The organism is Acinetobacter dispersus, from assembly GCF_009884975.1.
Lineage (GTDB): Bacteria > Pseudomonadota > Gammaproteobacteria > Pseudomonadales > Moraxellaceae > Acinetobacter > Acinetobacter dispersus.
The window spans coordinates 3342873-3573558 of sequence record NZ_CP041970.1 but is presented as its reverse complement, the minus strand read 5'-3'; the positions used below and the strand labels follow the sequence as shown (position 1 = coordinate 3573558).

Here is a 230686-nt window from a genome sequence, read left to right as displayed (position 1 = left end):
GTTCTGGCGGTGGTATCGGTAATGGTATCGCATCAGGCAATGGTGAACATAACTATGGTATCGGCAATGGTATTGCGGATGACGCAAACTTTGTCGCACCCATTGCAATCCCCGTTAACTTCTCTGGCAATGCCATTTCCTTATTTGGTACTGCAACATCAACTTCAACCAATAATGCAACAACGACTACACATAATAACTTCCAAGACAATGACACCGAAAATAATGGTTCAATTGGCAATGGATCTGGTGGTATCGGTAATGGTATTGGTGCAGGCAATGGCGACCATAACTATGGTATCGGCAATGGCGTTGGAGATGGTACCAACATCGTGACTCCTATTACCATTCCAATCAATTTCTCAGGCAATGCGATCTCTGTACTCGATTTAAATAGCATCTCTCACGGTGATCTAGTTACTCCTGTAACCAATCTCGTCACAGTTGTGACTGGTGATGCCGATAGCACAGGTGTCTTAGGTACTGTCACAGGCGCAGTCGGCGGTGTAACCGCTAGCGTGGAAGGCATTATTAGTGGCGATTACAACCCTATTGATGTTGTCACAGGTATTGTTGGTGGTGTCCTCAGTGGCGAGGGTGGCAGTCCTCTTGATCTGGTGACTGGTCTGGTTGGCGGTGTAATCGGTGGTGAAGGTGGCAACCCTCTCGACATCATTACGGGAACAATTGGTGGAGTGATTGGCGGTGATGGCGGCCCTCTAGGCGCAGTCACTGGAATCATCGGTGGTCTTACTGGCGGTATCGGTGGTGGTGATGGCGGTCCTCTGGGCGCAGTCACTGGAATCATCGGTGGCATTACTGGCGGTATCGGTGGTGGTGATGGCGGTCCTCTCGGTGCCGTCACAGGAATCATTGGTGGTCTTACTGGTGGCATCGGCGGCGGTGATGGTAGACCTCTTGGCGCAGTCACTGGCATTATCGGTGGTCTTACTGGCGGTATCGGCGGTGGTGATGGCGGTCCTCTAGGCGCAGTCACTGGAATCATCGGTGGCATTACAGGTGGCATCGGCGGTGGTGACGGTGGTCCTCTGGGCGCAGTCACTGGCATTATCGGTGGTATCACTGGTGGCATCGGCGGTGGTGACGGTGGCCCTCTGGGCTCAGTAACCGATATTATCGGTGGTCTTACTGGTGGCATCGGCGGTGGTGATGGCGGCCCTCTGGGTGCAGTAACAGGCATTATCGGTGGAATCACTGGCAGTATCGGTGGCGGTGATGGTGGCCCTCTTGGCGCAGTCACTGGCATTATCGGTGGTCTTACTGGTGGCATCGGTGGCGGTGATGGTGGTCCTCTTAGCGCAGTCACTGGCATTATCGGTGGTCTTACTGGTGGCATCGGCGGCGGTGATGGCGGTCCTCTCGGTGCTGTAACAGGCATTATCGGTGGTCTTACTGGCGGTATCGGCGGTGGTGATGGCGGTCCTCTCGGTGCAGTCACAGGAATCATTGGCGGTATCACGGGTGGTATTGGCGGTGGTGATGGCGGTCCTCTTGGCGCAGTCACTGGCATTATCGGTGGTCTTACTGGTGGCATCGGCGGCGGTGATGGCGGTCCTCTTGGTTCAGTAACCGATATTATCGGTGGAATCACTGGTGGCATTGGCGGTGGTGACGGTGGCCCTCTCGGTGCTGTAACAGGCATTATCGGCGGTCTTACTGGCGGTGGTGACGGTGGTCCTCTGGGCGCAGTCACTGGCATTATCGGTGGTCTTACTGGCGGTATCGGTGGCGGTGATGGTGGCCCTCTTGGCGCAGTCACTGGCATTATCGGTGGTCTTACTGGCGGTATCGGTGGCGGTGATGGTGGCCCTCTTGGCGCAGTCACTGGCATTATCGGTGGTCTTACAGGTGGCATCGGCGGTGGTGATGGCAGTCCTCTTGGCTCAATAACAGACATTCTCAGCGGCATTACGGGTGGTATTGGTGGTGACGTGATTTCTGGCGTTGCTCAACCTATCCAAATTGTTGTTGGAAGTGGCAACCTCACACTCGATCTATTGCAAGATAATATGAGTAATATCTTCAGTAGCGAAAATGTGTTTGAAGGACTAAACAACCTTATTCATGTGAATAATGACAATGGTGGCAATAGTGTCGATAGCATTTTGAATGTCATCACAGGCACCGTTTCTTCGAGTACTTCTGGAATCGCAGTCGGAGAGCCTCATCCAAATGGTGGAAGCATTACAGATCTTATTTCAGTTTCTTCACCATTAACGAGTCTGACCGATCATCTATTTGGATCACTTCATCATTTCTAAAAGTTAAAAATTAGAAAAGCCACTTTAAGTAGTGGCTTTTCTCTACATATTCTTAGACCAGTACAAATCTGTTATCTCAAATTGAGATAACAGATTCTCGGCTATTAGTAAGTTTTGTTTAATAACAAGCGAATATACAAATAAAATATGCTAAAACCACTTAATTTTTACTTTTCGAAAACCAAAACAAATAACCACTTAATCAATTGATATAAAATAACTTTATCTATAAAAAACCGTATGGAAATATTTACTTTCAAACAAGTAACAAATCTTATAACTTTATCTATTTCTGTACCCTTATGACGCACGCACAAAGATTCAATTGCACTTTAATTATCTGATATAAAAGATGAATTTTCTCTATTCACTACCAAGCTTAAAATTCAATATCAATACAAGTGTAAATTTATTCAATAAAAAATATAAAGAAATGTATTTATATTCAATAATTTAAACATAAATTTAACAATAAATTATTGCGTTTTATAATATTGACAAAATAACTGCCGCATATAACACTAAAAAAGATTAATGTGATTTAAATCACAAAAAATCATAGCAATTTAATAACTACATCAAAAACAACACAACTTTAAAAATATAGGTATCGTTATGCTTTTCAAAAGTCTTTTGTCACCCATTAAAAGTATTACTTCAAGCTTAGTTGATAGTAGTACATCTACATCACACGTTGGCGGTTCAATCCTTGCTCCTTTGTCCTTGTCTACAATTACAAATATCGTTTCAACAAATACCGTAACTCATACGGTAAGCAATCTTACAGGTGGAGCAGCCAACAATCCTATAAGTTCAATTACTGGCATTCTGGGAAATGTAACAGGTAGCAGTAGCCCAATTTCTACAGTCACAAATATTTTAGGCGGTGTTACTGGCGGGGCAAGTGGTAATCAACTTGGCGCAGTAACAGGAATTCTTGGAGGAATTACGGGCGGAACCGAGGGTGGTCCGCTTGGTTCAGTCACAGGCATTATTGGTGGTATTACGGGTGGAACAAATGGTGGCCCACTTGGTGCAGTAACAGGAATCATTGGCGGTATCACGGGTGGAACTGAGGGCGGCCCACTTGGTACAGTCACAGGCATTATCGGTGGTATTACAGGTGGAGCAAATGGTGGTCCACTTGGTGCGGTAACTGGAATCATTGGCAGTATCACGGGTGGAACTGAGGGCGGCCCACTTGGTGCAGTCACAGGCATTATTGGTGGTATTACAGGCGGTGATTTAGGCAACAATCCCGTAACAGGTGTGATTCAAACTGGTATTGATGTCCTTCAAGGTGTGGAAAGCTTAAAAACTGAAATCATTAATACAGGAATTGATACTGTCGCAGGCACCATTATCAGTGCAGTTCACCAATCGGAACATCCTATTGGAGATCTAGCTCATTTAGGTACCCTCACCTTTGAAACTTCACGGGATACGGTAAATGGCACACTTGAAGCAATTTCTAATTTAGCAGGTGCGGATATCGGTGGTGCTGCGGGTTCTCTTACAGGTGTTGTCGGTACATTAATTACCAACGGTTCAACTGCTTCTGGTCTGGTTCAGCATATTGCTGGCGATCTCACTGACGCAGGTGGCATTATCGGCGGTATTACAGGTGGAATCGGCGGCGGTGATGGCGGTCCTTTAGGTGCGATCACTGGCATTATCGGTGGTATCACTGGCGGAATCGGCGGCGGTGAAGGCGGTCCTTTAGGTGCGATCACTGGCATTATCGGCGGCATTACTGGTGGAATCGGCGGTGGTGATGGCGGTCCTTTAGGTGCGATCACTGGCATTATCGGTGGCATCACGGGTGGTGATCTTGGCAACAACCCTGTCACAGGCGTGATCCAAACAGGTATTGATGTCCTTCAAGGCGTTGAAAGCCTAAAAACAGATATTATCAACACAGGTATCACTACGGTAGGTGGCGCAATTAGCGGTGTTCTTCCGGGCGTTCATCCAGTTACTGATTTAACCAATCTAGGTACCCTCACCTTTGAAACTTCACGCGATACAGTAAACGGTACATTAGAAGCAATTTCTGATTTAGCAGGCGCGGATATCGGTGGTGCTGCGGGTTCTCTCACTGGTGTTGTCGGTACATTGATTAATAATGGTTCAACTGCTTCTGGTCTGGTTCAGCATATTGCTGGTGACCTCACTGATGTTGGTGGCCTCATCGGCGGTGTGACTGGTGGAATTGGCGGTGGTGAAGGTGGTCCTTTAGGCGCAATTACTGGCATTATCGGTGGGATTACAGGTGGTATTGGCGGCGGTGAAGGTGGTCCTCTTGGTGCGATTACTGGCATCATCGGTGGTATCACTGGCGGAATCGGCGGCGGTGAAGGTGGTCCTCTTGGTGCGATCACTGGCATTATCGGTGGCATCACGGGTGGAATCGGCGGTGGTGATGGTGGTCCTTTAGGTGCGATCACTGGCATCATTGGTGGCATCACGGGTGGTGATCTTGGCAACAACCCTGTCACAGGAGTGATCCAAACAGGTATTGATGTCCTTCAAGGCGTTGAAAGCCTAAAAACAGATATTATCAACACAGGTATCACTACGGTAGGTGGCGCAATTAGCGGTGTTCTTCCGGGCGTTCATCCAGTCACAGATCTCACCAATTTAGGTACCCTCACCTTTGAAACGTCGCGCGATACAGTAAATGGCACACTAGAAGCAATTTCTGATTTAGCAGGTGCGGATATCGGTGGTGCTGCGGGTTCTCTTACAGGTGTTGTAGGTACATTGATCAACAATGGCTCAACTGCTTCTGGTCTGGTTCAGCATATTGCTGGTGACCTCACTGATGTCGGTGGCCTCATCGGTGGTGTGACTGGTGGAATCGGTGGCGGTGAAGGCGGTCCTTTAGGCGCAATCACTGGCATCATCGGTGGTATCGCTGGTGGAATCGGTGGCGGTGAAGGCGGTCCTTTAGGTGCGATCACTGGCATTATCGGTGGCATCACGGGTGGAATCGGCGGTGGTGAAGGTGGTCCTTTAGGTGCAATCACCGGCATCATCGGTGGGATTACTGGTGGTGACTTGGGCAACAACCCTGTCACAGGAGTGATCCAAACAGGTATCGATGTCCTTCAAGGCGTTGAAAGCCTAAAAACAGATATTATCAACACAGGTATCACTACGGTAGGTGGTGCAATTAGCGGTGTTCTTCCGGGCGTTCATCCAGTTACTGATTTAACCAATCTAGGTACCCTCACCTTTGAAACGTCGCGGGATACGGTAAATGGCACACTTGAAGCAATTTCTGATTTAGCGGGTGCTGATATCGGTGGTGCTGCGGGTTCTCTCACTGGTGTTGTCGGTACATTAATTAATAATGGTTCAACTGCTTCTGGTCTGGTTCAACATATTGCTGGTGACCTCACTGATGTTGGTGGCCTCATCGGCGGTGTGACTGGTGGCATCGGTGGCGGTGAAGGTGGTCCTTTAGGCGCGATCACTGGCATTATCGGTGGTATCACTGGCGGAATCGGCGGCGGTGAAGGTGGTCCTCTTGGTGCGATCACTGGCATTATCGGTGGCATCACGGGTGGAATCGGCGGTGGTGATGGTGGTCCTTTAGGTGCGATCACTGGCATCATTGGTGGCATCACGGGTGGTGATCTTGGCAACAACCCTGTCACAGGAGTGATCCAAACAGGTATTGATGTCCTTCAAGGCGTTGAAAGCCTAAAAACAGATATCATCAACACAGGTATCACTACGGTAGGTGGCGCAATTAGCGGTGTTCTTCCGGGCGTTCATCCAGTGACTGATTTAACCAATCTAGGTACCCTCACCTTTGAAACGTCGCGCGATACAGTAAACGGCACACTAGAAGCAATTTCTGATTTAGCTGGCGCGGATATCGGTGGTGCTGCGGGTTCTCTTACAGGTGTTGTCGGTACATTAATTACCAACGGTTCAACTGCTTCTGGTCTGGTTCAGCATATTGCTGGTGACCTCACTGATGTCGGTGGCCTCATCGGTGGTGTGACTGGTGGAATCGGTGGCGGTGAAGGCGGTCCTTTAGGCGCAATCACAGGCATTATCGGTGGCATCACAGGTGGTATTGGTGGTGGTGAAGGTGGTCCTCTTGGTGCAATCACTGGCATCATCGGTGGTATCACGGGCGGAATCGGCGGCGGTGAAGGCGGTCCTTTAGGTGCGATTACTGGCATTATCGGCGGCATTACTGGTGGAATAGGTGGTGGTGAAGGTGGTCCTCTTGGTGCAATCACTGGCATCATCGGTGGTATCACGGGCGGAATCGGCGGCGGTGAAGGCGGTCCTTTAGGTGCGATTACTGGCATTATCGGCGGCATTACTGGTGGAATAGGTGGTGGTGAAGGTGGTCCTTTAGGTTCAATCACGGGCATCATCGGTGGCATCACTGGTGGAATCGGTGGCGGTGAAGGCGGTCCTTTAGGTTCAATCTCTGACATCCTTGGTGGGATTACGGGCGGTATCGGTGGTGGTGAAGGTGGTCCTTTAAGCTCAATCACTGGCATTATCGGTGGTATTACGGGCGGTATTGGTGGTGAAGGTGGTCTAAGTGTGATTACAGATATTCTTGGAACCATTAATAATGGTGCAAATAGCGGAGACGTTATCGCAGGAATTGCTCAACCGATTCAAACCGTCATTAGCAGTGGTAACATTGCTGTAGATGCTTTACAAGATCATGTCAGTACCCTATTCAGCGATGGCTCATTAGAGAGTATCAATAATCTAATCAGTGTAAGCGTTGGCAATGGAGATTACAGTGCTCACGGAAGTCTGGATGGAATTTTAGATGCGTTGACTGGTACAGTCACTTCAGGCATCGCTGTGGGTGAACCGAATCCAAATGGTGGTTCGTTAACCGATCTTATTTCTCTTCCATCTGCTTTAAACAATTTGACCGACCATCTATTCAGCTCAGTCAATCATTTCTAAATAGACCAACTAAAAAGCCGCTGATTTCAGCGGCTTTTTTATATTTATCATTTAATTCATATTCGATCAAAAAATTCAGGCACAAAAAAACCGCAATTAAGCGGTTTCTTCTATTAAGTTGGTGCGCTCAGAGAGATTCGAACTCCCGACCCCTTAGTTCGTAGCCAAGTGCTCTATCCAGCTGAGCTATGAGCGCATTACTTATGTGCCTATTTAGGCGTGTGTTACTTTAAATCTTTACTTGGTGCGCTCAGAGAGATTCGAACTCCCGACCCCTTAGTTCGTAGCCAAGTGCTCTATCCAGCTGAGCTATGAGCGCTTTAAGTAAAGTGGCGGTGAGAGAGGGATTCGAACCCTCGGTACAGTTACCCGTACGCATCCTTAGCAGGGATGTGGTTTCAGCCACTCACCCATCTCACCGTAACACGAGCGCAATAATACAAACTAAAACCACATTACACAAGGGATGTTCCTGTTTTTTTCTGCTTTTTAAGTTCAATCAAATGTTTTTTAATCAATTTCCACATTTTTTCAGCATTTTTTGGTTCAACGCTTGTTAATATAGTGTTCTCTCCTTTATTCAGATTGGGCAATAAACAGAATCTTGCAATCTTTGACGTGCAGTTAGAGTTTGAATGACTTATGCTAAACCGATCTGCCAGATGTGAAATGAAACGATATGACTACAAATTGGGTTGATCCCGAAGCAAAAGCAGAAGCGCAACGTTACGATAATCCTATTCCTAGCCGAACTCTTATTCTAACTACACTAGAACAATTAAAAACTGCACAGTCTCATGCAGAGCTGGTTGACCACTTTAATATCCCAGATCAAAAAAGTATTGATGCATTGAATCACCGTTTAAGTGCCATGGTACGTGATGGGCAACTTATGAAGGATGGTTTTAAATACCAACCTGCAACTGATCTACCAACTCATGAAGCAACGGTCTATATCAATAGTAAAGGTCTAGGTACTGCCAATATTGCAGGTCAGGACGATATCCTTTTACCTGAACGTGAACTTCGCCTAGTTTTTAATGGCGACCGCGTTAAAGTGCGTCAGACCTCAGTTGATCGTAAAGGTAAGCCTTGGGGCTTTATTAGTGAAGTGGTACAACACCGCGTTAAACAAATTATTGGTAAATTGTCTGAACATGAAGGTGAATACTTCATTCAACCAGCCAATCCAAACCAGCATCAACCTATTACTTTAGAAAAAGAATTGATTGAGCATGCCAATGCTAAAGTTGGTGATATGCTTCGTGTTGCAATAGATGACTATCCAACACGCGAAGAACTTGCGACAGGCCATATCGTTCAATCAATGGCGGATAAAGCCGATACTGAAATCATCATTCCACAAACGATTCTAGAATTTGGTCTGCCTTACGAATTTCCAGAAGCTGTGGTGAAAGAAGCAGAAAGCTTTAAAGAACCATCCGCAAAAGATCTTAAAGGGCGTGTTGATCTCCGTGATCTACCATTGGTTACTATTGATGGTGAAGATGCACGTGACTTTGATGATGCCGTATTTGCAGAAAAACGTGCAGGTGGTGGTTATCGTGTTGTCGTTGCAATTGCCGATGTTAGCCACTATGTGCGTTTAGACTCTCCATTAAATGAAGAAGCAGAAGAACGTGGTACATCGGTTTATTTCCCGCACTTTGTATTGCCTATGCTTCCAGAAGCGTTATCAAATGGCTTGTGTTCTTTAAATCCACATGTTGACCGTTTATGTATGGTCTGTGATTTAAAACTATCTCGTGCAGGTAAAGTCACAGGATATGAGTTCTACCCTGCGGTGATGCATTCCAAAGCGCGTCTGACGTATACCCAAGTGGGACAATATTTTGAGGGGGCAACCAATGCGATTCCTGAAGATAAAAGCATTCATAAGTCACTCAATACACTCTTCCAACTTTATCAAACACTAAAAGGCTTACGCGCTGAACGTCATGCAATGGAATTTGAAACCATTGAAACCTATATGACCTTTGACGAATTAGGTGGGATCAAAGAAATCTTGCCGCGTAGCCGTAACGATGCACATAAACTGATTGAAGAATGTATGCTGCTGGCCAACGTTGCTGCGGCAGAATATGCTTTAGAGCATGATATTCCGATGTTGTATCGTGTGCATGAAGCACCAGAGTTTTCACGTATTCAGAAAGTGCGTGACTTTGTGAAATTGCTTGGTTTGCCATTTCCTGAACAGCCAACTCAAGCAGATTATCAAGCCGTTATTGAAGCGACCAAAGATCGCTTAGATGCACCAAGTATTCATGCGGTGTTGTTACGGTCAATGATGCAAGCCTACTATGGTGCGAAGAATGCAGGACATTATGGTCTTGCTTATGAAGCCTATACCCACTTCACATCACCGATTCGTCGTTATCCTGACTTATTGTTACACCGTGCGATCAAAGCGTATTTAGACAAAAAAGTGTATCCACTGTCAGGTGCAGCCTTAGATGATGCGGGTGAGCATTTCTCCAAAACGGAACGTCGCGCTGATGAAGCTTCACGTAGCGTCACCATGTGGTTGAAGTGCCACTATATGCAACAGCATATCGGTGATGAATTTGTCGGGGTTATCAGTGCAGTCACTGAGTTTGGACTATTCGTGACCCTAAAAGACCTCTATGTCGACGGCATGATTCATGTTAGTCAGTTAGGTGATGACTTCTTCATTTATGATCAGGCAAGTCAAAGCTTAGTCGGTCAAAACCGTGGACAATCCTTTAGTCTCGGTGATGAAGTGAAGATTCAAGTTGCGGGTGTGAATTTGGAAGAGCGTAAAATTGACTTCCAGTTGGTTCAACAACTCACCCACTTGGGCCGTGTAATTCGTCAGAAAGCACCGCGTACTGCGAATCCTTCTAGCTCGAAACGTGCTTCAACAACTGAAGAAGTATTTGGCAAACAGCCCTCTACTCAATCCAAAGTCAGTGAAGATGGTGAGAAGCCTGTACGCAAGAAAAAGGATAAGAACAAACCAAGTTCTTATACCAAAAAGCCTGCAAAAAAAGCTTCGGCTAAGCCTGAAAGCAAAGACAAGGCCAAGAAAAAAGTGAAAAAGAAAAAGTCGAATGCGAAAGCAAAACAAGACTAATTCACTCTAGGGCAAGTTCAGTTATGGACTTGCCCTACATGATTTTATTGGCTTACTGCATCCTATCCAATCTATAAAAAATAATATTGATCACCCGTTCAGCTATGCCTTAAGCATAAATTCCACAAAAACTTTCAGCTTTAACGGATGATAATCCGCATTTGCATATAACAGAAAAAAAGGTCGTGTGACTCGACCATAATCGCTCAACACCTCGACTAAAGTTCCAGCTTTTAAGTCGTCTTCAACTGTGAAACGATAAACTTGCATCAATCCAATGCCAGCCCTAGCCAACGTTAGAGTTGATAAAAAATCATCTTTACAAGTGATCCCGCCCTGTATATCTACATAGATATTTTTACCAGCCTGCAAAAATGTCCACGGTGCTAATTTACCTGTGCTAGGCATCTCAAATTGAATGCATTCATGTACTTTAAGATCGTCTAGTGAATGTGGTTCACCATATTTTTTTAAGTATTCAGGGGTTGCAACAATACACAGCTCAGCATCTTCAAGTTTTCTTGCAATCAAATTTGAATCAGGCAAGTGATTGCCTCTAATCGCAATATCGTATTGATCTGCAGTTAAATCGACATTGTGATTACTGACATGGAACTCAAACTTGATGTTTGGATATTGTTGATAAAATTGATTAATTTTGGGCAATAAACGGTAATGGGCATAAGGTGTAGGCACACTAATTCTTAATAAACCAGAGGGTATCTCCTGCTCTCCTGTGATTCGTCTTTCTGCCTCTAAAAGCTGATCCAATGCCTGTCGACAAAAATGATAATAGTGTTGCCCAGCTTCACTTAATCGTATTTTCCGCGTTGTTCGAACAAACAGCTTGACCCCAATACGACTTTCAATCCTCGCAATTGCTCGACTGACAGCAGCAGGTGTAATTCCTGCGGACACCGCTGCTGCAGTAAAACTGCCCTGTTCCACTGTTAGGCAAAATAGCTCAAGACTTCCAACTTGAAGATCATCAAAGTTTCGATTCATTTCCGCCAACTCATTACATCATGTAATAAGTAAATTGTTTTTCGCTGTGTTTTTCAACTCTTATTTTAAAGCTAGATTAAGCCTATCCCCATCAAATGAGAGAATGATTCATGGCTACAAATAAAACTGTGATTGTGACAGGTGCATCAAGTGGTATTGGCTTTGCAATTGCCAAGGCATATCTTGAACGTGGCTATAACGTGATTGGAAACTCTCTACGGCTTGAAGAATTACAAAAAGCAGCTGCACAACTTGGACAACCTCAGAATTTTCACTTGATTGCTGGCGATATTTCTAAATCAGATACCGTACACAAGCTGTTTCATTTTGCAGAACAAAACTTTGGCAAAATCGATATCGTCATTAACAATGCTGGAATTTTTATTGCAAAAGCACTGGCTGAATATACCGAGTCGGATATTGATCGTATGTTTGATATCAATCTAAGAAGTTTTGTTTATACTGCTCAAGCTACGGCTCAGCATATGTCAAAAAATGGTGGTGGACATCTGCTGACCATCACTGCCGCGCTGGCCATGCAGCCGAATGCAAAACTTCCCGCTTTACTGCCTGTATTAACAAAAGGCGGTTTAAACAATGCAATTAAAACACTTGCTTTAGAACTTGCACCATTCGATATTATGGTGAATGCGGTTGCACCCGGTGTTATTGAAACCCCGATGCATGGCGATAATGATGAGCTAAAAAGTAGATTAAAAGCGATGGCGCCGACTCATCGTTTAGGAGATCCGCAAGATATCGTTGATGCTGTTTTATATTTGACCGATTCAAGCTTCGTCACTGGTACAATTTTACCTGTTGATGGCGGCTCAACTGCTGGTACTTGGTAAGAAGGAATTAAAAAATGCCCTATGTAAATATTAAAGTCACAGACGAAGGTGGTTTGACACCTGAACATAAACAAGCTTTGATTGAAGGTGTGACGGAACTGTTATATCAGGTTCTAGATAAACCACATGCCACAACCTATGTGGTGATTGATGAGGTCAACACGGATAATTGGGGTGTCGGTGGTCAAAGCGTGACTGCCTTAAGGAAAAAAGCATCCGAAGCAAAATAGGATTAATCCGCTCAAGGGGAAGTTCAGTCGTGGACTTACCCTATAATAAAATTATGTATTCAACCTAGTTTTTAAATATTAGCCAATTCTTTTTCTAAATCATCGATGAAGTCCTTCAATAAAGAATCATTGATTACAAAAATTATTGCTTCTTCATAGCCTGCGCTTTCAGCACCATAATATATTCCTGATGGAAATTTAACAGACCACTGTATGCCTGTATCATCAGGAACATCAAATCGCTCTATCTCAAAAATGAAATACATCTCTACAGGATAAAAGAAAACCTTTTTTACTTCTCTTAGATGTAATTGCTTAAGCTCTTTAAGCAAAGATTCTAATGCAATTTTCCACAAGATTAGGCCAACATGATTTATATAAGAATAAGTTCTATTAGGAGTAATCACTTTAAAATCAATCTGGATGACGGTTTGCCCCAGAGTTTCATCATAGGCTGATTTAAGTAATCCCAAATTTAAAGAAATATTTTTAAATGTATTATGCAATAAACTCATGACCTTCTCTCATCTCGATTAATTTATAGAATATCGTTCTTTATCATTAGAAAATTATACAAACAATTAAACAAACCTTGATTTCTCCCCTCCGAAGCCCTACATCTATAACTATGTTTAAAGATGAATATGGCAAAAATACAATGACACTCCAGCAAGCGACACTTCCCGTTCCTCAATTTGATCAAATTCAACTGGCCGACTTAAAACAACAAATTGAACAGACCATTCAAAACGGCCAAAACTTCCTGAGTCAACTCGATGAAGTTCCACAAGGGACTGAAGCCCAACTGGCAACATTGACCGAAGTTGATCAACTTGAAAATAATATGAGTGAAGCATGGGGGATTTTGTCACATCTCAATGCGGTGATGAACAATGCCGAAACCCGTGAGGTGTATCAGGCACTGCTACCAAGTTTAAGTGAATACTATACGCAGCTTGGGCAACACACGGCACTGTATCAAACCTATCAACAGATTCATGATAGTGCTGTATTTCAAACACTGAGCGAAGCACAACAAAGTGCGATTAAACTGGCTCTACGTGATTTCAAACTGTCAGGTGTTGCACTCGAAGGTGAAGCTAAAAAGCGCTATGCAGAAATCTCAGCACGTTTATCTCAACTGTCTTCAGATTTCTCAAACCATGTATTAGATGCAACACAAGCCTATTTTAAACCTCTAACGGAAGCGCAACTCAAAGGCCTGCCACAAAGCAGTGTTGAACTGTTAAAACAATACGGACAACAACGCGAGCTTGAGCAAGCTGTTGCCACACTCGACTTCCCTGCTTATTTTGCCATTTTGACCTATGCTGAAGATCGTGAGTTGAGAGAAGAGCTGTATAAGGCTTACGTTACCCGCGCATCAGAACAATCCGACCAAACAGAATTTGATAATACCCCTGTGATGGAAGAAATCCTCAGCTTGCGTCAGGAAATGGCTCAGTTGCTAGGTTTCAACAATTATGCAGAATACTCACTTGCCAGCAAAATGGCACCAGATGTTGAAACAGTAAATCAATTCTTAGTCGATTTGGCAGAACATGCGCGTACGCCAGCACTGGCTGAAATTGCAGAGCTCAAAACCATTGCACAACAAGATGGTATCGAGGAACTCAAACCTTGGGATGCAACCTATTATTCTGAAAAGTTGAAACAACAACAGTTCAACCTTTCACAAGAAGCACTTAAACCATATTTCCCTGCACCGAAGGTGGTTCAAGGTTTATTCCAGATCGTACAACGTCTTTATGGTATTCAGATTGTCGAACGCCAAGCCCCTGTTTGGCAAAATGACGTGCGCTATTTTGAAATTGAAGATCAAGGCCAAGTGGTGGGTGGTTTCTACTTCGACTTATACGCACGCAATGGCAAACGTGGTGGTGCATGGATGAGCGGTTTCCGTTCTCGTGTGCAAACGGCAAATGGACTACAAAAACCAATTTGCTATATGGTGTGTAACTTTACCCCACCAATTGGCGATCAACCTGCCTTGCTTACCCACGATGAAGTAATTACTTTGTTCCATGAGTTTGGTCATGGCTTACATCATATGTTGACCGAAGTGGATAACATCTCGGTTGCAGGGACACACGGCGTAGCTTGGGATGCAGTTGAATTACCAAGTCAGTTTATGGAATTCTGGGCATGGGACAATGAAAGTTTAGATGTACTCAGCGAGCACACCGAAACAAAACAAACGTTGCCACAAGAATTGTTATCCGCGTTATTGAATGCACGTTTCTTCCAATCAGGTATGCAAACTTTACGTCAAATTGAGTTTGCTTTATTTGATCTCACGATTCATCGTCAAGCACCTGCATTAAACAGCCAGCAAATCCAAGCAACTTTAGATGATATTCGCAGTAAATTTGCGGTTGTACCTGCCGTTGCTTATAACCGTTTCCAGCACAGTTTTAGTCATATTTTTGCAGGCGGTTATGCTGCGGGCTACTACTCGTATAAATGGGCGGAAGTTTTGGCGAGTGATGCTTTTGACCGTTTCGAAAGTGAAGGTATTTTTAATACTGAGACTGGAAAAGAGTTTAGAAAGTTTATTCTAGCAGTTGGCGGAAAAGATACAGCACTTGATGCGTTTCGCAATTTCCGAAAAAGAGAGCCGAAAATAGATGCGTTATTACGTCATCAAGGTTGGACGAACACAGATAAAACCGCTTAAACTATGTCATTATTATTCACAGGGTGTAATTAACTGACATGAAAAGACAGTTCATCGCGGGCGCAAAATGCCCTAAATGTGGCGCCTTAGATCGTGTAGTTAAGATCATCACTGTGGATGACGAGTGGATTGAATGTATCGAATGTGCTTATAGCGAAAAACGCCCGACCCACGTGGAAGAGCAGCAACCCGCTGAGCCAGATGAAATTGGGGTGATACAGTTCAAACCTCGTCATTTTGACTAGAAGGTTAAAAATGATGTCCACATACCAAACTGAAAATTCCAAATTATTATGGATGATAATTGCTGGAATGAGTGTTGTAGTGGTGCTGTTCCTTGCTGTCCAATGGTTTTTAGCACAAAAAGATCAGCACACAAGTACCACCGTAACTCAGCCTGTTGCAACAAAAAACGTTGCAGCACCCTCTGAGCAAACAACCACAGCCGCTGAAGAAACCACAGCAACACCTGATGTTGCAGAACCGATCCAATTGGTTGAAGCATCTATCATCAAGGAACCAATTCCAGCCAATGACACTTTAGCGAAAGAAGAAATCGCGAAGCTGGATGATATTCACCAACAATTGCAAGACCAACAGCATGATTTGAAACAGCAAAATAGCGATGTGGATACATTGCTCAAGCTGAAAGAAGATCAGATTAAGCTCTTGGAAGCCCAGATTGCTGCCCAGAATAAATCTTAAAAAAGAAAAGCTTTAACCTCGGTTAAAGCTTTTTTGTTAGTGGTCTCTTTAATCTAGAATTTGCTTTGATCCTTGTTTGAATTGAATCGGTTTCTGAATGGTTTGCGCAATTAAAATTCCCAATAAAGTTAAGCCGCCACCAATGTAGTGAAACATCTGTAAATGCTCCCCCAATAAGGCCACTGCAATCAATGCCGTAAATAAGGGCAATAGATTCATAAAAATACTATTTCGATTCGGCCCTAAATGTCTCACCCCTTCAATCCATAAATAAGATAACAACACCGATGAAAAAATACTGGCATAGACAATCAGTGGAATGGTTTGTTGATTCAGTTGGATTTCCGATGCAGGCAAAAATATGAAAAATGGCAATACATAAATAATCGCAAAACTAGATTGTACGAAGTTAGATTGCCACGCAGGGATCGGCATTTTCCAGCGTTTCAGTAAAACACCATATAAGGCATAACCTGCTGCCGCGATCAACATTAAGCCATCGCCCAAATGAACACCTTGCTTCCAAATATCAACAATTGAACCATGACTTAGCAAATACAAAATGCCATAAAAAGATAAGGCTCCTCCAAACAACATGCCATAACTGATGCGATCTTTCAGCATCACACTCGTTAAAATCATGGTCAGTAAAGGAATCAATGCCGTCACAATTGCCATATTGGTTGCCGTGGTGGTCGCTGCCGCTTGATAGGACAAAAACTGAAATAGAGATACTGAAAGAAAACCACCAAGCGCCAACTGTTTCCAATACTGTTTAATGGTCTGTCGATTTTTCCAGACAGGAATCAGCACAAATGTACTCATCACAGTGAGTGCCAGTACCAAACGATAAAATGTGATTGCCACAGGAGAAATGGCATGCCTGGCCATTTTAGACACCACCACATTCCCAGCCCAAAACAAGATAGCGAATAAGGGATAAAAGTAAGCTTTCTGAAACATGATCTAGACCTGTACATTGCGGTATTAATCATGCTAAAAAATATTCAGACTATAGTTTCTCGATAATAAGACGAATACCATCGAGAAAAAGACAACCGATTTGAGATGCTTGATATGGGAAAGAACTTTGAACATGGCTTTTTAGATTATCCCGTCTATGCCTTTTCTGAAAATTATCCCCATGGTCATATTGAAGATTGGCATAGCCATGATCGGATTCAGTTGATCCATACCCTATCGGGCGTGATCCGTGTTCAGACCCTTGAAGGAATTTGGATTACACCACCAGGACGCGGTGTCTGGATTCCTGCACAAAAACCACATGCGCTACTCAGTAGTGGTGATGTCAAAGCACGGGGAGTTTTTATTGAGGTATCACCACAAACCAATATGCTGGATGAATGTCGCGTTGTCGCAATTCCTGCCTTATTAAGAGAACTCATGAGCAGTGCCATGGACATACGGACAAGAATTCAAACCAACAGTCGTAATGAACGACTACTGCAATTGATTTTAGATGAGGTCAGACTATTACCGACTCTCGCCTTCAATCTACCCGATCCCCAAAATCCAAAACTTCAGCAACTATGCCAAAGAATTAAAGACAATTTAGCTGTGGAATGGAGTCTAGAAGATACCGCAGCTCAACTACATATGAGTAGTAAAACGTTGGCACGGCACTTCCAAAAGGAAACTGGCTTACATTTTTCTCATTGGGTGCGCCAAGCCAAACTGATGCAAGCCATGATTGATCTGGCGATGAACAAACCTGTATTAAATGTGGCTCTCGACCTAGGTTATGACAGCCCCAGTGCTTTTAGTGCCATGTTTAAGCGTGAAACCAGCATGACACCAAGTGATTATCTGAAGCAATTTACTTAAAGAGTTGATCAATTACTTGAGAGTTCAGTCGCGCCATCTACATGAGAATCTCATTTCTTTCCGCACAGCAGGAGCATAAAATAAGCACAATCTCCCAATACAATCATCGCTATGGATGCTCAACAAACCAATCGCAACCTCGTCCTCGCGATTGGCTGTCTTACCCTTTCTGCTCTGCTCTTTTCAGTGATGGGAATCTGTATTCGTTATGCCTCACACACAGTAGATAACTACACCATTGTATTTTTCCGTAATGTAGTTGGACTGGTCCTTTTTTTGCCGTTTATTTTTAAGCAAGGAACCAGCTTTGTAAAAACAGAAAAACTGTGGATGCATACCTGGCGCAGTATTGTCGGACTCGCTGCAATGTATGGATTCTTCTATGCGATTGCCCATTTAAAACTCTCCAATGCCATGGTGTTTACCTATTCCTCTCCGATCTTTATTCCACTGATTGCGTGGCTTTTTTTGAAAGAGAAAATCACCACGGCGATGCTCTGTGCAGCAGGCTTGGGCTTTATAGGTGTCTTCTGTGTTGCAAAGCCTGATCAAGGCTTACTGAATTGGATTTCAATCGTTGGCATCAGTTCGAGTTTATTGGCATCGATGGCCTTTGTTACAGTGCGCGCACTCACCCAAACAGAACCACCTGAACGAATCGTATTTTATTTCTGTTTTATTGGCTCATTACTGTCTGTGATTCCGATGTTCTGGGTGTGGCGACCTTACCATCTCCATGAACTATTTTTTCTTATTGCGGCAGGCGTGCTAGCCAATGTCAGCCAAATCTTTATGTCTCATGCTTATCGTCTTGCTCCTGCTGGGCAAATTGCACCAGTCAATTATGTAGCGATTATCTTTGCTGGGATCTGGGGTTTTTTACTGTGGAATGAAGTGCCTGATCTATATAGTGTGATTGGTTTTGGTATTATTATTTTGGCTATTTTTTTATGTAGCCCTTTAATACAAAGAAAGAAATTATTTAAATAAGCTAATCATCTACATATCATGAATTTTTAATAGAAAGATCACCTATTATTTTATTAGACCTTTTGATAAATTGTGCGACTTTATAACAATTGGAAATATCTAATGAAAAAAATATTTTTAACTTCATTAATCGGGGTAGCTTTAATTGCTTCTGGTTGCTCCACCACAATGCCGATTAACTATATTGCCTCTCCATCTATTCGAGGACAGGGTGATATCGGTGTTGGTGTATTCAAATATATTCCCGCTGAAAACGGTTTAGTTAAACAAAATGAGTTTCAAAAACCAGCAGCAGCGATTGGTAACATGTATATGTCTGATAAAGCAAATGTGTTATTAAAATCATCTTTAACTAAAGAATTAATTGCCTCAGGATTCAACCCAAACCAAGATGCAGATCTTAAAATCTCCGGAGATGTACAAAAATTTGAATATAATTGGATTGGCTTTGTAGAAGTCGACTTCTATTTAGACGTCGACTATTTAGTTACCAAAGGTGGGAAAACGATTTATAAAAATACCATCAAAACACATAAAGCTGCTCCAAAAACAGCAGGAGGAACAGACTCCGAGGCTGTACGCTCAGCAATTTCTTCAAATATTGGAGAACTATTACAAGCTTTAAGAGATCAAAAAATTATCTAAAATGGCTTTTAAATAATTTTTCTCAAATCCTATTAATAAAAAAGCACCCGGAGGTGCTTTTTTAATTTCAACATTTAGTGCTTATACCACCCAAACATCTGGAAGATATACGGTGCATAAGTCACCAACACCAACGATGAGAACAAGACGATAATTGGTAATAACCAACGCTCGTAGCGGAAGTAGAAACTGGTGTATTTCTCTTTCGCTTCCTTATCTGCAGCCGTAACCTCCTCATCCCCGACGGAGAGTCGCGTCAGCAAGTGATTCAGGGCAACTGGCGGTGTTACGTAACCAAATTCGAATGCAACCAATACGATCATCCAGAAGTGAATTGGATGAATACCATTCTCGTAGGCGACAGGTGCAACGGTTGCAGCAACCAAAATCACCGCACCGAATGGATCGGTTGTCATACCAATAATGGCAAGTAACAGCGCAATAAAGGCAAGTGAAATATAGATATTACCCAAGTGCGTTGGTAATAACTCAACCACTTCGGCACGCTCGATTAAACCACCAACGCTTGCAGACAATGCCATAAGCAGGATTAATGCACCGATATGTCCAACCGTTTCTGATGTCGCAAAACGCAATGCACCACCAAAACCCAAGCTCTTGCCACCATGTGGATCATGTGACTTCAGGAATTCTGATTTCTTTTCATGCTCACGAACTAGTGCTTCATGCTTCGCATCAACAACGGGTGCAGGTGCAAGTTTTGCTGAAAATAACTTGTCAAACAAGATCATTGCAATCAATACCAACGGTAAAATCATTGGTGCAGTGAATTCATTGATTGAGGTATCTAAAGCAAGCTTATAGAACATCACCACAGCAAAACCAATGATGATATAAGGAATCACAGGTACACATGCACGTAACATTCCTGGAACTGCAACTTTAGGCGAGTTCACACGGAATTTTTCTTCAGCAAGAATTAATGAAACACCAAGGAAAATGAATGCTGTTAACCAGAAGACATAGATACCATGATCAAATAACTCAGTAGAAGTCACATGACGACTGTCGAGCATCGAGATCAAGATAACCAATAGACATGGACGAATCACCACACCCAAAGAACCTGACATTGCAGATACAGCCAAGGCATATTGACGACGCGCACCAGAGTTCCAGACTTCTTTATAAATGATCGCACCTGCTGCGATAACGAAAATACCCGAAGCACCTGTATATGCTGTTGGGATCGCCGCTGCAATCAAAATCAACCAAGTTAAAGTTTCAGGTGCCAAGTTCCATGGACGTAGGATATTTAAGAATAAATCCATCACACGTGTTTGAGTAAGCAACATACCTGCCCAAATAAACAATGCCAGATTTAAGAAAATACCTGAGAACTCAACCAAGATACCTAAGTAAATCCCTTGCCCCATTGGATAATCCATGAAGAAGGTAAATACAATTCCTGTCACCAAAGACATGAATGCGTACAGGGGCACACTGAGTAAAGCTAAACCAAAGTTACCCTTCGGCTGAGCGGTCTTCGGAATAAAGATAAATTGGAAAATACTGATAATGGTCAGTGATACAAATAGTGCAATCCACAACCAGTACAAGACAGCTGTTTTACCCGCAACCTCTACCCCAGAATTCAATACCGAGTGATATTGGCTGACAACTGAATAACTAAGTAAAGCATTACCCGCAACCATCAACGCCGAATAGACACGGAAGTCAATTTTGGTTTTTGGCGCACGTAAACCGATGTGATGGTAACGTAAAGATGCTGTAATTGAAGCAAACAATACCATTATCAATAAAATAACAGTTTGGTTTTCAGATCCCAGTTTAAAGATACCAAAGAAGGTGGTTTCAACTTTACGATAGGTACGAATGCTTGGATGAGCTTCCAAATGCTTCATTGCTTTATCGTAGAATTGATATTTTTCTTCACACTGTTGTTGTGCTGCGAGTAAAGATGCACGAACATCAGATTCAGAAGCCGCACCAAACATACTTGCAAATTCATCGGCAGCATTGGCTTTCATCTGCTCTTGAACTTGTGCATCAATGTTAGGATGTCGATCACAAGATGGTTTTTCAGGTTCCGCCCGTAAAAATGAATACTGCATCCCTGTTGTCTGATCACCGTACAGACGCTCCCCCATACGAAGCATCTGACCGTGAATCATCTCGCCTGTACCAATAAGCAAAGTCATTAGCAACAAAGCAAGAATGATGAATGTTGATATCCAATCATTCCAGATATAGCCTAACCGGGCTAATCCGGATTTATTCTCTTGATCATTTTGCATGTCTATTCCAGTTTATTGTTATCAACATCCATCCAAAGATGTTGAATCATGCGATGTCCATGGTTGATAGATAAATGAATTTACCCTCTTCTTAACCAATCCCTTTTAAACCGATTAAATTTGCAGCAAACTTTTTCAAAAAAGAATGACTGCAATCACTTTTTTGTTGGTTATTTTTATCAATTTATATGTTCTCTATTTTTCCTTCTTATAAGTAAATAGCTTAAACCACATAACACACCACCAATTGCACCAATCAAATGTGCTTCGGTGAGGACTGGACTGCCAATTAATTGGGCCGTTCCTGTTTGACCAAAAGAGTTTTCCCAAATCAGTTTTGCAACAATAAGTGCCAACACCAAGATTGCAAATTTACGTTCATTCTTATATTGCAAATACACCAATCCAACGGCGGTATATAAACCATGCAAAACGCCTGAAAGGCCTGCATAAGCATCAATATAAGGTAAATAAAAATAAAAGATTAAACTAATGAATGGAGGAAGTACCAACAACAAAGCCCAGAGATGCCAATTTCGGACATGCGGAAAAATAAATGGTAAACATGCAAATGCCAACATATTTAACAAGAAATGAATCCAACCCACATGTACCCAATGCGCAGTCCATAAGCGCCAAAACTCAGTCAGTAGACTAGGTCTCCAATAAATAAAATGATCAGCAAACACTTGTAGACAAGCCGATATGGAAATACATATCGCGATCAAAATGACTTTCCTTATCCATATTTGATCTTTCATTTATCTACTACCTCTTAAAAAAACAGACCTTTTACAAGTGTAGATGTTTCAAATGTAAAAGGTCGTTTAATTCAGGTTACTGTGCTGATGTCTCTGATGCTGGAGCTGTTGCATCTTGAGCTGGTGCAGATCCAGCATCGCCACCACCATCGAAGAGTGAATCTAGTTCAGCCGAGCTTTCTTGTTTATCATCCCAGAATGAAGTAAGACCTTCATCACTCGCTCTCACACCCGTGTTTTCAGTCCAATAACGATCTGCAATACCACGGACCATCAAACCTGCCATTTTATCAATCAATCTAAATTGTGGGTTCGCAGGTTTATCTTCACCAGTTGCCGCAGCATATGAACGGAAAGCATCACGCAGTTTGGCATCATCACCACTGGCTTGTGCAGCAACTGCATAAAGTGCATGCGCTAAACGAACGCCCTTCTTCTCACCAATTGCCATAGATTGCTTCATGGTGGCATAGGGTTCAGGTTTACCGTCACCGGCACCTGGTAGTAAGGTCCAGATCACAGCACGGGTTGCCATTGGCGCACCCCAGAATTTTTCATTATCCAAACAGGTCATGCCTCGCTCAACGATCCCCGCAATATCCTTAGGAACATTGATCGCACCACCTGAGTTAATATCATTGGTCATGGCTTGCAAACCACTCACCATACCGAGTAAATAAACAGTTTGATCTAGATCATTGCGCATGGTTGGGCATGAATCGCCTAATTTATATTTGTATTTGGTTTCCCAGCGATTGGCAAAAAGTTGATAGCCTGCATATTGACGCTCAGCCGCAATCGCAGCCCAACGTTTCTGCTCAATACGTGCATCTTGCGCTTCAGACACTTGCCCAGCTTTAGAGGCACGCAAATAACGTAATTCTGCTTCTAAGGCTTGATTCTCAGCACACACACCTGCTGCTGTATAAAGCAATACAGCCATACGAGTTGGATCAGCCCCCATATCTTTGGTTGACATGACCGCAGGGGTTAAAGCATTCCCTGAGTTACACACCATTTCGGCATCATCCATCGATAAAATCGGTGGAACAATATGTTTTTCACCAAAACCAAGTGCTACATTCGCACCGGTTTTAATCACATAAGAACATCCTGATAGCATTGATGTTGTTAATACAGCAACCGCCACACCCTGCCCAATTTTATGGAGTTTAGACATACTTCCTGTCCCTCTAATAATTTGTTTTTTCCTTTTAGCTGTACATTATCAGATGCAATACTTGAATTAAAGAGTAATTGCTCTAATTTAACGAGGACATTTTGACATAATTCACAAATGAAAGAATTGACAGATACGCAGCAATACAGAAATTTCAGGCAAAAAAAAGTAGCATTGCGACGGTTCAGCACATGCTACTTATTAACTGGTAAAATCGTGAAACTCTTTATATTTTAGTTTTGTTGAAAATAATCCTTGAGTAATGTTCCAGCTCTTCCTACTACAATCGCCATAACGATCGCAATTACCAGAAACATCCACATTGAAATCTCCATAGAGACCTCCTACACTTACGTATCTACTTTTGATAGATACTAGATTGGCGTTCACCATCGATATTCACGGGAGAGTGATATATTGATGACACTTTCAATCTCTTTCTCTTGGTCACGACAACTTGACGTGATTCAAGAAATTCCCTGAGTAAAGTTCCTGCTCTTCCTACTACAATCGCAAAAATGATTGCGACCACCAGAAACGACCATGTTGGAATTTCCATTTTGGACCTCCACCATACTTTACGTTGGTGTTTGTACTTTAACGAAAATAAATCGGACTTGATCGCCAGATTGTCTGACAATCATAATTTTCACTATTTTTTAGAGTATTTAATCTAACAATTTAAATAAGACAAACCTTAATTTTAATTAAATTATTGAAATTTATATTTTTATTAATTTTATACAGTTGTAGAATTGTCAAACAATCATCCCAGTTTTGCGCGTAATTTTAGCTTTTTCCATTGCGAATGTGATAATTGATCCCACCAAATAATGCAATTTTTATGCTTTTTATGAGAAAAATAGAGCGCGATATAAAGTTGCTGATCTAATATTTTGATGATCTGTCTACGCTGGATCTTTAATTTGGGGTCATAAAATTCGAACGAGCATTCTTGATGATCCAAGTATTCAAAACGTTTAATTTGTGGCTGTTTCAAAAAAAAGAACCAAGCAACGCCCATCATGCAGCAACACACTAGCCAAATCCATAAGGCAAGTAAGGAATAAGTTAATCCGAGGATGGCAATGAAAATCAAGAGCTGCAATGCGATCGCAAAACGACTGCGTTGCAGCTCGAAAACACCATTAGCCATGGACATAGTGTTTTAATTTTAAAATAAAATCTTTTAATTCTGCACGAGGTGGTTCCCCTACCTCCATAAACCAATCCAATAAATCTGGATCTTCTTGATCAACCAACTCGGCAAATAATGCCTTTTCAGCAATATCGGCTGTCAGGTAGTGGTTTTTAACATAAGGATCAAAATACACATCGATTTCTTTTAAACCGCGACGGGCACGATACACAACCTTACGCTCTTCCAGTGTCATTTCATCAGACATTATTGGCTCCGCAATGCAACAATTTTCCCATAGTGTACCCGATCTCCCCAATGAAGTTCTGAGAGATTTTTCTCAAGTGACCAAATACATCAAGCAAATTGAGCATTGATCACATTGTTCACTATTTTCAATTTCTTGTATGGTGATGAAGATGATTTAAATCCAACACACTAGGGAAAAATAACAAATGCAATCAGGTGCTATTCGTCCAGTTCCAAACATGCTGCCACGCAAACTGTTTACTTCAGACCACGAAGCATTCCGCGAGACCGTGCGTAAATTCTATGAGAAAGAAGTTGTTCCAAATATTGAAAAATATGAGACACAACAACATGTAGATCGTGATTTATGGAATAAAGCGGGGGCACTTGGTCTACTCTGTACAACAATGCCTGAACAATACGGTGGTTCAGGTGTCGATCGTCTTTACAGTATGATTCTGATCGAAGAACAAGCCTATGCCATGGATTCAAGTACGGGTTTTTCTTTGCATTCAGATATCGTTGCCAACTATATCAATAACTTCGGCAATGAAGCGCAAAAGCAACACTGGTTACCAAAAATGGCAACAGGCGAAGCCGTCACAGCGATTGCGATGACTGAACCTGGTACAGGTTCTGACCTACAAGCAGTTCGCACGACAGCCGTATTAGATGGCGATGAATATGTCATCAATGGTTCTAAAATCTTTATTACCAATGGTTATCTTTGCGACATGGCGATTGTGGTGTGTAAAACAGGCAACAATGAAAAAGGCTCAGCAAACTTATCTTTGCTGATTGTAGAAGCGGATCGTTCCGGTTTCAGCAAAGGTAAACCACTGAACAAAATTGGTATGAAAGGCCAAGATACCTGTGAATTGTTCTTTGATAATGTCCGTGTGCCGAAAGAAAACCTATTAGGTATGGAAGGCATGGGCTTTATCATGTTGATGAAAGAACTCGCTTGGGAACGTATGCTGGTTGCAATTATCTGTCAAGCAGGTGCTGAAGCAGCCTTTGCACATACCGTGCAATACACCAAAGATCGTAAAGCATTCGGCAAAGCAATTAGTACCTTCCAAAATACTCGTTTTAAACTGGCTGAATTGCGTACTGAAATTGATTTCTGTCGCACCTATCTCGATCGCTGTATGGAACTACAGCTTGAAGAAAACTTAGGTGTGGATGCGGCAGCAGCTGCCAAATACAAAATTTCAGATATGTTCTCAAAAGTTGTAGATGACTGCTTACAACTACATGGTGGTTATGGTTATATGCTGGAATATCCAATTGCCCGTGCCTATATCGACAACCGTGCCAATCGTATTTATGCAGGTACCAATGAAATTATGAAAGAACTCATTTCCCGTACCCTCTAAATATCGCTAGAACAAAGGGATCGTGCCCAATGCGCGATCCCTTTGTTATTTATTTCGATTCAGGTTTTTCAGCAGCTTGAACAGGCTGTGGATTCATTCTTGCCATCAATTGCTTAACTTTAGGATTCTCAATATATTGTTGCATGGTGGTATTGAGCGCAGTACGCGCATTTTGTGTGGTGAAATGCGCGACTTCACTGCCAACATCACTGGCTTTCTTTGCCCAAGCCTTCCCTTCTACAGATTCATAGAAGGTCAATGCAGCTTGTAACTCTTTCTGGCTAAAACTTTCCACATAACGTTGCACGATAAATTGCTTACGCTGTTCACTATTCAGGTTTTTGCTCAAATCGGTATAAAAACTTTCGGGTAAGTCTTTTGGCAAACGCATACGAATTTGCTCTAAAATCATTTTATCGGTGTTTTGCAGTCCTTGCTCAGTTCCATCAACAGATACCAGCTTTTGTGCAATGACTTCTTTTTGTTTTACGTCATCGGCAAAGACTGATGTACTAAATAATAATGCCCCTAAGATGATGATTTTTTTCATCGTATTATCCCTAATCAAAATTTTCTAATGTGCTCAATATACGCGATATTGATCGAATTTAAAGCCTGATTTCAAATAAAAAACCCCATGCTTATGCATAGGGTTTTTTAATAAATTCAATAAATAATTATGACACTAGCTTTGGCTTACGATCGACTTGCTCACCACGCTTATGGAATTGCAAGACCACGTCGTTGAATGATGCATCTTTTAATTCTTTACGATCCGCAAGGTAGTTATTGGTAATTTTCCACGGTGCTTTTTTACCTTGTTTTGGCATCACATCTGCTGCACGTGCAATATAACCAGAAGACATTTTACCCATAATGGTATCTTGTTCACGCAATGCTGGATCCGCATGGGCAATGACTTCATCATAGCCATTTTTATCCATATGATTCAGCAAACGACAGATATAATCCGCTGCAATATCAACTTTCAATGTCCAAGATGCATTGATATAGCCAATGATCATTGCCATATTTGGTACATCACTTACCATCACACCTTGATAGAGCATGTGTTGAGAGGTATCCATTGGTTTGCCATCGATTGTACCTTTTACGCCACCTAAGATTTGGATTTCCAAACCTGTCGCCGAAATCACAATATCAGCTTCAAGGTGTTTACCAGACTTCAATTGAATACCATTTGCCGTGAACTTCTCAATTTGATCCGTCTCAACATTGGCTTGGCCTTCACGTAGCGCCTTGAACAAATCACCATCTGGCACAACACATAAACGTTGATCCCAAGGATTATAGCTTGGTGTAAAGTGTTTCATATCCACTTTACCCTTCAACTGTAATTCAATACCTTTCAACAATAAGCGACGTACTGTTTTCGGATATTTTTGCGCTAATGCATAAATACCACGTTGCATACCAATATTACGTGCACGGGTAAATTTATAAGCAGTTTCCTCAGACATAAATTTACGGGTTTTTTCATAAATAAAGTCAATTGAAGGAATCGTCGCAATATAAGAAGGAGAACGCTGTAACATAGTCACATGCCCTGCACCGCCTTTCACCATTGAAGGAACAAGGGTAATTGCGGTTGCACCACTACCAATAATAACGACTTTCTTGCCAGTGTAATCTAAGTTTTCAGGCCAGTGCTGTGGGTGGATCAATTGGCCTTGGAAATCTTCTTGTTTTGGGAATTTCGGCGCATAACCTTGATCATAGTTGTAGTAGCCTGTACAACCCATCACAAAATTTGCAGACCAAGTTTGCTTTTTCTTGTTACTGTCTTCAATTTCAACTGCCCATTTTTTCTTTGCAGAATCGTAGTTTGCAGAAAGGACACGATGACCAAAATGAATTTTATCTTTTAACTGATTTTCACTGATGACATCGCTTAAATAACCTTTGATCTCAGCACCACTTGCCAATACTTTATCTTTTGCCCATGGTTTAAAATTAAAACCAAACGTTGACATATCCGAGTCAGAACGAATACCAGGGTAACGGAATAAATCCCAAGTCCCGCCAAAGCTATCACGACGTTCTAAGATTTCGAATTTACGTTGTGGACAGTTCTTCGAGAGATGCACAGCTAACCCAATCCCAGAGATACCTGCACCAATAATTAATACATCAACTTGCTTTTCCATTTTTTTTATACCCTGTATAAACCATGACTTTATTAAAGCACAAATTTGACAATACGCAATGTCAAGTTTGGTCATTCATCGGTTTTTTCATATCACTTCGGGACAATTTTAGAAAAAAGAGTGCTAAAAAATCCTGAGATTTCTGCTTGGATTTCGTTCAGTACAGGGTTTGCTTTCGTAGATGAAAAAATTATCTGTACTCACGGAATACTTATAAACATGCTTTATTCAATATCTACAGGGAGACAATTTTTAAGGAAAAAGCTCAGGATAAGAGATGATGTAGAAATAGATGTATTAGCAATTTTAGATCGTAGCTTTAATTTCAAATAGAAAATGCCATTTATATCCTAGAATAAAAAAAGCTTCATCAAAAGCTCATCTATATATTCTGCGTTATTTTTCAAGGCTTTTGATTCCACCCCATAAGTTTGAAAACCAAACTTTTGATAAAGCTTAATTGCTGGCTGATTATCATCAGCGACAATAAGTAAAATTTGTTCTAGATATTCTTTACTATGTTCAATAACAGTCGTGAGTAATCTATCTGCCACTCCCTGTCTTTGAAATTCAGGTTCAATAAATACACTTGATAAATAAGCCTTATGAGCAAGCTTTGTTGCGACCTCTCGGGTTAAAGTCGCTAAACCAATAATTTTATCGTTGTAGTAAACGCCAAAAACTGTTGAACTAGATAAGCAATTTTCAAAGAAACTTAAGGGCTTCACCACTTCTATACTATAAGTAGAACCAAACATTTCAGGGGCTTTTGCTAAAGCTGAAAGCCTGATCGTTCTAAAGTCATTCAGCTCATTCACACTTAGAATTTTAATCTCAATATTTAACATACTTGTCTATTTGAATTTTTATAGGATCACGACTTAATTTAGCATATCAACCAGTTGGCCAAACCCAGACTAATTAAAAAAGATAAATAAAAAAGGCCGGTTATTACACCGGCCTTTTTTGGAACAACTGACTGTTCTACACGTAGAAGTATTATTTTACTTCACGGTCAACGAGTTCAACGTAAGCCATCGGTGCAGCATCACCTGCACGGAAGCCCGCTTTAAGAACACGAAGATAACCGCCGTTACGTTCTTTGTAACGAGGGCCAAGAACGGTAAATAATTTACCAACAGTTGCTGCAGAACGAGTACGAGCAAACGCTAAACGACGGTTTGCTACTGTATCGTTTTTTGCCAAAGTGATTAAAGGCTCAGCAACGCGGCGAAGTTCTTTCGCTTTAGGTAAAGTTGTTTTAATTAACTCGTGCTCAACTAAAGCATTTGTTAAATTTTGGAACAACGCCTTACGGTGGCTGCTGGTACGGCCTAATTTCACACCACTATTACGATGACGCATGGTGATAGTCCTACTTAATTAACGGCTACGATAGGCAAAACGGTCATCCATACGGAGACTAGCTGGTGGCCAGTTCTCTAAACGCATGCCGAGTTGCAAACCTTTCGAAGCCAAAACATCTTTGATCTCTGTTAACGATTTTTTACCTAAGTTAGGAGTTTTTAATAACTCAACTTCAGTACGTTGAACAAGATCACCAATGTAGTAAATATTTTCTGCCTTCAAACAGTTAGCAGAACGAACAGTTAGCTCGAGATCATCTACTGGACGAAGCAAGATTGGGTCAACTTCTTCGCGAGGCTCTTGAGCAACAGGAGTTTGATCTTTCTGAAGATCAACAAAATTGCAATTTGTTGTTGCAAGATTGTTGCCGCTTTGCGGATTGCTTCTTCTGGATCAACAGTTCCGTTAGTCTCAAGATCAATCACTAACTTATCAAGATCGGTACGTTGTTCAACACGAGCATTTTCTACTGTGTATGAAACACGCTTAATTGGGCTATAAGAAGCATCTAACTGTAAACGACCTACAGGACGTGTTTCACCTTCAGGGAAACGTGAGTCAGATGTTTCATAACCACGACCTTGAGAAACTTTAAGGCGCATTTTCAATGAACCTGTAGAACTCAAAGTACCGATTAAATGATCAGGGTTAACCACTTCAACATTATGAGGTAAACGAAGGTCAGCTGCAGTTACGTCACCCGCCCCTTGTTTCTCTAATGTCAAATATGCTTCGTTTTGATCGAACAGCTTAATAGACAATCCTTTTAGGTTCAGCAAGAGCTCGACGATGTCCTGCTGCAAGCCTTCTAAAGTACTGTACTCGTGCTCGACACCTTCTATTTCTACTTCAACCACAGCAGCGCCAGGTAAAGAAGACAATAGAATGCGACGTAAAGCATTACCTAGAGTATGACCAAAGCCACGCTCTAAAGGTTCCAGAATCACTTTTGCCGAGGTCCCGCTCACCGCTTCGACCTTGATCGCTTGCGGAGTTAGAAACTCGTTTGCAGTACGCGTCATTTATTGCTACCTCAAGGATTATTTAGAATACAATTCTACAATCAAGCTTTCGTTGATTTCAGCAGGTAAATCAGAACGATCTGGTGCAGCTTTAAACGTACCTTCTAACTTAGAATGGTCAATTTCCATCCAAGCAGGGATACCACGTTGAGCAGCTAATTCAATTGCGTTTTTAATACGTAATTGTTGTTTAGCGCCTTCGTGTACTGCAATTACATCACCAGCTTTAACTTGGATAGATGCAATGTTAACACGACGACCGTTCAAAGTGATGCTACGGTGAGATACTAACTGACGAGCTTCTGCACGTGTAGAACCAAAACCCATGCGATAAACAACGTTATCAAGACGGCTTTCAAGCAATTTCAACAAGTTTTCACCAGTTGCGCCTTTTACACGAGCAGCTTCTTTGTAGTAGTTACTAAATTGACGCTCTAACACACCGTACATACGACGTACTTTTTGTTTTTCACGTAATTGTAGTGAGTACTCAGATTGTTTGCTACCACGAGCTCCGCCATGTTGGCCAGGAGCTTTAGCATGTTTTTTAGTCTTAACGTCAAACGGTTTAACGCCAGATTTTAATTGCAGGTCTGTCCCTTCGCGGCGAGAGAGTTTGCATTTTGGACCAATATAACGAGCCATGAATGTTTCTCCTTACACGCGACGTTTTTTAGGTGGACGGCAACCGTTGTGCGGAATTGGAGTCACATCGGTAATGCTGTTAATTTTATAACCCACTGCACCTAATGCACGAACCGCAGATTCACGACCAGGACCAGGACCTTTTACAAGGACGTCCAAGTTTTTCAAACCGTAATCTAAAGCAGCTTTACCAGCAACTTCAGCAGCTACCTGAGCAGCAAACGGTGTTGATTTACGTGATCCACGGAAGCCTTGTCCACCTGAGGTAGCCCAAGCCAATGCATTACCTTGACGATCGGTAATCGTAACAATGGTGTTATTAAAAGAAGCGTGAATGTGTGCGACACCTTCAGAGACGGTACGAGTGACCTTCTTGCGTGCGCGAGTATCTTTAGCCATCTTTTAGCTTCCAGAAATCTTATTTCTTAATCGGTTTGCGCGGACCTTTACGGGTACGTGCGTTAGTTTTGGTGCGTTGTCCACGGACAGGCAAGCTGCGACGATGACGAAGACCGCGGTAGCAGCCTAAATCCATTAAACGTTTAATGTTCATGGAAATTTCGCGACGTAAATCACCTTCGGTCGGAACCTTAGCAACTTCTGCACGAATCGCATCAAGCTGAGCATCATCTAATTCACGGATCTTTGTAGTTTCAGTGATACCTACAGCAGCTAAGATGTTCTTAGCAGTGTGGCGACCTACACCAAAAATATACGTGAGAGAGATAACAGCATGCTTGTTATCCGGAATGTTTACACCGGCAATACGAGCCATTCAATTTTCTCCAAAAAGGCAGTCAAGATAATCAACCGCCCCACAAAAATCTTGAGGGGCGGATAATAACCTAATTAGCCTACTGAAATCAACAGGTCTTAATTAAATTAACCTTGACGCTGCTTATGACGAGGTTCTGCGCTACAAATTACGCGAATAACCCCATTACGACGGATAACTTTACAGCTACCACAAATTTTCTTTACAGAAGCTTGTACTTTCATGATGAAACCTTCTAAGTGCGCTTATCCCTTAGGATGAGCAGTCGTTTTTCTCATTAACGTTTGATTATCATACTGATGCGACGTAAGGTGCGCTTGGAGTTGCGCCATAAAGTCCATTACGACTACTACTACAATCAGTAACGATGTCCCACCCAAATGGAATGGAATACCGAACGAACTTTGTAGAACCATAGGCATTAAACACACTACAGTAATGTAGATTGCACCAATGAAGGTCAAACGGTTAAGAATATGATCTAAATAACGAGCCGTTTGCTCACCTGGTCGGATGCCAGGTACATATGCTCCGCTACGTTTTAAATTCTCTGATACTTCTTTCGGGCTAAAAACTAGCGCGGTATAGAAATAACAGAAGAAAATAATTAACGCACCGAAGAGCATTAAATACAACGGCTGTCCAGGCGATAACACCAATGCCAGATCTTGTAGGCTACGCTTCACAATCCCTGCATTTGGATCAGCACTTCCTAACCATTGTCCCAAGCTCGCTGGAAATAATAACAATGAGCTAGCAAAAATCGCTGGAATTACACCTGCCATGTTAATTTTTAACGGCAAATGTGTTTGCTGTGCAGTAAACACACGACGCCCTTGCTGTTTTTGTGCGTAGTTTACAGGAATACGACGTTGTGCTTTTTCAATAAACACAATCGCTGCTAAGACTGCTAACGATAATAAACCGAAAACAACCAATCCGATTAAACTACCCTGACCATTTTGTACAGACGTTAACGACTGAATCACGAGATTTGGCAAACCTGCCACAATACCCGCAAAAATGATCATCGAAATACCATTACCAACACCACGTTCGGTAATTTGCTCGCCCAACCACATCAAGAACATTGTTCCTGCAACTAACGAAGTTAATGCTGGAACATAAAATGCTAGGCCTGAAGTTAAGGTAATACCTTGACTGATCAAGCCAGCACACATCCCTATACCCTGCACAAGTGCAAGAAATAAGGTGCCATAACGCGTATATTGATTGATCTTACGTTTGCCTTGCTCGCCTTCTTTTTTCAAAGCTTCTAGCGAAGGAATTACAGTAGACATTAACTGCACGATAATCGATGCAGAAATGTACGGCATAATTCCTAATGCTAGAATCGACATGCGTTCTAATGCACCGCCAGAGAACATGTTAAATAAACCTAAGAAGGTACCTTCATTAGCTTTAAAAAACTGTGCTAGCGCTACATTATCAATCCCCGGCAACGGAATATGCGCTCCTAGTCGAAAGACCAACAACGCGCCAATCAAAAACATTAATCGACGAATAATTTCACGGTATTTCACATGAAATGGTTGGCCTTTCATCATGTTTACATGACCTGAAGAACTAGGAGTCATAGACACTCGAGATTACTCCTCGACTTTACCGCCAGCAGCTTCAACAGCAGCTTTAGCGCCTTTAGTCAACACAACACCTTGAATAGTGAATGCGCGAGTGATTTCACCAGAAAGAACGATGCGAGCACGAATTTGGTCACGACGAACAACATTCGCAGCTTTCAAAGTTTCTAGGCTAACAACATCACCTTCAACTTTATTCAACTCAGACAAACGTACTTCAGCAGTTTTCAAAGCGATTTGACTAGTGAAGCCGAATTTAGGCAAACGACGATATAACGCAGTTTGACCGCCTTCAAAGCCTGGACGAGTACCACCACTTTTACGTGAGTTTTGACCTTTGACACCACGGCCACCAGTCTTACCAACGCCAGAACCGATACCACGGCCTAAACGACGATTTTCACGTTTTGCACCTTCTGCAGGCGCAAGTTCATTCAAACGCAGAGTCATGGCTTATTCCTCTACACTAACCATATAGTAAACTTTGTTGACCATACCACGGTTAGAAGGCGTATCTTGCACTTCTACAGTATGACCAATACGACGCAGACCTAAACCTTGAAGGCAAAGTTTATGATTTTTTAAACGATGCGAAGAAGATTTAGTCTGGGTAACTTTAATCGTTTTCATGATTGATTACCCTTGAATTTGTTCTACTGAAAGACCACGTTTCGCAGCGACTTTCTCAGGAGAAGTCATATCACGCAAACCTTTGAAAGTTGCGTTTACTACGTTAGCAGCATTTGTAGAACCATAACATTTAGCAAGTACGTTATGTACACCTGCAGCTTCAAGAACAGCACGCATAGCGCCACCAGCAATTACGCCAGTACCTTCTGAAGCAGGTTGCATGTATACACGGCTTGCGCCATGACGAGCATTCACAGGGTGTTGTAAAGTAGTACCCGCGAGGTCTACAGTGATCATGTTACGACGAGCAGCTTCAAGTGCTTTAGAAATAGCAGCTGGAACTTCACGTGCTTTACCACGACCAAAACCTACACGACCGTTACCATCACCCACAACAGTTAATGCTGTGAAAGAGAAGATACGACCACCTTTAACAACCTTGGCTACACGATCAACGGCAACCAGCTTTTCAACGAGACCTTCGTTTTGTTCAACTTTCGCCATGATTAGAACTCCAAGCCGCCTTCACGAGCAGCATCAGCCAAGGCTTTGATACGACCATGATATTTAAAACCAGAACGGTCAAATGCAACTTTAGTAACACCAGCTGCCTTAGCACGTTCTGCGATCAAAGCACCAACTTTCGTAGCTGCGTCTACATTACCTGTAGAGCCACTACGCAAAGATGCATCTAAAGTTGAAGCTTGCGCTAAAACTTTGCCACCATCTGCTGAAATAACTTGCGCATAGATGTGACGCGGAGTGCGGTTTACACACAAACGAGTCGCACCCAATGCACGAATGTGCAAGCGTGTGCTTTTCGCACGACGCAAACGGGTTTGTTTCTTTTCGTTCATAAGAACCTCGCGCCTTATTTCTTCTTAGCTTCTTTACGAAGAATAACTTCATCCGAATAACGAACACCTTTACCTTTATATGGTTCAGGAGCACGGTATGCACGGATTTCCGCTGCCACTTGACCTAACAACTGCTTGTTTGCTGATTTCAAAATGATTTCAGTAGCAGTTGGAGTTTCCGCTGTTACACCTTCAGGTAAAGCGTAGTCAATCGGGTGTGAGTAACCAAGGTTAAGGTTTACAGAAGTACCCTTAACCGCAGCTTTATAACCAACACCAACAAGCTGTAACTTACGTTCGAAGCCTTCGCTAACACCTTTTACAAGGTTGTTCAATACAGCGCGAGCAGTACCAGCTTGCATCCAAGCGTCTTTCGACTCTTTAGCTGGAGCAAGTTGAAGTTTACCTTCTTCCTGTTTTAGCTCGACCAGCGCATGCAGGTTGAAAGACAATGTACCTTTGCTGCCTTTCACTTCGACCTGCCGGCCGTTCTGAGTAACTGTTACACCATTCGGTACAGTTACTGGGGCTTTAGCCACACGAGACATGAGGAATCACCTATTAAGAAACAAAAGCAATAACTTCACCACCAACGCCCGCAGCACGTGCAGCGCGATCAGTCATGATGCCTTTGCTTGTAGAAACAATTGCAATACCCAAACCTTGCTTAACGCTAGGAATTTTATCTTTACCGCGATATTGGCGTAAACCTGGACGGCTTACACGCTTAACGGTTTCGATAACAGGCTTGCCTTCGAAATATTTTAATGTAATGGTCAAAGTAGATTTTGTCTCTTCAGAAGCAACTTCTACATTTGAAACATAACCTTCTTGTTGAAGAACGTTTGCAATTGCAACTTTCAACTTAGAAGAAGGCATAGAAACAGTTTGTTTCTTAGCCATTTGTGCGTTACGAACACGTGTTAACATGTCGGCAACGGTATCTTGCATACTCATTTAGTCGCTCCTTACCAGCTTGCCTTAACAACGCCTGGTACATCACCCTGCATTACTGTGTCACGTAATTTGTTACGGCTTAAACCGAACTTACGGAAGTAACCATGAGGACGACCAGTTAAACCACAACGGTTACGAAGACGTACTGGAGATGCGTTACGTGGCAATGCCTGTAACTTTAATGTCGCGGCGAAACGTTCTTCGTCACTTGCATTTACGTTTGCAATTGTTGCTTTTAATTCAGCACGTTTTGCAGCGTATTTAGCAACTGTCTTTTCGCGTTTCAATTCGCGATTAATCATACCTTTCTTAGCCATATCGACCTCTTATTTGAACGGGAAGCCGAATGCACGCATAAGCGCACGGCCTTCGTCATCGCTACGAGCAGTGGTCGTAATCGTGATGTCTAAACCACGGATACGATCAATCTTGTCAAAATCGATTTCAGGGAAAACGATTTGCTCTTTTAAACCCATAGAGTAGTTACCACGACCATCAAATGATTTCGAAGAGAAACCACGGAAGTCACGGATACGAGGGATTGCGATTGAGATCAAACGATCCAAGAATTCGTACATTTGGTCGCCGCGTAAAGTAACTTTACAACCGATCGGCCAACCATCACGGATTTTAAAACCAGCGATTGATTTACGAGCAAGAGTCACAACTGGCTTTTGACCAGCAATGAGTTGCATATCAGCAACAGCGCCATCTAATAATTTCTTATCAGTTGCAGCTGCGCCTACACCCATGTTCAGAGTGATTTTTGTGATGCGAGGAATATCCATCACGTTCTTAACGCTAAGTTCTTCTTGTAACTTCGCTTTAAGTTCGTCGTTGTAACGTGCTTTAAGTCTGGCCATTGCCTTTTTCAACCTATTACTTCGCTACCGCCACTGATTCACCATTTGATTTATAAACACGAGTTTTCGCGCCATCAATCACTTGGTAACCAATACGGTCAGCCTTTTGGGTTGTAGCATTAAAAATTGCCACGTTTGAGATATGAAGCGTAGCCTCTTGAGTAACGATACCGCCTTCAGCGCCAGTTACACGGTTTGGCTTTTGGTGCTTCTTCACCAAGTTAAGACCTTCGACCTTAACTCGTTCTTCAGAAACAGACAAAACAACACCTTGTTTGCCTTTTTCTTTACCTGCGATCACAATTACTTGATCGCCTTTTTTAATCTTAGCCATGATTGCCTCTTATAGAACTTCAGGAGCCAATGAAATGATTTTCATGAACTGTTCAGTACGAAGTTCACGAGTCACTGGTCCGAAGATACGAGTCGCAATCGGAGCTTTATTGTTGTTCAAAATAACAGCAGCGTTATCGTCGAAACGAATAACTGAACCGTCTGGACGACGGATGCCGAATTTTGTACGAACAACTACAGCATTCATCACGTCACCTTTTTTAACACGTGCGCGTGGAATTGCTTCTTTTACAGTAACTTTAATAATATCGCCAACTGAAGCATAACGACGGTGTGAACCACCAAGTACTTTAATACATTGTACGCGGCGTGCACCACTGTTGTCTGCTACGTCGAGCATACTTTCGGTTTGAATCATTGCCCTACTCCAAAACCGAGCATCACCGGTCACAATTTCGAAAGGCTCAAAGAGTACTCGAAATTGTCCGATGATGCAACAAGAACGTCTAATTACTCAGCAGCAGCTTCAACTACTTCCACTAAAGTCCAAGCTTTAGTTTTAGAAATTGGGCGGCTTTCTTTGATGGTCACTAAGTCGCCAGTTTTAGCAACATTGTTCTCATCATGAGCGTGTAATTTAGTTGAACGGCGGATTGATTTGCCATACAACGGGTGTTGAACGCGGCGTTCAATAAGCACAACAATAGACTTGTCCATTTTGTCGCTTACAACTTTGCCGGTTAACGTGCGGACTGTTTTTTCACTCATTGTCCGTTCCCCTGTTTTTCGGTAAGGAGTGTCTTAATACGAGCAATTGTCTTACGAGCAATTTGCACTTCATGCGATTTGCCTAATTGACCAGTTGCTTTCGCCATACGAAGACGGAATTGGTTAAGCTGTTGCTCATCAAGCAAAGCTTTCAACTCTTCTACCGACTTTTCACGTAGATCTTTAGTTTTCATTACATCACCGTCCGAGTCACGATAGTGGTTTTAAACGGAAGTTTAGCAGCAGCTAAAGCAAAAGCTTCGCGCGCCAACTCATCGCTAACACCTTCAATTTCGTACAGGATCTTACCTGGCTGGATCTGACACACCCAGTATTCCACGCTACCCTTACCTTTACCCATACGTACTTCTAATGGTTTTTCGGTAATTGGTTTGTCTGGGAATACGCGGATGAAGATTTTACCACCACGTTTGATACGACGGCTAATGGTACGACGTGCAGCTTCAATCTGACGCGCAGTCATACGACCACGTTCAGTTGCTTTAATTGCAATCGAACCAAATGATACTGTACTACCACGATGCGCTAGACCAGTGTTACGGCCTTTGTGCACTTTACGGAATTTGGTACGTTTAGGTTGCAACATGGATTATTCTCCCTTGTCAGCAGCACGGTCACCGCGACGACCACGACGCTCTTGACCTTCACCACGACCACGACCGCGTTTAGCTGGACGTTCTTCAGCAGGAGCAGGGTTCATGACTTGTTTCATGCCACCTAAGATCTCACCACGGAAAATCCAAACTTTAACACCAATCGTACCGTATGTTGTTTCTGCACGCATAGTAGCATAGTCGATGTCAGCACGAAGTGTATGCAAAGGTACACGACCTTCACGATACCATTCAGTACGAGCAATCTCTGCACCACCTAAACGGCCAGAAACTTCAACTTTGATACCTTTAGCGCCAGCACGCATCGTGTTTTGAACCGCACGCTTCATAGCACGACGGAACATAACACGCTTTTCCAATTGAGAAGCAATTGCTTCAGCAACTAGACGTGCGTCCAAGTCAGGGCGATCAATTTCATTGATGCTAACTTGAGCTGGAACACCCATAATAGTGGTGAGTTCGCGCTGTAATTTCTCGATGTCTTCGCCTTTCTTACCGATAACGATACCAGGACGAGCAGTGCTAATAGTTACTTTAGCAGCGCCTGTAGGACGTTCGATAAGAATATTGCTGATCATCGCGCTCTTAAGTTTTTTAATTAAAAACTCACGAACTTGAAGATCTTTAAGCAAGTATTCAGCGTATTGTTTCGGACTCGCATACCAGTTAGCGTTATGACGTTTCACAACACCTAGGCGGATACCGATTGGATGAACCTTCTGACCCATATCAAACCCCTACCTTAACGGTGATGTGACAAGTACGCTTAGTAATACGATCTGCACGGCCTTTAGCACGTGGCATGATACGTTTAAGGCTAGTGCCTTCATCAACGTAAATCGTAGTTACTTTAAGGTCATCAACATCTAAGCTGTTGTTGTGTTCAGCATTTGCGATTGCAGATTCTAATGCTTTTTTAACGAGCACAGCTGCTTTCTTATTGCTGAAGTTTAAAATATCTATCGCACGCGCAATCGACTTACCACGGATCAAATCAGCAACTAAACGTGCTTTTTGTGCCGAGATAGCGGCACCGCGTAATTTAGCAGTTACTTCCATCATAGCACCTATTAACGTTTAGACTTCTTATCAACACCGTGACCACGATAGGTACGAGTTGGCGCGAATTCACCCAATTTATGACCAACCATGTGTTCAGTAACAATTACTGGAACGTGGTTACGGCCATTGTGAACAGAAATTGTTAAACCAACAAAGTCTGGAAGGATCATTGAACGACGTGACCAAGTTTTGATCGGCTTACGGTTGTTAGCAGCTACAGCAGCTTCAACCTTAGCGAACAAATGCGCGTCGACGAATGGACCTTTTTTTAATGAACGAGGCATTATTCAGATTCCCTTACTTGACGCGACGGTCGCGAATAATCATCTTAGTCGTACGCTTATTGGTACGTGTCTTGTACCCTTTAGCTTTTTGACCCCATGGACTTACAGGTTGAATACCTTTACTACGTCCTTCACCACCACCGTGTGGATGGTCTACTGGGTTCATCGCCATACCACGAACGGTAGGACGAATACCACGCCAGCGCGCAGCACCAGCTTTACCCAATGAACGAAGATTGCTTTCTTGGTTAGAAACTTCACCAATTACAGCACGACATTCAACGTGGACTTTACGCATTTCACCAGAACGTAAACGAACGATAGCGTAAGAACCATCACGACCCAACAACTGAACTGAAGTACCAGCAGAACGTGCTAATTGAGCACCTTTACCGATTTTAAGTTCAAGGTTGTGAAGTGTAGAACCGATTGGCATGTTGCGAAGTGGCAAGCAGTTACCTGGACGAATTGGAGCATCGTTACCAGATTGTACTTTATCACCAGCACGTAGGCCTTTAGGTGCAATGATGTAACGACGTTCACCATCAGCATATTTCAATAAAGCAATATGAGCTGTACGGTTAGGATCGTATTCAATGCGCTCTACAGTCGCTGGAATACCATCTTTGTTACGTTTAAAGTCAACAATACGGTAGTTTTGCTTATGACCACCACCCACGTGACGTGTAGTGATGTGACCATTGTTATTACGACCACCAGTACGTTTTTTAGCTTCTACCAACGGTGCATAAGGCGCGCCTTTGTGAAGATGGTCATGAACCACTTTCTCTACAAAGCGACGTCCTGGAGACGTTGGCTTACATTTTTGAATTGGCATAATTCTCGTCCTTATTCCGCTGCGTTTTCAGCGGTATCGCCCAAGTCAGCCATTTCTACATCTTGGCCAGCTTTCAGGGTGACGTATGCTTTTTTCACATCAGAACGACGTCCTAATGTTTTACCAAAGCGTTTTGTTTTACCTTTAGTGATCGTTGTATTGATTTTTACAACTTCAACACCAAAGAGCTGCTCAACTGCTTTCTTGATTTCAAGTTTGTTTGCATTTAATGCAACTTTGAACACTTGAACACCAGCAGTATCACCTAAAACTTGTGCTTTTTCTGAGAATACTGGTCCTAATAGGACTTGATAGATACGTTCGTTGTTCATCCGAGTTCTACCTCAATTTTCTTAGCAGCAGCTACAGACATTACAACTTTATCAAATGCGATCAAGCTAACAGGATCAATAGCAGTAGCATCAACCACATCAACGTGCGGAAGGTTGCGAGCTGCGAGATACAAGTTCTCATCTACAGCATCTGTAATGATCAATGCGCGAGTTGCATTCAAGTCTGTAAGTTTTGCAAGCAAGTCTTTAGTTTTTGGAGCTGCAACAGCAAACTCTTCAACTAATACAAGACGATCTTGGCGAACAAGTTCAGCTAAGATACATTGCATTGCACCGCGGTACATCTTACGGTTTACTTTTTGAGACCAATCTTGTGGGCGAGCAGCAAAAGTTTTACCACCACCAACCCAGATAGGGCTACGAATAGAACCCGCACGAGCGCGACCAGTACCTTTTTGACGGAATGGCTTTTTACCACCGCCAGAAACATCTGCACGTGATTTGTGAGCACGAGTACCTTGACGACCACCAGCTAAGTAAGCTGTAACAACTTGGTGTACAAGAGCTTCGTTAAATTCACGTCCGAAAGCAACTTCAGACAATTCAACAGCAGAGCCGGAAACAGTTTTTAAATTCACAGTATTTCCCCTCAGGCCTTGATGGTAGGACGTACAACAACGTCACCGCCAGTTGAACCAGGAATAGCACCCTTAACAACTAAAACAGAACGTTCAGCGTCAATAGATACAATTTCAAGACCTTGAACTGTTACGCGTTCGTCACCTAAGTGACCAGCCATTTTCTTGCCTTTGAACACGCGACCAGGTGTCTGGTTTTGACCTGTAGAACCTAATACACGGTGAGATACAGAGTTACCATGAGTAGCATCTTGCGTACGGAAATTCCAACGCTTAACACCACCTTGGAAACCTTTACCTTTTGACTGACCAGTTACGTCAACAATTTGACCAACTGTGAACAGATCAACACCGATAGAAGCACCCACTTCACGGCCTTCAAGCTCAGCTTCAGTAACACGGAACTCTTTAACTAAACGACCAGCAGCAACACCCGCTTTCGCGAAGTGACCTTTCTGAGCGTTAGTTACGCGCGATTCGCGACGTTCACCAGTAGTTACTTGAATTGCTTGATAACCATCAGTTTCAAGTGTTTTGATTTGCGTAATGCGGTTTGGATCGACTTCGATAACTGTAACAGGTACAGATACACCAGCATCTGTAAAGACGCGAGTCATACCACATTTGCGACCGACTAAACCAATAGCCATGTGCATAAACCTCTAAAAAAGCGGCCTAATTAACTTGAAAAGTTAATCAACCGAAAGCCTTAACCCAAAGCGATCTGAACATCAACACCAGCAGCAAGATCTAACTTCATCAATGCATCAACAGTTTTATCTGTTGGTTGAACGATGTCGATCAAACGCTTATAAGTGCGGATTTCGTACTGATCACGAGCGTCTTTGTTGACGTGTGGTGAAGTAAGAACGTTGAAGCGTTCGATGCGAGTAGGCATCGGAATTGGACCACACACTTGTGCGCCAGTACGCTTAGCGGTTTCTACGATCTCTTGAGCAGATTGATCAATCAGACGATGATCAAAAGACTTCAAACGGATACGAATTCTCTGGTTAGACATACCAGTAAACTCCAAGCCAAATATATAAAGAATCACCCATGACGCACCTCACCATTCTGGTAAGTGTCAAGGGCAGTGAAAATCACTAAGGTCATGATCGATGCCACGACTGTAATGCGTTAACTACTTTCTTCGTAGTAAACGCCCTCCATTTGAGGGTCGCTCATTATAACGATTGTTTAAGTCTTATGCAATTCTTCTTTTCATTTTTTAAGCAATCAATCCTGCTATGCACTCACAACATAATCGATTGCTTGATTCAGCAAACGATTCCCCTGTTCAAATTTACTTTTGATGGTTCTTTTTAATTCAGATATCGGTTGTACATATTCACCATTAAAAACCGCCATATCCTCTTCATTCTCAATCAACAGTGCCAAGGTCTGTGGTGTCATTTCTGGATGAAACTGAAACCCAAGAACATTACGCCCAATCTGATACATTTGATTTCGGCAGACGTTATTCTCTGCTAAACGCACCCCACCCTTTGGAATTTCAAAAGTTTCGCTATGCCATTGCAAAATATTCAATTGCTCTGGAATTTGAAAATAATCCTCAGGCACATGCGAGGCACGACCCACATCCATCCAGCCTAATTCTTGGTACGGATTACGGCTCACAGCGGCCCCCAAGGCATTGGCAATTAACTGACCGCCCAAGCACAACCCAATGGCAGGTTTACCCGCAGCCAAATAACGTCGTAACCATCTTTTCTCGAGCTTTAACCACGGATAATTTGCTTCATCATTCACACTCATGGTTCCCCCCATGATAATCAGTAGATCAACTTCATCTACGCGCGGTAAGGCCTCTAACTCCAAGGGTAAATCGACAGGTAATGCAAAAAACTCGGTTGCGGTAATTTTTGCTTTATGTGCTTTCAAAAAGTCATAGCAACTGCCAAAACCTTCGCCAGCAATGTGCTGAAAATAATGCACTCTTAAATGCGACTTCATGCGCTAAAACCTATTTATCGTTAGAATGATAATTAGTCTTAGCAAAAATAAAGCCAGTTTTGAGCAATCGTATTAATCCGTACCGATTCTGTACAAAAGCAGCGCAACACTAGCGGCTTGGTTGATTTTCTCTTAACCTAAGTCATTATATTTATTTAGCTCATGCCCTATGACAACACACAATAAAGCACAAACCAATCTGATTCATGCACCACGCCAAGCCCCTCAATACATTGAAACCGTACAACCTCCCTTATTTCGTGCATCGACCATTATTTTTAAAAGCACGGCGCACCTTTTTGACCGCCATTGGACCGATGCTTATGACTATAGTTATGGCACACACGGTACCCCAACGACGTTTACATTAGCGGACAACATTGCCCAAATTGAAGGCGGACGTTATTGCTTGCTTGCACCAAGCGGTTTATCAGCGATTAATCTCGTGAATAGTACGGTTTTAGGATCAGGTGATGAGGTTTGGGTCGCCGATAATATTTATGGCCCCAATCTTGAGCATTTAAATAATCTGCAAGATCGCTATGGCATTACGGTTAAAATTTATAATCCAATTGATGCCAATAGTTTTCAGCCGAATGAAAAAGCAAAATTGATTTGGCTCGAAGCAGCGGGATCAGTCACTTTAGAATTTCCCGATTTAAAGAACTTGGTTAAAAAAGCACAGCAGGCCAATGTACTCACCGCACTGGATAATACATGGGGCGCAGGACTGGCTTTCAATGCTTTTGATTTCTCTGATGAGCATCTCACTGTTGATATTACAGTTCATGCACTGACCAAATATCCAAGCGGTGGTGGCGATATCTTAATGGGTTCTGTAGTCACAAATGACCAAGCACTCCATCACAAGCTCTATCGTATGCATGCCATCCAAGGAATTTCAGTTTCAGGCGATGATACAGCACAGATCCAACGCAGCTTGGCGCATATGTCTTTACGCTATGAACAGCAAGCACAAAGTGCACTCACCCTGTTGAATTGGTTAAAACAACAACCACAATTTAGCCAAGTCCTGCATCCAAGCGATCCTGATGCAGCAGGCCATCAGTTCTGGACAGAAATTTGCAGCACTGGCAAAAGTGCAGGCCTGGTTAGTGTTCTTTTCAAACCAGAATATGATCTGGCCGCAATCCGAAAGTTCTGCGACAGCCTAACGCTGTTTAAACTCGGATTTAGTTGGGGCGGTCCTGTCAGTCTGGCAATGCTGTATGACTTAAAACAAATGCGTACTTTGGAAAATACACATTTACAACAAGGTTTATTGGTTCGCTTCTGTATAGGACTAGAACATCCAGAAGATTTAATTCAAGATATTCAAAATGCATTAAAACAGCTCGATTGAGATTAAAAACAGGTGAAGAATGAGTACACCAATCGTTATTGCAAAAAAAACCACTGATACAACACAAGATATTGTTTTACATTCTAAATTTGCAAACCGACATGGTTTGATTGCAGGTGCGACAGGAACTGGTAAAACCGTAACCCTTAAGGTGATGGCGGAAAGCTTTTCTCGTATTGGTGTACCGGTATTCCTTGCCGATGCCAAAGGTGATGTATCTAGTCTTGCTAAAGCAGGCAGCAGCAATCCTAAATTTGATGAGCGTCTAAAAAGCTTACAACTAGATGCAATTCCTTTTGCAGCATCTCCAGTAATCTTTTGGGATTTATTCGGTCAGCAAGGCCATCCAATTCGGACTACCATTTCAGAGATTGGTCCCTTATTACTGGCACAAATGCTGAATCTGAATGACACCCAAGAAGGTGTACTTTCAGCGGTGTTTCGTGTTGCTGATGATCAAGGTCTTTTACTGATAGATTTTAAAGATCTGAAAGCCATGCTGACTTATGTCAGTGAAAATGCTGCCAGCCTCAAAGCCGAATATGGCAACCTTTCCCCTGCCAGTCTAGGGGCAATTCAACGTAATCTACTGGCTTTAGGTGATCAAGGCGGTGAACAGTTCTTTGGTGAGCCAAGCCTGAATATTCTCGATTTCATTCAAACTGATACCAATGGTCATGGCTATATCAACATCTTGGCTGCAGATAAGTTGATGAACACCCCGAAGTTATATGCCACTTTCCTGCTTTGGATGATGTCTGAACTATTTGAGCAGTTGCCTGAAGTCGGCGATATGGATAAGCCAAAATTGGTATTCTTCTTCGATGAAGCGCATTTACTATTTGATAATGCCAGTCCTGCTTTGCAACAAAAGATTGAACAAGTTGTACGTTTGATCCGCTCTAAAGGTGTGGGGATTTATTTCATTACCCAAAATCCACTTGATCTGCCTGAAAGCGTATTAGGGCAACTGGGTAACCGTGTACAACATGCCTTACGCGCATTTACCCCCAAAGACCAAAAGGCAGTCAAAACCGCAGCGGATACTTTCCGTGCCAATCCTGAGTTTAAAGTCGATCAAGCCATTACCGAACTTGCAGTTGGTGAGGCTTTGATTAGTTGCCTAGATGAACAAGGCACACCACAAATTGTGGAGCGCGGTTGGGTGATGCCTCCTTACTCCTCCTTTACCCCGATCACGCCTGAAGAACGTCAAGTGATTATTGGGCAAAGTATTGTGGCGGGTGTCTACGACCAAGCCATTGACCGGGACAGTGCTTATGAAATGCTGCAAAAGAAAGTATTGCAACAATCCCAAGAAAAAGAGGCAGATGAGTTAGCCAAACAGCAAAGCAAAGAGCAAGATGCTTTGGCCAAGCAACAAGCCAAAGAACAAGAACGTTTTGCCCGTGAGCAACAAAAAGCCGCAGAAAAATCACAGCGTGATCGCGAGAAGCTCACTCAAGATATCGTCGGTACTTTTGCCAAGAGTGCCGCGCGTAGTTTAGGTGGGACAACTGGACAAAAAATTGTTCGTGGCTTACTCGGTTCATTATTCGGTAAAAAATAAATCCATATTCATTTGTAAATTAAGGGATAATCTATTATCCCTTAATTTTTTTATGGCTTTTATTTAAATATGCATTGCAAATACACTTTATAAGATGTATTTTAAATACATCTTATAAATGATAGCCAAGAGAGATCTCCTATGACTCCACAGCAAATTGACCTTGTTAAAGCAACAGTTCCAGTTCTTCGTGAAAACGGCGTAGCGCTGACTGGATACTTTTATAACCGCATGTTAGGTAATCATCCCGAATTAAAAGAAACCTTTAACATGGGACATCAGCGCAGTGGTGCACAGGCACAGGCGCTTGCGGGGGCAGTTTTAGCTTATGCGGAGAACATTGAAGATCCTTCTGTGCTTTTACCTGTGGTTGAACTGATTGCGCATAAACATGTCAGCTTAAATATTCAGTCACCAGATTACGGCATCGTGGGTGAAAACCTGCTTCATTCCATTAGTGAAGTACTGAATATTTCAATGGAAGATCCATTAATTGGTGCATGGGCTGCGGCTTATGGTCAATTGGCTGATTTATTTATCAGTACAGAAAAAGCGATTTATGACCAACATCAACAAACCAAAGGCAGCTGGTTAGGCTGGCGTAATTTCAAAATCGCCAAGAAAGTCGTAGAAAGTGACGAAATTACCTCTTTCTACCTTGCGCCTGTTGATGGTGGGGAATTACCAAAATATGAAGCAGGCCAATATATTTCAGTTCGTGTGTTCGTACCTGAGCTTAATTTAAGACAACCTCGCCAATACACACTTTCAACTATTCCACAGGCAGATTACCTACGTATCTCAGTGAAACGTGAAGATGAAAAAGGCGAACTTGCTGGTGGTTGGGTATCAAGCACATTACATGGTTTAGCTGAAGGTTCAGAAATTGAGATGTCTGCACCGACAGGAAACTTCTATTTAATCGACAGTAACAAACGCAATGTATTTATCAGTGGTGGTGTCGGCTTAACTCCAATGATTGCCATGCTGAATCAATTGGTGACTTTAGATATGCCACAGCCTGTCAGCTTTATTCATGCATGTCGTAGTAGCCAAGTCCATGCCATGAAGAAGCATATTCATGAATTGAAAAGCAAGTTTCCACGTTTGAGCACGTTCACTGCTTATGAATTTCCACACGAAAATGACAGCCTTGGTGAAGACTACGATGTTGCTGGACGTTTAGATTTAAGCAGCATCGATGCGGCACTATTACCCGCCAATGCCGATTATTATTTATGTGGGCCAATGCCATTTATGGCAGCGCAACATCAGGCACTGGTTGCTCGTGGTATCCCTGCCGCCAACATTCACAGTGAAGCCTTTGGTACAGGCGGGGTCAAACTCAGCTAAGCCACACTACATTTTGCATGGGGCTAGTCTATGTTAGACTAGCCCTTTCTATTTCTTGCACTAGATTGAGTGAAACCACATGCAACTCAATAAGTTTACTGATTATGCACTCAGAATTTTGATGTATGTCGCTCGTCCGAGTGATGTACCTTATACGATTGCAGATATCGCAGAAGACTTACATGTGTCGCAAAACCACTTGGTTAAAGTCGTGCACTTCATGGGTAAACAACACTGGATTGTGACCATTCGCGGCAAAGGCGGTGGCCTGCGCCTCAATCCAGAAGCCAAGAATCTGAAATTAGGTGCGATTGTTCGAACCTTACAAGGCAATCATCAAATTGTTGAATGTAATACCCCTCCTTGTGTACTTCGAGCCAACTGCGGACTGAAAGGAATTTTAGATCAAGCCTTAGAATGCTTTTATCAAAGTCTGGATCAATATACGCTTGGCGAAGTCGTCCAACAGGGCATTATCCCCTCTTCCACACGCTCAAATATCGATTTTTTAGAGCTTATTCAGAAAGCTTAAAATCGCATACAGACGAAGGGTTCGCACGAACGCCTCACATCCTTTATAATGGTCGTTGCTATTTCTATTCAAAAGTAAGCTTCTATGCGTCGCAGTGAAAAATCGAAAGACACCAAAGCCAGACTCGCACCTAAACAAAAAATCAGTTATGAAAAAAAGGCTGACCCTGCATTAACTGAATATGCAGTACAGTCATTAACTTGGTTACGCCAAGCTGAATTTTTGATGAGTGCGCCGAAACTGGCTTTATGCGTAGAAGATACAGGTTATGAAATCGCATTTGCTGGCCGTTCTAATGCTGGTAAATCAAGTGCAATCAACACTTTGACTAATCAAAAACAACTGGCACGTGCTTCAAAAAGACCGGGCCGTACCCAAATGATCAACTTTTTCAGCTTGGGCAATCCAGATCAGCGCTTGGTCGATTTACCTGGTTATGGTTATGCAGCGGTTCCTGAAGCGATGAAGATCGTTTGGCAGAAAGAACTCGAAAATTATCTAATCCACCGTAAAAGCTTACAAGGCTTGGTGCTATTGATGGATATTCGCCATCCTTTACAGCACTTTGACTTGATGATGCTGGAATGGGCACATTCACGTCATTTATTTGTACATATCCTGCTGACCAAAGCAGATAAGTTGAACCGCGGCCCTGCCAATGAAGTTTTATTTGATGTAAAACAGCAATTGAAGAAAATGAAACTCGATTTCTCAATTCAACTGTTCTCATCTCTCAATCGCATTGGCTTAGAAGAACTGGCAACTGTCATGGCAGGTCGTTTGAATTACACGCTTGATCAACCAGCAGAATTTGACCTCAGCCAAATCCCAGAAGCCTCAGAAACCGACATTCAAGAATAAAAAGTGCATTTTATGCATCAAGTTGCATAAAATAATTTTTAATTGTCCCGAATTGCTAAACACAAACACTAGGTAGTTTTCATATACTGCTTAGTGTTGGTTCATTGCACTATCGATTAGGACTAAACGATGAAATTACTATCATTTGTGAAGAACAAAGTTCTTGGTTCTTCGATTGACTATAAAATCCTCCCACGCAAAGTAAAATTTGACTGGGAAAATACGCCAGTGGATTGGATTCCAAACCAGCCTTTTGCCAGCTATTTTATTAATGAAATTAACAATATTTTACCAGCTGGTGAGTTTTGGTTTTGCCGTTTATATAACAAAGTCCTTCCAGAAATTACCGATGAAAAATTAAAGCAAGACGTCCAAGCCTTTATTCGTCAGGAAGCAATGCATGCCGTTGCACATACCTCTGCCAATAAAGAATATTTGACGCAACGCAATATTGATATTCAGCGCAACCTCGACATCATGGATTTCTTATTCACCAAGGTCTTGGCTGACAAGCCTTTCGATAAAGAAATTCCAAAAGCACTCGAGCATCAGTGGGATTTATTCCGTCTCGGTGTGATTGCGACTGTTGAACACATGACCTGTGTACTGGGTAAATATGCACTGTACAACAAGCGTTGGGAAGAACTCGGTGCAGATCCAGAAATGATCGATCTGATTAAATGGCATGGCTCTGAAGAAATTGAACACCGTACTGTTGCATTTGATCTCTATCGTCATTTGGGCGGTGGTTACATCGCACGTTACTACATGAGTGTTGCCGTCATTATCGGTGTACTTGGCCTATGGGTCGATGGTGCAGCACATATCATGAGCCAAGATCCTCGTTTTGCTGACAAGAAACCAAGCTTATTTAAACCATGGATCTGGATCGAATGGTCGAAGATCGCATTAAAAGACGCTAAAATCTTGCCAGGTCCTGCATGGTTGGTTGCACAACAGATTGATTACCTCATGCCTTGGTATGACCCCGTCAAAGAAGGCAATACCCAAGATGCGGTGAATTATTTAAATAATTCACCTGCTGCAAAACGTGCCTTACAACCCGCAGCATAAACATTCTTTTATAGAATAAAAAAAGCAGGAGTCATCTCCTGCTTTTTTTTGCGCCCAATACGATCAACTTGATTCAGCTTCCGCCTGTTTTGCGTAGCGATCAACCACTACACTAATCATCATATCGCCTTGTACATTGACCACAGTACGAACTGTATCCAGCACACGGTCGATCGGCAGTAAAATTGCAATCGCCTCCGCAGGTAAACCGACTGACTGTAGCACCATAATCATGGTGACCATCCCCGCACTCGGAATCCCTGGTGCACCTAAGGATGCAATCATTGCCGTTAAACACACGATAATCTGCTGCGTTAAACTCAGTTCCAAGCCCATCAAATTGGCAATAAATAAGGCAGCCGCAGCTTCATACAAAGCCGTACCATCCATATTCAGTTGTGTGCCTAAAGGAATCACAAAACCTGCCGTTTGCGGCCGTACACCTAAGTTTTCCTGTGCACACTTCATACTCAGCGGCATGGTCGCTGAACTGGAACTGGTTGCAAAAGCTGTGACTAAAGCCGTTCTCGCCCCTCTAAAAAAGGTGATTGGATTCATACGACCAAAAATCCACAACAAAGCCGGTAACACCACCACACCATGGAAAATGGTCGTCCCCGTCACTACTGCCGCGAATTCAACCAACCTACTCAATACAGACAAATCCTCAGTCGCAATCAACTTGGCTAAAAGCGCAAAAATCCCGATCGGTGCAAGCTTCATCACCCAACCCACTAACATCATCATGATGTCAAAGAATTGCTGGCTGATGTTACGGACGAGACTAAAACGTTCGCCACCTTTGACCAATGCCACACCTAGGAATAAGGCAAACACCACCACAGCCAACACATTGCCTTCGCTAAATGCCTTAAATGGGTTAATTAAAGTGTTTTGAATAAAGGTGGTGACAAAACTTGATGGCGTTAAGGTGTCTGGTGTTTGATGACTATCCATTGCTGCTTGAAACAGCTGAATATCGACACCTTTACCCACATCAAACAGGTGCGCACAACTAATCCCTAGAATTAAAGCCAAGGTGGTCGTCGTCAGGCAGCTCAATGCCGTAATTTTCCAGACACGCCCGAATTGACCGCCTGCCTGTAAATTGGAAACCCCAACTACGATTGAGCTAAAAATCAATGGAATCAGCAGCATTTTCAATAAACCAATGAAAACACTACTTAAGATGCCCAGTCCGTAAAGACTAGATTCAACAAATGCGGTTTGTGGATAGGCAAGCAACAGAAAACCGAAAGCGACACCAAGCACAGCTGCAATTAAAATTTGTGTATTTAAATTCATTGTTTAATGGGTAAACATTTAACTTATCGGTACTATGGCATGCTCATGTTGAAGAATCGAGCAATTTTTTGTCACATCCTTATGATAAAAAAAGCCATCAGAATGATGGCCTTAGTACTGGTTTACTTTTTACTGGGTTTCAATTTCTCTGAGCCGAATCAAACCCTCTTGAACGGTACTACAGACCAACTGTCCATTTTGCCACATCCGCCCAAAGTTTAAGCCACGTGAGCTGGCACTAATCGTTGCTTCCATGTCGTAAAGCATCCATTCATCTGCGCGCAGTGGGCGATGGAAATAGATAGTGTGATCAATACTGGCACATTGTAAGTTTGGAGAGATCCATGACAAACCATGTGGACGTAAAGCCGTGGTCATCAAGGTAAAGTCTGAATAGAATGCCACAATTGCCTGATGCAGTGAGATTTCATCTAAATCGGCTGGAATCGTATCATGGGTGCGAATGTAATGCGCATAGAACGGCGCTTCAGGCTGCGGCTGAAATGGATTGATCAACTGTGTAGGCCTAATTTCCACATGACGTTCCCGCATAAAACTGGCACGTACATTTTCAGGCACAAAGTTAATCAGACTTTCTTTCAGCTCATTCTCAGACTTTAAGGTCTCTGGTTCAGGGTACTCTGGCTCTTTATGTTGATAATTCAAGCCTTCTTCTGGATTGGCAAAAGAGACCATTGCAGAGAAAATAGTACGGCCATGTTGAATCGCACGAACCTGTCGACTGGCAAAGCTTTTACCATCTCTGAGGGGATCAACTTCATAAATAATCGGTGCATTGACATCGCCACCATACAGGAAATAGGCATGTAAAGAGTGCGCTGGACGATCCGTGGTATATGACGCTGCTCTTAATGCTTGTCCAAGAACCTGCCCACCGAACACTCGCTTGCCTACCAAATTGCGGCTATTGCCTCGAAAAATATGCTCTTCAAGCTTTTCCAGAGTCAACAGTTCTACCAATTCTTGAGTTAACGCATTCATGTAATAGTCTTCCAACATCAATGAGGAGAGATCAACCAATCCTTTCAGGGTTGATAATTTTGATTGTGCCACAAATTCAAATGACAATGGTCAGGATAAAATGATTCATCCGTCACGATAATGATGTATTGATTATCTTAATATGTATTTATAGCGGCTAAAAATACGATTTTTAACGATAAAATCTACCAAATACGCTATATTTTGTCAGAAAATAACATACCGTTTCATGTAAGAATATCGCAGAATGTCGTGTTCATCATGACTCGATGTCAGGATTATTATTTAGGAGTTTGTAATGTCCAAGACTGGATTTGGTCAAATGTATCGCCAACTTTCGAGTAAGTTACTTGACCTTGTGGTAACCCCACATGTTCTTGGTGAAGTTCCTACAGAATCCACCACAACAGAGCAAAACACAACCGATTCAAATAAGTTAGTTTGCTATGTTTTACAAAATTATTCGCGTAGTAATGCACTAGTGGTTGATGGTGAAACCCGTCGTCTCAATTTAAAACCAGCCTTAGACCCCTTGAGTTTTGGGACCTATCAAGAAAAAAATTCAGTCTTGTTTTTACATCATAACGAAAACAATTTTTTTAATACTCAAACTTTCCCACCTCGCTTGTTACAACTGGTCGAAGCCTTAGAACAACAAACTGATATTGATATTCAGCTAGTACCTGTAACTGTACTTTGGGGTCGTTCGCCAGACAAAGAAGACTCTTGGTTCAAATTATTATTCTCAGATACTTGGGCAACTCCAGGCACAGTTAAACAACTGATGAATATTGGCTTGCATGGTCGCCAGTCTTATTTAGAGTTCCATGAGCCGCAATCTTTGCGTGAGTTGGTAGATTATGCCAAGACCAACCATCCAAATATCTCGCCTGCAACCTATATTGCAAGTTCTTTAGATACCTATTTAGATCAGCAACGTGAAGTGGTACTTGGCCCTGACTTATCAGACCGTCGCAATGTGATGCAATCGGTAGTGAAGTCAGCCGAGGTACAAGATGCCATTCGTCGTGAAAGCATTCAGCATAAAATCAGTATGCTGGAAGCTGAACGTCGTGCCATTGGCTATGTCAATGAAATCGTGTCTGACTATTCGGCATCTGCGGTACGCTTTGCCGATATGGCCTTAACCCGTTTATGGACGCAACTCTATGACGGCGTAGAGGTACATAATTTCAGTACCGTACGTGAGCTGGCAAAAGACTACGAAATCGTTTACACCCCATGTCACCGTAGCCATATCGATTATTTATTACTGTCTTATGTGATTTATAAACGTGGCTTGATGATTCCGTATATTGCCGCAGGTGATAACTTAAACTTACCATTTGTGGGTCAGTTGTTACGTGGTGGTGGTGCATTCTTTATTCGCCGTTCTTTCCGCGGAAATGCACTTTACACCTCTGTATTTAAAGAATATTTATACAGTATTTTATCGCGCAATACGCCTATCGAATACTTTATTGAAGGTGGTCGTTCACGTACAGGTCGTTTACTTCCACCTAAAACTGGGATGCTAGCAATGACCATTCAAGGTCATTTACGTGGTCCTGCAAAGCCGATCGTCTTCGTACCAACCTATATTGGTTATGAGCGCCTGATGGAAGGCTCAACCTATGTTGGCGAAATGCAAGGTCAACCGAAAGAAGCGGAATCCATTTTTGGTATCGTGAAAACCTTACGTAAAATTGAACGTATCTTCGGTAAAGTGCATGTCAACTTTGGTGAACCTGTATTCTTAAATGATATTTTGAAACAACAGGGTGCGGAGAATATTCAGGCGGATACCGCAAGTACCACAGAGATTTCTAATGTCGTTGCAAGCTCAGCCAATCTGATCTTAGAAAATATCAACCGCGCTGTCGTCATCAACCCTGTGTCATTACTGTCGTTAATTCTATTGGCAACACCAAAGCACACTTTAGATGAAGAAATCTGTGCGAAACAGCTCGATATCTACCGTGACTTGGCAACACAACGACCATATGATGAGCGCACGCAAGTGACCTCATTGTCAGGTAAAGAGATCATTGCTTATGGTCTCAAGCTCAAGTTAATCAAACGTGTACAACATGTGTTAGGCGATATTATTGCGATTGAAGATAATCAAGCCGTATTGCTGACTTACTTCCGTAATAACATTCTACACGCCTTTGTTTTACCGTCATTGGTTGCTTCGCTGGTTGAGCACAATGGTAAAATTCACAAGAATGATTTAAGTAATGTGATCCGTACCTTGTATCCGTTCTTAAAAGCTGAATTATTCATGAAATGGGAAGCTGCTGATCTACAAAAGCAGATTGATAATTATATCGATGCCTTGGTTCAGATTGGTTTGATTTTCCAAGATCATGACGGCAATTTATTCAGCCCAACGCCAAATAGCGAAGAACATCAAAAGCTTGTCACTTTAGCTCTACCAGTAAAGCAAAGTTTAGAACGCTATTACATGACACTAGCACTGATTACTCAGCGCGGTTCAGGCAACATTTCAACCAAGCAAGTTGAAGAGCTGAGTCACCTCTTAGGTCAACGCCTATCGGTGCTGTATGAATTCAACTCACCAGAATTCTTTGACAAAGCCTTATTCCAAAGCTTTATTAAAGTTCTCACTCAGCAAAATTATATTCGTAATAATGAGCAAGGTTTCATTGAATATGATGATAACTTCAGTGAAATGGCCGCAGGTGCACAGCTGGTCTTAGATGAGACGACGCTACAAATGTTGCAGCACATCACTACATTTAGTGATGAGGAATTGGCTGAAGCATTAGAAGCCATGGCATCTCAACAAGCCAAACGTCGCTTAAAACGCAAAAAAGCTTAAAAGCAGAATAAATCCTCCCCAACCCTCCTTTTTCAAAGGAGGGGGTTTCAGAAATCTAAAATCATCTGAGATTCCCCTCTTTTTAAAGAGGGGTTAGGGGAGATTTTAAATCAGTCATCACAGAATTATTATTCACTGATCAATATTACAAACTTCGGTTGCCTTTTTTAATGCACTAACGACACTCCAAATACTTCGGATCATCCAAACATCTAAGGCGTTTAATGAGCGAAACAAAATATGCATCATAATAACCAGAGTCGACATAACGATTCCGAATTTTGACCACCATCGCGTCATAGCCCTGTTTCTCATAACCTGAGATATCCGCCCAGTAATAGGCTGGCAAATGGTTTTCCCATTGAATGGCTTGTGCAGCAAGTACATTGCTATTACGTACAAACCAAGATCGTATTTGATGACCAAAGCCCGCTGGGTAGACTTGTGGTCGAATCACGATATTCATCGCAAAATACGCCATAGGAAAGTTAACGACCTGCGTGTCTACACCAAACTCTTTTTTCAAGTTATACGGCAATATGCCATAGGCAGGTGCAGCCAAAATATCAATTTTTTTCTGCTTGAAGGATTCCACTGCATTGGAAAAATCTACGTAGACAGGTTTAGCACCCACACTTTGTACCAATGCCTGCTGTGGTGGATTATTCTCTAAAATACCAATGGTCTTATTTTTTAATTGAGACACCTTATTGATCTGTTGCGTATTCATAATCATATAAGCCGTGCCGATCGGGATCATACCCAGCATTTCATAATCTGCCCCGACCATACGCTTTTCCACATTGCTATTATTTAAAAGCTGTAAAAAGACTCTGGCAACACGATTATTGGGAATCAAACCAATTCCCCCCGTTGTTCCCATAAAACGGTTATAGCGATAGGTATTAAAGTTGGATGCCACCAAGCCTGAACATTTACGCTGATCAAAAGCTTGTATAGCCTCCTTTTCATTTTTAAAGGTTTGAAAATCTAATTGAACTTGATTCTGGAGCGCATACAAACGAATGTCTTGTAAACGACGGCTAATATCACCCTTTGTACTTAAAGGATCAAACACGCACCACGTTTGTTCAACAGCCCAACTCGCTGTCGTGATCAATCCCAGTAAGACCATGCAAATTATTTTTCTCATGTATCACCTTTACGCCTCGCAGCAAACTATGTGCTCAATTCAGGCGGTTCCCTTACGGAATCTGTTCGTATTTTAGATTCAAAATACATACCAACTATTTAAACTTTCTTTACAGTGTAATCTAATTATTTTTCATTACTATGTACCAATAACGCTGCTGCATAGTCATTAAAGCAAATCAAATGGTCAAATCGGAAACCTGTGTCTACCAAGCGTGTCGCGTAAATTTGTTTGCCTGTAGGTTGTTCTGACAATAGTTTTAAACGTGGTAAATTTAATTGCTGCTGAAACCACAACAAGATTTCATGCATCGGCAAAGGTGTATTATTGGTAACGATATAACTCTGTTTCACTTTAGATAAATTAACTAATAGCGCTAAAAACTTTGCTAAATCATCAATATGAATGCGATTACTAAAATGAATCGTTGGATAAGTTAATGTTTGTTCGGCCAACTTTTTTAACCGCACAATCGATGTCCCATAAATGCCAGTTGGGCGAACAATAATACTGTGTTGCGGATAATGCGCTTGCCAAAGTAATTCCATCTTTCGAAGAATGTGCCCTTGCTCATCAATAGGCTGTATCAGCGATTCATCATCGATTCGCTCTCCTGCATTTTCACCATAAACACGGGTCGAAGACACCACGACAATACGTTGTACGGGATGTACTTTGAGTGCGTTGACAATAGGTAATACACTGTCGAGATAGGTTTGCTGATAGGCCGCTATACCACTCTGTGCAGGGGCCAATATCACATACGCCATATCAACAGGTGGCAGTTTACTTAAATCCAGCTGATGAATATCCTGAATATAATGCGTCGCGTAACAATCTGTTTTTTCACTGCGACTAATTGTGCTAATGTGGTGACCTTGCTCAAATAAGTGTTTAGCGACACGTTGAGATGTTTTACCATAACCAATAAATAAAATATGCATACACACCTTTGAGCAGAGATGACATCAGTTCAGCAATTACAAGGCGTTGGTGCTGCCGCAGCGACCCTCTTAGAAAAGCTTCATATTTTTAGCACGGATGATTTGTTATTCCATCTTCCCCGTGACTATGAAGATCGTAGCACTATTATTCCAATGAATCAGCTGATCGTTGGACGAAGTTATTTACTTGAAGGTGAAGTCCGCTCTGTCGATTTCCCCCCAGGGAAAAAGAAGTCGCTTGCAGCCCTAGTGCAAGATGATTTTGGCAAGGTAACCTTGCGCTTTTACCATATTTATAAAGGTCTCACTGACCGTATTCAAATGGGGCAACGGCTACGGATTTTTGGTGAAGTCCGCGTTGGTGCACGTGGTTTAGAGCTTTATCATCCTGAGATACAAGTGATTCAGCAATATACTGCTTTACCCAAGACGCAACTCACGGCGATTTATCCCAGCACTGAAGGCTTAACTCAACCCAAGCTGCGTGAATACGTCCGCCAAGCCTTGCAGCATCATAGTGATGACTTACCTGAATTACTGCCCAGCAAATACAGCAATGGCTACCAACTAAAAGAGGCGTTGCATTACATCCATGAGCCGCCAACTGATGCCAACATGTTGCAGCTCAATCAAGGTTCACATCCAGCACAACAACGTCTGATTTTTGAAGAGCTTGTTGCCCATCAAATCAGTTTACTCACCCGACGTGCTTATATTCGCCAGATTGCTGCTCCACGCTTTAGTAGTAGTAAAGTACTCGCGAAGAAACTCTTGGAAGGTTTGCCCTTCCAAATGACCAATGCACAAAAGCGGGTATCCAAAGAAATTCTGCAAGATCTTAAACAAGATCAACCGATGCTACGCTTGGTGCAAGGTGATGTAGGCGCAGGTAAAACCTTAGTCGCCGCAGTCGCGGCATGCCATGCCTTAGAGGCGGATTGGCAAGTGGCCCTCATGGCACCGACTGAAATTTTAGCTGAACAGCATTACTTAAACTTTAAACGCTGGTTTGAACCTTTGGGCATTCAGGTTGCATGGCTGTCAGGTAAACAAAAAGGCAAAGCCAGAACTCAAGCGGAACAACAAATCAAAGAGGGTCATGCACAACTGATCGTGGGTACACATGCCCTGTTTCAAGACACGGTTGGATTTTCTAAACTTGGCTTGGTGATTATTGACGAACAACATCGTTTCGGTGTCGATCAACGTCTTGCCTTAAGAAATAAGGGTGCAGACCAATTTACGCCACATCAATTGGTGATGACGGCAACACCGATCCCTCGTACTTTAGCGATGAGTGCATATGGGGATTTAGACACCTCAATTATTGACGAGTTACCTCCTGGACGCACCCCAATTCAAACCGTCACGATCCCATTAGAACGTCGTGAACAGGTATTACAACGCATTGCCAGCAATTGCCGCGAAGGTAAACAAGCCTATTGGGTCTGTACCTTAGTGGAGCAATCTGAAACGCTGGATGCGCAAGCTGCAGAAGCCACTTATCAAGAGATTAAAGAGCGTTTTCCAGACATCAACATTGGTTTGGTACACGGTAAAATGAAGGCTGATGAAAAGCAAAGTGTTATGCAAGCTTTTAAAGACAATCAATCCCAACTCTTAATTGCCACCACAGTGATTGAAGTCGGGGTCGATGTACCGAATGCGTCGATTATGGTGATTGAAAATGCAGAGCGTTTGGGGCTTTCACAACTGCATCAACTTCGTGGTCGCGTGGGTCGTGGGGCAACCGCCAGTTTTTGTGCCTTACTTTATAAAACCCCTTTATCTCAAAATGGTCAGGAACGACTTTCAATTTTACGTGAAAGTAATGACGGCTTTATCATTGCAGAAAAGGACTTAGAAATACGAGGCCCGGGAGAGTTACTCGGTACCAAGCAAACAGGTGATATGGGCTTTCGAGTGGCACGTTTAGAACGGGATGATCATTTGCTTACCCAAGCACATTATGTGGCAGAGCAAATTCTAAAGGACTACCCACAACATGCGGAAGGACTATTAAAGCGCTGGCTGCCTGAAGCCCCAAGATATGCCTATGTTTAAACGACTTGGCATATCAGCACAGCAAGTTTTTGATTATTTTACACCGTGCAGTCTCTGCGACATTGGTATGAAACGCCAATTTGGTGTTTGTCAAAGTTGCTGGCAACAACTGCCTTGGTTAAAGCAAAGTATCGAGCGTAATCAGCAACAGGTCTTGGTTGCATGCCATTATCACTATCCGATTGATCGGATCATTCAACAGTTTAAATATGAGCAAAAACTTCATCATCAAAGACTGTTAAATGGTTTGCTATTACAACTTAAACTACCGAAAGTGCATGCGATTGTACCTATGCCCATTTCGATTGATCGACTAACAGAACGTGGCTTTAATCAGGCCCTTCTACTCTCCAAAGCATTGAGCAAAAGTTTGAATGTGCCAGTTTGGCAACCAGTACAACGCTTGGCGCAGCACTCACAAAAAGGCTTATCCCGTTTAGAGCGACTGGAAGATATTGAACAACAATTTATTGCTGCACCACCAAATCAAATTCGTTATCGCAAAGTACTCATTATCGATGATGTACTCACCACAGGCAGTTCGATTAGTGCTTTATCTAAAGTACTGACCCAACTTGGCTGCCAGCAGATCTACAGTGCCTGCGTAGCAGCCGCACAAAATCCAGCAATCAACTCACTCGATTTTGCTGACACCATGGAATCACAATTTCTTTCGTTAAGGGTGCCAATAAAGTAGATTGGTCATTCAACTCAATCCATTTCATTTCTGCAATTTCAGCGGCAATTTTTGGCGCTTGCTTTAATTCAACCGCATAGACATAACTCACCAACACATGATCAGGTTCATTGGCTGCAGCAGTTTCAAACTGACCGATAAACTGAGTTAATTCACATTCACAACCAATTTCTTCCAAAATTTCACGTTGCATCGTGACCTCAGGTGCCTCATCAACTTCAAGCTTGCCACCGACTTGCATAAATGCCTGAGTGTTTTGCTTGCGCACCAAGAGCAATTGGTTTTGTTCATTTAAAATGACGGCAGCTGCTACAGTTATAATTTTCACGAGTTGTTCCTTAAGCTTGAATTTCAGCTGTCGACATCCACTTTGGGATCGCAGGTTGATATGCCGAAAATGCGGCAAGAATTTCCTTAATTTGCTCAGCGACAATTAAGCGATCCACAAAACGTTCTTGACTAAAACCACGCTCAACTGAAGCGTGTAGCATCTTAATCAAGTCATCATAAAAACCATCAACATTTAAAAATGCACATGGTTTTTGATGAATCCCCAGTTGGCTCCATGTCCATTGTTCAAAAATTTCTTCCAAGGTTCCAGCCCCGCCTGGCAATGCCACAAAAGCATCGGATAGCTCAGCCATTTTAGTTTTACGTTCATGCATATTATTGACGATATGCAATTCAGTTAAACCCGTGTGAGCAAGCTCACGATCCACTAAAGCATTTGGGATGACCCCAATCACTCGCCCACCTGCCTGCAAGGCACTATCCGCTACCACACCCATTAGACCAGAACGACCACCACCGTAAACCAAGGTTTTACCTTGTGCCGCAATTTCCTGACCTGTTGCCTGTGCCATTTGCTGATAAATCGGGTCATTACCGAGAGAAGAACCACAGAAAACACATATAGAATTCATACAATTAAAACCGTTTTATATAACTGTCATGCTGATAAAGTAGGCTATGTAACAAGATTTTTGAGAAAATAGCGTTTAGGCAAGTGTTTTTCGTTTCATCCTTGTCTAAAATACACGCTGCTTTTCGGTAAAAGGCCGAAAATTTACATCGACTGCGCGAGGAAAAAAGACATGCTTGAAGCCTTTTATGCCACAGAGCGCGGTAGTCTAGAAGATGCAACCATCAACGGAAGTTTTGATCTCCACCCTGAACTGGTCTGGATTGATCTTATCGCTCCATCCCAAGAAGAACAACAATGGGTCTTGGATGCCTATGAGCAAAACTTACCGACCCTAAAGTCACTTGAAGACATTTCCTCATCTGCTCGATTTTACCGTGATGATGATGGAATTTTGCATATCAGTACCTATTTTTTAACAAAGAATAAAAATTATCAAGTCGATGGCGATGCAGACGACTCTTTACCCATGTTGGCAATGGTACAAACGGTTGCATTTATCTTGCATAAAGACCGCTTATTTACTATGCGTGGTGAGAAGTTGGTTGCCTTCCGCGCATTCCGTGCCCGCGCTCGTCGTAATGACTATGATATGGACTATAAAGATCCAACATGGATCTTGCTCGGTTTACTTGAAGCAAAGCTAGATGAGCTTGCGGATATCTTGGAAGATATCCACAAGGACTTGGAACGATATTCCACAGAAGTCCTCAATAATCATCATCGCGAGAAAATTTTAGACCTTGATGACATGATTACCCGCTTAGCCCAGCAAGAAGATATGTTGGGAAAGGCACAACTCTGTTTAATTGATTTACGCCGTGTATTAACCTTTTTAGCACGCCCGCGTGCATTAGGCAGTCACATTTATGATGCCGACATTCGCGAATTAAGTGAAGATGTTCGCTCGCTGGTCGAACATGATGCCTTCTTATTCCAAAAAGTGCGATTCTTACTGGATACCACCTCTGGATTCATTAATACCGAGCAGAACGATACCATTCGTCGATTCTCGATTTTACCAAGCATGCTTGCGCCACCGATGCTGATTGCGAGTATTTATGGGATGAACACCGATGTGCTACCTTTTGCTCATGGCAGCCTCAGTTTTTGGATTGTCATCGGTATTCTAATGGCCTTCTTAGTCTTGCCAATGTTTTACTTCCGTTGGAAAAAATGGATCTAAACAGGAAAGGATTAGTTCTCTTTTTGAGTATAATCCTTTCAATCTCAACAGCTTTTGCATGTGCACCACACTCCCCCAAAGATGTGTTTATCGCACGTGTTCAATCTATACAAAAGCAGTCTTCTGACACCCAAAATCAATTTACATTTCAGCATACTCGCTTTGTATTTCGGCATTTTCTCAGCATGTTGTTTGCACCCAAACCCACACTATGGCACAGTGATTTTCTAGCCAAAACCATAAAAATAAATGATTTAGTAATTGGTCTTGCCTACCCCGTAGACCATGCAGCTCCCAACAATTATCGAATCAGCTCTATGGCATTATTACGATGTGAGAAAAACATCATATCGATAGATCATCCTATTGCCCCCTTTACTGCATGGAATAGAAAAGCGAAAAGCTGCAGTAACAACCCATCCACCATCAAATTATTGGATGGTTTTTTTGAATATGATCAACGCTATTATTTAGAAAAATTACATCAAAAATATCCAAGCTGTGAAGCTCTCTTTTCTGCTTTCCCTAAAATATAAAGATAAAAAAAAGAGAACTAAAAATAGTTCTCTTTTTTTCACTCTGCCAAATCAATCAAATCAATTTCAAATCATCTTGCAGATGGCAGGCTTGGATAATCTTCAGCATTTTCTCAGACACATTTTTAAAATGCAGACCTTTATTCTCAGGTGTTTGACGCAACCATTGCACCAAAACAGCCAAAGATAAAGTATTACCTTGTTCAAGCTGAGCCAAATCCACAATCAAAGGAAAATCCTTATGCTGTTGAATATGCTTTAAGCCTGCCTGATAAATCTGTTCTGCATTGGCAAAGTTAATCGTTTTAGAAACAATCAACTGCTGATCAATATACTGAATCACCCGTCACCTACTTATTTTTTGCTTGTTGCAGCTTCTGCATCTGGTTTAAAGGTTGCAATCGCTTTATTGATGTCACCACCATTACGCTGAACAGTTGCAGCGAACTGGTTACGGAATTGCAAACCAAGATCAATACCAGAAACATTGATATTACGTACTTTCCACTGATCGCCCTTGTCTGTTAACTGGAACGATACAGGGATTTTCTCGCCATTATGCAAAAAGTCTAAAGTCACCACAGGGTTTTTGCTGTTGGTCGACTTGAAAGGACGCATAGTGTAGCTTTCGTTGGTATATTTAGCGAAAGCACCACCATAGTTTTCAATAATCACCGCACGGAAATTTTGTTCAAACTGAGCACGCTGTGCAGCGTTGGTATATTGATTATTCGCATACGTACCTAACACGATACGTGTAAATGCTTGTGAATCTACATACGGATCAAGGTTTTGACGAATAATCGTTCTTACTAAAGCAGGGTTATTCTGTAATTTAGCGCTATCTGCTTTTAAACGCGTAATTAAGCCATCAGCCACACGTTTAACAAAATCAGGCGGGGTCTCTGTTGGTGCTGCAAATGCCGCACTTGCAAGCATTGTTGATAATACGCTTGCTGTTAGAGTTTGTTTCAATAATGTGTTCACTTCAATCTCCTAACCTGAATTACTCAACAAAAGAAGGTTCTGCTTCAGCCGTAGCTGGCTGAGAAGCAGCACCTTCTGCTGTGGTTGAGCTCGATGTGGCTTTACCCGCACCACCAGTAATAAACTTACTGATTAAATCTTCTAAATCCATTGTCCCTTGAGTATTTGAAACCACGTCACCACGTTTAAGGTAGTTCAACCCACCACCTGGAACGACTTTCAAATATTTCTCACCCAAAAGACCATTGGTTGCAACCATTATATAAGCATCTTCATCTAAATTTGTGATGGATGTCATGTTACTGATAAGTTGCTGTTCCATTTCTTTTTGTTTCGCAGCATCGGCCTGTTGGTAATCAGAGCTATAGCGCAGTTCTTCAAGCGCATTCTTTTGCACTTCTTTGAGTTGCTCAGGACTAAAGCTGGTTAACTTACCATCCAGATCAAATTTGACTGTTGCTAAACGTGTTACAGGATCAAGCGTAATTGATTCGACACGGCCAATGGTCACACCGCTCATGGTCACTTTGGCACGGGCTTTTAAACCATTTACGTTATCAAACTGTGCTGTCATGCTGTAGCTATCACGTAAATTGGTACCGACTAAACCACTAACTTTCATTGCAAGAAAAAATAGAGCGATACCGAAGATAATGACAAAAATACCTACGGCCAGCTCACTAGTACGTGATTTCATTAAATCCCTCCGAACATGACCGCAGTCAACACGAAATCAAAACCTAATACACAAAGTGAAGAATATACGACCGTTCTAGTCATCGAAGTCGCGATACCTTCTGGCGTCGGATCACAAGCATAACCTTGATATACCGCTACCCATGTACAAATTAAAGCAAATACAATGCTTTTGATAATAGTGCCATTAAAAATGTCATGCCAGAATTGCACGCTGCTTTGCATACCACTCCAAAATGAACCTTCATCCGCACCCAAGAAATCAACACCCACCAACTTGCCGCCAATAATACCAATAGTTGCAAAAATCACGGTGAGCATCGGCAGACTGACAATACCCGCCCATAAACGAGGGGCAACAATTTGTCGAAGTGGATCAACACCAATCATTTCCATACTGGCAAGTTGTTCACTCTGTTTCATGGAACCAATTTCGGCAGTTAATGCTGAACCTGCTCGTCCAGCAAATAATAATGCTGCAACCACAGAGGCGAGTTCACGTAGCAAGGTTAATGAAATTGCGGTGCCGAGCATTGCCTCACTACCAAAAGTGACCAGAATGCTATACATCTGCAAACCAAGAACAGCACCAATAAACAGACCAGAAACAGCAATAATCAGCAGGGACATCACCCCGACACGATACATTTGATAGACAAAACGCTGAAATCCACCTTTCGATGGCATGGCAAATAAAACTTGCAAGAGCATTAATGCGGCAGCACCAATTCCCTTTATCCGCTCAATAACGAGTCTACCTAACCAGGCAATCGTATTCATGGACGAACCTCGTTATCTAAATATGCTTGATGAGTGAATTGATATTCCACAGGCCCTTCAATTGAACCTGTTAAAAACTGACGTACAAATGGCGATGCATGATTTTTTAATTGTTCTGGCGTACCTTCACCCTGAATTTTGCCTTCTGCCACCACATAAATATAGTCAGCAATCGACAAGGTCTCTGCAACATCATGCGAGACGATAATCGTGGTTAAATCTAAAGCATCACGCAAAGAACGGATTAAGCGGGTTAAAACCCCCATCACGATTGGATCTTGGCCAGCAAATGGCTCATCGTACATAATCAGTTCAGGATCTAATGCAATCGCACGTGCCAAAGCCACACGACGGTTCATCCCGCCTGAAAGCTCCGATGGCATTAACTGCTCAGCTCCACGCAAACCGACAGATTCGAGTTTTAACGCAACTAACTCTGCAATAATATGTTCAGGTAATTTGGTATGTGCGCGGATGGGAAAAGCGACATTTTCATAAGTCGACATATCGGTAAATAATGCACCACTCTGGAATAGCATTCCCATACGTGCACGTGCAGCGAATAATTCTTGACGCGACATTGTCGCAATATCTTTACCATCGAGCAGCACTTCACCATGATCAGGAAGCAATTGACCGCCAATCAAACGTAATAAAGTCGTCTTACCCGTACCAGACGGTCCCATAATTGCAGTAATTTGACCACGTCGAATTTTAAGACTGATATCGTCATAAATGACGCGTTCTCCTCGATTAAAGCTCAAATTTTTAACTTCAATTAAAGCTTCTGTATCGAGAGGAGATTTGTTATTCATAATGGCATATTCCTGCACTTTTTATGCACGCATACTATACACTGAAAGATTAAACGCTTGTTTTTATTTTGATAACTGATGTATGAAGATTATTTAATTTATGTAGTTATTCTTTGAAACGCTTTGGCTGGTAGTTTGATGAGAATTGACATTAAGAGAATCAGAATGATTGGTGTCAAAAAGTGCATAAGCGAAAAACAAGCCATTACATAGCATCAGAATCACAAATAGACACGGCAGCCCTTCACTACACATGAATGACCATATTTGACTCAAAAGACTGTTATTTTGCTTAACGCTATTCATTTCTTATATAAAATTTGAATTAGTACACATTTTTTAGATTTTACATGACTAACAGAAAATAAAAAAGCCAGTTTTTCAACTGGCTTCTTCTTTTTATCGGTTTTTAACGATTAAAAATCGTTTTTGCGACGACGGTCACCACCGAAGCCACCTTCACGTTGTGGACGATCACCGAAATCACGTTTTGGACGATCTTCACCACCGAAACTGCGTTTTGGACGATCTTCGCCACCGAAGCTACGCTTTGGACGGTCTTCACCACCGAAACTACGTTTTGGACGATCACCAAAACCACCTTCACGTTGAGCAGGACGATCACCAAAATCACGCTTTGGACGGTCGCCGAAGCTACCTTCACGACGTGGTTTGTAATCTACGCGGTTACCACGGTTGTCATCATTCGAGTCAAAACGCGGTTTATCGTTGAAACCACCTTCACGACGTGGACGGTCAGAATTGAACTCGCGACGTGGACGGTCTTCACCACCAAAGCTACGCTTTGGACGATCTTCAAAACCACCTTCACGACGTGGGCGATCTGAGTTGAACTCGCGACGTGGACGATCTTCACCACCGAAACTACGCTTTGGACGGTCTTCGAAACCACCTTCGCGACGTGGACGATCTGAGTTGAACTCACGACGTGGACGATCTTCACCACCAAATGATGGACGTTCGCCACGTGGCTTGTCATCAAAGCTACGGCGTGGACGGTCCTCACCACCTTCACGACGTTTGAAGCTGCTTTCGCCTTCAAAACGACGACCGCCACCGAAACCGCCACGACCGCCATCACGGCCGCCACGACCACGACCACCGCCATCACGGCCACGACCGCCACCATCACGACCTGAACGAGCAGGCGGTGGAGATGGCTCTAAACCTTCAATTTCAGATACATTCAAACGTGCATCTAAATAATCTTCTAAAGCACGGATTTTGCCACGCTCACGGTAAGTCGCTAAAGTAACGGCTTGACCTGTACGACCAGCACGACCTGTACGACCGATACGGTGTACATAGTCTTCGTTTTTCATTGGTAAACCGAAGTTAATTACGTGTGAAATTGTTGGTACGTCTAAACCACGCGCTGCAACGTCAGTTGCAACTAAGATTTTTGCACGACCTTCACGAATACTACGTAAACGACGGTTACGAACGGTTTGTGGCATTGCACCGTGCAACGCAACAACTGAGTGACCAGCTTCAGCTAGTTCTTCAGCAAGCATATCTGTATCTTCTTGCGTGCTTGCGAATACAACTGCTTGATCTACTGATTCGTCAGATAACCAATGCGTAAGTAATTTTTTCTTGTGTTCAAAACCGTCTGTCCAATGCAATGTTTGCGTTACATCAGTGTTGGTGCTATGACCAGTTTCGATTGCAATACGTTGTGGATCATTCATCATGCGTTCAGCAAGACGAATAATACGATCCGCAAATGTTGCAGAGAACATTAATGTTTGTTTACGATTTGCAGCTAATTCACCAATTGCTTCTAGATCTTCAGAGAAGCCTAGATCAAGCATGCGGTCTGCTTCATCAACAATTAATGATTCAACTTTATCAAGTTTAATTTGACGACGGTTTACAAGGTCAAGTAAACGACCTGGAGTCGCAACGACAACTTGTGCACCTTTAAGCTGTTGAATTTGTTTACCAAAAGGCATACCGCCCATGATTGCAGCAATACGAACACCTTTCATGTGACGTACAAATGCAATCGCGTCTTGGCTTACTTGCTGAGCCAATTCACGTGTAGGAGAAATAACTAAAATAGTAGGCTGAGTTACCGCTTTCATGCGGTCTTTGAAAGAAACAAATGCTTCTTCGCCTGCTAATGCATTTAACGTTGGAAGTAAAAATGCAGCTGTTTTACCTGAACCAGTTTGGCTCGAAACTAATAAATCTTTCCCTTCTAACGCAGCGGGAATCGCTTGTTCTTGCACAGGAGTTGGAGTGGTAAAACCTAAACCTTCAAGCGCTTGTTGTAAGGTTTCGTGTAAAGAAAATTCGGCAAAAGTTTTGCTCATAGAGAGTTTCACCCTAATGGGTGCTCCATTTTAATAAATACAAAAAAATAGACATCGGCAACAAGCGGCAAAGCGACTCAAGCTGAAAAATAGATGAAGTTCAGCGGCGATCCGAATAACGACGATGTGGACTAAACGCACGCTTGATTACTGCTTCAACCTGAAGAATCGCTAAGCGATTTGGGCGCAAGATGTGGTCCTCTCTACGGACAGCGTGCGCTAATATGAATAGAACTGAATGTTCAGGTAATGAACTGGAATTTAAGTGCGTGGGCGGATTATAGCAGAATAATTTTAAAAGTCACCTTTTTTAATAGGTTTTTCTATTTAGTCTCCTTTATTATTTGTAGCCAGACGATAATGACGACCTCAAAACAACGCATTTAAAATAATTTATATTTCAATATAAACATAATTATCAGCAAGTTAAAAACCTATTATGCCTTACTCTTTTGTTAACATTCTTATTGTACAGTTAAGCTAAGATTTATTAGATCCTTGCTTTACTTTATTAAGGGTATCCAGTATTTGTTTCACATTTGCAGCAACTTGATCAGGGATCTGATCCGTCAAAAGTACCCGACACTTCAAATTCGAATAAAGCTGAAATCTCTGCCTAATCTTTAATTCTTCTTTTGCTCGAACAAGATTCAAGTAAGCTCGATTCATCTGCCTTGCTACGATTTCTTGAACACATGTTTCCAATACGAGTGAAGGCAACATTAAAAAAGTAAAAATATGGCTCTCTATTTCATCTTTGATTTTTATATAGTCTTGGTGAATATCATGAGGATAGGTCATAAATCCAGAGGAACATACAATGATCATTATTTTATTCAAATCGTATTTTATTTGAAGCTGTATAAAAAGCTGAATGTTACGCGCTGCATATTCTTTATAACCATGTTGAATAATGTACTGAGTAATATCTCCTTCCCTCTGCATAAAATATTCATCTAAATCATAGTAGTCAAAACCAAACTCCGCCGAGAGCAACTTGGCTGTAGTAGTCTTACCAGCACCACCTGAACCAATAAAATAGTTCAGCAATTGATTTTACCTTATTTCGAATGACGCATAAAAAAGCCCTCCAATATTGAGGGCTTTTTAGAATTCGGCAAATTATTTTGCAGCATCGCCCCAAGCAGGAACTACTGTTTGCATCAATGGCTTTAACATCTTGAGTGAACACGCAAGGACTTGACCATTATCCAATGAATCATTGCCACCACGAGCATCAACAATAACACCACCCGCTTCTTTCACAATCAACTCACCTGCAGCGATATCCCACGGTTTTAAGCCAAGCTCAAAGAAACCATCAAAACGGCCTGCAGCAACATAAGCCAAATCAAGTGCAGCTGAACCACCACGGCGAATTTGCGCACCTGATTTAGTAACAGCCAATAATGAAGCAAAATGTTGTTCAGCATAAGAAACAATTTCGCCATTACGCTTTGCACGGTATGGATGACCAACAGCAAGGAAAGTATTTTCTAAGCTTTCTTTTACATTGACACGGATACGGCGCTGATTCATCACTGCACCGCGACCACGGCTTGCAGAGAATAATTCATCACGTACAGGATCATAGATCACACCGTGTTGAGTTACGCCTTTGTGTTGTACAGCAATAGAAATACAGAAATGCGGAAGACCGTTGATAAAGTTTTGTGTGCCATCTAAAGGATCAATCACCCAGCACCAATCTGCATCGTGACCTTTACCTTCTTGCATACCAAACTCTTCACCAAGGAAGCTGTGGTTTTTATAGCTTTTGCGGAGAGTATCAATTGTAAGTTGTTCCAAGTAACGATGACACGCGTTACTGGACCATCGATGCCTTTTTCTTCAACTTGCAAATCGAGTTTATGACGATTTTGATGTGCCTTTAAAAGCTCTTGACCAACTGTTTGAGCCGCACGCGCAGCCATAACCACCATAGGTTCCATTGAACACCCACTACAAATTTGAAGATTTTGACAAAGAATAATGCATAAAAGCGCGTATATTCTAGCAAATATAAGCGCTTTTAGGGGAAAAATGTTGCGAAAAATTATTTTCGCTTTTACATGAGCTTATAGATTAAAAACAAGCTTGCTCAATTGAGGCTAAGATTCCTTGAGCATCTAAACCACTATCTTGCAACATTTGTTGATGTGTTGCTTGATGCAAGAAGGTATCTGCTAAACCAAGATTCAAGATCGGTTTGAGAATGCGTGCTTGTGCCAAGAATTCATTCACGGCACTGCCAGCACCCGCCATCACAGCATGTTCTTCTACCGTTACAAACAGTTGGGTCTGTGGAGCCAAATCACGAAGTATTTGCTCATCCAATGGCTTCACAAAACGCATATTCACAACACGCACACCCATCGAGTGTTTGTTCGCAAATTGCTGAGCGGCGTCTACAGATGCTGCAACACGACTACCAAAAGCAAGGACACTGATCTGCTGTTCAGCATCCACATTAAATTCAGCAACGATTTCAGCCTTACCAATTTCCATCGCTGTCATCTGCTGTTGAATCTCAACGCCTGTACCTACCCCACGTGGATAGCGCACTGCCGTTGGCCCTTTATAAAGATAAGCTGTATGCAGCATTTGGCGGCATTCATTTTCGTCTTTCGGCGCCATGATCACCATGTTAGGTACGGTACGCATATAAGCATAATCATACGCACCGGCATGGGTTGGGCCATCTTCACCCACCAAACCAGCACGATCAATACCAAAGGTGACGTCCAGATTTTGCAAGGCAACATCATGGATCAATTGATCATAACCACGTTGCAAGAAGGTTGAATAAATCGCAACAACAGGTTTAAGACCTTCACATGCCATACCTGCAGCTAAAGTCACTGCATGCTGTTCTGCAATGGCAACATCAAAGAAACGCTCAGGATATTGCTGCGCAAATTTAACCATGCCAGAGCCTTCACACATCGCAGGCGTAATCGCGAGTAAGCGATCATCTTGTGCCGCCTCATCACATAGCCATTGCCCAAAGACATCTGAGTACTTAGGAGGCGATTTTTTTACGGGTGCTGCTGCGGCTGGCGCAATTTTAGTAATCGCATGATAGGTAATCGGATCTGCTTCCGCTGGTGCGAATCCTTTACCTTTTTTAGTATAAATATGAACCAGACGTGGACCTTTACGCTTTTTAAGCGCATGAAAAACTTGCGCTAGCTGTTCCACATCATGACCATCAAATGGCCCAAAATAATCAAAACCAATCGCTTTAAATAAATTATCGGCTGCATCTGTCGCAGCTTGGTGTAAGCGAGAATTATACGTCCACTTTGGATGTGGCTGAACATAGGCTTCACCTAGTTCATTCACATTGACCAATTGACCTGTTTCCCAAATCGCAGCCAAGTGTTTTGCAAAACCACCTGTACTACAAGAGATCGACATATCGTTATCATTTAAGACCACGATCAAATCGGCATCATGAGCAACCGCATCATTCATTGCTTCAAAAGCCATACCTGCCGTCATTGCGCCATCACCAACGATTGCCACAACGTCGCACGGATCGTTCTGATAACGACGTGCCAAGGCCATGCCCAAACCAGCAGAAATCGCAGTAGAAGAATGTCCAACACCAAAGGTATCGAACTCAGATTCATCACGTGCAGGGAACGCAGCCAAACCATCTTTACTACGAATCGTGGTAATTCGATCACGACGACCAGTAAGCACTTTATGTGGATAAGCTTGGTGGCCCACATCCCACACTAAACGGTCATCTGGTGTATTAAAACAATAATGCAGCGCAACGGTTAGTTCGACTACACCTAAATTTGCGCCAAAGTGTCCACCACTTTGCCCTGCCGCATACAAAATATATTGACGCAACTCATCCGCCACTTGTGCGAGTTGGCTTTGCTCGAGCTGACGTAATTGTTGTGGATGATCAATCTCATCTAACAATGGCGTAACAGGGCGCTGAGTTGGAATTTCGGTATACAACATAATGTGGCAAAGCCTTTTTAAGCCTGGCAAGTCCGAAGCTGGGTTTTAAATGGGGGCAATCATACAATTAAATATGATCTACCTTCAATCAGCCACACGTGCGAATGATGTAGTGCTGAACATTCTCATGCAAATTTTAAAGAATGACCCGTAGATTATCCTGAATTATGTCACTGTTTATCAACCATTATTGTGTGCTTTGTATGAAAAAGAAAAAGTTATGTGAAAAATCAGAAATTCCAGTTCACGCAATCTTCATACATTAGGCTATACTCGAACTGTTTTTATTATCATAGTGAGCTCTCTGTGCCGATTGAATTTATTGCAACATCAAAGCTACCCACCGCTTTTGGTGACTTCAATATTTCCGTGTTTCAAGACCCTGCAACAGGTGAAGAACATGTGGCGCTATCTAAAGGTTTAGAAACGGCTCCAGATCAGCCTGTACTTGTCCGCATCCACTCTGAATGCTTAACAGGCGATGCTTTCGCTTCACTCAAATGTGATTGTGGACCACAACTTCAGGCCACACAAAGCTTGATCAATGAAGCTGGCCAAGGCGTGATTCTTTATCTTCGTCAAGAAGGCCGTGGTATTGGTTTAACCAATAAGATTCGTGCTTATGCCTTGCAAGATCAAGGACATGACACTGTTGATGCGAACCTGTTATTGAATTTGCCTGCTGATGCGCGTCGTTATGATATGTGCAGCATTATGCTCGATCATCTTCAAGTCAAAGAAGTGAAACTACTGACCAATAACCCGCTTAAATTAAAAGCCTTAACTGATCTCGGTATCAATGTGGTTGAGCGTGTTCCTTTAACAGTAGGCCGCAATCCATTCAATGAACAATATTTAAAAACCAAACGTGAGCGTATGGATCATCTCTATAAAAAAGATGACTTTTAATTCACTTTTCAAAACGTTTAAAAATAAATCAGTTAAAGGGTTTTTATTGTAAAAAATAAAAAACCCTTACTTTTTTTATGGGTTTTATGTTTTGATATAAGCAATCCCTAGATCACTTTCAGAGGATCATCATGCAGCATCCAACTTCAGTTGATATTCAACGTGTTCGTGAGTTTTTACTCGATCTACAAGCACGGATTTGTGCAGGACTAGAACAACAGGAACGTGCAGGCGGTGGTACCGCTGAATTTATCATTGATGATTGGCAACGCACCGAAGGTGGCGGTGGTCGCTCTCGTGTTTTGCAAAATGGTGAAGTGATTGAAAAAGGTGGGGTCATGTTCTCCCACATCAACATCAGTAAACTCCCCGCTTCTGCGACGGAACGTCACCCACAAATTGCTGGGGCGAAAGCGCAAGCATTGGGCGTATCCTTAGTGATTCACCCGAAAAACCCAAATATTCCAACTTCTCATGCCAATGTTCGCTTATTTGTGGCGGAGCCTGAAGGCCAAGATCCTGTGTGGTGGTTTGGTGGCGGTTTCGACTTAACTCCGTTCTACCCAGATGAACAAGATGTACTGAATTGGCATCAAACCGCTTATGACCTGTGTCAGCCTTTTGGCGAAAATGTCTATGCTGAACACAAACAATGGTGTGATGATTATTTCTATCTAAAGCATCGTGATGAACAACGTGGTGTGGGTGGTTTATTCTTTGATGATTTGAACCAGTGGGATTTCGAGACCTGCTTTAAATATATCCAAGCCGTGGGTAATGGCTATTTAGCAGCGATCTTACCGATTTTTGAAAAACATCGTGAGCAGCCTTATACCGAAGCTCAACGTGAATTCCAACTGTATCGACGTGGTCGTTATGTTGAATATAACCTAGTCTATGACCGTGGTACCTTATTTGGCCTACAGACAGGTGGGCGTATTGAATCAATCTTGGTGAGCTTGCCTAATCTGGCAGGTTGGTCATATCGCCCTGAATGGGATGCGGACTCAGCAGAGAAACGTCTTACTGATTATTATTTAAAACCACGAGATTGGTTAGGTTTGCAGAAGTAATATATTACTCATCCCTAGCTCAGATGTTAGGGATGAGGTCTTTAGAGGCATTAAAATAAAAAGATTGCTGTATTTTGAATTGGCTGATGAATTAAATCTGATCTGAAGTTTTGCATCAGCTCTCGACTTAAAGATTGTGGTCTATCCTTTAAAGTCAGAAGTAATTGTAAAAATTGCCCATGTGTAAAAATCATTAAATTCTTTTCCGTATACTTCTGTTCTAATTGCCTTAATTTGTTATGAAATAGTTGCACCCGAGAATACAAGTCAGCAAAAGACTCGGCATCATCAGCCTCGCGATAGTCATAATCCATCCTTTCCCAATAAGCACTTACCCATAACTTACGATCATCTATATTTGTATTGAAACACCTCCTTTCTGAGAGATAGCTAAATTCATGCAAGTTTTCATCTATCTCTGCACTCAACTGATATTTATGCAAAATGGGTTCTGCTGTCTGATAAGTTCTCTTATATTTAGAAATAATCACATGATCAACTGGAGGTAATCGTTCACAAAGCTGCTCAGCCTGCCGTTGCCCCCTCTCACTCAATGCAATCGAAGCGTGAGATAACGTACGTCCGTTGATATTGGCTTCACTCTCTGCATGCCGAATTAGAAATATACTCATAATCCAATTAAAATTATCTGATCGTTTTCACTTATCAAAGCATGTTGTAAAAATCAAATCACGTTGTCGTCATGTTATAGATGTAAATCAATATTGCAGCATCCCTTTCAACTTTATAAACTTTAACCACTCTCTAGCATACTGATCACTCATGACCAAACAATTTGCTGTAATTGGAAATCCGATTGAACAATCTCGCTCACCTGAACTTCACCATGCATTTGCAGCAAAAACAGGGGTTGATCTTAACTATAAAAAAATCCTTGCACCCTTAGATGGTTTCGAAAGTGCTGTAAAAGATTTCTTTGCGCACAACGGCATCGGCATGAATGTCACAGTACCCTTTAAAGAACAAGCTTTTGCCCTTTGCGACCAATTGACTGAACGTGCCAAGATCGCCAAAGCAGTCAATACGTTATGGATGCAGGACGGCAAACTATATGGTGATAATACCGATGGTCAAGGCTTGGTTGCGGCAATTCAGGCTTTGGGTTGGGAACTTAAAGAGAGTCGTATTTTAATTTTAGGGGCTGGCGGTGCAACCCGTGGTGTCATTTATCCTTTGGTACAGGCAGGTGCAAAACAGATTGTGATCGCCAACCGCACCCTCGCCCGCGCTGAGCAACTCGTTGACGATTTAAAAGATGCTGTGCCACATGCAGAACTTAAAGCAACTGGCTTAGATCAACTCGTAGGTGAGTTTGATTTCGTAATTAATGCAACCTCTGCAAGCCTAACAGGCGATGCCCTACAACTGCCTGAAAGCTTAGTATTCCATCATGCTTATGAAATGGCTTACGGCAAACCATCTAGCTTTCTAGATCAGGCCAAACAACGCCAAATCCCATCTACCGACGGTTTCGGCATGCTGGTCGGTCAAGCGATTGAAGCATTTTCGATTTGGAATAGGGTAAAACCAGAACTGAAAGATTTTTTATAATCATCAAAATAAAAAAACCTGCAAAGTGCAGGTTTTTTTTATGGTGCTTAAATCAATTATTTAACCGTCAGCATCTTCTGATAAACCTCTTTGAAAATTTCATAATCAATAAATTCGTTATGTTCAATTTTTAAAGACTGAATTGATTTTTCAGACAGCTTATTTTTACGGGCATCCACATACACTTGCCCTAAAATATTTGCTGTTTGTGCAAGCAAAACTTTTTCTTCACTTGAAACGCCATTCTCTTGTTCAAACTGGATTTGATATTGCTTGGCAAATAATTGCTGTGGTTGTCTATATTGTGCTTGTAGCTTTTTCCAAGCTTGACGATCTTTATCACCACGCATGGCATCAAGCACAAGACGATTCACCGCTTGCCCCAGTTTGTCATCAAATTGATCTTCATTTTCAAGATGATGTTTCTTTTGTAAAGCTTCAATTGTTTGCAGTGCTTTACCTTCAGGATTATAAACTTCCTCATCGGCATACCAATACGCATACACACTGGCAATTTCTTGCAACTCTTGACTCGAGTAACGCTGTACAACCTGTGGTGTGCTTTCCGTTAGTTTGGCAATAAATACCGCTTTATAGGTTTGCTCATAACTATGTGTTGCATCGAAACGTTGCTCTGCAATCACTTTAAGTTGATCATCTAAAGACAAGCTATAAGGCTCTGCAGAGTGTTCTTGAATACCTGCTTGGCCCAGTTTCTCAGAAAAACTGCTCACCGTCTGTTCAAGCATTGAGCCTTTGCTTGCTTCTGCCCATGTTTTAGCACGTTTCAACTGCGCCTGATCGATTGGTGTGGCTTTGCCATAATTCGAAATCAACATATCCGCTTTAACACTAAATCGAGACTTCAATTCAGATAAGCCATAATTCAAATCATAATCCAGTTTGATCGCACGCCCTTGTGCATCCAGACCAACATCCATCGTAAATGGATTACGCTTATCGACTGGCGGTAAAGCCTTATCAATATCTGCTTTGTGTTTGATCCAAAGCGCTTTAAAGGCCTGATCATCAATAAACTGATTCTGATCATAGCCAACAAATTCTTTTTCTACTGTTTGTAGCTTTTCAAAATAAGACAGGAAACCTACTTCTGCGGGCTTGCTACCAAATACATCAATGCCATAAACACTTTGACAGTACTGGACATCGCCATAAGTAGTTTTAGGCGTGTTTTGTAGAGCTGTACATTGTTCTTCGGTTAAACCCACCTGTTCATCTTCTTCAGCGACTGTGGTATCAACCGTACTATCTGCAGCAGCCTCGGCATAGGCTCTCTGCGCTGCTTGTGTTACATCATCTGCTGCATCTGCGCTCTCACCAGCATAGTCTTCGTCAGCATCTTCAACACCAAAATGTTTATTCACCAACCGATACAGTTCTTGGCTGACCACACTGGCATCATCAGCCGAATCTTTTTTATCTAATAATGAAGCATTTGATTTTGACTTACTTTCACTCGCAGCCTCCATTTCATTGGCAATCAGTTTCTCAAGATTCTCTTCTTTAATATTGAGAACACTTTGGGTGAAATATTTTTCATTAACCTTGCTATATAAATTGGCTTGCAAAATCAGCTCTTCAATTGAAGTTTTTAAACGGATTTTTTCAACCACACCCGCAGCTTGATCTGCCGAAGAAACAGACAAAGCCTGAATATTGTTTTGATCTGCAAGACGGTAATAAATCGCACTCGATGCCTTGACATATTCAGCAAATTTTTTGTAATCCACTTGCTTGAATACATCCTGATATTTTGAAAAATCTAGATATGCGAGATTGTTTTGATTTTCTTTATTCACCAAATACGGCATCAAAGCAAAGTAGTTGATATAAAACTTATAATTATTTAGATCAAGCACCATTGGCACTTTAGCTTGAACCAATAAAGTCGGCTTTTCATAGCGTGCAGTCAGGTTAAATGAACCCACTTTCTGACGATAATGCACAGAACCATCATATTCAAACTGCATGTCATTGAGGACATTGGCCATGATTTGGGTAAATTTATCGACTTTAGATCGACCATAGCTTTTTTGTTCTTGCGCCAAGGCAACATATAACGCTTGTTTTTGCTTACTGTTTAAATTGACCTTCTGATCTCGTAAATATTGATCAACTTTTTGCTTGAGTGCCGCATCTAAAGGTGCATTGTCGACTTTGGCATTTGTATTATTTTGCTGCGGTTCAACATGAATATTAAATTTGCCACGATAATCATAGCTCGGATATTCATACATCGCATTGAGACTATTGATTGCCTTCTGTTCTAAATTGTTCGAAGCTGAATTGGTTTTAATGACATGCTGTGAACATGCAGAAAGACTTAGACCCATTAAGCATAAAGTTAAATATTTTATACGCATAGCTTTACCAAACACCTTTATATCATTATATTTTCAAGTATAAAATTGAGTACTTTTCACGTTTAACATCAGTTTTGAGACCAATAGAAAAGTGATTTTTGTACAAATCTCCCTTTTAGGAAATTCGCTTTTCTGACATTCTTTTCCCTAGTGGTTATCAATGTATTTTTATCACTATTGTGAATAATCAAAGTATCGAAACAGATAATCCAAAATGATTCAAATACAGGATTAAGATTATGCCAGCTTATAAAGCCCCGCTCCGTGATATTCGTTTCTTAATGAACGAAATGTTAGATTATCCAGCACATTACCAAACTTTGACAAGTGGTCAAAATGCGGATGCTGAAACAGTTGATATGATTCTTGAAGGTGCGGCAGATTATTGCGAAAACGTACTTTCTCCGCTCAATCAATCAGGTGACGAAGAAGGTTGTACTTTTAACAACGGTGAAGTGACAACACCAAAAGGCTTTAAAGAAGCTTATGACCAATTCGTAATGGGTGGTTGGCAAGGTCTTTCTTATCCAGAAGAGTTTGGTGGTCAAGGCTTACCAATGTCTTTAAACCTAATCAAATCTGAAATGATGGGAACGGCAAACTGGTCATTCACCATGTATCCAGGTTTGAGTACAGGCTGTATGAACACAATCATGCAGTTTGGTACAGACGAGCAAAAAAATACCTATATGCCTAAACTGGTTGAAGGTACTTGGTCAGGCACAATGTGCTTAACTGAACCGCAATGTGGTACAGACTTAGGTCAAGTTAAAACCAAAGCAGAACCTGCTGCTGATGGCACATACAAAATCTCTGGTACTAAAATCTTCATCTCTGCGGGTGAGCATGATTTAACCGAGAACATTATCCATATCGTACTTGCGCGTCTTCCAGATGCACCAGCAGGTACTCGTGGTATTTCTTTATTCATCGTACCTAAATTCATCGCAACTGCGGATGGTGGCGTAGGTGAACGTAATACTGTTTCTTGTGGTTCAATCGAACACAAGATGGGGATCAAAGCATCTGCAACTGCAGTTCTTAACTTTGACAATGCAACAGGTTATCTGATCGGTGAAATCAACAAAGGTTTACATGCAATGTTTACCTTCATGAACACTGCGCGTATTGGTACAGCAGTTCAAGGTATTGCACATGCTGAACTTTCTTTCCAAGGTGCTTTACCTTATGCGAAAGACCGTATGTCTATGCGTGCCCTTTCTGGTAAAAAAGAACCTGAGCGTGTAGGTGATGCAATTATTCACCATGCTGACGTTCGTCGTATGTTGTTAACGCAAAAAGCAATTGCTGAAGGCGGTCGTTCAATGATCTATCATGCTGCTAAACTTGCAGACAAAATGACAGATGCATTGGTCAGCGGTGATCAAGCAGCTTATGAAGCTTATGATGACAAACTTGGCTTCTATACACCTATTCTTAAAGGTTTCTTGACTGAACTTGGCTTAGAAGCTGCAAACCACGGTATGCAAGTTTACGGCGGTCATGGCTATATCCGTGAATGGGGTATGGAGCAAATCGCACGTGATGCACGCATCTCAACCTTGTACGAAGGTACGACAGGTATTCAAGCACTGGACTTAATTGGTCGTAAAGTACTTTTAAGCTCAAAAGGTAAAGTTGTTCGTGACTATACTGCTGAAATCTTGAAGTTCTGTGCTGCACATGCACGTAACAAGTACTTACGTCGTTTTGCGTGGGACTTGACTAAGCTTTGCGCACAATGGAACACTTTAACTGTTCGTATCATGCTTGCTGCACGTAAAGACCGTGACATCGTTTCTTCAGCTTCGGTTGATTTCTTGATGTTCTCTGGTTATGTGATGATGGCTTACTTCTGGGCACAACAAGCAGTGATTGCATCTGAGAAATTAGAAGCAGGTGACGGAATCGAAACACCTGAATTCTATAAAGCAAAAATCAAAGTTGCAGACTTCTACTTTGACCGTTTATTGCCACGTGCGCAAGGTCATGCAGAATCAATGGTGTCAACATCTCGCACCTTGACTTCACTTGCACCAGAACACTTCAGCTTCGATTACTAATCGAAACTGCAATAAAAAAGAGCGCTTGAAGCGCTCTTTTTTATTGCGAGGTAATTTTATTCAACCTTCTTAAACACATAAGCTTGCTCAGGAAATGGATACTCTTTAAAAAACTTACGGTTATGACCGTTGTCGCCATTCCAGATTTTATCTAGATTCATTACTAAATCTTTATTTTTATTAATTTTATAATACAGATTCACATCCGCAGCATCGCAACGAATCATGATTTCGTTGAGCTCTTTATGCGCACGCCATTGTACTTGCTTACAGGTTTGCTCAATCTTGGCTGTGTTCCGTGATGGATCTGAACCTAAACGACTGAAGCTGGTATTGGTCCAATACACCGAACCATCACCCAATAAGTTGAGAATATATTCCGCTTCTTTTTCATTATTCACACAACCTGCAAAGGCATCGGTACATGGAATACGCGCATGATAACGTCCGACATAGATCATATCGGCTTCAGAAGGCTGGCTTAATTCTAGTTTATGTGTTGCAGGATGCGGCAATGTCGCTTGCCCTGCTACTTGAGTCAATGACACGCCTTGTGTATCAGATGCAAGCTGTTCTTCTTGTTCATCTGCAAGCACTTCACTCGTTTCACGACTCGGTTGCGTTTGGGGTTGTTGCTTTACTGGCTCTGGATGATGGCTATCACAAGCACTTAAACCCAAACTCAATAGAACTCCTACACTAAAATGCTGTAAGAATAACCTGAACTGCATATTCATAAATCTCTAACATCAATATCGTTATCGCGTGGTTTGCACTGACCGATCCCAAACTTGGAAAAATATAGGGATCATTTCAATGTCCGTCTATTCCCCAAATGGGTAATATCCAATGCGACCGGATTGAAATAGCAAATTGACAAAGCAGTATGCTTTAATTCGGTGCATTTTAGGCGATCATGTTGGTTTTTCCATCAAGGATTTACACAACTTAACTAATCTCCCATCTGTTTAAACTTTAAAAAAAGCAGTTTGACCCTATTTCATAATTATCAGCAGCTCAAACTGAAACGATTTATTTTTTACTGCTGTTTCATTAATTTAAGGAGATAAACTCGATGGCCAACTCTGGTTTATATCGCTCAAACCAACAAAGCATGATCGCTGGTGTAATGGGCGGTATTGCGGAACGATTTGGTTGGAACGCAAATTTATTACGTCTGATCTTTTTCGTGATCTCGATCATGAGTGCTGCCTTCCCGGGTATTTTGGTCTATCTGATTTTGTGGTTAGTGATTCCTAAACAGCAGCAGGCACGTGTTGATCATGTGCAAGGTTATAACCAACCTGTCAAAACGATTTATGAAGACCAAAGCATAAAACGTTAATTCACTGTTACCTTTTTGGTCGCTACGGTTGAAATTACCCCTAATCCAACCGTAGCTTTTTTTTATCTAAATTCAGAGCTGTCGATTAAGCTGTTGTTGCAAGGCTGCAATCATATCGGCACGACTGATAATCCCGATTAAACGATGTTCCTCAACTACAGGAATATAGTTAAATGATTTCTCGACAAAATACGGCACCAAATCCTGAATAGGTTGTAACGGGCTCACTGTCACAACTTTATGGCTCATAATCTGTCTGACATAATGCTGCCACGAATTACGTGGATCTGCTGCACCTTTAAACCACTCTACCACTTCGTATAAGGCCAATGTCCCAACCAAATGCTCTTCCGCATTGACGACTGGCAAACTCATTAAATTCACCGCTTTAAACTTATCTAAAGCTTGATGAATGTCATCATGCTCATGCAGTTTAATCACATCACGGCTCATAATATCTTGGCAGACGAATGAATTAATCAAGCGCTCGTTGGCATGCGATTGTGCTTCTAAAATGATTTTCTCTAAATCGTACTGACTAATATCCAATAGCTCAGTGTGATGCTCTAAAGCATATTCAATATCTTTCGGTTGAATCGAGACTTTCTGAGTGGGTGTCGGGTCTTTAGATCGCTCATTTACATGTGCCGTGATCGGATAATGACGGCCAATCAAACGATTAAAAAACACTGCAAATACAAGCAATAAAATCGAATTAAGCAGGACTGGATACAAGATGAAATGAAAACCTAAACGGTGTACAGCTTCGCCTCCTAAAACAGCCGTAATCGCAACTGCTCCACTCGGTGGATGCAAGGAGTCTGTGGTCATCATCACAAAAATTGCCAATCCCACAGCAACGCTAAATGCACTGGTCAGATCAGGCAAATATTGCGTACAGGCGACACCAATGAATCCTGCCAGCGTATTACCCACAATGACATTCCAAGGCTGCGCCAACGGACTGTTGGGGACTGCAAATAGCAGCACAGAAGATGCGCCCATCGGGGCGATATACCACGCATTCATGCCACCTAAGACATACCAGCTAATCAAGGAGGAAATCGCCAAACCACATAAAGCCCCGAGACCAGAGAGCATCCTCTCTTTTAAAGGCAGGACTTTATAATTCGGTTTTAGAAAATTTAGCCAGTCTGATTGGGTCAAGTTCACAATGCACCTTGCTGGATTTGCGTGGTTCTACTCGATGCAGAAGTATACGCCTACTCAGGCTTAAGGTGTATTTAAATTACAGTTTTAAATCATGATGGATGTTATTCAAATTAAATCCCATCAATTTAAATATTCTTTTAGCTGCTCCAATCGCTCTGCATATTTTTGCATCGGGCAGAATTCATACATTGGGGAACCGATATAGGCCCCTGCATTACGACACTCTTGATCCACAAAATTTTTCCAGAGTTGCTGCGATTTCATAATGTCGTTATATCGTTCAGGCTGCTTATATTGCTTGCTCTGAATTTTAATTTGATCCAGCAATTGTACGATCTGTTTGGTATAGAGTGTTTTAGCCCTTGTACTACAGATTTCCACCACTGCATTATTGATGTTACCCAACTTTAATTCTTGAATGGTTTCATCCACACAGGTGTTATAGGGATCAGTGGCTTTATCCTGTGCTTTAGCAAAAGCATGGGCACTCAAACACGTCATTGCAAGCAATACAACGGTGAACATTAATTTAGTCATAGATCTGCTCTTTTGTTCTTCTCATATTTTTTAATCATAATCAAAAAATCATGCTCATACTGATTTTTATTCTCCCATCTTCTATGAATATTGGTCACCATGACATTCATTTTTCAAACAACAGACATCACCTCAAATGAGTTTTTCATTCAGATAACGCCAATAACGTTTCGGTAGATATTGCACATGTAATTTGATATTTTGACGTGCTTTAATATTGATACTATTAAAATAATCTTTCCAAAGCTGATCGTATAAAACTTCCTGCGCATCAAGCTGCAACTGGAAGCTTTGGCTGCCGCCATTTTGAATATTGCGATCGATTTCATTTGCATCCATATAGACTTCATGGACATCGAGCAGATCATAATAGAGCCCATATTTACGTTGCTCATCATAAATCAACCAACGTTGATCCTGATAACGGCGCCTAAAATGCGGTTGGATCAAAGGTAATACATTAAAATCAGGACGAACTAAACTCAAAAACAGCCCATCTGTGGTTTTCTTAAACCGTACAAAAGCCTCCATCCGATGCTTTTCACGTCCTACTTTTTTGGTCCATTGAGAAATGGCCAACACACTCGGATGTAAATAATCTTTTTCTATAGAATACTGCTGTTGAAAGACATAAATACAGTAATTAAACAGATGCTGATAGGCCTCCAATGACTCCGACAAAGACGCAAAATAAATCTGCTTTAATGCAGCTGGAGAAAGCTTTTGTTGTAAAGCAGACCAAACCCGCTGTGCATGTTGCTCATGACTCGGAACCTCAATGACTTCAGAAAACAAGCCATGTTGTGCTCCATCCAATAAACTGAGCTGAACCTGAAACTCTTTAAACTGAAAGGCACGAAATACGCAGCTCAATAAGCCTGCCATTGAACCATCAAAATAATAACTCAGTTGCTCATTCGACATTGTTAAAACCCTAAACTCAACTGAGGTGAAAGCGGCTTGATATATTTAGATGAGCCTTGGGTTAAAATCTGCTGACGAATAAAACCAGCAGAAAGTTCCTTCTGAAAGCGAGGACTGTCTTCACAACGAATAAAATATTGTGCACGTGAATAGGCCACACCCAACTGCTTTAACAGGTCGACATGAATTTTGCCAAAACGACGCGCCTGTACAATTTTCTTGGCAGATTTCACCCCGATACCCGGCACACGCAAAATCATAAGGTAATCAGCACGATTTAAATCCACAGGAAAATGCTCTGGATGCCGCAATGCCCAACTGAGTTTCGGGTCAACATCCAGATCCAAATGTGGGAATCGATCATTGACGATTTCATTGACCTGAAAGCCATAAAAACGCATCAACCAATCACTTTGATAAAGTCGATTTTCTCGTAGCAGAGGTGGTGGCGATCCGACCGCAGGTAGATAATTATTCTCGCTATTAATCGGGATATAACCTGAGAAATAGACCCGCTTTAATTTAAATTCTTTGTAGTGACGATCTGCCATAAACAACACATCTTGGTCAGTTTCTTGATGCGCTCCCACTACCATCTGTGTGGTCTGCCCTGCGGGGACATATTTCGGCACATGCTTGATAATCTGACGTTCATCTTTAAGCTGAATCAAGCGATCTCGAACCAGTCCCAAATCTTTTTGTACTTCTTGATGTGATTTTTCAGGTGCAAAGGTTTTTAAACCAACCTCGGTTGGCATTTCCAGATTAATACTCATTCGATCGGCATACAGACCAGCTTCATGAATCAATTCAGGCGAAGCACCTGGGATGGTTTTAAGATGGATATAGCCATTAAAATTTTCTTCTAAGCGTAGTTTCTTCACCACCTGCAGCATGCGCTCCATGGTGTGGTCAGCTGACTTGAAAATACCTGAACTGAGAAACAGCCCTTCGATATAATTACGTCGATAGAAATTAATGGTCAGGTCAACCACTTCCTGCACGGTAAATGCAGCCCGTTTCACATCATTGGAACGGCGTGACACACAATAGGCGCAATCAAAAATACAGACATTGCTAAATAGAATTTTCAGCAAAGAAACACAGCGTCCATCCTCGGTATAGCTATGACAAATCCCCGCCCGACTGGCATCACCTAGACCTTTGTCTTTATTTTTACGGTCACTACCACTGGAGGAACAGGACACATCATATTTGGCAGCGTCCGCTAAAATTTGCAGCTTTTCACGAATGCGATCAGACATTTCAAACGACCTGAGGAGAACAGAGAATATCGTTTAAAAATTAACATTTCAAAGTTGTGAAATTAAGAGCATGTGAGATGCAATACGTCATGAGCTGACGTATTAATTTTGCTCAAGCTAGCGCAGTTTATTAAATTAGATATAATCACTATAAATTCAAAAGATTAAATATTAGTAATGGAACAAAATAAAGAAGAACTTCTTAAACATCTAGCAGCCTCACTAAAAGATGCAAAAGATGAAGGTGGTGCAATTTTGTTAGTAGGTGCAGGTATTTCTGTCTCTGCTGGCATCCCTCCTGCACAAAAATTAATGAAAATTGCAATTGAGAACTTCCCTAATTACTTTACATCAGAAGAACAAAAGCTTGCTCAACAAAATTTAAGTCAGCTTCAATATAACGACATTATGACTAAACTCTCGAACGTTAAGCGTAAAGAGTTATTTAAATGGTTTATTGAAGGAAATACTGAAAAAGGAATAGAAAAAGCTAAACTAAATTTTGCCCATATTGCAATTGCAGAGCTATTAAAACAGGGTTATTTCAGTCGCGTCCTAACTGTTAATTTTGATCCTTTATTGATACATGCATGTTATATGGTTGGTATGTATCCATTTCCAGCAATCTATGATTTAGGGGCCATGGGTAAAGTAAATGCAGAACTTCTTCATGACCCAAGTATTGTGTATCTAAATGGACAACATGTTGGTTTTGTTCAACGTAATACCACAGATCAACTCGAAGCACACAAAGAAACCTTAACTCAGATTGTTCGATCTACAGGATGCAATAAGACATGGGTTGTAGCTGGGTACAGTGGTGAGAATGACCCACTAATGGAAGCTTTAAATGAGCTTCGCCCATATAATAATTGGTTATATTGGCTAGAATATGGTGAGCAAGTTATCCAGAAAGAGAGTCATCATTTCTTAGAAAATGATGAAGAATGCAAAGTAATTTATAAATGTGATGCTGATGAAACATTTATGAATATCTCCGAACTACTTAATTGCAGCTTAGACTTCATAGAGCGCCCCTATACAGAACTCGAACTCTACACTAAAGAAATTAATTTTATTACATCCCCTCAAAAAGGACATCAATTATTATCTAAAGCAAAGAACTATATATCAATTCTAAAAAATGAGGCTGTAATTAATAAATTTAAGCTAGCTGAGATTGTTACAGACTATATTAGTCATGCAGATTTCCAATCTTATTCCGATGACCCTTATTACTCTAAAGCAAAGCTAATTTCTACATGTGAAGAACTTTATCCTATTTTACAGGAAAGTCTAAAAGGTGGATTTTTTTATTGGTGGGCAAGTGCCTACTGGGGAGGACAGCTTTTTGATGATGCATCTATTGAGAGAAAAATTCAGTCTTATAAAAAAGCTATAGATATTTATAAAAAAGGAATGAGGCAAGATCCAAACTATGGAGGGAACTTCCATTTTTGTGGATACTGTCAACTACAACTAGCTAAATTAATAAATAATCCAGATACCGAAAAACTTCTATTAAATGATGCTATAAAACACTTTAGAGATAGCTGGGACTACGCTGAACATGTAATGTACTCAATAGAGTGCTTTATATTTCTCAATGATTTTAATGGTTTAGTAGATTATTTAAGCGACCCCCCAATATTTCAAATCGTCAAAGAGTATAAATCACTTGTTTTTCAAAATGAATATATAGAACCTCTACTCAATAACTCTGAATTTTGCGTATGGTATAAAATTCAGTTTGGTGATGAACCCAATTCTATCAATATTGATGAGAAGTATTCATCTACTTAACCCTTTGCCACTCCTCTACAAAATCCTTATACTTAACCACAATTTTTGTTTGATTCCAGTGGATGCACCATGAGTCGTGCTATATCGCATATTGATACCTTTCAGGGCTTAATTCTTGCCCTACAAAACTATTGGGCGGAGCAAGGCTGCGTCGTATTACAACCATATGATATGGAAATGGGCGCAGGTACTTTCCACACTGCAACCTTCTTACGTGCATTGGGGCCAGAAACTTGGAACGCGGCTTATGTTCAACCATCACGTCGTCCGAAAGACGGTCGTTATGGTGAAAACCCGAACCGTTTACAACACTACTATCAGTTCCAAGTGGTACTTAAGCCAAACCCAGACAATATCCAGCAGCTTTATCTCGATTCGTTAAAAGCGATCGGCATTGATACCCTAACTCACGACATTCGTTTCGTAGAAGACAACTGGGAATCTCCAACCCTTGGGGCTTGGGGCTTAGGTTGGGAAGTTTGGTTAAATGGTATGGAAGTGACTCAGTTCACTTACTTCCAGCAAGTCGGTGGTATTGAATGTTACCCAGTGACAGGTGAAATCACTTACGGCTTAGAACGTCTGGCGATGTACCTTCAAGGTGTAGACTCAGTTTACGATCTAGTCTGGACCAAAGGTCAATTCGGTACCGTAACCTATGGTGACGTATTCCATCAAAACGAAGTTGAGCAATCAACCTATAACTTCGAATATGCACCAGTTGACAAGATGTTTGAATTATTTGACTTCTATGAAGCAGAAGCGTCTCGTTTAATCGAAGCTGAATTGCCACTTCCTGCTTACGAGCAAGTGATCAAAGCATCGCATTGCTTTAACTTGTTGGATGCCCGTGGTGCAATTTCTGTGACTGAACGTCAACGTTATATTTTACGTGTCCGTACTTTGGCGCGTTCAATTGCTCAAAGTTATGTGGCGGCCCGCGCGAAACTTGGTTTCCCAATGGCAGAACCACATTTGCGTGATGAAGTATTGGCTCAACTTAAAGCACAAGTTGAAGCAGAAGCAGCCCAAGCTGAAAAAGCGAAGGAGAATAAATAATGACGAAGCATACAGTTTTATTCGAACTTGGCTGTGAAGAACTTCCACCAAAAAGCTTAAAAACTTTGCGTGATGCACTTAAAGCAGAAACGGAAAAAGGCCTAAAAGATGCGGGCTTAAACTTCGCTGCTATCGAAGCCTATGCTGCTCCACGTCGTTTAGCATTGAAAATTGTTGATATCGATGCTGCTCAAGCGGACACGCAAAAACGTTTTGATGGCCCTGCTGTACAAGCGGCTTATGATGCTGAAGGTAAACCGACCAAAGCACTTGAAGGCTTTATGCGTGGTCAAGGCATCACGGTTGACCAACTTTCGACGTTCCAAGCAGGTAAAGTTGAAAAAGTTTGCTTCTTGAAAGATGTAAAAGGTCAAAGTCTTGATGCTTTACTGCCACAAATTTTACAAACTGCATTGGATAACTTACCAATCGCAAAACGTATGCGTTCAGCGGCAAGCCGTACTGAATTCGTACGTCCAGTAAAATGGGTGGTATTGCTGAAAGATGATCAAGTGGTTGAAGCAACCATTCAAGATCATAAAGCAGGTAACGTGACATATGGTCATCGTTTCCATGCACCTGAAGCTGTAACTTTGGTGCATGCAAATGACTACTTGGCGACTTTAGAACAAGCCTATGTGGTTGCGAATTTCGAAAAGCGTCAAGCGACCATTCAAGCACAAGTCAAAACGTTGGCAGATGAAGTCAATGCGACTGCAATTGTGCCCGCAGACTTGCTTGATGAAGTAACAAGTCTGGTTGAATGGCCTGTTGCTTTACGTGCAACTTTTGAAGAGCGTTATTTGGCTGTTCCTCAAGAAGCTTTGATTACCACCATGCAGGATAACCAGAAGTATTTCTGCTTAATCAATGCCGAAGGTAAATTACAGCCTTACTTCATTACTATTTCAAATATTGAGTCGAAAGATCCGATTCAAATTATTGAAGGGAATGAGAAAGTTGTACGTCCTCGTTTGTCTGATGCTGAATTCTTCTTCTTACAAGACCAAAAGCAACCGCTTGCGTCGCGTAAAGAAAAATTGGCTAACATGGTATTCCAAGCGCAATTGGGTACGCTGTGGGATAAATCACAACGTATTGCTCAATTAGCGGTGGCCTTGTCTCCAATGACGGGTGCAAATGTGGCTGATGCTGAGAAAGCTGCGTTACTTGCGAAATGTGACTTAACCTCTGAACTTGTGGGTGAATTCCCAGAACTTCAAGGCATTGCAGGCACTTATTATGCGCGCCTTGAAGGTGAGAATAATGAAGTTGCCGAAGCTTTGGGTGAACAGTATTTACCTAAGTTTGCTGGTGATGTATTACCGCAAACCAAGACAGGTACAACCATTGCGCTTGCGGATCGTTTAGATACGCTAGTCGGTATTTTCGGTATTGGTCAAGCACCAACTGGTTCTAAAGACCCATTTGCATTACGTCGTTCTGCAATCGGTATCTTGCGTTTAATCATCGAAAATGAACTTGATGTGACCATTGAAGAATTGGTTAACTTTGCCTTGGAAGGTTATGGCGACATCATTAAAGATCACGATAAAACCCGTACGGATGCAGTTGCATTCCTTGAAGGTCGTTACCGTGCCAAATATGAAGACCAAGGCGTTGCCGTTGATGTGATTCAAGCGGTTCAAGCACTTGCACCAAAATCTCCTCTTGATTTTGACAAGCGTGTGACTGCGGTCAATCATTTCCGTACATTGCCAGAAGCAGCTGCATTGGCTGCGGCAAATAAACGTGTTGCCAATATTCTTGCTAAAGAAGCGACACCAGAAGGTGCTGTGGTTGAAGCGAATCTGGTTGAAGCTGCTGAAAAAGCACTTTATGCAGAATTGTCTACCCTTACGCCTGTGGTTCAGCCTTTACTTGCTGCACGTAACTACACAGAAGCATTGTCTAAGCTTGCTGCACTTCGTGCACCAATTGATGCCTTCTTTGAAGGTGTAATGGTCATGGCAGATGATGCAGAATTAAAAGCCAACCGTTTACGTTTATTGGCTCAGTTGCGTGATTTATTCACGGCGATTGCGGATGTAAGTGTATTGCAGGGTTAAGCTCTCAGCTCATCTTCAATAAAGGGATCTTTTATAGATCCCTTTATTCTTTCTCACTAGAAATTCATCCTTTATACATAACTGTATCAATTTCATATCATCCCCACTCTTTTCTTCTACCCAACGATAAGATATAAAATCTCGATTGCGACAATATCGCGGAAAGGACAGACAAGATGATGAATAAAGTACAACTATTATGTGTTACGACTGCACTGATTGCATCGTCTTCGCTCTGGGCAGCGGACACAACTAGCACCACAAACAATGCTTCTAATGCTGTGCCTGAAAAAGCCATGCCCTACGGCGACAATCCAAGCCTAGGTCGTATTCTGCTATATAAAACAGGTAAAGGTATGCAGAATCTCGGTGATTCAATCCAAGGCGCATCTGAGAACACATCGCAAAAGATGAGTGAAAAATGGCAAGACACCAAGAAATATACAGAAGAACAATCTGAAGTTGTTCAAGCACAAACTGTAAAAGCCAAGCAATACACAGCCAAGAAATGGCAAGACACCAAAGATGCTGTGGTCGGTACCAATGAGGGTAATGTCCCGATTGAGCGTGCTGAACTGAGCCAGTCCTCAAAAAACTAAATCCCAAAGCCTCTACAATCTAGAGGCTTTTTTATAATGGGTAATTGAATGAAAGAGTGCATTATTTGTATCTGACGCAAACAATTCGCTTATATTGCTTCGGTTATAGTGATTTGAAAAATAGACTTTAAATTTACAGTGTACGCTCAAAACATTCATTGAACTTCACGGGTTTTGCCGACAAACTAAATCGCATAAATTCATCGGACTGGAATTTTGCACATGACGCAACGCACTTTCAAAATAATTCTTCTTTCCTGCATCAGTGCAATCAGTTTTACTGCTTGCTCAGCACTCTCTACACAGAACAATGGTGCACAAACATTACAGCAAGTGAAGAACATTGGTGCCACACCATCCACTGAAGTTAATATTGCAAAATTGGTCAAACAAGACCAACACTGCAACATCGAATTCACAGGATATTTTGATGGCGGTCAGGCGGTTGAACATTGGAGCTTTAACCAAAATGGTTTAATTTCAGCAAGCTCTACCACTCAACACTATAAAGATAAAATGCTTGCTCAACCAACAACCGCGACCGCCTTTGATGTGCAAGATGCCACTGTTCAAGCCAATTTTCAAAAACTACAAAGTAACTTTAGTGCAGATAAGCTAGCACAATGTCATTAAGCTTCTAAAAAAACTCGTTGCATCTATCTCTAGCTGCAACGAGTCATGGCTTTTAAACTATTTTTGGATCGATCTTTAAACTATAAAATCATCTTAATTCGAACTGAGTCCGCTGGTTGCAGACAGTAAATCAATACGTGGGAACACCAAACCAGTTCGCGTATCGGTAATTGGCTTACCTGTTACTTTCAAACGATTTACGGTTTGATCGATGGTCTCTGATGGTGTCACGCCATTGGCACGTAATAATGCGATTGCCCCTGCCACATGAGGCGCTGCCTGTGAAGTCCCACCTTGAGTTTCCCCACCCGCAGTAATCATTGCACCTGGTGCCAGTAAAGTCACCAATGAGCCACCATTACTAAAGCATGTGATTTTATCGGCTGCTGTGGTTGGATCAGAGCATTTCAAAGGATTGCCCCAAGACACACCACCAATATTACTGTCATACACCGCGCCTACGCGTACTGCACCTTTCACACAGGCTGGTGAAGAAATCCCATCGGCGAAGGCATCATTACCCGAAGCGACTACTGGTACAACACCTGCTGCGCGTGCATTCGCAAAAGCCGTACTATAGCTGCTATTGCTACATTCAGAGGTATATTTCACCCCAGGTACACCCAAACTTAAATTAATCGCTTTAATGTTATAGGTTTGCGCATTATTTACCGCCCAGTTAATGCCTGCCAGAATATCACTGTCATAAGCGGTACTTGCCCATTGCCCTTGTGATCGAACTTTTCTAAACACATCTATCCCAATAATTTTGGTTTTAGATGCAACTTTGGCAACAATCCCAGAAACGTTACTGCCATGCCCGTCATCATCCAAGCTATTGTCATCAGGTGCGCTATCAAAGGCATAGACCACACGACATGTTGAAGCTGGGGTATTGACTGCGGTACAGCCAAAGTCAGCATGTTTATAATTCACCCCAGTATCAATCACCACCACACTCGAACCCTCCCCTGTAAAGCCATTTGTGAGCGCTTGAGGTTGGTTAATTAAAGGAAGACTTTCCATTGTGGTCGGGACATTTTTACGGTTTGGATAAACCCCCTTTACCGTCGGATCATTTAACACTTGCGCTAAGGTTTCACGATTTTGAATACGATATAAGCCCAAAGGCAAACCATTAAACTCACGCAAGGTCTGAAAACCTGCTGCGTTGCTAAATTTATTTTTAAACTGACTTTTACCATCCGCAATCAGGCTACGTTTTTCTCGCCCTAAAGTAGTGCTCGTTGCACTGCTATCGTATTCAATCAGTAGATCATTTGAATCATTGTCGACTAAGGCATCAATATTAATTTTGCCATTCGACACTTTATTTAATGCTGCGGTGCTGAGTCGTTGTTTGAGTTGGACAGCATCAAGTGCTGCGGCAGAGGTTGTGGTGGTATAAAAAGCACACAAACTTAAAAGTAGTAAGGTTTTATTGTTCACTATTGATCTCCATCGTTCTTGGATAAAGAACGGTTCTTAATATCTGTTTTTCTTGGATAAAAGAAGCCCAGACGATTTAAAGTTTTTTAATTTCATTGGCTGGATCAGTGTCAGGATCAATCGGTTGTATCGAAGGATCGCTTTTCGTATCGTAAAATTTGGTATCTTTTTGATTTGTCTCCAATTTTTTCAACATATGTGATGTGGTATGTTCGGTTGTGTTCGCCTCCTGTTTGCTTAAAACGGTTGAAATATTCCCTGAATGATCAGGGCTGATCTGATAAATTGCGGTATCATCCGTTGAACTAGTCGGTTCGGCAGGTTCAAAGTAGAAAACCACCACGCCCAGTGCAATCAATACAATTAAAAATGCTGCAATCTGTTTCATTCATATTCTCCAGCGCTTTATTTACTGGCCATTACTTGGTTTTCAATTCTTTTTCTATAAATAATGCGAATACAATTTAAGATTCACTTTATATTTCACATATATCTTTAAATAAAATACGATCTTAATCGTGGGTTTATCAAAAAATATGCGGCATCATGGTGTTTAATCTTGTGCTTCCTAGTGCAAAATTTCTACTCCTAGCAAACAAGATGAAAAAAATGAAATGACTAAAAAAGTGCAATCACTATTTCACATAGTTATACCAAGCAATAAAAATGCCATTATTTTGATCTTTTTTGAATCGGTTTAAAGCTATTTATTTATTCATAATTTTCATATTCATTTTGCTAAAACATAACCAGATTACGATTAATTTTTATCTTAATTTTTTCTAAAACTGATGAGTTACAGAAACCTACATGATTAAAAAAACGATCTATTTCACGTTCTTATACATGTAATCGCTCTCCATAATTTCCTGCTAAAGTGTTTTTAAGCTGTAATCAGGTTGTAACGTTTTGATGAAATCCATAGATTTCTACTTTTTGCTCGCTATGATGCAATTGCGTTGATGAAGTACCCCAATACGGTACATCGCTTAAGGAAATCGCAATGAAAAAAATGATCAAAACAGCTATCGTGACAACAAGTATCCTCGCTTCTGCTTCAGTTTTTGCACAGAACGTTGGGGCGAATGCCAGCGGCTCAGCTCAAGTCAATGTACAACCGAGCGGCCTGATTAAAGGCGTAACGGGTGCAGTGAAAGGCACAGCACATGGTGTGGGTCAAGTGGCTCAAGGTGTTGGTCATACGGCACATAATGTGGGGCATGCTGCAGTAAATACAGGTGTTTCAGCTACACATCAAACAGTTAATGCGGCAACAAATGTTGGCTCTAAAGTCGCGAATAAAACAGGTGAAGTCGTAAAAAACACTAAAGACTATGCTGTAGACAAGGCAGTTGATGGTAAAGAATTCGCTGCAGATACGACTGCAAATGTAAAACAGCGTATTGCGGATAAACAGGCAACTTCAAAATCTAAATCATTGAATTTGGAAGCACAAACCAATGCCAAAGCACAATTGAATGGCAAAACAGCTGGTGTAAATGCTCAAACAGGTTTGAATGCCGATAAAAAGAACCTGCAAACAGGTGCAAATGTGGGTGTTAAAGTGTTAGGCGTAAATGCCAACGTCAATACCAATGCAAAAATTGGTGCGAATTAATATTCAGTCAGATATAAAAAAAGCCCTTTGAACATTCAAAGGACTTTTTTTATTGTCATTGCAAGGTTCAGCAAAGTTGTAGCTTGGTTTGCTCGTCCGCATTATTCTCAATGAACTGAGTAAAGCCAGATGCATCACAACTCAAAGTCAGTTGTTTATAACTCAGACTATAAAAATCTGCATAGTGTTTAAATACCAATGGAGATTGATCAAGTGCAAAGGGCTCCCCCTCTTTGACCAATTTATGAATTCCACGATCATTCATACTCAATAAATAGTATTCATCATTCAATCTGAGCTTCACCAAACTATTGGCAGTCAGGTTTAATGGCAATAGATAAGCTGGATTGGCTGCAATAATCTCAGCGCTATAGCACTCTAATTTCAAGCTTGCCAAATTAAAGACCAAAAACTGATTCTGCACATTCACCACATTGGCAGCTTGTGTCTCGGTATGTTGTGCAAAATTCAGATGTACACCCAGCTTATGTAAATTCTGTTCAGTACCTTGTTTTAGATTAAACAGTTGCTGTACCAGTTTTTGTTTGAGCGCAGCATCAAAATAGCGCTCATCTAAGGCAATGTCGTTCTGTTGCAGTATTTTTAATAAAGCCTGATTATGGCGCGGCAACAAAGCATCCAACACATGACGATAATAGAATTTGCTTTGCTTCTTAACTTCTCGAACCCGCTTATAGAAATAAGTGATTTCAAATGGTTTAACCACAAAATCATTCAACAACTGAGAACTGGCTAAAACAGAAAGCGCTTCATGGCCTGTAAATGGCAAATGAATCACATGCATTTTAGGCAATAAAGGTTGGATCTTTAAGAAGTGTTCTTTGTCTTCTGCATAGTACGGATCATAGACAATGATGTACTCACGCGATGAATCGACTTCATCTGCCTGAATCTGCATGTCTTGATGGATAGACGCATCAAAAAACTCAGCATAACGGCGATCCTGTACCACATCAGGGTCGATTGAATACTGTGGTACAAAAGCCACAATTTTTTGCATATTCAATAAATTTGAATACTTGATTGCAGCATAGCCGCCCATAGAGCCGCCATAACCAACAATGCCTTTGAATTGCTGCAAAATTGGCTGAATCTGCTGCTGCATATCTAGCATGCTGCTTTTAGGAAACCATGATTTCTGCTTCGGCATAATGCCGATCACATTGTATTGATATTTTATTAAGGATTTTTCAGCATTAATTGACATGCCTTTCGCACGACTAATCAAGTCGCCAAACGAAATCACTAAAGTGTCACTTGAACCTTTTAAAAAAATAACGCGAATGTGCTCATCTTCAAATATTATTTGCTTATCCATGCTCACACTGAAAAGTTGATCCTAGGTCTGTAGCAAAAAGTCACCAAATGGTGGCTTTGCCAAACCATAATTGCGGAGTATCTTATTTTATAGAGATAAGACAGATTAAAAAGCGCAAAAAATGACACAATCCTTACATCCTGCTGCTCAAAAAGGCTTTAGTTTAGGGGCTGAACTGTACCAACAGGTTCGCCCCAGTTACCCGCAAGAAATAGCGGTTTGGCTGCAAGATCGGCTCCAAATAGATGAAAGTTCCACTGTTGTTGACCTCGGTGCTGGGACTGGCAAATTCTTACCCTACCTGATTCAAACACAGGCAAAGGTGATCGCGGTTGAGCCTGTCACTGAAATGTTACAGCAGCTTCAACAAGCTTATCCGACAGTCGATTGCCAGCAAGCATTCAGTAGCGAACTGCCATTCGCGGATGCGTCAATTGATGCCATTCTCTGTGCTCAATCGTTCCACTGGTTTGCCAATATCGAAACGCTCAGTGAAATGCATCGGATACTTAAGCCATCAGGTCATCTAGGGCTGATCTGGAATCAGCGGGATACCAATGTTGATTGGGTTAAAGCCTTGGCTGATGAAATTGCACCGTTAGAAGGTGATACCCCTCGTTATCATAGTGAACAATGGAAACAGGTGTTTGAAGGACAATCCTTATTTAAACTGGATGGATTAACCACCTTTCAACAGGCGCATCAGGGCACTGTCGAACAAGTGGTGAGTAAACGCTTGCTGTCCACCAGTTTTATTGCCGCGATGCCATCAGCAGAGCAACAACAGCTAAAAGCAAAGTTTGAACAAATTGTATTTGATTTTACAGGCTTAACTGCGCAAGATCAGATTAGCTTCCCCTATACCACTTTTGCATACCATTTCCAGAAAATATCAAATTAATCTTGAACGAGTTGAGCTATGCCTAATCTTAAAATCACATTTGCCATTACCTGTGTACTCAGTTCAGCACTTATGCTCAGTGCGTGTAATAAAGACAAAGAGCCTTCTGCCAATAAAGAGCAGCAAAGCAGTTCTAGCAATGACGCGATTGGTCAGCTCAATCAAACGCCAATCAAGCAGTTCCCTGCCACAGCTGATGATGGTCATGATATTGCGATTTTAGAAGATTATGACAATCGCTTTACTGACATGAGCGACAGCATGGAAATTGAATTGGCCAAAATGAAAGAAGCCAATACGTTAACGCCTGAATTTGAACAGCAACGCCAAAAGGACAATGTAAAATCTGCGCTTGCCATGCTGAAAGATTTGGAACTCAAAACTGAACAAGGGCGTTATATCCAAGGCTTGCTGTATGACTATTGGGAACAACAAGCCAAAGTTTTAGAACAAGGAAATGCATCGAATCAGTCTCAAACGGACACAAACAAACAAGTCAATCATCTGAATGAATATCTACATGCCCAAAGCCAGTTACATCACTGGAAAAGTGCACAAGCACCTGAAACCAAAATGCAGGCTGAATAATTCATAGCTATAAAAAAGAGGGTTTCTGCCCCTCTTTTTTTATTTAGATATGGTATTTCATTAAATATTCTGTTTTTCAATCCACTGAATCGAACTCACACGAAATAATTCACATGCACCATCGCCTACCCCTCCTGGGGTTAAAGAAGATTTCCACACCAAGTCCTTATCACGGATCTCGACTAGTTCACCTTTTAACTGCACCAGATCACCACGCTTCACCTGTTTAATCTGTTTGGCAATTTCTGGATTGGCTGGAATAATGTGCATATTCGATACCATTTTGATTGCCTGATCGGGTGGAACAGGTAATGTTTTCATTTTCCAGTTTAGGTAACGGTCATACTGTTGAACATCAATCGTCCGCGCAATCTGAGGGTCAGCAAAAAGTCCTAGACTGACCGCATAATCAATCGGAGAAAATTTGGCTTGCTCATCGTCATGATAGACTTTTGAGCCGAGAATACGGAAGTTCCCATCAAAAGGCTTAAGGACTGAAATTGATTGATATTTCACAACTGGTGATAAACCATTGGCGATATTGTATTCATCCCCACCGGTCGATGCATGTGTTTGCCCAATTGCAGCCACCATGCATAAACTCATCCATAGACGTTTCTTCATGGCTCAATCATCCTCAAAAATAATGAAAAACTTAGAAATACTGTTCTCTTCATAGTATGCTTAGATGGTGAAAAAAAGTGCTTTATTTGGTAACAATCAAACTCACTTTAGTCATATTTTTGTGGTGTCTTAACCGTATCGTCCTTCTCTGAATCAACGAATGGAATTCTATGATTTACCAATTCTACCAACGTCATATCTTTCCTCATTTACTTAATCAGGTCATGCAAACCGCTAGCTTGATGGATCGACGTCGTGAATTACTCCTGCCAATTGAGGGTGAAGTGCTCGAAATTGGTTTTGGTACAGGGCTAAATATTCCGTTTTATGGCAATGTTGATTCAGTGTTCGCCTTAGAACCGAATTCGGATATTTATCAGTTGGCGGTTGATCGTGTGCAACATGCTCCCTTTTACGTGAAACATGTACAGTCAAGTGCAGAAAAGCTCCCTTTTGCGGATGGCTCTTTAGATCATATTGTTTCAACATGGACTTTATGCAGCATTGCGCACTTAGAGCAAGCACTGGCTGAAATATATCGGGTGCTGAAGCCAACAGGAACCTTCCATCTAGTCGAGCATGTCAAACATCCAAACTCTGCAAAAATACAATCTTTGCAAACGCTGCTGACCCCAATTCAAAAACGTATTGCCGATGGTTGTCATCTGAATCGAGACATTGAACGCCAGCTCTTGCAAGCCAAATTTAAATTCATCGAAAAAGAATATTTTGATGCAGAAGGTATTCCTGCCGTCGCACAAACAATGCTGTTGGCGCGCGTACAAAAATTAGAAACACCTCATTGACCTTCAAAATCAATGCGCAAGGTTTCAAATCGAATACGTCCTTCTGCAACCGCTTGAGCAATCGCCTGCTGTCCTTTGCTTAAGCGTGCGCCACCACTTTTAATATCCAGTAAAATCACTTCAATATCTTCGGCTGTACCATCGCCATCTCTAAAGTCGGTATAACCATCAAAAACAACGTAGTCGACCGGATCACCCAAAAACTTGGCATCGCTGGGTAAATAACGAAATTCAGGCAAGATTGGAGCAAACTGCTCGGCCATTTTACCTTTTAATACCCCACGACTGGTATTGACACTACGCTTCTGCGCATCAAGCAAAGCCTGCTTATGTTCTAACTCTAGTTCAGCGATATATTTTTCATACTCAGCCTGAATCCGACCATTACGGGTGCTGGATAAAATAATCGTCGTAATCACGACACCAATACAGCCACCAATCAGCATCGCAAGCCAAACCGACATAGCAATTTTCCTTTTCTTGAATGCAGCTATTTAACTGCAACATTAAACTTTTGTCATGTGTAACACACTTGACCGAAAAAGATGCTAAGGTATAAACGAATACGAGAGCCTAGTTAATAAATCTAATTTCATGAAAACCATATTAATCGCAAATCAAAAAGGTGGCTGTGGCAAGACCATGACAGCTATTACACTGGCTGCAGCACTATCTCAAAAAGGATATAAGGTTGCGCTGGCTGACGCTGACAACCAAAAATCGTCTCTGCAATGGCTCAAGCAACGTCCTGAAACCGTCACAGGTATTCAGAGTCTGGATTGGCGACATGAAAAATCAATTGGTGAAGCACCCAAGAATTTAGATTATTTAATTATCGATGCGCCTGGTGCACTTTCAGGTGAACATGCAGAGCAACTGGTCAGCGAAGCGCATGCCATCGTGACACCGTTGCAACCATCGTTCTTTGATATCGACAGTACCCGTCGCTTCTTAAAACATTTACAAGATATTAAGCGTATTCGTAAAGGCAAAGTGCAAATCCTATTGATTGCCAATCGTGTCAAACCGAACAGTGCCAGTTCCAAAGATATTCAGGATTTCTTTAGCAAGATTGAGCAAGATCCTGTGGCATGGATTTCCGAGCGCAGCGCTTACGGTACATTGGCAATGCAAGGACTCAGTGTGTTTGATAAAACCCAGAAAAACTTTGTCAGCATCCAAAGCCAATGGCAGCCTGTTTTAAATCAATTGGTCGATGATCCGAGCGAGTGGTTTTAAGGCTTTGCAAAGAAACGTAATCTTTTGATATCAAATCCTAAAATAGGGAAATGAAAATTTCCCTTGCCTACTTTTTCAGTTAAGATGGTTTTATTCAATTTATAGCACTTGAGAAATACTATCGTGCAACAATACGCTCCCATATTACAACGCGTTTTGCTGTTTGGACTGTTTTTTGTCCTGCTCTTTTTGGGATTCAGTATTCTCAAATACTTTATTGTCCCTGTCCTTTGGGCCGCAATTATTGCCTATATGACTTGGCCCTTATATCTATGGGTACAGCGTCGTTTCTTTGGTGAAAACCGACCTACATTGAATGCCACCCTGATGATTAGCTTGGTCATTATTGTGATTGGTGTGCCATTTATCTGTGCAATCTTTATGTTGCAACTTGAAGGTCGTAATTTATATTTTAATTTACAGCGACAACTGTTTTCAGGTCATATTCAAGTCCCTGAATTTATCAAAAATCTACCGATTATTGGCAAAGACATCAGTCGTACTGTCAATGAACTGAGTAGTGATCCAAACAGTATTACCAAGAATATTGCCGAATGGATTCAAAGCCATCTGAGTTATGGCCGTTTTGTGTTGAGCGAGATTAGCCGTAACTTGGTCAAACTCACATTTGCACTGATGACTTTGTTCTTTTTCTACCGTGATGGACAAATGATTTTGGCACAAGTGAGTCGTGCCTTGGAAATGGTGATTGGTCCACGCGTACACCATTATTTAGACACCATTTCAGAGACAACTCGTGCTGTCGTATACGGCGTTGGTTTAACTGCAGTTGCACAAGCCTTATTAGCGGGCCTCAGCTATTTTGTTGCAGGTGTGCCAAATCCAATGCTGTTGACCATGGTCACCTTTATCTTGGCACTGATTCCTTTTGGAACACCAGTTTCATATCTTGGGGTTGGTCTGTGGTTATTTGCACAAGGACAAACCATGGAAGCCATTGGCGTTGTGGTTTGGGGTGTACTCATCGTGAGCAGCTCGGATAACGTCATTCGACCATTAGTGATTTCAGGCGCGACCCAAATTCCATTCATTTTGATTATGTTCGGGGTATTAGGGGGTATTGCGAGCTTTGGTCTGGTCGGCCTATTCATTGGCCCAGTGATTTTAGCCATCTTGTTGGCAATTTGGCGTGAATGGTTGCATGAAAATGTCGATGAACCTGTTGCGGCTTTGGAAGCTCCTCCCGAAACCAAGTAGGTTTGTTTTGTTTAATTTTTTGTCATGAATTGATTAATGTTGCTTGCGAGATATCGCTTACTTTGTTTGAATCGTCAAATAAAGATAATTTATAAGGATATCTTCGCAATGACTTCAATGCTTCAAAAAATTTCTCTGCTCGGCTGTCTGAGTTTCAGTCTCGCAGCCTGCTCTTCGGTTTCTCTCGATAACAATGCAGCTAAAATCCAAACCAAGACCAGCCCAACGGATCAAAAGCAATTGATCCAAGTCTATCAAGTCGATGCCAATGGTATTGGTGCTTCAATCGGAACGGTTGCTTTTCAACAAACGCCTAAAGGTTTATTAATTACCCCTGCGCTTTGGAAACTTTCCCCTGGCGAACATGGTTTCCACATCCATGAGAACCCATCCTGTGAAGCTGCATTAAAAGATGGAAAAATGGGGGCAGCCTTGGCAGCAGGCAGTCATTTAAATCCTGAAAAAGTCGCGCATCATGGTACGCCTGAAACGGGCCACTTAGGCGATTTACCCGTATTGGTGGTGAATGACAAAGGTTTTGCAACCACTCCAGTGATTGCGCCACGTTTAAAACTGGCTGATATTCAAAATCGTGCGATCATGATCCATGTTGGTGGAGACAATTATTCGGATACACCAAAACCATTAGGTGGTGGTGGTGACCGTATTGCCTGTGGTGTGATTAAGTAATCTAAATACTGTGGGTATCTCTCAAGTTATCCACAGTTGCTTTGCTTTTAGTCATTTTTTATATGTTCTTTAATAATCTCATCATAACAAAATACAACTGAGCACGAATTTTGCATCTTATCTATTATTTGAAAAATCATGCAAATATTGATGCTAAAAAATAGTGCTACTTGTTGGTTAACAATGCTTTCCTTTGGGAAATTTATTTGTATGATGAATCCAGAACATATTAAAGAATAAGAATCGTGAAAAATATATCCCGCCTGTTCAATCGCTTTCGTTCCAACTCAATTGTTCTTTATTGCCTACAAATCTTGATTGTACTTTGCGGTACAACATTAGGCTTATATCAGCTTGGATTCGGGCAACTGATTGTTCCTGTTACCTTAGGCGCAATTGCGACCGCACTGACCGACTTTGATGATCGTCTCAGTATCCGTTTACGCAATCTGATCTATGTCTGTGTGCTGTTCTTTACGGTCAGTACTATTTTAGAGTTTCTCGCCCCCTATAAATTTTGGTTCATCGTCTATCTCAGCTTCTCCAGTGCAGCGCTGGTCATGATGGGTGCACTTGGGCAACGCTATGCCACCATTTCCTTTGGTACGATTTTACTTTCAATCTATACCATGTTTGGTTTAGGAGAATATCCAGATTGGTATCAGCAACCGAGTTATTTTGTATTGGGTGCCTTGTGGTATGGGCTGACTTCGATCTTATTTTTTGTTATTCGCCCAACCTTACCTTTACAAGAAAAGATTTCCACTATTTTTCAGGATATTGCTGAATTACTACAAGCCAAATCACGTTTATTCGACCCAGATAATATTGATAATGTTGAAACACTGCTATTCGAACTTTCTCATAAAAATAGCCAAGTGGTCAGTAGCCTGAATCAAGCCAAGAACTCCTTACTGACGCGCTTAAAAGCATCTCGCGTTAACAACACCAGTATTTATTGGCTGAACTTATATTATTTCGCCCAAGACATGCATGAACAGGTCACATCCAGTTATCTGCATTATGAAAAGATCCATCAAAATTTTAGCCGCAGTGATTTAATTTTTCGTATTCAAAAAAATATGCAGCTTCAAGCCTTGGCATGCAATGATTTAAGCCGAGCGATCTTACATCATCAAAGCTATCAGCCCCGTGAATCTGCCAGTAAAGCACTAGAAAATCTAGAATTGTCGATGCGTGATTGGGTGCAACAACATCCCCATAATCTTGAAGTTAAAAATCTGGAATTGATCCTCAATAATTTAAAAAGTGTGCACGAGCAGTTTGCTCAACTGCAACTCAATCAAAATATTGAACAGCTTTCACCGCAGCAACATCAAGATCATTTGAACTTACTCGATGATGATATTCAGGGCGTTCAAGATCTGATGTTAAAAATCAAACAACAACTCAGCCCGCGATCGGCGCTGTTCCGCCATGCCGTCCGTTTGGCTGTGATCTTTGCAGTAGGTTATGCCATTTCCTTATTGCCTTTTGCCCAAAATGGCTACTGGATTTTACTCACCAGTTTATTTGTTTGCCAAATCACCTACTTTGCCACCAAAAGCCGTCTCAAGCTCAGAACCATTGGCACTTTACTCGGGGTGTTATTCGGTATCCCCATTCTTTATTTTGTACCCAGTATTGAAGGCCAATTGCTATTAACCGTCATCTGTGGGGTCTCATTTTTCTATTTAAGACAAAAGAAATATGCACTTGCTACGGTCATGGCCACTTTGATGGTGTTATTGATTTTTAATTTAAAAGGTGCGGGTTTTAGTATTATTCTGCCACGCATTATTGACACTTTTATTGGCTGTGCGATTGCTTGGCTGGCGGTCAATTTCATTTGGCCTGATTGGAATTTTCGTAATATCTCTAGCAACATTAAGAAAAATAATCAAACCACCTTCGATTATTTTCATGTGGTGGTACAGCAGTATCATCAAGGACGTGAACTCGATCTGGAATACCGAACCACTCGACGTGCCGCACATAATGCCCAGATCGAGCTGTCGAATATGATCTCAAGTCTGAGTACCGAACCCCAGCCTAACCAAGAACTCATTCAACATGCCTTTCGCTATTTGGTCTATAGCCATAGCCAACTCAGCTATGTCTCGGCCTTAGGACATCAACGGGAAAAAATTGAAGATCAGGCGTTGTTAGAACTACTGGATAAAATTGAGAATGTGCTCAAGCAAAGTCTGATCGAACAAGCCGCTATTCCGCAACAGCAAGTAGAACGGTTGCTCGAAGAGATTGAGATCCTCAATCAACAGCATCAGGTCTCTGCAAAGCACCCGTTGCTGTTAAAACAAATGAGTCTGTTACTCGAGACCTTACCTGAGTTAGTCCTATTAAAAAATAAACTGCTCGCCTTAGAAATCAAGTGAGCAGTCGATGGGGATAATTAATTCAACCCGTCTTGCTGACGTGCCAGCATATGCTGTTTCAAGGCATGGCGTGGTGAACTAAACCAGAATAAAATCAAGACCAAACTGGCTAAAGCAAAGGCCCAAATATGGAAATGCGTATACAGCACACGAACCAATTCAATCACGACAAAATAACTGATCATCATCAACATCGAGACCGCGGCTGCGACTGTTCCTTTTGAGACTTCCGAAGACATCAGTGCAAAACGGTACATCACCGAGAAGCTAATCCCCTCGCCCAAACTGATTAAAGTCATACCAATCAATAAACAAGGCACCAAATAGCTTTGCCAAATGACACCGAGCAGCAAGAATGCAGTACCCAATAACATGATCGGCAAACCAAATAGAATGGTTTTACCTAGCGGGAAACGATCAATAATCTTGATCAGGATGATATTGCCTGCAATTAAGCCAAAGAACACAGGAAACTGCGCCAAGCCATATTGCACACTGCTCAATTTCAGCTCATCAACTAAAATGATTGGTGATAAAGCAATCCATAACATCAACGGCATACCCACCATCGGTAAGGCAATGCTTAAACCCAAGAAATGACGGTTGCTCAATACCTTTTTAAAGTCATCAAAAATATAACTAAAAGGCTGCTTCGGTTGTTTACGGCTTTCTTGTGTCGCAGGCATAAATTTCTTTAAGCCAAACCAACTGATAAAAGACACCGCAGCAATGGCGACGAAACCCCAATGCCATGACACATAATCAATCAGGAATGCCCCCAATACAGGGCCTAGTAAAGGCGCCAATAAAGAAATATTTGCCATCAGTGCCATAACTTTGATCGCATCACGCTCTTCAAAGGTTTCTTGAATGGCTGCATAACCGACCGCAGAAATGACGCTTAGCCCCATACCCTGCAAGAAACGCAAGGTCAGGAATTGTTCAATATTGTGCGTCAATAAAATCAGCAAACAACAAACCGTAAAAAATGCCACACCTGCCAACAGTACTTTTTTACGCCCGAGACGATCCGAAAGCGGTCCCAACAGCCATGCGACACTGGCACCACCCAACAAATAAAATGACATTGACGACGGTGCCCACGTTGCACTGACTGCAAATTGTTCTGTAATCGACAACATCGCAGGTTGAATCAAGTCATTACCGATATAAACTGAAAATTCGAATAGCACTAAAGCTAAAGGAAACATGAGCGTTATACGGTTTAACGTCATGTTCTGATTATTCGTCATCATGTTTTATTCACAAAAATAACCAACTCGTGTTCGTCCCATTTTTCAAAACGAAAAAGGGATCATCACCACAAGATTTTATGGCTTAGATTTAAATTAAATTTTGATTTCATGCTGTGAGAAAGCATGTGATAAATGTGAAAACACCGTATTCACTAGGTGTATATAAGAAAAACAATTTATTTACGTGAGATTGGTAAATGTTTTACCGTTTGGCCAAATTGCCACGCGTAACTGTAGCACTTTTTCAAAATGACCGCAATTTAAACAGCCGATAACGCTCATATTGAGATGTGTATAACCAAAAAGTTATCCACATCTTTGCTGATATTTTATACGCAGCTCTAAATAGAACCCATACTTATGGGCAGAGATCAAACTGGAAAGTCTCGGTATTTTCTCCTCGGGCACATTGATAGCTTTGCTTTTTATTGACCACTTTCCAAACATCTTGATTTCGTTTCAATTGATATTCTGTCCGCACCGCAATCACCGAATCATCTAATTGAGCTTGTTCAACTGTGACCTGTGCATCGGTTGGATTCTCGGCACTATTGAATTGCTGATCGATTTTTAAATTGCTGTCTGCATGAAATAGATCGGGCTGATCCGATAAGATCGCATGCATCACCGTACTCTTTTGCACGGCTGCTTGTTGCTGCGATGGTGCTGTTGGTTGATTACATGCTGTGAGGAATAAAGCAGATCCCAAGATCATCGCAATTTTATGCATTTTGTACCCATCCAATCCTTTTAGCTCATTTATGCTACTATGCAAAACTAAATTACCACGCAACAAAATGTATGTGGCGTGCATTAAATTTGTTGTCATCATTCAAGATGATGATCATAACAAATGATTAAAAAAACACAGTTTATAACATCAAAATCACCTTAGTTTGGACATGCCGATATGTCAGATTTAGCAAAGAAATTAACGATTATTTTAATTCTTGGGAGCACCGCTTTAGGCTGCTCGAAAAAAGAAGAAGGCCATGCTGGTGAAGCCGCTATGGCAACTGAAACTGCTGCGGCAGACAGTCAAGCTGTTCAAGAAAATGCCGCTCAAAATCCAGAACAACTGGTTAGCAACCAACAGAGTGCTTTAGAGCAAAATCGTCAATTGGTCAAAAGTGCACAATTGCAATTTGAAGTGAAAGACGTGTTAAAAACCACATCAGCACTAGAACAGCAGTTATTGCAATACAATGGTTATATCGAAGAAAAACAGATTAATTATCAAGTCAGTGACCGATCTGAGCGTGATCGTATTGATGGCAGTGTCGATATTTATGAAAAGATCACACCCACTGTCCAGCTCACAGTACGTATTCCAAATGCGCAGGTGACCAGCTTCTTAAATAATTTATTGCCACTCATGCTGAACTTTAATAGCCAGAGTTATGAAGCTAAGCGTTATGAATTAAAATTGCTCGAAGAAAAACTGAATACCGCCAATCAAAGTAACAGCGGATCAAATGCGGTGAACAATCAGCTACAGCAACTGACCAATTTAGAAGTTAAAGACCGCTTGGCTTATAGCACCATTCGACTGGAATTCTTCCAGCAGTCACAAGTGCGTAAAACGCATGATCTCAATATCAATCGTATTGCCACCTTAGACAGTGATCCGTTATTCAGTCGGATTTGGGAAGCGATTAAAGTAGGCTTGTACGGCTTTAGAGAAACCATCATTTGGCTGGTGATGCTGTGGCCGCTGTATGTAGCGATTGCGATTTTATGGGGAGCTCGTCGCTGGTATAAAGCGAAAAAATCCAAAGCTGAATAGTTTAATTATTGATTTTTGATCAATAGTATTTTGCTCATTTATGCATTTTTACTCATGAATAGATTTTCTAAAATACTTTCCAGTTTTTAGAGATTTATTTTTGAGTAATCGCATGAGCAATATTTTAATTATTAATGGTGCCAAACAATTTGAACATTCGAATGGTGAGTTGAATGACACACTGACGGAGTTTTCTCAAGCACATCTAAGCACCTTAGGCCATCAGGTACAAGTCACCCGAACGGACAGTGACTATGACATTCAGGCCGAGATTGCCAAATATCTATGGGCAGATGTGGTGATTTACCAAATGCCAGGCTGGTGGATGGGTGCACCATGGACCATGAAAAAATACATCGATGATATCTTCACCATCGGACATGGCTCACTTTATGCCAGTGATGGCCGTAGTCGTTCAGATGCATCTAAAAAATATGGTTCAGGTGGTTTAATCCAAGGTAAAAAATACATGTTGTCTTTGACATGGAATGCACCCATGGAAGCCTTTACCGATCCGGACCAGTTCTTCCACGGTGTTGGTGTAGATGGTGTTTATTTACCTTTCCATAAAGCCAATCAATTCTTGGGTATGGACGCACTTCCGACTTTTATCGTGAATGATGTCATCAAGGCGCCAAATGTGCCAAGTTATATCGAAGCGTACAAAGCACATTTAGACCAACTTTTTGCAGCAAGCCATTAAGTGAGAAAATAATATGCTAACCATTATTGCTGAAATTTATACACATGCAGGTGCTGAACATCGCCAAGCCGTTTTAGATGCATTTGAAAAAATCATTCCAACAGTACTGGCAGAAGATGGTTGTCATGGCTATGAGCCTTTGATTGATCATCTTCCTGCTATTGAGATGCAGGCAACGAATGAGAATACGATTGTCATGTTAGAGAAATGGCAAAGTACTGCTCATTTAGAAGCCCATATGCAAACTGCCCATATGCAGCAGCATTTTGAAGCGACCAAAGACCATGTTGCCGATGTAAAAATCCGTATTCTAAACAGTGGGATTTAACAAATAGAACCATTAACCTAAGTTCGACATATTGAATATTTAAGTCGAACTTAGCTGATGAATAAACGCCTTGTTCTACTGATAGTAATGCTGTTTTAAATGACGGCTATAATCTGTTAAATAGGCTTCCAAACTGGCACGACGATCCGCCTTCGGCATCGACTTTGCTGCCAGTTGCTCTATCTTGCTTTGCAACAGTTGAAGAATCGCAGCTTGTTCCGCTTGGGGTAGCTGTGCTTTTTCTTGTTGCTGCTTTTTAATCTCCAGATAATCTTCCGCCCAATGCCGTAATGGATCGTTTGCATCCACTTGCGCAAACAGATCGGTAATCAATAATTCAGGCATCTGTTCTTGGGTCGCCAATTCAGCCGACATCAAGCCACGAATCGAATAAAACACTTTTTTATAAGTAAAGTTATCTGCGGTTTGCATCACTTTCATGCCACCATTCGCCAATGATAAATAGTGGTGATACAACGCACTATAGTCGATTCGCTCAAGCAAGCCATCACGGAAGAGCTGCCATTCTGGAAAGGCATTAAAATACACAATATGTGCTCTGACCCACTCCAAAACAGTAGGGTTACTTTTTGCCAATAGCCCAAACATTTTATTCAGGTCATAAGAGACAAAATCAAAATCGCCATCCATGATCTCGATCAAGTCACGATGCTTTTTATAATCAAAATATTGGTCTTTACTCGGTAGATGAAAACCGCGTACATCGTAGTCACTATCAGGACTGGCCATACCCCATAAACGGCTGCCACTCTCGATATAAAATAATGGGATATATTGGCGTTGTTGAAATAGTTTTTCGATTTCGTGATGGATATTCATTGCGATGACTTCATTATTTAAAAATTTATACTTGTGAGAGACAATACTATTTTTTACCGTACTCATTAATTTGATTTTAAAAAAATTATCGTTTGATAAAATCAATCTCTATTCAATATAACAAATAGGATCATGCATGCAACTGACTTATGCGGGACAGGTTTTCTTGGTGGTGGTTGCGATCTTGTGTGTCTGGTCTTTTGTGCTGACAAAGTTTTGGCTAAAACGTTTAGCTAAGAATCGTGACAGCAGTAAATTTGAATTTGCTTATTTATTTGTTGTGGTGTTTAGCATCAGCTCCCTATTTTTCCCTTTTACTTATTGGGTGTCGCAAGCTGTATATGGTTTAGCAACCAAACCGAGCTACGATGCAACTATCGTGAGCTATACCTCTGAATGGGTCGATACCGAACGTACGGATTCCAACGGGCGTAAATATAAAACCCAAACTTTAATGCATACAGCTCAGGTGCAATTCAAAGATGATCAAAACAGAACATTGGTCTTGGATAATTCAGTCCGTTCAGGTGATGTGCCTGTAGTCGGAGATCATATTCAAGTCGTTTATGAGGCAGGTGATCATTCTGCTCAGGAAAAGAGTTGGCGCACGGGTTTACTGTTTGCCGCTACCCTGTTTATGCTGTTTATTATGGGCTATATCTTGGTCATGATTATTGCCTATGCTTTGAATCGGAATATGGAGCCTTACAAAGCCTTTGCTAACGTCTTAATTTTTAGAATTACCCTTCCACTCGGCACAATGGCGATGTTTGGGATGCTGTCTTATTCGGTTTTTGCTTATTTCTTTTTGGGCAATCCACAGAATATACCTGTCTGGGCCGTTGCGATTTGCAGCTTCTTTTCGCTCTGTCTTTTACCGCTGATTTATCATATTTTGACAGGTTGGAAAGCGTACAAGAAATAATTTTTTATTGCCGTTTATTCTTTAATTGTTGTTATATACGCTGTCCCTACACTTTTACCTTGAAAATCCAATACTGAATAATTTTTCATCAAAATAATTTCATCTAGGATTTGCCCAAATAGGATTTCACAGACCAAAAACTCATTCAGAAATTTCTTTTCTTCATCTTTCAAATATAAGCGTATCATATGAGTTGAATCTTCTATTTTCATAAATAAGATCATACTGATATATAAATCATTATTCTTGTTATTAAAATCAACGTAGTCAGCAGCAATGTCTTTACGATGTAAGCAAATATATCCCTGACAAATCATTTGTTCTTCTATCATTTATTCTTTCCTAATAACAAAAAAGCGCATCTTTCGATACGCTTTTAGCAGAACTTCTTTTATCTAATCAAGCATTAAAGATCAAATAATTTGCCCGGGTTCATAATCCCATTCGGGTCAAATGCCAACTTCAATGCTTTCATATATTCAATTTCTTCAGGTGAACGTGAATATTCCAAATATGGCTTCTTAGTCATACCCACACCGTGCTCGGCAGAGATCGAACCATCATATTTTTTCACAGTATCAAACACGTATTTATTCACCACCTGACACTTGGCAAAGAACTCATCTTTGGTCAGGTTTTCAGGTTTTAAAATATTGAGGTGCAAGTTACCATCACCAATATGACCAAACCAACAGATTTCAAAATCTGGATAATTATCAGCAACAATCGCATCAATTTCCGCAATAAATGCAGGTACATGGGTAATTAATACAGAGATGTCGTTTTTGTATGGAATAAACGGCGCAATCGACTCTGAAATATCTTCACGCAAACGCCATAAGCTTTGAGCCTGTTCAAGACTTTGGCTCATCACACCATCAATCACCCAACCTTGTTCCATACAATGCTCAAAAATCTGCATTGCCTTGTCCATGATTGGTTCATACGGTGCTTCAAATTCCAATAACACATAGAACGGACATTGCGTTTCAAATGGACGCTGTACATGACCGCGATCCAACACTTTCTGCATTGCCAATTCACCAAAGAATTCAAAAGCAGTCAGATCAATTGCATTTTGGAAGGCATGCAATACAGGCATCACAGCTTCAAAGTCAGGCGCACCCAATACCATCACTTGTAAGTTTTGTGGCTGACGCTCAAGCTTGATTTCAGCTTCTGTCACTAAACCAAGCGTACCTTCACCACCAATAAACAAGTGTTGCAGCGAATAGCCTGTCGCATTCTTAATCATGCCTTTGTTTAAACGCAGCACATCACCCTTACCTGTCACCACCGTCAAGCCAAGTACCCAGTTACGGGTCATGCCGTACTTGATGACTTTAATGCCACCCGCATTGGTGCCGATGTTACCGCCAATCTGGCTTGAGCCTGCTGAAGCAAAATCGACTGGATAATACATGCCTTGTTCTTCGGCATAATTCTGTAATTGCTCAGTCACCACGCCTGCTTGCACACGGACCATACGATCTGCTGGGAAGAACTCAAGAATCTGGTTCATCTTGTCAAAGCTAATTACGATCTCGCCATTGGTTGCAACCGCACCCGCAGAAAGGCCAGTACGACCACCCGATGGTGTAATTGCGACATTAAATTGATTGGCAAGTTTAACAATGGCCTGAACTTGTTCAGTGCTAGAAGGGAAAACGATGACTGATGGGTTCGGATCAAAATGTTTGGTATGATCTCGTCCCCAATTTTCCAAACTGTCGGCATCGGTTTTAATTCGGTTTTCACCCACAATTGCCGTTAATTGGGTCAATAACTCAGGTGTTAAAGCGACTGAAGCATTCATCGTTTACAGGCCTAGCAAGAAGTAAAGATAGAGCATTTGAATAACAACACAATATTTTTCAATATCTTAAAATGCAGTATTCAACATATAGAAACTCGGCAGAACAGCGCAAACCTGATGTTTTCAGATTTGACTATCAGATATCTGCATTTTACATAGAAGCAGGCATGGGATAAAGCTTAGGATAAAGATACTGTAATAACAAAATGTGTATAACCAATAAAATTCAGCTTTAGCTGAAAAATTATCAATAATTCTGCTGCGCTAATTTTAAACGAAATATTTATATCTCAAAGCTCTATGCTATAGTACTGCAACTAAATTTTGGCCTTTGTAGCGGAGCCGTAATGAGCCAACATCTATCACTACCTAAAGACAAAATCCGTTTCCTTCTGTTAGAAGGTGTGCATCAAAATGCCATCGATACTTTAAATGCAGCGGGTTATACCAACATCGATTATCACAAAACTGCGCTTGAAGGCGAAGCTTTAAAAGAAGCAGTTAAAGATGCTCACTTCATTGGTATTCGTTCCCGTACGCAATTAACTGAAGAAATCTTTGAAGCTGCGAACAAATTGATCGCAGTCGGTTGCTTCTGTATTGGTACAAACCAAGTCGATTTAAAAGCGGCGATGTCTCGTGGTATCCCTGTATTCAACGCACCGTATTCAAATACACGTTCGGTTGCAGAATTAGTTCTTGCTGAAACGATTCTGTTGCTTCGTCGTGTACCTGAAAAATCGAAAGATACACATGCGGGCGGTTGGAATAAAGCTGCGGTGGGTTCATTTGAAACTCGTGGTAAGACTCTAGGTATCGTCGGTTACGGCTCGATCGGTTCACAACTTTCTGTTTTGGCAGAAAGCTTAGGTATGAAAGTCATCTATTTTGATGCTGTGACTAAATTACCATTAGGTAATGCACGCCAAGTTGGCTCTTTAGATGAACTTTTGGAAACTGCGGATGTGGTAACGCTACACGTTCCAGATGTTCCATCTACGCGTAACTTCTTCAAGAAAGAACAATTCGCGAAAATGAAAAAAGGCTCAATCTTCTTGAACGCAGCACGTGGTACATGTGTGGTAATCGAAGATTTAGCAGATGCAATTAAATCAGGTCACATTGCTGGTGCAGCGGTTGACGTATTCCCGAAAGAACCAAAAGCCAATGGTGAAGAGTTCCTATCTCCACTTCGCGGTTTAGACAACGTGATCTTAACCCCGCACGTGGGTGGTTCGACCATGGAAGCGCAAGCAAACATCGGTTTAGAAGTGGCTGAAAAATTCGTTGCTTATTCAGACAAAGGTATGACGCTTTCCGCGGTGAACTTCCCAGAAATCGCATTACCACTTTCTGATGGTCAGCACCGTTTACTTCACATCCACAAAAACGTTCCGGGTGTGTTATCGAAGATCAATACATTGTTCGCTGAACAAGGCATCAACATCTCTGGTCAGTCGTTAATGACTAAAGGTGATATCGGTTACTTGGTGATGGATGTTGACGCATCTGCATCTCAAGAAGCGCTTGATACTTTGAACCACGTTGAAGGCACCATCCGCGTTCGCGTATTGTTCTAATCATTATTTAGAATAATGTCGAAAAAGCCACAGTTGATGCTGTGGCTTTTTTATGGGCGTTTGACTTATTATGTGAATATTATACCAACTGTTAAATAATAAAATGTCGACCCCAATGCTGAAAACACCACTACATGCTTTATTGCTGTTGATGATTGCCATGTTGTGTGTGCAAGGCAGTGGTTCCTTGGCCAAAATTCTGTTTCAAAGCTTTCCTGTATTAACCGTTTCCGCTATGCGCCTATTTTTTGGTGCAATCATATTGGCGGTGATTTTTAAAATCTGGACCATCAATTTCAAAGTAGTGCGTTGGAAAGCCATTCTCACTTATGGGGTGGCACTTGCAGGTATGAATGCGCTGTTCTATTTATCACTAGAACGCTTACCGCTCGGTCTTGCCGTTGCCTTTGAATTTATTGGTCCCTTAAGTGTCGCGCTATATCATGCTCGGCAGAAATATGACTTCATCTGGGTTGGCTGTGCCATTCTAGGTTTAATGTTGCTCTTTCCTTTGGAACAGGCACAACAAGGTCTCGACATGCTTGGTGTATTCTTTGCTGTGAGTGCGGGTGCGTGTTGGGCTCTGTATATTATTGCGGGGCAAAAACCATCAGGCATCTCGGGTAATCACACCGTCTGCTTAGGCATGTCCATTGGTATGCTCTGCTTACTGCCCTTTGCTCTCTTTTCAGGGGCAATCGATCGAGTCTTTGAACTGCCAAACTTATACTATTTTATCGGGCTTGCGATATTAGCCAGTGCCTTACCCTTTACCTTAGAAATGATCGCCTTGCGCAGTTTAACTCCGCTTAGCTTTGGCACCTTGATGAGCTTGGAACCCGCAGTGGCTGCCCTTTCAGGCTTTATCTTCCTTGGTGAAATGTTGCTTTGGAATCAATGGTTAGCATTGGGTACCATTATCATTGCCTCGATTGGCTGTACCTTTACCACGCAACATGCGCGACAGCAAAAAGAGGCTGGGTAATCAGGGTATCCAGTACGTGCATATGCAAGAATATTTAGAACTCACCTTGATAACCTTAGAAAGCTTATCTGAACAAGTAGGCAAGCCGATTGATCACGCCTCCTATTTGGCCTCATTAATTAGCACTTCAGATCAAGGTTATCTATTTGAGTATCGAAAAAAGCAGCAATTATTAGGCTATTTCAATGTTGAAAGAATAGAAGGACAACACTGGTTTGTTCCTATGTTCGTGATCCACCCTAAACATCGAAGCAAAGAAGTTTTTGCTGCTCTGATGACACAGTTCATTCAATTTATTGAAGATCATCAGGTTGCAACACTGATCAGCCATGCTTTAAAAAATAACAGTCCATCCTTAAAATTCCATAAACGCTTAGGCTTTACAATTATTCGTGAAAATCAGATCGCTTTTGAGCTCAAGCTTGAAATCAACGACGAAATTAAAAACAAATGGTGCTCGATCTTTGCACTACGGCTAGACGTTCATGAATAAATATCTCAGCTCCTCTATCTACATGACATGGCTATCAACATGAAAAATATCCAGTTAATTGCTGTGCTGTACATGGTTTTGTCCATGCTGTCCTACCAAATCAGTGCATCCTTTGCCAAGCAGTTAATCGCTACGCTTGATCCACTCACCGTGACCATTTTAAGACTGTGCTTTGCGACCATTCTGGTGGCAATCATGTTCCGTTCATGGAAAATTATTTCCAAATTGAAGGAGCTAAAATGGCGAGATTTACTCTGTTATAGTGCAGCCTTGGGTTGTATGAATATTCTTTTCTACACCTCATTAGGTAAGTTACCGCAAGGCATTGCCGTTGGTTTAGAGTTTATTGGCCCATTGGGTTTAGCCTTACTCTCGATTAAACAGCGCAGTGATTATATTTGGGTGGCATTTGCGATTTTAGGCATTGCTTTAATGGTGCCGTGGAACGATGCTCATGCGCAGCACTTTTCCTATATTGGTGCCGCATGTGCGCTGGGTGCTGGATTCTTTTGGGCCTTGTATATTTATTATGGGCATCGTGTGGTACAGCAGAATATTGGTATGCATGCCTTGACCATTGCCATTGGCCTATCTGCACTCACCATGCTACCTTTCGGTCTTTGGAATAACGCGCCGGTGCTGCTAGATACCCAGTATTGGGGCAAAGCACTGGTCATTGCCCTGCTCGCAACTGCGATTCCTTATGCCTTGGATTTAATGGCCCTCAAACGGCTAACTAAGCTCAGCTATGGCACACTTTCCAGCCTTGCGCCTGCATTAGCAGCCTTAGCTGGTCTGGTGCTGCTACATGAGCGAATTAGCTTGATTCAGTGGGTGGCTTTGGCTTGCATTATGGTGGCTTCGATTGGCGTTACCTTACGTGGTGGGAAAGCTTAGGTAGATCATCTAGCCCGCAATGATCTGATAGCCCAAGCGGCAGATTAAAATACTCACCAATATCAAGAATAAAATACGGATAAAGCCACTACCGTATTTTAGAGCCAAACGGACACCCAATAACGAGCCAGCAATATTGGCAACCGCCATCATCATTCCCAAGGCAAAAAGCACATGACCTGTCGGAATAAAGAAGCTGAGTGCTGCCAGATTGGTCATGAAGTTGCCGATCTTTGATAATGCCGAAGCATGTAAGAAATCGACCTGTAAAAAGCGAATGAAAAAGAAAATAAAGAAACTGCCCGTACCTGGACCAAAAATACCATCATAGAAACCAATCGCTAGACTACCCATCGCAGCCAGCACCAGTAACTTTGGCGTGATTTTTTGATCGACGTGCACTTGCCCGAATTGCTTTTTCATAAAGGTATAAATCGCAATCACGATCAGCATGACCAAAACAATCGGCCTTAGGATATGGGTTGGCACCAAAGATACACAGGCCGCCCCAATGAATGAGCTGATAAAGGCAAATAGTGCAATCACACCGAGTAATGACCATTGCAATTTGACACGGCGTACAAATGAAAAAGCCGCAGAACCCGTTCCGCAAATGGAGGCCAGTTTATTGGTTCCAAATAAGGTCGCAGGTGCCGTTTGTGGTAAGGCTCCCATCAATGCAGGAATCTGAATCAAACCGCCACCACCTACAGCAGCATCAATGGTTCCTGCACAAAAAGCAAAGAACACTAAGGTTAGAATCAGTTCCCATTCCATTGACGATACTCTTATAAATTTAACAAGCGTTTTGGTACTAGACGTTTTTTATCGGTGATTTCAGCCAAGCCTAAGCAGCGCTCTCCATCGAACACCAACACTTCAGCTGCAGCTTCATGATCGATATTACTTTCCTGACCATTGCCGAAATACTTTTCACGCCCTTCTGGCAATTGCACCCGAGGAAAATGCTCAACAGGTGAATACACTGACAGTAATAATGCATCCCGCTCTTCCAAAGAAAGGCTTTCGAGATATTCAATGGTGTAACTTGGATTAATCTCAAAGTGCCCTGTTTGAGTACGATGCAATTTAGTTAAATGCCCACCACAACCCAAAGCCTCGCCAATATCTTCACCCAATACACGGATATAAGTGCCTTTTGAGCAAGTCACATCCAATGTCAGACTATCTTCAGTGAAATCAACTAAAGTTAAATCATAAATAGTAACTGGACGTGCTTCACGCTCAATCTCAATGCCTTTACGTGCTAATTCATAGAGTGGACGACCTTCGCGTTTCAAGGCTGAATACATCGGCGGTACTTGCTGAATATCACCACGAAACTGTGTCAGAACTTGCTCAATATACGCTTCTGTTAATGCAGGTACTTCTCTCTGCTGGAGAATTTCACCTTCCACATCCCCGGTCGCTGTGGTTTGCCCTAACTTGACCGTAGTTTGATAGCGTTTGGTTGAATCGAGTAAATAATGCGAAAACTTGGTCGCTTCACCTAAACAGATGGGCAATAGTCCTGTTGCCAATGGATCGAGTGCACCTGTATGCCCTGCCTTTTGTGCATTAAAAAGACGACGTACCTTTTGCAATGCTGAGTTAGAACTTAAACCTAAAGGCTTATTTAATAGGAAAACACCGCTTAAATGGCGGTAAGCACTTTTTTTCATAAAAAGAAAAGTCAAAGCATAAAGACCTATTTTAGCAAAACTCGGCCTAGGATTTAAAAAAGGATTGGCTTTTAGCCGCAAACAGACATAAAAAAATGCGCCAAAGGCGCATTTTTTTGCTTTACAACAAAGTTAAAATTAACCTTGTTTACGAGCTGGTAACTTTTCACGAATACGTGCAGCTTTACCAGACAACTCGCGTAGGTAGTAAAGTTTAGCACGACGAACGTCACCACGACGTTTCACTTCGATTTTAGCAACGATTGGAGAGTGAGTTTGGAAAACACGCTCAACACCAACACCGCTAGAGATTTTACGAACTGTGAAAGCAGAGTTCAAACCACGATTTTTCTTCGCGATTACAACACCTTCAAATGCTTGAAGACGTTCACGTTCACCCTCTTTTACTTTAACTTGAACGATAACTGTATCGCCCGGTGCAAAAGCAGGGATGTCTGATTTTAACTGTGCATTTTCAACAGCTTGAACTAAAGGATGTTTACCACTCATGTGGAATCTCCAATATGTGCGGGAGAGAAGAGGTCTCTGACACCGCTGGGAATAGAGGCTAAAGCGCATATCTCCCGTTTAACTTTCCCTTTAGAGCAAAATTGCTTTAAAGAGCCTATTTTTAACTTAAACCAAGTTTAAGTAAAACTCGAAGCAAAGCTTCTCGTTGGGTGCGAAGACAAACTGATACCAGTTTAACCTTTCGAATCTTTTAGCCATTTAATTTGCTGTTTGCTCAACTCTACTTTTTCCACCAATTCTGGTCGACGGTCTAAAGTACGTTGATAACGCTGCAAAAAACGCCATTTCTCAATATTGGCATGATGTCCTGATTTAAGTACCTCAGGCACATCTAACCCTTCGAAACAGTCAGGCTTGGTATATTGTGGACAATCCAATAAACCATCCACAAAAGAATCTTGTATCGCAGATTGCTCGTCAGACATGACATTTGGCAATCGACGAATAATACTGTCGAGCAATACCATGGCAGGAAGTTCACCACCCGATAATACGTAATCCCCAATTGACCATTCTTGATCAACATAATGCTGGATTAAACGCTCATCGACCCCTTCATAACGCCCACACAATACAATCAAACCATCATAATCAACGAATTGTTGTACTGCCTGTTCATTTAAGGTTTTGCCTTGCGGTGACATATACACCACTGGCGCATGGACACAGCCTGCTTGCATTGCAAGTTGTTTAGCATGGGTAATTGCTTGTGCCAAAGGCTCAGCCATCATCACCATACCAGGCCCACCACCGAACGGACGTTCATCCACTCGTTTATAGTTGCCCTCAGCAAAATCTCGTGGGTTAATGCAAGTTACTTGCACGATGTCACGCTTTGCTGCACGCCCGCTAATCCCGTGCGCTGTAATCGCTTCAAACATTTCAGGAAACAATGTGATGACTGCAAAAAACACCGCAGACTCCTTTATTTTCCTGCTGCGCTACTTTCCCCGAAAGGATTAGTAGTCTACGCCCCAATTGACGTAAATACGACCAGCTTCAAGATCAACGCGTTGTACCACATCTTTATGCCAAGGAATCATTCGCTCTTCAGCATCAATGCTATCAGGTGTCGCTTTTACGACCATGACATCATTGGCACCTGTTTCAAACAGTTCGTAGATTTGACCGAGATTGACTTCTTGTTCTTCATCATCAAGACCTAACACCGTTAGCCCTTTAAGATCAGACCAGTAATACTCGTCTACATCTGCTTTTGGTAGCTGAGATTTGGCAATCCAGATATTTGCGCCAACCAGATTTTCTGCACCAGTACGATCATTCACGTCCTTTAATGCAACAACCAAGCCTTTGCCATGTGGTTTCCAACGTTTTACATCAATAGTTTGCCAACCTGCCTTGGTCTCAATGTACCAAGGAAGGTAGTCAAACATATTGCTCATAGGTTCTGTATTAGAGTAAACCCAGAGCCACCCATTCAATCCATAAGCTGAACGTAACTGTCCAATCTGAATACGATCTTCTGGCACATTCTGTGTCGATGTCATGGGCTACCTACTACAATTATGCAGTAGTTGCAGCTTTTTTAGCTTGAGCAGCTAAAGAAGCAACGCGATCTGAAGGTTGAGCACCTTGAGCAACCCAGTGAGCAAAACGGTCAGCATCTAAACGAACTTTTTCAGCTTTACCTTGTGCAGTTGGGTTAAAGAAACCAATACGCTCGATGAAACGACCATCACGTGCATTGCGGCTATCAGTTACAATGATTTGATAGAATGGACGTTTTTTTGCACCACCGCGCGCTAAACGAATAACAACCATGAGAACAACCTTATAATTTTTACGGATTATCCCTGCGCCGACCATCGGCAACACTTCAAACCCCTTTCATAGAGGGCGATATTCTACGTTATATTTGCCTTGAAAGAAAGATTAAATTTTGGGTTATCCACAGCTCTGAATTTAATTTATAAAATCTACTGAGTTACCAGTCTTCTGTCTCATTACCACAGCTTGATGTTGTCATATTTGCAGCCGTTTTAGTCTTACATTTAAGACCTGTGCTGGTTAATAACAAGGAATAATTCCTCGGACTTTGACTCACGGCTTTTAATGACCATGCCTGAGTATTGACCGTTAATGTTAACGTGAATTTTTGGTTACCACTCGTTGCTGTCAAAGGTAGAGGCAAGGTGGTGTTGGTTGCGCTAGGTACAGTGTAGTAAGCACCTTGATTCGTCGCGGTTCCTTTCAGCACAAAACCATCATAACTAAAATTGCGTGCCCGATGTTTTTCCAAGAGCTCTGCAACTTTAAGCATTTCTTGTTGTGCTGTAGATAAGTCTGCACGGCGGATATAGGTGTCATAACTTGGAACCGCAATCGCAGCAATAATTGCCACGATTGCCACCGTAATCATCAGCTCAATTAGAGTAAAACCTGCGCAACGTTTCCTCTTTGCACAAGAACGATTACTAGGTTGGACGTGGTAAGAAACATGAGGTCTTACCACCTCCAAAGCGACACATCGACATAACTGCATTTTATTCATTACGTTCATACCAAGTGAGTGGCACTAATTGACGACGCATGGTATTCATTGGAAGTTTACTATTCCCAATTTTATCTTTTGCATTTGGATTCAGTAGCTGACGTGTCAGACCATTTTTGTCACTTAAACCAATTCCAGCACCTACCATCGAATCCACAATCCCATGCCCTGCGCCAAAGCTCATAGTCACGTCTTTGATATCTTTTTCACAGACACCAAACGGTAAGCAGAAGCGCTGAACTGTAGTCGCACCATTGGCCTGAATTTTACAACCATTGCCTATAGTGGTATTGGGATTATAGACACTGGCATAAAGGCTCTTATTCATCACCACCATCTCGCTTAAAACCTTACTACCTGTTTGATTGGTGAGACTCACTTCATTACCTTGTGCATCAAGCTCTTTTCCAACCACAGTATTGGCCTGTGCATACCAACCATTAGGCAGCATCGCTTTGACTTGTACTAGATTTTTCCCTTTCAAATCACTCGCAGTCAGCATCGCTTTAAGATCAGTTGGTAAGAGTTTAGGCGTGCTATTCCCCGTAGCGGTGAAGTTTCTACGTACGACATCCTGATCAAAGAGGTTGTAAATTGTACTGCTTGAGCTTTTATCACTAAATGGAAGACTACGATTTCCCGAAGCAATACTCACCACTGCAAGCGGTTGCTCATAACCATACACACTAAAATTTGGTGCTTCATAAAAGCGACTTGTACTATCTTTAAACAGCGCAGTATAAGCACCACAACTACCAGCTTTTGTAGCAAAGTCTTTGCTTAGATCAATCCGCCATACTTGGCCGCCAAGGTCACCAAAATAGAGATGGTCTGCCATACCGTCCCCATCACGATCTACCGCATTGATACGACTTACCACACTAAATAAATCTTTCGCCTTCAATCCATAACTTGTGCTATCTGGGTTACATGAGGTGCTTTGGCTATCTCCTCCGGCATACCAGATCAAATCGCCATTATCGGCATCAAACATATAGACCATACGCCCCTTGGTCGCATCCGTAATTGTAGGTACTGCTTTTTCATATTCCATGTCATAGCCACCACCTACCAGCATCACACGTTTTGCAGCACCTTTATACATAATGGTGGTGATCGTCGGTTTAGACCAACTTTGCCCCATAGATGCCAAGGCAGTATTGATGGTGGTTTTATAGCTTCCGTTCGCTTGTAGACTGATAATACGGTTGTTATCAGGATCAATGTGAAATTTGAGTTTTGGTTGGCTGATATCACTCAAATCCAATGCATAGTAACTACGTCCACCCATGCGTAAACCGCCATAGGCCATTTGCTTACCTTTCGCGAGAACTTTACCATCTTTTTTAATTTCACCGACCGTTGCAACCACTTCACTACTGGTACTACCGCTACTCATCGCTTTCATACCATAAGCATATTCACTATAGCTTGTCCAAGCACCATCGATACCATAGGCCATATTTGCTTTCACACCAGACGGCTTATCCAAGAACGCTTTGCTCTGTTGCGAATTTTCTAGCATCTCATTAGGTACAAAAGCAAAAGTTTCCTCGCCAGTTTCGGCATCGACCACATGTAATAAACCTTGGGTTGTACCAAACAACATATAATCTTTGCGCTCTTTAATACTGTTATCCGCATTAAAAGTCGCTTCCTGAGTCAATTTAATCGGTGTCGAGTGCAGATTCATTCCCACCTGCCAGTTTGTACGATTTGCTTCAGTCAAATCAGCAGTTGTTGCAGCATTACCCACGTTGTAGCCCAATAAATTCATCAGTAAATAGCCTTTAGCATCTGTCTGAGTAGTCGTTCCAGAGCCACATTTCACATCTAGATATTTATTATCAATCGTTTTTAAACCACCCACTTCTGTAAATTGATAAGTTGTCGTATTTGCAATTTGTTGGCAATCACGGTTTATCAATACTTTACGCTCGGTAATAATCGGTTTAGTTGGATCCGAGTTATTCGTTTTATTCTTTAAATTTTTAAGTTTGGCGAGCACACCACCTTTATTCCAGTCTTGTACATCATAACTCGTTGACGCTGCGTCCCAGGCATCTTTGAGTTTATTCACCGAATTATCGCTTTCTACATAATATTTTTTAAAGTTACCTATCCAACTGGCTTTCTCAGTCGGTTCAAACATGCTTTTATAGACTTCATTCGTCATACGATAAGGTGTCAGTGGATCTTCTGGAAGCGTTTGCAAACCAATTGGGTCGCCATCTGTCACACCTAAGTCATCATGAAAATCCTTGATACTTTGTGCAATATTTTGGCTATTCGCAGCGTTATACCAACCACCACCACCTATTACCCCCCAGCGTGCCATATTTTTAATATCTTCTGGATTTCTTGGTAATAAACGGTCTAACAGACTAGTAATCCCTGTGGTTAAACCACTGCCGATCAAACTATTCGGCAATAAACCATCTAAAAGTGCCCCCGTGGCGCCCAATAAATCTCGCACTGCTTTCGGTACAATACCTGTTAACAGTTGATCCTGTGCCACATTGGTACTTGAGATTTGAGTTAGGCCTTTGGTATCAGTACTATTTTCCTGCCCAGCAATATACGCTGGCAGTTGTAAAAATGAGCGATCCAAACCGATCACCGCGGTTTTAATTGGGTTGGCTTTTAATGCCCGAATATCGCGTGCATAAGCACCAATACACTGCCATGTTGCAAAGTCAGTATTGTCATTTGAGTTCTTATTATTACCTAGCGTGGTCGACTTCAAATCTGTTGAATTACATCTAAAACTCCAACTATCATTCAAACGGCCATCTTTATATTGGACATTTAAGCTCTGATTATTATCCAAACTTCTGGCCATCAAGCGTTCCATCGCAACTTTAGTCGCATCAGATTGACTGCCTTGAGGTTGCAATAAGGAGTCTGTCAAAGTTGGCGCAATAGTTGGCACCCCACCTGCGATCACCATTAAACCATTAGCATCACATTGCGGGGCTGTCGATGGAGGCTGATAAAAGTTGCCATTACTTTTAATCAGGGGGTTAATGCTACTGTTATTTTTTTGGCTGTCTTTAAAACCGCTATATTTCGCATCAACATCGGCACGATATTCATAAAAAATCTCTTGCCTCCCGACTTGTAAAATACCCAACAGATTCAATAGGTTTCCATCGACTTTTTTATAACCAGTGGTATTTACACCCAACAAACCTGCATATTTCCAATCAGCACAGGTCATGCCATCAGCTTTCCAAGCATTACATTCATAATCAGTCCATAGCAGTGATATACCCCCAAGCCCTAACAAAGCATTACGTTTAGCATATTGTCTTGCACCTGTCCCCTTGGTGGTGTTCCCCAACAAGTAGGCACCTGTTTCTGCATAGGTACTCGCCATTGGATTATTACCACCAAGGCCGAGCATGGTAAGCACATCATTTAAGGCATTATTGGTATTTTCCAGATTTAATAATTCACTAACTGCATCAAGTGGGTTACTTAAAATTTTCCCTAGTGTTGCAACCACATCATTGAGTAAACCACTCACCAGCTTCGGTACAATCAAAAGTAGACTTTGTAAATTAAATTCACCTTTAGAATCCATATTTGCGCTAGCAATATAGTCAATCATATGTTGACGATGCGTCTGGGTTTTTCCGTTATAAAGATAAGTATCACTGAGTAATTTAGGTTCAAATACAATCGCACCAGCACGATCATTCACGGTTTGGTTATAAGGTGAGACCGATAAGCCGACCATAGTACTATCTGGGATTTGATCGATATTAGGTAAACCGCCTTCACCTTTTTTACCTTTCAAAACATCAGTGAGTGCCATTCGGACACGTGAGTTCTTGTCATAGCAACGATAAATTCCTACGGTAGAGGAATTGGTAATTGATTTAAGTAAGCTAATATCAATCAGCGGATCACAAGTGTCACGGATATATTGTTCAGCAGATAAACCCGTTTTCACCCCTAATAAGCCATTGAGTAAGTTATCTAATAACTTAACCGTCGCATCTGTAGTCACCACTGTACAAGATTGGCGAGGGAAAGGATAAGCTGTACTTGGTTGTTCCGTTTTAATCTCTGCAATTGAATCCAGTATTCCCTGACCTTGACCGTTGCCAAGCAAACCTTTCAAGATCGCTTTATTCACGAGATCAGTCGCCTCTTTAGTCACATCGATTAGATCGGTCTGACCCGCAACTTTAATCCCCAAATTCAAGCCATTTTTACCTAGTACATCGGTAACACCCTGATCGATACACAATGGGTAATCCTTCACTAAATCTAAAAGACCAGCGCCCCCCATGCTTCGAGACTGATCAACCATCAACATTAAACGCTTTTTATTCCCTGCTGCTGGCTGATAAATTTCGATATCGCTTGCAGATGCAACCGAAGAAAGTACAAAGAAACTGGACAATACCGTGCAGCTAAACAATAAACCTTTGATTTTTCTTCTTGGTTGATGCTCATTTCGGGTAATTTTTCTTATCTTATTATTCATGGCATTTCTCCCTTATGAACTCGAAGGTTCAAAGTCAGACAAGAAACGATATTCTGCGACTTGTATGCTATATATCGGTTTTTCTGTATTTTGTTTTAAACAAGTGGCAACATCGTTGGCGCCGTTATTGTCGATACTCTTGGTTAAACAACCTTTTTTAATATCATTATCTGCGGTAAATAAAGCATCAGAAGTGAGTAAACCCTGCATGACCGATACAACATAAACTCTTAAGCGAATATTGTTTTCAGTTTTAGCGCCAAGTACTTCTGTACCACGAGAAAGATCAGCAAAAGGTGCTGTGGCAGAGGCCTCTCTTTTGATATAAACCTGAGTAACGACCTGTTTTCGGCCACTTGACTGGGATGCTGTATCATTTGCTGCATTATTTGGATCAGCTTTACACGCACCGCCATTGGTTGCCAGGGGTTCAAATGTTGAACTATTTAAACGATAACCTGCTTTGCCAAGCGCAAATGGATCTGTGCCTGAGAAACAAAAGACCAGTTCCGCATTTTTGTTATTTTCATTTTTAAAGAACCCGACAACACCATTGGCAGAGGCCAAATTCTGCTGAGTACTTGGATCTTGAAAATACATCAATGCTGTATCTGCATTTTGTGCCAATAATATTTGCATTTGATGGTTACTCACCAATTTAAGCGAGCTAATACTTTGCCGAATCGCCAGTGTGCCGACGATCGTAATCATCAGTACAATCATCAGCACGACAATCAACGTAGAACCGCGTTGAGTATGCATCATGTCCCAGCCCCCCCATTTGTACAGGTTGTGGTTTTACTACTGTCACAACCTTCTGAAACCCAGCCCATTGCGTTTCTTAAAGAAATGGTTTGATCAACAGCCTGCCGTAAATAATTATCCTGAGAAGCTGGTGTAAGATTTACTTTGCTGCCAAGCACCTGAAATGGTTCTGTATTTCTTTGTTTAATCACAGACTGGTTGCCCGTCTTATCATCTGAACGGACCAACACACCAATTTGAATCGCATGAATATAAGGTCGAAAGGTCTGCACGACCCCATCAATATTTTTTTTAGTTGCAGTCAATGCCATATAATTTTTAACGTCGGTATAAGCCAACGTACTATTTGCACTGTTTAAATCACCATCCATGTAACCTAATCGGATCTGAAAAAAATCTACATTGGGTAAAATGACCTGACTTGTTCCCCAGGCTAATTTCAAACGATCAGTTGGTGTCTTGCTATCAAGTGTCGCCTGTGTATATTGCGCAGCTTGACAGCGTAAAGATTGCCGCGTATCTGTTGATGTCGAACCGACATAATAACGCTGTATGACAAAGGTCCCATTCGCAACATCTGCACCAGAACAATCAAGACCACCTTGTGGTGCCTGATAACGAATAAGCAATTGATCGTTGGTTAATCCCGTTACATTGGCATTACCAAAACTAGTGACTTGGTTATTGGCAAAACAAGCTGCACAATTAAGGTCTATTTTTTCACCCACATTATTCGAGCTGAGTAAAATACCCGCATAAGCTGTTTGGTCATTAATTGCGGGGACTGGAGAACTTAAGTTTGCTTTGCGAATATCATCAACAATAAAGTTCAACCCCAAACTCGCATTATCTTGGATATGCGCCATCGCTTTTTGCAGCTTATAACTGGTAATACCCGTAATAAAAAGCTGGATAGCGGCCGCCACAATCAGCAAACCCAATGTCAGTGAAATCATTAGCTCAATCAGCGTAAATCCAGCCTGAGCCTTATTATGTTTTAGATTTAAGAGGCCTGTTTTCATTTCAATATGCCTCCAAGAACAAACAATGTGATCCTGAAACATACGCACCATCTTTAATACATGCTGCAATGCCTTGATCACCTGCTAAATTGGTTTGATCCCAAGCGACATAAATACATTGCCGATTATTTCCTGTTGGGCATTGATCGACAGCAATATTCATCCCATTATTTTTTGCTTCCAGTGCGGCATTCTGTAAATCTTGTAAGGCAATTTTTTCAGGTTTATCTGCTACAGTTGAAACATCAGTTTTAGGGACTTCAACCGCTTTCACCTTATATTTTCCAGCACGAGTGGCTTGCGGATTCGCTCGCATACGTTCTGCAAGATCACGTGCGATGGTTGTGGCCAAGACCTGTTTATTCGCCTCGAAGCTGGAATCAATTGCCCTTAACTGCAGAGCCGCAAAACCCAATACGCTGATTGCCAATAAAACCAGAGCAACCATTACTTCTACCAGCCCAACACCTTGTTGTTTTTGAATATTCATGTGCAGGCTCCTTCTTTGATTGTCGTATCTCCAATCACTCCAACCCGAATACAATAAGAAAGATTTTGTCTCTGTAAAATAAAGTCTTTTTGTGCTGCAAGGCTACCATTTCGTCTAAAGCTAAGATTGGTTGAGGAACTATTTGCATTGGTCACACCATTATCTAAACGTGCAATAAATATCCGCTGCGTTTCCACTTTTGGAATTGCAATTGCAGTTGCACAGTCATCTTCTGATAAAGACGCGAGACAGACTCCTGTACTTTGTCTCAACAAAACAGCCTGACTACGAGCTTCTGAAATTTTCATAACAAGTTCACGTGCTGAAGACTCAAGCTTTTGTTTGCTATACATCGTCGCAAATGAAGGTGCCGCCATCACAGCGATAATCGCAACAATAGCGATCGTTACAATGAGTTCAACCAGGGTGAATCCTGAGCGAAGATGAACAAAGCTATGCTTTGTCTGAGTGCAAGATGGAGAACAATGTTCGAAGTTGGAAGGACGATGAGTTGTGCTTAACCCTACCGCAAGTCGAGCAACCATGCTTCGAGCAGAAAACTGAACAAAATAAAGTTTTGTCCCAAGAAGTATAACTTCACAAGAATATGGAGCTCTCGGCTCTGCAGAGTGTGCTTGTTGCATATAGTCCTCCATATGCACAAATCTTTTTGTTGTAACGAGCATTTCAATTATTCTTAATAAGTTTTGATTCTACGTATTATTTTCACTTTACCTCGACAGGTATCTCATTCTTAAGTCAGTAAAATCAAATCGTTATATTAATGAAATGAACGTTATTTTCGTGATTGTTTTCATGTTTAATACCAATTTCTATCTAAAATGCACTTAAATCCACCTTTAAGAGATAAAAGGTAGGTAACAGCAGACAAATGATAAATAAGTCACATTCATTAATTATTATTGTTAAAGATGTTAAATAATACATATGGATAAGTATAAAAAAAGCAAACATTCAGAATGTTTGCTTTTTAAAGTGTTCATAAAGGTGTTAAAGAGTTAGCGACCGTCCCAGTTGGTTGTTGCGGATGGAGTACAGCTAGAACCTTTGATCCAACATTTTTGCCCTAAATAATTCAATACAATACTTCCATCACCTACTTGTGAAGTACTTATTTTAGGTGTAGCAGTTAATGTCCAAGTAGATGCTGTTGTTGTCAGTGTTAAATCATATAAGGGAGTTCCTGATTTAGGCGTCACTGTACTCCCATATACGCCAAAAGAACCTGTTAAAGCAGCACTAGTATAAGTCCCGCGAGTAACTTTAAACTGACTGAGCGTATGGGCAATCATCATCATTTCAGATTGTGCATCTGTCCGCTTTGTTCTTTTTACATATTCTTGATATGACGGATAAGCAATTACAGCAAGAATCGCCACAATCGCTACAACAATCATTAATTCAATCAATGTGAATCCGTTTTTATAATTCACTACCAGTCCTCACTTCCTGCACCACACTCCACCTTGGCAGGTGGAGTACTTGAACCAGGGTTAATATTAATATTTGTTGGCGTAATTGTTTTACATCTCATACCAGAACTAGTAAGGACAAATGAAAAATTTTTTATATCACTGCTTATTGCAGTAATTACCCAACTTTGCCCTTCAGAACTAGATGCTGTTAATAACGGATTGGCATTACTACCGTCCAAAATAGTAATTATATAGGTCGGATTAGCACTCTCTAAAGGCAGAGAAAGCGTTTGAGTTGAGGAATCAAAACTATCTACTCTTGGAGATGATGGTGTTGGATATAAATACCTTGCATTAAATCCTTTATAAGTAAAATTTTTAGACTTATGTCTTTCCAATTGCTCAGCGATTTTTTGAATTTCTTGCTGTGCCTGTGCTGCTATTGCTCGACGTGTAAAATGCTGATAGCTGGGAATTGCAATTGCTGCAAAAATTGCCACAATTACAACTACAACCATCAACTCAATCAAAGTGAATCCTCGATTAACATGTAGATCCATTTTTATCATCTTAATTCACCTTGGCATAACGTTCATACCAACGATTTGGAATAAAACGCATCGATCCACCAGCGGTAATAAACTTTTGTCCTGTCTTACACGCAGTTCCAACGCACCCTACACCAACATCCTCAGGGTCTTGAACAACAACAGCTTTGGTCTCTCCTCCGCTAACAGAACCAACATTCAAAGAATTAATACCAGCACCTAAGTTATACATGTAATTTGCATCTTCAGCACAAACACCTGTCGGCAAGCAAATGCGTTGAGTAAAGCTATGCCCTTTTACTCCTGCCCCACAACTCGATGATGTACCATTATTTGATGCATCATACATCGTGACATATAAATTACCCTCCATCGCTATAAGAGGTGCCAATCCTTTAATAATACTTGGACCAGCATCTACTCGGTTCAAACCAGTTGAACTGAATTTTTTCTCAAAACGATAATACCATCCTCCCCAGCCTGATTCAGAGTTTGCATCTGCACCTTTCACCAGAGTAGTAGCAGTATCATTACGAACAACCTCATTATTACTTATGTATTTTAACTGACTTGTCGAAGCTGTTCCTGCATCTGTTGCAGCCAATGTTCTCGCTGCAACATGTGAGGTTGGGTAAAAAGTCCCATCTGGATGAATTTCATAATCGTAGATTGCATACACAGCATCAAACTGTAAACCTAATGGATCTGTTTTACCTGTTGTCGTTGGAGAATCGCTCGTTGCTAGTAATGGAGAACTTTTATTTCCTGATATAAAGCTAACAACAACTACATTCGCCCCTTCTTTTTTACCAGCGCTATGATGGGCAGTAAACACTGGTGGCAAATAGAACCTAGGACTCGTTCCATCTGTCTGGTGTACGTTTAAAATTTTTGTACCTTGAGTATTAAATTTCTCTTTACTGCGAGCAAAATCTATACGGAATGCTTGCCCAGCTAAGTCACCAAAATAAATGTGATCGACCATACCATCATTATTACGGTCTACAGTTTTAATTTCACTGGCCACGCTGTATTTTAAATCATTGTTAACTAAATGAGGAATGGCTTCAGTTGTTGATGTCCCTGTTCCAGAAGTAGGTTCGGTATCAGGCTCCGCATTTGCATCGGCATACCACAATAAATCTCCTTTATCAGCATCGAACATATATACACCAGCACCACGCTTATTATCTTGATTGTAATTATAATGTTCATAACCAGCATAACCAGTCCGGATACCATTAGCCCACGTACCATCACCACCTGTTCCACCAGCATCATATCCTCCGCCAACGAACATCACCAATTTACGTTTACCCTTCCAGTTAACATAATCCAGTTTAGGTTTAGACCAGCTTTGTCCCATATTGGTAATCGGTGAGAAAATTTTTCCTTCTGGATGATCTGGCGAATAAACTTTACCAGTGCTCGGATCAATATGAAACTTAAGTTTAGGATTCTCAATATCAGTCAGATCTAATGAATAATAGCTTCGGCCTCCCATACGCATACCACCATATATCCATTGTTTCCCACTTAAGTTCTCTTTTTCTTCTTTGGTGGAGCCAATCACATTACGCACAGTACCTTTAACTGTTAAAGTACCATCGGACTTAGTGACATAAACAGTATGCGCTGTCCATTCACCATCCATTCCATAATACAATGCATTCTTTCCACCTGCTAAACTTCCAGCATTTGCCTTAAATGTTTCAGACTGTTTTTCAATCATTTCTTTTGGAACAAAGCTAAATTTCTCAACTCCACTAGAAGCATCTACGACACTTAATAAACCTTGAGTAGTACCGAACATCACATAATCTTTACGTCCTACTGTACTAATCTGCACCTTATTGGTCGTTGCATTTGTCTCCGCAATTGCTTTACCTTCTTGAGTTAAAAGGATAGGAAGTGAGTGGTAGACACTCCACATTTGGCGTAAATTTGCAGTTGCTGTTGTTAAGTCCAAACTATTTGTTTCTGTGTCAGAGCTAATATTATATCCCAACAGTGCCATTAACCCTCTTACACGAGAAGCAACATCCGTTTTCGTTGTATCATTAGTCGTATAATTATAATCAATACGATTTAAATCAAAATTCCGACTAACTCTACTAGCCTCATCTTTTGTTCCATCAAATGTGTAATCCGTCAGGAGTTTACGTCCTGCTGCAGTGCTTGGTTTTCCTTTATCATCTGTTGTGGTCACAGTACCTAACAGTAATTGGCTTAGTGCACCACCTTTTTTATATATAGGAGTATTTTCTGGGTAAGTTATACCTGATTTCGCCCAAATATCAGCCAAATCTTGCAACTGGCTCTTTAAGACAACTGTATTAGCTGCTCCACCACTTGCACTTGCATAAACACCATTATTTACAACATAATATTTCTTTAGGTTCCCAAACCAAAGTTGCTGTTGATCAGCAGGATTCACTTTAGGTTCAAATTGAGGGAAATAGGCATAAGATTGAATGATACTTGGATTTAAAGCATCCATAGGAATTGTTGATGAACCCGTACTCATACTTGGTACATCTTTATTCAATTTATTAATAAAATCATTGATACTTTTAGAAACATCCTCAGGACTTGATCCTGCGATCCAACCACCATCACCAACAATCCCCCAGTCTTTCGCATCCTTAATGTCATCTGACTCTGTAGCTCCCCCACCAAAGCTACTACCAAAGCCAACAACAGCTGTCTGAATTTTCAGCGCTGTTGGATTCTGATTTGGGTCAAGTAGTGCTTGAGCAAATTTACCAACACAAGCCCAACCATTTGCAGGAGCATCATATCCAGTTCTTTTGCCTAAAGGACTTGCTGAGCAACTAAATAAACTTGATTTTGAACCTAGAGCAGTACTCATCAAACTATATGCTGTTCCACTCTTCCCATCTGAACCAGTAACAATTCCTCCTGGCTGAGGTTGCCCATCCGTTAAGAAATAAATACCTTGCCCACTACACTCTTTTTTAGCTGAATTATTTTTCTGAGATGTAATAGAAGCTGGACTTTCATACACTCCATCTTTTTGTGTATTTGATGACGATAGAGTAAAACCAGAATAATTATAGGGACTAGGACCACTGTAGTAATACCCAGTATAAGAATTTCCATCACTTGTAACAAAGGTGGATTTATTAGTCGCTTTTGTATACCCTGATGGCGGTGTAAAAGTACTACCTGTATTATTCCAATAACTCCAACTTGTACAGTTAGTTCCACTCCAGACCGTACAGTTTGCATAGTATCTTGTACTATTACTTACTCTATTATCATCCATACCAAAATAGACTTGTAGATTATTTGGCATCGTCGTGACAGTTGTTGTCCCCATTAAATAAGCAGCAGCTTCTGCATATGCATAGGGCGTAGGCGTACCGCCATTGGCATCTAGGTTTTTTAAACTATTTAGTAATAATTCACGTTGTAATACATTTTGTGTTTCCCATTCTGTATACGTTTCTATACGCGGCACTTGTTCAGTACCTATTTGAACTTGTATAGGTCTTGTTCCCATAACAGCTGGAACAGCTGGGATCGCATCATAGAACTCCCGACAATTATAATATCCACTAATTGAACACGAGGTAGATAATTTACTACTATCAAAGTTGGGGTTCTTAGGTACTGTTGATGTAAGATTTGACCACGACGTACACACTTTCGTTGTAGCATTCCACGAGCATGTACTATAACGATAATTTGTACCAGAAGAAGAAGTGGTTACTCGACGCCAATAAAGGCGGTTATACGCAGGCACTGCTGGAGTGATAACATATTCTTCCTGTCGAGTCTCATAAATTGGCACAGTGTCATAAACGGTTCTTGTTTTTGTTACCAGCACCTGTTTTGTTACTCCAGATTCAGCATTTAAAGCCCTTGCTGGTATACGAATATATCCATTATTTCCTGCAAATGTAGAAAGGCCAAGAATAATTTTATCATCGATACGAGGAACTGTTGGCGTCCCTTCCAACACTTGACGCAACCCATCTTTTAAACGAGTTAAACGATCATAACAACGATAAGAATTATCAGATTGTTTTTCACAGCCAGCTACCCATTTTCGATTTGCATCTGTTGCTGAGGGGGACCAATAGCCAGTAACTTTTTGATTTGTGGTATTGGCAGGTACAGCACAATAATAACGAGAATAATATGAAGTTGAGGACGAATCTTCTTTAACGTTAGTCCGTGAACCAACACAAACATTATAATCTTCCTGAATACTCATAGAAGTATTTGAATAGCCAGACCCATACCCCATACTCCCTGATAAATCTAACATCATCATAAGAGTTGTTGCCCCAACACTATCCTCTGGAACTTTATAAATTTCTAAGTCCGCGGCATAAGTTGGTATACTTGCACATATCAACGATGTAATTACAGCAGTAACCATTCCTACTTTTGTTTGATTCAGCCAATTGTTATGTTGCACCTCTAAACGTGCATCATTTTGGTAAACTTTTTTAGTTTCTAGTTTTTTCATGATTTATTTTCCTTTTTAGGATGCACGTACAGTCTTGATGGTGTATTCCATTTCTTGCGTACTATATGGAACATTTTTCTTTGACAAACAATCTGTAACCGTATCATTTGAAGCGCCATCATCAACAAAACTTGTATAATCTGTTAAGCAGGTATTGATATCTGAGCGTGAACTATCACTCAAATTTGGTAAAAGAGAAGTAGCAGTAATGGTGACCTTTTGAATACCTGTACTTTTTGAGCTTTCTTTATCATCGCCTTCCATCATATGTTCCCAATCACGGTCATTCGCAGCTGCCCGCACTGTTACTTGTGTCATTACAGCATTACGGCTACTCAAAAAATCTGTTATGCGACTCATTTGACAGAAACCATTTTTCCCCATTTCTGTATTTTTAATCGTCGTTCCATCCCAATAAACTACACTTGCCAAACGACTACCTTCAAAGTTATCCGTGGTCCCTCCACGAATACAAAATACGAGCTCTTTCCCTTTATTTTCAGGTCTTAAGGTATAATTCAACATACCATCACCAATACGCATTTGAGCAAAAGAAAGTTCGTTATCTGTTTTATTTTCCAAAGTAAAAAAAACAGAGTCACTCGTTTGTTTGAGTAAAGCCTGAGCTTGGGCATTCGTCGCAATTTTTAAAGAGTTAATACTGCCTCGTATCGCCCACGTCCCAGCTAAAGTAACAAGAACGAGCATAATTAATACGACAATAAGGACCGAGCCAGACTGTGATTTTTTTCTTTTTTGCATTCTCATACTAGCTTCCTTACTGAATACCAAAGCCATTACGTATCGCGATGGTTTGTGTAACTACGCTACGCAAATAAAGCTTGTTTTTATCATCAGTCTTTAACTTTTCATCAACATTAAGAACCTTATATTTTTGATCAGTATCAAAAAATTGATTATTTCCGCCAGTATCTGTTGAACGTACAAGTAAACCTATTTGCAGTGAAACAATTTGAGGCTTTTCACCGGTTAAAGCTCGATAATTTTCAATATTCATATAACTAAAACAATCTAATCGAGTATCAGGAACAATATTAGCTATACTACTTGCTGCTGTTTCTGTAACCGCATCACATGTCGAATTTGCCCCATCAAATGCAACACCTAATCTCACACTAAAGTGATCAGCCCGAGGAATAATAATTTCACCATTTCCAGCCAGATTTAATGTCGTATTCGTTTTTGCACTTGCCGCTGTATAGCGAGCTGCCTTACAGGCCAAGGCAAGAGGCTGATTTGGATCACTTCGATTACTATCAGCTCTTAAAAAATAGCGTTCCACCACATAGTCACCGGAGGCTAAACCTCGGCCTTCACAATCGTATTGATTTGCAGTGCTGACATGATATTGAATAACCAACTGATCACTTTGCTGGTCTTTCAAATTTGAAGGTCCAACTGAACCACGAGTTAACAACTCTGAATTTATGGTAAAAGTAGGTAAATTTGCAGAGATATTATTTGCGGAAAGTACAACACCACCATATAAAACCTTATCGTTAACATAAGGTTGAGATGAATTATAATTTGCTAAACGGATGTCATTAATCATGGTTCCCAAACCAAATAATGTCGAGTTTTGCAAATTCATCATTGCTTGTTGAGTTGTAATACTGCGCTGGCTTGTCAAAAATAACTGAATTGCCACTGCACTCACTAATAACCCTAAAGCAAGCGCAATCATCAATTCAATTAAAGTAAACCCCGAATGGCGCTGGGCAAAATACGCTTTCGCTTGCAAAGTACCATCCTCATAAGTAGAGATAAATTTATTCTCTAAATTACATTTAGTTGATCGACGCTTCATTCTAGAATGCCTCCATAACTAAACACTTGGTATCGACTTGATAAACACCTGTTGTTGTATCAACACATTGACTAATATTGCTCGCTGTAATATTTGTCTTACCCCAAGCAACATAAATGCAGCTCAAAGAACTTCCTACACAATCTGCAATAACAATCGTCTGTCCTTGAGCATTTATTTTCTTAAGAATTTCAACCGCATCATGTTGTGCCATAACAGTTGGATTACATTTAGGTACATCTATTTTTTTAGTAGTTGGACTAGCATCCCGACTTTCTGTACCAATGCAAGTTAGCTTATCGTCATCTGCTACTTTTATATTTATTGCCGTTTTATAGGCAGCTAAAGCCGTTCTATTTACACGTATTCGTTCAGCTAAATCTCGTGCTGTATTCATTGCAACAGATTGCTCTGTAGCCTCTTGTGCTGCATCTAAAGCTCTTAGTTGTAAAGCCGTGAACCCCAATACACCTAATGCCAAAATGACAAGTGCAACCAATACCTCAATAAGGCCAACACCTCGCTGAGAAATTTTACTCATGTGCAAGCCCCCGAAGTAATACTGTCAACAGTACCCACTTTTGAAATTAAAATAATTCTGCTCTGTTTTAACACTGAGTCACACAACGTAAATTCAAGTGGCACAATCTCATCTATGGTTGGAGGATTTGTTGGAGGATTTGTTGTTAAATCTGTCGGATTACTCGCAATATAATTAGGATTAGGAATAGGTCTTGTATTTAAAGAACTCGTTAAACCATTTGCTCCGAATTTTAAAATGATATCTCCATGACCCACATAATCACTTGTAAGATTCAAATTTCCAACCTTCGCAGACTGATAATAGGTCGTTGCAGTATTCGACGGACATTCTTCATTTCCGCCGACTATAGGGCATTTCTTGATTGTTATTTCTTTTTGTAATCCAATTGCCTTACCTCTCACCTCACCAAAAAGTAAGGCATATTCTTTCGCTGTTGTATCTAGCTTCTTTCTCGCAATTAAATTACCAAATGAAGGCACCGCCATCATCGCAATTACAGCCATCACCGTAATCGTCACCATCAACTCAATTAAGGTGAATCCCCGAGTTTTCCCCATTTCCCCAGCACCCAATTATTAAAATTCACCACTCTATATTAAATTTTATTTTTACAGAACCAATACAAAGCTGATAAGCACCAAAAAAAAACGGATGGAGTGTTCTTCATCCGTTTCTAGTTCACATTTTTCTAATAAAATTAGGCTTGTATCACCTGTATACGCAACTCTTTTGGTAGACTAAAAGTGATATTTTCCTCTCGACCCTTTAACTCTTTAGGTGGTGTTGCACCCCAATCTTGTAAACGCTGAATCACTTGTTTAATGAGAATTTCAGGTGCTGATGCACCCGCAGTGACACCAATTTTACTCTCAGCTTTAAACCAATCTTTTTCGAGCTGATCTGCATTATCGACAAGGTAGGCCGACTTACCCATGCGCTCAGCTAATTCACGTAAACGATTTGAATTTGATGAATTTGGTGAACCCACCACCAAAACCACATCACACTGCTCAGCTAAGTCACGCACCGCATCTTGGCGGTTTTGTGTTGCGTAGCAAATATCATCTTTACGTGGCCCTTGGATCATTGGGAATTTGGCTCTCAAAGCATCAATTACTTTGGCCGTATCATCAATTGAAAGCGTGGTTTGTGTGACAAAAGCAACCTTATCAGGATGGTTCACCATCAATGCGTCGACATCCTCTTCGTCTTCAACTAGATAAATTGCGCCACCTTTAGTTTTATCATACTGCCCCATGGTGCCTTCAACTTCTGGGTGACCTTCATGTCCAATCAGAATGGCTTCGGTCCCTTCACGGGCATACTTGGTCACTTCAATATGCACTTTAGTCACCAACGGACAAGTTGCATCAAATACTTTTAAACCACGACGATCTGCTTCTTGCTGTACCGCTTTAGATACACCATGCGCACTAAAAATCACAATAGAATCATCAGGAACCTGATCCAGTTCATCCACAAAAACAGCACCACGCTGGCGTAAGTCATCGACCACAAATTTGTTATGTACCACTTCATGACGGACATAAATAGGTGGGTTAAAACATTCCAGTGCCCGATTGACGATTGCTATAGCACGGTCAACACCAGCACAAAAGCCTCGTGGATTGGCCAACACGATTTCCATAACATCCTCTCTCATCAACTGAATTTTTACACCAAACTATTTCGTTTAATGGCACGCTACACTACAATAGCCAAGATATTTTATCATATTCAGGAAAAATATCATGTCGGGTCTCTTGTTTGTCGTTTCTGCAGCCTCAGGAACAGGCAAAACATCTTTGGTCAAAGCCCTACTCGATCGAGTCAGCAACCTCCACGTTTCTGTCTCACATACTACACGTGGTCAACGTCCTGGTGAACTTGATGGTGTTCACTATCATTTTACCAATAAAGAAACCTTTTTAGCACAAGTTGAAGAAGGTGGTTTCATTGAGTACGCAGAAGTATTCGGAAACTATTACGGTACCTCACAAGCCAAAGTAAAAGAACAACTGCAGCAAGGTCATGACGTTTTACTTGAAATTGACTGGCAAGGTGCTGAACAGGTACGTCGACTATTTCCTGAATCAAAACAAATTTTTATCCTTCCACCAACACAATATGATTTAAGACAGCGCCTTTCAAATCGAGGTACGGATTCTGTTGATGTGATTGAACATCGCCTAGGATGTGCCGTTGAAGATATGCGTCATTTTGCCAGTTTTGACTACGTTATTATTAATGATGATTTCAATAAAGCGGTACATGATTTAGAAGCGATCATCACTGCAAACCGTTTGGTCACCTTGCAACAAAGCAATCGTCATCAACAATTAATTGAAAACTTAATTACCCTTAATCGCGAATAACTTGAGTCTTGTATAAAAGCCTTTTATAATACTCAGTCTTTCAAATGTAATGTTCAAACGAGACAACTTATGGCACGTGTAACCGTTGAAGATTGTTTAGACCACGTAGATAACCGCTTTGAGTTAGTACTGGTAGCGAGTAAACGTGCACGTCAATTAGCACGTCAAGGTATGGAACCAACTGTAGAATGGGATAATGATAAACCAACAGTTGTTGCATTACGCGAAATTGCGGTTGGTCATGTGACTAAAGAAATTTTAAAACAGCGCGATCAAGACTACCAAACATCAAATCTTGATATGGTACTGTCTACAAATTCATTAAACTTAGAAGGTTTCACTTTCTAAATCGAATTTGTTCTGTGTAAAAGCCCATTGTGAAGACTCTGGGCTTTTTTCTTTCTTGCAAAATTCGGTGCATATTGATAAAAGCAATATCCTTCATTGAAAAAATTTACGAGTTTTTATAATGAACAAATTGACAAGTTTAGCAATATGCTTTTCATTAGAGGCTAGGGACAAGGTTTATGTTTCACGCCTAGTTTTGCGGAGCCTTCATCGCTCCCGATGTATTCTCGATAACGCAATGCAAGGTTGAAATATCAACTAGCCCGATCATTACTGAATTCATGTTATAAAAGGTGTTATATGCCAGGCGAAGAGGTCAGCCAAGCCAAGCAACAGCTCAAAGCAATTATTGAAGCCTATCTCCAAGATAGTGACGTTCAACGTGTGCTTGCTGCCTGCGATTTTGCTGATTTAGCGCATAGCGGTATTACGCGTAAAAGTGGTGAGCCCTATGTCCTACACCCGATTGCAGTGAGTTGCATTTTGGCGCACATGCGTCTTGATGCCGATACACTTATGGCTGCCTTATTGCATGATGTGATTGAAGATACTGAATTTACCAAAGATGAAATTGGACAAAAATACGGTTTAGTTGTTGCGGAACTCGTGGATGGTGTCACCAAACTGAGCCATTCCAGTGATAAAGAATATAACAAAGCCGCATCGTTCCGAAAAATTTTACAAGCGACTCTACAAGACCCGCGTGTCATTATTATTAAACTGGCTGATCGTTATCATAATATGACCACCTTGGGTGCTCTTCGTCCTGACAAACGAGCGCGTATTGCGCAGGAAACACTCGATGTTTTCGTCCCAATGGCGCGTCTTGTTGGTATGAATGAGATGGCAGATAACCTTGAACATCTGTGCTATCAAAATCTTGATTTAGATATGTTTAATGATGTGCAAACTGCATTATTAGAAACCAAGCCTAGACGTTGTGAATATCAGGCAATTTGGGAACAAAAACTCTCTGACTTATTAAAAACCCATGAGCTAAAAGGCCGAATTAAAAAGAAAAATAACAATATCGAATTACTCCGCCATTTCGTAAAAAATGAAATTGATCTCAATGAACTCAGTCATAGTCATGCTTTTGAAATCATTTTACAAAGCATCGCCGATTGTGACCGTTTAGTTGAAGCACTCAAAGACAATTTCCAAGTTTTACAATATCGAGATCATATTCGCCGCCCTCTACCAGGCGGCAACCAATCGCTCATGATTAAGCTGAAAGGCGAAAAAACAACACTGTCTCTAACCATTCAGACTGAGCTAATGCGTAAAGCAGCTCGTTTTGGTGTTGTACTTGGGGAAAATGCACCCCAAGCCTGCCGTTCAGCGATTCAAGCCTCGATGCAAAACTTGAATACATTGATTGATAGTGGTTGTGCTAAAACCACATTTAGCGATTTGCTCGATTATTTACACCAAGAAAAAATCTGGGTGTATACGCCACATGGTCAACTGCATGAATTACCGCAGGGAGCAACCGTGGTTGATTTTGCTTATTCTGCCAGCCTATTTTTAGGCAACCATGCCGTGGGTGCAAAAGTTGATGGTGAAATTCGTCCATTGTCGACACCGCTACACAGCGGACAAGTGGTGGAAATTATTACCGATGTGCTTGCTACCCCAAATCCAGATTGGCTCAGCTTCATCAATACACAAAAAGCACGCCGCGCACTACAAAATATACTCCGTGAGCAAGATATTGAAGAACAACGCTTAGTTGGGCAGCAGGCATTAAATCGTGCCTTAAAACTGTTCCAGCGTTCCATCAATGATCTTTCACCGACTGATTGGATTAACGTCCTCGAGTGGCGACACTTAAGCAGTAAGGATACGTTGTTCGAGCAAATTGCTGTAGGAGATCTATTACCACAGCTGGTCGCAAATCATCTATTTGCTCAGGACTACCATTCACAACATCAAGAAGTATCTGATCGTTTGATTATTGGTACAGAAGGCGTTGATGTAAAATATGCGCATTGCTGTAATCCTGTACTGGGTGATCCAATTCAGGGCCATCTGTCACGACGAGGCTTGATCGTACATCGTTCCCGTTGTCGCAACTTATTACATGAACAACATCTACATCCTGAAAATATCATGCCTCTACATTGGCAATCTGAAGAAATTGACGATGTTCGCTTCAGTGCTTATCTGTGTATTCATATGGCTATGAATGATGAACAAATTTCTGATTTGATCTATCAATGTCGAAAAGCAAAGACTGGCGTAGAAATGGTTCACTCTCAAGACCAAAAAACCTATGTCAATATTGTGGTGAGTAACCGTAATCAAATCGCACAGATCATTCGCGACTTAAGAATGCATTTTGGTTTTCCTCGTATTGAGCGCTTAAACATGCCAATCGTCCAGCCTGAGGTTGCAAAATTAGCGACAGCTAACTAAATCTCACTGTAGATATTCAGTGAATCAGCTACAGCATTTAGAGATATAAAAATCCTAACAATCAATCTATGCAACAGCGACTACGCAGTATTCAGCACTTTCGCGCCTACACTTTTGTGTTAAAGTCACATGGTTTAAGATAGAAAAACCACTTAGGAGAGCTAAATGTCACGCCAAGTTATTCATACTGAACACGCCCCTGCTGCTATCGGAACATATTCTCAAGCAATTCTTGTTGGCAATACACTCTATCTTTCAGGCCAGATTGGTTTAGATCCGTATAGTATGGAACTTGTAGAAGGCATTGAAGCTCAAATCCGCCGCGTATTTGATAACCTGAAAGCAGTTTGTACTGCTGCAGGCGGTAGTTTGGCTGACATTGCAAAACTCAATATCTTCCTTACAGATCTGTCTCACTTTCAGTTAGTGAATCAGATCATGGGCGAATACTTTGCTCAACCTTATCCTGCACGTGCTGCGCTGGGTGTTGCAAGCTTGCCTAAAAATGCGCTAGTTGAGATGGATGGGATTGTCATCATTCCATAAATTTTAAATATAATTCAAAAACTTAACCTCAAATATATTTCTAGACTATAAACCACCCTTGCGCAGAAATCCGAGCAGCACTCGGATTTCCGCTCATGTGGTATTTTTTTATTCAAATTCTCAATAAGAATATACGCATTGTTAGAATGAAATTCATTGACAAACGATAATAATTATCAATAATATCAATTATCGCATTTATATTTGTGGCTCACTCCCATGTATGTTTGTTTATGTCGTGGAATTACAGATCAGGATATCAAAGACGCCGTTGCAAATGGCGCTGAAAGCTATCGTGAAATCCGTGACCTACTCGACCTAGGTACATGTTGTGGTCGTTGTGCTCCTGAAGCTCGTACAATTATCAGTGATGAACTGGCTGAAATCGCTGCACGCATCTCTATAGCTGCTTAATTTATTTTTTAAATAATTTCACACAATTTCAACTCGTTTTTTACGACTCCACCGCTTTTTGTAGAACTTTAAAAGTTCCTCATTAAAGCGGTTTTTTTATAAAAATCATAACAATATTAGGATGTTTTTGATTGTGATTTTCATTTGCCGTTCTATAAACTACTCGCCAGATGATTTTTTGTTGACTAAAATAATAAAAATTGCCTGAGTCAGGTTCTGTTGAGATTTTTCAGATGCTTGCAACAAAGGCTATTCTTTAGATGCCACTTGGCATCACTTAGTGTTTTTGGAGTAAGCGCAATGAAAGGCAATCGTGAAGTTATTAACCAGCTTAATCAGGTGCTTTACCACCATTTAACGGCTATCAATCAATATTTTCTACACTCGCGTATGTTTAATGATTGGGGAATCGAACAACTCGGTTCGGCCGAATATAAAGAATCTATTCGCCAGATGAAACATGCAGACAAAATCATCGAACGTATTTTGTTTTTAGAAGGTTTACCAAACTTACAGCATCTAGGTAAGTTGTATATCGGTCAACATACCGAAGAAGTGCTTAACTGCGATATTCGCAAAGTGAAAGAGAATATTGAGGCAATCAAGCAAACGGTTGAACTTGCCGAAGCAGAACAAGATTATGTAACCCGTGACTTAGTTCAAGAGATCCTAGAGAAAGAAGAAGAGTATTGGGACTGGCTCGATACCCAGCTTGATCTGGTTGAAAATGTAGGCATTGAAAACTATATTCAAAGCCAGATTTAAAAAACATTCCAAATAAAAAACCAAAGCATTGCTTTGGTTTTTTATTCGAAAAGGTCAAGTTCAAGATTTTTTTGCTTGCGCCTTTTTATTTAATTCAATGATCTCTGCCAAACTCACCTTCTGCTTATACAACTGTCTCAAGACGACCAACTGTTGCTCAGCTTCAGTCAATTTCTGGTTATAAACCAATAACTGCGCATACTTCTTCAAGTTATAAGGTGTTGCTTTATTCTTGACCATTTCCCCAAGCAGCCTTAAATCAGTATCAGACATCTCTACCTGTGGTTTTAAAGCAATCCAATCCAGACGCTGCTGAAACTGTGTAAGCAGTAAAATTTTTGAACTTCCAAAAATTTCAGCTGTGGGCTGTTTATTTTTAAAGAGCAAACGGCTATTGTCCTGAAACAGCTTGTAATCACGCCAAATCAGTAATACCACGATAAGTGAAAGTATCCCAATACAGCGAATGACATTCTTATTTACCGTCACGCCTTTTAATTTTGGTGTCTGCGCCTGAATCAATCCCAACAAGAAACCCATTGGAAGCAAGAAATAGGCGTAACGTTGCGGGAATTCCAACATGGCATGAGTGAGAATTGCAACCACCATTAGAATTGCAATAATTGAGGTAGTGTCTTTGGCATTTTTATTTAGCCAGAAGAGCCATAAACTTATATACCCAATAATAAGAAGTCCAAGTGGTACACCATTCCAGACCAGAATATCGAGTAGAACATTATGTGCACTGTTAAACCAAACTTGCACGGTATTAAAATCAATACTTTCAAAAACAGCAATACTGGTTTGGTTCCAACCATAGCCAACCCAGGGTCTCTCAGCAATTGCATGTAATATCTGCACCCACATCCCAAGACGCTCATGCCCTGACCCAGCACGTTGCACAATGGAAGCGGTCTGAGTTACACCCGTATCAATACTTGAACTTAAGAACTGCACCATAACAGGCAATATGTAACCCGCAATGACAAAGTACAGTCCTACCCAGAGCAGTAATCTTGGGAAATTAAATCGAGGTGAGTTTTTGTATTGTTTATAAATCCAGTAAAAGAACAGGAAAATACAGACCACCCAAGATGTTCTCGACTGAGTCAGCGTAATTGCAAATAGCGTGACTAAACTTGTAGGAATTAACAACCACAAGGTAAGCCTTCTTTTCTCATATAAATATAAGCCTCCCATTAAGCCCATAATTAAGAAGGTTGCAAGATTGTTCGGCTGACCAAAATTGGCATATGGCCGGTTTCCTCTCAGTTTCATCACCGCATCAAGGTAAGCTTCAAAATTCAGCCACTGAATAATCGCCATGATCGCACTGATGAACGAAATACTAAGCAATAAATAACTCACACCCAGCATGATTCTTTCGCGTTGCTCAGCTTGTAAGCTTAAGTTGTATCCTGCAATAATCATTAACCAGAATATAAAAAGATAAGAGAAGCTGAGGAATGCCGTACTGAAATCAGTGATCAAACCCAAAGCCCACTGACATAGCGGAATTAAGACAATACCTAACATCAGAATTTGAGGTCTGGGGATTTTTACGCTTTTATTAAAGAGCAGGCCACCGCCAGCCAAAGCTGCGCCAAAGCTCGCCAATTCACTAGAAAAAGTCACCCAGGGATAGGTATGAAATGGAGAGAGCCAAGCAAAGCTAATTAGCACGCTGGCAAGAAAAAAGCATAAAAATTGCATACTTTGTACATGATAAAAAGGCCTAGTGAATTATATCGCTAAGCCTTCGTATACAAACTAAATATAAGATAAAAACTACAATTTACTTCCAAGGGCGTAGGTCTACAATTTTAACCACTTCACCTTTTTCTTTGTTAATGAGAACCGTCATATCAACAGCATTGGCTTTTAAGGGGACAAAGGCTGTCGCTTGTGGGTATTGAGACAAAGTATTTTGCACCAAAGCTATATCGTTGAATTGATTTAATAAATCTAAGTTTTGTGCACGTTGTTGAATTTGACTTTTTACTTTATCCAACGATACATATCGTTCTGGTTTTTGGGCAATCGAAATTCCTCCTAGAACTTCAGCAAACATCTCATCACCGCGAATATTTTTATCTTTGGCAAATTCAACACCGACAAATTGAGGTTTTAGCCATGAAGGCTGTTGATATTGAGGACTTACTTGAGCTATATGTTCTCTGAGAATCTCGTTATTACGCACCAGTTCAAAGCGATCTACATTATAAGCCAGCCATGCTGGACGCCCCTGAGCAATGCTATAAACACCATAACCTAATGCAATAATCTGAATCAGGATAATAACGCTAATATCCATTTTTAAACTCTTTTTTCCTTCTTTATAGACCAACAGCCCTAATAATGGTCCAATAATCACATCAATCGTCAGCATCATGAAAAAGATATGCGTCACTCCAACAGCTTTTGCCAATGGAGATGGATACCAAATAAAAAACACAACCCCGACCACGATTAAAGCAATGAAAAAAGAAATTGCTAAATGGCTTAGAAAAAATTTAAGACGTGCGGACACAAAAATTCATCCATAAAACTTTGTATTGGAATTATATATGAGGTTACCATCTTGTTGTATTTAAATATAATACTTAACAAAAATTGTCATTTAATCACAATATTAACAGATAAATTTCTCCAAAAAGCAACCAACCACTTGTTTTAAATAGAAATTAATTAGTGGCATACTCTTTGCTTTAAAATTAAAATTAAAATTACTAGTAGATATTTCCATGCAAAAGGGATTTACATTAATTGAACTCATGATCGTTATTGCTATCATTGGTATTCTTGCAGCAATAGCTATCCCAAAATATCAAGATTATATTGCACGTTCGCAAGTCAGTGAAGCTTTAACTCTTTCAAGCAGTTATAAAACAGCTGTAAGCACGCTTTATAGTGAAAAAGGAATATGTCCTACTTTAGCAGACATGGGATTATCCTCGAATACAGATGCAAGAGGAAAATATGTTGACTCTCTTTCTATTACGAATCAACCAGGTAAAATTTGCTCATTCTCATTTCAATTTAAAAATACAGGCATTACCTCATTCCTACAAAATAAGCATCTTAGTTTTAGTATGACAAGCTATTCCTCAAGTATAGGTTCCTCCGAATGGGAATGTACATCTTCAGATATAGCTCAAAAATACTTGCCAACGGCCTGTACTGGTATATAAAATATAGTTTAATCAGATTTTTGAAGATGCTTAGATCCACCATTCTCCCAAAAAAAAGGAGCTGCCCTCCCTTCTATATTTTCACACCCGACACAAGATAAATCTCCCAAAAAATAATTCATGACAATATAAAAGAAGAGTAACATGTAAAGAAGGAGTAAAGCTTTAGATAATGTATTATTTATATTAAATTCCCTTTTTATATAGGAGAAGGCTAACGCCAAAAATAATATACAGCTTACTTGAGATGCGGGATAAATAAAATTCCCTGAAAAGTTTGAATCAATAATTATTGCTATGACTCCCATTTTTATAATAGGATCAATTTTTGACTTAAAAAGTATATATAACTGATATAGGAAAAATAAAACTAAAATTATTCCTACCCCCCCCATTCAAAAATTAATCTTAACCATATATTGTGAGCATGACTACCATATTGATATTGAATATCTGCTAAAAAACCGCCATTCAATCCTAAAAATGGAGTAATTTTCCATTTTTCAAACATAAACATCCACATTTCATAACGAAAAGAGGTTGATAGTCTATAGACATTAGAATTCAAATCATTCGCATGTATATAGTTCCTAATTATATAAATTAATTTATATAAAAATAGTGCGGAACCTAAAGCAAAAAAACTCTTATGCACCAAATAACGATTTTCTTTATCAACAAACCATAAAATAGATAAAGGAAAAATAATGCTTATTAAAGCAGATCTAGCTCCATTAAAAAGTAAAGCCAAAAAAATCAAGAATATAATATAGAAGTATATTTTACTCACTATGAAAAACTTTTTCTTAAAAAGAAAAAGTGACAACCAAAAAACAGTTACTATATAGCTATCAAAAATTCGTATGCTACCAGAATAAAACTGCCAGCTATACCATTTACCCTCATACAAAAAATTAAAAATTGATAAAAAAATAAAGAATATAGGTAAAACTGAAATTAAGACAAATATTAAAAGTGGATATAAGTTTTTTCTTTTCTCAAAATCAACTTCCAATAAAGCTAAAAATATAAAAAAAGACACCATCCACAAAAGAATATCTTGTAAAGAAAAAATATTAAAAAAATTTAAATTAAAAACCAAAAAAACAAAAATAACAATAAAAAAAAGCAAAGTACTTTTCGAAAAATTAATATTAGATTTTAATACAAGAAAAATACAAATAAAGGATATTAATATTTCAAATAGACGATATTCATCATAAATATTTTGCAAATAATTTAAATTCACTCCCAGATTAAACATTAATAAATAAGTAGTTATCAAATATAGCATTTTAAATTCTCACAAAAAAGGAGTGCTCTAGGGCACTCCTTTTTTTTTAAGCATTTAAACCAAATTAAGAAGCTTTACATGCTGAAGGTAAATATTTTTGCTCAATTTTAGTACCACCAGTTGATGTACATGTCCAATCAGTTGAACCATTATTAGTTTTTGAAGTAAGTACTAACTCTTTACCTTGAATACCACTACTTACATTTGAAGGTTGGAATTTCGCAGTAATTTGACAAACTGGTGCAGCACCACCAGCTGATGCTGTTTTGGTTGATACAGTAACACTTTCCACATACTTACTTGTAATATCTGTTGCCTTCGCAACACCTTCTGATTCAGCAGCAGCATTAGAAGGACAAGTCGCCTTTTGAGTCATAACTTCAACAGTTGGTACTTTTAAACCTGAAGCAAGGCTTAAACCATCAGTAACCTGTGAACGGGCAATATAGTTCTGATACGCAGGAATCGCAATCGCAGCCAAGATACCAATGATCGCTACAACGATCATCAATTCGATAAGAGTAAAACCCTTTTGCATTGATTTCATAACATTTCTCCAATGGATATTTTTTTATAAGCTTTTTTCAGCTATTTAGTAATTAGCATGTTTTATGCCAGTCCTTAGCTTAGCTAATTTTAACTTAAAAAAACAGAGACTTAAAAGAAATTCACACTGTACAAAAGAAGATCAAATCAGACATTTTCAGAAAAAAAATGACAAATAACGTCATCTTTACTGCTTAATTATTCATTTTTTTAGCTAACGAATTTGACTACTTTCTACTTGTATGTAAATTGAGCGACCCAATTCACAGAAAATTTATTTTTATTTATTGATATTTTTTTTACCATTCATCGGAATGGCGATAGAAAGTATGCAATAAAAAAATTACATACAGATCGTTCTGCACATTAATTGATTTTATAAAAAACAACAAGCAATTTTTGCAAACAGCTGACGGAGCAGACTTAATTTAAAATAATCGGCTCATTGGGTAATTCATTTTGGTCATCAAGCTCAGTTTTCACATAATAGTGATCTAACACTTGCCCAATTTCCGTAACCCCATTATTCACTGCATGTAGATACTGCTTCTGAGCCAATTGCAGCACGATACGCTGACAAATCTCATTCCATGTTTCAGTAGGTGTGGCATTTTTTAAACCGCGATCAATCACAATCTCAACTTTGCGCTCGCATAGATTGAGATAGAGCAGTACACCACTATTCAATTCCGTATCCCAAACACCCAGTTCAGCAAACAATTGCTGCGCACGTAAGCGTGTATTTTGATAATAGGCTTGTGAACAGGGAATATGCCCTTCGATCACCACCTGTATTTCCCCTACATGACCTTTTTCAGCTTGCTGTACTGCTTTGGCAATCTCGGTACGATCCTGTTTACTAAAATAACGATGTGCTGAAGAGACATAGAGAAAGTGTTTAAACCAGCGCTTTAAACTCGGTTGCACATGCTCATCTAGTTTAGGCTGAGTAATAATCTGTGTTGTATCCGTCTTGGTTACCATGAGCCTGATGCTCCTCCCCCGCCAAAGCTACCACCGCCGCCGCTATAACCACCGCCACTGCCGCCGCCAAAACCACCACCACCGCCTCCGCGGCCGCCACCAGACAAGAACATCTGGAAGATCAGCTGTGCGAGTGAAGTAATCAATAAAAAGAATATCCCGACACCCAGCAGCAGACTCATCACTAGGCCAGCACCATTAACTAAGCCTGCAACAGTAGCAGCTACTGCGGCAGTCGAAGCACTTAAACGATTACCGACAATAAATGAGCCGACAACACCTGCAATCAAGATAAACAGTGCCATGGTCAATGTGTTATCTTTGGCTTGTTGTGCCTGCAAGGCTTGCTCATGGCGGTCTTTAAGTTCTTGAGCCGCCTGCTGTGCAATCTCAGGGTCCAAATTCACAATACGGGTAATTTCATCTAAACCAGCTGAAATGCCTTGTGCATACTGCCCCTGTTTAAAATAAGGGGTAATCTGATTACGGATAATCCGACTCAAGACTAAATCTGGAAGCACACCTTCCAAGCCATAGCCCGTCAGGATTTGAATATTGCGATCATTCACCGCAATTGCAATCAACAAACCATTATCACGCTTTGCTGAGCCAAGCTGCCATTTTTCACCTGTTCTCAACGCAAAATCAAAAATCGCTTCTTGACCTGTTGTTGGTACAATAATTACACCAACTTGTGCTTTGCCTTGTTGATACAGACTGAGAATTTTCTGATTGAGCTGTTGTGTTTCAGCATCACTCAAAATTTTGGCTTGATCAATAATCGGTTGGTTTAAGGTTGGCAAACCTCGGATCGACTCACCCTCACCCATGTCATTGGCCACTTGTGGCAATGCAGGGGTTTCAGCATTTGACGTAGCTGGTTCAGTAGTCGTTTTATTCTTTTGCTGTTCTTGAATGATTTTACCCGCAACGATCAAATCACCTTGATCTGTTGCAGTCGCGACTTCAGCCCAAACCGTATGTTGGAACAGCAGTGTTGCAAAAACGATGGTTAAAACAGGCAAGATTCTCTGCTTTAAACTTTGCTTAAACACATTCAACATACGGTAACTCCTCACAGTTCAAAACAATTTCAGATATTAATTAAATGAAACTGTTGGAGCTTGCTGTGCAGACTGTTCCGCTTTAAAGTTTTCTTTGGTTTTCATGCCAATCACTTTCGCAGTCAAGGCTTGAGGGAATTGACGCACATAACCGTTGTAATCTTGAACCGTAGTAATATAACGATTACGCGCAACCGCGATACGGTTTTCAGTACCTTCTAACTGCGCTTGAAGATCACGGAATTGTTCATTGGCTTTTAAGTCAGGATAATTTTCTGAAACAGCGATTAAACGTGATAATGCGCCCGTCAATTGGCTTTGTGCCTGTTGATACTTCTCGAAAAGTGCCGGGTCTTCCAACACTTCTTTATCAACTTTTAAACCAGCCACATTTGAACGTGCCTGAGTAACTTCAACCAAGACTTGCTCTTCGTGTTTCGCATAGCCTTTCACCACATTCACCAAGTTTGGAACAAGGTCTGCACGGCGTTGATACTGGTTTTGAACTTCAGACCAAGAAGCATTGACAGCTTCGTCCTTCACTTGCAGCGTGTTATAACCACAGCCCGTGAACAATAAGCTGCTTGCCAATACAGTTGCCAATGCGGTTTGTTTGATGATTTTCATAAAAACGTACCCTCAGGTTTTTCTTTATATTTTTGCGATAATTCATTGTAATGAGATTTTTTGTCAGCTGTGTAACATTTATTAAAGTTGATATATTTGTATTTAAATAAAAAAGGCATTACTCAATCATCATGAAGTAATGCCGTGCTAAGCAAATTTTATTAAAGTGAGTTAGCTATAGATTTTAGATGCAGTCTCTTCTTGAAAGCTCGCCATCCCATATTCATCTGCCATACGGGCTTTCCAGTAATTCACTAACTGCGTGTAATCATGTTTGGCAGGATGAAAATCGGCTTGATAATAAGATAAATATTCAGGAATTAATTGCAGTAGCATTTTACCCAGTAAATAGCCACCGAATAGGTTGCCTCCGAGTTTCGGGATACTTTTCCATTTATCTTGCCAAATCAAACGTGTGGTTGCATAAAAAGTTAGACTAGCAAAACCTGTGGTTACACTACGCATCAACAAACGACGAATACGATCATCGCCATAAACCGCTTGATACACATCAAATGCCACCGAACGATGTTCAATTTCCTCAATCGCATGCCAGACCCACAATTTCATCGCATCATCATCTAGCGTACTGAGTATTTCTGGATGTTTTAAAATATAGCCGCCTAACATCGCTGTGAAATGTTCAAAAGCACAAGTCAAGGCCAGTTGTAATTTAGGGTGAATATTTCGAAGCGCATCATCTCGCTTTGCTAACCATGCTTGAAAGCGATCTAAGTTATAGTCTTCTCGTCGCCAAGCATCATTAAATTCAGTATGCGCTTTGGAATGCATTGCTTCCTGACCAATAAATGCCGCGATCTGTGCTTGTAGCTGAGGATCTTGTACTTTATCTCTGACGTTGCGTACACTATTTACAAAATACTGCTCACCAATCGGGAAGGTCGAAGAAAGTGCGGTCAACAAATGTGACATCACTGGAGAATTGGCAAAATAATGGCGTTTAATTCTATTTGGATTAAATTGCAATCGACGCACTGTGATCCCGAGTGCTTTCGGACGATTTAAATAAGTTTTTTCCACACTCGCATTTGCAAGAGTCATGTTGATTACCTGCATTCTTTCCTAGACTGAGTTCGAGTATTACGCTGGGAAAATGACAAGGACAGGGCAAAAAAGCTTATAAAATTTGCCAAAACTACCAATATGACAATTGGTCAACTCACTAAGATGGTGAATTTCCAAGCGCTACAGGCTTAATCTTTCTCAAGCTCCATATGGCTGCAAGAAAGAGTCCACCCATCATTGCCACCACAATATGGAATGCCAAAAGCTGTGCTTGAGCCATCGAATAATCCAAACTACTCACAGCCCACCTGACCACAAATGCAGTCAGTGTACCCAATACTGCAATACCAAAGGTCAATCCAAGCTGTCTGAGCATATTTAAAATCGCCGCAGCTGAACTGGCATCTTGCTGAGAGACGGAATGAATGGTTAGAGTACTGGAACTTGGTACAATCAATCCAATACCTGCTCCCATCATGGCACTTAAACCAATAAACAATGGATATGCAGAATGTGCTTGGAAGCTGATCATCGCAATCAATGCTGTTCCTGAGATGAGCAAACCTATCCTGAGTAATAATAATGAACCATAGCGTTGTTGCAACTTTCCGAACAAGATTGACACCAAGGCTTGCATTAAAAATTGAGGTGTAATCAACCAACCTGCTTTCGCTGCACTTAAATGTACTTGCTCCTGATAAAACAACGCAAAAACAAATAAGGAACTATATCCCGCAAATCCCAATAGAAATGAGATTAGATTAAAACGCAAAAAGATGTGATTCTGAAATAAATGCCGAGGAATTAAAGGATGTAATGTTTTATTTTGATGTCGAAAAAATAGAAGGCTAAATGCAATCGAGAGGAGAAAACTAAAACTAATCAAATAGCCTATATGGGCTTGCTGTACCATGATAATACTATAGGTCAACGTGGCAATTGCAATCACACTATACATCAGACCGAGGTAATCAAAACTCACTGCCTCTTGGTTTGAATCAGGCTCAATCCCTTTCCAGCCCAAAAACAATGCCAATAATCCAACGGGTAGATTTAACCAAAAAATACTCTGCCAGCCTAGATAATGCACCATGAGACCACCCATTAATGGCCCAATAATTAAGGCAAAAGCACTGAATGAGCTCCAGTTGCCAATTTCCCGTGCTTTCCGATCCAGCTGCGTAAAATGATGTACGATTATTGCTAAGGTCAAAGGTATCAGCATCGCTCCCGCAACGCCCTGAATCACTCGCCCAACAATCAATAAGCTAAAATCTGGAGCAGCAGCACAGATTACAGAGCCAAAAATAAATATTGCAACACCCATCAACCATAGGCATTTACGTCCTAACCTCTGACTTAAAGCACCCACTGCTAACATTAAACTCGACATACTCAGTGCATAGCTATCAATCACCCACTGTAAATCAGAGAGATGGCTATTGAACTGAGTTTGAATTGCGGTTAAAGCCAAATTCACACTGCTCAGATCGACCAAACAGAGAAAAGTACTGGTATAAAGTGCCGCAATTAATAATCTGTCGTTGAGTTTTGATGTCATAAGTTTCTCTAATTATTTTTAACAACTGATAATCATTATCAATAATAGAATAGCAATTTATTGACCATTTGTTAAAGTTTTTCAGTCATCCACGGCATAAAGTGAATGCTGAACATCAATAAAGCTGATGCAAGCGATTTAATTTTATAAAAAAATGCCCAAGCACTTGGCTTGGGCATTTAAAACTTAAATACTGAAAGAGAGCTTACACGCCAAGGTAGTCCAAAATGCCTTCAGCTGCTTGGCGACCTTCCCAGATTGCCGTCACAACCAAGTCAGAACCACGTACCATATCACCACCCGCAAAGATTTTTGGATTCGAGGTCTGGAACTTGAACTCTTGTTGTTCAGCCGCGACCACACGACCTGAACCATCCAAACCTACATTTGCAGTGCTAAACCAATCTGCTGGACTTGGACGGAAACCGAATGCAAGTAATACTGCATCTGCTGGCAACACTTCCTCAGAACCTGGAATTGGTTCAGGGCTACGACGACCACGACTGTCAGGTGCACCCATTTGTGTGGTTACAACCTTAACGCCAGTCACTTTGCCATTTTCACCAACGATTTCAATTGGCTGACGGTTGAACAGGAATTTTACACCCTCTTCATAAGCATTCTTCACTTCACGTGCAGAACCTGGCATGTTGCTTTCATCACGACGGTAAGCACACGTCACATCATGCGCACCTTGACGTAATGAGGTACGGTTACAGTCCATTGCGGTATCACCACCACCAAGCACGATCACCTTCTTACCATCGACACTAATGTATTCGCTTGGATCTTTTTCCCAGCCTTGGCAACGATTCACATTGGCAATCAGGAAATCCAGAGCATCATAAACACCGTTCAGATCTTCACCTGGGAAACCACCTTTCATATAGGTATAAGTTCCCATACCCATAAACACGGCATCGTATTCTGCAAGCAATTGCTCGATAGTCACATCCACGCCGATTTCAGTATTTAAACGGAATTCAATACCCATTCCTGTGAAGATTTCGCGACGACGTTTCATCACATCTTTTTCCATTTTAAATTCTGGAATACCAAATGTGAGAAGGCCACCGATTTCAGGACGTTTATCAAATACCACTGGTTTTACGCCACCACGCGCAAGAATATCTGCACAGCCTAAGCCTGCTGGACCTGCACCAATGATCGCAACTTTTTTATCAGTCCATTTTACGCCAGACATATCTGGACGCCAGCCTAATGCAAAAGCAGTATCGTTAATATATTTTTCAGCATTACCAATGGTCACTGCACCAAAACCATCGTTTAAGGTACAAGCACCTTCACACAAACGGTCTTGTGGACAAACACGACCACATACTTCTGGCAAGGTGTTGGTTTGGTGGCAAAGTTCAGCTGCTTGGAAAATTTGACCTTCTGCAATCAGCTTTAACCAGTTTGGAATGTAGTTATGTACAGGACATTTCCATTCACAATATGGGTTACCACACCCTAAACAGCGGTGGGTCTGATTCGCAGCCACTTCCGCAGTAAAAGGTTTATAAATTTCCACAAACTCTGCCTTGCGGACAGTAATATCTTTTTTCTCTGGATCTTGGCGTGCTACATCCAGAAATTGAAAGTCATTATTCAGGCGCTCTGCCATGTCTCTCTCCGTGGGTAGGCGCAGCGATGTCCTTCATCTCTGCACCTGCCTATATCTATGCAGTCGTGGAATTATTGTGGATCAGCTTGGGTTGTTTTCAAAAGCGTTTGCAAATTAGCAGCTTTTGGTTTTACCAGCCAGAACTTACGACTATAGAAGTCGAACTCATTACGGATCTTATAGGCCCAAGCACTACCCGTCTCTTGAATATGTTCATCAAGAATTCGCAGTAAGTTTTCTTTGTGGTCTTCCATCGCTTCTGTAGAGATACGATTGAGATCAATAAGTTCATGGTTATAGTAGTCAACAAAGTCATTATCAAGGTCAAGTACATAAGCAAAACCACCGGTCATGCCTGCACCGAAGTTATGACCGACTTTACCAAGTACTGTCACCACACCACCGGTCATATATTCACAACAGTGGTCGCCCGCACCTTCAATCACAGCAAATGCACCAGAGTTACGAACCGCAAAACGCTCGCCCGCAGTTCCCGCCGCAAAGACTTTACCGCCCGTCGCACCATATAAACAGGTGTTACCAATAATCGCGGTATTTTGCGTTTGGAATGGTGAACCTTTTGGTGGGAAGATCGATACTCGACCACCCGCCATACCTTTACCGACATAGTCGTTGGCATCACCTTCCAGTTTGATATGCAAACCACCTGCATTCCAAACACCAAGCGACTGACCTGCTGTACCAACAAGGTTCATTACCACTGGGCTATTTTCCATACCCAAGTTGCCATAACGACGTGCAATTTCACCTGAGATACGTGCACCAATCGAACGGTCACAGTTACCTACTGTGAAGTTGAATGAGCCGCCAGCGCCTGCTTCAATTGCTGGTAACATCTCTGCCACCATTTTCTCCGCCAACACACCTTTATCGAATGGTGCATTGCCTTGAACTTGGCAATATTGTGCCTTGCCTTCAGCAGCAGGATGCGAAGTTAATAACGCACTGAGGTCAAGATGCGCGTGCTTGTCTGTTTCACCTGGTAAAACCTCAAGTAAATCGACACGACCAATCAAATCTTTCAATGATGCAACACCAAGTGCAGCTAACCATTCACGTGTCTCTTCAGCAATAAACTTGAAGAAGTTAATCAGCATTTCTGGCTCGCCAATATAATGCTCTTGACGTAGATGATCTTGTTGCGTTGCAACACCGGTCGCACAGTTATTCAAATGGCAAATACGTAGGTATTTACAGCCTAATGCAATCATCGGTGTCGAACCAAAACCAAAGCTTTCAGCACCTAAAATTGCCGCTTTCACCACGTCTAAACCTGTTTTCAAACCGCCATCGGTTTGAACACGGACTTTACCACGTAAATCGTTCACACGAAGCGCCTGATGTGCTTCACTTAAACCGAGTTCCCAAGGTGAACCCGCATGGTGAATCGATGAAAGTGGAGATGCTGCTGTACCACCGTCATAACCAGAAATGGTAATGAAGTCTGCATACGCTTTTGCAACACCTGCTGCGATCGTTCCAACACCAGGCTCAGAGACCAATTTCACCGATACCATCGCCTGAGGGTTGACTTGTTTCAAGTCAAAGATCAATTGCGATAAATCTTCGATCGAATAAATATCGTGGTGTGGCGGTGGCGAAATTAGTGTTACACCCGGCACTGAGTAACGTAAACGCGCAATTAAGCCATTCACTTTACCACCTGGTAACTGACCACCTTCACCTGGTTTTGCACCCTGTGCAACTTTAATCTGCAATACTTCTGCAGAGGTTAAGTACGCAGGAGTTACACCAAAACGACCTGATGCAATCTGTTTGATTTTCGAGTTACGAATCGTGCCATAACGTGCAGGATCTTCACCACCCTCACCCGAGTTTGAACGACCGCCAATGGTATTCATGGCAATCGCAATTGCTTCATGCGCCTCTGGTGATAATGCACCTAAAGACATACCCGCAGAGTCAAAGCGTGGAAGAATATCTTCAATCGTTTCAACTTGATCCAATGCAATCGAATTTGTGGTTTTTAACTTAAATAAGTCACGAATCGTCGCAACAGGACGGTTGTTGACCAGTTCTGCATATTCTTTAAAGTCAACGTATTGACCAGAACGCACCGCTTTGTGCAAAGAGTTGATCACGTCAGGGTTGAACGCGTGGTACTCTTTACCAAATACGAATTTAAGTAAACCACCTTGATCAATCGGTTTACGATGCTGCCAAGCTGTGGTTGCCAGTTTTTTCTGATCTTTCTCTAAGTCTGCAAATGTTGCACCTTGAATACGGCTCGGTACACCAAGGAAACATTTATCCACCACTTCAGATGATAGACCCACCGCTTCGAATAACTGACCACCGCGATAAGAAGCAACCGTAGAGATACCCATTTTAGAAAGGACTTTGAGTAAGCCTTTTTCCATCCCTTTACGGAAGTTTGCTTGCGCCTGAATTGGATCACCCAATAGCTCGCCCTTTGCAACCAAATCATTGATCACATCATAAGCCAGATATGGATAAACTGCTGTCGCACCAAAGCCAAGCAATACTGCAAATTGATGTGGGTCACGTGCAAAACCAGTTTCAACTAAAATGTTCGCATCAGTACGCAAACCTGTTTTAATCAAATGATGGTGCACCGCACCTGTTGCCAATGCTGCATTTGCAGGCAAGAAACCTTCACGGAAGTTTTTATCCGTTAATACGATTAAGGTTTTACCATCACGTACAGCCTGTGCTGATTCTTCACAGATACGTGCGATCGCGGCTTGCAGCCCTTCAGCTTCGACATAGTTCAAATCAATATCTATAACGCCATAACCTTCACGCTCTTTTTCAACATCGCGAAGCTGCTGCATTTTTGAATTAGACAATACAGGGCTTGAAATGATGATACGGTCTGCATGCTCTGGACCTTGCTCGAACACATTCTGTTCGCGGCCCAAACATGTTTCCAATGACATCACGATCGATTCACGTAATGGATCGATTGGTGGGTTGGTCACTTGTGCAAACTGCTGACGGAAGTAGTCAGAAACATGGCGTACTTGACGAGACAATACTGCCATTGGCGTATCATCACCCATTGAACCCACTGCTTCTTGGCCACTTTCTGCGATTGGACGTAACAGTTGATCGCGCTCTTCAAATGTCACCATAAACATTTTCTGAGCTGCTTTTAATGCATCGCCAGTTAAGCCTTGATCAACCAATTGCTCTTCAAGCTGTGGATTAGCTTGTAAACGAATCGCATGATCACGTAACCATTCACGATATGGACGCATATTTTTTAAGTGATTGCTGACATCTTTAGTCTCAAGCACTTTGCCTGTTAAAGTATCAATCACTAAAATTTGACCTGGACCCACACGACCTTTAGACACTACATCTTCAGGTTCATAGCCCCATACACCAATCTCAGATGCAAGCGTGATGTAATCATTCTTGGTGATCACCCAACGTGCTGGACGTAAACCATTACGGTCAAGCATACAGATCGCATGACGACCATCTTGAATCACGAGTCCTGCTGGACCATCCCACGCTTCCATATGCTTAGAGTTAAACTCATAGAAAGCACGTAAGTCAGCATCTAAAGTCTCAACGTTTTGCCATGCTGGTGGAACCAACATACGTAGTGCACGGAACAGGTCCATACCACCACCAACCAAGATCTCAAGCATGTTATCCAAGCTTGATGAATCCGAACCAGTACGGTTCACAATTGGATTTAACTCCGTTAAACCTGGTAATAATGGGTTTTCAAATTTTGGTGTACGTGCCAAAGCCCAGTTACGGTTTGCAGTGATGGTGTTGATTTCACCATTGTGTGCAAGATAACGGAATGGCTGTGCCAATGGCCAACGTGGCAAGGTATTGGTTGAGAAGCGTTGATGGAAGACCACGATATGTGATTTTAAACGCTCATCCGCCAAGTCAGTATAGAAGTCAGCAATGGCCGCTGGCATCATCAAACCTTTATAAGTGATAACAGTCGTTGCTAAAGTCGTCACATAAAAAAGTGGATCATTTTGTAATAATTGTTCCGCACGACGGCGTGCCAAGAAGAGTTTACGGTTAAACTCAACCTCAGTTAGGCCCATTGGACAATTAACAAGAATTTGTTCAAATGCCGGCAATGATTGCAGCGCAATTTCACCTAAAGCATCATTATTGGTTGGAACAACACGCCATGCTGCAACCGTCAAACCTGCAGCTTCAATTTCTTTATTTAGAATGTTTTTTGCATTTTGAGCTAAAGCAGGATCAATATTTAGAAATACCGTACCAGCAGCAAAAATCTCAGTCAGATTCGTACCTAACTTTTGAGCTTCATCACGGAAAAATTGTTTTGGCATCGCCAATAACAATCCGCACCCATCTCCCGTTTTACCATCCGCGGCAATACCACCACGGTGCGTCATGCAACTTAAACTGTGAATCGCAGTTTCGACCAGATGATGGCTTGATTCACCCTTCATATGGGCAATCAGACCAAAACCACAGTTATCCTTAAACTCATCAGGCTGATATAGACCTTGAGCGGGAGCTACAGTATTAGGCGATGGCATGTGCATAGCGTACCCTTCTTTCAACATGGCTCTTTCGAGCAACAAACAATCAATTCACTTTCTGCGATATTGCCGATCAACTCATATAAAGTTCAATGCTTCGCAAAAACATTTTTCATGGCGAATTTGCAATATACGTCTTTCCTTAACAAGAATCAGCGCATTTCACCATATAAAGTGTTTTCAGTTATTACACCTTCACCAATGTTTGTAAAGCACGAAAACTTTCCATTTCACCCAATTAATGAATCATTTAGTACAAAAAAGGGCAATGAGCAGATAAATTAGCACCACAAAAAAGCAAAAAACATGCCATAAAGATAAAAATTTACTAAATCATTAAAAAAGTTAAAATAACGTGGAATTACAGGGAGAGGAGAGCACATTTTTGCGCATAAAAATGCACCAAAAAACATCATGGTGCTATAAAAAGAATCAAGCATGCACAACAATAGTGCATTATTAGTTGAATGGGTCGCTCACTTCTCGTTTCGAAGCATCTGAATTTTCTTTTATTTTTTCAACATTTGTAGGTGGTTTTGGTGCAGATTGGCTTTGTTTTACATTCACCACATTACCTTGCGCATCACGCTGTGTGACCGTGGTCTTCACCGTTGATGGTTCCGCAGCACGTACAGCAGTACTTTGAGATGCGCTGCTTCCTATAAGCAAGCTCTCATCTACCCTCGGCAATGCTGCTGGTCTTAACTGTACTGCATAAAGCTGATTGGTTGCCGACTTCATTTCATCAGAACCCAAATCATTGACCAATGCAGCATAGCTCGATAATTGAGTTGCCTTTGGCTGAACAGATTCTGGCAGGGCTAAATTTAATTGTGCAAATTGACGCGTCGCATCTTCTGCACTCGAAAACACACCATAAGCCAGAACATATTGCTCAACTTGGTCTTCGCCACTCAAGCGAAAATAAACAAACTTTTTACGATCTGCACGATTCAGCAGAAAGTTTTTTACAATCGCTTCATCTGAACTACGGAAAATTTCCACAGTCCACTGGCGTTGATTTTCATTAATAAACTTAGTGCCACGAAATTCAGGTGCGTGCTCATTAGAAACCACCACACGCGTAGTTAAATCCAATGGTTTCACTTCATCCGAAAGTGCCCCAAGATGAGCAGTAGCGGCAACCTTTTCTGGCTGAATTTGTACCTGAGTTTCGGTTTGCGATGGCTGTTGTTCTTCTACCAGTGCTTTACTATCGGTAACGCCCCAAAATATCAATGCAGCAATTAAACAAGCCACAGCAAAGACGAGCCAGCTATATTGTTGAATATGTTGCCAAATTGATCGTGATACAGCCATGCTTTTCCCAAATGATTAATTATGCAGATTGATTTGCAAGAATAGATTGTTTCATTAGCTCAACATCAAAATCTTTGGTAATCACTGCTTGTCCTAATTTTTTCAATAAAACCAAGCGCAATTGCCCATTTAAGACTTTTTTATCATGCGACATATAAGCCAAGAATTCATCTAATGGAATTTTGGGACATGATATCGGTAATTGAGCACGCTGAATGATATTTTTTGTACGTTGCAGGTCTTCAGCAGAGATCCAACCTAAACGATGCGACAAATCGGCAGCCATAACCATACCCGTAGCAACCGCTTCACCATGTAGCCATGTGCCATAGCCCAAATACGATTCAATCGCATGACCAAAAGTATGCCCAAGGTTGAGTAATGCACGTTCACCTTGTTCTTTCTCATCATTGGCGACAATTCGCGCTTTATGTGCGCATGAACGATAAACTGCCTCAGCCAACAAATTTGCATCACGTGCAACCAAAGCATCGATGTTGTGCTCTAACCAGATGAGGAAATCAACATCACCCAATAGGGCATATTTAATCACTTCCGATAAGCCTGCAGAAAGCTCACGGTCAGGTAATGTCTCAAGTTGTGCCATATCAGCAAGCACGACCTGTGGTTGTTGGAAAGCTCCCAACATATTCTTGCCTAAAGGATGATTAATCCCGGTCTTTCCACCAACGCTTGAATCTACTTGGGATAATAGCGTCGTAGGTACCTGTACAAAATAGACACCACGTTGGAAACAAGCAGATGCAAATCCAGCCATATCTCCAATCACGCCACCACCTAAAGCTAAAACCGTACAATCACGGTTAAAACCAGCTTCCAATAAAGCATCAAAAATTAAATTCAGATGCTGAATATCTTTATACTTTTCGCCATCTGGCAAAATGCATTGTGCAACTTGCTTATCCAACTGGGTTAACGCATTCACATAATGTTCGAGATACAAGGGTGCAACAGTGGTATTGGACACCAACATCACTTGTCGGCCATGTAAATACGGTCCGAGCAATGCTTTGGTATCTAAATGACTACCAATAAAGATTGGATAACGACGATCACCTAACTCAACATGTAACGTTTGCATAAACTTAAACCAACCAGAAACTACTTAACTTGTTTAGATAAAATAACGTTCAAAATACGTTGTGCTAAATCCCGCGCTGCACCTTGATTTGTTTCAATTATATAGTGTGCAACCTCACGATATAAAGGATCTCGCATCGCCAATAAATCTCGTAATTTTTGTTCTGGATTTTCGACTTGTAATAATGGGCGATTTTTATCGCGATAAGTTCGCTGTAATTGTAGCTCTACAGGCGTATAAAGATAGATCACAATACCACGTTGTTTTAAGAATTCACGATTTTGCGGTTGCGTCACCACACCTCCACCCGTCGCCAATACCAAGAGTGAGCGAGAGGTTAAGTCGTTCAATACATTGGTTTCACGCAATCGAAATCCGACTTCCCCTTCTTTTTCAAAAATCCATGGAATTGTCGCACCTGTTTTACGCTCGATTTCATGATCACTATCAATAAAATCTCGACCTAGCAATTCTGCTAAATGCCGACCAACTGTTGTTTTCCCTGCCCCCATTGGCCCTACCAAATAGATATTTGGTAGGGTTTCAAACGCTTTGCTTGGCAACGCGCCACCTATATTCATTGCAATTATTGAAAATATATTAATGATTTCTCGTCAAAGTGTCATTAACAATTCTCGGCGTAATAAAAATAAGCAGTTCACGTTTATTATCTGTTTTCAGATCTCGACGGAATAAGCGACCAACATAAGGCAGATCACCCAAGAACGGCACTTTTACTTGAGAACTAATATTTTCTTGTTCAAAAATTCCACCAAGAACCACGGTTTCACCATTGTCCACCAAGACATTGGTGTCGATTTGGTTTTTATTGATCGTCAACTGACCTGTAGGTGTTGGTGTACTCTGTGAGTCTTTGGTAATGTTCAACTTCATCATCACCTTACCATCAGGCGTAATACTTGGTGTAACATCCAGACTTAAAGTTGCATCAATAAATTCCGTTTTAGGTACAGCATTTGCGCCGCCACCCGAAGATGATGTATACGGAATTTTCTTACCTGATTCAATTTTTGCTGGTTGCTTATCTGCGGTCATGACTTTTGGTGTAGAAATCACTTCGCCATAACCATCTGCTTGTACCGCAGACAACTCTAAGTCCAACATAAAATCAGACAGGCTAATCAAACCAAAAGCAATACGACTTGCGCCAGGCGTCACTGCGCCTAAATCTACATTCAAATTATCAGGGCGCTCAATCTCGTATTTCCAGCCACCCGTATCACCATCCTTAGTCGGTTTTCTCAAATCCCATAATGTCTGATCACTCCCTCCAACTAGAAGATCATTATTATTGGTAATTCCTTGCGATAAAATGCCCCATTTCACCCCCATCTCTCGGGTAAAATCGGTACTGGCACTGACAATACGTGCTTCAATCATGACTTGCTTAACAGAAACATCAAGTAGATCGACCATCTTACGAATCTGATCAATTTTTTGTGAGGTATCATTTACAATTAAAGTATTGGTTCGAGGATCAAGAGAAACTGTTCCTCTTGGGCTAAGCAAACCTCCAGTCAATGTATCATTACTACTTGAGCCCGATGAGTTATTGCTATTATTACCGCTTTTCCCTTGCGTAATTAACTTTTCAATATCAGCAGCTTTTGCATAGCTTAATTGGATATATTCCGTTTGAAGTGGTGCTAACTTCACACTCTGTGCAATTGCTTTGGCTTCTTCTTCTTCCGCCTTAATCAACTCAGAAACAGGGGCAATCCAAATCACACTGCCATTACGGCGTTTATCAAGATTTTTGGTTTTTAATACAATATCTAAAGCCTGATCCCATGGCACATCTTTTAAACGCAAAGTAATATTACCTTGCACCGTATCTGCCGCTACCATATTGATCCCAGTAAAGTCGGCAAGCAACTGTAATACGCGACGAACTTCAATATCTTGGAAATCTAAAGAGATTTTGTTACCCGTATAGGTTTGTGCCTTGGCTTTGACTGGAGAATTATCCACAGGACGCTTCAAACTAATGGTCAGCTTATTTTCGGCCTGATAAGCCATATACTCATAGCTACCCGCAGATTGAATGGTAATCACGCCATTGCCTTTATCATTATAGGCATCGACGCTTGCAACAGGTGTTGCAAAATCATTGGTATTTAAGCGACGTGCTAAATGCATAGGAATTTTATTTCCCGCAGTACGCACCACGATTTTACTGCCTTGTTGTTGCACATCGACTGGTGTGTTATTGCCCAACAAATCGATCACAACCAATCCTTCACCCTGATTTCCTCTTTGGAAACCAATATTGGAAACGCCTTGTTGTACCTGACGTGTTGCCACAGATGGACTGTTAATCGCCGTTGGTTTTGCTGAATTAATTTTCAGTACAAAAATATTACCTTCAACACGCGTAGTAAATGCACCCGCATCTTTTAAATTTACGATGACTCGAGAGCGCTGATCATCTGATGCAACCTCGACGGAACTGGCTTCAGCAGTCGATACAGGAATCGAGTTTTTTGTTAAGGTCTGCTGCGCTTTGTCAAAGTCCAAAATCAAACGAGAAGGTTGTTCTAGCTGATAAGCCTGTGGTTGCGGTGGAAGACCGTTAAACATGACACGAATTTCCGTGCCCTGATCTGCCAAACTCATTGGTACAATATTGGTCATACTCACTTGTGCTGATGCAACTTGCATCACTGCAATAGCGATTGCACCCATAGAAAATTGACGGAATGCATGATTCATGGTCTTCGCTTCCCCAAATAAAGAATCTTTAAACTGTTTTTTCATTGTTATTCCCTTAATCTTACGGCGCTGGCCCAATTAAAACGAGTGTACGAGGTCTTTCGACATAGCCTTCACGACCATCAGGTACAATCTCCACCAAATCTATTTGGGTTGGACTAATTTTAATAATACGTCCTTGGTTCATCCCCAAATAACTACCGACTTGTACACGTTCAATTTGACCATCTGGTGTTTGAATGAGAGCAATCGTATTGCTGGTTTTACCCCGCATACTACCCTTCATATTCAACGATTCCAGCGCATAACTTTCTAAAGGCTGTGGCTGGCGGTTAAAATTCGGATAAACACGCTTACCCGCCATAATTTTTAACTCAGCCGCCAAAGAACTTGGCATAAACGGGCTTTTCAGCTGATGTGCTGCATAGTTAAACAATGGCACAGGGGTAAAGATCGGTGCTGGTTCGATCGGCAAAGGTGGTTGATTCCGAATCTCTGCCATTTTTTGATTCACGGCGTCAATCCTTGAATCACACCCCACTAAACTTAACCCAACCAATAAACCAAGTAATAATTTATAGTTATTCACTACTATTTTCCTCCTTGCGCAGGTGGAGTAGTCGCTGCTTGAGTTGTTGGTGCACCCGCAGCATTATTTGTTTGTTCATCCGCACCCACATAACGATATGTTTTTGCTTTGACGGTATAATTCACCACAGGGATATCCGATTTTTTCTGTGTATCTTCTTTTGCTTCAACCGTAAAATCATGCAAGGTCACAATACGAGGTAACGCTGCGATACCGGTAACAAAGGCACCAAAAGCATGATAATCACCAGTGGCATCAATACTGATCGGTTGCTCAATAAAGAACTCTTGCTTTACTTCATTTTCCAGACGGATATTCTTAAATTTCAGACCAGAATTGACACCCGTTAAGTTAATGTCCTCAACCAAGCTTGGAATTTCTGTTTCTTTAGGCAACTGCTCTAATTGTTGATTAAAGTTCGCTTCCATTTCTTGAAGTTGCGCTTGATATTGCTGCAAATTACGCAATTTTGAGTCTTTTTCCCGAAACTCATTCAGCAAGCTTTGCTCTTGTGCTTGTGCATTTGCAATCGATTCAAGTTGGGATTTAATCACCACAAAATAACCCAATGCAGCAACCGCCAAGAAGACGAAAATCCAGCAGGTAATTTTAACCGACAGCGGCCAACTACCGTAGTTATTCATATCCAAGGTATTAAATTGCTGGAAAAATTGCTCGACGGACATCTTCTTTTTCTTCGCAGCAACGGTGTCTTGATTCAATTCATCTTGGTTCATTTCGCCACTCCCGCTGCTACTGCTCCTGAAGCCACCTGTTCTGATGTCGGTGCAGCCTCAGCAGTTGTGCCAATCTCACCCAAATCGACAGTAACAACAAAACTTCCATAATTTTCCTCAACCCGAGGAACCAAAGAGCTTGCTGTTTTATCTTTATTTTTGTTTTCATCCACTGCCAAGAAAGAGTTCATAAAAGCGTTACGATACCAAGGCGATGCCTCTAAGTTACGTAATAGTTCAGCCACAGTGTTCGGGCTTTCAGCCTTCCCTTCAATCGTGAACTTATCGCCTGTCCGGCTAAACTTGGTTAAATACATGGTGGGTGGAGTCACTCGTACCAGTTCATCCACCAAACGTACCGTAACTGGGCGTTGCCCTTGCAAGCCTTGAATCAGCTTCATCCGTTCAATGATGGCATTGCGACGTTCTTGCAGACCATCTAATGCTTTTAGTTGCGTATCTAAATTTTGGTTGGTACTGACGATCAGTTGATTGGCTTGTTCTTGATCATTCAATTTATGATCAAAATACATCCATCCAGAAAAAACCGATGCAACCCCTAATGCAGCAACCCCAACACAAAATGCGACAAACTGTTTCTTTCTTTGTTCTCTTAGCTCATCACGCCAAGGGAGTAAGTTAATCTTTGCCATTAATCAAAACTCCTCAATGCCAAACCACATGCAACCATTAAAGAGGAAGCATCATTTTCAATTTTTTTAATATCAATTTGCGGAGAAAAACCCATTTGTAGAAATGGATTGGCAATGGTGACGCGATAACCTAGTTTTTGTTGTAATAACTTGGCAAGGCCTGGAATATTGGCATTCCCGCCCGCCAACAGAATATGGTCAATTTCGTTAAACTGAGAAGATGAAAAGAAGAACTGAAGTGAACGTGCAGCTTGTTGTACTACTGCATCTAAGAAGGGTTCAAGGACTTCGGTATCGTAATCATCAGGCAAGCTTCTTTCTTTTTTAGCACGCCCAGCTTCCTCAAAAGACAAGCCATAACGACTTTGTACATCTTGGGTCAATTGGCGTCCACCAAACACTTGCTCACGGGTATAGATAATCTTGCCTTTTTGCATCACAGATAAGGTGGTCATGGTATGACCTATATCCAAAATGCCAACGGTATTTGCCCCCATTGGCAGGGTATCGGCAAATACTTGGAATGCGCGTTCCATTGCATAGCTTTCAACTTCTGCAATTTTTGCGGTCAAGCCAGCAAGTTCCAGTACTTCTACACGTGTATCGACATTCTCAGTACGCGTAGCGACCAAGAGTACATTCACCCGATTGGCATTAGCCAAACGATCAGGCAAAACCTCAAAATCAAGACTTACTTCATCTAATGGGAACGGAATGTATTGCTCAGCGTCCATACGAATTTGAACTTCTCGTTCTTCATCCGTCATGTCGGCATCCATTTCTATGATCTTGTTAATGACCATAGACGTCGGCACCGCAATAGCAACATTGGTGGTGTGAGGATTTGCAAGGTTAATGACTCTCTCAAGTGCATCACCCACCGCCTCTGGATTCAGTATGCTTTTTTCAACCACACTGCTTTCAGGCAATGGCATCACTGCATAGCTTTCAACCCAATATCTACCGTTCTTTACAGAGAGCTCCAATAATTTAACAGTTGTCGAACTAATATCGACACCCACTAACCCCTTATTTGGTTTACGATATAACCTGAGCACAGTACTTTCCTATTTATTTTTTTATCCCCAAAAATACAACACACTAATTTGTTTTGGTCTTTAATTGCTACGGATACAATAACTCATCTAACAATCCGCATTTCTAAAGGATATACTGACCACAATTAGTTTGCCATTCGCTCTTATTAAAACTTACTTATTATGAAAAAGCTATCCAGTTCTGGTATTGTTCGGCCATTTTTTTTGATCGTTATTATTATCTTAGTCTCACTTCCAATGGGATTTTATGGCATGTATCTCTATCTCGCACCTTCGCTGCCAGATATGAGTTCACTCAAAAAAGCGCCTTTGCAAAAACCATTGCAAGTCTATACGACAGATAATCAGCTGATTGCGGAATATGGCGGAAAATTATCGATTCCTGTTAAGTATGAACAGATCCCCCCGACTTTCATTCATGGCTTCTTAGCAGCCGAAGATTCGTCCTTTTTTGAGCATAATGGCATTAGCTTCAAAGGACTCGGACGAGCGCTAACCGAATCTGTGACTGGTTCTGATGTCCAAACTGGGGGCTCAACCATTACTATGCAGGTAGCAAAGAACTATTATTTAAGTCCAGACCGAACACTTAGACGCAAACTAACTGAAGTTTTTCTGGCACGTAAAATCGAGCAGAACCTAACAAAACAAGAAATTCTGACAGCTTATGTCAATAAGATTTTCTTAGGTAAGAACGCCTATGGTATTGCAGCTGCTGCACGTGTCTATTACAACAAAAACCTGAATGAACTGACCACTGCGCAAATGGCAATGATTGCAGGTCTACCCAAAGCACCGTCCAAATACAATCCTGTTGTCAATCCAGAGCGTGCTCTTGAACGTCGTAACTGGATTTTAGGACGCATGTTACAACTGGGTTATCTCAACCAAAACCAATATCAACAAGCCGTCGCAGAACCGATCAATCTAAATATGATGGATCGATCAGTGAGCAATGTATTTCCCTATGTAGGGGAAATGGTTCGCTCAGAACTGGTTGAACACTTTGGCGAGCAAGCTGTTGACTCTGGCTATAAGGTATACACCACCATTGATAGCAACCGTCAACGTTATGCAGAGCAAGCAATTCAAGATGGTTTGGAAGCTTATGACCGTCGTCATGGCTGGCGTGGTCCTGAGGCACATGACAAACCTCTTAAGCAGTTCATCGCTTATGCCAATACTTATCCAGCACAAGTCATCAAGGTCAACAACAATTCTTTTGATGCTTTAATGCAAGATGGTTCAACAGTCACTGTTAATTGGTCTGGCATGTCATGGGTTCGCCCTTATCGCAATGCCAATAGTGTTGGCGGTGCACCATCCAATGCTTCACAAATTGTCAAAGTCAAAGATATTATCCGCCTACGTCCGAATGAAGGTAAAACGGTTTGGTCTTTGGTGCAAGTACCTAAAGTCCAAGGGCAACTGATTGCGATCAACCCAAATGATGGTGCGATCGAAGCAGTTGTAGGTGGATATAACTTCTACCAATCTAAATTCAACCGCGCAATACAAGGTTGGAGACAACCGGGTTCAACCATTAAACCCTTTGTTTATGCATTGGCGCTAGAACGTGGCATGACTCCGTATAGTATGGTCAATGATAGTCCAATCACTATTGGTAAATGGTCTCCAAGAAACTCGGATGGCCGCTACCTTGGCATGATTCCTCTACGCCGTGCGCTTTATTTATCTCGAAATACGGTGTCTGTACGTTTATTACAGAACGTTGGGATTGAACGTACTCGTCAATTGTTTATGGATTTTGGTTTACAAGAAGACCAAATCCCGCGTAACTATACCATTGCCTTAGGTACACCACAGGTACTGCCTGTACAAATGGCAACAGGTTATGCCACTTTTGCCAATGGCGGATATCGCGTGCAACCACACTTCATTAAACGAATCGAAGATGCTTCTGGCAAAGTGATTTATGAAGCAAAACCTGACTATGCATGTATCCCATGTATTAGTAATCCAAATGCAAGCACAAAACAACAAACTGCTGAAGTAGAAAAAGATAAATCTAAAGAGCAAGTAACCGAAGTTACCAATCAGACTTTAGATGACGCGACAGCTGCTTCTGAAACGCCAATCTTGACTGCTGATGCAACACAGACAGCAAAAACAAACAGTGACTATCGCCAAGCGCAACGTATTCTAAAATCAAGTTCTGCTTACGATATGGCGAATATCCTCCGTGATGTAATTCAACATGGTACCGGTCGAGCTGCACTTAAAATTGGTCGTGATGATTTAGGCGGTAAAACAGGAACTACCAATGATGCCAAAGATGCTTGGTTCGCAGGTTTCAATGGTAACTTGGTTGCGATTGCATGGGTTGGTTTTGACCAACCGCGTACACTAGGTCGTCGTGAATATGGTGGCGTTGCCGCACTTCCGATCTGGACCAACTTTATGGGCAAATCTTTAAAAGATACGCCATCTGCTTGGGTGCGTCTGGATAAAGATGCGAAAGATCCAATCTCTCGTGACAAATTACAAATCCAGCAAAGCGAAGATAAAAAAGAATATCGTGCTTCTCCACCACTGGCACGCCCACTTTATCGCCCTGCACCGCCTGCACCTGTTCGCTCAACACAAAATGATTTTTCAGATTTACCTGGAACCACGCCAGTAGCTGATGAACAACCAATTGTTCCAGCGAAAAAGCAACCACCTGCAATGGGTTCAAACTCACAGAACCCACCACCAAAAGAAAAGGATGGGATTGAACATCTGATCAATCAAATTCAGTAAATAAAAAAGAAGCCATCACTTTGATGGCTTCTTTCTTTTTTGGAACAGATAAATTTGAAAAGCGGCAGTCACTGCAAATTGCTGCGTTTGCTCAAGTACCTTACGTCGTTCAGGATTCGCTTTATACGCATAAGGCGTCATTGCAATTAAATTCCTCAAGGCAGCTTGATCCAATTGCAGTGGCGCTTCAACAATATGCGCTTGCTTTAACTCAAACTGGGCATCTAGCTGTTCTACAAATTTTTGAGGTTCATGCAAATTTACTTGCTCAAATAATGCTTCACGTAAGTCATAAAGATGTTTAGGTGCAGGTGTTGCCACAATTAAATAACCTTCATCACGCAAGACTCTAACGATTTCATCTTGTGGAATTGGACTAAATAGACTGGTACAAGTGTCAATGGAATGATCTTGCACTGGTAAGGTTGCACCTGTTCCAACCACCCATACAACCTCTGCATTTAATTTTGCTGCACGCTGTACTGCTGTTTTGGCAATATCAACCCCAATACACTGCTGAGTATGAGCTTGCATGGCACTGGTGTAATAACCTTCACCACAACCAATATCTAAAATAGCTTGAGGTTTAAGTTGCTGTAGAATTTCAACCACAGCTTGCTGCAAGGGCTGATAGAAACCTGCTTGCAAAAATTCACGACGCGCCAGCACCGACTCAGGGGTATCCCCTGGACTTTTACTGTGCTTATGCTGCACCACGTGTAAATTGACATAGCCTTGTTTTGCTACATCATAGTGATGTCCCTTTTCGCAACGCCAAGAATTCTCAACCAAATTCAAGGATTGGCGACAAACAGGACACATCAACAAACTCATCTATTTTCTCCAAACATAAAAAAAGCTGGTCAATACCAGCTTCTTTCTTGAATCTTGGTTTAACGTAATTTTAAGGTCATTAAGCCTAACACGACGAGGAAAATCGTGATAATCCAGAAACGAATCACAACCTGAGTTTCTTTCCAGCCTTGTTTTTCATAATGATGATGCAAAGGCGCCATCAAGAAAACACGCTTATTACGCATGCGCAATGAACCGATTTGCAGGAATACAGAAATCGCTTCCATCACAAATACACCGCCCATAATGGCAAATACGATTTCTTGACGAACCATGACCGCAATAGTACCGAGCATCGCGCCAAGTGCCAACGCACCGACATCACCCATAAAGACTTGGGCTGGATGAGCATTGTACCAAAGGAAGGCCAAACCAGCACCAACCATGGCAGAACAGATCACCACTAGTTCAGAGGTATATTTTACATAAGGAATATGCAAATAATTGGCAAAACGAATATCACCAGACAAATAAGCGAACACACCTAGACCAGCCGCCACCATAACGATCGGCATAATAGCCAAACCGTCTAAGCCATCGGTAAGATTCACCGCATTCGATGCGCCATTGATCACCAGATAAGTAAACACAATAAATGCTAGACCCAATGGCACAGCAGATAGAGGAATAGAAAGATTCTTAAAGAATGGGATCAGCAAATCTAGCATATTCTCAGTATGCACGACGCTATCCTGTTGTTTTGCAATTACATATAAGGCAATACCTGCTCCTAACGACGCCACTGAAGTCCAGAAGAACTTCTTCCGTGCTGGCAAACCTGCATTGTCTTTGTAACGAACTTTAATCCAGTCATCCGCCCAACCAACAGCACCAAACACCACCATGACACCCAGTACAATCCAAACATATGGGTTAGATAAGTCAGCCCACAACAGGGTACTAATCCCAATAGAAAGCAAAATGAGAATCCCGCCCATGGTTGGCGTTCCCATTTTTTTGGCATGGTTTTCAGGTGCAAAAGAGCTCACTGCCTGACCATATTTTAATGCCTGTAATTTACGAATCATCACTGGTCCTAAAACCAATCCGATCGTCAAGGCCGTCAGCAAGCTCAACAAAGAGCGCAATGTTAAATAACGAACAACCTGAAACGAACTGTTATAGTCCGCCAATTGCTCAAATAACCATAACAACATTTAAATTTTCTCCATCAAGTCAGCCATCAACGTTTCCATGTGGGTATAACGAGACCCTTTGAATAGGAAACTCATTGACTGGGGTTGATGTGTTTGGACTAAATTAATTAAAAACGGTAATGCTTCTGCCTGTGTTGCAAAGGCATGTAACTTTTCTGAATGAGATGAACCTTGTTGCGCTGCTTCAGCGAATTCACCGACAACAACCAGATGCTCTAATGGTAACGATGCCAAGTCTCGGCCGAGATCATGATGCTCTTGCCAGCTACTTTCACCCAGCTCACCAATATCTCCCATCACCATGACTTTTAAGCCCTGTTGCTGCAACAAGACCTCTGCCGCTGCACGCATCGAAGTCGGGTTGGCATTATAGGTATCATCAATAAACAAATGATGTTGGTGTTGAATAAAGTTCAGACGCCCTTTGGCACCTTGTGCTTGCTCTAAACCTTGCACAATATCATCCAATGCAATACCAATCGCTAACGCAAATGCGGTCGCTGCTGCGGCATTCTGTACATTGTGCGCACCTGCGAATGGTAGATTTACCGAACGATTGCCTTGTGGAGTATGCAAGTTAAATTGTGCTGATTGAGGATGAAGCTGAATATCTGTCGCAAAAATATCACCGCCTTCACCGAAACTGAGAATCGGATGTGCCTGTGCATTTTCACGAATCGTAGCTACAAAATCATCTTGTGCAGGCACGATCGCAGTGCCTTGTGGCAAAATATGCGCATAGATTTCTGATTTAGCGCGGCAAATACCTTCACGTCCACCAAACTCACCCAAGTGCGCTGTACCAATATTTAAAATCCCAGCCACATGCGGCTGAACCAGATTCGAAGTGTAATCAATTTCACCTTGATGGCTGGCACCCAGTTCCATTACGGCATACTGATGCTCAGGGCGCAGCTCAAGTAACATCATCGGAACACCGAGATCATTATTCAGGTTGCCACGGGTAATCAAGGTCGGCGCCAAGCGAGATAAAATACTGCCCAACATTTCTTTGGTGGTGGTTTTACCACTACTGCCTGTTAAAGCAATCACTTTCAATTGCGAGTTGTGTTGGCGACGATAAGCACCCAACTGCCCCAAAGCCAAACGCGTATCCTTGACAACCAACTGAGCAATATCAGCATCGACAGGATGATCAACAATCGCAATTTGACACCCTTGTGTGGCTACTTGTGCCACAAAATTATGTGCATCAAAACGTTCACCCTTTAATGCAAGGAAAGCATCACCTGCTTCTGCATGACGTGAATCCGTTAAAATACGTTTAATTTCACCTTGCGGAAGCTTCTGTTTATGCCACTGCCCTTGTGTGGCCTGTTGTAATTGTTCTGCGGTCCAAGGTTGTAATGGAACAGTACTGGTCGTTGAAGTGTGCATACGCTTTATTTACCTTTTAACCTTATTGCGCAGGATAGGCTGAATCGACAGGATGTGGCTGTGCATCAATCGCAGACTGCACCTCAACCACATCATCAAACCAATGGCGAACCCCATCAATTTCCTGATAGTTTTCATGCCCCTTACCCGCAATCACCACAATATCTCCCGCTTGGGCTTGCGCTACAGCAAACTTAATCGCTTCACGGCGATCATGGATTTCATGCATTATGTGGGCAGTAAAATCAATGCCCTGCTTCATGTCAGCAAAAATCTGTTCAGGATTTTCAGTTCTCGGATTATCCGAAGTCAGCATGACTGGATTGGCATGATCAAGTGCAGCTTGAGTCATGAGTGGACGTTTGCCACGATCACGATCGCCACCGCAACCAAACACAGCCCATAATTGTCCAGTCACATGACGTTTTAAGGTCGTCAGTACTTGGATCAAAGCATCAGGTGTATGCGCATAATCAACCACAAATAAACGCTCAGCATCTTGAATGACCTGCATACGGCCTGGTGCGCCTTTCAGTTGCGGCACAAACTGGACCAAATCAGCCAAGGCAAAACCAGCAGACTCTGCTGCAATCAGGCTGGCTAATAAATTCTCAACATTAAACTGCCCAAGTAATGGACTTTGCACCACATAGTGACCTGTCGGAGCAATTAATGTAAAACTTGCTCCACTCAAGCGATATTGCAAATCCGCAATATAATAATCCGCTGTCGTCTGAGTTAAAGAATAAGTCAGAATTTTCGGCTGTGCTGGATTCGTCTTCGCAGCTTCCAACATTAGCTGTGCATGTGCATCATCCAAGTTGATCACTACAGCTTTTAAGGTCATAAATTTAAACAATAAGGCTTTGGCTTCAGCATAAGCCTCCAAAGTACCGTGATAATCCAGATGGTCACGACTTAAATTACTGTACACCGCAATTTCAAGCTCACAACCATTAAGACGCCCTTGCTCCAAACCATGTGAACTGGCTTCCAGTGCAACAAAACTTGCGCCTTGTTTGGCATAGTCATGTAACGCATGCTGTAGTTGCAGTGCATCCAAGGTGGTATGTGTGGATGGGGTTAAATTTGGCAGAATACCGTTACCTGTGGTCCCCATTACTGCACAACCTTTATCTTGTGAGCTAATCAGCTCCGCAATGAGGCGTGAAATCGTGGTTTTACCATTGGTTCCTGTCACCGCAATACCACGTAAAGGCTGAACAGGATCAGTCGCTTGTAAATACTGCTTCTGCCATTCACCCATTTGATAACGGACATCAGCACAAACCCATTCGTTTGCGAGACCCAATGGTGCCTCACTGATTACAGCCAATGCGCCTGCATCCAAAGCATTTTGTGCAAACTGGCGTGTTTTTTCAGGTTGGCTATAGCTATTTAAAGCAATAAAAATTTGCCCTTTCTCAACCTTGCGACTATCCAAAGAAAAACCCTGAAAAGGTTGGGTATACCAAGCCGCATCTATGCTGATCGGGTGTATCTGTTGAAAACGAATCGACATAATTTACCTACGGATTGGATTTTATAGAAGTATCAAGTGGCTTATCTAAAGGCACATTCAAAAGGCGTAAAGACTCTTGCATGATGCGCGCAAATACAGGCGCAGCAACCAAACCACCATAGTAACGGCCTTGTGGGTTTTCAACCACGACAATCATGGCTAAACGCGGATCGCTGATTGGCGCAACACCTGCAAATAAAGCACGATACTCACTGTTTGAGTAACCTTTACGGTCTGCACGTAATTTATGCGCTGTCCCTGTCTTACCCCCAACGCGATAGCCAGGAATTACCGCTTGTTTCGCTGTACCACCAGGCATGGTGACTTGTTCAAGCATGGTGAGGACTTGATCGGCAATTTTAGGACTCAACACCTGTGTGCCTTCTGGAGCCTTATCCAATTTTCGCAAACTCAATGGCATTTGTACGCCATGATTTGCCAACATGGCATAACCTTGTGCAACTTGTAAAATTGTCGCATTCAAACCATAACCATACGCCATGGTCCCCAACTGCGATGGATTGAGCTTATCGCCTGAATAGAGCAAACCAGAACTTTCACCTGGAAATTTCACCGCTGAACGATGACCAAAACCTGCACGTCTAAAGAAAGACGGGACGGTATCTTTTGGTAAAGACAAGGCGATTTTTGCCGAACCCACGTTCGAAGATTTAATAATCACCCCAGAAACGGTTAAAGCACCATAGTTATGTGTATCACGAATGGTATGCCAACCTAAACGCATCGATCCTGGTGAAGTATTAACAATCGTATTCGGCGTGTATTTACCGCTTTCCAAGGCAGCAGCCACTGTAAACGGCTTCATGGTTGAACCTGGTTCAAACATATCAATCGCGCCACGGTTACGCATCGCATCTTTATTGCTGAGACCATTCTTATCGTTCGGGTTATACGACGGCCAGCTGGTCATCGCCAAAATTTCACCCGTTTTAACATCGACTGCAATCGCAGTTGCTGAGCGTGCATTGTTGGCGACACCTGCAGCAGTCAATTCACGGTACATAATATATTGCAAACGTGAATCGATACTCAGGGTAACATTCTCACCTGATTCAACTTCTTTAATGACTTCTGAAACTTTCAGACGATTACCCTTTTTATCGCGGATAATTTTCTGCTCGCCATCCATCCCTGACAACTGTTTATTCAGTTGCATTTCCAAACCTTCAATCCCCACCCCTTCACTATTGGTCAAACCAATAATCTGTGCATTTGGCTGCGGTTGTGGATAGTAGCGTTTATAACTTTTCTCTGCATAAACGCCTTGGAAATTACGCTTGGTAATCAAGTCAGCTTGTTGTGGTGGAATTTCTTTTTGCAAAACTAAATAACGTGAACGAGGACGTGCCTGCATTTGTTTCTTTAAATCTGCACGATCTACACCAACCGCATCTGCCAATTCATCTAGGTTCAAGTTTTTATCAGGCAATTGACGTTTTAATTTACGATTATTCGGATCTTTTTTGAGTTCTGCCGTGATGTCATCAAATTGCTGTTTGGTTTCCCAATAATCTCTTGGGTCCATCACAATTTTCATGATCGGGGTACTAATCGCCAAAGGTACGCCATGGCGATCACTAATCACACCACGCATCGCCTCTAAACGCTCAGTCCTTAAAATATTGGCATTGGCCTTATTTTGCAAAAAGTCCTTATTGACCACTTGCACATAGAACGCACGTGCAATCAACACAACAAAACAAAGGAGTACCGTTCCCCAAAGCAGATAAAATCGCCACATATCCAAAGCAAGGGTCGGTCTTTCAGAAATAGACTGCTGTTTTTTTCGTATTGGTTTACTTCGCTTATCTGCCATACAGCATGCCTTATTTATCTTGCTTTGAAGTCATAGGTAAAGAAATCACAACCGTCTGCGTTGCAGGAGGTGAGAACATACGTAGTTGAGTGACTGCGCGAGAACCAATCTGTGCGGTTGCACCAAAGGTTTGCTGTTCAATCAATAAACGCCCCCATTCAGCGTTTAAATCATCTCTTTCACGCATATATGCACTCAAGTCACGATAATCATGACGGTATTCAAATACTTGAAACACCACCATCATCGCACTTGTAAACACCAATGCAACGAGTACAGCATACACAACAACCTTTTTCAGTCCTTTTCTGCTGCTTGGTTTAACGTCGTCATCATTCTTGTTGTTCATTCTCAGCCTTTTTGCTCTAAACGCTCAGCCACGCGTAGCCATGCACTACGCGAACGAGGATTTGCTTTTACTTCTGCTTCACTCGCACGAATACGAGAAACTTTCTTTAAACGTCGAGTATCGACCTGTGCTTGAGGCATACCCCAGCCCGTGTCTTCAGCCAAACTCGATTCTTTTTGAATAAACTGCTTGATTAAACGATCTTCCAAAGAATGAAAGCTAATCACTGCCAGCTGCGCAGTTGGTTTTAATAATGTGACAGCTTGCGGTAAAAATGTCTCGATATCATCAAGTTCTTTGTTAATGGCAATACGAATCGCCTGAAAAGTACGTGTTGCAGGATGCTTATGCTTTTCCCATTTTGGATGTGCAGTTTTAACCACTTCTGCCAGTTGGGCAGTCGTTGTCATTTCACCTGCCAATTTAATCGCTTTGGCAATGCGGCGGCTATAACGCTCTTCGCCATATTGATAGATAATGTTTGCGAGTTTTTCTTCTTCAATTTCAAGTAACCACTCAGCTGCTGTTAAACCTTGCGAATTATCCATCCGCATATCCAACGGCCCATTTTGCATGAAGCTAAAACCACGTTCAGCTTGGTCCAATTGTGGTGATGACACCCCTAAGTCAGCCATAATGCCATCAACTTCAGTCAGACCAATTTGAGCTAACTCGGATTGAATATCTGCAAAACTGGCATGAATAATTTTAAAACGCGGATCTTCTTGTTCTAATTGTGCTGCAACTTCAAGCGCTTGAGGATCTTTATCGAAGGCATAAACACGTGCATTTTGATCTAGTTTTGAAAGTAACAACTTGGTATGTCCACCACGACCAAAAGTCGCGTCGACAAAAATACCAGTATCGCGACCTGCCAATACGCCATCAACGGTTTCATGAAGTAAGACAGAAATATGCGACATAAGAAATGGATCAACAGCTGAAAATGTAACTGCACATTATCACCTTGTTTTATGCCAGCACCAAACGACTTTTTGTAGAGAATTCTTAACTTTTCATAGATAAAACCGTTTTCTTATCATTTTTCACTCAATAAAAAAGCAAACACCTTCGGTATTTGCTTTTTGATCATTCACTTTAATCTCAGTAGAAACTGAATTTATGGTTTTTCCGCATAAATCTGGTCAAAAATCGCACCATTCACAAAATGTGTTTTTTGTGCTTTTGCCCAGCCACCAAACACATCATCAATCTTGAAGAGTTTAATCTTTGGAAATTGCTGAGCATATTTGGCAGCGACCTGTGGATTACGCGGACGGAAATAATATTTCGCAGCCAGCTCTTGCCCTAAAGGTGAATAAAGGAAATTTAAGTAACCACGCGCTAACTGACGGTTGCCATTTTTATCGACAGTTTTATCAACGATTGCCACAGAAGGTTCAGCCAAAATCGAAATTGAAGGATACACAATTTCAAATTTATCTTTTCCTAAGCCTTGAGTTGCCAATAATGCTTCATTTTCCCAAGACAACAATACATCGCCAATGCCACGTTCAGCAAAAGTGGTGAGTGAACCACGTGCACCTGAGTCTAAGACTTTGACATTTTGATAAAGCTTTTTCACCAATTCACGTGCTTTAGCATCATTACCACCGGGCTGCTTCAATGCATAACCCCAAGCTGATAAATAAATCCAACGCGGCGCGCCACCAGTTTTTGGGTTTGGAGTGATAATTTCGACACCTGACTTAGTCAAGTCATTCCAGTCACGAATATTCTTTGGGTTGCCCTTACGCACTAAAAACACCACGGTTGAGGTATAAGGCGCAGAGTTATCTTTAAATTGTTTTTGCCAATCTTTACGAATTAAACCTGCATTGGCAATTTCATCAATATCATTGGCCAATGCGAGCGTTACAACATCTGCCTGCAAGCCATCTATGACTGAACGCGCCTGTTTACCCGAGCCACCATGCGACTGCTTGAAATCAACATCCTGCCCTGTTCTTTTTTTCCAGTACTGACCAAATGCTTGATTGTATTCTTGATAAAACTCACGTGTTGGATCATAAGACACGTTTAAAAAAGTAGTTGCCGCTTGTGCTACGCCATTTAAGCCCAACGCCAACAATGCTGCTGCGATGACAGTTTTCATTTATTGTTTACTCATTTCGCCCCGTTTGTCACCACTATATTTCTTTAAAAATAATTTACAATCATATAGTTATATCAATAAATTTATTGCTATTCTGTTTTTAAGATATAGCCCTAGTCCATATTTTTTGTATTAAAACAATACTCTGCCTGTTATTTTTATGGCAAAATGAGAAAAGTTATCATTCTCCACTTTTTCTACACATTTGCTTGCTAAATTCTAGTTGTATACAAAGTAGCCACATTGCTATAAATAAACACTAGGATGTGTCAAATTTTTATATTTTTGTAAAAAGTGTGACATATATCAACTTTTTTATTAAGATTTATGTTTAAATCGTATTATTAAAGCAATACTATAGTTGTTTGGTTAGTCTTGTAGACTCAAAATCATATAAGGGGATGTGAGCAATGCGAGCATTAAATTTGAAAAAAACACTAAGCTTAAGCTTATTTTTAGTATGTTCTATTCAATTTGGACACGCGGCAGCAATTAAAGAAAGCAATAACATAAAAACAATTGATAAATCTTCTTCGAGCTTAATTGTTAAAGCACTTGATCAGCAAAAACGTAATACTGGTTTATTACCCTCATCAGACGATGAGTTAAAGATGTTGAATACGATTCGAACCACACCAACACAGACCTTCTTTGCCAGCCAGCATGAACGTTTTTCTCGTTTCGTCCAAACCATATTTCAACCGCATACCTCTTAATATTTCTTAAATATGTGCCCCTTCACATGTTTAAATGAAGCCTAGTCATGCCGTGACTAGGCTTTTTCGTTATAATAGTTTCAATTTAAATTTAAGCTCCGATAATTTATGAAAGTCCGTACCCGTATTGCGCCTTCTCCTACAGGTTTTCCCCATGTAGGTACTGCTTATATTGCGTTATTTAATTTATGTTTTGCCAAACAACATGGCGGTGAATTTATTTTACGTATTGAAGATACGGATCAACTTCGTTCAACGCCAGAATCTGAAAAAATGATTTTAGACTCTTTGCGCTGGTTAGGGTTGAATTGGTCTGAAGGCCCGGATGTTGGCGGCCCACATGCCCCTTATCGCCAATCAGAGCGCATGGGCATTTATAAGCAATACGCGCTTGAATTAGTTGAAAAAGGACATGCTTTCTACTGCTTTGCAACCGCAGAAGAGCTTGACCAAATGCGTGCTGAACAGCAAGCACGCGGTGAAACACCCAAATACGATGGTCGCGGCTTAAAATTATCTCAAGAAGAAGTACAACGTCGTCTTGCTGCGGGTGAACCCCATGTTATCCGCATGAAAGTACCAGAAGAAGGCATTTGTAAAATTAATGACTTACTCCGTGGTGAAGTTGAGATTCCATGGGCGCAGGTCGACATGCAAGTGCTGTTAAAAACAGATGGTTTACCAACTTACCACCTTGCCAATGTAGTAGATGACCACTTAATGGAAATCACTCATGTGTTACGTGGTGAGGAGTGGCTACCATCAGCACCGAAGCATCAATTACTGTATCAATATTTCGGTTGGGACATGCCAACACTGTGTCACATGCCATTGTTACGTAATCCAGATAAGTCAAAACTATCTAAACGTAAAAATCCGACCTCAATCAACTATTATCGCGACATCGGCGTATTACCAGAAGCGTTGTTGAATTATTTAGGTCGTATGGGTTGGTCAATGCCTGATGAGCGTGAAGTATTTACCCTGCAGGACATGATTGAAAACTTTGATGTACAACGTGTTTCTCTAGGTGGTCCAATCTTTGATGTCGAGAAACTCAACTGGCTCAATGGTCAGTGGATCAAAGCATTAACCCCAGGACAGCTTTTAGACCGCTTGTTGGCATGGAAAAGTGACCGTCAAACGCTTGAGGATATTGCTGCTGCAATTCAACCACGTATCAATTTACTCTCTGAAGCAGTGAATTGGGCAGGTTTCTATTTCAATCACATGCCACAAATCAGCAAAGAGCAGTTTGAAAGCAAAAAATTGACCGAAGAGCAAGTTCGTCAAAGCTTACAATTTGCCATTTGGCGTTTAGAAAGCCAGTTCACGTGGAACAATGACACGGTCAGCCAAACCTTGATGGACTTGGCCAATCAGATGGAGGTTAAGCTTCGTGATTTCATGCCAGCTTTCTTTATCGCAATCGCAGGTTCAACCAGCTCTACTCCTGTGATGCAATCTATGGTCACATTAGGTCCAGATTTGACCTTTGCACGCTTGCGTCATGCTTTAGAGATCGTGGGAGCACCAAGCAAGAAAGAACTGAAAGTTTGGGAAAAGCTAAATGAATCACTAAAACTGCCGAAAAATGATGCAAATAGTGAGACTTAATTCAGTTTAATGATTGACGTGTGAGCGCATTCCCCCTAATATTGCGCTCACACATTCTGGGGTCATAGCTCAGTTGGTAGAGCGCTACAATGGCATTGTAGAGGTCAGCAGTTCGATCCTGCTTGGCTCCACCAGATTCTCGAAATCGCACTGCTTTTCCGAGATGAAGTTAGACTTTCAGTCATGTATGTGTTGCCTCATCTGTCCCTATCGTCTAGAGGCCTAGGACATCGCCCTTTCACGGCGGTAACCGGGGTTCGAATCCCCGTAGGGACGCCATATTCTCAAATAGAATAATTATATTTTTCTAATAATCTTTCTCAAGCAGATTGCACATTTTCGAATTTTCCATAAAATAGCCGCTTCTCTATGCTTGGACAAATTGTCGTATGCAATCTTCCAACTCAAATGCGAATTCAGAACCAACAACGCTAAAGCGTGCCATGAGTACTCGCCATTTAGTCATGCTTTCTTTAGGTGGCGCGATTGGTACAGGTTTGTTTTTAGGTTCTGGCGAAGTTATCGCTCAAACCGGCCCTGTGGGTGCAATTATTGCCTATGTTTTAGGTGGTTTAATTGCTTATATGGTCATGCTCTGCTTAGGTGAGCTTGCAGTACACATGCCTGTTGCTGGATCTTTTGGTGCATACGCTCAAAAATATATTGGTCCAGGCACAGGTTATATGATTTCTTGGGTCTACTGGCTCACATGGACCGCAACTTTAGGTACAGAATTTACCGCTGCCGCCTTACTGATGCAGGAATGGTTTCCGCACATTTCCATGTGGATTTGGACCATTATTTTTGCTGTCACCATTTTGGGTTTAAATCTCACCTCAACCCGAATGTTCGCCGAATCCGAATTCTGGTTGGCCTTAGTTAAAGTAGTCACCGTCATTGCCTTTATCATTCTAGGCTTGATGGCTATTTTTGGTTTCATTCCATTCCAAGGTTATGAATCAGCACCACTATTTCATAATTTGACTGCACACGGTTGGTTCCCACAAGGACTTATTCCAATCTTTACCACCATGTTGATTGTTAATTTTGCCTTTTCTGGCACAGAATTGATTGGTGTTGCTGCAGGTGAAACCAAAGACCCTGCTGAGAATGTTCCAAAGGCAATCAATGCCGCGATCTGGCGTTTATTGATTTTCTTTGTCGGCACAATCGTGGTGATCAGTGCTTTACTTCCATTCCAAGTCGCTGGCTTAGGCGGTGAAGGGGTGAGTAGCAGTCCTTTCGTTACGGTATTTAACTACATTGGTATTCCTTATGCCGATGATATTATCCGTTTCGTAATTATTACTGCACTCCTCTCTGCTGCAAACTCGGGTCTTTATGCTGCATCACGTATGATGTGGTCTTTATCAGATCAGCGTCAGTTACCAAGTGTATTCTCGCGCTTATCAAAAAGTGGCACCCCGATTATTGCGCTTGTCGTGACCATGTTTGGTGCGATTCCAGGTCTGTTATCAGAACACTTTGCCCCTGAGACGATTTTTAAGAATTTATTAGGTGTTGCAGCATTTACCATGGTCATTGTTTGGATGAGCATTTGCTGGAGTCAATTTAACTTTAGACGCCAATGGTACAAAGCGGGACATAGCGCAAAAGACTTAAAATTTGCTGCACCGCTTTATCCTATCGTACCCATCTTAGGTTTTATCTTCTGTTTTATTACTGGCTTAAGTATGGCGGCAGATCCTGAGATGCAAGCAGGCTTTATTGGTTGTTTGCTGTTTATTGCAGCATGTTACCTAAGTCATTATGTTTTCTATCGAAACCGTAAATAATCAAATCTCAGAAAAATGCAGCTTAAGCTGCATTTTTTATATCTACTAATAAACCATTTATTTGATGATTTTTTCGCTTAACTGCTTATTTTTGATTATTTATTCTGCGATATGTTTTATTTTTAGACACTTATTCACTTTTTTTAAATTTTATTCAGAAAAGTGTTTGACACCCTATCTAATTCACCCTAATATACGCCCACCTCTGAAACGTCCCTATCGTCTAGAGGCCTAGGACATCGCCCTTTCACGGCGGTAACCGGGGTTCGAATCCCCGTAGGGACGCCACTAAATTCGAGGAAAGGCAAAGATAAATCATCTTGCTGAGAATTTAGGCTTACAAGCGATATGTTTCATATTCTGTAAGTAAATCTCCTCCGATAAGTCCCTATCGTCTAGAGGCCTAGGACATCGCCCTTTCACGGCGGTAACCGGGGTTCGAATCCCCGTAGGGACGCCATATTCTAAAAAAGCCACTGCATTTACAGTGGCTTTTTTATTGCTTATTCGCTGCCAATACCGACCTGAACTTCTAAACGACCTGATTGTACTCGTAAACCGCGAATCTCAAATTGGTCCACCAATTGTTGTACCAAATCACGGCTTTCTTGCAAAATATTCAAACCAGGTAAAATACTAAAATCAGTCAGACTTAACAGTTTATCAACCATCCAAGAACGGTTATTAATGAAATCAATAAAACCCGCTTCTTCAAGATCGATATACCAAAGACGATGCCCTTCCTTCTGAATGCCAGGCACATCACGAATCAAATGATTAATCAGGAATGGAATCGGTAAAGAGTTAATCACCTCAAAGCTGACATTACCCACCCGACGCGCTGCCCAGTTGGTTAAAGTTCCGCCATGACGAATCTGCAAATCAAGATGCTCATCAACTTGGCGCAGACGCAAATATTTTTCCTGCCCGATACGACACTCCAGCACATTAAATTCGAGCGAAAGACGATACAGAAAACGACGATAATGTCCATCTAACTCAATGTGGAAGCGATCATTGCCACATTCAATTTTAATATCATCGATTTCAGAACGATCCATACGTTTTCGGATCTGATTATTAAGCAGCATTTCAGGTAAATATAAGGTGAGACTACTTTTTCCTAGCGATGCTCTTGCCATCGTTAATGCAACTTGACGTGCCGCTTCACTGGTTTCTGAAACCATGTCACGAACGGTATTGCGTACCCCTTCAACACCCCGCTTGGTATGATGTGTTACATGATCTAAAGCATCTAATGCTGCATCTGCCACCCCAGCGATATTACGTGAGGTATCACTGGCAAATTCAACCGCATCTTGTGCATGTTGCAATGTTTTATTGATCAGTCGACGTGATAATGATGGTTTATCATCAGATGATGATTCATCTGCTGGCATAATATCGAACATCGCCTTTTTATCATCTTGTCGATTCAAGATGTTCTCCCTCTTCCCTTTCTTGCTGACTCATTTCTTATGAGCGTCGATCTGCTTTATGAACTTATTAGACGTTTTTCTGTAGATTAGCATGCCCTGCACAGCAATTTGCGTATTTTTGTTGCGCGATACTAAATTATTTACGTCATCAAATCATCGCTTCCATTCCGAAATTTCCATCCTTCATCTACTCGTTATTCTCTGCTTGCACAAATTGAATCTGGCTCAAACGAAGTGCTTTATACTGCTCCAATGCGGACTCAAGCCGTTGTATCTTTTCTTGGCCAATACCAAAATTCGACAATTCACGCAGTGCCACCCAAGCTGCTTGCATCTGATCCAATTCATTGCCTTTTTCTAACTTTGTCTGCATCCACGCCACTAAGTCTTGAGTACGTTTTTGCATTTCAAACTGCAAGGCGAATAATCCACTACTAAGTGCAACTTCATTCCACTGTTTAAGCAAATGATCAACCTGTCTAAACTGTTTCATTTGCTGTTGTAAATATGGATTCAGGACCTCTTGGTAGAACCACACAGCAAAGGTTTTCATTTCCTGAACCACAATGTCTCGCTGCGCATACAATGCTGCTCGCTCTGGATGTTGTTTATTCAAACGCACATCCCCCAGATAAGCCATAAGACCTTGTTCTAAGATGATCCGAATTTGACCGAGACTTAGCTCGACGATATGTGTCGATTCAGTCTGAGTAAGTAAAGTAGCCAGTTCAATTTTTTGTTCAGGTTGCAGCAATACTTCCAAACGATTTGCATCTTGTTGCAACACTCGCCATAACTGAGCAAGCAAATGTGCGCTATCTGATGATGAACTTTCTTCAACCTGCAACAAGCGTTGTAACGCCTTTTGCAAACTTGCAGACTGTGCCAGACCTTCTACTATACGAGCTTCACTTAATAATTGCGGTGCATGTGCAATTACGGCCTGACTAAAAGGAATATGCGACTCCTTAGCACCCAGCATTCCATTGAGAGATTTTCCCAGTGAATTTAAGCCACGTCCAACATCTGCCAAGAGCTTGCTTTCAGTGACTCGCGTTTTTAAGATGGACTCAGGCAACAACTGACTCACCGCGCGTTGCAAGGTCTTGTCATAATTTTTCTGGTCAATTGGCTTTTGATAGTGAACCAGCAGATGCATGGCATATTCAGCATCACTTACTTGCAGTTTATATTCAGGCTGATTTCGACTTAATAAACAGTCAATATATGCATAAAATGCAATTTCATGACGCTGAGTAGATTGCTGGGCTGCCCATTCATACCATTCAATTGCTTGGTCATATTTTGCTGCACCCGCATAGGCTTTCGCTAAAGCGATGGCGTGTTGAGCAGTTGGATAGTGCTGTTGGAAATAGTTGAGTAATTCAATTTTAGGTTGTTGATCTAAACAACGATCAAGTTGACGTAAATAGCCGTTGATTTGCTGCTGTGTCGGTTGTGTCACGATGAAATTAAGTCGATACATCAAGCATTGTTCATACCAAGCGTATTTACGCGCATGAAATTCATAAGCAGCAAGTAGCTCATCTTCAATCAGTTGAATCAATTCTGTGGAATAGAGAATATCTTCATCATTCTCATGTTTAAATTTCCAGTGTTTGGGTAAGGAAACTTTAAATAACCGCAATAGGAAATGAGCACTCAGATCAGGACTTTCCATGCTCACCAGCATCAACTTATCTTGAGTTGAAAGATGCTCTTTTCCTTTCTGTATGCGTGACAAACGCAATTTTAGAATCTTGGTGGGTAACATGCGTTTCCTTTCGCACTATTCAGCCAGTTCATCTCGCAACTTAGCAGACTGAACACCCTTTTGCGAACAGCTTTAGACGAGCTGTAGCGTGGCCTTCTAGGCAACCGTATATGCAGGATGCTATATACGCACATTGGAAAAAATAAGTAAATTTATGTATTTGAAACGCTCAGGATTTTTGCTTTTACATAAATTTCGCTAAAATAGACAAAACAGAATAGGAATCCTCTATGCAATACCGCTGCCCGAAATGTCAAAGTGTGAAGATTATGCCTGCGAGTCAGGGTGCCAACAGCCCGCGCCCGAATGTGCCAAAAAGTTTAGTACTTCTCGTCCCAGCTATTTTCATTTTATTGATCTTGGTCTTGATTAGTGTTGCGATGTGGATTTTTGGCAATGGCGCAGGTCAAGGTCTACAAATCGCAACCGTGGTCGTCTTTGTCATCTGTGTGATTGCAGGCGTTTTATTTTGGCGTGATTTGCCTGATTTTAAAATTTCAATGCAATCCTTTATGCAGGCACAAAAGCATTGGAAATGCCGTGACTGCAACAATGAATGGCAAAATTAAGATCACATTAAAAGTGTTACACCTCACATCAGCTTAATGCTGATGTGACGGATCATGTTCTAATTCTTCATCATGTTGATGCGTATGCTGACAATTCATTTCTGCATCATCTTCAATTTGCAAGGTAACCTCACCAATCTCATGCTTATGCGCCAGCATATCAATTGCCGCACGATGTAGCTGATTACGATCTGCATTCGGAGCAAACAGATGCACTGTAAGATGAATATTCTTTGATGTGATCGCCCATACCTTCAATTGATGGATACTTTCCACCCCATCGAGTGCAAGTAAATCATTGCGTAGTTTTTCAATATCGACTTCTTCAGGCACGCCTTCCAATAAAATATTGATACTCTGTCTGAGCAGAATCCATGTTCTCGGTAATACCCAAAAACCGATGGCAACCGCGAGAATGGTATCGACCCAATACCAATTGGTGTAATAAATTACAATCGCACCAATAATCACACCCACCGAACCCAGTGCATCACTCAACACTTCGAGATATGCACCTTTCATATTCAGGCTTTCCGCCGCACTCGACATCAAAATCTTCATCGAAATCAAATTAATGATCAGACCCAATGATGCCACAATCAACATGCCAACACTTTGAATCTCAGGTGGTTGAGTAAAACGTTGGTAGGCTTCATAAAGAATATAGATTGCCACAAAGAATAGCATCGACGCGTTAAATAATGCCGCCAAAATTTCAAAACGTTGATAGCCAAAAGTACGCTTATTATCCGCAGGACGTTTCGCGATTTTAATTGCAGCTAGAGCAATCGCTAAAGCAGCAGCATCGGTAAACATATGCGCAGCATCGGATAATAAAGCCAAACTTTGTGTAATTAAACCCGCGACCACTTCAACGATTAAGAATGTTGAGGTTAATACCAACGCGATCGTAAGTTTTTTTGCATTGCCTTCAGTAACGACTGCATGACTATGATCATGCCCTTGATGTCCACTCATGTTGGACTCCTTATCATTATCAAAATAAGACCCATCTGTTTCAGGTCTTATAGTCAGCCAAAGCTGGGATAGCTTTGGCTGGTTCAGATTCTTCTTAATAAAGTGCTTCATTAAGAAGATAGCATAAATGGATTAAGTTGCGGTTTCCTGACTTTTTCGCTCTTTAGCCTCATTCATCCAACGATAAACCACAGGCAAGATCAACAAGGTTAGTAAGGTAGATGAAATAATCCCGCCAATCACCACGGTTGCTAACGGACGTTGTACTTCAGCACCCGTACCCGTGGCAATCGCCATAGGAATAAAGCCCAGCGATGCGACAAAAGCCGTCATTAGAACAGGTCGTAGACGCAATACGGCGCCATGCCATGTTGCATAATGGACATCGTATTGTTCTCTCAGCTCTTTGATAAAGCTCAGCATCACCAGACCATTCAATACGGCCACGCCAGATAGCGCAATAAAGCCAACACCCGCAGACATCGACAATGGAATATCGCGTAACCACAGCGCCACCAAACCGCCTGACAAGGCAAATGGCACGCCACTAAACACCAGCAAGCTTTCTTTAAAATTATTAAACACTGCCATTAACAGAACAAAGATCATCAGCAATGCCAATGGCACCACAATTTGCATTCTGGCTTTAGCAGAGGCCAGATTTTCAAACTGACCGCCATAACCAAGCCAATAACCACTTGGTAATTTTTGCTGTGCAAGTTTCTGCTGCATCTCTCCCACGAACGAACCCAAATCACGATCGCGTACGTTGGTGGTCACGACAACACGACGCTTCCCATTCTCACGACTAAGCTGTGCCAAACCCAAGATATTTTCAACTTTAGCCACATCTTGCAATTTGATCAGACCACCATTCGGTAGTTGAATCGGCAGCATGGCTAATTGCTGAGGGGTCCGCATCACGTCATCTAAACGCACCACAAAATCGAAGCGACGGTCACCCTGTAAAATCTGCCCAACACTTTGTCCGCCGATACTTGCCGCAACTAAATCTTGAATTGATTTCACTGATAAACCATATTGCGCAGCCAATGCATGATCAATATCAACATTGAGCAAAGGTAAGCCGTCAGTTTGCTCAACCTTCACTTCACTTGAGCCTGTGATGGTTCTTAAGGTTTGAGCGACTTTTTCTGCTTCTTGGTTCAATACCTGCATATCATCACCAAAAATTTTCACCCCAATATCACTACGCACCCCTGAGATCAGTTCGTTGAAACGTAATTCAATCGGTTGTGAAAACTCACTGTTATTGCCAGGAATTTTCTCAACATAAGCCAACATTTTGCTACGCAACTCATCGATGGTTTCCGACTTATCGGGCCATTGATCACGCGGTTTTAACAGAACGATTGCATCAGAAATATTCGGAGGCATTACATCTGTTGCTACTTCGGCCGTTCCTGTACGCGCAAAAATTGCTTTGATTTCAGGAAATTCTGCAAGCAACTGCTTTTCAACACTTTCCTGAATTTTGAGCGACTCTTCAATCCCCGTACTCGGTGCACGCATCAATTGTAAAGCAAAGTCTCCTTCACTCAGTTGCGGTGCAAACTCACTCCCGACACGCGAACCAATCGCAGCAGTGAGTATCAAAATAGTCACTGCACCTGCCACCACCACATAACGAAAGGCATAGGCTTTATCCAACAAGGCCTCATAATTGCGTTTCAATGCAGCCATCCAGCGACTTTCTTTTTCTTTTACCTCGCCTGTGACAAATAAAGCCACCGCTGCAGGAACAAAAGTCACAGATAAAATGATTGCTCCGATTAATGCCAATACCACTGTCACCGCCATAGGATGGAACATTTTTGCTTCCACACCTGCTAGCGCAAAGATTGGCAAATACACCACCATAATGATGATTTGTCCAAAAATCAGCGGACGTCGGGCTTGTTTTGCTGCCAAGAAGACTTCGGTAAAACGTTCTGAACGGGTTAGTAGTCGACCTTTATGATGTTGTGCTTCTGCCAATCGTCGAATACAGTTTTCGACAATCACCACCGCACCATCGACAATAATCCCGAAATCCAATGCCCCCAAACTCATCAAGTTGGCACTGATCTTTTGCTCTGCCATGCCTGTCAGCGTAAATAACATCGACAGCGGAATAATACAGGCGGTAATCAGTGCAGCACGGAAGTTCCCCAAGAACACAAATAGGATCACAATGACAAGGATTGCACCTTCAATCAGGTTCTTGGCCACCGTTTTAATGGCTTTATCAACTAGATGACTACGGTTGTATACGGTTTCAATCACCACACCTTCAGGTAATGAGCGTTTGATTTCCTGCATCTTGCTATCTAAGGCTTGGGCGATAGATTTACTGTTCTCGCCCATCATCATCATGGCAATACCGAGTACGGTTTCTTCACCGTTGTAGGTTGCACCACCTGTTCTTAGATCATGCCCAATCGAAACTGTTGCAACATCGGCAACACGAATCGGTAAACCATTCTTGGTACTGACCGTGACATTCTCAATGTCCTGTACGGTCTTTAACATGCCCGGAATACGAACGGTGAGTTGCTGCCCATTTTCTTCAATAAAACCGGCACCACGGTTTTCATTGTTTTCAGTGAGTACAGTTTGCAAATCTGTTAATGGTATTTGCAGTTGTTGCAAACGTTTCAGGTCAGGAGAAACCACATAGGTCTTGTTGTATCCACCAATCGTATTGATTTCAGCAACACCCGGCACACGTTGTAATTGAGGGCGAATAATCCAGTCCTGAATTTCACGTAAGTCCATGGCTTGATACGGTGTACCATCTGCCTTTTTGGCATTTGGTTCAGCCTTGACCACCCACTGATAAATCTCACCGAGACCTGTCGAAATTGGTGACATTTGTGGATCAATATCATCAGGCAAGGCACTTTTAGCTTCTTGTAAACGCTGGTTAATCAGCTGACGTGCCCAATAGATATCGGTACCATCTTTAAAAATCACCGTGACTTGAGATAAGCCGTAACGGGAAATCGAACGAGTTTGTTCCAGATTAGGAATACCCGACATGGCATTTTCAATCGGATAGGTAATCCGTTGTTCAACTTCGGGGGCGGTAAATCCACCCGCCTGACTGTTAATTTGCACCTGTACATTGGTAATGTCAGGAACGGCATCAATTGAAAGCTTCTGATAGCTATAAATTCCGACACCAATCCATGCGACGACAAATAGCATGACCCAAATCGCATTGCGAATGGAAAATTGAATAATACGGTCAAATAGGCCTTCCGCAGGTGGAAGCCCCAAATTATCTTTAGTGTCCATGCTCGGCCTCTCCTTTCTCAATCTCAGATTTCAAAAGGAAACTACCCTGACTAACATATTGCTGTTTTTCAGTCAGGCCAGATTGAATTTCGACCCAAAGCCCATCACTTGAGTAATTACCCAGCTGTACAGGTGTTGGCGTGAAATGCATTTGGCCTTTCTCTTGCTTGGCCACGAAAACTGTAGCTTTGCCCTCGATCTGCTGAATCGCTGCTTTAGCAACACGTAGCACAGGTTTTTTATCCGTGCCATCCAACAATACATTCACCATCAGATTCGGTCGTAATTCTTTGGCAGGTGTCAGTACTTTGGCACGAACCTGTAAACGACCTGTCTGCGTATCTGCCGCGGTCGTTAAAGTTTGGATTTGTGCTTTAAAGCTATTATTGGTTTGCAGCGACTTAAACTCGATCTGCTGATCTGGTTGGACATTGATGTTATTCACACTCGGTAAGATAAATTCAATCCAGAGTTGATCGAGTTGATCGATCACAAATAACTGCTTATCTGCAGTAATTTGTTCGCCAACTACAATATCTTTCAAACTCACCACACCACTTAAAGGCGCGGTCAAAACATAACGCCCCTGACTGCCGCTCGATGCACCTAGAGCAGATAAGCGGCTACGTGCAGCTTGTACCTGAATCTGTGCCTGACGATAAGCGTTATAAGCACGTTGATAATCCTGACGCGCAGAAACGCCTTGTTCCCAAAGTTGTTTTTCACGTTGATAATCTTGCTGGGCAAGGGTTAAAGCTTCTTGGGCAATACTTAAATTGGCTTGTTGATCCACCAAATCAGGGATAAATAGAGTGGCTAAAACTTGCCCTTTTTTGACTTGTTGACCCAATACTGCATTGACGCTTTCCACACGTCCAGCAAAGGTGGCTGAAACATGTGCTTGCTGATCAGTATTGGTCACCAGTTTTGCAGGGTAAGCAAATTGCTGCCCAACTTCACCTACACCAACCTGAGCCAGTTTAACGCCATACTCAGTCATCTGTTTTGGGGTCAGATTCAGACTGCCCTCCTCACTTTCTTGACCATGACCTGCTTCACCTTCTGTATGACCTTCTTCGCCTTCGGCATGACTATCACCCGCTGCCTCCGCTTCACCACTGGCTTTGTTCTTGCCAGTAAAAAATAATAAAGCGCTGAGGATTAAGCCAACCACGACAACCAGAATAACCCAAAACCACTGTTTTTTAGATTTATTTGTCGACATTATTCTGCTCCTATTACAGTGGGAAGGTTATTGGTATCTTTCCAAAGGGTCTGATTAATTTGATTTAATGCATCACTTGAACTCACCATACTCGGTTCAATTCCCAGTGCTAAACTCTCTGCCTCAATCTGTTTTTGCCATGCACTTTTAAGTAACTGCACCTTATTTAAACGTTGATCCTGCAATTGCATGGTGGCTTGCTGCACATCGGTAATTGCATATTTACCGACTTTGAAACCGAGTAGCATTTTCTCTTGCACCGTTTCAGACAAAGGAATTTGTCGCTGATTGACCAGATCAAATTGTTGCTTTAGACCAGATAACTCTGCAGTTAAAGTCTGAATCGCATTTAAGTTTTGTTGCTTATAAAACTGTTGCTGCTTAACCAGTAGATCTTGCTTGGCATTGGCAATACGCAATGAATATTGCTGGCGATTAAAAATATTCAACGGAATATCAATGCCGACTCTGAACTTGTTATCCGTCGAATTTGTTTCTGCGCTTTTACTTTGCACCATGCCTAAATTGACCGTCGGATTCGGTCGATTCGATACTTTTAAATAATCGATATTGGCTTTTTGACGTACGATATCCAGTTGAATGGCACGCTCAAATAAGTTGTTCTGCAAGTAATCTTGCAAATCTTTCTGTTGCGGCCATACATTGCTTGCCTGAGCGGAGAATCGACCGTCCGTACTACCCCACAGATTTGCCAATTGACGCTTTGCAGTGGCTAATGCCAGCTCGGTCTGCTGGAATAAACGTTGGTTTTCAATATGTGCCATCAAGGTACGGTCTAAATCGACCTGCGCAATACTGCCGGCTTTGAGTCTCAAGCGTGTTGCATCCAAGGTCGCTTGACTGGTTTTTAATTGTGCCTGAACTACATCATGCTCAAGCTCCAACACCACCACTTGTGACCACAGATATTTCACCGCTAACTCAAGTTGCGCGTTATAGAGTTCCTGATTAAGCCCCACTTGAGATGCTTGTATATCGGCAAGCTTAACCGCAGCACGGCGTTCACCAAAAATATCCAATTTCTGAGAAACACCAAACTCCAGCTCTTTATCTTTACCCGACCTAAAGTCGGTTTGCTGAATCGAAAAACTTGGGTTCGACCATAACCCCGCTTGTTTTACATTGGCCTCAGCGATTCCTTGCTGTGTTTGCCACACCCCTGTGCCAGCTTGATATTGCTTCACATCCTGCAAGATTTGCTCAAAATTCAGGTTTCGCTGTGCCGCCTGAGTCGAAGCATGATTTACATCAAGCAAAGCCTCTGCTGCTGTAGATTGACTATAAATCACAGCCGTTAAAGCAATCGCTAAGACTGGCCATTTGAATGCCAATGAAGGCGTACGATGTTCTACTGCATTTTTCTTAAATGCATAGATACACTGATTTAAATTTAAAGACATATAAAGCCCCGCAAATAATAAGGTTGCGGTGGGCTATTTTTCGGCTACCCCACCTATAGCGGGGTCAATACAGGGGGAGGATTTAGTTCTGATAAATGCGGGGACTGGTAGGAATTGGACCAGTAGTATTTTGGTTGTGCTTCATGAGTCCGCAAAATAGGTTCATTCAACTGTTGCTGTGCTTCGGTCACAACCACATGAAAACAAGAAGGCAAATGATCATGGTGATCCTGCAAGCTCAAAGGCATCGGTAAATCCGAAGCGTATTGATCCACCAGTTTTGAATACTTCTCAGAAACCTGTACATTTTCAGGAACGTGATGCCCGAAATGATTCGAAGTACTGTATTCACCCGACTTTTCATGCGCGCAATAAGCTGCAGCCACATTCCAGAAACTTTGGAACATGAACAAACTCAGCAAGACGGTCACAAAAATCGTTGAGCGTTGCAACAGCACACCCTTACAGTAAATTGCACAAACGCACTATAGCAGGCTATGCCAATGTAATAAAATTACAAAACTTTTTTGTACAAATTTCCTTCTGATTTAAAACAGTTTTTTATTCTAAAGAGAAAGAACTTTCCTAACTTTTGAGCCATCCATATGTATAAAATCTTATCACTTTTCCTCGTCACAAGCTGTCTTGGTCTCAGCGGTTGTGCAACCACCCTTTTGGACCAAACTTTTCCAAAAGAAAGCACACAGACGACATCAATTACCTTAAAGCAAGATCAGATTATTGCATTAGGTCAAGCCGTCCAAAATCAAACCGAACAGGGATTAGTGTTTATAGGAAAGGATTTTAATTATTTAATGACTGACGGCAGTGCCCAGCTCTTAACACTGCTCAATGCGATTCCAGCAGAACAACGCAGTTTAACCAGTCCCTTGCCTCTGGTACTGACGATGGATGATCCGAATCATTTCAGTGGTGTACTACAAATTCGCTATAACACGCGAATGGTAGATCTCGATCAAAAGCAAAAAGTCTTATTAAAATCTTTAGGTTTTCGCCAAAACTTTGATTTGATCCAAAATCAGCAAACTGCACCCTATCCTTATATCAATGTATTTTTCAAAGGACAGCTTTATCAAGGATTAGATCACAAAAAAATTCAGCAGAAATTAGCACAACCTTATCCAATTCTCCTCCAGCAACAGATAACGACCACCACCAAGCATCCAGTTAAACGTGCGACCCACATGGTGCTTTATCCTTTAGCTATGGCCTTCGATGTCATCACCGTTACACCAATCTTAATATGGTCTGATATGCGGGGTGATTTTAATAAATAAATACCGAATTCAGCCGAGTCTATTGATATCGCAGATTCTGTTAACTCAACTTTTCATAAGCATAAAAAAACCAGCTCGAAAGCTGGTTTTTTTATTGGCAGGAATTAACCTGTAATCTTTTTATATTTAGAACGTTTTGCTACTGCTGCATCACCTAAACGCGACTGACGGTATGCTTCATATTCGGCATAGTTACCTTCGTAGAACTCAGGCTGTTCGTTTTCAAATGACAAGATATGCGTTGCAATACGGTCAAGGAACCAACGGTCATGCGATACCACCATCACTGTACCAGGGAATACAAGAATTGCATCCTCAAGTGCACGTAAAGTTTCGATATCCAAGTCGTTTGATGGCTCATCCAGTAAGATAACGTTTGCACCCAACTGTAAGATTTTCGCAAGTTGTAAACGGTTACGCTCACCACCTGATAATTCGCCTACACGTTTTTGTTGATCTTGGCCTTTAAAGTTAAAGCGACCAATATAAGCACGCGATGCAATTTCGTATTCGCCGATTTTTAGGATATCTAAACCGCCAGAAACTTCTTCCCAAACGGTTTTATTATTATCCAAAGTATCACGGATCTGACCCACGTAAGCCACTTTAACTGACTCACCTAAAGTCACAGTACCCGTATCTGGTTGCTGTTCACCAGTCATCATACGGAATAGCGTTGTCTTACCTGCACCGTTCGGACCAACAATACCGACAATCGCTGTAGGCGGGATGGTAAAGGTTAAATCCTTATAAAGCAGACGACCATCAAATGATTTACTGATGCCTTCAACTTCTACAACTTTATTGCCTAGGCGCGGGCCAGGTGGAATATAAATTTCAGAAGTTTCGTTACGCTGTTGGAATTCACGTGAGTTAAGTTCTTCAAAACGCTCCATACGCGCTTTGTTTTTCTTTTGCTGACCTTTGGCATTTGAACGAACCCATTCCAGTTCTTTTTTCAATGCCTTAGCAAAAGATTCTTCTTGCTTGTTTTCTTGCTCTAAACGCGCATTCTTTTGTTCTAACCAAGAAGAATAGTTACCTTGATAAGGAATACCCATGCCACGGTCAAGTTCAAGAATCCACTCAGCGACGTTATCTAAGAAATAACGGTCATGCGTAATCGCAACGATTGTGCCTGGGAAGTCTTTCAAGAAACGTTCTAACCAAGAAACTGATTCAGCATCTAAATGGTTCGTCGGTTCGTCAAGAAGCAACATATCTGGCTTAGAAAGCAATAAACGACATAATGCAACACGACGGCGCTCACCACCTGAAAGCAATGATACATCTGCATCCCAAGCTGGAAGATTCAATGCATCAGCAGCAATTTCAAGCTGGTTATTCAGGTTATGCGCATCCCAAGCATGGATAATTGACTCTAATTTTTCCTGCTCTTTTGCAAGCGCATCAAAATCTGCATCAGGCTCAGCATATTCAGCAAAAACTTGATCAAGACGAGCTAAAGCATCAAGTGCTTCACGCACACCATCTTCAACGTTACCACGAACGTCTTTAGTTGGGTCGAGTGGCGGTTCTTGTTCTAAGTAGCCGATCTTGATTCCTGGTTGTGCACGAGCTTCACCTGAGAAATCTTTATCTACGCCAGCCATAATACGGAGTAAGGTTGACTTACCAGCACCGTTCAAACCAAGCACACCAATTTTTGCGCCTGGGAAAAATGATAAAGAGATGTCTTTCAAGATTTCGCGCTTAGGCGGAACCATTTTCGACACTCGATTCATCGTATAAATATATTGGGCCACGCAGGACTCCTCAAGAAAAACGAATACATCGCAAAATAGCGAATAAAATAATCGGCGTATTATACGCTGAAAACCCAATTGACTTGAAGTTAAGATGACATTTGTTTGTCTGGATCAAAGGATTTTCTTTTGCAAGACATTACAGGTTTGAATTATTTCGTCATTTTCAAAAATAATTGCAACGGCTAAAGGCAGGCTATATCACTAAAATCACTATCAAGCGCAAAAAATATGCACCATTTTGGATAAAATATACGCTAGACTCGATCAATATTTAACACACGTAGATGATGTAATCATGACCTATAAAGATGAAACTTTAGCCATTCATGCGGGATATTCACCAGAAGCAACCACCAAAGCAGTGGCAGTGCCGATTTATCAAACCACCTCTTATGCCTTTGATAATACACAACATGGGGCAGACTTGTTTGATCTTAAAGTTCAAGGAAATATCTATACCCGTATTATGAACCCGACCACTGCCGTACTTGAACAGCGTATTGCGGCACTTGAAGGTGGCATTGGGGCACTAGCTTTAGCATCAGGCATGGCAGCAATTACTTACGCGATTCAAACCATTGCCGAAGCAGGTGACAATATCGCATCCGTATCGACCTTATACGGTGGGACTTATAATTTATTTGCGCACACACTGCCAAAGCAAGGCATTGAAGTGCGTTTCTTCGATTATCAAAATCCTGAAGCATTGCGTCAGATTATTGATGAAAAGACCAAACTGGTCTTTGTTGAATCGATTGGTAATCCCCTTGGCAATATTATCGACCTTGAAGCGATTGCCAAGATTGCCCATGAGTATGGCGTGCCTGTTATTGTTGATAATACCGTAGCGACACCTGCCTTATTAAAGCCATTTGAATTTGGTGCCGACATTATTGTGCATTCTCTGACCAAATATATCGGCGGACATGGCAATAGCATCGGTGGCGTGATTGTCGATAGCGGCAAGTTTCCTTGGGGCAAATATCCTGAACGCTTTAAAGCTTTAAATACACCTGACCCAAGCTATCACGGCGTGAATTATGTCGAAGTATTGGGTGAAGCCGCTTTTATTGCGCGTGCGCGCGTGGTGCCATTACGTAATACCGGTGCGGCAATTAGTCCATTAAGCGTATTCTTGATCCTACAAGGACTGGAAACCTTAAATCTGCGGATGGAACGTCATACTGAAAATGCCATCAAAATTGCCGAATATTTAAAACAACATGCAAAAGTGAAGTGGGTAAATTATGCTGGTCTAAAAGACCATCCGCAGCACCATTTGGCACAAAAGTATGTGAAAGGTAAACCTTCTGCAATCCTTTCTTTCGGTGTTCAGGATGGTCTGGCAGGCGGCACCCGCTTTATTGATGCATTACAGCTATTTACGCGTCTGGTGAATATCGGAGATGCCAAAAGTCTAGCTTGCCATCCAGCCACGACAACCCACCGCCAACTCAATGCAGAAGAGCTCAAATCAGCAGGCGTCAGTGAAGACTTAGTGCGTTTATCTATTGGGATTGAGCATGTCGATGATCTGATTGCAGACCTAGAACAGGCCCTTGCACAAGTTTAATTTTAATGAAATCAATAAGCCCCTCTTCAGGGGCTTATTTTTTGTGCAAAAGTTAAAAAATATAATTGCTTTTTCAACTATTACAAGATCTTGTTTTAGAGCTTTTACTCTAAAAAACACATTATTTTTCAAAGATTTACACTAGACAAACAAAAAATATCGGTTAATATTACATCAAAATAAAGTGTAGTGTTTAATCGTAATAAGAAGGCATTGCAAACAACAGCGTGATTAATGTAGGTAACTTACATGAATGCAAAACTCAAAAAACTTTTTCAGCAAAAAGTCGACGGTAAAACAATCATTGTCACAGGAGCATCAAGTGGTATTGGTTTAACGGTTTCAAAATACCTTGCTCAAGCAGGTGCCCATGTCTTATTGCTCGCTCGTACCAAAGAGAAGTTAGATGAGGTCAAAGCTGAGATCGAGGCTGAAGGTGGAAAAGCGACCGTATTTCCATGTGATCTCAATGATATGGAATCTATTGATGCGGTTTCAAAAGAAATCTTAGCAGCAGTAGATCACATTGATATTCTTGTAAATAACGCAGGACGTTCAATCCGTCGTGCGGTACATGAGTCGGTTGATCGTTTCCATGACTTCGAACGTACCATGCAGTTAAATTACTTTGGTGCAGTACGTTTAGTCTTGAATGTTTTACCACACATGATGCAGCGTAAAGACGGTCAAATCATTAACATCAGCTCGATTGGTGTTCTTGCCAACGCAACGCGCTTTTCTGCTTACGTTGCGTCTAAAGCGGCATTGGATGCATTTAGTCGTTGTTTATCTGCGGAAGTTCACTCACACAAAATTGCGATTACCTCAATTTATATGCCTTTGGTCCGCACACCAATGATCGCGCCAACTAAAATTTATAAATATGTACCAACGCTTTCACCTGAAGAAGCAGCTGATCTAATTGCCTATGCGATCGTGAAGCGTCCGAAAAAGATCGCAACCAATTTAGGTCGACTTGCATCGATTACCTATGCAATTGCACCAGACATTAACAACATTTTAATGTCGATTGGTTTCAACTTATTCCCAAGTTCTACCGCATCTGTTGGTGAGCAAGAGAAGTTGAATTTAATTCAGCGTGCTTATGCACGTTTGTTCCCAGGTGAACATTGGTAATCCATTTTAAAGATTCAAAAACAGCCGATCTTTTGATCGGCTGCTTTTTTAGAAAAAATATCTATGAAGGGGTGATTTGATTCATCCAATCAGTTGTTTTACGGATCGCTGCTTCTAAATTTCCCATCGAAATCTGCCAACGCTGTTGAAACTGCGTCAATCGTTCTCGATCCAGCTGTTCTGTTCTTAGAAAACTTAGCGTTTCCGGAGACATTTCTAATTTTTTCGCCAACCATTGCCATTTTAAAATAAATCTTAACAGCCCAATCGGCACATGTCTGGTTGGTGCATTCACCTGTAATTGATCTGCAATCATCCGAGTGAGTTGATGCAAAGCCAGATTATTTTCACTGACAGCCAACATCGCTTGATTCGACAAAGCCATATCCACAGAAGCACTGACCATTATCCGACATAGGTCATCGACACGTACCAAAGGCAGATAATGCTGAGCCGTTGCAGGGATGGCACTCATTTTTCTCCGTTTGAGCAAATCAATCATTTGTGCGATTGGCTGATTCGTGGGAATTTCACCAGATACATCATCGCCAACAACTGTTGCAGGATGAATGATGGTCCAATCGACTGCTAGCTGTTGTGCACGTCGTATCCATGCAAAATGCGCTTCTATCTTCGATGCTTCATAAGCCCCCAAATGTTGATACACAGCTTGCCACTCGGTACGTTCAGGTTGTTCAAGACAAACCCCTGCTTGCTGTAAATGACCCGTGATCGTCAACATATAACCCGAAACATGTACTGCACGTTTCAAAACACAATATTGCTGAACACAAGTTAATAAATTCAATGCACCCTCAACATTTACGGCCCGCGCTTGTTGCATACTCAGGTTCCACGCAAACAACGCACTACTATTATATAAAGTATCCACTGCGCTTAGTTTTTTCCAATCTTGCTCGCTGATGGCAAGCTTAGCCTGTGTCACATCACCTTGAATAAAGCTCAATTGATTCAAGGACACACCTTTTTGACTGAGCCAATTTGTGAGCACGGGTTGTTGTTTAGCTTGATTCCGGATTAACGCAAAAACCCTATGTCCTTGTTTTAATAATTCTAAAATTAAATAGCGACCAATAAATCCTGTTGCACCTGCGACCAAAGCGACTTGTTGATCTTGCTGAGTTTTTAAGTTGTTATACGCCATCTCATATGCTCTTTTGATTGAATATAGGCATAAGCTAAAGGATGGAGTACACTCTATGGTCAAGTCATTTTTTAGACATATTCAAGAATAATAAGGATGATCACCATGTTAATTGGACAATTGGCAAAACAGACGGATTTAAGTCGGGATACCATTCGCTTTTATGAAAAAATGCAGTTAATCCAATCCATCACCTGTAATAATGGCTATAAAGATTATTCAGAACAAACGCTGCAACAGTTACAACTGATTCGTACCGCAAAAAATCTTGGATTCTCGCTCAATGAAATTAAGCAGATTTTAGCGATGACAGCCCAAGATGAAATCCCTGCCCCACAAGTACAAAATATTTTCCAAGACAAGTTAGATTTGATAGATGAGAAGATTGCACAGCTTCATCAAATCAGAACGATGTTAAGTCGATTTACTCAGGGTGAAGCGTGTCCATTGAGAAAAGATTGTCCGATTCCAGACCTCAATCAATTGCTTTAAGAACTTTTTACAATAACCGCAACTGCCCATGTGTATAAACTAAAACTTATCCACAGCCTTGCTGCATTTATCATCAGTAGCGTCTGTTAATTTTGTTTCTAGCACATTTTCTGAATCACTTATTTCCAATGCGATTGCCACGCTCACCTTCCAAGACAAGCACTCCATGTCTTGAATTGAAAATAAAAAGATGAAAATCCTAAAAATGCCTTCATTACAATCCATTTACATAACATTAGCCTGTTCTTGTTTCTAGATTGTCTCCTGATACAGCTCAATTAATTGCTTTTAAAAACATTAAATTTTCAATATTGACCATTCTGACATTCTTTATCTGTCAATGATTTAGCTAAAAAACTAGCCTTATTCTCCCTATCTAAAAATACATTCATAAAAAGCATACAAAATAGTGTCATTTTCATGCTTCTTTAGCGGTATATAACATTCTGTAAAGATTCAGTTACAGAATCTTGCTTGGTTGAAAAGGAACATATATGAGTCAGACATATAGCAAGGAAGAAAAAAGAAGTCGTATCAAAGGTATCGTCGGTGCGGCATCAGGGAATTTAGTTGAGTGGTTCGATTTCTATATTTATGCCGTTTTTGCTGCCTATTTTACCCATGCATTGACCGCTCCAGATATGGAACCAACCACCAAAGCCATTTATGTTTGGGGGGTGTTTGGTGCCAGCTTTTTCATGCGCCCAATCGGCAGTTGGCTATTCGGACGTATTGCTGACCGTCAAGGCCGTAAGCAGTCTATGGTCATTTCCATCTGCTTAATGGCACTCAGTTCATTTCTGTTTGCAGCCTTACCTACGTATGATCAAGTCGGAATGTGGGCACCCTTTTTACTGCTCATGGTTCGATTACTGCAAGGCCTCTCTGTCGGTGGTGAGTATGGTGCTGTTGCGACCTATATGAGTGAACTCGGCTTAAAAGGGCAACGAGGCTTCTTTGCATCATTCCAGTACGTCACTCTTTCAGGAGGTCAGTTACTTGCAAGTTTACTCGGGGTGATCTTGCTGGGCTTTATGACTGAACAGCAATTGAATGATGGTGGCTGGCGTATTCCTTTCGTCATCGGCGGTATTGCTGCATTATTGTCTTTACTTGCGCGTAGTCGTTTAGAAGAAACCTTGTCACATGAAGATGCTGACCGTGAAGAATCAGGTAGCTTAGTTGCCCTGCTTAAACAGCATTGGAAAACTTTCCTATTGGTTGTCGGCTATACATCAGCTGGTTCACTCACCTTCTATGTGGTCACGGTTTATTCAAAAACCTACCTCACCAATATTGGTATGGATGGCAAAACCGTTGGCTTTATCATGACCACGGCGCTATTTGTATTCATGTTGGCACAACCATTGTTCGGCATGTTGTCAGATCGCATTGGCCGTCGTGCTTCCATGTTGGCATTCAGTTTACTCAGCGCAATCTTTATTTATCCTGTCATGGTCACAGGTATGCGCAACTTTGCTGACTCCCCTGTGATTATCACCCTGTTACTGATTTTCTTGATGATGCTGCTGAGCTTCTATACCTCTATCAGTGGTCTAGTCAAAGCTGAAATGTTCCCGCCGCATGTCCGTGCATTAGGTGTAGGTTTCTCCTATGCGGTGGGTAATGCACTCTTTGGTGGTTCGGCGCCATCGGTAGCGTTATTATTTAAAGATGCAGGCATTGAAAATACCTTCTTCGTATACGTTATTATCATGCTATTGATCTGTTTCATGTGTAGCTGGGCATTACCGAAAAAGCCTGAATATCTTGAACATGACCACTAAATAAATTGTGTCCTAAATCTAAACCACTTTTGTAAAAAGCAAAGGTGGTTTTTTATTTTGAGCGCTATTGCAAATAAGGATTTAAATTCACAAGCTGCTTAAACCCACTCTGCACCAGCATGGCAGTACGCGATCGAGGACGTTGCTGTGCTTCCTGTTGAGTAAATTTAATCATAATCTGATTAAAATCAAGACGCGGGTATCTTTGCTGTAATTGCTGTCTAAACAGTTCTGAAAACTCAAAACCACGACTGCCGATGACGTCACAACTGGCCGCTTGTTGCAGCAAATGCGCTTCTATCCCCTCATCGAGCTCAACATAAGGATTCATATGCATACTGATCACCTCAAAAAGTTGATCAGCGCGTGCAGGTCGCCACCCCTGTTCAAGAGACCAATCTCTTGCAGCATAAGCGCCCTGTCCTGCAAAACAACGACAATGTTGATGATGCTGATAATGTTGTTCTGTCATACCTAAATCATGCAATAAGCACGACACTCCTAATAATTCATCATCATGTTGCATGTTTTGCATTTTGGCAAAAGCAATGGCATAACACCATGTACGAAGACAATGATTTTGCAGAGACGTTGAGCTACAGGACTGCATCTCCTCTAAAGCTCGTTGCACATCTACGCTATCAGGCAAAATAAGATCATCCAGACGCAATTCGTGTTGAACAGTCGGTCTGCTGCGATTCGCCAAACTATACATTTTTATACTCTGTTTTAACACAGGAAAGAGGCTATGCCTCAACAGCAACATACGATCTTTTAAGGATAAATCACCTGAGGTTTGCGTCATCCAAGCTTGTCGGCCAATTTGCATTTTCGTCTCTTTTTAAAATTAGAGTAATTACTCTAATTTTTACTCAAAAGAATTATGAATGTCAAAAGTATAGCGATCAGTTTTATGGTTTCTCACGACTATATCTATATTTAAAAGACCATTTTTTTCACACTTATCACATAATTAAAAAAGCAACTTAAACCGCATTATTGGCTAAAGTTAAACATTTTGTTCATTTAATCCGCTTTTTGCGTAGTTTTTATTCTTATTTTTAAGAATTAATTAAGTTTTTATGCATAATGGACGGCGCTTTATTTTTTATTTTTGGTGTATTTTTTAACACTTTTCCAATGACAAGAGGTTACAACTTAAGGGAGTAAATAATGCTGACGCTGATCGGTATTCTAATTATTGTGACGATTGTTGTGCTGCTGATGTCTGGAAAAACCAGTCCTATTGTAGCCATGTCGATTGTTCCTCTTATTGGCGCTCTCATTGCTGGTTTTTCGATTAGCGAGATTTCTGGCTTCTTTGAAGCTGGTCTAGCCAAAGTGACCAAAGTAGCGACGATGTTTTTATTCGCTATTTTATTTTTCAGTATATTAAAAGAATTACATGTCTTTGACCCCATGATTAAACGTATGGTTCAAATGACGCGTGGCAATGTGGTGATTGTTGCCGTGATGACCACTGTGATTGCCGCAATTGTGCATCTGGATGGTTCTGGTGCTGCAACCTTTCTGATTATTATTCCTGCCTTACTGCCCCTGTACCGTAAACTCGGCATGAGTCCCTATCTGATGCTATTGCTGATGGCGGGTAGTATGGGTGTGATGAATATGGTGCCATGGGGCGGACCTTTAGGACGTGCTTCAGCCGCGACAGGTTTAGATGCTGCTACACTCTGGCATAGTCTGATTCCCGTTCAAGTGGTGGGTGTTGCAGGGATGATGGTATTTGCCGTATTTATGGGCTTACGTGAGAAAAAACGCATTCTCGCAGCCCAAGCTCTCGGTACCACGCCATTTGAACAAGACTGCATGGCCAAAGACCTTGCCGAAGATATTCAGGAAGATGCCAAACCAAAGAATCTATGGTTTAACCTCGGTCTGATTGTTGCTGCCATTATCTGTCTAGCTTTTGGACTATTCTCTGCACCTTATGTGTTTATGATTGCCCTTGCATTGGTCTTGATCGTCAATTTCCCGCAGCCGAAAACACAGATTGAAGTGATTGGTCGCCATGCACCTCAAGCATTGAGCATGGTTGCCATTATTTTTGCTGCAGGCGCATTCCTCGGAATTTTGTCTGAGTCAGGTATGTTGCAATCGATTGCCTTGGATTTAATTAAAATTCTACCAAGCACATGGATCGGGAGTTTGCATATTCTAGTCGGGATCTTAGGTGTACCGATGGACATCTTTACCAGTACCGATGCTTATTATTTTGCACTATTACCGATTGTACAAGAAGTTACCGCTACCGCTGGAGTGAATGCTGACTCGGTCGTGTACGCCATGGCGATTGGCAATAATGCAGGAACATTTGTGAGTCCATTCTCGCCAGCAACTTGGCTTGCAGTCGGACTGACAGGCACCGATATGGGACGCCATTTGTGCTATTCATTTGGCTGGATCTGGTTATTCAGCTTCTTTACCTTAGGCGCTGGCTTCTTACTTGGTCTGTATTAATCCTTGCCAAAATAAAAAAGCATACTCAGGTATGCTTTTTTATTGTCTGTCTGCTTTGTCCACATGCATTGGCAACTCCCTTCCCACTACAACTTGGCTTTTAATAATTCATTTAACCAGTCAATAAAGTCCTGAAAATATTTAGGACGGTATTGGCGGTCAGTCAGCAACAAATTGACGGGTAACTGCAAACTTGGAATATCGATAAATAAACGTTGTAACTGTCCTTGCTGTACATAAGGCGCTGCATCGAATTCAGGAATTTGAATCATGCCAATGCCTGCTAAACCAGCCTGAATATAGGCCTCGGTATTCTCAACCAATAAACGATAAGGCATTTTGACTCGATCTGCTTGGAATAAAAGCTCACTCCACTCTCGATAATGTTTAGCGACATGGTAATCCACCGCGAAGTGCTGTTGTAATTCCTCAAAGCATCGAGGTTCACCAAATTCTGCCAAATATTGTGGTGCTGCCACAGTCCATATTTCGGTTTGGGCAATGGGGCGAATCAGCAAATATTCATCCTGAACTTGTCCGACGCGTACCACACAATCCAGCTGTTGCTCGATTAAATTAGAAAAATCATCACTGCCATTCACTAACACCTTTACTTTGGGATAACGTTGATAAAACGCAGATAAATGAGGAATCAAAACTTGTGTGGCTAAGCGTTTCGGCATACCAATACTGATCTTACCTTCCTGACTACGCACATGGGTTTTAAAACGATTCAGCTCTTTTAACTGTGTCACCAAACGCACGGCTTCATCGTAAAACAAACTACCTTCATGGGTTAATGCCACTTTGCGCGTGGTGCGATAAAACAGTAATACCTCATATTCTTTTTCCAGTGTTTGAATCGCATAAGTCACATTGGAACGCGGTAATCCCAATTGCAGCGCTGCTTGTGCAAAAGACTGCTTTTCTGCCACCAAACAAAAGATTTTTAAACGATCAATCTTATCCATTTTTATTATTCAACTTTTTTGCACAATCAGTTCAATACTAACAACTATTTCAAACAAATAAATTCAATTAGCATGTTTTTTATGCAAAACAACATCAGGACAAACACATGTCACAACATCATTTAAATGGAAAAACCGTATTGATCACAGGCGGCGCAAAAAACTTAGGCGGCTTGATTTCACGTAAATTCGCTGAACAAGGTGCAAATTTATTGATTCATTACAACAGTGCTGCCACCCAAGCCAATGCCGAACAAACCTTAAAAGATGTACAGGCACTCGGCGCAAAAGCCGTTTTGGTACAAGCTGATTTATCCGATATTCAAAATATTGAGCAATTGTTTATCACCGCTAAAGAAAACTTCGGTGGCGTGGATATTGCGATTAATACGGTAGGTCGTGTGCTGAAAAAACCATATTTAGACACCACCGAACAAGAGTTTGATGGCATGAATGACATCAACAATAAAATTGCCTATTTCTTTATTCAATCGGCAGGTCGTCATCTCAATGACAATGGAAAGATCTGTACCATCGTGACCAGTTTACTTGCAGCGTATACTGGGCTTTATTCAACTTATGAAGGCTTAAAAGCACCCGTCGAACATTATACTCGTGCGGCATCCAAAGAGTTTGGTGAACGTGGTATCTCCGTTACTGCTGTTGCGCCAGGTCCAATGGATACGCCATTTTTCTACGGTCAAGAAGCACCTGAAGCCGTGGCTTATCATAAATCAGCATCTGCTTTAGGTGGCTTAACCAAAATCGAAGATATTGAACCTTTAGTTCGCTTTCTAGTGACAGATGGCTGGTGGATTACTGGACAAACCATTTTTGCCAATGGTGGTTATACCACCCGTTAAGTCGAATATTAACAAAGGTTTGGGCATTACACCGCAATGCCCAAACACGCTAAGGCAAGAAAAAGACCAAAGCATAGAAACAGGCCAAACTCAGGATAATGGTCAATAAGGTATGTTTCACCTTATACGCAATGATGACGGTTAAAATCGTGGCTAAAAAATATGGATTCAATAAAGTCGAACGAAATGCGCCATGTTCATCCATAAACACAATCGGCGTTGCAATCGCAGTCAATAAACACGGTGCGGAATACTGTAAGGATTGTTGAAACCATTTCGGTAATCGCAACGGGATATTCGGTTCTAGTAAAATATAGCGGTTCATAAACACCACCACAGCCAGAATAATCAAAAGGAACCAAGTCATGCCACACGCTCCCGTAGATTCTGTAAACACGTCGCGGTTAGCATCCCGATCACTCCTGCCAAGATTGCGGCACTTTTAATCCCTAGACTCAGAAAAACCAAGGTCAACAGTACAGATACCAACACACCGACTAAAGTATTTATGTTTTTAATAAACGGAATCACGATGGCGATAAAAGTCGCAACAATAGAAAAGTCCAAATGATATTGATCAAGATTCGGCACCGCTGAGGCAAGCAGCACCCCAAAAATGCTAAACAGGACCCAACACAGATAAAAACAGCTTCCAGCACCCAATAAATAGTAAATATAGTGTTGCTGCTTTTTAATACTCACCGCAAATAATTCATCAGTCAGCAAAAAACCCAACAGTAAGCGATGTTTTAAAGGCTGTTTGGAAATGTCTTCACGCAGATACAGGGCATATAGATAATGCTGTGTGGTAATCAGAAATACTGAAATGATGATGGTGAATGCAGGCGTTCCTGCCATCACTAAACCTAAGGTCATCAACTGCGCTGCGCCTGCAAACACCAAAGCCGACATGCCAATCGCTTGTGCAGTACTCAGCCCTGCCTGGATCGCCATCGAGCCTGCCAATAGTCCCCAAGGCAATACTGCAAAACACAGCGGCAGTATTTTAATTACTCCATTGAGAAATGCCCGGGATACCGTTATTGGCCTATCTTCGGTTATGCTTTCACTTAACATCAAAATCACAATTGCTCATAAAAGACCTTATGACTATGCCAAAATTTGATAAGAGAGAATTGTATAAAATTGCTGTTTTATTTGAGATAAGAAATATAACCACCAGGGGTAATACCGAATGTCTGACGAAAATGACGACTAAAATGACTTTGATCAGAGAAACCACATTGCTGTGAAACTTCAGATAAATTTAGTCCTTGTCTTAACAATCTTTGCGACTTCTGCAAACGCGCCTGTACCAACCATGCATGCGGTGACAATCCGACATGCTTTTTAAATTGTCTCAAGAAATGCCACTGGCTCAGATTGGCCATTTCTGCCAGCTCAGCCAAAGAAAACTCTTGCTCAGGCATACTTGCCATCAGTTCTTTAATATTGAGGATTCGTTGCTTGGCACTGCTTAAATCGGTTGCTTGCGGCTTGACCTGACTATACTTGGACACAAGCCAAGCAATGGTGGATAAAAATAGGGTTTGTTTGAGCAAGCTATTGCTGGGTTGTTCCAATAAATCAAACAGTAATCGAAATTGTTGGGCTAAGCCTTCATCATGAAGTACCGCCTCTCTAAACCACGGTGCTGTGCCATGAACAGTGGTCAGATCTCGAGTAAGTTCATTAAATACTTCAGGGGTCGGATAAATCGCGCGATAACGCCAACCAGTGTCTACAGCCGAAGATCCTGTATGGACTTCATCGGCATTGACCAGAATAATATCACCCTGTGGTGCAACATGATTGCCCCCTGTGCGATAGAAACGCTGCGCCCCTTCTTCAATCACACCAATACAAAATCCTTCATGAACATGTCGTGAGAATTCCTGCTGATAGTAACTTGCTTTCAGCATTTCCAGACCACCTAGTTCTTCTAGATGTAAATAATCGACTTGTTCACGAGGTCTACGCGACATCAAGACCTCCTTTGAATTTTTTGCATTGTGTCAGATTAACGTGATTTAGATAGATGTATAGAACAAAATTGCTGCTATCATTAATATTATTCTAAACTTATCTATGAATAGGGTATTTATCTCTTTTCAAATAAAAATATGAAATGCACCTTAATCGGTTGAATTTTTCTTCAACTTTAGATGCATTGCAAATCAAGGAATTCTTGTTAACTTCAAAACTCATTGGCACCATCTAAACGAATAGTATGATGACAATAAGTTAGTGGATATTGGTTCGGATTGAACCTGTAACACTTACACCACTCAATAAAGTTCCATTAAGTTTTATATATGTCCCATCTTTAGAAATAGCTACGTTTTTACAATTACTCAAACTACATGAATAACCATTAATATCTATACTCACTGGACTTTGCCCTTGAACCACAATACGACCAGAGCCTGATGTAGAGGTAATAAAATAGGTCATTTCTTTATTCGATAATTCATAAGCATAAACATACTTTGTATCAATTTTACCAATATTCTGAATATCAACTTTGGCAGAACTATCAATTAAAGTAATATCCCCAGACACCAATTTTGAACCAGTGCTAGAACTAAAGTAGATATTATCTAATTTCACATTTACCCGATCATTTGCTAATGTCTTTAGTGTACCCATTGCAGAAGTAGAAAAGCTCCCTTCCGCCGTATCATAACCACTAATTAATCCTGAAGACTTGCCAGTAAGCAAGTACAAACTTTCACCATTTTTAAACTGGATAAAAAGCTGTTTATCTCGCATAAACGCTCTATAAATATCAAGCTTCTTACCATTAACAGTAATTTCTCCTGTATGTGTTTTCTCAAAATCAGAAAATACTAATGGTTTACTTGTTATACTTCCTTTAACCGTTCCATCCACCATTACCTTGTATTCTACTTTTTCACTACCCGATGAAGAAGTTGGATTTTCTTGATAATAGTAATTTTCAAATTGCTGTTTATTAAATGAAATTGTTGAATCACCAGTACGATCATCATAAATAACATCAATCCCATTGCACCCTAATGGAGACCACTTATCTTTTCTACAAGAAAGCGTTGAATCTGTCGTATCAAGGCGTGCATGAATTACTTTGTTAGCTAAACGATCATAATCAACGATCAGAATTTTATTCGCATCAAACTTATATAGAAATGATATACCAACACCATCATAGCTCCTTACGCTATAGCTTGGTTCAATCACACTTTTTGTTGTTGTAGTGGCAGGGCTTAATTGATATGTTGAGCCTGTATTTTTCTCATTAAATATACTCAGATTTTGATCAATTGATGTCGTATAACTAATTGCCGAAGATGAGGTTACTGTTGGTATCTCATTTGGATTAGGCGCCTGAGAAGTCTTTTGCTCTCCAGAAGAATCTCCACTACCTCCACCACCACATCCAACAAGACTTATTATAGATATAAAAAGTACACTTAATGATAACTGCTTATATACCATCACCCAATCCCACCCGATAATAAAATATTTCTATATAAGAATAGCTTGATCAATAAAACAATAATTACTTTTTCAACCGCACAACAATATATGCAATATACAAATTAATTATTTCTAATTCCAAATCAATGTGACTAGCCTAACAAAATGACCGCATTTATGAATATTGTTAATCAGCATTATTACCCTCATATATTTAAATAATATGATATAGAGTGAATAAAATGTTATTAAAAAAGCCTCCGAAGAGGCTTTTATTTATTAGATCAATTACTTAGAACCTTTAATCCCTGCTTGTAATAACAAGGCACCTAAACCACCAATTTTTTGCTCTTGTGGTTTTTCAGTTTTTGGCTTGTTATTTTGCGGGCGCTTAAAGTCACCCTCTTTACGCGGAGGACGTTGACCTTGTGGTTTACGATCTGAACGTTCAGTACGATCTTGTTGTGGACGTTGCTGACGTGGTGCTTTCGCTGGTGCAGAACCTTCAGCACGCATACTCAAATTCACGCGATTACGTTCCACGTCCACCTGCATCACACGTACTTGCACAATTTGACCTGGTTTCACGACTTTATGTGGGTCAGAAACAAACTCATTTGCAAGTTCAGAAATATGCACTAAACCATCTTGGTGTACACCAACATCCACGAAAGCACCGAAGTTGGTCACATTGGTGACAACGCCTTCAAGTTGCATGCCTTCAGTCAATTGTGCAACTTCGGTAATGTCCTCACGGAATTTCGCAGTACGGAACTCAGGACGTGGATCACGACCTGGTTTTTCCAATTCAGCTAAAACGTCCTGAATAGTCGGTAAACCAAATTTGTCATCTACAAATTCATCCGCTTTGACTTGGCGAATGATTTCTGTGTTACCAATAATGTCTTTTACCGTAGTTGCTTTTGCCGCAACAATTCTTTCCACCAAGCCGTAGCTTTCAGGGTGAACTGCAGACGCATCCAATGGTTCAGAACCATCTTGAACACGTAAGAAACCAGCAGATTGTTCAAAGGTACGTTCGCCCAAACGCGGCACTTTTTTCAAAGCTTGACGGTTATCAAAACGACCATTTTCTTTGCGATATTCAACGATTTGTTGCGCAATGGCTTTATTTAGGCCAGCAATATAAGCCAGAATCGCTGGAGAAGCGGTGTTCACATCCACACCTACAGCATTCACACAGTCTTCAACCACGGCATCCAAAGTTTTCGCCAAACCAGCTTGGTTCACATCATGTTGATATTGACCTACACCAATCGATTTAGGGTCAATTTTTACCAACTCAGCCAACGGATCTTGTAAACGACGTGCAATTGAAACTGCACCACGAATTGAAACATCCAACTCAGGCAACTCTTGTGAAGCCAATTCACTTGCAGAGTAAACAGAAGCACCCGCTTCACTTACAGTGATACGTGTCAGTTGTAGATCAGTATTGGCCGCCATCATTTCTGCAACCACAGCTTCAGTTTCACGACTTGCAGTACCATTACCAATCGCAATAAGTTCCACGTGGAACTCTCGACATAAACGAGCAAGTTCCGCAATAGAACCCTCTTTGTCTTCTTTCGGTGCAAATGGATAAATGGTGCTATGCGCAAGAACATCACCTGCATTACTCACCACTGCTAGCTTCACACCTGTACGAATACCAGGATCAACACCTAAAGTTGTACGACCACCCGCAGGTGCAGAAAGTAATAAATGGCGTAAGTTTTCAGCAAATACATCCATTGCTTCAGCTTCAGCAGCCAAACGTTTATCGGTTAATAAGGAATGTTCGATTTGTGGACGAATCTTGCCTAACCAAAACAGTTTAGCTGTTTGCTTTAAATAATCTTGACGCGTTTGTGGTTGAATTTGTTCAAGATTGTATTCAGTTTCAATACGAGCCAATGGTGCATCATCTTCACCATCAACTTTTAAACCCAAGACATTTTCTTGACGACCACGCAGCATCGCCAATAAACGATGTGAAGGGACTTTATTAAAGTTTTCAGAGAACTCGAAATAATCACGGAATTTTTTGCCAACTTCTTTTTTCTCTTCAGAAGCTACCGCACTTTTCAATACCGCAGTTTTAGCAAAAGTTTGTTTTAATTCAGTGGTTAATGCAATATTTTGTGCCCAGTCATCAATCAAGATATGCTGAATCGCATCAAGTTGGCTTTCTGCATCTGGGTAGTCTTCATGACTAAAACCAGCCAATGCTTCAGTTGGATCAACTTGTTCTGCAATAATTTTTTCAGCAATAGCGCCAAGGCCTGCTTCTTTTGCTTTAAATGATTTACTGGTACGTTTCGGTCGATACGGTGCGTAAATTTCTTCTAATGCATTTTTAGTCTCAGCTGCATTTACACGCGCCAATAAATCATCGCTTAATTTATCTTGTTCTTGTAAAGATTGGATCACCTTCTCACGACGCTCAAATAAATCACGTAAATAAGTTAAACGTGTATCGAGTTGACGTAATTGCGTATCGTCTAAGCCTTGCGTGACTTCTTTACGGTAACGTGCAATAAAAGGAACGCTAGCACCTTCATCAATTAAACGAATAGCAGCTTCTACTTGGTTTGGACGTACGGCAAGTTCATTTGCCAACTGCTGAACTAAGTCAGTCATCGTGATTGATTCCACAAGGGTTAAGTCTAAAAGCACTGATTATAAAGTTCATGGCTATAAAATCCACCATTGTTTTTTTGAATATTGTGCAAGTAGTTTATGCAAATCGCTGAATGTTTCTAAAATACCAAGATTTTTTCGCCTAAATATTGAAAAATAGATTGATTGTCATAATTTTGCCTGTATATATTTGGTATCTATCTCTTGATTTTATTGGCAATATTTGTTGCTTTATAACATAGCCAAAACTGTGCAATGAATCGTATACTCAAAGGTCTATTGATATTTCACAATCGCATTGCATAAAGACGATGACAATAAACGATAAAGGAGCACATCATGAGTTTAGTTGTACCTGCCGAATCGACGGAAACTGTACACCATGAGACAGACCGGGTCGAACGCATCTTAGTGGTCGATGACGATGTGCGCTTGCGTACGCTGTTACAACGCTTTTTAGAAGACAAAGGCTTTGTGGTAAAAACTGCCCATGATGCAACTCAAATGGACCGTTTACTGCAACGTGAATTGTTCTCGCTTATCGTGCTCGATTTTATGCTTCCTGTAGAAGATGGTTTAAGCATCTGTCGTCGTTTACGCCAGTCAAATATCGATACACCGATTATTATGCTGACAGCACGTGGTAGTGACTCTGACCGTATTGCGGGTCTTGAAGCGGGCGCAGATGATTATTTACCAAAACCATTCAACCCAAATGAATTGCTTGCACGTATCCGTGCGGTATTGCGTCGTCAAGTGCGTGAAGTTCCTGGTGCACCAAGTCAACAAGTTGAAGTGGTCAGCTTTGGCCCGTGGTCTTTGGATTTATCAACCCGTACTTTAACTCGTGAAGGTCAAGTCGTAACGCTCACAACGGGTGAGTTTGCAGTCCTAAAAGCACTGGTTCAGCATCCACGTGAACCACTGACACGCGATAAGCTGATGAACTTGGCACGTGGTCGTGAATGGGGTGCAATGGAACGCTCGATTGATGTCCAAGTCTCACGTCTACGTCGTTTAATTGAAGATAACCCTGCTCGTGCGCGTTATATCCAAACCGTATGGGGCGTGGGCTACGTTTTTGTTCCAGATGGCGCTGAATAAGCTTAGGAAATAAAACGTTGAAACTTGAACCAATTGATCCACAAGAATTTACTGAGTTCGCGGCTTATTCCGAAAGGCCACGAACCCAATGGGAACGTTTTTTAGATAAAATTAAACCGCGTTCCGCAGCCATGCGCACCACCATCTTGGTTTTGTTCATGGTGTTTTTCAGCCTGTTTATGTCCTTGTGGTTCTTTTGGCGAACACTTTATCTTCCAGAACTACAGCAGCACGCCCGTTATCTCGCGATTGAATTAGAACTGGTCAATAATCCAGATATTCGAATTCTGCATCGTGATAGCGAAGTTGACGTCGATACATGGTTAAAAAACCGTATTGGCATTGAATACGTGACCGACCCCAGAGAGTTTCCCAAAGTTGAAGATAAATTCTTGGCGGAGCTGTTTACCAATCAAATCGAATCTAAACTCGCGAAAGAGCTCGGCGTAGAAAACGTCACAGTTTATTTTAAATTTAAACCGATCCCTCGTATCTGGATTCAAACACCAGAGATGAATGGCAACTGGGTGAGAGAACCGCTCAAAACCTACACCAACTACAGCGTAGAGTTGATCGCTGCGTGGTTGTTTGGGGTTCCGATCCTATCCTCGATTATTATTTTGATTTTGGTGCGACAGATGAATCGACCGCTACGTCGATTGCAGAATGCTGCCAATAATTATAGTAAAACAGGCAAAGCACCCTATCTCGATACCAATCATGGTCCACTCGAAATCCGTCAGGTGAATCAAGCCTTTAACCATATGGTATACACACTGGAACAGACCGAACGTGATCGCCAAATCATGTTGGCAGGTATTTCCCATGATTTACGCACGCCACTGACACGTATCCGCCTCACCGCCGAAATGCTGCCCGATGAGTTTTTCCGTGAAGGTCTGATTTATGATGTAGATGATATGGATGCGATTCTGAATCAGTTCATTTCCTATATGCGTGATGGTTCGGATGAAGAGTTAACCGACACTAACCTCAATACCTTATTGCAAGAAGTGGTGGTGCAATTCAAACCACTGGATATCCGTTTTCAGGCGCAGGAACTGCCAATCATCCCTGCTCGCAGCCTGTCGTTAAAGCGACTCATTGCCAATCTGGTCAATAATGCCAAGCGTTATGGTGCAGAGCCGATTGAACTTTCTGCCAGCCATGTCGATGATCACATTTTGATTACAGTTGCCGATCATGGTGAAGGTATTCCACCAGATCAGGTCGAAGAGTTAATGCAACCTTTTGTTCGCGGCAATTCCGCACGAACAATTCAAGGTAGTGGTTTAGGTTTAGCGATCGTGAAACGTATTGTCGATATTCATCAAGGACAGATCAACATTCGTAATCGTGAACAAGGCGGTTTGGAAGTCGTGATTTCTCTTCCGATTAACTCAGTACCAGACGAAGAGCCGCAAAATAATACCATCGATAAAATTAAACAAACCTTGACGGGACATTTTTAAAAATCGCGCTTAAGCGACCAATGCTCCCTATTTCTTCGACTAAAGTCTTCTATCAAAATACCATCAGATTGAAGACTTTTATTCGTTGAATAGCCTCCAAGCATGAACAACAATCCAAGACCCAATTGGTTTTTCTACACGAATTCAAGCAAATATCACACAGAAAATAGCCTATTGCATAGCAAGTGAATAAAGCATACTCACCTGTATTAGACCTTAGCCTTATTTCAATCCACTTTTCATGTTTTAGCGATAGAATCCTTATCCAATGAAAAGCAATATTGAGAATGGATGATGTCTTTAAGTCGTATTCGTCTTGCAGCACTGCATGACAAAGTGATGAGTGCAGAGCAGGCAGCTCAGTTTATTAAAAATGATATGACGGTTGGTATGAGCGGTTTTACCCGTGCTGGTGAAGCGAAAGCAGTCCCACAAGCATTGGTTGAGCAAGCCAAAAAAAATCCGTTAAAAATCACATTAATTACGGGCGCGAGTCTCGGCAATGACTTAGACAAACAATTGACGGAAGCAGGGGTCCTTGCCCGTCGTATGCCATTCCAAGTCGACAATACTTTACGTCGTGCTATTAATAACGGCGAAGTGATGTTTATCGACCAACATTTGTCTGAAACCGTTGAACAGATGCGTAACCAGCAACTAAAACGTCCCGATGTTGCGGTGATCGAAGCAGTTGCCATTACAGAAGATGGTCATATCGTTCCAACCACTTCTGTCGGCAACTCAGCAAGTTTTGCTATTTTTGCAGAAAAAGTAATTGTTGAAATCAATACTTCGCTCAGTGAAAATTTCGAAGGTCTACACGATATTTATATCCCGACCTATCGCCCTACCCGTACACCATTACCTTTAACACAAGTGGATGACCGTATTGGTTCAACAGCGATTCCAATCGATCCAGCGAAAATCGTCGGTATCGTATTCAATGATACGGCGGATTCTCCATCAACTGTGACTCCACCTGATGCTGAAACTCAAGGCATTGCGAACCACCTGATTAAATTCTTTGAAAAAGAAGTCGCAGAAGGTCGTTTAGCAAAAAACTTAGGTCCATTACAGGCAGGTATTGGTTCAATTGCCAATGCGGTTTTAACCGGACTTAAAGATTCGAATTTCGAAGATTTAGTCATGTATTCAGAAGTACTGCAAGACTGTACTTTTGAACTAATTGATGCAGGCAAAATGAAATTTGCTTCTGGTAGCTCAATCACCCTATCAGCACAATGTGGCGAGCGTGTTTTCGGTAATCTTGAACATTACAAAGACAAATTAGTACTTCGCCCTCAAGAAATTTCAAACCATCCTGAACTCGTGCGTCGTTTAGGCATTATCGGGATCAATACGGCGCTTGAGTTTGATATTTACGGTAACGTGAACTCAACCCACGTTTGTGGTACCAAGATGATGAACGGTATCGGTGGGTCAGGTGACTTTGCCCGTAACGCGCACCTTGCGATCTTCGTGACCAAATCGATTGCCAAAGGTGGTGATATCTCATCAATCGTACCAATGGTCAGCCATGTCGATCACAATGAACATGACGTTGATATCTTGGTAACAGAAGTTGGTTTGGCTGATTTACGTGGCTTAGCACCACGTGAGCGTGCACGCGTGATTATCGACAACTGCGTACATCCACTGTATCAAGGCGCACTCAATGATTACTTTGATCGCGCTTGCGAACGTGGCGGCCACACCCCGCATATTCTTCGTGAAGCCTTGTCTTGGCATGCCAATTTTGAAGAAACAGGTCATATGTTAGCGCCTGTAGCTGTGGCGAAGTCTGCTTAACACTCAGCTCTCATCTCAATAAAAAAAGCATGCTCCGACATGCTTTTTTTATTTTCCTACTTTGATGCAGCTAAGCGCCCGACTCTCAGCAAAATTGGAAAGCGAATCCCAATCGGCTGCTGTATCTGTAAAATGTCTTGTAAGCTCACCAAAGGGCTAACATGCTGTTGATCCTGATAATGCTTTACCGCAGACCAAGTATTGAGATAATCCCACAACTGTGGCCCTGTCCAACCTAACTCGATCTGAAACTGTGGCATTGCGATTTCCTCAAAGGGAAATGGAATCGTTTGATAATGCTCATCAATATAACGTCGCTCTGCATCCCAGAAGCCATTTAAAGTCTCAAAATAGAGGTGTTGTACTCGATCATTTAAGTCCTTCTCATCAAGCGTTAACAGGCCATATCCAATCACTGCAAAAAGACCATTTGGCTTTAATGTTCGTTTTACTTCTGCATAAAACTTTTCAAAATCAAACCAGTGAATCGCTTGGGCAACAGTAATTAAATCAAAAGACTGATCTGCAAATGAGGTTTGCTCTGCGGCTTGTTGTAAATACTGCACATTGGGTAATGCTGGAGCCTGATCTAGTTGATTTTGACTGAGATCAGTTGCAACCACATGCTGAAAATAAGGAGCGATCAGTTGAGTCAGTTGCCCTGAACCCGCCCCACAATCCCACGCAGAGTCCAAGCCATTGAGTTGCGCTATTAAGCAGTTTACTAACGATTGCGGATAAGTTGGCCGTGCCTGTTGATAAAGTTCACTTTGCTCAGAAAATAAGTCTTTCATACTGGTCTATTCTTAAAATTTTTGACTCTGTTTTAATATAGCAAAATATTTTAAATATAAAAAAAAGCCCCAAACTTTCGTTTGAGGCTTTTTGAATATGGTGGCGAGACCCAGGATCGAACTGGGGACACACGGATTTTCAATCCGTTGCTCTACCTACTGAGCTATCACGCCAATGGGGTGTATTAAGCCGTATCTCAGCTGAATAGTCAATAATTATCATGAGCTTTTGATTTGAATGCACATTTTTCACGCAATCATTTTTTGGGCAAAAAAATCCCTGATGGGATCAGGGATTGAAAATACAAATTTATGGTGGCGAGACCCAGGATCGAACTGGGGACACACGGATTTTCAATCCGTTGCTCTACCTACTGAGCTATCACGCCAAAGTGGGCGTATTAAACAATGTTTGCCTAAGCCCGTCAAGCAAATTTGTGGATTTTTCTCTTAAGCGCTTAATTTTGCTCCAAAGTAGCAAACCAAGGCTTAGATTTTGCCAATATGGGATAAACAGCGATGGATTGCCCCACAACCTGGTTCAAACTGTTTAACCCCTTGCTCTTCTTCCATACGGCACACCTCTTCAACCAAGCGTTCTGCAACCCCACGGCCACGATTGGCTGGATGTACCACAATATATTCCAAAACACGGCTTTCACCTTGTCCTGTCGCCCAAATTGCACCTATAATTTTGGTGTTAAATTCAGCAGTGTAAACTGTGGTATATTGCTGGAGATTTTGTTCAAGTTGTTCCATTGCATCTTGCCCATCGCCAAACTCTGGGCTGGTATCGTAAAGTCGCTCTAGCTGAGTACGAATTCCTAGATTATCCAGAGAACTGTAAGCATGTACGGTAATAGGCATTGATTAACCCTCCTGAGCAAACTATGATGCTGTCACTTTTTCGTCACAGCGAAACTATTGGTTTTTAATTCAATCATTTTTGACGTTTTTTGAGGAACGTGTCCATGACGCAACGTATCAGTGAAGTGGTAAGAAATACCAACGAAACAAAAATTCGAGTTCGTCTCAATCTCGATGGTACTGGTCAAGGCACACTCAACACTGGAGTTCCATTTTTAGACCATATGATTGATCAAATCAAGCGTCATGGTCTATTTGATATCGACATTCATTGCGATGGTGACCTAGAAATTGATGATCATCACACCGTCGAAGACTGTGGAATCACCTTGGGGCAAGCGTTTGCACAAGCTTTAGGCGATAAAAAAGGCTTACGTCGTTATGGGCATTTTTATGCGCCATTAGATGAAGCACTGTCTCGTGTTGTGGTTGATCTATCTGGTCGTCCGGGTTTATTTATGGATATTCCATATACACGTGCCCGCATCGGAACCTTTGATGTCGATTTATTTTCAGAATTTTTCCAAGGTTTTGTCAATCATGCGCTGATGACATTGCATATTGATAACCTGAAAGGCAAAAATAGTCACCACCAGATTGAAAGTGTGTTTAAAGCTTTAGCACGCGCATTGCGTATGGCCTGTGAAATTGATCCACGCGCAGAAAACACCATTGCTTCGACTAAAGGTAGTTTGTAATGACCCGTATTGCTTTACTTGATTATGGCATGGGCAATCTACACTCTGCGGCAAAAGCCCTAGAGCATGTCGGTGCAACAGTTGATGTCACCAATGATCCTAAATTAATTGCCAAAGCGGATAAAATTGTCTTTCCTGGTGTCGGTGCCATGCGTGACTGTATGCAAGGCATGCATGAAGCAGGGATTGATGAAGTTGTGCGCCAAGCTGCTTTCAACAAACCTGTGCTTGCGATTTGTGTCGGTATGCAAGCGCTACTGCAAAGTTCGGAAGAAAATGGCGGTGTGGCTGCATTGGGAATTTTTGAGGGTGTTGTGAAACACTTTCCTGAAATCCCAAATTTAAAAGTACCGCATATGGGCTGGAACCAAGTACATCAACTTGATCCAAGTCATCCAATGTGGAACAACATTGAGCAAGATGCGCGTTTCTATTTTGTGCACAGCTATTATGTCGAGCCAAAAGATTCAGCAGTCACTGCAGCAACCTGTGATTATGGCGTGAATTTCTGCACGGCGATTCACAAAGACAATTTGTTTGCAACGCAGTTCCATCCTGAGAAAAGTCATACTGCTGGTTTACAGCTGTTAAAGAACTTTGTGGAATGGAAGATTTAACTGATCTGACCTTAAAAATCGCCATGTAACTTGGCGATTTTTATTGCAAATAAGAAAAATAATTCAAACGAAGAATAATGATGTTACCGCCAATTTCTAAACATGTATTAAATCCATTTAATCCTCATGGGCGTTTTGGCCGATTATCTTATCTGGCTTGGCAAACCGTCATTTTCCTGATTGCTATTCCACTTAATATTTATATAAGTTATGAAATGTTTGGAATCGGGCTAACTGAGCCTTATAAAAAGCCAGACCTTTTAGCATTATTTTTATTCGTGACCCTTGCACTTTTTGTTGTCTATAGCAGCCTTGTATTTGCCATTCGACGACTACACGACTGTAATCGTTCAGGTTGGTTCGTATTGCTATTGGGCATGCCTTATCTGAATATTTTGATGCTGGTGTATTTGCTGATTGCCAGAGGTGACCATAACTCTAATCGCTATGCTCCTGTGCAACCCACCGCAACTTGGAAAAAAATAATGGCATACATCGGATTGGGCTTAATATTCATACTCTCTGTCTTAATATTCATCGTTATTACGAAAAGCCATACGGTTTTCCCTTAACCTATATCAATTATTTCCCTCAATGTCTCCACAGAAATAAGCCTGAGAGAAAATACTCCCTTTTTTAAATTTTTCTTTTCTATTTATTTTCAATGCCATTTTGCTTATTATGCAAACACTTTGAATAAAAACCGAACAATTTATCCTTAAAAAGTCAATCAATATAGGAAGATAAAATGACATCTAATTTTCAAGCAAATGATTCAGGTTTAAGTGCCAATGGGCGTTTTGGGAGACTCTCTTATTTAGGATGGAATATGCTGCTCGGGCTTTCTATGTTCATCCTCGGTATTATTGCTGCGATCTTTATACCAGCTTTCACTAATTCCTCTACGAATATTCTGGTATATCTCTTGGGCGGCCTTTTTATCATTATTTATGTCGCTGTCCTCTATTACAGTTTTATTTTCTCTATCCGTCGTCTACATGATCGAAATCAGACTGGATGGCTATCACTGATAATGCTTATACCACTGGTTAATTTCTTGTTTTTTATTTATTTAAGCTGTGCAAAAGGGGATGAAAGTTCAAATAATTATGGCTCACCTCGCATAACAAAAGGCTGGGAAAAAGTTTTAGGATGGATCTATATTATCCTCGTCCCAATTAGTATTTTATTTATAGCTGCAACAGCCATTCCTGCTTATCAAAACTACATACAGAAAAGCCAGCAGATTCAAATGCAACAGCATCCCTACGCTGAATAAATAGCTCATTGTTATTAAGCCAAGTTCCGACTTGGCTTTTTTATTTTGATAAAACCCTTTAAGCTCAATCAAACGCTTTGAGCCTTTAATGCAGATGGATACGCCTCAACACACTCCCCCTTTAAGCAAAGAACAAATCCGCGCATTGCCTGCATTTCAAAATCTAAGCACAGATCGTATCTTGGTGATCCAAACGCTTGAACAGTGCAAGGCAATTCAGGCGGAACTCACTTCTATTCAGGTCTTTGGTTTTGATACTGAATCCAAGCCAACGTTCAAAGTTGGCGAAAAATCGACGGGGCCTCACCTGATCCAGCTCGCAACGCCAAACAAGGTTTATTTATTTCAAGTCAGTAATGAAATATTAGATTTTCTCAAACCGATTCTCGAAAATGAACAACAACTCAAGGTTGGTTTTGGACTAAAAAATGATGCCCATATCTTCCGAGCTAAAGACATTCAGCCCAATGCAATGATTGATCTATCCAAGAGCTTTGCAAGTTTTGGTTATCGCAGCCAAGTCGGCATCCAAACGGCAATCGCTCTCCTGTTCCAACGTTATTTTGCCAAAAGTAAAAAAGTCAGTACCTCAAACTGGTCTGTTAAAAATCTTAGTCCTCAACAAATCAATTATGCCGCCGCAGATGCCTATGCAGCACTACTCTGTTTCGAGCAACTGTATCAGCAACAATTGCTCACAACACAATTACTGCAACAAATCAGGAGAATACTGGAAGGTTCAGCAGACAAAGCTTAGTGATTGATCAATACTTTGCTAATATAGGGCCTGTTGAACAAGCCCTAATAATTTAAACCTATGATGACGCAAGGAGCGAAAGCATGCTAATCATCCCAGCAATTGACCTGAAAGATGGTAAATGTGTCCGTTTAAAACAAGGACGTATGGAAGACGATACCGTTTTCTCTGAAGACCCTGTGGCAACTGCACAACATTGGGTGGATGAAGGCGCACGTCGTTTACATTTAGTCGATTTAAATGGTGCTTTCGCAGGTACACCAATTCATAAACCAGTCGTTGAAGCGATTGCGCGTGCACAACCTGAACTTCCAATTCAGATTGGTGGTGGTATCCGTTCACTTGAAACCATCGAACACTATTTGGAAGCTGGTGTTTCTTTCGTGATTATCGGTACCAAAGCCGTGAAAGAGCCTGAGTTTGTTGAAGAAGCATGTAAACGCTTCGCGGGTCATATCATTGTCGGTATTGATGCAATCAATGGCATGGTGGCAACTGATGGTTGGGCCAATGTGACTGATGTAAAAGCAACTGACCTTGCTAAACGTTTTGCCGATGCTGGCGTATCGAGCATTGTTTATACCGATATTGCACGTGATGGCATGATGCAAGGTGTTAATGTTGAACAGACCGTGAATTTGGCAAACTATTCAGGTCTGCCTGTAATTGCTTCTGGTGGCGTTACTAATCTAGATGATGTACGCAATCTAAAAGACCAAAAAGGAATTCTAGGGGCGATTACTGGTCGTGCAATCTATGAAGGGACGTTAAGTCTTCGTGAAGCACAGTTATTGTTAGACCAACAATCACTCTAATCATTTCAGGCTCTAGTTATTGTAACAATCGCTAGAGCTTTATCCCCTTGGGTGCTATGCTTGCACCAATTCAAATAACCCCCTCTCTTCTTACATGATGCTTACGCCACCTTAAGTTTTACATTTCCTATGTATTAACTCATCACTGTCTAGTGATGTGGTGTAGTCGTGTGTCTGTATATCACATCACTAGCCTTTAAAAATTCCTAAAAAATAGGCTATTTCTATGTTTTCCAATATTCGAGCGCAATGGTTCTCCAATATCCGTGCGGATATTTTGGCTGGACTAGTTGTCGGTTTAGCACTGATCCCAGAAGCCATCGCCTTCTCTATTATTGCGGGAGTCGATCCCAAAGTTGGTTTATACGCTTCATTCTGTATTGCCGTGGTAATTGCTTTCGTTGGTGGTCGCCCCGCCATGATTTCAGCCGCAACAGGCGCTATGGCCTTGGTCATGGCCAGTTTGGTTAAAGAGCATGGCTTACAATATCTGCTGGCTGTCACCTTGCTCACGGGTGTATTGCAAATTATCGCGGGCTATCTAAAGCTAGCGAAACTTATGCGTTTCGTGTCTAAATCTGTGGTGATTGGATTCGTCAACGCATTGGCGATTTTGATCTTTATGGCGCAACTGCCTGAACTGGTCAATGTCACATGGCAGGTCTATGCCTTGGTGTTATTGGGTCTGATCATTATCTACCTATTTCCGCTGATTCCGAAAATCGGTAAATTATTGCCTTCACCCTTGGTCTGCATCATCACGGTGACTTTGCTGGCAATCTACTTCGGCATTGATATTCGTACAGTGGGAGACATGGGTTCATTACCTGATACGCTTCCTGTGTTCTTGATTCCTGATATTCCCTTTAATTTTGAAACCTTAAAAATCATCTTTCCCTATGCAGTTGCGTTAGCAGCAGTCGGTTTGCTTGAGTCGATGATGACGGCGACGATTATTGATGAAATGACCGATACACCAAGCGATAAATTTCAAGAATGTAAAGGTCAGGGTATCGCCAATATCGCTTCTGGTTTTATGGGCGGCATGGCGGGCTGTGCCATGATTGGACAATCAATGATTAACGTCAAATCAGGTGGATTAACTCGATTATCGACCTTCTCAGCGGGGATTTTCCTCCTCATCTTGGTGGTATTTATCAGCGACTGGTTAAAAGTGATTCCCATGGCTGCCTTAGTTGCGGTAATGATAATGGTCTCGATTAGTACCTTTGAATGGAAATCTATTCGCAGTTTTAGCAAGAATCCAATCAGCAGTAATGTCGTGATGCTTGCCACTGTGGTTGTGGTCGTTGCAACCCATAATTTAGCCTTAGGCGTGCTGACAGGCGTGTTACTGTCTGCTTTATTCCTTGCCAATAAATTAGAGCAAGATATTCGAGTTGAGCGATATTTTGAAAATCAGACTCGCGTTTATGATCTGAAAGGACAAATTTTCTTTAGCTCTTCAGAAAAATTTATGCAAAGTTTTGATTTCAATGAAGATGTGAAAGAAGTCATTATTGATTTAACCCATTCACATATTTGGGATGTTACTTCAGTGGCCATGATCGACAGTGTGGTACATAAATTCCAGCGCAAAGGTATTCATGTCATTGTACGAGGTCTAAATGAAGCCAGCTCGATCATGATTGATAAATATGGTACGCATCAAAGCTCAAGCTAAGTTTGAAAAAGAATCCATAAATGCTACAGGTGCTTAAGCAATCAAACTTAAGCACCTTTTTTTAACGTTAATAAATCACGTTCCGGACAAAACGAACGCTACGATTACCCTGATTGAGATAGCGATAGTTGACAGAACTCTCAAATAAAATCGACTCGCCTGCCTGAATCACTCGATTTTCATGTTCAAAGGAAATCGTCAACACTCCATCCAGCACATAAATCAACTCTTGCCAGCCTTTTTGATCTGGCTCTGCTTGATAGACCTCTCCAACAGCCAATGACCATGTCCATAATTCGACTTGTGTCTGGGTTGGCACAGCAGCCAACAGCGTGGCATGACTTTCAGCCTGTTGACCCTGCCACGCCAAGGTATTGACGATAGCAGACTCACTCAGCTCAGATGGGCTAACCAGTTTTTTAAAATCAACAGCTAATGCAGTGGCAATCGCATCAAGCTTGGCCAAACTAATATTGACTTGTCCTGTTTCCAAAGCAGCAATGGTACGACGACTAACACCTGCTCGATCTGCCAAATCTTGCTGGCTAAACTGACGTTCAGTACGAAACAGACGAATATTCTGTCCCACATCTTGCAATACCGTCTCTGAATGACTCATTCATTCCTACAGTGAAAATAAAAATCTGCGCAATATATTGCACAAAGACAACAAGCAATGCAATATGTGCAGTATATTGCACTTTACTCATGAGGATGGCTGTGTTGACCGCTTTGTCTCAATCTCCTAAAGCCGCACAATTCGCGCTTATTTTTATCACCATGATTTGGGGTGGCACCTTTTTAGCGGTGCAATATGCGCTGAATTTTAGTAGCCCCATGTTTTTTGTTGGCTGCCGTTTTGCAGTCGCGGCTTTGGCAATCTTCTTAATCTCGCTCAAATCCATGCGTGGCCTAACCCCAAAAGAGGGCTTGGCAGGTACAGCCATCGGGATTGTGATCGCAATTGGCTATGGCACTCAAACCATTGGCCTACAAAGCATTCTCAGTAGCGAATCCGCCTTTCTAACCGCGCTGTATGTGCCCTTAGTGCCCATTTTAATGTGGGTAATCTTCCAAAAGATGCCCTCAGTGATGACTTGGGTGGGTACGGCACTGGCTTTTACTGGTTTAATCTTGTTAACAGGCAATGGCTTTTCCAGCATTAACTTTAGTTATGGACAACTACTCACCCTGATTTGTGCCTTTGTGATTGCACTCGAAATTATCTTGATTGGTTATTTCGCGGGGAAAGTGAATCTAAGACGGGTTACAGTCATTCAACTGGCGGTCGCTTCATGCCTATCTTTTGCCAGTATGCCTTTGGTTGGTGAACACAGTATTCCTGACTTTTCATGGGGATTGCTGATTATTGCAATGGCGCTCGGCTTAGCCAGTGCGTTGATTCAATTTGTGATGAATTGGGCACAACGCATGGTTGACCCAACGCGTGCTGCGATTATTTATGCAGGTGAACCGGTTTGGGCGGGTGTAATCGGTCGTATTGCCGGAGAACGTTTACCATTACTGGCCTTGTTTGGAGGAGTATTGGTGGTACTTGGAGTCTTGGTCAGCGAGTTAAAATTTAAGTTCTTTGCGAATAAAAGACGGCCAGAAAATTAATAGATAAAAGCGCACAACAGTTTTAGTTCAATAAAATCTATTATGCGCTGAGATCACTAAGCTGGAATTTCTTTTTGATTCGCAGCAACAGGACTATTGCCAATTTGCCACACGTACGGCAAAGGTGCTTGATTGACTTCCCAATCGCCAATCACTTTCTGTTTATAGACCAATGGGTTGTGTGAGGCGACCACACGGGCATTGCGCCAAAAACGGTCCAACTGCTTGTCGGTGCTACTGGCCGATGCACCCAAAGCATTAAACAGCTCGGTACTCAAATTCAAGACCAACTCCGCAATCACCACTTGCCCCTGTGCCGATACTAATTCAGCACGCTCATTGGCCTCTAACTCAGCCTGTTCATCATTCTGAAAATGTTGTAAATACGCAGCATCTAAAGCTTCGGCAGTGCTCAGTGCAATCGTTTGAGCCGCATAGGCCTGTGCAGAGGCTTTGCCAATCACTTGCAGAATTTGTGCATCTTCACGCACCAGATTGGCATTGCCATGACTATAAATCCGCGTTCGCTGACGCACTTCCTGCTTAAAGGTCTGCACTGCACTGTGTGCGATACCCGCCAAAGTCGCGAGATGCACCACCTGATAAAATGCGGTTTGATATTTAAATCGGTTTTCAAACACCAAAATATGATCTCGGGCAATTTCTACATTGTTTAAGGTCAAGGTTCCGCTGCCCGTGGTTTTTTGCCCAAAGCCATCCCAGTCATCCACAATATCAATGCCTTCTGCTTGCGTAGACACCGCAGCAATCACATGCTGATTGGTGCTTTCATCCAAAGCAAAAAGATCAATCCAGTCTGCGAAAATCGTGCCTGTGGAATAATACTTCTGACCATTGATACGGAGTTTGCCATCTTGCGTTGCCTTGACACGAGTCGCCACATCTCCGATTTCAACTTTACCAATTTCTGTCCACGCATTCCCCACAATCTCACCACGGACAAATCGCTCAAACCAAAGTGTCTGCGCTTCAGTTTTTTGTGCATTTAAGCGGTCTTCGACAAAGGCAAAATGCCCCCGTAAAGCCTGAACCACATTGGAATCTGCTTGAGCAAGTTCAATTAATAACTGAAATAGCTGCTTTTGCGAAACCCCATCACCACCAAAAGCCACAGGCACGCGTACCGCGCCAAAGCCAGCCTGTTTTAACCATTGAATCGGTTCATAGGGCAAGGTTCGATTTTTTTCCCGTGCTAAAGCGCCTTCCGCAATTCGCTTGAAAATCGGACGGAACTTGCCCGCCACCTGCTCATAATGTGCACCCAAGGAGAGATTTTGATTAGTTTGACTTGTCATAATACCGTCCTCTTAGCTCCACGCATGACGTGGCAGTGCCACACCATTCAAATAATAATTACCCACCAAATTGTATTTCCAACGTACCGGATCATGCAGGGTATGCGTGCGTGCATTACGCCAATGCCGATCCAGATTCAACTCGGATAAGGTTGAACGGGTACCAGACAACTCAAATAATTTATTGGCTGCCAAGAGTGCGATTTCAGTGGTTAATACTTTCGATTCAGCCGTGAGTAAAGTTGCTTCTGTTACGCTGTCTTCGGTTGGATTGGCCAAAGCACGATCAATCGCCTCGCCAGCCAAAGCTAAAACCGCCTCTGCGGCACGGAGTTTAATTTTTAGCTCGCCAATATTGCTAATGGTATAAGGATCTTCACTGGCATGTTCCGCACCTGAATCAATCCAAGGACGGGCATGCTCACGCACATAGCGAATGGTTTCCTCAATGGCCCCACGTGCAATCCCCGCATCGACAGCAGACTGAATAATTTGCGAAATTGCACCCGCTGCAGTTGGACGTTCAAAAGCCTGATGGATCGGCACTACATATTTTAAATCGACTCGAACATGATCCAGCTGCACGCTGCCACTGGCTGTGGTGCGCTGACCAAAGCTGCTCC

Annotated in this window: 217 protein-coding genes, 9 tRNA genes and 4 pseudogenes (2 of these 230 only partly in view); 83 read left to right on the top strand and 147 right to left on the bottom strand. The window is 41.5% G+C overall.

What is annotated here, in order from left to right:
• Positions 1 to 2282 carry the 3' end of a beta strand repeat-containing protein gene (locus tag FPL17_RS16530; RefSeq protein ID WP_420867265.1) on the top strand. Its footprint begins 4582 nt before the window's first position, so 2282 of the gene's 6864 nt are visible here — the last part of the coding sequence; the start codon falls outside the window, past its left edge; it ends in the stop codon at positions 2280 to 2282.
• 615 nt (positions 2283 to 2897) lie between these two features.
• The gene (locus tag FPL17_RS19045) at positions 2898 to 7238 is read left to right on the top strand and encodes a beta strand repeat-containing protein (protein ID WP_159886234.1); all 4341 of its coding nucleotides are present in this window, start codon (positions 2898 to 2900) and stop codon (positions 7236 to 7238) included.
• 119 nt (positions 7239 to 7357) lie between these two features.
• Here the strand turns inward: FPL17_RS19045 and FPL17_RS16515 are convergent.
• The 3 genes from FPL17_RS16515 to FPL17_RS16505 all read right to left on the bottom strand — a co-directional run bounded on the left by FPL17_RS16515 (position 7358) and on the right by FPL17_RS16505 (position 7658).
• Positions 7358 to 7434: transfer RNA gene (locus FPL17_RS16515), tRNA-Arg, on the bottom strand.
• A 46-nt stretch (positions 7435 to 7480) separates the two neighbouring features.
• A tRNA-Arg gene (locus tag FPL17_RS16510) sits at positions 7481 to 7557 on the bottom strand.
• Positions 7558 to 7568: 11 nt separating this feature from the next.
• A tRNA-Ser gene (locus tag FPL17_RS16505) sits at positions 7569 to 7658 on the bottom strand.
• A gap of 259 nt (positions 7659 to 7917) precedes the next feature.
• Between FPL17_RS16505 and rnr the strand changes: the two genes are divergently transcribed.
• Positions 7918 to 10353, top strand: coding sequence for a ribonuclease R (gene rnr / locus FPL17_RS16500; protein WP_159886232.1), 2436 nt, complete (start codon positions 7918 to 7920; stop codon positions 10351 to 10353).
• A gap of 102 nt (positions 10354 to 10455) precedes the next feature.
• Here the strand turns inward: rnr and FPL17_RS16495 are convergent, their stop codons facing one another.
• Positions 10456 to 11358 carry a LysR family transcriptional regulator gene (locus FPL17_RS16495; protein ID WP_159886230.1) on the bottom strand — a complete coding sequence of 301 codons (903 nt, stop codon included), beginning with the start codon at positions 11356 to 11358 and terminating at the stop codon, positions 10456 to 10458.
• A gap of 110 nt (positions 11359 to 11468) precedes the next feature.
• On the opposite strand from FPL17_RS16495, the gene FPL17_RS16490 reads away from it, so the two are divergent.
• A complete protein-coding gene (locus FPL17_RS16490) occupies positions 11469 to 12209 on the top strand; it encodes an SDR family NAD(P)-dependent oxidoreductase (protein ID WP_159886228.1) in 741 nt (246 codons plus the stop codon).
• 14 nt (positions 12210 to 12223) lie between these two features.
• Positions 12224 to 12439 carry a tautomerase family protein gene (locus FPL17_RS16485; RefSeq protein ID WP_159886226.1) on the top strand — a complete coding sequence of 72 codons (216 nt, stop codon included), beginning with the start codon at positions 12224 to 12226 and terminating at the stop codon, positions 12437 to 12439.
• Positions 12440 to 12510: 71 nt separating this feature from the next.
• Here FPL17_RS16485 and FPL17_RS16480 read toward each other — a convergent pair whose 3' ends face one another.
• Positions 12511 to 12954 carry a WapI family immunity protein gene (locus tag FPL17_RS16480; RefSeq protein ID WP_159886224.1) on the bottom strand — a complete coding sequence of 148 codons (444 nt, stop codon included), beginning with the start codon at positions 12952 to 12954 and terminating at the stop codon, positions 12511 to 12513.
• Positions 12955 to 13097: 143 nt separating this feature from the next.
• On the opposite strand from FPL17_RS16480, the gene FPL17_RS16475 reads away from it, so the two are divergent.
• Genes FPL17_RS16475 through FPL17_RS16465 form a run of 3 tightly spaced genes read left to right on the top strand, consistent with a single transcriptional unit; the run spans position 13098 to position 15842 of the window.
• Positions 13098 to 15137, top strand: coding sequence for a M3 family metallopeptidase (locus FPL17_RS16475; RefSeq protein WP_159886222.1), 2040 nt, complete (start codon positions 13098 to 13100; stop codon positions 15135 to 15137).
• A 38-nt stretch (positions 15138 to 15175) separates the two neighbouring features.
• Positions 15176 to 15382, top strand: a complete 207-nt coding sequence (locus tag FPL17_RS16470; protein WP_004660391.1) for a YheV family putative metal-binding protein — start codon at positions 15176 to 15178, stop codon at positions 15380 to 15382.
• Positions 15383 to 15392: 10 nt separating this feature from the next.
• Positions 15393 to 15842, top strand: coding sequence for a hypothetical protein (locus FPL17_RS16465; protein WP_159886220.1), 450 nt, complete (start codon positions 15393 to 15395; stop codon positions 15840 to 15842).
• A gap of 48 nt (positions 15843 to 15890) precedes the next feature.
• Here FPL17_RS16465 and FPL17_RS16460 read toward each other — a convergent pair whose 3' ends face one another.
• Entirely contained in the window at positions 15891 to 16805 is a 915-nt protein-coding gene (locus FPL17_RS16460) for a DMT family transporter (RefSeq protein WP_159886218.1), read from the bottom strand.
• A gap of 114 nt (positions 16806 to 16919) precedes the next feature.
• Here FPL17_RS16460 and FPL17_RS16455 point away from each other — a divergent pair, with 114 nt between their 5' ends.
• From FPL17_RS16455 to FPL17_RS16445, 3 genes are all read left to right on the top strand, one after another.
• A complete protein-coding gene (locus tag FPL17_RS16455; RefSeq protein WP_151715614.1) occupies positions 16920 to 17687 on the top strand; it encodes an AraC family transcriptional regulator in 768 nt (255 codons plus the stop codon).
• A 111-nt stretch (positions 17688 to 17798) separates the two neighbouring features.
• Positions 17799 to 18677 (top strand): DMT family transporter, encoded by an 879-nt coding sequence (locus FPL17_RS16450; RefSeq protein ID WP_159886216.1) that lies wholly within the window; start codon positions 17799 to 17801, stop codon positions 18675 to 18677.
• A 102-nt stretch (positions 18678 to 18779) separates the two neighbouring features.
• Positions 18780 to 19322, top strand: coding sequence for a hypothetical protein (locus FPL17_RS16445; RefSeq protein WP_159886214.1), 543 nt, complete (start codon positions 18780 to 18782; stop codon positions 19320 to 19322).
• A gap of 74 nt (positions 19323 to 19396) precedes the next feature.
• On the opposite strand, the gene FPL17_RS16440 is transcribed toward FPL17_RS16445, so the two are convergent.
• The 6 genes from FPL17_RS16440 to FPL17_RS16415 all read right to left on the bottom strand — a co-directional run bounded on the left by FPL17_RS16440 (position 19397) and on the right by FPL17_RS16415 (position 24948).
• On the bottom strand, positions 19397 to 21601 hold the full coding sequence (locus FPL17_RS16440; RefSeq protein WP_005185229.1) for a TRAP transporter large permease subunit: 2205 nt from the start codon (positions 21599 to 21601) through the stop codon (positions 19397 to 19399).
• Positions 21602 to 21780: 179 nt separating this feature from the next.
• Positions 21781 to 22362, bottom strand: coding sequence for a rhombosortase (gene rrtA / locus FPL17_RS16435; protein WP_159886212.1), 582 nt, complete (start codon positions 22360 to 22362; stop codon positions 21781 to 21783).
• Between the two features lie 76 nt (positions 22363 to 22438).
• Entirely contained in the window at positions 22439 to 23542 is a 1104-nt protein-coding gene (locus tag FPL17_RS16430; RefSeq protein WP_159886210.1) for a hypothetical protein, read from the bottom strand.
• A 358-nt stretch (positions 23543 to 23900) separates the two neighbouring features.
• Positions 23901 to 24101: a hypothetical protein gene (locus FPL17_RS16425; RefSeq protein ID WP_004804140.1), complete on the bottom strand. Its 201-nt coding sequence runs from the start codon at positions 24099 to 24101 to the stop codon at positions 23901 to 23903.
• 207 nt (positions 24102 to 24308) lie between these two features.
• Positions 24309 to 24698, bottom strand: a complete 390-nt coding sequence (locus FPL17_RS19040) for a hypothetical protein (RefSeq protein ID WP_159886208.1) — start codon at positions 24696 to 24698, stop codon at positions 24309 to 24311.
• A complete protein-coding gene (locus FPL17_RS16415) occupies positions 24691 to 24948 on the bottom strand; it encodes an FAD assembly factor SdhE (RefSeq protein WP_004804137.1) in 258 nt (85 codons plus the stop codon). The genes FPL17_RS19040 and FPL17_RS16415 overlap by 8 nt, the downstream gene beginning before the upstream one ends.
• A gap of 187 nt (positions 24949 to 25135) precedes the next feature.
• Here FPL17_RS16415 and FPL17_RS16410 point away from each other — a divergent pair, with 187 nt between their 5' ends.
• On the top strand, positions 25136 to 26308 hold the full coding sequence (locus FPL17_RS16410; RefSeq protein ID WP_159886206.1) for an acyl-CoA dehydrogenase family protein: 1173 nt from the start codon (positions 25136 to 25138) through the stop codon (positions 26306 to 26308).
• Positions 26309 to 26357: 49 nt separating this feature from the next.
• Here the strand turns inward: FPL17_RS16410 and FPL17_RS16405 are convergent, their stop codons facing one another.
• The 32 genes and pseudogenes from FPL17_RS16405 to FPL17_RS16250 form a co-directional block, all read right to left on the bottom strand.
• Positions 26358 to 26858, bottom strand: coding sequence for a DUF2059 domain-containing protein (locus tag FPL17_RS16405; protein WP_005185246.1), 501 nt, complete (start codon positions 26856 to 26858; stop codon positions 26358 to 26360).
• A gap of 127 nt (positions 26859 to 26985) precedes the next feature.
• Positions 26986 to 28476, bottom strand: coding sequence for a flavin-containing monooxygenase (locus tag FPL17_RS16400; protein WP_159886204.1), 1491 nt, complete (start codon positions 28474 to 28476; stop codon positions 26986 to 26988).
• A 350-nt stretch (positions 28477 to 28826) separates the two neighbouring features.
• Positions 28827 to 29324: a GNAT family N-acetyltransferase gene (locus tag FPL17_RS16395; protein WP_005185253.1), complete on the bottom strand. Its 498-nt coding sequence runs from the start codon at positions 29322 to 29324 to the stop codon at positions 28827 to 28829.
• Between the two features lie 151 nt (positions 29325 to 29475).
• A complete protein-coding gene (rplQ, locus tag FPL17_RS16390; RefSeq protein ID WP_004641032.1) occupies positions 29476 to 29841 on the bottom strand; it encodes a 50S ribosomal protein L17 in 366 nt (121 codons plus the stop codon).
• An 18-nt stretch (positions 29842 to 29859) separates the two neighbouring features.
• Positions 29860 to 30866 (bottom strand): annotated as a pseudogene (locus FPL17_RS16385) (DNA-directed RNA polymerase subunit alpha).
• 18 nt (positions 30867 to 30884) lie between these two features.
• Positions 30885 to 31511, bottom strand: coding sequence for a 30S ribosomal protein S4 (gene rpsD / locus FPL17_RS16380; RefSeq protein ID WP_004657698.1), 627 nt, complete (start codon positions 31509 to 31511; stop codon positions 30885 to 30887).
• A 12-nt stretch (positions 31512 to 31523) separates the two neighbouring features.
• Positions 31524 to 31910 carry a 30S ribosomal protein S11 gene (gene rpsK / locus FPL17_RS16375; RefSeq protein WP_004281491.1) on the bottom strand — a complete coding sequence of 129 codons (387 nt, stop codon included), beginning with the start codon at positions 31908 to 31910 and terminating at the stop codon, positions 31524 to 31526.
• A gap of 19 nt (positions 31911 to 31929) precedes the next feature.
• The gene (gene rpsM, locus FPL17_RS16370; RefSeq protein ID WP_004657696.1) at positions 31930 to 32286 is read right to left on the bottom strand and encodes a 30S ribosomal protein S13; all 357 of its coding nucleotides are present in this window, start codon (positions 32284 to 32286) and stop codon (positions 31930 to 31932) included.
• A gap of 107 nt (positions 32287 to 32393) precedes the next feature.
• The gene (gene rpmJ, locus FPL17_RS16365) at positions 32394 to 32510 is read right to left on the bottom strand and encodes a 50S ribosomal protein L36 (protein WP_000867907.1); all 117 of its coding nucleotides are present in this window, start codon (positions 32508 to 32510) and stop codon (positions 32394 to 32396) included.
• Between the two features lie 21 nt (positions 32511 to 32531).
• Positions 32532 to 33851, bottom strand: a complete 1320-nt coding sequence (secY, locus tag FPL17_RS16360; protein WP_171067178.1) for a preprotein translocase subunit SecY — start codon at positions 33849 to 33851, stop codon at positions 32532 to 32534.
• Positions 33852 to 33896: 45 nt separating this feature from the next.
• Positions 33897 to 34337, bottom strand: coding sequence for a 50S ribosomal protein L15 (rplO, locus tag FPL17_RS16355; RefSeq protein WP_005147117.1), 441 nt, complete (start codon positions 34335 to 34337; stop codon positions 33897 to 33899).
• A gap of 3 nt (positions 34338 to 34340) precedes the next feature.
• Positions 34341 to 34517, bottom strand: a complete 177-nt coding sequence (rpmD, locus tag FPL17_RS16350; RefSeq protein ID WP_003653652.1) for a 50S ribosomal protein L30 — start codon at positions 34515 to 34517, stop codon at positions 34341 to 34343.
• A gap of 6 nt (positions 34518 to 34523) precedes the next feature.
• On the bottom strand, positions 34524 to 35021 hold the full coding sequence (gene rpsE / locus FPL17_RS16345) for a 30S ribosomal protein S5 (protein ID WP_004657688.1): 498 nt from the start codon (positions 35019 to 35021) through the stop codon (positions 34524 to 34526).
• 2 nt (positions 35022 to 35023) lie between these two features.
• On the bottom strand, positions 35024 to 35374 hold the full coding sequence (rplR, locus tag FPL17_RS16340) for a 50S ribosomal protein L18 (RefSeq protein WP_005147119.1): 351 nt from the start codon (positions 35372 to 35374) through the stop codon (positions 35024 to 35026).
• A 14-nt stretch (positions 35375 to 35388) separates the two neighbouring features.
• On the bottom strand, positions 35389 to 35922 hold the full coding sequence (gene rplF, locus FPL17_RS16335) for a 50S ribosomal protein L6 (protein WP_004657685.1): 534 nt from the start codon (positions 35920 to 35922) through the stop codon (positions 35389 to 35391).
• A gap of 13 nt (positions 35923 to 35935) precedes the next feature.
• Positions 35936 to 36331, bottom strand: coding sequence for a 30S ribosomal protein S8 (gene rpsH, locus FPL17_RS16330; RefSeq protein ID WP_005147121.1), 396 nt, complete (start codon positions 36329 to 36331; stop codon positions 35936 to 35938).
• A gap of 11 nt (positions 36332 to 36342) precedes the next feature.
• Positions 36343 to 36648 carry a 30S ribosomal protein S14 gene (gene rpsN, locus FPL17_RS16325; protein WP_005147122.1) on the bottom strand — a complete coding sequence of 102 codons (306 nt, stop codon included), beginning with the start codon at positions 36646 to 36648 and terminating at the stop codon, positions 36343 to 36345.
• Positions 36649 to 36657: 9 nt separating this feature from the next.
• Entirely contained in the window at positions 36658 to 37194 is a 537-nt protein-coding gene (gene rplE, locus FPL17_RS16320; RefSeq protein ID WP_004804116.1) for a 50S ribosomal protein L5, read from the bottom strand.
• Positions 37195 to 37210: 16 nt separating this feature from the next.
• Positions 37211 to 37528: a 50S ribosomal protein L24 gene (gene rplX, locus FPL17_RS16315; RefSeq protein WP_005147125.1), complete on the bottom strand. Its 318-nt coding sequence runs from the start codon at positions 37526 to 37528 to the stop codon at positions 37211 to 37213.
• A gap of 9 nt (positions 37529 to 37537) precedes the next feature.
• A complete protein-coding gene (gene rplN, locus FPL17_RS16310; protein ID WP_004657680.1) occupies positions 37538 to 37906 on the bottom strand; it encodes a 50S ribosomal protein L14 in 369 nt (122 codons plus the stop codon).
• Between the two features lie 92 nt (positions 37907 to 37998).
• The gene (gene rpsQ, locus FPL17_RS16305; RefSeq protein ID WP_004641057.1) at positions 37999 to 38256 is read right to left on the bottom strand and encodes a 30S ribosomal protein S17; all 258 of its coding nucleotides are present in this window, start codon (positions 38254 to 38256) and stop codon (positions 37999 to 38001) included.
• Positions 38253 to 38450, bottom strand: a complete 198-nt coding sequence (gene rpmC, locus FPL17_RS16300; RefSeq protein WP_000849927.1) for a 50S ribosomal protein L29 — start codon at positions 38448 to 38450, stop codon at positions 38253 to 38255. The genes rpsQ and rpmC overlap by 4 nt, the downstream gene beginning before the upstream one ends.
• Positions 38450 to 38863, bottom strand: a complete 414-nt coding sequence (rplP, locus tag FPL17_RS16295) for a 50S ribosomal protein L16 (protein WP_004657678.1) — start codon at positions 38861 to 38863, stop codon at positions 38450 to 38452. The genes rpmC and rplP overlap by 1 nt, the downstream gene beginning before the upstream one ends.
• Positions 38803 to 39619: pseudogene (rpsC, locus tag FPL17_RS16290) on the bottom strand (30S ribosomal protein S3). Before rpsC ends, rplP begins: the two are co-directional and overlap by 61 nt.
• A 1-nt stretch (position 39620) precedes the next feature.
• Positions 39621 to 39950 (bottom strand): 50S ribosomal protein L22, encoded by a 330-nt coding sequence (gene rplV, locus FPL17_RS16285; RefSeq protein WP_005147130.1) that lies wholly within the window; start codon positions 39948 to 39950, stop codon positions 39621 to 39623.
• A gap of 11 nt (positions 39951 to 39961) precedes the next feature.
• Positions 39962 to 40237, bottom strand: a complete 276-nt coding sequence (gene rpsS / locus FPL17_RS16280) for a 30S ribosomal protein S19 (RefSeq protein ID WP_004775885.1) — start codon at positions 40235 to 40237, stop codon at positions 39962 to 39964.
• Positions 40238 to 40250: 13 nt separating this feature from the next.
• Positions 40251 to 41075: a 50S ribosomal protein L2 gene (gene rplB / locus FPL17_RS16275; RefSeq protein ID WP_004660349.1), complete on the bottom strand. Its 825-nt coding sequence runs from the start codon at positions 41073 to 41075 to the stop codon at positions 40251 to 40253.
• Positions 41076 to 41086: 11 nt separating this feature from the next.
• Positions 41087 to 41407, bottom strand: coding sequence for a 50S ribosomal protein L23 (rplW, locus tag FPL17_RS16270; RefSeq protein ID WP_004641070.1), 321 nt, complete (start codon positions 41405 to 41407; stop codon positions 41087 to 41089).
• Positions 41404 to 42006, bottom strand: a complete 603-nt coding sequence (gene rplD, locus FPL17_RS16265; protein ID WP_004804113.1) for a 50S ribosomal protein L4 — start codon at positions 42004 to 42006, stop codon at positions 41404 to 41406. Before rplD ends, rplW begins: the two co-directional genes overlap by 4 nt.
• 11 nt (positions 42007 to 42017) lie before the next feature.
• Positions 42018 to 42656 (bottom strand): 50S ribosomal protein L3, encoded by a 639-nt coding sequence (rplC, locus tag FPL17_RS16260; protein ID WP_004775888.1) that lies wholly within the window; start codon positions 42654 to 42656, stop codon positions 42018 to 42020.
• A gap of 59 nt (positions 42657 to 42715) precedes the next feature.
• Positions 42716 to 43027, bottom strand: coding sequence for a 30S ribosomal protein S10 (gene rpsJ / locus FPL17_RS16255; protein ID WP_000070912.1), 312 nt, complete (start codon positions 43025 to 43027; stop codon positions 42716 to 42718).
• Positions 43028 to 43254: 227 nt separating this feature from the next.
• Positions 43255 to 43983: a type 1 glutamine amidotransferase gene (locus tag FPL17_RS16250; RefSeq protein ID WP_159886202.1), complete on the bottom strand. Its 729-nt coding sequence runs from the start codon at positions 43981 to 43983 to the stop codon at positions 43255 to 43257.
• Positions 43984 to 44152: 169 nt separating this feature from the next.
• On the opposite strand from FPL17_RS16250, the gene FPL17_RS16245 reads away from it, so the two are divergent.
• The 6 genes from FPL17_RS16245 to FPL17_RS16220 all read left to right on the top strand — a co-directional run bounded on the left by FPL17_RS16245 (position 44153) and on the right by FPL17_RS16220 (position 50736).
• Positions 44153 to 45346 (top strand): PLP-dependent transferase, encoded by a 1194-nt coding sequence (locus tag FPL17_RS16245; protein WP_159886200.1) that lies wholly within the window; start codon positions 44153 to 44155, stop codon positions 45344 to 45346.
• 19 nt (positions 45347 to 45365) lie between these two features.
• Complete coding sequence (locus FPL17_RS16240; protein ID WP_004804110.1) at positions 45366 to 46916, top strand: helicase HerA-like domain-containing protein; 1551 nt, start codon at positions 45366 to 45368, stop codon at positions 46914 to 46916.
• Between the two features lie 141 nt (positions 46917 to 47057).
• Complete coding sequence (gene hmpA / locus FPL17_RS16235; protein ID WP_159886198.1) at positions 47058 to 48269, top strand: NO-inducible flavohemoprotein; 1212 nt, start codon at positions 47058 to 47060, stop codon at positions 48267 to 48269.
• A gap of 79 nt (positions 48270 to 48348) precedes the next feature.
• Positions 48349 to 48801, top strand: a complete 453-nt coding sequence (locus FPL17_RS16230) for an RrF2 family transcriptional regulator (RefSeq protein WP_005147145.1) — start codon at positions 48349 to 48351, stop codon at positions 48799 to 48801.
• An 84-nt stretch (positions 48802 to 48885) separates the two neighbouring features.
• Complete coding sequence (yihA, locus tag FPL17_RS16225; RefSeq protein WP_005185270.1) at positions 48886 to 49662, top strand: ribosome biogenesis GTP-binding protein YihA/YsxC; 777 nt, start codon at positions 48886 to 48888, stop codon at positions 49660 to 49662.
• Between the two features lie 129 nt (positions 49663 to 49791).
• Positions 49792 to 50736 (top strand): metal-dependent hydrolase, encoded by a 945-nt coding sequence (locus FPL17_RS16220; protein WP_004804105.1) that lies wholly within the window; start codon positions 49792 to 49794, stop codon positions 50734 to 50736.
• Between the two features lie 63 nt (positions 50737 to 50799).
• On the opposite strand, the gene FPL17_RS16215 is transcribed toward FPL17_RS16220, so the two are convergent.
• On the bottom strand, positions 50800 to 52041 hold the full coding sequence (locus FPL17_RS16215; protein WP_159886196.1) for a dicarboxylate/amino acid:cation symporter: 1242 nt from the start codon (positions 52039 to 52041) through the stop codon (positions 50800 to 50802).
• Positions 52042 to 52170: 129 nt separating this feature from the next.
• Positions 52171 to 53043, bottom strand: a complete 873-nt coding sequence (locus tag FPL17_RS16210; protein WP_004804100.1) for an acyl-CoA thioesterase — start codon at positions 53041 to 53043, stop codon at positions 52171 to 52173.
• Positions 53044 to 53341: 298 nt separating this feature from the next.
• Here FPL17_RS16210 and plsB point away from each other — a divergent pair, with 298 nt between their 5' ends.
• Complete coding sequence (gene plsB / locus FPL17_RS16205) at positions 53342 to 55888, top strand: glycerol-3-phosphate 1-O-acyltransferase PlsB (RefSeq protein WP_159886194.1); 2547 nt, start codon at positions 53342 to 53344, stop codon at positions 55886 to 55888.
• Positions 55889 to 56063: 175 nt separating this feature from the next.
• Here the strand turns inward: plsB and FPL17_RS16200 are convergent, their stop codons facing one another.
• Entirely contained in the window at positions 56064 to 57041 is a 978-nt protein-coding gene (locus FPL17_RS16200) for a putative solute-binding protein (RefSeq protein WP_159886192.1), read from the bottom strand.
• 125 nt (positions 57042 to 57166) lie between these two features.
• Entirely contained in the window at positions 57167 to 57985 is an 819-nt protein-coding gene (locus FPL17_RS16195) for an NAD-dependent epimerase/dehydratase family protein (protein ID WP_159886190.1), read from the bottom strand.
• 18 nt (positions 57986 to 58003) lie between these two features.
• On the opposite strand from FPL17_RS16195, the gene recG reads away from it, so the two are divergent.
• Positions 58004 to 60049 carry an ATP-dependent DNA helicase RecG gene (recG, locus tag FPL17_RS16190; RefSeq protein ID WP_159886188.1) on the top strand — a complete coding sequence of 682 codons (2046 nt, stop codon included), beginning with the start codon at positions 58004 to 58006 and terminating at the stop codon, positions 60047 to 60049.
• Complete coding sequence (locus FPL17_RS16185) at positions 60042 to 60746, top strand: ComF family protein (RefSeq protein ID WP_032864339.1); 705 nt, start codon at positions 60042 to 60044, stop codon at positions 60744 to 60746. Before recG ends, FPL17_RS16185 begins: the two co-directional genes overlap by 8 nt.
• Here the strand turns inward: FPL17_RS16185 and FPL17_RS16180 are convergent.
• The gene (locus FPL17_RS16180) at positions 60679 to 61074 is read right to left on the bottom strand and encodes an NUDIX hydrolase (protein WP_005185289.1); all 396 of its coding nucleotides are present in this window, start codon (positions 61072 to 61074) and stop codon (positions 60679 to 60681) included. The two genes, FPL17_RS16185 and FPL17_RS16180, sit on opposite strands and share 68 nt — an antisense overlap.
• 10 nt (positions 61075 to 61084) lie before the next feature.
• Entirely contained in the window at positions 61085 to 61669 is a 585-nt protein-coding gene (locus FPL17_RS16175; RefSeq protein WP_159886186.1) for an LOG family protein, read from the bottom strand.
• A gap of 171 nt (positions 61670 to 61840) precedes the next feature.
• On the opposite strand from FPL17_RS16175, the gene FPL17_RS16170 reads away from it, so the two are divergent.
• On the top strand, positions 61841 to 62854 hold the full coding sequence (locus FPL17_RS16170; protein ID WP_005209109.1) for a magnesium and cobalt transport protein CorA: 1014 nt from the start codon (positions 61841 to 61843) through the stop codon (positions 62852 to 62854).
• The gene (locus FPL17_RS16165) at positions 62845 to 63390 is read left to right on the top strand and encodes a hypothetical protein (RefSeq protein ID WP_159886914.1); all 546 of its coding nucleotides are present in this window, start codon (positions 62845 to 62847) and stop codon (positions 63388 to 63390) included. The genes FPL17_RS16170 and FPL17_RS16165 overlap by 10 nt, the downstream gene beginning before the upstream one ends.
• Positions 63391 to 63445: 55 nt before the next feature.
• Here FPL17_RS16165 and FPL17_RS16160 read toward each other — a convergent pair whose 3' ends face one another.
• From FPL17_RS16160 to dxs, 9 genes and pseudogenes are all read right to left on the bottom strand, one after another.
• Positions 63446 to 63733 (bottom strand): STAS domain-containing protein, encoded by a 288-nt coding sequence (locus FPL17_RS16160; RefSeq protein ID WP_005185301.1) that lies wholly within the window; start codon positions 63731 to 63733, stop codon positions 63446 to 63448.
• 11 nt (positions 63734 to 63744) lie between these two features.
• Positions 63745 to 64377, bottom strand: a complete 633-nt coding sequence (locus FPL17_RS16155; protein ID WP_005185306.1) for an MlaC/ttg2D family ABC transporter substrate-binding protein — start codon at positions 64375 to 64377, stop codon at positions 63745 to 63747.
• A gap of 19 nt (positions 64378 to 64396) precedes the next feature.
• Entirely contained in the window at positions 64397 to 65074 is a 678-nt protein-coding gene (gene mlaD / locus FPL17_RS16150) for an outer membrane lipid asymmetry maintenance protein MlaD (RefSeq protein WP_005185313.1), read from the bottom strand.
• Positions 65074 to 65853 (bottom strand): lipid asymmetry maintenance ABC transporter permease subunit MlaE, encoded by a 780-nt coding sequence (gene mlaE, locus FPL17_RS16145; protein WP_005185319.1) that lies wholly within the window; start codon positions 65851 to 65853, stop codon positions 65074 to 65076. The genes mlaD and mlaE overlap by 1 nt, the downstream gene beginning before the upstream one ends.
• The gene (locus tag FPL17_RS16140; RefSeq protein ID WP_005185323.1) at positions 65850 to 66668 is read right to left on the bottom strand and encodes an ABC transporter ATP-binding protein; all 819 of its coding nucleotides are present in this window, start codon (positions 66666 to 66668) and stop codon (positions 65850 to 65852) included. The genes mlaE and FPL17_RS16140 overlap by 4 nt, the downstream gene beginning before the upstream one ends.
• Positions 66669 to 67084: 416 nt before the next feature.
• Positions 67085 to 69007 (bottom strand): DEAD/DEAH box helicase, encoded by a 1923-nt coding sequence (locus FPL17_RS16135; RefSeq protein ID WP_159886184.1) that lies wholly within the window; start codon positions 69005 to 69007, stop codon positions 67085 to 67087.
• A 480-nt stretch (positions 69008 to 69487) separates the two neighbouring features.
• Positions 69488 to 70057 carry a shikimate kinase gene (locus FPL17_RS16130; RefSeq protein WP_159886182.1) on the bottom strand — a complete coding sequence of 190 codons (570 nt, stop codon included), beginning with the start codon at positions 70055 to 70057 and terminating at the stop codon, positions 69488 to 69490.
• A 72-nt stretch (positions 70058 to 70129) separates the two neighbouring features.
• A pseudogene (locus tag FPL17_RS16125) lies at positions 70130 to 70959 on the bottom strand (inositol monophosphatase family protein).
• Between the two features lie 133 nt (positions 70960 to 71092).
• Positions 71093 to 72988 carry a 1-deoxy-D-xylulose-5-phosphate synthase gene (dxs, locus tag FPL17_RS16120; protein WP_159886180.1) on the bottom strand — a complete coding sequence of 632 codons (1896 nt, stop codon included), beginning with the start codon at positions 72986 to 72988 and terminating at the stop codon, positions 71093 to 71095.
• A 306-nt stretch (positions 72989 to 73294) separates the two neighbouring features.
• Between dxs and ribA the strand changes: the two genes are divergently transcribed.
• Both ribA and hemF read left to right on the top strand, forming a co-directional pair.
• Positions 73295 to 73897 carry a GTP cyclohydrolase II gene (gene ribA, locus FPL17_RS16115; protein WP_005209117.1) on the top strand — a complete coding sequence of 201 codons (603 nt, stop codon included), beginning with the start codon at positions 73295 to 73297 and terminating at the stop codon, positions 73895 to 73897.
• A 131-nt stretch (positions 73898 to 74028) separates the two neighbouring features.
• A complete protein-coding gene (hemF, locus tag FPL17_RS16110; protein ID WP_159886178.1) occupies positions 74029 to 74970 on the top strand; it encodes an oxygen-dependent coproporphyrinogen oxidase in 942 nt (313 codons plus the stop codon).
• Positions 74971 to 75020: 50 nt separating this feature from the next.
• On the opposite strand, the gene FPL17_RS16105 is transcribed toward hemF, so the two are convergent.
• The gene (locus FPL17_RS16105) at positions 75021 to 75602 is read right to left on the bottom strand and encodes a histidine phosphatase family protein (protein ID WP_159886176.1); all 582 of its coding nucleotides are present in this window, start codon (positions 75600 to 75602) and stop codon (positions 75021 to 75023) included.
• Between the two features lie 151 nt (positions 75603 to 75753).
• Here FPL17_RS16105 and aroE point away from each other — a divergent pair, with 151 nt between their 5' ends.
• Positions 75754 to 76542, top strand: a complete 789-nt coding sequence (aroE, locus tag FPL17_RS16100; protein ID WP_159886174.1) for a shikimate dehydrogenase — start codon at positions 75754 to 75756, stop codon at positions 76540 to 76542.
• Between the two features lie 56 nt (positions 76543 to 76598).
• Here aroE and FPL17_RS16095 read toward each other — a convergent pair whose 3' ends face one another.
• The gene (locus FPL17_RS16095; protein ID WP_159886172.1) at positions 76599 to 78926 is read right to left on the bottom strand and encodes a hypothetical protein; all 2328 of its coding nucleotides are present in this window, start codon (positions 78924 to 78926) and stop codon (positions 76599 to 76601) included.
• Positions 78927 to 79165: 239 nt separating this feature from the next.
• On the opposite strand from FPL17_RS16095, the gene FPL17_RS16090 reads away from it, so the two are divergent.
• Positions 79166 to 80989, top strand: coding sequence for an acyl-CoA dehydrogenase C-terminal domain-containing protein (locus FPL17_RS16090; RefSeq protein WP_159886170.1), 1824 nt, complete (start codon positions 79166 to 79168; stop codon positions 80987 to 80989).
• A 56-nt stretch (positions 80990 to 81045) separates the two neighbouring features.
• Here the strand turns inward: FPL17_RS16090 and FPL17_RS16085 are convergent, their stop codons facing one another.
• Positions 81046 to 81720: a hypothetical protein gene (locus FPL17_RS16085; protein WP_005185368.1), complete on the bottom strand. Its 675-nt coding sequence runs from the start codon at positions 81718 to 81720 to the stop codon at positions 81046 to 81048.
• Between the two features lie 344 nt (positions 81721 to 82064).
• Between FPL17_RS16085 and FPL17_RS16080 the strand changes: the two genes are divergently transcribed.
• Complete coding sequence (locus FPL17_RS16080; protein ID WP_005185370.1) at positions 82065 to 82334, top strand: PspC domain-containing protein; 270 nt, start codon at positions 82065 to 82067, stop codon at positions 82332 to 82334.
• Between the two features lie 72 nt (positions 82335 to 82406).
• Here FPL17_RS16080 and FPL17_RS16075 read toward each other — a convergent pair whose 3' ends face one another.
• The 4 genes from FPL17_RS16075 to FPL17_RS16060 form a co-directional block, all read right to left on the bottom strand.
• Entirely contained in the window at positions 82407 to 83507 is a 1101-nt protein-coding gene (locus tag FPL17_RS16075; RefSeq protein WP_159886168.1) for an HPP family protein, read from the bottom strand.
• A gap of 120 nt (positions 83508 to 83627) precedes the next feature.
• Complete coding sequence (locus FPL17_RS16070; RefSeq protein WP_159886159.1) at positions 83628 to 84044, bottom strand: lysozyme inhibitor LprI family protein; 417 nt, start codon at positions 84042 to 84044, stop codon at positions 83628 to 83630.
• A 132-nt stretch (positions 84045 to 84176) separates the two neighbouring features.
• Positions 84177 to 84968 (bottom strand): TIGR03915 family putative DNA repair protein, encoded by a 792-nt coding sequence (locus FPL17_RS16065; RefSeq protein ID WP_159886157.1) that lies wholly within the window; start codon positions 84966 to 84968, stop codon positions 84177 to 84179.
• Positions 84969 to 84970: 2 nt separating this feature from the next.
• Complete coding sequence (locus FPL17_RS16060; RefSeq protein WP_159886155.1) at positions 84971 to 86233, bottom strand: putative DNA modification/repair radical SAM protein; 1263 nt, start codon at positions 86231 to 86233, stop codon at positions 84971 to 84973.
• 177 nt (positions 86234 to 86410) lie between these two features.
• On the opposite strand from FPL17_RS16060, the gene FPL17_RS16055 reads away from it, so the two are divergent.
• The 5 genes from FPL17_RS16055 (at position 86411) to FPL17_RS16035 (ending at position 92396) form a co-directional block, all read left to right on the top strand.
• Positions 86411 to 88036 carry an SIR2 family protein gene (locus FPL17_RS16055; RefSeq protein ID WP_159886154.1) on the top strand — a complete coding sequence of 542 codons (1626 nt, stop codon included), beginning with the start codon at positions 86411 to 86413 and terminating at the stop codon, positions 88034 to 88036.
• 69 nt (positions 88037 to 88105) lie between these two features.
• Positions 88106 to 89095 (top strand): glycine--tRNA ligase subunit alpha, encoded by a 990-nt coding sequence (glyQ, locus tag FPL17_RS16050; protein ID WP_004775941.1) that lies wholly within the window; start codon positions 88106 to 88108, stop codon positions 89093 to 89095.
• Positions 89095 to 91164, top strand: a complete 2070-nt coding sequence (glyS, locus tag FPL17_RS16045; RefSeq protein ID WP_159886152.1) for a glycine--tRNA ligase subunit beta — start codon at positions 89095 to 89097, stop codon at positions 91162 to 91164. Before glyQ ends, glyS begins: the two co-directional genes overlap by 1 nt.
• 176 nt (positions 91165 to 91340) lie before the next feature.
• Complete coding sequence (locus FPL17_RS16040) at positions 91341 to 91763, top strand: hypothetical protein (protein WP_159886150.1); 423 nt, start codon at positions 91341 to 91343, stop codon at positions 91761 to 91763.
• A gap of 222 nt (positions 91764 to 91985) precedes the next feature.
• Positions 91986 to 92396 (top strand): hypothetical protein, encoded by a 411-nt coding sequence (locus FPL17_RS16035; protein ID WP_159886148.1) that lies wholly within the window; start codon positions 91986 to 91988, stop codon positions 92394 to 92396.
• Between the two features lie 93 nt (positions 92397 to 92489).
• Here FPL17_RS16035 and FPL17_RS16030 read toward each other — a convergent pair whose 3' ends face one another.
• Positions 92490 to 93845, bottom strand: a complete 1356-nt coding sequence (locus tag FPL17_RS16030; RefSeq protein ID WP_159886146.1) for a S8 family serine peptidase — start codon at positions 93843 to 93845, stop codon at positions 92490 to 92492.
• 76 nt (positions 93846 to 93921) lie between these two features.
• Positions 93922 to 94233, bottom strand: a complete 312-nt coding sequence (locus FPL17_RS16025; protein ID WP_159886144.1) for a hypothetical protein — start codon at positions 94231 to 94233, stop codon at positions 93922 to 93924.
• A gap of 615 nt (positions 94234 to 94848) precedes the next feature.
• Between FPL17_RS16025 and FPL17_RS16020 the strand changes: the two genes are divergently transcribed.
• Positions 94849 to 95463: a hypothetical protein gene (locus FPL17_RS16020; RefSeq protein ID WP_159886142.1), complete on the top strand. Its 615-nt coding sequence runs from the start codon at positions 94849 to 94851 to the stop codon at positions 95461 to 95463.
• Positions 95464 to 95530: 67 nt separating this feature from the next.
• Here FPL17_RS16020 and FPL17_RS16015 read toward each other — a convergent pair whose 3' ends face one another.
• Entirely contained in the window at positions 95531 to 96802 is a 1272-nt protein-coding gene (locus FPL17_RS16015; RefSeq protein ID WP_005185398.1) for a hypothetical protein, read from the bottom strand.
• Between the two features lie 121 nt (positions 96803 to 96923).
• On the opposite strand from FPL17_RS16015, the gene FPL17_RS16010 reads away from it, so the two are divergent.
• Positions 96924 to 97703: a class I SAM-dependent methyltransferase gene (locus tag FPL17_RS16010; RefSeq protein ID WP_005185400.1), complete on the top strand. Its 780-nt coding sequence runs from the start codon at positions 96924 to 96926 to the stop codon at positions 97701 to 97703.
• A gap of 18 nt (positions 97704 to 97721) precedes the next feature.
• Entirely contained in the window at positions 97722 to 98291 is a 570-nt protein-coding gene (locus FPL17_RS16005) for a hypothetical protein (protein ID WP_005185403.1), read from the top strand.
• A 60-nt stretch (positions 98292 to 98351) separates the two neighbouring features.
• Here FPL17_RS16005 and FPL17_RS16000 read toward each other — a convergent pair whose 3' ends face one another.
• Complete coding sequence (locus tag FPL17_RS16000) at positions 98352 to 98915, bottom strand: hypothetical protein (RefSeq protein ID WP_159886140.1); 564 nt, start codon at positions 98913 to 98915, stop codon at positions 98352 to 98354.
• 170 nt (positions 98916 to 99085) lie between these two features.
• Between FPL17_RS16000 and FPL17_RS15995 the strand changes: the two genes are divergently transcribed.
• Positions 99086 to 99721: a class I SAM-dependent methyltransferase gene (locus FPL17_RS15995; RefSeq protein ID WP_159886138.1), complete on the top strand. Its 636-nt coding sequence runs from the start codon at positions 99086 to 99088 to the stop codon at positions 99719 to 99721.
• Here the strand turns inward: FPL17_RS15995 and FPL17_RS15990 are convergent.
• Positions 99715 to 100185, bottom strand: a complete 471-nt coding sequence (locus FPL17_RS15990) for a Holliday junction resolvase-like protein (protein ID WP_159886136.1) — start codon at positions 100183 to 100185, stop codon at positions 99715 to 99717. The two genes, FPL17_RS15995 and FPL17_RS15990, sit on opposite strands and share 7 nt — an antisense overlap.
• Before the next feature lie 130 nt (positions 100186 to 100315).
• Here FPL17_RS15990 and FPL17_RS15985 point away from each other — a divergent pair, with 130 nt between their 5' ends.
• From FPL17_RS15985 to yccS, 4 genes are all read left to right on the top strand, one after another.
• Positions 100316 to 100960: a ParA family protein gene (locus tag FPL17_RS15985; RefSeq protein ID WP_004657565.1), complete on the top strand. Its 645-nt coding sequence runs from the start codon at positions 100316 to 100318 to the stop codon at positions 100958 to 100960.
• 123 nt (positions 100961 to 101083) lie between these two features.
• On the top strand, positions 101084 to 102178 hold the full coding sequence (locus FPL17_RS15980; protein ID WP_159886134.1) for an AI-2E family transporter: 1095 nt from the start codon (positions 101084 to 101086) through the stop codon (positions 102176 to 102178).
• Between the two features lie 108 nt (positions 102179 to 102286).
• Positions 102287 to 102868 (top strand): superoxide dismutase family protein, encoded by a 582-nt coding sequence (sodC, locus tag FPL17_RS15975; RefSeq protein WP_159886132.1) that lies wholly within the window; start codon positions 102287 to 102289, stop codon positions 102866 to 102868.
• A gap of 245 nt (positions 102869 to 103113) precedes the next feature.
• Positions 103114 to 105264 carry a YccS family putative transporter gene (gene yccS, locus FPL17_RS15970; protein WP_159886130.1) on the top strand — a complete coding sequence of 717 codons (2151 nt, stop codon included), beginning with the start codon at positions 103114 to 103116 and terminating at the stop codon, positions 105262 to 105264.
• Positions 105265 to 105281: 17 nt separating this feature from the next.
• Here yccS and craA read toward each other — a convergent pair whose 3' ends face one another.
• Together craA and FPL17_RS15960 are read right to left on the bottom strand one after the other, a co-directional pair.
• Positions 105282 to 106517, bottom strand: coding sequence for a chloramphenicol efflux MFS transporter CraA (gene craA / locus FPL17_RS15965; protein ID WP_420867269.1), 1236 nt, complete (start codon positions 106515 to 106517; stop codon positions 105282 to 105284).
• A gap of 361 nt (positions 106518 to 106878) precedes the next feature.
• On the bottom strand, positions 106879 to 107250 hold the full coding sequence (locus FPL17_RS15960; protein WP_005185432.1) for a hypothetical protein: 372 nt from the start codon (positions 107248 to 107250) through the stop codon (positions 106879 to 106881).
• A 180-nt stretch (positions 107251 to 107430) separates the two neighbouring features.
• On the opposite strand from FPL17_RS15960, the gene FPL17_RS15955 reads away from it, so the two are divergent.
• The 3 genes from FPL17_RS15955 (at position 107431) to FPL17_RS15945 (ending at position 109337) form a co-directional block, all read left to right on the top strand.
• Entirely contained in the window at positions 107431 to 108306 is an 876-nt protein-coding gene (locus FPL17_RS15955; RefSeq protein ID WP_159886128.1) for a DUF4349 domain-containing protein, read from the top strand.
• A gap of 112 nt (positions 108307 to 108418) precedes the next feature.
• Positions 108419 to 109009 carry an NAD(P)H-dependent oxidoreductase gene (locus FPL17_RS15950; protein ID WP_159886126.1) on the top strand — a complete coding sequence of 197 codons (591 nt, stop codon included), beginning with the start codon at positions 108419 to 108421 and terminating at the stop codon, positions 109007 to 109009.
• A gap of 13 nt (positions 109010 to 109022) precedes the next feature.
• Entirely contained in the window at positions 109023 to 109337 is a 315-nt protein-coding gene (locus FPL17_RS15945; protein ID WP_004804005.1) for a putative quinol monooxygenase, read from the top strand.
• A gap of 75 nt (positions 109338 to 109412) precedes the next feature.
• Here FPL17_RS15945 and FPL17_RS15940 read toward each other — a convergent pair whose 3' ends face one another.
• On the bottom strand, positions 109413 to 110177 hold the full coding sequence (locus tag FPL17_RS15940) for a nucleotidyltransferase domain-containing protein (RefSeq protein ID WP_159886124.1): 765 nt from the start codon (positions 110175 to 110177) through the stop codon (positions 109413 to 109415).
• A 136-nt stretch (positions 110178 to 110313) separates the two neighbouring features.
• Between FPL17_RS15940 and FPL17_RS15935 the strand changes: the two genes are divergently transcribed.
• Positions 110314 to 111102, top strand: coding sequence for a xanthine permease (locus tag FPL17_RS15935; protein WP_159886122.1), 789 nt, complete (start codon positions 110314 to 110316; stop codon positions 111100 to 111102).
• 14 nt (positions 111103 to 111116) lie between these two features.
• Here FPL17_RS15935 and FPL17_RS15930 read toward each other — a convergent pair whose 3' ends face one another.
• Positions 111117 to 111434, bottom strand: coding sequence for a hypothetical protein (locus tag FPL17_RS15930; RefSeq protein ID WP_159886120.1), 318 nt, complete (start codon positions 111432 to 111434; stop codon positions 111117 to 111119).
• Between the two features lie 74 nt (positions 111435 to 111508).
• Positions 111509 to 112918, bottom strand: a complete 1410-nt coding sequence (locus FPL17_RS15925) for an FAD-binding oxidoreductase (RefSeq protein ID WP_004803999.1) — start codon at positions 112916 to 112918, stop codon at positions 111509 to 111511.
• A gap of 347 nt (positions 112919 to 113265) precedes the next feature.
• On the opposite strand from FPL17_RS15925, the gene serA reads away from it, so the two are divergent.
• The 4 genes from serA (at position 113266) to FPL17_RS15905 (ending at position 116873) form a co-directional block, all read left to right on the top strand.
• Positions 113266 to 114498, top strand: coding sequence for a phosphoglycerate dehydrogenase (gene serA, locus FPL17_RS15920; RefSeq protein ID WP_159886118.1), 1233 nt, complete (start codon positions 113266 to 113268; stop codon positions 114496 to 114498).
• A 103-nt stretch (positions 114499 to 114601) separates the two neighbouring features.
• On the top strand, positions 114602 to 115483 hold the full coding sequence (locus FPL17_RS15915) for an EamA family transporter (RefSeq protein ID WP_159886116.1): 882 nt from the start codon (positions 114602 to 114604) through the stop codon (positions 115481 to 115483).
• 22 nt (positions 115484 to 115505) lie between these two features.
• Positions 115506 to 115976 carry a GNAT family N-acetyltransferase gene (locus tag FPL17_RS15910; RefSeq protein ID WP_159886910.1) on the top strand — a complete coding sequence of 157 codons (471 nt, stop codon included), beginning with the start codon at positions 115506 to 115508 and terminating at the stop codon, positions 115974 to 115976.
• A 39-nt stretch (positions 115977 to 116015) separates the two neighbouring features.
• A complete protein-coding gene (locus FPL17_RS15905) occupies positions 116016 to 116873 on the top strand; it encodes an EamA family transporter (RefSeq protein WP_005185447.1) in 858 nt (285 codons plus the stop codon).
• Between the two features lie 9 nt (positions 116874 to 116882).
• On the opposite strand, the gene FPL17_RS15900 is transcribed toward FPL17_RS15905, so the two are convergent.
• The 20 genes from FPL17_RS15900 to ispH all read right to left on the bottom strand — a co-directional run bounded on the left by FPL17_RS15900 (position 116883) and on the right by ispH (position 138878).
• A complete protein-coding gene (locus tag FPL17_RS15900; RefSeq protein WP_159886114.1) occupies positions 116883 to 117650 on the bottom strand; it encodes a sulfite exporter TauE/SafE family protein in 768 nt (255 codons plus the stop codon).
• An 11-nt stretch (positions 117651 to 117661) separates the two neighbouring features.
• On the bottom strand, positions 117662 to 118555 hold the full coding sequence (gene truB / locus FPL17_RS15895) for a tRNA pseudouridine(55) synthase TruB (RefSeq protein WP_159886112.1): 894 nt from the start codon (positions 118553 to 118555) through the stop codon (positions 117662 to 117664).
• A gap of 138 nt (positions 118556 to 118693) precedes the next feature.
• Positions 118694 to 119065, bottom strand: a complete 372-nt coding sequence (gene rplS / locus FPL17_RS15890) for a 50S ribosomal protein L19 (RefSeq protein ID WP_004803988.1) — start codon at positions 119063 to 119065, stop codon at positions 118694 to 118696.
• A 194-nt stretch (positions 119066 to 119259) separates the two neighbouring features.
• Entirely contained in the window at positions 119260 to 120000 is a 741-nt protein-coding gene (trmD, locus tag FPL17_RS15885; RefSeq protein WP_005317792.1) for a tRNA (guanosine(37)-N1)-methyltransferase TrmD, read from the bottom strand.
• 45 nt (positions 120001 to 120045) lie between these two features.
• Positions 120046 to 120594 carry a ribosome maturation factor RimM gene (gene rimM, locus FPL17_RS15880; RefSeq protein ID WP_004803983.1) on the bottom strand — a complete coding sequence of 183 codons (549 nt, stop codon included), beginning with the start codon at positions 120592 to 120594 and terminating at the stop codon, positions 120046 to 120048.
• A gap of 16 nt (positions 120595 to 120610) precedes the next feature.
• On the bottom strand, positions 120611 to 120868 hold the full coding sequence (rpsP, locus tag FPL17_RS15875; protein ID WP_004660208.1) for a 30S ribosomal protein S16: 258 nt from the start codon (positions 120866 to 120868) through the stop codon (positions 120611 to 120613).
• 163 nt (positions 120869 to 121031) lie between these two features.
• The gene (locus FPL17_RS15870; protein WP_266095737.1) at positions 121032 to 121466 is read right to left on the bottom strand and encodes a type IV pilin protein; all 435 of its coding nucleotides are present in this window, start codon (positions 121464 to 121466) and stop codon (positions 121032 to 121034) included.
• Positions 121467 to 121590: 124 nt separating this feature from the next.
• Positions 121591 to 126096: a pilus assembly protein gene (locus tag FPL17_RS15865; protein WP_159886108.1), complete on the bottom strand. Its 4506-nt coding sequence runs from the start codon at positions 126094 to 126096 to the stop codon at positions 121591 to 121593.
• Between the two features lie 12 nt (positions 126097 to 126108).
• On the bottom strand, positions 126109 to 126861 hold the full coding sequence (locus FPL17_RS15860) for a pilus assembly PilX family protein (RefSeq protein WP_159886106.1): 753 nt from the start codon (positions 126859 to 126861) through the stop codon (positions 126109 to 126111).
• Positions 126858 to 127883 (bottom strand): PilW family protein, encoded by a 1026-nt coding sequence (locus FPL17_RS15855; RefSeq protein ID WP_159886104.1) that lies wholly within the window; start codon positions 127881 to 127883, stop codon positions 126858 to 126860. The genes FPL17_RS15860 and FPL17_RS15855 overlap by 4 nt, the downstream gene beginning before the upstream one ends.
• A gap of 1 nt (position 127884) precedes the next feature.
• Positions 127885 to 128373: a type IV pilus modification protein PilV gene (gene pilV / locus FPL17_RS15850; protein WP_159886102.1), complete on the bottom strand. Its 489-nt coding sequence runs from the start codon at positions 128371 to 128373 to the stop codon at positions 127885 to 127887.
• Complete coding sequence (locus FPL17_RS15845) at positions 128370 to 128918, bottom strand: GspH/FimT family pseudopilin (protein ID WP_159886908.1); 549 nt, start codon at positions 128916 to 128918, stop codon at positions 128370 to 128372. The genes pilV (FPL17_RS15850) and FPL17_RS15845 overlap by 4 nt, the downstream gene beginning before the upstream one ends.
• Positions 128919 to 129392: 474 nt before the next feature.
• Entirely contained in the window at positions 129393 to 129827 is a 435-nt protein-coding gene (locus FPL17_RS15840) for a type IV pilin protein (protein ID WP_159886100.1), read from the bottom strand.
• Positions 129827 to 130378 carry a type IV pilin protein gene (locus FPL17_RS15835; RefSeq protein ID WP_159886098.1) on the bottom strand — a complete coding sequence of 184 codons (552 nt, stop codon included), beginning with the start codon at positions 130376 to 130378 and terminating at the stop codon, positions 129827 to 129829. The genes FPL17_RS15840 and FPL17_RS15835 overlap by 1 nt, the downstream gene beginning before the upstream one ends.
• A gap of 1 nt (position 130379) precedes the next feature.
• Positions 130380 to 134858, bottom strand: coding sequence for a pilus assembly protein (locus FPL17_RS15830; protein ID WP_159886096.1), 4479 nt, complete (start codon positions 134856 to 134858; stop codon positions 130380 to 130382).
• 15 nt (positions 134859 to 134873) lie between these two features.
• Positions 134874 to 135626 (bottom strand): pilus assembly PilX family protein, encoded by a 753-nt coding sequence (locus FPL17_RS15825; protein WP_159886094.1) that lies wholly within the window; start codon positions 135624 to 135626, stop codon positions 134874 to 134876.
• Between the two features lie 10 nt (positions 135627 to 135636).
• Positions 135637 to 136563: a PilW family protein gene (locus FPL17_RS15820; protein WP_241351949.1), complete on the bottom strand. Its 927-nt coding sequence runs from the start codon at positions 136561 to 136563 to the stop codon at positions 135637 to 135639.
• A 124-nt stretch (positions 136564 to 136687) separates the two neighbouring features.
• On the bottom strand, positions 136688 to 137227 hold the full coding sequence (gene pilV, locus FPL17_RS15815; protein ID WP_159886090.1) for a type IV pilus modification protein PilV: 540 nt from the start codon (positions 137225 to 137227) through the stop codon (positions 136688 to 136690).
• Complete coding sequence (locus FPL17_RS15810) at positions 137224 to 137787, bottom strand: pilus assembly FimT family protein (RefSeq protein ID WP_005209212.1); 564 nt, start codon at positions 137785 to 137787, stop codon at positions 137224 to 137226. The genes pilV (FPL17_RS15815) and FPL17_RS15810 overlap by 4 nt, the downstream gene beginning before the upstream one ends.
• Before the next feature lie 140 nt (positions 137788 to 137927).
• Positions 137928 to 138878: a 4-hydroxy-3-methylbut-2-enyl diphosphate reductase gene (gene ispH / locus FPL17_RS15805; protein ID WP_159886088.1), complete on the bottom strand. Its 951-nt coding sequence runs from the start codon at positions 138876 to 138878 to the stop codon at positions 137928 to 137930.
• 103 nt (positions 138879 to 138981) lie between these two features.
• Between ispH and gmk the strand changes: the two genes are divergently transcribed.
• The 6 genes from gmk to bfr all read left to right on the top strand — a co-directional run bounded on the left by gmk (position 138982) and on the right by bfr (position 144096).
• Positions 138982 to 139605, top strand: coding sequence for a guanylate kinase (gmk, locus tag FPL17_RS15800; protein WP_005185484.1), 624 nt, complete (start codon positions 138982 to 138984; stop codon positions 139603 to 139605).
• Positions 139606 to 139674: 69 nt separating this feature from the next.
• Positions 139675 to 139953 carry a DNA-directed RNA polymerase subunit omega gene (gene rpoZ / locus FPL17_RS15795; protein ID WP_004657467.1) on the top strand — a complete coding sequence of 93 codons (279 nt, stop codon included), beginning with the start codon at positions 139675 to 139677 and terminating at the stop codon, positions 139951 to 139953.
• Positions 139954 to 140253: 300 nt separating this feature from the next.
• Positions 140254 to 142371: a RelA/SpoT family protein gene (locus FPL17_RS15790; RefSeq protein WP_159886086.1), complete on the top strand. Its 2118-nt coding sequence runs from the start codon at positions 140254 to 140256 to the stop codon at positions 142369 to 142371.
• Positions 142372 to 142536: 165 nt separating this feature from the next.
• Positions 142537 to 142917, top strand: coding sequence for a RidA family protein (locus tag FPL17_RS15785; RefSeq protein WP_005147310.1), 381 nt, complete (start codon positions 142537 to 142539; stop codon positions 142915 to 142917).
• A 219-nt stretch (positions 142918 to 143136) separates the two neighbouring features.
• Positions 143137 to 143331, top strand: a complete 195-nt coding sequence (locus FPL17_RS15780) for a bacterioferritin-associated ferredoxin (RefSeq protein ID WP_005185488.1) — start codon at positions 143137 to 143139, stop codon at positions 143329 to 143331.
• 300 nt (positions 143332 to 143631) lie between these two features.
• Positions 143632 to 144096, top strand: a complete 465-nt coding sequence (gene bfr, locus FPL17_RS15775; RefSeq protein ID WP_005185491.1) for a heteropolymeric bacterioferritin subunit Bfr — start codon at positions 143632 to 143634, stop codon at positions 144094 to 144096.
• A gap of 60 nt (positions 144097 to 144156) precedes the next feature.
• Here bfr and FPL17_RS15770 read toward each other — a convergent pair whose 3' ends face one another.
• Complete coding sequence (locus tag FPL17_RS15770) at positions 144157 to 145809, bottom strand: PglL family O-oligosaccharyltransferase (protein ID WP_159886084.1); 1653 nt, start codon at positions 145807 to 145809, stop codon at positions 144157 to 144159.
• Positions 145810 to 145891: 82 nt separating this feature from the next.
• A complete protein-coding gene (gene tfpZ, locus FPL17_RS15765; protein ID WP_159886082.1) occupies positions 145892 to 146626 on the bottom strand; it encodes a TfpX/TfpZ family type IV pilin accessory protein in 735 nt (244 codons plus the stop codon).
• 214 nt (positions 146627 to 146840) lie between these two features.
• Here tfpZ and FPL17_RS15760 point away from each other — a divergent pair, with 214 nt between their 5' ends.
• Positions 146841 to 147287 carry a pilin gene (locus tag FPL17_RS15760; protein ID WP_005209220.1) on the top strand — a complete coding sequence of 149 codons (447 nt, stop codon included), beginning with the start codon at positions 146841 to 146843 and terminating at the stop codon, positions 147285 to 147287.
• 8 nt (positions 147288 to 147295) lie between these two features.
• Here the strand turns inward: FPL17_RS15760 and FPL17_RS19030 are convergent, their stop codons facing one another.
• The 18 genes from FPL17_RS19030 to FPL17_RS15675 all read right to left on the bottom strand — a co-directional run bounded on the left by FPL17_RS19030 (position 147296) and on the right by FPL17_RS15675 (position 168761).
• Entirely contained in the window at positions 147296 to 147682 is a 387-nt protein-coding gene (locus FPL17_RS19030) for a hypothetical protein (protein ID WP_228277577.1), read from the bottom strand.
• On the bottom strand, positions 147670 to 148581 hold the full coding sequence (locus FPL17_RS15755) for an O-antigen ligase domain-containing protein (protein ID WP_228277576.1): 912 nt from the start codon (positions 148579 to 148581) through the stop codon (positions 147670 to 147672). Before FPL17_RS15755 ends, FPL17_RS19030 begins: the two co-directional genes overlap by 13 nt.
• 64 nt (positions 148582 to 148645) lie before the next feature.
• On the bottom strand, positions 148646 to 149119 hold the full coding sequence (locus FPL17_RS15750) for a pilin (protein ID WP_415835877.1): 474 nt from the start codon (positions 149117 to 149119) through the stop codon (positions 148646 to 148648).
• Positions 149120 to 149550: 431 nt separating this feature from the next.
• The gene (locus FPL17_RS15745; protein ID WP_159886080.1) at positions 149551 to 150111 is read right to left on the bottom strand and encodes a TPM domain-containing protein; all 561 of its coding nucleotides are present in this window, start codon (positions 150109 to 150111) and stop codon (positions 149551 to 149553) included.
• Positions 150105 to 151175 carry a TPM domain-containing protein gene (locus FPL17_RS15740; RefSeq protein ID WP_159886078.1) on the bottom strand — a complete coding sequence of 357 codons (1071 nt, stop codon included), beginning with the start codon at positions 151173 to 151175 and terminating at the stop codon, positions 150105 to 150107. Before FPL17_RS15740 ends, FPL17_RS15745 begins: the two co-directional genes overlap by 7 nt.
• Before the next feature lie 36 nt (positions 151176 to 151211).
• Positions 151212 to 151802, bottom strand: a complete 591-nt coding sequence (locus FPL17_RS15735) for a LemA family protein (protein WP_005147322.1) — start codon at positions 151800 to 151802, stop codon at positions 151212 to 151214.
• Between the two features lie 171 nt (positions 151803 to 151973).
• Entirely contained in the window at positions 151974 to 152864 is an 891-nt protein-coding gene (locus FPL17_RS15730; RefSeq protein ID WP_005209232.1) for a metal-dependent hydrolase, read from the bottom strand.
• A gap of 121 nt (positions 152865 to 152985) precedes the next feature.
• Positions 152986 to 154389, bottom strand: coding sequence for an MFS transporter (locus FPL17_RS15725; protein WP_159886076.1), 1404 nt, complete (start codon positions 154387 to 154389; stop codon positions 152986 to 152988).
• 205 nt (positions 154390 to 154594) lie between these two features.
• Positions 154595 to 156016 (bottom strand): glutamate synthase subunit beta, encoded by a 1422-nt coding sequence (locus tag FPL17_RS15720; protein ID WP_159886074.1) that lies wholly within the window; start codon positions 156014 to 156016, stop codon positions 154595 to 154597.
• Between the two features lie 71 nt (positions 156017 to 156087).
• A complete protein-coding gene (gltB, locus tag FPL17_RS15715) occupies positions 156088 to 160566 on the bottom strand; it encodes a glutamate synthase large subunit (protein WP_171519524.1) in 4479 nt (1492 codons plus the stop codon).
• Positions 160567 to 161028: 462 nt separating this feature from the next.
• Positions 161029 to 161889: a hypothetical protein gene (locus tag FPL17_RS15710; RefSeq protein WP_159886070.1), complete on the bottom strand. Its 861-nt coding sequence runs from the start codon at positions 161887 to 161889 to the stop codon at positions 161029 to 161031.
• A 19-nt stretch (positions 161890 to 161908) separates the two neighbouring features.
• On the bottom strand, positions 161909 to 162991 hold the full coding sequence (gene aroB / locus FPL17_RS15705; protein ID WP_159886068.1) for a 3-dehydroquinate synthase: 1083 nt from the start codon (positions 162989 to 162991) through the stop codon (positions 161909 to 161911).
• Positions 162992 to 163011: 20 nt separating this feature from the next.
• Positions 163012 to 163572, bottom strand: a complete 561-nt coding sequence (aroK, locus tag FPL17_RS15700; protein WP_005185528.1) for a shikimate kinase AroK — start codon at positions 163570 to 163572, stop codon at positions 163012 to 163014.
• Positions 163573 to 163591: 19 nt separating this feature from the next.
• Positions 163592 to 165724 (bottom strand): type IV pilus secretin PilQ, encoded by a 2133-nt coding sequence (locus tag FPL17_RS15695; protein ID WP_167515420.1) that lies wholly within the window; start codon positions 165722 to 165724, stop codon positions 163592 to 163594.
• 61 nt (positions 165725 to 165785) lie between these two features.
• Complete coding sequence (locus FPL17_RS15690; RefSeq protein ID WP_159886064.1) at positions 165786 to 166313, bottom strand: pilus assembly protein PilP; 528 nt, start codon at positions 166311 to 166313, stop codon at positions 165786 to 165788.
• Positions 166314 to 166315: 2 nt separating this feature from the next.
• The gene (locus FPL17_RS15685; RefSeq protein WP_005185536.1) at positions 166316 to 167050 is read right to left on the bottom strand and encodes a type IV pilus inner membrane component PilO; all 735 of its coding nucleotides are present in this window, start codon (positions 167048 to 167050) and stop codon (positions 166316 to 166318) included.
• Positions 167047 to 167703, bottom strand: coding sequence for a PilN domain-containing protein (locus FPL17_RS15680; protein ID WP_005185537.1), 657 nt, complete (start codon positions 167701 to 167703; stop codon positions 167047 to 167049). Before FPL17_RS15680 ends, FPL17_RS15685 begins: the two co-directional genes overlap by 4 nt.
• On the bottom strand, positions 167703 to 168761 hold the full coding sequence (locus tag FPL17_RS15675; protein WP_005185539.1) for a pilus assembly protein PilM: 1059 nt from the start codon (positions 168759 to 168761) through the stop codon (positions 167703 to 167705). Before FPL17_RS15675 ends, FPL17_RS15680 begins: the two co-directional genes overlap by 1 nt.
• A gap of 162 nt (positions 168762 to 168923) precedes the next feature.
• On the opposite strand from FPL17_RS15675, the gene ponA reads away from it, so the two are divergent.
• Positions 168924 to 171524 (top strand): penicillin-binding protein PBP1a, encoded by a 2601-nt coding sequence (gene ponA / locus FPL17_RS15670; RefSeq protein WP_159886062.1) that lies wholly within the window; start codon positions 168924 to 168926, stop codon positions 171522 to 171524.
• Between the two features lie 15 nt (positions 171525 to 171539).
• Here the strand turns inward: ponA and FPL17_RS15665 are convergent, their stop codons facing one another.
• The 8 genes and pseudogenes from FPL17_RS15665 to FPL17_RS15630 all read right to left on the bottom strand — a co-directional run bounded on the left by FPL17_RS15665 (position 171540) and on the right by FPL17_RS15630 (position 180758).
• Positions 171540 to 172358 (bottom strand): putative RNA methyltransferase, encoded by an 819-nt coding sequence (locus FPL17_RS15665; protein ID WP_159886060.1) that lies wholly within the window; start codon positions 172356 to 172358, stop codon positions 171540 to 171542.
• A gap of 59 nt (positions 172359 to 172417) precedes the next feature.
• A complete protein-coding gene (gene mraY / locus FPL17_RS15660; protein ID WP_005185546.1) occupies positions 172418 to 173536 on the bottom strand; it encodes a phospho-N-acetylmuramoyl-pentapeptide-transferase in 1119 nt (372 codons plus the stop codon).
• A complete protein-coding gene (locus tag FPL17_RS15655; protein ID WP_159886058.1) occupies positions 173537 to 174934 on the bottom strand; it encodes a UDP-N-acetylmuramoyl-tripeptide--D-alanyl-D-alanine ligase in 1398 nt (465 codons plus the stop codon).
• A gap of 22 nt (positions 174935 to 174956) precedes the next feature.
• Positions 174957 to 176456, bottom strand: coding sequence for a UDP-N-acetylmuramoyl-L-alanyl-D-glutamate--2,6-diaminopimelate ligase (locus FPL17_RS15650; RefSeq protein WP_159886056.1), 1500 nt, complete (start codon positions 176454 to 176456; stop codon positions 174957 to 174959).
• 3 nt (positions 176457 to 176459) lie between these two features.
• Positions 176460 to 178293 (bottom strand): annotated as a pseudogene (gene ftsI, locus FPL17_RS15645) (penicillin-binding protein PBP3).
• 10 nt (positions 178294 to 178303) lie between these two features.
• Entirely contained in the window at positions 178304 to 178642 is a 339-nt protein-coding gene (ftsL, locus tag FPL17_RS15640; protein ID WP_004803889.1) for a cell division protein FtsL, read from the bottom strand.
• 2 nt (positions 178643 to 178644) lie between these two features.
• Positions 178645 to 179565, bottom strand: a complete 921-nt coding sequence (gene rsmH / locus FPL17_RS15635) for a 16S rRNA (cytosine(1402)-N(4))-methyltransferase RsmH (RefSeq protein WP_005185559.1) — start codon at positions 179563 to 179565, stop codon at positions 178645 to 178647.
• 197 nt (positions 179566 to 179762) lie between these two features.
• Entirely contained in the window at positions 179763 to 180758 is a 996-nt protein-coding gene (locus FPL17_RS15630; RefSeq protein ID WP_004803885.1) for a sulfate ABC transporter substrate-binding protein, read from the bottom strand.
• A gap of 410 nt (positions 180759 to 181168) precedes the next feature.
• On the opposite strand from FPL17_RS15630, the gene FPL17_RS15625 reads away from it, so the two are divergent.
• From FPL17_RS15625 to FPL17_RS15595, 7 genes are all read left to right on the top strand, one after another.
• Positions 181169 to 181474 (top strand): hypothetical protein, encoded by a 306-nt coding sequence (locus FPL17_RS15625; protein ID WP_005185566.1) that lies wholly within the window; start codon positions 181169 to 181171, stop codon positions 181472 to 181474.
• Positions 181475 to 181582: 108 nt separating this feature from the next.
• A complete protein-coding gene (gene gltX / locus FPL17_RS15620; protein WP_005185568.1) occupies positions 181583 to 183091 on the top strand; it encodes a glutamate--tRNA ligase in 1509 nt (502 codons plus the stop codon).
• Positions 183092 to 183149: 58 nt separating this feature from the next.
• Positions 183150 to 183225 (top strand) — tRNA-Ala (locus tag FPL17_RS15615).
• A gap of 69 nt (positions 183226 to 183294) precedes the next feature.
• Positions 183295 to 183370: transfer RNA gene (locus FPL17_RS15610), tRNA-Glu, on the top strand.
• Between the two features lie 110 nt (positions 183371 to 183480).
• A complete protein-coding gene (locus tag FPL17_RS15605) occupies positions 183481 to 184887 on the top strand; it encodes an amino acid permease (protein WP_005185572.1) in 1407 nt (468 codons plus the stop codon).
• Positions 184888 to 185099: 212 nt separating this feature from the next.
• Positions 185100 to 185175: transfer RNA gene (locus FPL17_RS15600), tRNA-Glu, on the top strand.
• Positions 185176 to 185271: 96 nt separating this feature from the next.
• A tRNA-Glu gene (locus FPL17_RS15595) sits at positions 185272 to 185347 on the top strand.
• 43 nt (positions 185348 to 185390) lie between these two features.
• On the opposite strand, the gene FPL17_RS15590 is transcribed toward FPL17_RS15595, so the two are convergent.
• Positions 185391 to 186326, bottom strand: coding sequence for a hypothetical protein (locus FPL17_RS15590; protein WP_005185574.1), 936 nt, complete (start codon positions 186324 to 186326; stop codon positions 185391 to 185393).
• 187 nt (positions 186327 to 186513) lie between these two features.
• Positions 186514 to 188100 (bottom strand): hypothetical protein, encoded by a 1587-nt coding sequence (locus FPL17_RS15585; RefSeq protein WP_159886054.1) that lies wholly within the window; start codon positions 188098 to 188100, stop codon positions 186514 to 186516.
• 230 nt (positions 188101 to 188330) lie between these two features.
• Between FPL17_RS15585 and FPL17_RS15580 the strand changes: the two genes are divergently transcribed.
• Complete coding sequence (locus FPL17_RS15580) at positions 188331 to 188669, top strand: hypothetical protein (RefSeq protein WP_005185581.1); 339 nt, start codon at positions 188331 to 188333, stop codon at positions 188667 to 188669.
• Between the two features lie 33 nt (positions 188670 to 188702).
• Here FPL17_RS15580 and FPL17_RS15575 read toward each other — a convergent pair whose 3' ends face one another.
• From FPL17_RS15575 to FPL17_RS15555, 5 genes are all read right to left on the bottom strand, one after another.
• A complete protein-coding gene (locus FPL17_RS15575; RefSeq protein WP_151715715.1) occupies positions 188703 to 189647 on the bottom strand; it encodes a cation diffusion facilitator family transporter in 945 nt (314 codons plus the stop codon).
• Positions 189648 to 189779: 132 nt separating this feature from the next.
• Complete coding sequence (locus FPL17_RS15570; protein WP_159886052.1) at positions 189780 to 192947, bottom strand: efflux RND transporter permease subunit; 3168 nt, start codon at positions 192945 to 192947, stop codon at positions 189780 to 189782.
• Positions 192937 to 194172 carry an efflux RND transporter periplasmic adaptor subunit gene (locus FPL17_RS15565; RefSeq protein ID WP_159886050.1) on the bottom strand — a complete coding sequence of 412 codons (1236 nt, stop codon included), beginning with the start codon at positions 194170 to 194172 and terminating at the stop codon, positions 192937 to 192939. Before FPL17_RS15565 ends, FPL17_RS15570 begins: the two co-directional genes overlap by 11 nt.
• A complete protein-coding gene (locus tag FPL17_RS15560) occupies positions 194172 to 195593 on the bottom strand; it encodes a TolC family protein (RefSeq protein WP_159886048.1) in 1422 nt (473 codons plus the stop codon). The genes FPL17_RS15565 and FPL17_RS15560 overlap by 1 nt, the downstream gene beginning before the upstream one ends.
• 53 nt (positions 195594 to 195646) lie before the next feature.
• Positions 195647 to 196045, bottom strand: coding sequence for a cation efflux protein, CzcI-like (locus FPL17_RS15555; RefSeq protein ID WP_212749401.1), 399 nt, complete (start codon positions 196043 to 196045; stop codon positions 195647 to 195649).
• Between the two features lie 153 nt (positions 196046 to 196198).
• Between FPL17_RS15555 and FPL17_RS15550 the strand changes: the two genes are divergently transcribed.
• Complete coding sequence (locus FPL17_RS15550; protein WP_159886046.1) at positions 196199 to 196891, top strand: YidX family protein; 693 nt, start codon at positions 196199 to 196201, stop codon at positions 196889 to 196891.
• 104 nt (positions 196892 to 196995) lie between these two features.
• On the opposite strand, the gene ettA is transcribed toward FPL17_RS15550, so the two are convergent.
• Positions 196996 to 198657: an energy-dependent translational throttle protein EttA gene (ettA, locus tag FPL17_RS15545; protein ID WP_005185595.1), complete on the bottom strand. Its 1662-nt coding sequence runs from the start codon at positions 198655 to 198657 to the stop codon at positions 196996 to 196998.
• Positions 198658 to 198955: 298 nt separating this feature from the next.
• On the opposite strand from ettA, the gene FPL17_RS15540 reads away from it, so the two are divergent.
• Together FPL17_RS15540 and FPL17_RS15535 are read left to right on the top strand one after the other, a co-directional pair.
• A complete protein-coding gene (locus FPL17_RS15540; protein WP_159886044.1) occupies positions 198956 to 200233 on the top strand; it encodes an O-acetylhomoserine aminocarboxypropyltransferase/cysteine synthase family protein in 1278 nt (425 codons plus the stop codon).
• Positions 200234 to 200482: 249 nt separating this feature from the next.
• Entirely contained in the window at positions 200483 to 201370 is an 888-nt protein-coding gene (locus FPL17_RS15535; RefSeq protein WP_004803857.1) for an SDR family NAD(P)-dependent oxidoreductase, read from the top strand.
• A gap of 61 nt (positions 201371 to 201431) precedes the next feature.
• On the opposite strand, the gene FPL17_RS15530 is transcribed toward FPL17_RS15535, so the two are convergent.
• Positions 201432 to 202535, bottom strand: a complete 1104-nt coding sequence (locus FPL17_RS15530; protein WP_159886042.1) for an SDR family NAD(P)-dependent oxidoreductase — start codon at positions 202533 to 202535, stop codon at positions 201432 to 201434.
• Between the two features lie 105 nt (positions 202536 to 202640).
• Between FPL17_RS15530 and FPL17_RS15525 the strand changes: the two genes are divergently transcribed.
• Together FPL17_RS15525 and FPL17_RS15520 are read left to right on the top strand one after the other, a co-directional pair.
• A complete protein-coding gene (locus FPL17_RS15525; protein ID WP_159886040.1) occupies positions 202641 to 203027 on the top strand; it encodes a MerR family DNA-binding protein in 387 nt (128 codons plus the stop codon).
• Positions 203028 to 203521: 494 nt separating this feature from the next.
• Positions 203522 to 204814: an MFS transporter gene (locus tag FPL17_RS15520; RefSeq protein WP_159886038.1), complete on the top strand. Its 1293-nt coding sequence runs from the start codon at positions 203522 to 203524 to the stop codon at positions 204812 to 204814.
• 64 nt (positions 204815 to 204878) lie between these two features.
• Here FPL17_RS15520 and FPL17_RS15515 read toward each other — a convergent pair whose 3' ends face one another.
• Positions 204879 to 205643 carry an HD domain-containing protein gene (locus FPL17_RS15515; protein WP_159886036.1) on the bottom strand — a complete coding sequence of 255 codons (765 nt, stop codon included), beginning with the start codon at positions 205641 to 205643 and terminating at the stop codon, positions 204879 to 204881.
• Between the two features lie 344 nt (positions 205644 to 205987).
• On the opposite strand from FPL17_RS15515, the gene FPL17_RS15510 reads away from it, so the two are divergent.
• Complete coding sequence (locus FPL17_RS15510; protein WP_159886034.1) at positions 205988 to 207295, top strand: CitMHS family transporter; 1308 nt, start codon at positions 205988 to 205990, stop codon at positions 207293 to 207295.
• A gap of 86 nt (positions 207296 to 207381) precedes the next feature.
• Here FPL17_RS15510 and FPL17_RS15505 read toward each other — a convergent pair whose 3' ends face one another.
• A complete protein-coding gene (locus FPL17_RS15505) occupies positions 207382 to 208266 on the bottom strand; it encodes a LysR family transcriptional regulator (protein ID WP_159886032.1) in 885 nt (294 codons plus the stop codon).
• A 107-nt stretch (positions 208267 to 208373) separates the two neighbouring features.
• Between FPL17_RS15505 and FPL17_RS15500 the strand changes: the two genes are divergently transcribed.
• The gene (locus tag FPL17_RS15500) at positions 208374 to 209129 is read left to right on the top strand and encodes an SDR family oxidoreductase (RefSeq protein WP_159886030.1); all 756 of its coding nucleotides are present in this window, start codon (positions 208374 to 208376) and stop codon (positions 209127 to 209129) included.
• Between the two features lie 49 nt (positions 209130 to 209178).
• Here the strand turns inward: FPL17_RS15500 and FPL17_RS15495 are convergent, their stop codons facing one another.
• From FPL17_RS15495 to FPL17_RS15475, 5 genes are all read right to left on the bottom strand, one after another.
• The gene (locus tag FPL17_RS15495; protein WP_005201385.1) at positions 209179 to 209496 is read right to left on the bottom strand and encodes an AzlD domain-containing protein; all 318 of its coding nucleotides are present in this window, start codon (positions 209494 to 209496) and stop codon (positions 209179 to 209181) included.
• Positions 209493 to 210206 (bottom strand): AzlC family ABC transporter permease, encoded by a 714-nt coding sequence (locus tag FPL17_RS15490; RefSeq protein WP_159886888.1) that lies wholly within the window; start codon positions 210204 to 210206, stop codon positions 209493 to 209495. The genes FPL17_RS15495 and FPL17_RS15490 overlap by 4 nt, the downstream gene beginning before the upstream one ends.
• A gap of 77 nt (positions 210207 to 210283) precedes the next feature.
• On the bottom strand, positions 210284 to 211114 hold the full coding sequence (locus FPL17_RS15485; RefSeq protein WP_159886028.1) for an AraC family transcriptional regulator: 831 nt from the start codon (positions 211112 to 211114) through the stop codon (positions 210284 to 210286).
• A 259-nt stretch (positions 211115 to 211373) separates the two neighbouring features.
• Complete coding sequence (locus FPL17_RS15480) at positions 211374 to 212606, bottom strand: hypothetical protein (protein WP_159886026.1); 1233 nt, start codon at positions 212604 to 212606, stop codon at positions 211374 to 211376.
• Between the two features lie 270 nt (positions 212607 to 212876).
• Positions 212877 to 215231, bottom strand: coding sequence for a Tex family protein (locus tag FPL17_RS15475; RefSeq protein WP_004803827.1), 2355 nt, complete (start codon positions 215229 to 215231; stop codon positions 212877 to 212879).
• A gap of 339 nt (positions 215232 to 215570) precedes the next feature.
• On the opposite strand from FPL17_RS15475, the gene ompR reads away from it, so the two are divergent.
• The 3 genes from ompR to FPL17_RS15460 all read left to right on the top strand — a co-directional run bounded on the left by ompR (position 215571) and on the right by FPL17_RS15460 (position 219616).
• Complete coding sequence (gene ompR, locus FPL17_RS15470; protein ID WP_004657337.1) at positions 215571 to 216335, top strand: osmolarity response regulator transcription factor OmpR; 765 nt, start codon at positions 215571 to 215573, stop codon at positions 216333 to 216335.
• 17 nt (positions 216336 to 216352) lie between these two features.
• On the top strand, positions 216353 to 217807 hold the full coding sequence (locus FPL17_RS15465) for an ATP-binding protein (protein ID WP_151715475.1): 1455 nt from the start codon (positions 216353 to 216355) through the stop codon (positions 217805 to 217807).
• Between the two features lie 294 nt (positions 217808 to 218101).
• Positions 218102 to 219616, top strand: a complete 1515-nt coding sequence (locus FPL17_RS15460; RefSeq protein WP_005185637.1) for an acetyl-CoA hydrolase/transferase family protein — start codon at positions 218102 to 218104, stop codon at positions 219614 to 219616.
• 56 nt (positions 219617 to 219672) lie between these two features.
• Here the strand turns inward: FPL17_RS15460 and FPL17_RS15455 are convergent, their stop codons facing one another.
• From FPL17_RS15455 to FPL17_RS15440, 4 genes are all read right to left on the bottom strand, one after another.
• Complete coding sequence (locus tag FPL17_RS15455) at positions 219673 to 220410, bottom strand: class I SAM-dependent methyltransferase (protein WP_159886024.1); 738 nt, start codon at positions 220408 to 220410, stop codon at positions 219673 to 219675.
• A gap of 98 nt (positions 220411 to 220508) precedes the next feature.
• A tRNA-Phe gene (locus tag FPL17_RS15450) sits at positions 220509 to 220584 on the bottom strand.
• Positions 220585 to 220723: 139 nt separating this feature from the next.
• A tRNA-Phe gene (locus FPL17_RS15445) sits at positions 220724 to 220799 on the bottom strand.
• A gap of 100 nt (positions 220800 to 220899) precedes the next feature.
• Complete coding sequence (locus tag FPL17_RS15440) at positions 220900 to 221277, bottom strand: GNAT family N-acetyltransferase (protein WP_005147436.1); 378 nt, start codon at positions 221275 to 221277, stop codon at positions 220900 to 220902.
• Positions 221278 to 221381: 104 nt separating this feature from the next.
• Between FPL17_RS15440 and hisB the strand changes: the two genes are divergently transcribed.
• From hisB to FPL17_RS15405, 7 genes are all read left to right on the top strand, one after another.
• The gene (gene hisB, locus FPL17_RS15435; RefSeq protein ID WP_004803817.1) at positions 221382 to 221975 is read left to right on the top strand and encodes an imidazoleglycerol-phosphate dehydratase HisB; all 594 of its coding nucleotides are present in this window, start codon (positions 221382 to 221384) and stop codon (positions 221973 to 221975) included.
• On the top strand, positions 221975 to 222592 hold the full coding sequence (hisH, locus tag FPL17_RS15430) for an imidazole glycerol phosphate synthase subunit HisH (RefSeq protein WP_159886022.1): 618 nt from the start codon (positions 221975 to 221977) through the stop codon (positions 222590 to 222592). Before hisB ends, hisH begins: the two co-directional genes overlap by 1 nt.
• Before the next feature lie 77 nt (positions 222593 to 222669).
• On the top strand, positions 222670 to 223164 hold the full coding sequence (locus tag FPL17_RS15425) for a DUF805 domain-containing protein (RefSeq protein ID WP_159886020.1): 495 nt from the start codon (positions 222670 to 222672) through the stop codon (positions 223162 to 223164).
• A gap of 176 nt (positions 223165 to 223340) precedes the next feature.
• A complete protein-coding gene (locus FPL17_RS15420; RefSeq protein WP_159886018.1) occupies positions 223341 to 223871 on the top strand; it encodes a DUF805 domain-containing protein in 531 nt (176 codons plus the stop codon).
• 88 nt (positions 223872 to 223959) lie between these two features.
• Positions 223960 to 224628 carry a 3'-5' exonuclease gene (locus FPL17_RS15415; RefSeq protein ID WP_159886016.1) on the top strand — a complete coding sequence of 223 codons (669 nt, stop codon included), beginning with the start codon at positions 223960 to 223962 and terminating at the stop codon, positions 224626 to 224628.
• A gap of 83 nt (positions 224629 to 224711) precedes the next feature.
• The gene (hisA, locus tag FPL17_RS15410) at positions 224712 to 225443 is read left to right on the top strand and encodes a 1-(5-phosphoribosyl)-5-[(5-phosphoribosylamino)methylideneamino]imidazole-4-carboxamide isomerase (RefSeq protein WP_005185649.1); all 732 of its coding nucleotides are present in this window, start codon (positions 224712 to 224714) and stop codon (positions 225441 to 225443) included.
• Between the two features lie 226 nt (positions 225444 to 225669).
• The gene (locus tag FPL17_RS15405; protein WP_159886014.1) at positions 225670 to 227127 is read left to right on the top strand and encodes a SulP family inorganic anion transporter; all 1458 of its coding nucleotides are present in this window, start codon (positions 225670 to 225672) and stop codon (positions 227125 to 227127) included.
• 67 nt (positions 227128 to 227194) lie between these two features.
• Here the strand turns inward: FPL17_RS15405 and FPL17_RS15400 are convergent, their stop codons facing one another.
• The gene (locus FPL17_RS15400) at positions 227195 to 227746 is read right to left on the bottom strand and encodes a helix-turn-helix domain-containing protein (protein ID WP_159886012.1); all 552 of its coding nucleotides are present in this window, start codon (positions 227744 to 227746) and stop codon (positions 227195 to 227197) included.
• 95 nt (positions 227747 to 227841) lie between these two features.
• On the opposite strand from FPL17_RS15400, the gene FPL17_RS15395 reads away from it, so the two are divergent.
• A complete protein-coding gene (locus FPL17_RS15395) occupies positions 227842 to 228747 on the top strand; it encodes a DMT family transporter (RefSeq protein ID WP_159886886.1) in 906 nt (301 codons plus the stop codon).
• A 56-nt stretch (positions 228748 to 228803) separates the two neighbouring features.
• Here FPL17_RS15395 and FPL17_RS15390 read toward each other — a convergent pair whose 3' ends face one another.
• On the bottom strand, positions 228804 to 230063 hold the full coding sequence (locus tag FPL17_RS15390; RefSeq protein ID WP_159886010.1) for an acyl-CoA dehydrogenase family protein: 1260 nt from the start codon (positions 230061 to 230063) through the stop codon (positions 228804 to 228806).
• 12 nt (positions 230064 to 230075) lie between these two features.
• Positions 230076 to 230686 carry the final stretch of an SfnB family sulfur acquisition oxidoreductase gene (locus tag FPL17_RS15385; RefSeq protein WP_159886008.1) on the bottom strand. 640 nt of this gene lie beyond the right edge of the window, so only the last 611 of its 1251 coding nucleotides appear in the window; the start codon falls outside the window, past its right edge; its stop codon occupies positions 230076 to 230078.

Excerpts from the sequence above, each read along its gene's own strand:
- rplN (WP_004657680.1), bottom strand. The coding sequence starts at position 37,906 with ATGATTCAAACCGAAAGTATGCTCGACGTAGCAGACAACAGTGGTGCA.
- FPL17_RS15760 (WP_005209220.1), top strand. The coding sequence starts at position 146,841 with ATGCAAAAGGGATTTACATTAATTGAACTCATGATCGTTATTGCTATC.
- FPL17_RS16400 (WP_159886204.1), bottom strand. The coding sequence starts at position 28,476 with ATGGAAAAGCAAGTTGATGTATTAATTATTGGTGCAGGTATCTCTGGG.
- FPL17_RS15505 (WP_159886032.1), bottom strand. The coding sequence starts at position 208,266 with ATGGATAAGATTGATCGTTTAAAAATCTTTTGTTTGGTGGCAGAAAAG.
- FPL17_RS16085 (WP_005185368.1), bottom strand. The coding sequence starts at position 81,720 with ATGCAGTTCAGGTTATTCTTACAGCATTTTAGTGTAGGAGTTCTATTG.
- hisB (WP_004803817.1), top strand. The coding sequence starts at position 221,382 with ATGACGCAACGTATCAGTGAAGTGGTAAGAAATACCAACGAAACAAAA.
- FPL17_RS15790 (WP_159886086.1), top strand. The coding sequence starts at position 140,254 with ATGCCAGGCGAAGAGGTCAGCCAAGCCAAGCAACAGCTCAAAGCAATT.
- FPL17_RS15625 (WP_005185566.1), top strand. The coding sequence starts at position 181,169 with ATGCGAGCATTAAATTTGAAAAAAACACTAAGCTTAAGCTTATTTTTA.
- rpmC (WP_000849927.1), bottom strand. The coding sequence starts at position 38,450 with ATGAAAACTAAAGATCTACGTGAAAAGTCGGTAGAAGAGTTGAAAGCT.
- ftsL (WP_004803889.1), bottom strand. The coding sequence starts at position 178,642 with ATGAACAACAAGAATGATGACGACGTTAAACCAAGCAGCAGAAAAGGA.
- FPL17_RS15835 (WP_159886098.1), bottom strand. The coding sequence starts at position 130,378 with ATGATAAAAATGGATCTACATGTTAATCGAGGATTCACTTTGATTGAG.
- rpmD (WP_003653652.1), bottom strand. The coding sequence starts at position 34,517 with ATGAAAACGATTAAAGTTACCCAGACTAAATCTTCTTCGCATCGTTTA.
- FPL17_RS16465 (WP_159886220.1), top strand. The coding sequence starts at position 15,393 with ATGATGTCCACATACCAAACTGAAAATTCCAAATTATTATGGATGATA.
- FPL17_RS15630 (WP_004803885.1), bottom strand. The coding sequence starts at position 180,758 with ATGAAAACTGTCATCGCAGCAGCATTGTTGGCGTTGGGCTTAAATGGC.
- rpsM (WP_004657696.1), bottom strand. The coding sequence starts at position 32,286 with ATGGCTCGTATTGCCGGTGTAAACATTCCGGATAACAAGCATGCTGTT.
- FPL17_RS16240 (WP_004804110.1), top strand. The coding sequence starts at position 45,366 with ATGAGTACACCAATCGTTATTGCAAAAAAAACCACTGATACAACACAA.
- FPL17_RS16475 (WP_159886222.1), top strand. The coding sequence starts at position 13,098 with ATGACACTCCAGCAAGCGACACTTCCCGTTCCTCAATTTGATCAAATT.
- FPL17_RS16430 (WP_159886210.1), bottom strand. The coding sequence starts at position 23,542 with ATGTCTAAACTCCATAAAATTGGGCAGGGTGTGGCGGTTGCTGTATTA.
- FPL17_RS16450 (WP_159886216.1), top strand. The coding sequence starts at position 17,799 with ATGGATGCTCAACAAACCAATCGCAACCTCGTCCTCGCGATTGGCTGT.
- rplV (WP_005147130.1), bottom strand. The coding sequence starts at position 39,950 with ATGGAAGTAACTGCTAAATTACGCGGTGCCGCTATCTCGGCACAAAAA.
- FPL17_RS15810 (WP_005209212.1), bottom strand. The coding sequence starts at position 137,787 with ATGGGGAAAACTCGGGGATTCACCTTAATTGAGTTGATGGTGACGATT.
- dxs (WP_159886180.1), bottom strand. The coding sequence starts at position 72,988 with ATGTTGTATACCGAAATTCCAACTCAGCGCCCTGTTACGCCATTGTTA.
- FPL17_RS16140 (WP_005185323.1), bottom strand. The coding sequence starts at position 66,668 with ATGAATAACAAATCTCCTCTCGATACAGAAGCTTTAATTGAAGTTAAA.
- FPL17_RS15520 (WP_159886038.1), top strand. The coding sequence starts at position 203,522 with ATGAGTCAGACATATAGCAAGGAAGAAAAAAGAAGTCGTATCAAAGGT.
- rplB (WP_004660349.1), bottom strand. The coding sequence starts at position 41,075 with ATGCCAATTCAAAAATGTAAGCCAACGTCTCCAGGACGTCGCTTTGTA.
- FPL17_RS15510 (WP_159886034.1), top strand. The coding sequence starts at position 205,988 with ATGCTGACGCTGATCGGTATTCTAATTATTGTGACGATTGTTGTGCTG.
- FPL17_RS15825 (WP_159886094.1), bottom strand. The coding sequence starts at position 135,626 with ATGAGAATGCAAAAAAGAAAAAAATCACAGTCTGGCTCGGTCCTTATT.
- rpmJ (WP_000867907.1), bottom strand. The coding sequence starts at position 32,510 with ATGAAAGTACAAGCTTCTGTAAAGAAAATTTGTGGTAGCTGTAAAGTT.
- glyQ (WP_004775941.1), top strand. The coding sequence starts at position 88,106 with ATGAGTCGTGCTATATCGCATATTGATACCTTTCAGGGCTTAATTCTT.
- FPL17_RS16000 (WP_159886140.1), bottom strand. The coding sequence starts at position 98,915 with ATGAAGAAACGTCTATGGATGAGTTTATGCATGGTGGCTGCAATTGGG.
- rpsK (WP_004281491.1), bottom strand. The coding sequence starts at position 31,910 with ATGGCTAAAGATACTCGCGCACGCAAGAAGGTCACTCGTACCGTCTCT.
- FPL17_RS15755 (WP_228277576.1), bottom strand. The coding sequence starts at position 148,581 with ATGCTATATTTGATAACTACTTATTTATTAATGTTTAATCTGGGAGTG.
- FPL17_RS15415 (WP_159886016.1), top strand. The coding sequence starts at position 223,960 with ATGCAGATGGATACGCCTCAACACACTCCCCCTTTAAGCAAAGAACAA.
- FPL17_RS15455 (WP_159886024.1), bottom strand. The coding sequence starts at position 220,410 with ATGAAAGACTTATTTTCTGAGCAAAGTGAACTTTATCAACAGGCACGG.
- FPL17_RS16070 (WP_159886159.1), bottom strand. The coding sequence starts at position 84,044 with ATGACTAAATTAATGTTCACCGTTGTATTGCTTGCAATGACGTGTTTG.
- rpsE (WP_004657688.1), bottom strand. The coding sequence starts at position 35,021 with ATGGCGAAAGTTGAACAAAACGAAGGTCTCGTTGAAAAGCTGGTTGCC.
- rnr (WP_159886232.1), top strand. The coding sequence starts at position 7,918 with ATGACTACAAATTGGGTTGATCCCGAAGCAAAAGCAGAAGCGCAACGT.
- FPL17_RS15585 (WP_159886054.1), bottom strand. The coding sequence starts at position 188,100 with ATGTTACCCACCAAGATTCTAAAATTGCGTTTGTCACGCATACAGAAA.
- FPL17_RS16020 (WP_159886142.1), top strand. The coding sequence starts at position 94,849 with ATGAAAAAAATGATCAAAACAGCTATCGTGACAACAAGTATCCTCGCT.
- FPL17_RS16210 (WP_004804100.1), bottom strand. The coding sequence starts at position 53,043 with ATGAATGCGTTAACTCAAGAATTGGTAGAACTGTTGACTCTGGAAAAG.
- FPL17_RS15575 (WP_151715715.1), bottom strand. The coding sequence starts at position 189,647 with ATGAGTGGACATCAAGGGCATGATCATAGTCATGCAGTCGTTACTGAA.
- FPL17_RS15940 (WP_159886124.1), bottom strand. The coding sequence starts at position 110,177 with ATGAATATCCATCACGAAATCGAAAAACTATTTCAACAACGCCAATAT.
- FPL17_RS15475 (WP_004803827.1), bottom strand. The coding sequence starts at position 215,231 with ATGACTGACTTAGTTCAGCAGTTGGCAAATGAACTTGCCGTACGTCCA.
- FPL17_RS15985 (WP_004657565.1), top strand. The coding sequence starts at position 100,316 with ATGAAAACCATATTAATCGCAAATCAAAAAGGTGGCTGTGGCAAGACC.
- FPL17_RS16195 (WP_159886190.1), bottom strand. The coding sequence starts at position 57,985 with ATGCATATTTTATTTATTGGTTATGGTAAAACATCTCAACGTGTCGCT.
- FPL17_RS16095 (WP_159886172.1), bottom strand. The coding sequence starts at position 78,926 with ATGCGTATAAAATATTTAACTTTATGCTTAATGGGTCTAAGTCTTTCT.
- craA (WP_420867269.1), bottom strand. The coding sequence starts at position 106,517 with ATGACGAATAATCAGAACATGACGTTAAACCGTATAACGCTCATGTTT.
- FPL17_RS15560 (WP_159886048.1), bottom strand. The coding sequence starts at position 195,593 with ATGTCTTTAAATTTAAATCAGTGTATCTATGCATTTAAGAAAAATGCA.
- rplE (WP_004804116.1), bottom strand. The coding sequence starts at position 37,194 with ATGGCCAGACTTAAAGCACGTTACAACGACGAACTTAAAGCGAAGTTA.
- FPL17_RS19040 (WP_159886208.1), bottom strand. The coding sequence starts at position 24,698 with ATGGCTAATGGTGTTTTCGAGCTGCAACGCAGTCGTTTTGCGATCGCA.
- FPL17_RS16035 (WP_159886148.1), top strand. The coding sequence starts at position 91,986 with ATGACGCAACGCACTTTCAAAATAATTCTTCTTTCCTGCATCAGTGCA.
- sodC (WP_159886132.1), top strand. The coding sequence starts at position 102,287 with ATGACTTCAATGCTTCAAAAAATTTCTCTGCTCGGCTGTCTGAGTTTC.
- FPL17_RS19030 (WP_228277577.1), bottom strand. The coding sequence starts at position 147,682 with ATGGGGGGGGTAGGAATAATTTTAGTTTTATTTTTCCTATATCAGTTA.
- FPL17_RS16495 (WP_159886230.1), bottom strand. The coding sequence starts at position 11,358 with ATGAATCGAAACTTTGATGATCTTCAAGTTGGAAGTCTTGAGCTATTT.
- aroE (WP_159886174.1), top strand. The coding sequence starts at position 75,754 with ATGACCAAACAATTTGCTGTAATTGGAAATCCGATTGAACAATCTCGC.
- gltB (WP_171519524.1), bottom strand. The coding sequence starts at position 160,566 with ATGCCATCGCCTAATACTGTAGCTCCCGCTCAAGGTCTATATCAGCCT.
- FPL17_RS15960 (WP_005185432.1), bottom strand. The coding sequence starts at position 107,250 with ATGCATAAAATTGCGATGATCTTGGGATCTGCTTTATTCCTCACAGCA.
- FPL17_RS15680 (WP_005185537.1), bottom strand. The coding sequence starts at position 167,703 with ATGGCAAAGATTAACTTACTCCCTTGGCGTGATGAGCTAAGAGAACAA.
- FPL17_RS15550 (WP_159886046.1), top strand. The coding sequence starts at position 196,199 with ATGTATAAAATCTTATCACTTTTCCTCGTCACAAGCTGTCTTGGTCTC.
- rpsS (WP_004775885.1), bottom strand. The coding sequence starts at position 40,237 with ATGCCTCGTTCATTAAAAAAAGGTCCATTCGTCGACGCGCATTTGTTC.
- FPL17_RS15565 (WP_159886050.1), bottom strand. The coding sequence starts at position 194,172 with ATGTCGACAAATAAATCTAAAAAACAGTGGTTTTGGGTTATTCTGGTT.
- FPL17_RS15420 (WP_159886018.1), top strand. The coding sequence starts at position 223,341 with ATGACATCTAATTTTCAAGCAAATGATTCAGGTTTAAGTGCCAATGGG.
- plsB (WP_159886194.1), top strand. The coding sequence starts at position 53,342 with ATGTCCAAGACTGGATTTGGTCAAATGTATCGCCAACTTTCGAGTAAG.
- FPL17_RS15540 (WP_159886044.1), top strand. The coding sequence starts at position 198,956 with ATGACCTATAAAGATGAAACTTTAGCCATTCATGCGGGATATTCACCA.
- FPL17_RS15570 (WP_159886052.1), bottom strand. The coding sequence starts at position 192,947 with ATGGACACTAAAGATAATTTGGGGCTTCCACCTGCGGAAGGCCTATTT.
- FPL17_RS15780 (WP_005185488.1), top strand. The coding sequence starts at position 143,137 with ATGTATGTTTGTTTATGTCGTGGAATTACAGATCAGGATATCAAAGAC.
- FPL17_RS15820 (WP_241351949.1), bottom strand. The coding sequence starts at position 136,563 with ATGATTGCGCTTGCTTTAGGGTTATTAGTGAGTGCAGTGGCAATTCAG.
- FPL17_RS15730 (WP_005209232.1), bottom strand. The coding sequence starts at position 152,864 with ATGACTCTTGCAAATGCGAGTGTGGAAAAAACTTATTTAAATCGTCCG.
- FPL17_RS15525 (WP_159886040.1), top strand. The coding sequence starts at position 202,641 with ATGTTAATTGGACAATTGGCAAAACAGACGGATTTAAGTCGGGATACC.
- FPL17_RS16405 (WP_005185246.1), bottom strand. The coding sequence starts at position 26,858 with ATGAAAAAAATCATCATCTTAGGGGCATTATTATTTAGTACATCAGTC.
- FPL17_RS15535 (WP_004803857.1), top strand. The coding sequence starts at position 200,483 with ATGAATGCAAAACTCAAAAAACTTTTTCAGCAAAAAGTCGACGGTAAA.
- FPL17_RS16425 (WP_004804140.1), bottom strand. The coding sequence starts at position 24,101 with ATGGAAATTCCAACATGGTCGTTTCTGGTGGTCGCAATCATTTTTGCG.
- FPL17_RS16025 (WP_159886144.1), bottom strand. The coding sequence starts at position 94,233 with ATGAAACAGATTGCAGCATTTTTAATTGTATTGATTGCACTGGGCGTG.
- FPL17_RS19045 (WP_159886234.1), top strand. The coding sequence starts at position 2,898 with ATGCTTTTCAAAAGTCTTTTGTCACCCATTAAAAGTATTACTTCAAGC.
- FPL17_RS16055 (WP_159886154.1), top strand. The coding sequence starts at position 86,411 with ATGGAACAAAATAAAGAAGAACTTCTTAAACATCTAGCAGCCTCACTA.
- FPL17_RS15725 (WP_159886076.1), bottom strand. The coding sequence starts at position 154,389 with ATGACATCAAAACTCAACGACAGATTATTAATTGCGGCACTTTATACC.
- FPL17_RS15770 (WP_159886084.1), bottom strand. The coding sequence starts at position 145,809 with ATGCAATTTTTATGCTTTTTTCTTGCCAGCGTGCTAATTAGCTTTGCT.
- FPL17_RS16010 (WP_005185400.1), top strand. The coding sequence starts at position 96,924 with ATGACACAATCCTTACATCCTGCTGCTCAAAAAGGCTTTAGTTTAGGG.
- FPL17_RS16490 (WP_159886228.1), top strand. The coding sequence starts at position 11,469 with ATGGCTACAAATAAAACTGTGATTGTGACAGGTGCATCAAGTGGTATT.
- FPL17_RS16455 (WP_151715614.1), top strand. The coding sequence starts at position 16,920 with ATGGGAAAGAACTTTGAACATGGCTTTTTAGATTATCCCGTCTATGCC.
- rpsP (WP_004660208.1), bottom strand. The coding sequence starts at position 120,868 with ATGGTTGTTATTCGTTTAGCGCGCGGTGGTGCAAAAAAACGTCCATTC.
- FPL17_RS15405 (WP_159886014.1), top strand. The coding sequence starts at position 225,670 with ATGTTTTCCAATATTCGAGCGCAATGGTTCTCCAATATCCGTGCGGAT.
- FPL17_RS16470 (WP_004660391.1), top strand. The coding sequence starts at position 15,176 with ATGAAAAGACAGTTCATCGCGGGCGCAAAATGCCCTAAATGTGGCGCC.
- FPL17_RS15955 (WP_159886128.1), top strand. The coding sequence starts at position 107,431 with ATGTCAGATTTAGCAAAGAAATTAACGATTATTTTAATTCTTGGGAGC.
- FPL17_RS16220 (WP_004804105.1), top strand. The coding sequence starts at position 49,792 with ATGAAATTACTATCATTTGTGAAGAACAAAGTTCTTGGTTCTTCGATT.
- rplQ (WP_004641032.1), bottom strand. The coding sequence starts at position 29,841 with ATGCGTCATCGTAATAGTGGTGTGAAATTAGGCCGTACCAGCAGCCAC.
- hmpA (WP_159886198.1), top strand. The coding sequence starts at position 47,058 with ATGACTCCACAGCAAATTGACCTTGTTAAAGCAACAGTTCCAGTTCTT.
- FPL17_RS15440 (WP_005147436.1), bottom strand. The coding sequence starts at position 221,277 with ATGCCTATTACCGTACATGCTTACAGTTCTCTGGATAATCTAGGAATT.
- pilV (WP_159886102.1), bottom strand. The coding sequence starts at position 128,373 with ATGAATATTCAAAAACAACAAGGTGTTGGGCTGGTAGAAGTAATGGTT.
- FPL17_RS15650 (WP_159886056.1), bottom strand. The coding sequence starts at position 176,456 with ATGTCGATTCGTTTTCAACAGATACACCCGATCAGCATAGATGCGGCT.
- FPL17_RS15930 (WP_159886120.1), bottom strand. The coding sequence starts at position 111,434 with ATGATAGAAGAACAAATGATTTGTCAGGGATATATTTGCTTACATCGT.
- FPL17_RS16445 (WP_159886214.1), top strand. The coding sequence starts at position 18,780 with ATGAAAAAAATATTTTTAACTTCATTAATCGGGGTAGCTTTAATTGCT.
- FPL17_RS16165 (WP_159886914.1), top strand. The coding sequence starts at position 62,845 with ATGGATCTAAACAGGAAAGGATTAGTTCTCTTTTTGAGTATAATCCTT.
- yihA (WP_005185270.1), top strand. The coding sequence starts at position 48,886 with ATGCGTCGCAGTGAAAAATCGAAAGACACCAAAGCCAGACTCGCACCT.
- rplF (WP_004657685.1), bottom strand. The coding sequence starts at position 35,922 with ATGTCTCGTGTGGCTAAAGCCCCAGTAACTGTACCGAATGGTGTAACA.
- FPL17_RS15515 (WP_159886036.1), bottom strand. The coding sequence starts at position 205,643 with ATGCAAATTGGCCGACAAGCTTGGATGACGCAAACCTCAGGTGATTTA.
- rplO (WP_005147117.1), bottom strand. The coding sequence starts at position 34,337 with ATGACTCTGCGTTTGAATGAACTTGCGCCTGCAGAAGGTGCAAAACGT.
- rplP (WP_004657678.1), bottom strand. The coding sequence starts at position 38,863 with ATGTTGCAACCTAAACGTACCAAATTCCGTAAAGTGCACAAAGGCCGT.
- FPL17_RS16015 (WP_005185398.1), bottom strand. The coding sequence starts at position 96,802 with ATGGATAAGCAAATAATATTTGAAGATGAGCACATTCGCGTTATTTTT.
- FPL17_RS15935 (WP_159886122.1), top strand. The coding sequence starts at position 110,314 with ATGCAACTGACTTATGCGGGACAGGTTTTCTTGGTGGTGGTTGCGATC.
- FPL17_RS15390 (WP_159886010.1), bottom strand. The coding sequence starts at position 230,063 with ATGACAAGTCAAACTAATCAAAATCTCTCCTTGGGTGCACATTATGAG.
- gmk (WP_005185484.1), top strand. The coding sequence starts at position 138,982 with ATGTCGGGTCTCTTGTTTGTCGTTTCTGCAGCCTCAGGAACAGGCAAA.
- rplC (WP_004775888.1), bottom strand. The coding sequence starts at position 42,656 with ATGGCTATTGGTTTAGTCGGTCGCAAATGTGGTATGACTCGCGTCTTT.
- FPL17_RS16065 (WP_159886157.1), bottom strand. The coding sequence starts at position 84,968 with ATGTCGAATGAGCAACTGAGTTATTATTTTGATGGTTCAATGGCAGGC.
- FPL17_RS15695 (WP_167515420.1), bottom strand. The coding sequence starts at position 165,724 with ATGAATCATGCATTCCGTCAATTTTCTATGGGTGCAATCGCTATTGCA.
- ispH (WP_159886088.1), bottom strand. The coding sequence starts at position 138,878 with ATGGAAATCGTGTTGGCCAATCCACGAGGCTTTTGTGCTGGTGTTGAC.
- aroK (WP_005185528.1), bottom strand. The coding sequence starts at position 163,572 with ATGAATATAGGTGGCGCGTTGCCAAGCAAAGCGTTTGAAACCCTACCA.
- FPL17_RS16105 (WP_159886176.1), bottom strand. The coding sequence starts at position 75,602 with ATGAGTATATTTCTAATTCGGCATGCAGAGAGTGAAGCCAATATCAAC.
- FPL17_RS16485 (WP_159886226.1), top strand. The coding sequence starts at position 12,224 with ATGCCCTATGTAAATATTAAAGTCACAGACGAAGGTGGTTTGACACCT.
- FPL17_RS15495 (WP_005201385.1), bottom strand. The coding sequence starts at position 209,496 with ATGACTTGGTTCCTTTTGATTATTCTGGCTGTGGTGGTGTTTATGAAC.
- FPL17_RS15915 (WP_159886116.1), top strand. The coding sequence starts at position 114,602 with ATGTCGACCCCAATGCTGAAAACACCACTACATGCTTTATTGCTGTTG.
- FPL17_RS15485 (WP_159886028.1), bottom strand. The coding sequence starts at position 211,114 with ATGTCGCGTAGACCTCGTGAACAAGTCGATTATTTACATCTAGAAGAA.
- rplW (WP_004641070.1), bottom strand. The coding sequence starts at position 41,407 with ATGAACAACGAACGTATCTATCAAGTCCTATTAGGACCAGTATTCTCA.
- FPL17_RS15655 (WP_159886058.1), bottom strand. The coding sequence starts at position 174,934 with ATGCACACTTCAACGACCAGTACTGTTCCATTACAACCTTGGACCGCA.
- FPL17_RS16090 (WP_159886170.1), top strand. The coding sequence starts at position 79,166 with ATGCCAGCTTATAAAGCCCCGCTCCGTGATATTCGTTTCTTAATGAAC.
- rpsQ (WP_004641057.1), bottom strand. The coding sequence starts at position 38,256 with ATGAGTGAAAAAACAGTCCGCACGTTAACCGGCAAAGTTGTAAGCGAC.
- FPL17_RS15865 (WP_159886108.1), bottom strand. The coding sequence starts at position 126,096 with ATGAATAATAAGATAAGAAAAATTACCCGAAATGAGCATCAACCAAGA.
- FPL17_RS15845 (WP_159886908.1), bottom strand. The coding sequence starts at position 128,918 with ATGGTTGCTCGACTTGCGGTAGGGTTAAGCACAACTCATCGTCCTTCC.
- FPL17_RS15665 (WP_159886060.1), bottom strand. The coding sequence starts at position 172,358 with ATGAGTTTGTTGATGTGTCCTGTTTGTCGCCAATCCTTGAATTTGGTT.
- FPL17_RS15500 (WP_159886030.1), top strand. The coding sequence starts at position 208,374 with ATGTCACAACATCATTTAAATGGAAAAACCGTATTGATCACAGGCGGC.
- FPL17_RS16410 (WP_159886206.1), top strand. The coding sequence starts at position 25,136 with ATGCAATCAGGTGCTATTCGTCCAGTTCCAAACATGCTGCCACGCAAA.
- FPL17_RS15460 (WP_005185637.1), top strand. The coding sequence starts at position 218,102 with ATGTCTTTAAGTCGTATTCGTCTTGCAGCACTGCATGACAAAGTGATG.
- FPL17_RS15900 (WP_159886114.1), bottom strand. The coding sequence starts at position 117,650 with ATGGAATGGGAACTGATTCTAACCTTAGTGTTCTTTGCTTTTTGTGCA.
- FPL17_RS16060 (WP_159886155.1), bottom strand. The coding sequence starts at position 86,233 with ATGTCTGATCGCATTCGTGAAAAGCTGCAAATTTTAGCGGACGCTGCC.
- rpsH (WP_005147121.1), bottom strand. The coding sequence starts at position 36,331 with ATGAGTATGCAAGATACCGTTGCCGACATGTTAACACGTGTTCGTAAC.
- FPL17_RS16080 (WP_005185370.1), top strand. The coding sequence starts at position 82,065 with ATGGCCAACTCTGGTTTATATCGCTCAAACCAACAAAGCATGATCGCT.
- FPL17_RS15480 (WP_159886026.1), bottom strand. The coding sequence starts at position 212,606 with ATGGTATATAAGCAGTTATCATTAAGTGTACTTTTTATATCTATAATA.
- gltX (WP_005185568.1), top strand. The coding sequence starts at position 181,583 with ATGAAAGTCCGTACCCGTATTGCGCCTTCTCCTACAGGTTTTCCCCAT.
- FPL17_RS15740 (WP_159886078.1), bottom strand. The coding sequence starts at position 151,175 with ATGTTGAATGTGTTTAAGCAAAGTTTAAAGCAGAGAATCTTGCCTGTT.
- FPL17_RS15425 (WP_159886020.1), top strand. The coding sequence starts at position 222,670 with ATGATGTTACCGCCAATTTCTAAACATGTATTAAATCCATTTAATCCT.
- FPL17_RS15710 (WP_159886070.1), bottom strand. The coding sequence starts at position 161,889 with ATGGCTGTATCACGATCAATTTGGCAACATATTCAACAATATAGCTGG.
- FPL17_RS16460 (WP_159886218.1), bottom strand. The coding sequence starts at position 16,805 with ATGTTTCAGAAAGCTTACTTTTATCCCTTATTCGCTATCTTGTTTTGG.
- FPL17_RS15605 (WP_005185572.1), top strand. The coding sequence starts at position 183,481 with ATGCAATCTTCCAACTCAAATGCGAATTCAGAACCAACAACGCTAAAG.
- FPL17_RS16185 (WP_032864339.1), top strand. The coding sequence starts at position 60,042 with ATGTTTAAACGACTTGGCATATCAGCACAGCAAGTTTTTGATTATTTT.
- FPL17_RS15905 (WP_005185447.1), top strand. The coding sequence starts at position 116,016 with ATGAAAAATATCCAGTTAATTGCTGTGCTGTACATGGTTTTGTCCATG.
- rrtA (WP_159886212.1), bottom strand. The coding sequence starts at position 22,362 with ATGAAAGATCAAATATGGATAAGGAAAGTCATTTTGATCGCGATATGT.
- FPL17_RS16200 (WP_159886192.1), bottom strand. The coding sequence starts at position 57,041 with ATGAGAAAAATAATTTGCATGGTCTTACTGGGATTGATCACGACAGCG.
- FPL17_RS15910 (WP_159886910.1), top strand. The coding sequence starts at position 115,506 with ATGCAAGAATATTTAGAACTCACCTTGATAACCTTAGAAAGCTTATCT.
- serA (WP_159886118.1), top strand. The coding sequence starts at position 113,266 with ATGAGCCAACATCTATCACTACCTAAAGACAAAATCCGTTTCCTTCTG.
- bfr (WP_005185491.1), top strand. The coding sequence starts at position 143,632 with ATGAAAGGCAATCGTGAAGTTATTAACCAGCTTAATCAGGTGCTTTAC.
- rpoZ (WP_004657467.1), top strand. The coding sequence starts at position 139,675 with ATGGCACGTGTAACCGTTGAAGATTGTTTAGACCACGTAGATAACCGC.
- rpsN (WP_005147122.1), bottom strand. The coding sequence starts at position 36,648 with ATGGCTAAGAAAGGTATGATTAATCGCGAATTGAAACGCGAAAAGACA.
- mlaD (WP_005185313.1), bottom strand. The coding sequence starts at position 65,074 with ATGAAATCACGTACTAGTGAGCTGGCCGTAGGTATTTTTGTCATTATC.
- FPL17_RS15745 (WP_159886080.1), bottom strand. The coding sequence starts at position 150,111 with ATGGTAACCAAGACGGATACAACACAGATTATTACTCAGCCTAAACTA.
- rsmH (WP_005185559.1), bottom strand. The coding sequence starts at position 179,565 with ATGTCGCATATTTCTGTCTTACTTCATGAAACCGTTGATGGCGTATTG.
- mlaE (WP_005185319.1), bottom strand. The coding sequence starts at position 65,853 with ATGAATACGATTGCCTGGTTAGGTAGACTCGTTATTGAGCGGATAAAG.
- mraY (WP_005185546.1), bottom strand. The coding sequence starts at position 173,536 with ATGTTGTTATGGTTATTTGAGCAATTGGCGGACTATAACAGTTCGTTT.
- FPL17_RS15785 (WP_005147310.1), top strand. The coding sequence starts at position 142,537 with ATGTCACGCCAAGTTATTCATACTGAACACGCCCCTGCTGCTATCGGA.
- FPL17_RS15945 (WP_004804005.1), top strand. The coding sequence starts at position 109,023 with ATGCTAACCATTATTGCTGAAATTTATACACATGCAGGTGCTGAACAT.
- FPL17_RS16415 (WP_004804137.1), bottom strand. The coding sequence starts at position 24,948 with ATGTCTGATGAAATGACACTGGAAGAGCGTAAGGTTGTGTATCGTGCC.
- FPL17_RS16040 (WP_159886150.1), top strand. The coding sequence starts at position 91,341 with ATGATGAATAAAGTACAACTATTATGTGTTACGACTGCACTGATTGCA.
- FPL17_RS16175 (WP_159886186.1), bottom strand. The coding sequence starts at position 61,669 with ATGAATTCTATATGTGTTTTCTGTGGTTCTTCTCTCGGTAATGACCCG.
- rplR (WP_005147119.1), bottom strand. The coding sequence starts at position 35,374 with ATGAACGAAAAGAAACAAACCCGTTTGCGTCGTGCGAAAAGCACACGC.
- FPL17_RS16230 (WP_005147145.1), top strand. The coding sequence starts at position 48,349 with ATGCAACTCAATAAGTTTACTGATTATGCACTCAGAATTTTGATGTAT.
- FPL17_RS15995 (WP_159886138.1), top strand. The coding sequence starts at position 99,086 with ATGATTTACCAATTCTACCAACGTCATATCTTTCCTCATTTACTTAAT.
- FPL17_RS15830 (WP_159886096.1), bottom strand. The coding sequence starts at position 134,858 with ATGAAAAAACTAGAAACTAAAAAAGTTTACCAAAATGATGCACGTTTA.
- FPL17_RS16135 (WP_159886184.1), bottom strand. The coding sequence starts at position 69,007 with ATGAGCAAAACTTTTGCCGAATTTTCTTTACACGAAACCTTACAACAA.
- truB (WP_159886112.1), bottom strand. The coding sequence starts at position 118,555 with ATGAAAAAAAGTGCTTACCGCCATTTAAGCGGTGTTTTCCTATTAAAT.
- rpsJ (WP_000070912.1), bottom strand. The coding sequence starts at position 43,027 with ATGTCTAACCAGAGAATTCGTATCCGTTTGAAGTCTTTTGATCATCGT.
- FPL17_RS15720 (WP_159886074.1), bottom strand. The coding sequence starts at position 156,016 with ATGGCAGAGCGCCTGAATAATGACTTTCAATTTCTGGATGTAGCACGC.
- FPL17_RS15735 (WP_005147322.1), bottom strand. The coding sequence starts at position 151,802 with ATGAAAATCATCAAACAAACCGCATTGGCAACTGTATTGGCAAGCAGC.
- hisA (WP_005185649.1), top strand. The coding sequence starts at position 224,712 with ATGCTAATCATCCCAGCAATTGACCTGAAAGATGGTAAATGTGTCCGT.
- FPL17_RS16245 (WP_159886200.1), top strand. The coding sequence starts at position 44,153 with ATGACAACACACAATAAAGCACAAACCAATCTGATTCATGCACCACGC.
- FPL17_RS15860 (WP_159886106.1), bottom strand. The coding sequence starts at position 126,861 with ATGATGCATACTCAACGCGGTTCTACGTTGATTGTCGTGCTGATGATT.
- FPL17_RS16005 (WP_005185403.1), top strand. The coding sequence starts at position 97,722 with ATGCCTAATCTTAAAATCACATTTGCCATTACCTGTGTACTCAGTTCA.
- ponA (WP_159886062.1), top strand. The coding sequence starts at position 168,924 with ATGAAAAAGCTATCCAGTTCTGGTATTGTTCGGCCATTTTTTTTGATC.
- FPL17_RS15395 (WP_159886886.1), top strand. The coding sequence starts at position 227,842 with ATGGCTGTGTTGACCGCTTTGTCTCAATCTCCTAAAGCCGCACAATTC.
- FPL17_RS16440 (WP_005185229.1), bottom strand. The coding sequence starts at position 21,601 with ATGCAAAATGATCAAGAGAATAAATCCGGATTAGCCCGGTTAGGCTAT.
- FPL17_RS15750 (WP_415835877.1), bottom strand. The coding sequence starts at position 149,119 with ATGCAAAAGGGTTTTACTCTTATCGAATTGATGATCGTTGTAGCGATC.
- FPL17_RS15580 (WP_005185581.1), top strand. The coding sequence starts at position 188,331 with ATGCAATACCGCTGCCCGAAATGTCAAAGTGTGAAGATTATGCCTGCG.
- FPL17_RS16215 (WP_159886196.1), bottom strand. The coding sequence starts at position 52,041 with ATGAATTTAAATACACAAATTTTAATTGCAGCTGTGCTTGGTGTCGCT.
- FPL17_RS15855 (WP_159886104.1), bottom strand. The coding sequence starts at position 127,883 with ATGAAAACAGGCCTCTTAAATCTAAAACATAATAAGGCTCAGGCTGGA.
- secY (WP_171067178.1), bottom strand. The coding sequence starts at position 33,851 with ATGAAAGGCCAACCATTTCATGTGAAATACCGTGAAATTATTCGTCGA.
- FPL17_RS15530 (WP_159886042.1), bottom strand. The coding sequence starts at position 202,535 with ATGGCGTATAACAACTTAAAAACTCAGCAAGATCAACAAGTCGCTTTG.
- FPL17_RS15950 (WP_159886126.1), top strand. The coding sequence starts at position 108,419 with ATGAGCAATATTTTAATTATTAATGGTGCCAAACAATTTGAACATTCG.
- aroB (WP_159886068.1), bottom strand. The coding sequence starts at position 162,991 with ATGCAAACGTTACATGTTGAGTTAGGTGATCGTCGTTATCCAATCTTT.
- rpsD (WP_004657698.1), bottom strand. The coding sequence starts at position 31,511 with ATGGCTCGTTATATTGGTCCAAAATGCAAACTCTCTCGCCGCGAAGGG.
- FPL17_RS16395 (WP_005185253.1), bottom strand. The coding sequence starts at position 29,324 with ATGTTAAATATTGAGATTAAAATTCTAAGTGTGAATGAGCTGAATGAC.
- FPL17_RS16170 (WP_005209109.1), top strand. The coding sequence starts at position 61,841 with ATGCTTGAAGCCTTTTATGCCACAGAGCGCGGTAGTCTAGAAGATGCA.
- FPL17_RS15685 (WP_005185536.1), bottom strand. The coding sequence starts at position 167,050 with ATGAACCAAGATGAATTGAATCAAGACACCGTTGCTGCGAAGAAAAAG.
- FPL17_RS15870 (WP_266095737.1), bottom strand. The coding sequence starts at position 121,466 with ATGATTACGGTGGCAATCGTGGCAATTATTGCTGCGATTGCGGTTCCA.
- hisH (WP_159886022.1), top strand. The coding sequence starts at position 221,975 with ATGACCCGTATTGCTTTACTTGATTATGGCATGGGCAATCTACACTCT.
- glyS (WP_159886152.1), top strand. The coding sequence starts at position 89,095 with ATGACGAAGCATACAGTTTTATTCGAACTTGGCTGTGAAGAACTTCCA.
- rplS (WP_004803988.1), bottom strand. The coding sequence starts at position 119,065 with ATGAGTGGTAAACATCCTTTAGTTCAAGCTGTTGAAAATGCACAGTTA.
- FPL17_RS15925 (WP_004803999.1), bottom strand. The coding sequence starts at position 112,918 with ATGAATGCTTCAGTCGCTTTAACACCTGAGTTATTGACCCAATTAACG.
- FPL17_RS16250 (WP_159886202.1), bottom strand. The coding sequence starts at position 43,983 with ATGAAGTCGCATTTAAGAGTGCATTATTTTCAGCACATTGCTGGCGAA.
- FPL17_RS15490 (WP_159886888.1), bottom strand. The coding sequence starts at position 210,206 with ATGTTAAGTGAAAGCATAACCGAAGATAGGCCAATAACGGTATCCCGG.
- ompR (WP_004657337.1), top strand. The coding sequence starts at position 215,571 with ATGAGTTTAGTTGTACCTGCCGAATCGACGGAAACTGTACACCATGAG.
- FPL17_RS15990 (WP_159886136.1), bottom strand. The coding sequence starts at position 100,185 with ATGTCGGTTTGGCTTGCGATGCTGATTGGTGGCTGTATTGGTGTCGTG.
- FPL17_RS15400 (WP_159886012.1), bottom strand. The coding sequence starts at position 227,746 with ATGAGTCATTCAGAGACGGTATTGCAAGATGTGGGACAGAATATTCGT.
- FPL17_RS16480 (WP_159886224.1), bottom strand. The coding sequence starts at position 12,954 with ATGAGTTTATTGCATAATACATTTAAAAATATTTCTTTAAATTTGGGA.
- rimM (WP_004803983.1), bottom strand. The coding sequence starts at position 120,594 with ATGACATCGACACAGAATGTGCCAGAAGATCGTATTCAGATTGGACAG.
- recG (WP_159886188.1), top strand. The coding sequence starts at position 58,004 with ATGACATCAGTTCAGCAATTACAAGGCGTTGGTGCTGCCGCAGCGACC.
- hemF (WP_159886178.1), top strand. The coding sequence starts at position 74,029 with ATGCAGCATCCAACTTCAGTTGATATTCAACGTGTTCGTGAGTTTTTA.
- rplX (WP_005147125.1), bottom strand. The coding sequence starts at position 37,528 with ATGGCTAAGATTAAAAAAGGCGATCAAGTAATTGTGATCGCAGGTAAA.
- pilV (WP_159886090.1), bottom strand. The coding sequence starts at position 137,227 with ATGAGTAAAATTTCTCAGCGAGGTGTTGGCCTTATTGAGGTATTGGTT.